The organism is Herbaspirillum lusitanum (assembly GCF_046025995.1).
Taxonomy (GTDB): Bacteria; Pseudomonadota; Gammaproteobacteria; order Burkholderiales; family Burkholderiaceae_D; genus Herbaspirillum; species Herbaspirillum lusitanum_A.
The window spans coordinates 458,642-673,650 of the sequence record NZ_JAQQFM010000001.1 but is presented as its reverse complement, the minus strand read 5'-3'; the positions used below and the strand labels follow the sequence as shown (position 1 = coordinate 673,650).

Below are 215,009 nucleotides of genomic sequence, written 5' to 3'. Positions count from 1 at the left end.
ACTGGCGCTGCAGGCGGCGCACCGCGGTTACGTGATGGAGTCCGGCCTGATCACGATGGAAGGCCGCGCCGCCGACATGCTCAATGATCCGCGCGTCAAGGCGGCTTATCTGGGCGAGGGATAGAGCGGCGTTCCGTTCATCGCTCTTCAGTCGGGCGGCGAACGCCGGCAGCGTGAGACGGTCGTATAGCAGTCGCATGCTTTGCCGGCATGTGTTTTCCGTTTCGCATAAATGACAGGAGGGTTAGATGAGCCAGACCGATATCAAGATTCTCGGCATTTCAGGCAGCCTGCGCGCGGCCTCTTACAACACGGCTGCGCTCAAGGCGCTGTACGAGCTGCTGCCACCGGGTGTGACGCTGACCGAGGCGGATATTTCCGATCTGCCGCTGTACAACGACGACGTGCGCGAAAAAGGCTGGCCGCCTGCGGTAGAGCGTTTGCGCAAGCAGATCGCCGAAGCCGATGCCATCATTTTCTCCACTCCGGAATACAACTATTCGATTCCGGGGGTGTTGAAAAACGCCATCGACTGGGCTTCACGTCCGCCGTCCCAGCCGTTTGCCGGCAAACCGGCGGCGATCATGGGAGCCAGTCCCGGTGCAATCGGTACCGCGCGCGCCCAATATCATCTGCGCCAGATCGGCGTATTTCTCGATCTCAAATTCATCAATCAGCCTGAGGTGATGATAGGCGGCGCCGCCGATCGCTTCGAGGCCGGCAAGCTGACGCATGAGCCGACGCGCGAATTTCTGAAGAAGATGCTGGTGTCGCTGACTGACTGGACGCGCCTGTTGCAGCAGAAGAAGTGAAGCAGCGAGCACTTGCGTCTAACGGTGTGATTCAGGCGAGTTAATCGGGCGAAAAAAAGAGCGATGTATGCACATCGCTCTTTTTATACCTATGTGCCGCCGCACATGCTAGGCCGCCTTGCGCTCCTGGGCGCGATAGCGCAGCGCGCGCACCTTGTCGTGATTGAGCAATACATCCTGGTACTGGCGCTCAATGATGAGGCGGATTTCATTCGGCAGATCTTCCGCCAGCGCCTTGCGATATGCATGCACAGCCGCCTCTTCGCCGCGTTCGCACTCGCTCAGAATCGCTTCGTCATCCTTGCCGGTAATGGCAGATTTGAGATTGATCCACTGCCGGTGCAGGGTGCCGCCGATGGTGCTGTGCTTGCTCGGTTCGCCACCGAGCCGCTGCACCAGATCCTGCAGATCAAGTACGGTCTGGGCGCAAGACTGCGCTCTTTCCATGAACAATTCGCGGTAATTCACATAGCGCTCCTGAGCATCTTCAGCACAGGCCTGGAAACCCTTTTCTCCATCTTTGGAGATCTGGATCAGATCGTTCAGCGTCGATATCAATTTATCGTTATTCATGGCAACTCCTATTTTTAGTTCTGGCATCCGCAAATAAAAATATACGGCGGATGCCGCAGCAGGCGCAGATGAAGACTCATATCACTCGCCAGTGACGAGCGCATCCACCATTCGGATCAGTGAACGAACAGATAAACCAGAATCAGGACAAAAGCCGGTACACCGCACAGCCACGCCAGAAAATATTTGCCCATGATGTTCTCCTTTACATGATTTCTATGATGTTGAGCGGATCGTTTTCAGCTACGTTTTTTCCTTCGTTTCACGCTGAGCGTATCGATCCTCGGCTTTGTGATTCCATGAAACTCGAATCACGTTTTTAACGCCTTCATCTTAGGCGCTTCAAGTTTGCTCAGGCATCGGACGCCGGCTCAATGCCTTGTAGGACTAGAAGCCGCAATGCAGCAGGATTAAAGGGCCTGGGCCTGCCATCCGAGGTGCATCCAGTGATGAGGCCCTCTCTCCGGTGAACTGATCTGGCCGGCGCGCAAATCTCCTCTGCTGCGCGCGTCTGTGCGGCATGCGCCGGACAGGAGACTGGCTTGTGAGCTGCGCATGCAGGCAAACTCATCTGCCTCAGGATCGCATTCCTTTTGCCCGCGCCTATTCATGGATTCGGGCAGCGTGCAATCAATTCGGCAACGCAAAAAACGGTTTCCCCAAAAACATAAAAAACTTGCTGCAATTGCAATGCCGTGGCGCAGATAAAACAGGTCAATGACGAAAGAGCCAGTGCTGGCGCTGCTTTGCGCTTTGTCCTACAAGACAATCCGCTGGCGTCCTATAGCTGAGTTTGGGACTCGATTGTTAGTATCTTTCCATCGTGCAACGTACTTCATTGACTTCCAGACGTGCCTCATCCGGGCTGAGAGAGATGAGTGAATAGCGGAGCGATCAGCGCAGCATGTGTGGTTTGTGCGTGGCGGCTTATGCGTGCCTCAAATACCCACCTGCAGCTTTTGAAATTTCGATGGATCTTTTGCAGCTCAACAGTCGGTTCCACCAGGAGAAGCGTCATGAACAAGAACAAGGTCGCAGGAAATTTCAAAGTCGCGCTGGGCACGCTGGAAGAAAAATTCGCGGTATTGAGCGGCAGTCATCTGTTGCGTCAAACGGCCCTGGAGCGTCAGGCGGCCGGTCGCGTTCAGCACACCATCGGCGAAGCTCAGGACCTCATCAAGCGCTCGCTGCGACAGCGCAGCATTTCGGCCTGAGTCTGGTCGGCATTCGAATACAGCAAAGGAGAAAAATATGTTTTCCACTCGCAACCTGATTTTGGCACTCGGCGTATCGAGCATGGCGGTGGCTTCGGTATTGGGCCTGTGCGCCAGCCGCATGCGCCGTCGTGAACGTCGTCTGCAGCGGCAAGAGCTGCAGCGCTGGGAAGGCGAGGGCGGCAATCTGCCGCCGGTGGCGGCACGGCCGCCGCTACAGGCTGAGCGGTAAGCGGATTCACCGCTTGTCCTACAGGTTAATCGGTAGCGCTCCTATATGAGCAAAACAGCAGGGCAAGTATCTTGGAGTCATCGCAGAGCGCAAGGCAGAACCAGGGCAAGAAGCAAGATTGTTCAGACAATTTTTCAGGCCCGCAGCAGCGCACATGCAAGAGTGAATTGAGTAGCAAAAAGTCGTGACCTTGGTGGCATAAAAAGCCGCTGTGAGTGCAGAGATGGGGTTGAAAAATCCCGTTGATGCAACAAGAAAAAATGGAGGCAGTCATGGACAAGTTTGTGCTGGGTTGGCTGTTGGGTGTGCCTGTGCTGGTACTGGTGCTGTTGCAAGTTGCGCTGCTGTACTAAGACAACCCGAACATCAAGAACGGAGAAAACATGCGAGCAAATCAACAATTCAAGACGGTCAGAAGCGATGTGCAGGCACTGCTGAAGGAATCGCAGGATCTGTTTGTCGAAGCGGCAGCCGCATCCGGCAAGACAGCCGAGGATTTGCGCGCCAAAGGCCAGGAAATCCTGGATCAGGCAATGGACAAGGCGCAGCAAGCGCAATCGCTGGTGCTCGATACCGGTCGTGAGATCGTCGCGACCACCGACGACTACGTGCAATCGAATCCTTGGCGTGCGATCGCCATTTCCACCGGGATCGGCGTTCTGGTCGGTCTGGTGGTGAGCCGTTGCGGCGAACCGCAACATTAAGAACCAAATAGCGGACGGGACTTCCGTCTGCGGATCTGATCGGTAGGCATCGGTCTGATATCTAGCAAGTGCGTGGCCTCAAGGCGGCGCCAGTAATGAAATCGGAGAAAGGTAAATGATGACTAAGAATCCACCCGTCGTGAACGGCAAGGCAGGTTTTCACCTCGACAAGGCGACATTGCGCGCCGCCGCGCTCAAGGAGCTCGATGGCGGTGCAGTCACCGACGGCTATCGTGGTGATCGCCAGGAAATTGTCGCCATGCTGAACGATGCCCTGGCCACTGAGATGGTGTGTGTATTGCGTTACAAGCGTCACTACTACACCGCGAGCGGTCTTGAAAACGAACCGATCAAGGCAGAGTTTTTGCAGCACGCTCAGGAAGAACAGGATCATGCGGATAGGATTGCCGAGCGCATTGTGCAGCTCAACGGTGAGCCTGATTTCAATCCTCGCATTCTCGCCGACCGTAGTCATGCCGACTACGACGATTCGTCCGAGATCAAGGAAATGATCAAAGCTAATCTGATTGCCGAACGCATCGCCATCGAGGCTTATCGCCAGATGATCGAACGTATCGGCGACAAGGATCCGACCACGCGTCATCTGCTGGTGCAAATTCTGGCGCAGGAAGAAGAACACGCTGACGACATGCGCGACCTGCTGGAATAATTTTCTGCAGCGCAGGTCGAGCAACAGGATTGGCGCTGAGCCGGAAGGCTGAGCGCATGTAAGACCCGAACTATGTCGGGACCAACCAGAGAAGGAGATCGCTATGAACTGGGACATCATCGAAGGTAACTGGAAGCAGTTCAAGGGTAAGGCCAAGGAGCAGTGGGGCAAGCTGACGGACGACCATCTGGATCGTATCGACGGCAAGCGCGAACAGCTGGCCGGCCGCATTCAGGAGGTCTACGGCGTGAACAAGGATGAGGCTGAAAAGCAGATCACCGAGTTCGAAAAGCGCAACGAAGACTGGCGTCACTGATCGTCAGCCTGCTGCTGCGGTTCCGTACCGCGGCAGGCAGGCGATCAGGCGTGTCGGACTGTTGGAGGCAAGGTAGCAGAGTGGACATAAAAACACCGGCTACACATAAAAAATGACGGGGTAAAGCAGGACCCGGACGATTATCAAAATGAGGAAACATCAATGAAAAAAATCATCGCAACCATGATCCTGGGCGCCGCTGCAATGGGCATGACCGCTACCGCTTCCTACGCAGCTGATGCTGCCAAGGCGCAATACAAAGCTGACGTGAAGAAGGCCGATGCCGACTACAAGCTGGCAAAAAAGAAGTGTGGTCCGCTGAAGGGCAATGATAAGGACGTCTGTGAGAAGGAAGCCAAGGCTGCTCATGAATCCACCATTGCCGACGCCAAGGCCAAGAACAAAACCGTAGATGCGTCGAAAGATGCAGCCAAGGACAAGAACGACGCCAACTACGACGTTGCCAAGGAAAAGTGCGATGCGATGAGCGGCGATGCCAAGGACAAGTGTGTGGCCGCTGCCAAGTCGAAGTACGCCAAGTAAAAATTTCAAAAATATCACCGCACGGGTTGATGCAGATTAAATCCTGCTAGCCCACGCGGATTTGTGTACCGATTTTTCTCAAGGAGATCATCATGACTAAACTTTCCCTCACCAAGCGTTTCGCAGCATTTTTCCTGGCACTGTTCATGGTTTCCCTGGTGGGCTGCGCGTCCACCTCGGGCAAGGAAGGCTCCGGCGAATATGTCGATGATGCCGTGATCACCACCAAGGTCAAGGCTGCCATCTTCAACGAACCAAATCTGAAGTCGGCTGAGATCAATGTCGAAACCTACAAGGGTATCGTGCAACTGAGCGGCTTTGTGTCGAGCGCTACTTCGGCTACCCGCGCGTCTGAACTGGCCAGCGGCGTGAAGGGCGTGCAATCGGTGCGCAACGACCTGCGATTGAAGAAGTAACTGATACTTGATGCAGCAAACCGGTTTCGACCGGTTTGCTTGCTTCCAGACTCCGTTTGGGAACAGCGAGCGGAGTGCGGAAGCAGACAGCAAAGGGGCGGTGATGTATATTAGCCATCTCCGCCGTGGCGCGGAGCAGGAGTCGCCGGCGGCGGAAGAATCAGGATGTTCACAGGTTCTTCGGGTCGGCAAATCAGTCTGTAACCATAAAGAAGCGCGGCAAAATCTTCACCGCTCAAGAAACTATGACAAAAATACTTGTAGTCGATGATCATGCAGTCGTCCGGGCTGGCGTGCATCATTTCATCGCCGAGATCCCGACGATGGAAATCGGTGGCGAAGCCAGTACGGCGGAAGAAGCGATCCGTCTGGTGCGGTCGCAGGATTGGGACATTGTCTTGCTGGATATCGCCATGCCGGACAAGAGCGGCGTCGAAGTGCTCAAGCAGATCAAGCGCGAAAAGCCTGAACTGCCGGTGCTGATGCTGAGCATGCATCCCGAAAGCCGCTATGCGGTGCAGGTGCTGCGCAGCGGCGCCAGCGGTTATGTGCAGAAGGAAGCGCTGGCGACCGAACTGGTCAACGCCATCAATACCATTTTGCGCGGCCACAAATATATCAGTTACGGTGTCGCCGAGCTGCTGACCAGCGAGCCGGTGGATTCGGAAAAGCCCTTGCACGAAACGCTGTCGCAGCGCGAATACGAAATTTTTTACAAGCTCGGCCAGGGACAGGGCGTCACGCAGATTGCCGATGAACTGTGCCTGAGCGTCAAGACAGTGAGCACCTATCGCTCGCGCGTGCTGCAAAAAATGAGCATGGCGAACAACGCCGACATCATCTACTACGCGATCAAGAACAACTTGATCGATTGATTAGCCAGGCTGGCCGTCAGGCCGATAGCCGCGTCATCACCATGGCGAATGGACGGAGAAAGAATCGGATTTCAATCATGGAAGATACTTTGATCCCGCTGTCGCAACATAAGGGCCATCAAGGTGCTCCTTTAAGGATTTTTCTGGTTGAAGACTCCGAAGATGTGCGCGATCTGATTGTCGAGAATCTGGCTGAAATCCCCGGCGTAGTGCTGAGCGGATACGCAGAGACCGAAGACGAGGCCCTGCGCCATCTGCTGGAAGTCAGCTATGACGTCCTGATTCTGGACATCCAGCTGCGTCAGGGCAACGGCCTTAGTCTGTTGCAGTCGCTGACGCGATCGAATACCCGTCCCCAGCGCGAGGCCAAGATCATTTTCAGTAATCATGCAGGGGCGACTTATCGTCGTGTCGGCAAGCAATACGGCGTAGATCATTTCTTCGACAAGTCTTCCGAGCTCGCGCTGCTGTGCGATCTATTGGAGAAAATGTCGAGCGAAGACCGCAGCGATGGAGCTTACAAGGCGATCGATGCACCCAATTCGGCGCAGCCCGGGGGGCTATAACAGTCGGATCGATCTCCTGAAGAATCGCAGAAATCGCTGCCGACAATTTGGGGATATTCAAGAATGCAAAAAAAAATCGGTGGCGCGCGTCTGAAATCCAGCGACGCCGGACAACATAGTTCCATCGAATATTTCACCGCCACCCAGTCCAATTACGCCAGCATGGTCACGCTCGCAATGGGGCTGGCCATGGCGGTTGCTCTGTTTGGCGTGGTGGTTCTCATCAGCAGTTATCTCGCGCCTGAATACCGCAAGATCCTGGCCGACCTGATTGCCGTCAAGAGCGGCAGTGGCGTCGGCTTCATGATTGCCGGCACTGCCATTTATCTGCGCTGCATGAGCGTGGATCATGCCGGCCCAGGCATCCGTCATGCCGCCTCGGTGTTTGCTGTGTTGCTGGTACTGATCGGCCTGGCCTTCCTGGCGCAGGGCCTGATGTATCTGAGCGGTTGGTTGCCGGTCAGCGACGTGGCGCCGGATACCAACCTGATCTCGGGCCTGTCGGTTCATCCTTTGACGGCAGTGGCTTTTCTGCTGCTGGGCCTGTCGCTGCTGACACTCGATCTGCGCCTGCTGGGCGGCTACTATCCGGCTGAATACATGGCCTTTGCGCTGATCGGTCTCAATGCGATACCGCTGGTCGGCTACATCTACGGCTCCAATCAATTCATCTATTTCAAGTATTACAGCAAGGTGCCGCTGCTGACGACGCTGGTGTTTCTGCTGCTCGGCACCGCGACCTTGATGGCGCGGCCCGGCCATCAGCTGATGGCCATCGTGATGCGCATCGCGCCCGGTGGCAAGATGCTGCGCCGCCTGTTGCCGCAGACGCTGTTGCTGTTGCTGGCCTTCAGCCTCTTGCTCAACTGGGCCTTGCTGCATGGCTGGATTTCTTCGGAGCTGCTGCTGCCGACGCTGACGCTGATCAATGCCGTGCTGATCGTGTCGATTTTCTGGAGCTCCGCCAGCAAGCTGGATAACGAATACGGCGAGCGCACCCGCAACGCGCAAAAGCTGGCCGAGACCAGCGCCTTGCTGACCGCCGTCAGCGAAAGCACCAGCGATCCGATTTTCGTGAAGAACCGCCAGGGACTGATGATTTTCGCCAATCCCGCGACCCTGGAAAAAATCGGCAAGAGCTGGGAAGAGACCATGTATCGCGGCAGCCGCGAACTGTTCATGGACGTCGACCAGGCTGACCGCATCGATCGCGACGACCGGCGCGTGATGGCGTCCGGCAAGCCTGAAAAGCTTGAACAAACCATACAGCTGCCGGGCGGCGTGTTCACTTTCCAGACCGCCAAGGTGCCCTGGTTCGGCAAGGACGGCACGGTGCAGGGCGTGATCGGCATCAGTACCGACATTACCGAACGCAAGCAGGCGGAAGACGTATTGCGCCAGCGCGAGAGCGAGCTGGAGCAGACCGTGATCCAGCGCACCGCCTTGCTGCGCGAACTGACCAATCATCTGGAAACCGTGCGCGAAGAAGAAAAGCGCGCCATTGCGCGTGAGCTGCACGACAACATGGGCGCGGCGCTGACTGCGCTCAGCATGCACCTCGAAGGCGTCTACCAGATCCTGCCGACGGATGAAAAATGGCAGGACCGCAAGACCCGCATGCAAGGTTTGCTGAAGTCGCTGGTGAGTACCACGCGCCGGATTCAGACCGAGTTGCGACCCAATACTCTCGATCTGTTCGGCCTCAAGGCTGCGATTTCAGAGCAGCTGGATGAGTTGCATGAGCGCACCGGCATCACCTGCCGCGCCAGCTTGCCGGATGAAGATGTCAGCGTGGGCCATCAGATGGAAATTGCGATTTATCGCATGCTGCAGGAGATGCTCAACAATGTCAGCAAACATGCGCAGGCAAGCAAGGTGGACGTGATTCTCGACGTAGATGAAGATCGCGTGGCGTTGACAGTCAAGGACGATGGCGTCGGTATTCCTGCCGAGCGGCGCGACAATAACAAGACTTATGGTCTGCGCGGATTGCGCGAGCGTGCCACCTATTTCGGCGGTGCGGTGGATATCCGTTCCACGCCGGGCAAGGGCTCGTTGATCACCATACAATTGCCGGTGGCGCCTGCCGCCGAAGCCTGATTTCGGGCCGCCGGTCATTTCGCATTGCGCGTTCAAATGCATCGGCGGTTTCTCAAAAGCTGCCGTTCCACGGCTCATAGGGCGGTGATGGCGTTGCTCCTTGCATCTGGCGCTGGCGTCCGCATCGCGCGGCATGTGTCAGCTGTTTCTTCATCACCCGGAACTGCGCCTCTTGTGCATGCGCTGCGGTCAGTCTCCTTCCTCAATTCTTCCTTTTTTACTCCATTTGTCCCGCAGCTTTTTTCGATTTCTCCTACGTCTTAAAAAGGCGCTTTCTTATATTCCTCCGGCGAGCTCATCGCTAACATGGGTTCATCGTCAACACAGATTCAGCACCGCTGAAACGTGTCCCGATGTGCAGTTCGCTGTTACTGCTACAGCAGCTGGTCTTTTCAACTTCAGGAGGCATTATGAACAAGGATCAAGTACAAGGCGCTGTCAAGCAAGCCGCAGGCAAGGTTCAACAAAAGGCTGGTGAGTTGACCGGAAGCAAAGAGCAAGAAGTGAAGGGTGCGGCCAAGCAGGTCGCCGGTAATGTTCAAAAGAACTACGGCGATACCAAGGAAGCACTGAAGCGCTAAGGCGCGAGCAAATGGGAGCGGAAGCTCCCATTTTGCTGCGCAGCCGCCGTCGATGTAGGAATATTCCTACGGAAGAATCGGAATAGGCTGCTTCTGGCGAAGTTCAATTTCTGTAAAGATGGCGACAGTCGGGTGACAGGATGACAGAACCATTCAGATCCGGTCCGACGCCTAGTACCAAGGGAGTCAACATGAAAAAAATATCTCTGGTATTCAGCTTGATGCTTGGCGCCACGCTGTTGCCTGGACTCGCCAACGCTGAAACGCCTGCCGGCACGGAACAGCTTGCCGCTGCATCGTCGCGCTGGAGTTCATCGGTGATGGATCGGCATATGCCGCTCGATGCCGCCCGGATTCAGAAACTGAGTCGCAAGGAATTTCGTTATATGGATATGGCGCAGCAAAAGCGTCCCAAGGCTGTGCGCAATGCCGTGATCGTCTATGAACACGCTGATCAGAAAGGTACTGCCTGCAAGCCGGCCGGCGCCGACAAGAAGTCGTCGGATCGTCCCTGCGTGTATCGCATGATGATGTGAGCGTGCTCCGTGATTTTGCATCGCTTGTATTTCGATTCCAGAGTTCAGCATTTGCAAATTCTGTAACCGGCGCCGTCAATAAGTCAGTGTCGGGTTGATGTAATGAATCGATCGCACTTCCCTGCCAAGGTGAAATGAGGCGTCTGGTTCATTTGAGACAGAAGTTTTACCCCATCCAATTTTTAGTGAGGTGCTGCCATGAAAACAATTCAAAAAGTCGCGATTACTTCCATCACCGTTTGCCTGTTGACCGTCCTGGGCGGATGTGCCGACATGAGTCAGCGTGACAAAAATACTGCAGTCGGCGCCGGCATCGGCGCGGTTGGCGGCGCGGTACTGACCGGCGGCAGCGGCATCGGTACTGCCGGCGGCGCTGCAGTCGGCGGCGTGATCGGCAATCAGGTCGGTCGCTGATCAGCGCGAGCACCTGCGACATCCTTCTCTGCTCACTGACGCGTTGACGCGCCTGAGCATGAGATAAAAAAAGATCTTGAGGGTCTTGAGGGAAGAGGGCGGTTCATCGATGTTGATGAATCGCCCTCTTCGTTTTTACCCATCGCTTTTTTGGCGGCGTTCGGCTGCCGGGAGAGGGGGGGAAGCTGCCTGGTCGCCGCAATCCCGTCAACTATCAAGTGAACACACCGGCAATAAAAAATGCGGAAGGCCTTGGGGGCGCTTCCGCATTTTTATTGTCTGCACAGTTCAAATATGCAGAACCATCTTTGAGCTGCCTCGGATCAGGATGATGATTCCAGAATGCGCTTGGCGCGCGCTTTGTCGCGATTCAGATTGTCCTTGGCTTCCAGGCGGCATGCCTTGGCTTCGGCGCCCTTGCTGTCCTTGCATTCTTGCAGCGCCTGCGCGTAAGCCGCATTGGCTTCCTTGATGAAATTCTGATTGCGTGCCTTCGGCGTTTCATCGGCCTTGTACCAGCGCGCCGGGTCTTTGTTGGTCACATCCTCTTCCGCCGCATGCGCCAGGCCTGCACTGAAGCAAGTGGCCGCGAACAGGAATGACGCACTCAAAAAAATATTTTTTTTCATATGGGCACCTCGTTGAAGAAAACTTAGGGAACATGCATTGAAGCCGCCGGCCGTTCGATTCCTTGCGGAACCGATCAGCGGGCAGCATCTGGCACGCAAGCGTGCCTGTGAGACCAGGGGGACTTTACTATATCTTGCCGAGCAAGAGCAGGATCAGCAGGATGATCACCACCGTGCCGGCGATACCGCTTGGGCCGTAACCCCAGCTGCGGCTGTGTGGCCATGCCGGCAGCGCGCCCAGCAGGATCAGAACCAGAATGATCAAAAGAATGGTACCGAGAGTCATGATTGTTCTCCTTGTTATTGATGGGGCTGCCGACCGATCGGATCTGAAGAAGCTTCAGTCGCGACTCTTCGACTCTTTCGCCGATTCGATGCCCCGCGTCGGCGACATCTGATCGTGTAAAGCATGGTATCGGGAGCCTCGGCAGGGCGTGATCGGCGTTCGCCTGAATTGACTGTAGGAAAACAGAGCAAACTTGTTAGCTGATTTGCTGACGTTGCATGGAGGGAAGAGTCGCAAGGCCTGGGACGGAAGTGGGCAAGCGGATGTGACGCTCGGTCATGCGCTCGCGTTTGCGAGACTCCCGGCCTTCAAATGCCGTCGGCCTGAGTCGGTGGCGGGCGGATTGCGCGAACAAGCTGGCCCTGCATGGTTTGAATTTTGCTTGAGCTCCTGGTGCGGAAAGCGAGCCAGACTGCGCAATCGTGGTGGCGCTACGATTTGACTTTGCAGGCTTGTACCGCTCAGGCCGGTCTCCCCTGTGTTTTTTTGTACCGATTGTTCCAGCGGCAATATTATGTAGATCGCGAAGCAATGAGTTAATATTCGGGCCGTTGAGCGCATGCTGCTGTGCAGCGTCGCTTGCAACGGAGACCAGGGGAGCGCGCAGTGCTGCCGCTCTTCAGCCAGCAGCCAGGTTCTGAATACAGCCATGAAGTCTGATCGAACAATGCCCACCCGCCAACTGCGTATCGTCATCATCAATTCCGTGCCGCACATGGAAGAAGATCATGATCCAGTGGCGCACGCCCAGTCTCAGCATCGTGCCGAGGCCTTGCGTCATGGGCTGACCGAGGCCGGTTACAACATCATTGCCGCCTTGCCCGCCGATCTCTCGCTGCCGGACCAGATCGCCCGGCTGCAGCCTGATATGATCATCATCGAAGCCGAATCCGACGCCCGCGATGTGCTCGAGCACATCGTCATCGCGACCCGCGACGAGCGCCGTCCCATCGTCATGTTCACCGAAGACGATGACACCTCCAGCATGGAGGCGGCGATGGCTGCCGGCGTCACCGCCTATATCGTGGCGGGCCTGCATTCCGAACGTGTCAAACCTGTGCTGGATGTGGCGCTGGCGCGTTTCCGTCAGGAGCAGAAGCTGCTTACCGAGCTCTCGGAAACCAAGCTCAAGCTGGCCGAACGCAAGCTGGTCGAGCGCGCCAAGGGCGTGCTGATGGCGCGCAACGGCTTGTCCGAAGATCAGGCTTACCAGAAGCTGCGCGGTCTGGCGATGAATAAAAATCTCAAATTGTCCGACGTGGCGCAACGCATTCTGGATGCCGAAGATTTGCTGGGCTGAGCTTCCTTACCCAGCGCGTGCATCGTTGCTCTCTCGACTGATTCTGCACCGATAAGTACAGCGCCTGAGAAAGGGCGTTTCCGATCAGGCGCCAAGGCCTTCCGCCGTCTTTCCATTCATCACATTTCCTTCCCCCCAAGGCCGTTTTGCGCTGCCAATTTGGTGCGCGGCACAAATGCGGTGCGTCTGCATCCTTGGTTTTTCCGCATGGACGCTCCTGCTTCGGGCCGGCTGATTCCGGCTTGAAAATCCTCGGCCTCCTCTGAAAACAGGCGCTTTTCTGGGTATCCAGCGATATGCAGTAGCGCCTGGCACGCTCTTTGCTGAATCGATGGCGTAGCGCAATGAGTGCGCAAGCAGGTTCAGCCAAAGGCGGTTGAGCCGACCAAGACAAGGGCGTCTTTCAGCATGGGGTTTCTTCGTGCTGGATGGCGCCTTTTTTATTTGTCTTTTCGTTTGTCGACTGAATGGGGAATGCAATGGATGTCAAAAAACAGCAGCCGGACAATACCGTCACTGAATCTGCCGAATCTGTCTTCACCGGCGCTGCAGTCAACAGCAAGCGCCGTCAAATCATTCACACCGCAGGGATTGCGGCAGGAGCAAGCATGATGGGATTAGCCCCCGGCGGCGCATGGGCCGCAGGCTCGGACAAGCCTGAAAAAGAAGAGGTCAAGATCGGCTTCATTCCACTGACCGACTGCGCCTCCATCGTAATGGCTTCGGTGCTCGGCTTCGACAAGAAGTACGGCATCAAGATCATCCCCAGCAAGGAAGCCTCCTGGGCCGGCGTGCGCGACAAGCTGACCAACGGAGAGCTGGATGCTTCACACGTGCTGTATGGCCTGATCTATGGCGTGCAGATGGGCATCGGTGGGCAGAAGAAAGACATGGCGGTGCTGATGGGCCTGAACAACAACGGCCAGGCCATCACGCTGTCGAAGAAGCTGGCCGACAAGGGCGCGGTGGATGGCGCCTCACTGGCCAAGCTGATGCAGACCGACAAGCGCGAATACACCTTCGCCCAGACTTTCCCCACCGGCACCCACGCCATGTGGCTGTATTACTGGCTGGCTGCCAACGGCATCAATCCCATGAAGGATGCCAAGGTGATCACCGTGCCGCCGCCGCAGATGGTGGCCAATATGCGGGTCGGCAACATGGATGGCTTTTGTGTCGGCGAGCCCTGGGGCCACCGCGCGATTGTCGACGGCGTCGGCATCACCGCCATCACCACCCAGGACATCTGGAAGGATCACCCCGAGAAGGTGCTGGGCACTTCGCTCGAATTCGTCAAGAAATACCCCAACACCTGCCGCGCCATGATGGCCGCCATTCTCGACGCCAGCAAGTGGATTGACGCCTCGCTCGGCAACAAGAACAAGATGGCTGAAGTGATCGCCGACAAGTCCTACGTCAACACCAGCAAGGACGTGATCGACCAGCGCATTCTGGGACGCTATCAGAACGGTCTCGGCAAGACCTGGGACGACCCGAATTACATGAAGTTCTACAACGAAGGCACGGTAAATTTCCCTTACCTCTCGGACGGCATGTGGTTCATGACCCAGCATCGCCGCTGGGGTCTGCTGAAGAGCGATCCGGACTATCTGGCGGTGGCCAAGTCGGTCAATCAGATCGATCTGTACAAGGACGCCGCAGCCATGACCAAGACGCCGGTGCCGAAGGATGTCATGCGCAGCTCCAAGCTGATGGATGGCACCGTCTGGGACGGCAAGAATCCGGCGGCTTACGCGCAATCGTTCAAGATCAAGATCTGAACCAGCGCGCAAGCACAGCGAGGATGCATGCGGGGGCGTGCCTCTTCGCCGTTCCGGCGTCAGCTGATCGGCTTTGATGCCGGAGCACAGGGGTAATTTCAAGCAAGCAGGCAGTGCAGATTCTGAGCGAGAGGGACTCGATATGAGCGCAGTCATGGAAAACGTCATGGGCGACAACGCCAAACCAGCCGGGAGCACGGCGGTCGAAGCCGGTAGTGTGCCAGCCAAAACCGAAGTGAGGATCAAGCCGAAACCGGGACTGATGAAGCGCCTGCAAGCGCTGGGCTCCGGCAGCTTCATGCGCATCGTGCCGCCGATACTGGGTCTGGCATTTCTGGTGCTGGTGTGGCAAATCATTGCTTTGAAGAACAGCAGTTTTCCGACGCCCTATGTGACCTTGCTGGAGGCGATCAAGCTGTTCTCCGATCCCTTCTATCGTGCCGGTCCCAATGATCAGGGCATAGGCTGGAACGTGCTGGCCTCGCTGCAACGTGTGGGCGTCGGCTTCGGTCTGGCGGCGCTGGTGGGGATCCCTCTGGGCTTTCTGATCGGCCGTGTGAATTTTCTGTCGGGCATGTTCGGCCCCATCATCAGCCTGCTGAAACCGGTATCGCCGCTGGCCTGGCTGCCGATCGGCCTGCTGGTGTTCAAGTCGGCCAACCCGGCGGCGATCTGGTCGATCTTCATCTGCTCGATCTGGCCGATGATCATCAACACCGCAGTCGGCGTGCAGCGCGTGCCGCAGGATTACATGAACGTGGCGCGCGTGCTGAATCTGTCGGAGTGGAAGATTCTGACCAAGATCCTGTTTCCCTCGGTGCTGCCTTACATGCTGACCGGCGTGCGTCTGGCCATCGGCACCGCCTGGCTGGTGATCGTCGCGGCCGAGATGCTGACCGGCGGCGTCGGCATCGGCTTCTGGGTCTGGGATGAATGGAACAACCTGAACGTGCCGCACATCATCATCGCCATCGTGGTCATCGGCGTGGTCGGGGTGCTGCTGGAGCAAATGCTGATGGCGCTTGCGCGTGCCTTCACCTATGAGCAGGTCAATAGCTGACGCTGACGCACTGCAGCCGACATTCAGACAAAGGAAGCGACATGGAAAACTTCAACAGCAAATTCATCGACATTCACGACGTCGAGATGGTGTTCTACACCAAGAAAGGCAGCTTTCACGCGCTGCGCGAGATCAACCTGACCGTCGCCAAGGGCGAGTTCGTCACGCTGATCGGCCACTCCGGCTGCGGCAAGTCGACACTGCTCAATCTGATCGCCGGGCTGATCAAGCCCAGCGAAGGCGTGCTCCTGTGCGCCAACCGCGAAATCGGCGGACCCTCGCCGGAGCGCGCCGTGGTGTTTCAGAACCACTCGCTGCTGCCCTGGCTGACCTGTTATGAAAACATCTACCTCGGCGTGGAACGCGTATTCGCCGCCACCGAAGACCGTACGCAACTGCGCGATCGCACCAAGGCCGCCCTGGCCATGGTCGGCCTCACTGCGGCGGAGAACAAGCGGCCCAATGAAATCTCGGGCGGCATGAAGCAGCGCGTCGGCATCGCCCGGGCGCTGGCGATGGAACCCAAGGTCTTGCTGATGGACGAACCCTTCGGCGCGCTCGATGCACTGACCCGCGCGCACCTGCAGGATGAATTGCTCAAGATCGTCGCCAAGACTCAGTCCACCGTGGTGATGGTGACGCACGATGTCGATGAGGCGGTGTTGCTGTCGGATCGCATCGTCATGATGACCAACGGCCCGGCCGCCACCATCGGCGAAATTCAGGAGGTCAGCCTGCAGCGTCCGCGCGAACGCGTGGCGCTGGCGCAAGATCCGCAGTACTCGGAATACCGTACCGCCGTGCTGGAATTCCTGTATCGCAAGCAAGCGCATCCGGCCAGGGAAGCTGCCTGAGACTGTGATCGCGGCGATGTCTTTGAGCACGCTGCGGCGTGCTCTTTGCTTTTGGGGGCGCTGACTTCCCATATTTATCCCGATTCTGCTGATGTGTTCTAATTTGCGGAACAGAGATGCCGCGCACGCCTCAGCGGCGCGTCATCCGACAGGGAGAAAAAATGAAAAAGCTCAACGAGCAGCGTCTCAGCTATTTCTTTGAAGCGGTGCAATGCGGCAGCGTGCGCGCCGCCGCCGACAAACTGGATATCGCACCCTCCGCCGTCAGTCGCCAGATCGCGCTGCTGGAGCAAGAGGTGGCGATCCCGGTGATGGAGCGTCACCGGCGCGGCGTGGTGACCACGGAAGCCGGACAATTGCTGATCGATTATTACCGCGAGCAGGGCGCGCACCAGGCCGACCTGATGTCCAAGCTGCAAGGTCTGCGCGGGCTCAAACGCGGTCACGTCAATATTGTCATCGGCGAAGGTTTCGTCAGCGATTTCATGAGCCAGCCCATGGCCTATTTTGCGCAGCGCCATCCGCAGATTTCCATTTCTCTGGATCTGGCCGGCACCAATGAAGTGCTGCGTCTGGTGGCCGAGGATGCCGCCGAAATCGGTCTGGTCTACAACCCGCCCAGCGATCCCAAGATTGTCACGCGCGCGCTGCAGCCGCAGCCGATGCAGGTGATCGTGCATCCCGATTCGCCCTTGCGCAAAGCCAAGGCTTGCACGCTGCCGGAACTGGCCGAATATCCGATCGGCCTGATGCATTCTTCCTACGGCACGCGGCAGCTGCTGGCGCTGGCGGAATACGCCGCCAAGATCAAATTCAATCCTTTGCTGACCACCAACTCGATTAACGTGCTCAAGCAGTTCGTGAAGTCGGGGCAGGGCATCACCTTGCTGCCGCGTTTTTCGGTCTCGACTGAGCTGGCCGCCGGCGAGCTGTTCGCCATTCCCATCCAGAGCGATGTACTGACCACCGCCGAGGTGCATCTGATCACCCGCGTCGGACGCAAGCTGTCGGTCGCGGCGAATCGGCTGGTGTCGTATTCGAGTTCGCTGATGCAGGCGTTTCAGGTGACCAGCTGAGCGCAGGCTGAGTTTCATCTGGATGCGCACCCAGGCTTTCTGCTTTTTCCACCACTCCGCACGCTTGTTCTGCCTTGCAGGCCGCGTCACGCCTGTGTGTTCTCAAAATCAGAACATTAATCTGCTTTCGATGTAATTGATCCGATGTCGGCTTGCTCGCACACTCGCTGCATGACCGGTTGATGACAAAGCCCTGGCGGCGATGCTTACCGGCTTGTGCACATTGCAGAGGAGAGTTCGGATGAAGCGTATCGGAGTGGCAGGTTTGGGCAATATGGGGCGCGGCATGGCCTTGTCTTTGCTGCGTGGCGATTATCAGGTGTCGGGTTTCGATCCTTCCGAACAGGCGGCCGCCGGCATGGCGGCGGAAGGCGTCAAGACCTATGCGTCGGTGGCGGAGCTGGCGGCGGCGGTCGATCTGCTGATCCTGTCGCTGCCGACCTCGGATGTGGTGGAAGCAGTGGTCTTCGGCGCCGGCGGCTTGCTGCAGGGCGGGCAGGCCGGCCTGCTGGTGGTGGACACCACGACCGCTGACCCCGACAGCACGCGCAAGGTGGCCGCAGCGCTGGCTGAAAAAGGCATACGCTTTATCGATGCACCGGTCAGCGGCGGCCCCAAGGGCGCCGCCACCGGCACCATGACCATGGTGCTGGGCGGCGCCGCAGCCGACGTCGAAGCCGCCACGCCGGTGCTGGAAGCCATCAGCGCCAAGCGCGTACACGTCGGCCCGGTCGGCGCCGGTCACGTCACCAAGCTGCTCAACAATCTGATGTGCGGCGCGCATCTCATCGTGGCCGGTGAAGCCGCGCGCATCGCCGCCGACGCCGGCCTCGACCCTCAGCAAATCTTTGAAGGCATCAATGCGGGCTCCGGCCGCAGCGGCGTCACCCAGGTCAACTACCCGACCTGGGTATTCAACGAGGCGTTCAATTCCGGTTTCACCATGAAGCTGATGCGCAAGGATCTGCGTCTGGCGATGGGTTTGCTGACGCAGCTCGGCAGCGCTGCACCGCTGGCGACCGAGGCCGGGCGTCTATGGGCCGCCAGCGCCGACGGCGTAGCCGATGCCGAAGACTTCAACCGCATCGTGCAATTCAGCGGCGGCGCTCGATAACAGATTGATGGCTGCGCCTGGCGGCCTCACCGACTCACCCATTTTCAAGATTCTCAGGAGCACACATGCAGTCCAATGAAACAGAACAATTGCTGGCCGCCTTCGCGTCTTTCTTTCCCGATGCCGCCGGCGTCGGTTCGTATGTCGGCGGTCGTCTGGTGCCGGGCAATGGCGACCTGATCGAGCTGGTCAATCCGGCCAGCGGCCGCGCCAGCCTGAACTATCGTGATGCCGACGCCAGCGTGGTGGAGCAGGCCGCACGCGCCGCCGTCGCTGCGCAGGCCGAATGGTGGAAGCTGACGCACGCCGCGCGCGGTCGTGTGGTGTTTGCCATCGGTCAGAAGATCCGCGATCACCTGGAGCCGCTGGCCCAGCTGGAGGCGCTCAGCGCCGGCAAGCCCATCCGCGATTGCCGCGGCGAAGTGGCCAAGGTGGCCGAGATGTTTGAATACTATGCCGGCTGGACCGACAAGTTCTACGGCGACGTGATTCCGGTGCCGAGCACGCATCTCAACTACACGCGGCGCGAACCGATCGGCACCGTGCTGCAGGTCACGCCGTGGAACGCGCCCATCTTCACCTGCGGCTGGCAACTGGCGCCGGCCATCGCCATGGGCAATGCCGTGTTGCTCAAGCCGTCCGAACTGACGCCCTTCACTTCGCTGGCGGTTGCCGCCTTGGCCGAGCAGGCCGGCGTGCCGGCCGGTCTGATCAATGTGCTGGCGGGTTATGGTCACACCGTGGGCCAGGCTGCCATCGACAATCCGCATATCAAAAAAGTGGTGTTCGTCGGTTCGCCGCAGACCGGCAAGAAGATCGCCGAAGCGGCGGCACGTCGCTTGCTTCCCTGCGTGCTGGAGCTGGGCGGCAAGTCGGCCAATATCGTGTTTGAAGATGCCGATCTGAAGCGCGCCAGTCTGGGCGCGCAGGCCGCCATCTTTTCCTCGGCCGGACAAAGCTGCGTGGCCGGTTCGCGCCTGCTGGTGCAGCGTCCGGTGTATGAAGAATTCGTCGCCATGCTGGCCAGGGGCGCGGCGCAGATCAAGGTCGGCCAGCCTTTGGATGCGCAGACCGAAGTCGGTCCGATTTCCAATCGTCGCCAGTATGAGCACGTGGTCGGCATGATCGCCAGCGGCGTCAAGGCCGGCGCCAAGCTGGTCGGCGCCGAGCTGCCGGACGGCCAGGACGGCTTCTTCGTGCGGCCGACGATTCTGGCGCACGTGACCAACGAGATGGATGTCGCGCGTAGCGAGATCTTCGGCCCGGTGGTGGTGGTGATTCCTTTCGACACCGAGGAAGATGCGATCCGCATCGCCAACGACAGCGACTTCGGTCTGGCCGGCGCGGTGTGGACCAGCGATGTGGCGCGCGCGCACCGGGTGGCGGCAGGCATCAATGCCGGTACCTTCTGGATCAACAGCTACAAGACCATCAACGTGACCTCGCCGTTCGGCGGCTACAACCAGAGCGGCTATGGCCGTTCCAGCGGCGTCGAGGCTCTGCACGAATACACGCAGACCAAGAGCGTGTGGGTGGAAACGGCGAAGTCGCCGGCGGCGCCTTTCGGTTACGCATGAAGCTCGCCCACGGCAGCATCTAAGCCGGACATCAAGCACCAGTCAATACCAGCAAGCAGCAGTCAAGATCACAACATCAGTCAGCCGGCATTGCAGTGACAGGAGCGCAGCCGCAGAATCAGGCACTTCGATTCAGCGGCCGCGCTCTGCGGCGGGGAGCCGGGGCACACTGCAATTCAATTACGCGTATCGAAGGTAAAACGGAGGGAAGCATGCAAGCAGCCGCACCAGCATTATCTGTTTCAAAGCAGGGCGCCGGAATCTGGAAGCTCTATATCTTTGCAGTCGTCATTCTGGTGATCGCAGAGTGGATAGGCTCGGCCACCTTCAAGCTCGGACCGGGCAAGATCGTGCTGCTGCCCATGGTGTGGGCGCTGATCATGGGCGCACTGATAGGCTCGCTGCAATCGCGCTTGCCGGGGCCGCTGTCGCTGAGCCAGCCGCTGCAGTTTCGTGCCGCGGCGATTCTGCAACCGGCCTTGCTGCTGTTCGTCGCCAAGCTCGGTCTGATGGTCGGCAGCTCCTTGCCTAAGCTGGTGGAGTCGGGCTGGGCGCTGATCTTTCAGGAATTCGGCCACTTTGTCGGCACCATCCTGATCGGCCTGCCGCTGGCGCTGCTGCTGGGCATCAAGCGCGAAGCCATCGGTGCGACCTTCTCGGTGGGCCGCGAACCCAGCCTGGCCATCATCGGCGAGCGCTATGGCATGGATTCGCCGGAAGGGCGCGGCGTGCTGGCCGAGTACATCACCGGCACGCTGTTCGGCGCCGTGTTCATCGCGGTGTTTGCCGGCTTCATCGCCAGCCTCAACATCTTCCATCCTTACTCGCTGGCGATGGGCGCCGGCGTCGGTTCGGGCAGCATGATGGCGGCCGCAGCCGGCGCCATTGCCGCGCTGCAGACCCCGGAAGTGGCCAAGGATGTCGCCACCTTCGCTGCCGCCAGCAATCTGATCACGACCACCATCGGCACCTACTTCACGCTGTTCATTTCGCTGCCGCTGGCGGTGTGGGGCTATCGCGTGCTGGAGCCGCTGATCGGTCGCACCACCGCATCCTCCAGCACCGCGCAAGAAGGTTTGCAGCAGGCAACGCATCTGGACAGCGGCGAGCTGAATCTGCCCAACCGCATCGGCGCGTGGGTATTTGCCGGCGTGCTCACCATCATCGCCAACTGGATCGCCTACAAGGTCACGCCGCTGCAGTCGCTGGGCTGTATCGCGATCATGGTGGCGGTGGTGTTTGCCGGCGACCTGCTGCGCACGCTGACCGGCAAGAAAGTGCCGGCGGTATGCTGGGTCACGCTGGTGGCGATGTTCCTGACTTCGCCGGCTTGTCCGTGGGCGGCGGCGATTGTGGAGATCACTTCCAAGGTCAATTTCCTGGCCGTGATCACGCCGATGCTGACCTTCGCCGGGCTGTCGATCGCCAAGGATATTCCGGCCTTCCGCAAACTGGGCTGGCGCATCGTGCTGGTGTCCTTTGCCGCGAACGCCGGCACCTTCATCGGCGCCACGCTGATTGCGGAGTTCTTCCACTGATCTTTGATTGCTCCGCGCACTGCAGGCGGATATTGAAAAACCATGCCGACCGGATTACGGTCGGCATGGTTTTTTTGTGCACCAGCTTTCTTGTTTTGATCAGAGTCCGGCGGCAGCAAGAGTAGCGGCTGCCCAATGCTGCTTGAGCAGCCTGACCATTTCACGTCCGCCGGCTGACAGCGGGCGTTCTGCGCTGGCCATGGCGTAGGCGCTGTAGCGCACCGGCTTTGCCAGCGGTCGCGCCACCAGTGCCGGGTCGCGATACTTGAACACCGTCAGATCGTCCACCAGCGCAATCCCCCAGCCATTGGCGGCGACGCTACAGGCGACGTAGGCATAGCGCACGTCCACTGTTGGTTTGCGCAGGCCGGCCTCATCGCCCAGCAGACCTTCCACCACCTTGCCGTGCTGCGTTTCCATGCCGAAGGAAATCACGTCATAGGCGCGGATGTCTTCCAGTTTCAGACGCTTGCGGCTGGCCAGCGGATGCCTGGCCGCCATTACGCACAGCACGTCGCCTTCGCCGATCAGATGCGGGGTGATGGCGGGGTGCTGGTTCTGCACGAACGCGGCCACGCCGATGTCGCATTCGCCGGCCAGCAACTGATCGGTGATCTGGGTATGCGTGGCGATCTCGATTGAGATATGCAGACGCGGCATCGCCGTCTTGAGCTCGGCCACGGCGCGCGGCACCAGTTCCAGCGCGGTGCTCAGATTGGTGGAAATACGCAAGGTATCGGTCACGCCATGGCGCAATTGTTCTGCATACACCTGCACGCGGTCGATGCTGCGCCAGGCGCTGTCGATTTCGCGCATCAGCGCCCGCGCTTCCGGTGTGGAATGCAGGCGACCGCCGGTGCGTTCAAACAGCACGATCTGCAGCTTCTGCTCCAGATAGCGGATCAGACGACTGACTGCCGGCTGCGATACGTGCAGCACATCGGCAGCGCCGGATAGGGAGCCGGCCCGCATGACGGCCCGGAATACCTCGATTTGGCGGAGATTCATGGAAGATTCACGGAAAACTGAAGGTCTAACATAAAGGTATAGATGCTGGCTATTTTGGCATTTGCCATTATGGTTTGTCTATTTGATACTGAGGCCATGCAAAAAGAATCCCATCGCCGTATTCATCAGCTCGAACGCATCGCCATCTGTGGTCTCGGCCTGATCGGCGGCTCCGTTCTCAAGGCCCTGCGCGCAGCGGGATACACCGGGCATGTGACGGCTTTCGATATCGATCCGGCGGTGGCGCAGCAGGTCTGCGCCGAGGGCTTTGCCAATGAAGTCGCGCTTTCCGCCGACAGGCTGTTTCTGGAGCACGATCTGGTGATACTGTGCCAGCCGGTCGGGGTGGTGGTGCAGTATTTGCTTGAGCAGCCAGCGCAGATTGCAGCGGGGCGCGCCATCGGGATTGATGTGGCGAGCGTAAAAGGGCCGGTGGCGCAGGCGCTGCGGGCCGGCGGTGCTGCTGTGCAGGCGCGCTTCGTGCCTTGCCATCCGATTGCCGGCAAGGCCAGCCACGGCTGGGCCGCAGCGCAGGCCGATCTGCTGGACGGAAAACTGTGCATACTCACACCCGAGCCAGGCACGCCGCAGCCGGCGCTCGATCTGGCGCTTGAATTCTGGTCCTTGCTGGGCGCCCGAACCGGCTTCATGGCGGCGCAGGAGCATGACGCCGTGTATGCCGCCGTCAGCCACATGCCGCAGTTGCTGACCTATGCCTATCTGCACGGTCTGGCCGCGCGCGAACATACGCGGGAGTGGCTGGCCTATCGGGGCACGGGATTCAAGAGCTTCACCAGACTGGGTTCTTCGGATGCGCGTTTGTGGGCCGATATCGCCACGCATAATGCCGCCTCGCTGATCGAGGAGATCGACAGCGTCAGCGCCTCGCTGGCCCTGTTCCGGCAGCGTCTGGCGCAAGGGCAGGTCAGTGAGCTGGCCGAGGATTTCGCCAGCGCGCGCGCGCTGCATGCGGGCAGCGAAACGGCCGGCTGAACGGCGCTGCCGGGCGCGGCGGCCAGGTGTTTTTGCAGTACAGGATCTGATTTGATGCTGAGCGCAGGTTGCCGGCAGAAAATCGAAACGGTCGCCGGCAGGGAGCGGCGGACGGCTTGGGTAATGTGCAGTCATGCCTCAGTCTCAAGGGGCGCCACGTAGTCATCATTCAGTAGTCGAGCATGTGCAGTTCTGTGAGTTTATGAATTTTTGCCAACACTAAACACTATCTAGCCAGGAGCCTGTAATGACCCCGCATTTGAATATTCCAAAAACACTGCTGATGGGCGCCATCGTCACCGTATCCGCACTGTCCTCGCAGATAGCCAGCGCCGATCAGCTGGCCGACATGAAGGCGCGCGGCACCATGGTCTGTGGCACGCTCACCAGCACCGAGCCGCTGGGGTATCAGGATCCGCAGACGCGCCAGATCGTCGGCTTCGACGTCGACATGTGCAAGGCGCTGGCGCAGCACATGGGCCTGAAGATGGAGCACAAGGGCTTGTCGATCGAGCAGCGCGTGCCAGAACTGAGCACCGGCCGCGTCGACGTGGTGTCGGCGGCGCTGGGTTACACCAAGGAACGCGCCCAGCAGATCTCCTTCAGCTCGGCGCACTATCAGGTGCCGATTCGCGTGATGGTGAAAAAGAATTCGGGCCTCGACAGCTTTGCCAAGCTGGCCGACAAACGCATCAGCGCGGTCAAGAGCGCCACCACCGAAATCTACGCGCGGCGCGGTCTGACCAAGAGCGAAATCGTCACCTATCAGGATGGTCCTTCGGCGTTTCTGGCGCTGATGCAGGACAAGGTCGACGGCTTCTCGACTTCCGAAACCGCAGGTCTGCGCTATCTGGTCGAATCCAAGGGCGAAGCCACCTACATCAAGGACAGCCTGGCCTGGGAGCCGACGGCGCTGGGCGTGAAGAAGGATGAGCCGGCCTTGCTGGCAGCGGTCAACAAATCGCTGGAAGACATGGAAAAGGCCGGCGAGATCGACTCGATCTGGAACAAGTGGTACGGCCCGACCACGCGTTTCGCCTTCGCCCGTGAAAAGAAGCTCACGCCGATTTCCACCTTCGCGCAATAAACCTTCCAGCACTGTTTCGAGGACGACTTCATGAAAGATCTGTTGCTGGCCAACCCGGACTACGTGACGCTGCTGCTGCACGGTCTGGGCGTGACTGTCAGGCTGTTTGCGGTGAGCTGGATACTGGCGATGCTGCTGGCCTCGCTGCTCACCGCGATACGTAGCGCCGGCGGCCGCATCGGTACGTGGCTGGTGGCGGTATTTGTTGAATACCACCGCAACGTGCCGGGGCTGGTGCAGATCTTCGTGTGGTACTTCGGTGTGCCGCAATTGCTGCCGACCTCGGTGCAGCGCTGGATCAATCATCACAACGGCGAATTCTTCTTTTCCTGTATCGCGCTGACGCTGTATGCCGCCGCCTACATGAGCGAAGATCTGCGCAGCGGCCTGCGTTCACTGCCGCGCGGGCAGGCTGAAGCGGCGCGTTCGCTCGGCATGTCCTACGGCCAGACCTTGCGCCACATCCTGCTGCCGCAGGCGGTGCGCGCCTCGCTGCCGCCGCTGGTGAATCAGACGCTGGCGCTGTTCAAGGCCACCAGTCTGGCGATGACGGTCGGCGTGGCGGACATGATGCATGCCACCCGTCAGATTGAGAACGAAACCTATCGCACCTTCGAAGCCTTCTTCATCGTGTCGGTCGCCTATGTGGTGATGTCATGGCTGATCATGGGCGTCGGGGCCTACACCAGCCGACGTTTTGCAAGCACGAGGAACTGACATGCTGGAGATTCTGAACAATTACGGCCTGATCCTGCTGATCGGCGAATATCCGCACGGCCCGCTGGGCGGTCTGGCAATGACGCTGATTCTGGCGGCCTCGGCCTTGCTGCTGTCTTTCCCGCTGGCGATTCTGGTGGGTATTGCACGCACTTCGCCGCTGATTGCGGTGTCGCGGCTGGCGGCGCTCTACGCCAATACCATACGCGGCCTGCCGCTGCTTTTGCTGGTGTTCTGGGCTTACTTCGCGGTGCCCATGCTGTTCGGCAAAAGCGTGAATGCCACGGTGGTGATGCTGGTGGCGCTGATCGTGTATGAGAGCGCCTATCTGGGCGAAATCGTGCGCGCCGGCATCGTCGCCTTGCCGCGCGGCCAGCAGGAAGCGGCGCGCACGCTGGGCATGGGTTACTGGACTACGCTGCGCAAGGTGATTCTGCCGCAGGCGCTGTACAACATGATCCCGAGCATGATGAATCAGTTCGTGGTGGTGGTGAAGAACACTTCGCTGGCCTATGTCATCGGCGTGGATGAACTGACCAATGCCGCGTATCAGGTCAACAGCCAACTGCTGACCAAGCCCTTCGAAGTCTATGCCTTGCTGGCGATGACCTATTTCCTTGTCTGTTTCCTGCTGAGCCGTTCGGTCGAAGCGCTGGAACGACGCATTACCCGCAATCGCCGCAGCCGTCCGGCCTGAGGATACCCATGCTCGAATTTATCCAGATCCAGAAATCCTATGGTGCAACGCGCGTGCTGAGCGATATCTCGGAACGCGTCGAAGCAGGCGAAGTGGTGGTCGTGTGCGGGCCTTCGGGTTCCGGCAAGTCGACGCTGATTCGCACCGTCAACCGGCTGGAAAGCATAGACAGCGGCCGGATCATCGTCAACGGCCAGGATGTGCACGCAGCCGGCAAGGATCTCAACAGCCTGCGCGCCGGCATCGGTTTCGTGTTCCAGCAGTTCAATCTGTTTCCGCATTGCAGTGCGCTGGAAAACGTGATGATGGCGCCGATGTCGGTGCGCGGCACCACACGGGCCGAAGCGCGCGAGCAGGCGCAGGAGTTGCTGGCGCGGGTCGGTCTGGCGCACAAGTCGCAATGTTTTCCCGGCGAGTTGTCGGGCGGTCAGCAACAGCGCGTGGCAATTGCACGCACGCTGGCCATGAAGCCGCCGTTGATTCTGTTCGACGAGCCGACCAGCGCGCTCGACCCGGAAATGGTCGGCGAGGTATTGGCGGTGATGAAGGATCTGGCGCGCCAGGGCATGACCATGGTGTGCGTGACGCATGAAATGGGCTTCGCGCGGGAAGTGGCCGACAAGGTCTGGTTTCTCGACGCCGGCCGGGTGCTGGAACGCGCCACGCCGGAAGCCTTCTTCAACACGCCGCAGCATCCGCGCGCGCAAAAATTTCTGTCGGATACGCATCGCTGAAGCGGCGTGTAAATAAGCGGCAACTGATGGGGTGACAAGCCGTGCGCTGCGCGGTCTCCGTCAATGAAAAGTCCGTAGCAAGTTCAATAACAAGTTCTCGAAAATCGGCCCGGCCTGGCGTCAGGGGCGCTCGCGTCCTTGCGTGTGCATCATGCATGCCGATCGCAGCAGGCAGGCCGGTTGATCTGTGTCGCACACCCCCAACCAAGGAGTACATCATGTCCGATCTGTTTGAAAATCCCATGCATCTGATGGGCTTTGAATTTGTCGAGTTCGCCTCGCCCGTGCCCGGTTTGCTGGAGTCTGTATTCAGCATGATGGGTTTCTCCAAAGTGGCGCGCCATCGTTCCAAGGACGTGACGCTGTTCCGTCAGGGCGGCATCAATTTCATCGTCAACAATGAGCCCGGCAGCGCTGCCGCCTATTTCGCCGCCGAACATGGCCCATCGGCCTGCGGTATGGCGTTTCGCGTGAAAGACTCGCATCAGGCTTATGCGCGCGCGCTGGAGCTGGGTGCGCAGCCGCTCGACATGCCGGTCGGCCCGATGGAACTGCGCCTGCCGGCAATCAAGGGCATAGGTGGTGCGCCGCTGTATCTGATCGATCGGTTTGAAGAAGGCAAATCGATCTATGACATCGACTTTGAATTCATCGAAGGGGTGGATCGCAATCCGCCCGGCGCCGGCCTCCGGGTGATCGATCACCTGACGCACAACGTCTATCGCGGGCGCATGGCGTATTGGGCTGCGTTCTACGAGAAGCTGTTCAACTTCCGCGAGATCCGCTACTTCGACATCAAGGGCGAATACACCGGCCTGACCTCCAAGGCGATGAGCGCGCCGGACGGCAAGATCCGCATTCCCCTGAACGAGGAGTCGTCCAAGGGCGCCGGTCAGATCGAGGAATTCCTGATGCAGTTCAATGGCGAGGGCATCCAGCACATCGCCTTGTCGACCGACGATCTGATCGGCACGCTGGATCAGCTGAGAGCGGCTGGTCTGCCGCTGATGACGGCGCCGCCCGCGACCTACTATGAAATGCTGGAGGGCCGCCTGCCTGGTCACGGCGAAGTGGTGGCGGATCTGCAGGCGCGCGGCATCTTGCTCGACGGCGTGACGCAGGGCGGCCAGCATCGTCTGCTGCTGCAGATTTTTTCCAGCACCATGCTCGGCCCGGTGTTCTTTGAATTCATCCAGCGCAAGGGCGACGAGGGTTTCGGCGAGGGCAATTTCAAGGCGCTGTTCGAATCGATAGAACGCGATCAGATCAAGCGCGGCGTGCTGGCGACCGCGTGACGCATATTTGAGCTGATTTGATCCTGAGTTGATATTCATAGGTTGCACACATCATGTTCAGACACATAGAGCCCTATCCGGGCGATCCGATTCTCACGCTCAACGAAAGTTACTTTGCGGACCCCAGAAGCAACAAGGTCAACCTGAGCATCGGCGTTTATCTCAATGCCGCCGGCAAGATGCCGGTAATGCGCGCCGCGCTGAAGGCCGAGCAGGCCATGTTCGAGCATCTGGGCACGCGCCCCTATCTGCCGATGGAGGGCGATGCCGGCTTTCGCCGCACCGCGTGCGAGCTGATCTTCGGCGCCGACCATGTCGCGCTGCAGGAAGAACGAATTGCCAGTGTGCAGACGCTGGGCGGGTCGGGCGCGCTGAAGGTCGGCGCCGATTTTCTGAAGCGCTATTTTCCGCAAGCCGGCATCTGGGTCAGTGACCCGACCTGGGACAATCATCACGGCATCTTTGCCGGCGCCGGACTGCCGGTGGGTTTGTATCCCTATTACGATGCGGCCAGCGGCGGTGTCGATTTCGCTGCCATGCTGGATTGTCTGAAGCGCTTGCCGGCGGGCGACATCGTCTTGCTGCACGCCTGCTGCCATAACCCGACCGGCGCCGATCTGAGCGCGGCGCAATGGCGCGCGCTTGCCGTGCTCATGCGTGAACGCGGTTTGCTGGCTTTCTTCGATATGGCCTATCAGGGCTTCGGTGCCGGTGTCGATGCCGATGCTTTTGCGATCCGCCATTTCGCGGAGCAGGGCATTGCACTGCTGGTAGCGAGTTCGTTCTCCAAGAACTTTTCCTTATACGGCGAGCGCTGCGGCGCCTTGAATATCGTGTGCGCCGATGCAAAGCAAGCGGCGACCGTGCTGGGTCAGCTAAAGGCCGGCATCCGCCGTATCTATTCCAGCCCGCCGACGCACGGCGCGCGCATCGTGGCGGCCGTGCTCGGCAGCGATGAGCTGCAGGCCGAATGGCGGGCCGAGCTGGAGACCATGCGGCTGCGCGTAGCCGCCATGCGTCAGGGGCTGCATGAAGTTTTGCGGCAGCGCTGCCCGCAGGCCGATATCGACTACCTGAAGCGGCAGACCGGCATGTTCAGCTTTACCGGATTGAGCGTGCAGCAGGTGCGCAGGCTGCGTGAAGAACATGCGGTGTATCTGGTCGATTCGGGACGCATTTGCCTGGCGGCGCTGACGGAAGAAAACATCACGGTCACGGCGGATGCGATGGCGCAGGTAATGCGCTAGTTCTGCCATCGATGTCCTTGCTGCATGTAAAAAGCCCGCTATGCACATAGCGGGCTTTTTTACTTCGGGCGATCTTGAGTTCAGGTGAGCAGCAAGGGCATGCCCGGATCGCCTTTCTCCATCGCACGCTGATAGCCCGGACGCGCAGCGATGCGTTGCAGGTAAGCCAGAATCGATGGATAGGCGGAGAAATCCTGCGGCAGGAAATAGCGCATGGTGGTCAGCGAGAACACGGTCATGATATCGGCCGCAGTGAAGTCATTGCCGGCCAGAAAATCCGTTTTGCTCAGGCGTTGCTCGACCAGGCCGAGCGCCAGCGCGAGACGCGCTTCGGTCGCGACGCGCGGGCCGTTATCCTCGGCCGGATTCAGACGCAGCAAGGTCATCAGGCGCGCCATGATGGATTGCAGGTTGCCGTTCGAAAAATGGAACCAGTAAAGGTAGGTGGCGTAGTCGGGGTGATCCGGCGGAACAGCCAGCTTGCCGCCGCCGTGCTTGTTGATGAGGTATTCGACAATCGCGGCGGACTCCGCCAGCACCAGATCGCCGTCATTGATCACGGGCGCTGCGCCCAGCGGATGCAGGGCTTTGTATTCCGGCGGCGCAAGCATGTTCGAGGCCAGCCTTTCATAGCGCTTCAGGGTGTAGGGGAGTTCGAGTTCTTCGCACAGCCAGACGATGCGTTCCGACTGGGATTTGCCGAGATGGTGGACAGTAAGCATGGGAAGAATGGATGCCAGAGAAAGGCAGAGTTGAGGTGGTCTCAGCTTAACCTGAAATGACTGATATTGCCCGGAGCGGGCCGGGCTGAAGCGCTTGCGGCGTTGTGCCTGGGCTGTTATTTCCGCCCGTTTTCCTTGTTTTTTGAGCTGAATCTTGCCGTTGGGCACCGATTTCGCCCCGATTCTGTGGCTATTTGAATCGGCTCAGGTTTTTCCTGATGAAGTTCGGCAGTGGGCTAGGGAAGGCCCTGATTCAACAAAGTGCTGTCAAAAATTAAAGTGTGTCCATACCCGCTGCAAACAAGTTCTCGCAAGGGGCGAGATCGGGAAGCCGGTGATGAGTCAGATACCTTAGGGAGAATAAAATGTTTTTTGCCAAGAAAAATCGCTTTGTCTGTGCTTCCGCCGCTGCTCTGCTGCTGGCTACCAGCGCTCCGACTTTCGCCGCGACTGCAACCGGCTCCCTGATCATCAGCGCCTCGGTGCTGGCCTCCTGCACCGTGGTGGGTTCCACCATCGCCTTCGGCGCCTACAGCTCGACCCAGGTCGATCAGACCGGCAACATCGCTGTGATCTGCACCAACGGCACCACTTACAACGTCGGCCTGGATGCCGGTGCAGGCACCGGCGCCAGCACTACCGTGCGCAAGATGACCGGCAGCGGCGGCGGCACACTGAACTACGCGCTGTATCGCGATTCGGGCCGCACCAACAACTGGGGTTCGACCATCGGCACCGATACCCAGGCCGGCACCGGCAGCGGTCTGGTTCAGAACCTGACGGTCTACGGTCGTATCGCTTCGGCACAGACACCGCTGGCAGGTACTTACTCGGATACCGTGACTGTCACGCTGACTTACTGATCGACCGCAAGGCACAATAAAAAGCCCGCTCAGTGCAACTGAGCGGGCTTTTTTCATGGGCGAATATTTTTTCTCAATGCTGGATCAGCGCATGCCGCGATAGGCCGACCATGCGACCAGCAGCCATGCGGCGAGAAAGGCTGCGCCGCCGATGGGAGTGATGGCGCCGAGGATGCGGGTGCCGGTCAGGGCCAGCACGTAGAGACTGCCGCTGAAGATGACGATGCCGATCAGCATCAGATTGCCGGCCCAGTTCAGTGCGGCGCCGCCGAATTTCGGCATCAGCAGCGCGACCGCGATCATGCCCAGCGCATGCATGACCTGATAGGTGACGGCGGTGTGCCAGACGCTCAGCATTTCTTCGCTCAGCATCTTCTTCAGGCCGTGCGCACCGAAGGCACCGGCAGCGACGGCGATGAACATATTGATTGAGCCCAGCAGCACCAGAATGCGTTCGTTCATGATGAATCCAAAGTCGGAAAAGCGCCTATTCTAGTCGGCTTTTGCTGCCGGCTGACATGCGTGGCGGCGGATCAGTCTTATCAGATCAAATGCGGCGGAATTTGCGTGAGGTGCCATGAGCCACGACGTCGCTGTTCAATCCAGATCCTGAAATTCTTCCTGCGGCAGGGCTTCATAGGCAGTCGACATGATGGAGGCGTCGTTGCCGCAACTGCGCGACGAGGCTTTGCCGTTCTTGTCGCGCACCACCACGCCTGAGCTGAACTGCGGATTATTGGGACCCTTGCCGAAGCCGGTGCGTATGGTGCGGTCAAACAGGGTGTATTCGACGTCGCCGTTCTTGAAGCGGATGTGTGCTTCGCCGCCGCCTGAGTAGCCGGTCGAGCTGAAGAAGAAATGCCCGGCGGCGGGTTGCGGCGTGTCCGGATACTGCAGTTCTATTTTTTTCTGCGTGCCGAAACGATATTGCAGCGTGCCACCTTTTTCCGAGAAATCACGGGAAGCGCACAGTGACAGCAGCTTGCCTTTGGTGCTGCATTGGAACAGCGGTTTTTCGCCGGGCAGGCAGAGATTGGCCGTCGCAGGAGCGGCAATGGCAGCACCGGCAGCGGCCATTGAAAAAATGGCAAAGGCGGTCACACGAAATGAGATCGATGGCATGGCGATGATGGGAAATCGGAGAATGCGGAGCTGCCAGCATAGTCGAAATCAGGCCCGATTGCGTAGCGTCGCATCTGCGGTGCAGTTCAGCGCAGGTAGCCGTTCTTTCTCAGCTTGAAGTCGTGTTCCAGCACGATGCGTGTAGTGGCGATCATGCCGCTCAGACCCAGCACCAGTTGCGTCAGCTTGTCGTCGGCCATGAGCCACACGCTGCCCGCAGGCGGCGCCACGCCGCTGGCAGCGCTGATGACGGGCGTCACCCATGAGGCTTCTTCGCTGACATCAAGCAGCACATTGCCTTCCGAGGTCGTGTGCAGATATATTTCCCCGCCCAGCTCCAGCGCGAAGCAGATGCCTTGGCCTACCGGATTGGCCTTGCCGCGTTTCCACACCACCGCCTGCAGATCGCGGTTGTAGCTGTCGATCCAGGCTTCGACGTCATAGGTCGTCTGCAAGACGATCCACGGCCGCGGGCCCGGCTCCGGAATGGCGGCGTTGTCTTGCGAGTCTGGCGAATCCTGATCGGACATGATGTGGCGGTGAGCTGCGGTGTGTGAATGATGAGGAGGACGATGGCACTTGTCTGCATGCCAAACCTGAGCGTACTTGATACTGCGAAACGCGAGGTCAATGCAGGGCGCATTGTGGCATGAAGCGGCCGTGTTCGTGAAAGACGTTTCGCTTTGAATATGGATACGATCAGCGCTTGAGTGTGCCCCCGGTTTGCCTGCATTTTGCCTGGCGTTGAAGAGTGCAAAAAGACGGCTCGGCATGCCGACCTCGAAAACAGTGCGTGCAAAATGCACAAGCAGAAAACAGAAAAGGGCTCCAATTGCTTGGAACCCTTTTATGCATTGCTGAATTTCTGGTAGGCCGTGCGGGACTCGAACCTGCGACCAACGGATTAAAAGTCCGCTGCTCTACCAACTGAGCTAACGACCCGAAAGACCGCTATTATATGCAAGCTTTATTCGGCCTGTCAAACATCATGGCCAATAAATTACCGCAGCATCTGCATGCTGCGGTTTTCCTGCAAATTGCGAAGCGTTCGTGAGCCGTATTTGTGAACCGGCGATCCGGCTTATTTCAGTTGCGTCAGCCTATCCTTGCCGGTTTGTGCGGCAGTGGTGCCGGGGTACTTGGAGATCAGTGCTTCCAGCGTTTTCTTGGCGGCCGCCTTATCCTTCAGTTCCACTTGCGAGCTGGCGATGTTGAGCATCGCGTCTGCCGCTTTCGGATTGTCCGGATAATTTTTTACAACGTTTTGCTGGGCTGTGATCGCGCCCTTGTAATCACGTTGGGCGTACAGCGAATTACCCATCCAGTATTGCGCCGAGGCGGCATAGCCGGATTGTGGATAACGCTTGATGAAGTCGCCGAAAGCATTGCCTGCTCCCTTGTAGTCGCCGCCCTTGAATTGTGCGAGCGCGGCATCGTAGGTCTGCTGCTCGGAAATGGCGACGCTGACTTCCTTGCCGTCGACGTTGACCTGTTGCGGCTCAAGCTTGCGCAGGCGGGCATCCAGATCAACGTAAAAATCTTTTTGGCGCTGTTGCGCATTGCTGACTTCATTGCTGAGCACTTCGATCTGGCCGCGCAGTTGCGAAATCTGGCGTTCCAGATTGTCGTTGCGGTCGGACAGCGAGAGCACGCTGTTCTTGTCGGCCTTGTTGGTCATGTCGCGCTGCAACGCTTCGATCTTGGAACGGATGTCCAGAATCGCCTTGCGTGCCTCGTCGTCATCGAACATGCCGGCGTGTGCAGTGAATGGCAGATAAGCCGCGACGGCCAGCAAGGCCGTCGCAGTTACCGATTTCAGAGTGGGTTTGAAAACGGTGCGCATGCTGATTATTGGTAAGCGATATCAGCGCGGCGGTTTTCAGAGTAGGACGATTCGTCGCTGCCCAGTGCCTTCGGCTTTTCCTTGCCGAACGAAACTGCCTCGACTTGTGCATCCGACACGCCCAGCAGGACCAGCGCCTTGCGGACTGCTTCTGCACGCTTCTGACCCAGTGCCAGGTTGTACTCTGCGCCGCCGCGATCATCGGTGTTGCCTTGGACGATCACTTTACGATCCTTGTGTGCGACCAGGTACTTGGCGTGGTTCTCGACGACAGGGCGGAACTCGTCCTTGACGGTGTAGCTGTCATAGTCGAAATAGATGCTGCGCTTTGCCAGGACGCCTTGCGGATCGTTCAGCGGGTCGGTGGAACCGGCGTTGACGGTGCCGACGGCACGTGGGTCTGCACCCATGCCGGCGCCTGCACGGTTTTCAACCGGTGCGTTCTTGTCGTCCAGCTTGGTGGACGAGCATGCAGCCAGCAGAACGGCGCTGGAAACGATGAGTGCGAAGGTGCTGATAGTGCGCATTTGGATTACTCCTAGTTGTCGTGATGAATGTTAATAATGGTTATTTCATGAACGGACCCCAGGTAGGCTCCCTGATATCACCTACCTGCGTTGTAATGCGTTGTTTTACGCGACCATCAACTGAAACGATGGCCAGGGATCCGCGACGACCTGCTTCTGTCGCGTACATGATGTATTTGCCGTTGGGGGCAAAACTGGGCGACTCGTCTTTGACGGTATCGGACAGGCGTTGTTCCTGTCCATTGGTCAGGTCCAGCGCATAGAGCTGGAACTTGCCGTCGCGGCGAGAGATGAAGGCCAGCGTCTTGCCGTCGGGCGAAACGCGTGGGCTGATGTTGTAGCTGCCGTTGAAGGTCACGCGCTGTGCGCCGCCGCCGCTGATGCTGGTCTTGTAGATTTGCGGGCCGCCGCTGCGATCACTGGTGAAATAGATGCTGCCGCCGTCAGGCGAGAATTGCGGCTCGGTATCGATGCCGGATGTATTGGTCAGGCGGCGTACGCCGGTGCCGTCGGCATTGATGATGTAGACCTGGGTCAGACCGTCGCGCGTGAGCGCCACCGCCAGGCGCTGGCCGTCAGGCGACCACGACGGCGCCGAATTGCTGCCCTTGAAGTTGGCCACCACGGCGCGTTGACGCGTCACCAGATTCTGAATGTAGATGATCGGCTTCTTGGCTTCGAACGAGACATAGGCAACCTTGCCGCCGTCGGGCGACCAGGATGGCGAGATGATCGGTTCGTTGGAACGCAGCGCAACCTGATTGCCTTCACCGTCGGCATCGGCGACTTCCAGGCGATATTCGCTGCCGGATTTGGTCACGTAGGCAATACGGGTCGAGAAGATGCCGGGGATGCCGGTCAGCTTCTGATAGATGTCATCGGCGATCTTGTGCGCGGTCAGGCGCGCCAGCTGCGGCTGGGTGCCGAAGGACAGCGCCGACAGCTGGCTGGATTTGAGCGTGTCGAACAGGCGATAGCGGACGTCGAAGCGGCCATCGGCCAGACGTTGCACGCCGCCCACCGCCAGCGCATTGGCGCCGCGCTTTTGCCAGTCTTCGTAATTGATGGCCGACGCATCCGACAGCGAATCGCTGTTGTCGATCAGCTTGAAGATGCCGCTGCGCACCAGGTCGGCTTTGACAATGGCGGTAATTTGCTGCGGCATGGCCTCTTCCCCGGGGAAGGCGGCGATCGCGACAGGAATCTGGCTGGCGCCGACACCGGAGATGTCGAAGCGCAGTTGCGCCTGCGATGCCGGAGCGAAGGCGATTCCCACAGAGGCCACTGCAATGCTGGTCAGGTAGCGCATATTTCTCATCATCGTTTACTGATCTTTCGGTCTATGGGTGAATGTGAAGCTACTTGGCACTTTGCCATCCTTGTCCGGCGGGAACGGTTGCGATTTGGTAATCGCCTGCTGCACCGCTTCGTCAAAGCCCGGCAGACCGGACGGCTTGAGTTTGCGGATGGTGCGCACGGTTCCGTCCGGGAACAGTTCGACAGTGTATTCCACCGTCGGGTTTCCGCTCAGATCGCCTGGCACGTCGAATATGGTATTCGAACGGATTTTTGCCTTCAACTTGTTGGTGTAGTCAGGATTGCCCTTCGGCCCCTGCGATTTCTCCGCCGTGCCGGTGCCGCCGCTGCTGCTGGTGGCCTGGCCCATCATGCGCTTCAGATCTTCCTGGCGGCGTTGTTCTGCGGCCTTGGCATCGGCTGCCTGCTTTTTCTTTTCGACAGCTTGCTTCTCGGCATCAGCCTTCTTCTTGGCTTCGTCCTCTTTCTGCTTCTCTTCCTTTTGTTTCTTCAGCTTGTCGGCTTCGAGCTTTTCCTTCTTGAGCTTGTCTTCTTTTTCCTTCTCTTTTTCTTTCTCTTTCTCAAGCTTGGCGCGCTCTTGCTTGTCCTGCTCTTCCTGCAGTTTCTTCTCGCGTTCCTTCTGCGCCTTCAGTTCTTCGGCCTTCTTCTGTTCTTCCTTGCGCTTCTTTTCCTTCTCTTTTTCGAGCGCGATATCGGGCTTCTCGACCGGCGGCTCGTCGATGACCTTGGGCGGAGGAGTGGGCGTCGGCTGAGGCTCAGGCGTCGGTTCCGGCTTGGGCGGCTCCGGCTGAGGTTCCGGTTGCGGCGGCGTCGGCAGCGGGGCGGCTTCGCGCACCTGCGGATCCCAGATTTCGGCTTCCACCGTCAGCGGTGTTTCGTTTTTCCAGTTGATGCCGATCCACAAGAACGCCACCAGGGCGAGGTGAACCACCACTGCCAGCGTAATGGCGCGCCAGCGGCCGGGAGGCCGGGGAATTTTATACGGTGCAGAATCGCTCATATTACTTTGTTGCCAGCCCCACGCGTGCGATGCCTTGCTTCTTGGCTTCGGAAATGACTTGAACCACTTCGTCGTACTTGATTTCCTTGTCGGCCGAGATCATCACCGGCAGATCCGGATTGTCGTTGTGCAAGGCTTGCAGGCGTTCCGACAGATCGGTCTTGCCGGTCACGGTTTCAGCCTTCTTGCCGCCGCCTTTGGGGCCGTTGATGCGGATGGTCGCCTGGGTGTTCGGCTTGAGTGCGATCTCGATGTAGTCGGCCGGCGTCAGCGAGGATTTGCCCGCGGTCGGCAGATTGATCACGCTCGGATTGGTAATCGGCGCTGCCACCATGAAGATGATCAGCAATACCAGCATCACGTCGATGTAAGGCACGACGTTGATCTCCGACTTGAACTTGCGGGTACGGCCCCCGCGCATCGATGGTCCGGACATTAGCGCGCCTGACGTTGCAAGATGTTGGAGAATTCTTCGATGAAGCTTTCGAAGCGGATCGCCAGACGGTCGATGTCGTGCGAGTAGCGGTTGTAAGCAACCACCGCAGGGATCGCAGCGAACAGGCCAATGGCGGTCGCGATCAGCGCTTCGGCGATACCCGGTGCGACGGCAGCCAGCGTGGCCTGCTGTACGTTGCCGAGGCCGCGGAAGGCGTTCATGATGCCCCAGACGGTGCCGAACAGGCCAACGTAAGGCGAGACCGAGCCGACCGATGCGAGGAAGGCCAGGTGCGATTCCAGCGCATCCATTTCGCGCTGGTAAGAAGCGCGCATGGCGCGGCGTGCGCCGTCCAGCAGTTGGCTTGAATCAGCGGTGCCGCCACGGGTGGCGACCGAGGCCTTGGCCTTGTTGAACTCGCCCATGCCGGCCTGGAAGATGCGTTCCAGCGCGCCGCCGTTGCCGCCGGCTTTGCGGCGATTCGACAGCGCGTCCTGATACAGCGCCATCAGATTGCCGCCGGACCAGAACAGGCGTTCGAATTCTTCAGTCTGCGCGCGGGCGCTGCGGATCGCGAACATCTTGCGGAAGATGTAGGTCCAGCTGAATACCGAGGCCGTCAGCAGCAGCAACATCACCAGTTGCACCAGAACGGAGGCGTTGGTGATCAACGCAAAGAAAGATAGATCTTGAGTGACATTCATGAGGGAAAGGTGGCTTTTTCAGAGGTGGTCAATTGTACGAGCAAAGTTTTCTGATTCCCGCGCTGTCCTGTAAAGAGTTTGTGACAGCGCGCTTCATATTCTGGTGATGGTTTGTCTGGTCTCGACCGGGTTTCCGGCATCTGTCGCTTATAGCGTTTCCTTGATCCGATCCAGCATTTCCCCGGGGATCGGACGTGGACGAAAACTATTGGAATCGACGCAGACAACGGTAATCCGGCCGCGCGCGAGCAATGTTGCTTCCTGGCTATCTTCAGCGCCGGGCGCGGGCTGTGCATCATGCGGCCGCGCCACGCGCCAGGCTTCCTGCACGAATTCCATCGACGCGTTGCGGAGCTTTTCGACCACGACGCTCAGTCTGAGTTCATCGTCCAGCCGCGCCGGCGCCAGATAATCGACGGCCGTGCTCTTGACCACGAACATCGCATTCTGGGTTTCGACCAGATGCTGCTGCTGGAAGCCGAAGGCCCGCAGCCACTCGGTGCGCGCGCGTTCAAAGAACTTAAGGTAGTTGGCGTAAAACACCACGCCTCCGGTATCGGTATCCTCGTAGTAGACGCGGATTTTCCATTCGAAGGAGCGACTGTCGGCACTCATGATCTTGTTGTTATTGGGGAGCGGTGAGGAAACTGATTCAGGGATTCGGATTCTGGCTGTTGGTATTGCTGGTTGTGTTGCCTGTATTTCATTTCATGGCGTGCCGCAATCGGGCTACAGCACGCCATTATAAAGGCTTAGCAAAATTATTGCCTTACTGAGTGCGCTTGATGGTGAACGGGCTGAAGCCCTGGCAGGTCGGCATCAGTTCCATGTAGTTGACATTGACGTGCGCCGGCATGGTGGCGACCCAGTAAGCCGCCTCGGCGATGTCTTGCGCGGTGAGCGGCACGGTGCCTTCGTAGACCTTGGCGGCCGAAGCATCATCGCCCTTGAAGCGCACGTTCGAAAACTCGGTGCCGCCGCACAGGCCGGGCGCCAGGTTGGTGGCGCGTACCCCGGTGCCGACCAGATCGGCGCGCAGATTCAGCGTGAACTGATCGACGAACGCCTTGGTCGCGCCATACACGTTGCCGCCCGGATACGGATAGGCGCCGGCGACCGAACCCAGATTGATCACGGTGCCGCGACCGCGTTCGACCATGCCCGGCAGCAGATGATGGGTGATGGTGACCAGACCCTTGACGTTGGTCTCGATCATGGTTTCCCAGTCCGACAGCGCAACTTTGTGCGCCGGTTCCAGGCCCAGCGCCAGACCGGCATTGTTGATCAGGACATCGATTTCCTTCCATTCGCCGCTCAGGCTGGCGATGCCGGAGACGATCGATTCCTTGCTGGTCACATCCAGCACCAGCGGCAGCAGATTGGCGCCCAGTTCCGATGCCAGTGCGTCGAGGCGTTCCTGACGGCGACCGGCCGCGATCACTTTGTGGCCATTTTTGACGAACTTGCGTGCCATTTCCGCGCCGAAGCCAGCGGTTGCTCCTGTAATCAAAACGATCATCTGCAATCTCCTTGTGTGTACGGTGGGGGCGTATGCGATTCTGGGGCGGTGACCGCAGGCGCAGAGCCGATGCTGCAGAAATGCTTCCATCAATGCAATAGCCGGAAATTGTAGCCGAAAGCCACTCTTTGCGATGGCCTGCTCGATAAATTGCTCGTTTTCAAGCCCGGACATGGACTTGAGCAAGTCATTGCGGCGTGCTGTTGCATCGGCACCGCCAGCCTTGCCCAAATCGCCGGGTTTCACTTACAATGCGCTCACCATTTCGTCTCACGTAACTGGCGAACCGCCGGACCTGTTCCGGCCAAGATGGATATCCATCGGGAAGCGTGAGATTTCAATAGCCGTGCGCCTGGGCAGCCGAATGGAAAGAACGACTGAGGCTGCCTGCTATTTTCCCTATTAAATTTCGGCCCTCTTTCGACTTGGAAGCCATTTCGAAGGCGTCTGCATTGCCGCTGCGAAATGGCTCTATTTGCCTTCAGGCGCACCACCAATTGGAGAAACCATGTTTGAAAAAAACCAGACTCTCGCAAAAGTAGACCCGGATCTGTGGGCTGTCATCCAGAAGGAAAACACCCGTCAGCAAGACCACATCGAGCTGATCGCATCCGAAAACTACACCTCGCCGGCCGTGATGGAAGCGCAAGGTTCGCAACTGACCAACAAGTACGCTGAAGGCTATCCCGGCAAGCGTTACTACGGCGGTTGCGAATACGTTGACGTCGCCGAGCAACTGGCGATCGATCGCCTGAAGGCGCTGTTCGGCGCCGAAGCCGCCAATGTGCAGCCGAACTCCGGTTCGCAAGCCAATCAGGGCGTGTTCTTCGCGATGCTGAAGCCGGGCGACACCATCATGGGCATGTCGCTGGCAGAAGGCGGCCACCTGACGCACGGCATGGCATTGAACATGTCCGGCAAGTGGTTCAACGTGGTGTCCTACGGTCTGAACGACAAGGAAGAAATCGATTACGAAGCCATGGAAGCCCTGGCGCGTGAAAAGAAGCCAAAGCTGATCATCGCCGGCGCTTCTGCTTATTCGCTGCGCATCGATTTCGAGCGTTTTGCCAAGATCGCCAAGGAAGTCGGCGCTTACTTCATGGTCGACATGGCGCACTACGCCGGTCTGATCGCAGCGGGCGTTTATCCTAATCCTGTGCCGTTTGCCGACTTCGTCACATCGACCACCCACAAGTCGCTGCGCGGCCCACGCGGCGGCGTGATCCTGATGAAGGCCGAACACGAAAAGGCCATCAACTCGGCGATCTTCCCCGGCATTCAGGGCGGTCCGCTGATGCACGTGATCGCGGCCAAGGCCGTGGCCTTCAAGGAAGCCGCTTCGCCGGAATTCAAGGCCTATCAGCAGCAAGTGGTGAAGAATGCCGACGTGCTGGCCAAGACCCTGATCAAGCGCGGTCTGCGCATCGTTTCCGGCGGCACCGAGTCGCACGTGATGCTGGTGGATCTGCGTCCGAAGAAGCTGACCGGCAAGGAAGCGGAAGCGATCCTGGGTTCGGCGCACATGACCTGCAACAAGAACGGCATCCCTAACGACCCTGAAAAGCCATTCGTGACTTCCGGCGTTCGTCTGGGCAGCCCCGCAATGACCACGCGCGGCTTCAAGGAAGCGGAAGCGGAAAAGGTCGGCAACCTGATCGCCGACGTGCTGGACAATCCGCATGATGCAGCGACCATCGAACGCGTGAAGGCTGAAGTCAAGAAATTGACCGATGCATTCCCGGTCTACGGCGCCTGAAGTCTGTCGTAAGTTGGTGCGATCAGTCCTGCGGCTGATCGTGCCGGCGATTGCAACAAGCGTGGCTGAAGCAGTCGCGAGGCGGCCTTGCCGTCATGAAGCGCCATCCGGCGTCCGCGCGTCACCGCGTTACTGAGACCACACCACGAGCAGCCTCTTGCCAATATGAAGTGCCCATTCTGCAATCACGAAGATACGCCGGTGCTCGACACGCGGGCCTCGGACGAGGGTGATTCGATTCGCCGTCGGCGGCGCTGCGACAATTGCGGCAAGCGATTCACGACTTACGAGCGGATTGAGCTGACGATGCCCGTGATCGTCAAGAAAAACGGTAGCCGTACCGAATTCGATCCCACCAAGCTGCGCGGCAGTCTGATGCTGGCGCTGCGCAAGCGCCCGGTATCGGCCGAAGCGGTCGAGGCGGCGATTCTGAGCATTCAGGAAAAGCTGTTGCAGAGCGGTGCGCGCGAAGTGGTCTCGGGCCAGGTCGGCGAGCTGGTGATGCGCGAACTCAAGCGTCTGGACAAGATTGCCTATATCCGTTTTGCATCGGTGTACAAGAGTTTTGAAGACGTCACCGAGTTTCAGGACGCGATTGCCGAAGTGGGGCCGGAACGCAAGGTTGCCAAGAAGCGCAGCGAGTAATTTGCGGGAGCTGCGTCAAATTAAGCGGCCCGCGTCTCGGCTAAGCAAACCGACTCGTCTGGTCTGAAAATAGCGCGGCTGGTACATGGCGAGCCGCCAGCAAAGCTCTTCTGCCAGTTCAGGCGCGCCGCGTGAATTGCGGCACCTATCAAACACCCGGCCAAGCAGTCGAGGGAAGCGAGCGGGCATAAAAAAACGGCTGCATTTCTGCAGCCGTTTTCTTTGAAACTAGTCCCGCCTGTGCCGCTGTGCCGGCATCCTGAACCTGACGGTTCAAGTCGGCGGTGGTTAATTCAATTTCGGGTTCATCGGACTAGCGACGATCACGCCCATCAAACAGATCCACAACCTATGCTCGTAAATGGTTCAAGGAATATATGGCAATCGCGAACACGGCAGGAGAACGAAGTCTAACCCATTCGCGCACCAAGTCCAATACTCGTTTCAAAAATAATCGAATGATTTTGTAACCGGCTGCGACATACACATGTGTTTTTTGCGCATCTGTATCAGTACAAATAAATAATCAACTTTTGCAGCTTTTCAGCTTGCATTTTCCGGTGCGAAGGAAATGAAAAACGGCCATGTGAATGGCCGTTTTTTTGTGCGCTGTCGAGCTGTTGTTCACAACATGCTGACGCACATTTAGTGTGCCTGCCCGATGCAGCAGTGAATGCTTTCAGAACAAATTTTCTTGCGGCGCCAGGGCCTGATCCACGACAGAATTGATGTTGGCTATCTGTTGCTTCCATTCCGCGATGGTGAGGCCGGCGAAGGGGCCGTCCGACTGTTGCGAAGATAGCAATTCCGCAGCAATGCCCAGCGCCGCCATGACCGCGATACGGTCGGTGCCTTTAACACGGCCGGCGTCGCGGATGGCGCACATCTTCTGATCCAGATAGCTGATCGCGTGATGCAGCGCGGCCTGTTCGCCTTCCTTGCACGCCAGCGTGTAGGACTGGCCCATGATGGATGCCTGCAGCTGAATCATGCTGTTTCCTCTTCAGTGGTTTCAAGCGGCGGCGCCACCGGCAGTTTCTCCAGCACGGCAGAGACGCGCTCGTGCGCGGCATCGATGCGGCGTTGCAGATCTGCATTCTGATCGGTCAGGCTGACCACATTGCGGCGCAGGCTGGCATTCTCGCTGCGCAAAGATTGCGCCAGCAAGGCGAGTTGCGAGACTTTCTCGGAGAGTTGTTGAAATTCGTTGCTCATGTCTGAACGTGGTCGCTTGAAAAGTCTGGAACGAAAACCTGTAAAGATTCGCGCAATTATATGCTGTTGCTCGGCTTCGGACACCATATGTCCGGATTCGGTTGCAAGGCAATGTGTAAGTTTTTGCGACTGAGGGTCGGCGGCAGAGTGAAGCCGACAGCAGGGCGGGAGGCAAAGCCGGTGTTGCAAAGAGCTGCAAGGTACCGTGCTCAAGGCAAACAGACAAGGCGTAAAGGTAAAGGCCGCACATGGCGGATAACTGCGAATGGAGCGGTATCGCCGATGCGGCTCAGCGCAGTCATGTTGCAAGAATGAAAAAGTCGGCAGACGTTTTCAGCGGTGCGGCTTGAATCAGCGGTTTCTGGTGAACGGATTACATCGCGCGAAAAAGAAAACGGCCCGGAGTCGACTATGCGGGCTGTTTTCCTTTCAGCGATGCCGTATGTGGCTAAGCGCCTGCCACACGTCGTTGCAACAGGCTCTGTTGCAGCACGAAGTCATCGAAGGCATTCAGCAGCGGATGATATTTGGCGCTATCTTTTTCCAGTTGCATCAAGGCATAGCAGCCGGCTTCCAGTGTCGACAGCTGTTCCGGCTTGTGCGACTTTCGGATCAGATATTGCGACACCGGCGTATTGCGCAGACTCAGGCGAGGCAGCGTGCGCAACAGCGCATTTTCGTAAATCATTTTGCGGCTCTTGCGCCAGGTGCCGTCCAGAATCACCAGCCGCAAAGGCATCGGGCCGTCTTCTTCGCTTTGCATGGCGTGCAGGTCCTGAGCGGCGAATGGCTGCGCATCCGGATCGCTGGCATCCATCGGATACAGCAGCACCGGTTGAATCGCCTTGCTGGCTTTGGCGGACACGCCCGGCAAAGTCGACGGCGCATGCAGCAGATTGTGCAATTCCGATTCGTCGAAAGTCTCGCCGCTGACGATCTTGCTGTGCGGCAGGCAGAGATGCAGCAGACGCGCGCTGTTCTTGGCGTTATGCACTTCCAGCGGATGCTGCAGGATGAGTACATCGCAGGCATGCGCAACGTGGGTGACCAGGCTGCAGATGCAGGTGCTCAGAGGACGCAGGCAACTGTTGCAACTGGGGCGGCGATTGGCGAACAGATCGTTGGAAATGATATTCATCGTCCGCTCTCCCCGGAGTTGAATGAATGAAGGATGAAGGATGGCGTTTGAAGTCCGGTGGCCCGGCGCGCTTGTGTGCGGTTCAGCATGCGATTCTGGTCTTCTATGGTGGATGACGGCGAATAGTTCAGCATTCAGGTGCAGCAGGCTTGCTTGAAACAAGCGGCCGAGTTGCCGGGCGGCGCGCAGTTCATTAGATTGGAGCGGCGCGCTGTCGCCGTCAATCGTTATGCTGCGAAGCTTATTTCAATGATTTTCGTTGCGTGGACCGATGTTATTTTATTTGTGTCATTCGGTTTCCTGCTTCGGCGCGCGGGGGATGATAGTCGACCTCAGGTGTCAATGCCGCTCGCGGCCTGACCCGTCGGACGCTCGACGTGCATCAGGATTTCTGTCGCAGCGGATCGAGCAACTGACGCAGCGCGTTGTGATCAAGCTCATACATCAGCGCCAGCAATTTGCCGAGTTCACCCGCCGGAAAACCTTCGCGCGCAAACCAGCCCAGATAATGACCGGGCAGATCGGCCAGCAGTCGTCCCTTATATTTTCCGTAAGGCATGGTGCGGGTGACCAGCATTTGCAATGCTTCTGGATTCATGTCGTTTCTCGTTTCACGTCGGCATATTAAATCAGCTTGGGCTGGCTTGCCTGATCTGACGGCCGTAGTATGAAGCGGACTGCAGCGCCGCCTATAATCCTTCTGATAATTCTCCATCAAGGATCAGGCTGAAATCCGAATCTGCCGGCCGCGCTTGTGTCCTGATTTTCTTTCAGGCGGCATGTTCTCCTGCCATTTCTCTCGGCGCATCATTCAGATCAGCTATCTCCCGCTTAATGAAATCGTCTTCCAAAAAATCGCCCGCTGCCGCCCTTAAAAAAAGCAGCGCCCGCATCTTGCCGACGGATGATCCGCAGCCGCAGCCGCCGCGTCAGCCGGAATTCGAAGACTGCTGCAACGGCGGATGCGATCCCTGTATTTTCGATCTTTATGAGCAGGCGATGGATCGCTATCGGGTTCAGTTGGCGGCCTGGGAGTTGCAACAGGCCAAACTGAAGCCCTAGTTTTTGCATCGGTATGGATGCAGGCAATGTTTTGAGGAATAGATGTTTCCTCTTGGAAATTTCTCCGATCTAGAAACCGGATGTGTCACGTCTTGGTCACAATCGCCGTGTATGTTGAGCCAGCATTTTTCCCGCGCCAAACTGTGCGGCACGCTCCGGCAAGTATCCCGAGCCGTGTCTGCCCTGATGCGCTGCATGGTTTTTTTGTTAATGAGGACATGATGAATAGCGAAGAACTGGTAAGGCGCATTCACCGCGAACTGGCCGACAGCTACGACGAAGAGATGGAGCTGGAAATCGAAGATCGCGATATCGATCCGGATACCGGCGCGGTGTCCGATTTGCGCACCGATGACGAGAAGGAATATCGCCGGCGCTATTTCCGTGAACTGTTTCGTCTGCAAGGCGAGCTGGTCAAGCTGCAGGACTGGGTGGTGCAGACCGGCCACAAAGTGGTGATTCTGTTCGAGGGCCGCGATGCCGCGGGCAAGGGCGGCGTCATCAAGCGTATCACCCAGCGCCTCAACCCGCGTGTGTGCCGGGTGGCGGCATTACCGGCGCCGAATGACAGAGAACGCACGCAATGGTATTTCCAGCGCTACGTGTCGCATCTGCCGGCAGCCGGAGAGATCGTGCTGTTCGATCGCAGCTGGTACAACCGCGCCGGCGTCGAACGCGTCATGGGTTTCTGTAGCGACGATCAATACGAAGAATTTTTCCGCTCGGTGCCCGAGTTCGAACGCATGCTGACGCGTGCCGGCATCCAGGTCATCAAGTACTGGTTTTCGATCACCGATGATGAGCAGCACATGCGCTTCCTCAGCCGCATTCACGACCCGCTCAAGCAGTGGAAGCTCAGCCCCATGGATCTGGAGTCGCGCCGCCGCTGGGAGGAGTACACCAAGGCCAAGGAAATCATGCTGGAGCGCACGCATATTCCAGAAGCGCCATGGTGGGTGGTGCAGGCGGTGGACAAGAAGAAGGCGCGTCTGAACTGCATTCACCATCTGCTGAACCAGATGCCCTATGCCGAAATCGAGCACGCGCCGATTGCGCTGCCGGACCGCGAGCGTCACGACGATTATTCGCGTCGTCCGGTGCCGGACGATATCGTTGTACCGGAGATTTACTGAGGCGTGATGCCGGCTTGTATGCCGGGCATGCCATCGGTAACGAAAGGCAGGCGGAAATAAAAAAGGACGCTCAGGCGTCCTTTTTTATGTGCTGATGCATGCAATCGTCTTGCGGGCTCAGTCGAAATTGCGCTTGATCACATCTTCAAACGCCTGTTCGGCCGACATGCCCTTGAGCATCAGGCCGCTGATTTCTTCCGAATGCAGATTGATGCCTTCCGGCAGCATGTGGCGATTGGCCTTGAAGTAAGCGTACTTTTCGGAATCGATGGCTTCCTTCGCACGCGCGGCTGCAGTGACCGGACGGGCGCCGCTACTCGCGCTGCGCGGGGTGCTGCTGCGCGCTGCACGCGGTGCTGCGGTACGTGAGCCGCCGCTGGCGATGATGCGCTTGATCTGTTCCAGCGTGTAGACCGGTGTGGTGTTGCCTTGCGCGAACTCCTGCTCTTCTGCGCGGTGCAGGTGATGATTGGCGTCAAAGGCCATTTTCTTGTCGAAGCTGTTGATCACTTCGTAGTGCGGCTTCTGGCCGGAACCGACCAGCGAAAATTGCACCCGGTCGCCATAGCTGTCCATCTGCCCGGTGACGCCCTTCAGATATTCCGGCTTCAGTCCTTCAACATTGCCGACCCAACGCTTGGTTTTGCTTGAATTCAAATCAGTCTTTCAATGAAGCATGCACAGCATTGCGGAGGAATGAGGCGGCAATGCGATGCGGGATTTAAAACGGTGAACTGCCATTATCCTCTTATGGCGAGCATCTTGCATCATTCGTTACATCATCTACGTCAAAAAAATTGGCTGAAAAAGCAGCTTGCGGCGTGTTTCAGGGCGCTGCGGGTAGGTCTGCACGCAGGCATGGATCAATTTTTTTAATGCCAAAATAGCAATTACGTGCGCCAGTCCTGTCTGCTCAGGCTTGCTCGCCCTGCTCAAAGATGCACTGCGGCAAATGTGAGTTGAAAAACCTCGCCTCTGCCAGATATAGAGGGACAGCGACTCTGCAGTCGTCCGACGGTCATCCGGATTTCGTTTCGCGCTGCATCGTTTCCGCAACCTCATCAAGCACTCAACAAGAAAGAAAGGCGATCATGCCGTCTCGCTTCAGTATCACCATCGTTTTGACGATACTCGCCGCGCTGCATGCGTGGATAGGCTGGCAACTGCTTCCTGCCCTCAGCCCCGACGCCGGCTGGATCGCGGTGGGTGCGTTGCTGTTGCTGGTATCGGTGATTCTGATCCCGACCGCCATGCTGGCGCCTTACCTGAAGAAGCAAGGCATGCCGGAACGGCGCGCCGATCGTCTGGCCTGGGCCGGCATGCTGGCCATGGGCGCTTTCTCATCCCTGTTGTTGCTGACGCTGCTGCGCATGATCCTGCTGTGGCTGGTGCCGCTGTTCGAGCTCGCACCTCTGCAGGCGATGCATCTGGCGGAAGTCAGCGCCTGGATGGTGCTCACGCTGGCGACTGCGGCCACCGTGATCGGCTTTCTGAACGCGCGCCGGCTGGCGGCAGTGGTCGAGGTGCAGGTGCCGATCAAGGGGCTGCCGGTCGAGCTGGAAGATTTCACGATCGTCCAGATCAGCGACATCCACGTCGGCCCGACCATCAAGCGCTCCTATCTGCAGGCGATTGTCGATCGCGTCAATGGTCTGAACGCCGATGTGGTGGCGATCACCGGCGATCTGGTTGACGGCAGCGTGCTGCAACTCGCCGCGCACACCGCGCCTCTGGCGCAATTGCAGGCGCGTCATGGTGCCTACTTCGTCACCGGCAATCATGAGTACTACTCGAATGCGCCTGAGTGGATCGCCGAGGTGCGCCGACTCGGGCTGACCGTGCTGATGAATGAGCATGTGGTGCTCAATCACGGCGGCGCCGATCTGGTGCTGGCCGGCGTGACCGACTACACCGCGCATCATTTCGACATGGCGCAAAAGAGTGATCCGCAGGCGGCGATCAAGGATGCGCCCGGGGGCAGTCCTAAGATTTTGCTGGCGCATCAGCCACGTTCGGCTTCGGCGGCGGAGGCGGCCGGCTTTGACTTGCAGTTGTCGGGCCATACGCATGGCGGGCAGTTTTTCCCCTGGAGTTTGTTTGTGCCTTTGCAGCAGCCGTATGTGGCGGGCTTGAACCGTTTGAAGAATCTTTGGATTTATACGAGCCGGGGGACTGGGTATTGGGGGCCGCCCAAGCGTTTGCTGGCGCCTTCGGAGATTACGCGCCTGAGGCTGGTGCGGGGCTGATGTTTCGCTTTTTGCTTTTTTGAAGCCTCGTCTTGTGGGACGGGGCTTTTTTCTTGGCGCTGGTTTTTCTTCGGACCGTAAGCGCCTTGTTTCTCAGCCTCGACATTCGCACTGTCAAAGATACAAAGCTTCCTGCTGTCTTTGCGCGCGCCGTATCGCTTGCGGCGGGTAGCCGAACACACGCAGAAATGCGCGGCGCATGCGTTCGGGGTCGTCGAAGCCGACTGCGCGGGCGATGTTTTCCAGCGATTCTTCTCCCGCTTCCACGCGCGGTCTTGCCGCTTCGGCGCGCAGTTTTTCTATGGCTTTGGCCGGGGTCTGGCCGGTCTCGGCGCTGAAGGCGCGGTCGAACTGGCGGCGGCTGAGGCAGGCGATTTCCGCCAGGCGGTCTGCAGTGAGCACTTCGTGCAGATGGCTGCGCGCGTAGCTCAGCGCTTCGCGGATGCGGCCCGAGGGCGGGTCCATTTCCAGCAGGTTGGAAAACTGCGACTGGCCGCCCGGACGGCGGTGATACACCACCAGTTCGCGCGCCACCGCACGCGCCAGTTCCACACCCAGGTCTTCTTCGATCAAGGCCAGCGCCAGGTCGATGCCGGCGGTGATGCCGGCCGAGGTCCAGACCTGGCCGTCCTTGATGAAGATCTTGTCGCTGTCGACCTGCACCAGCGGATGCATGCGCTGCAGGCGTGCGGCCATGCGCCAGTGGGTGGTGGCGCGCTTGCCGTCGAGCAGGCCGGCGGCGGCCAGCACGAAGGCGCCGGTGCAGACGCTGGCCACGCGCCTGGCCAGGCCGGCGGCGTGACGGGTGTAGTCGAGCAGGGTGTCCGACAGCACCCCTTCGCGCGGGCCGGCGCCGCCGGCGATGATCAGCGTGTCTAGCGCCGAGCGGTCCAGCGGATGGGTGACGACGGCGGTGCCGGAAGCGCTTTCCAGCATGCCACCTTGCTCCGACATCACGCGCAACTGATACGGCCGTTGTGCCGAACCGGCGCCTGAGCGTTCCAGGCTGATGCGGTTGGCGACGTCGAAGGCGGTCAGCGGGCCGGTGAAGTCGAGCAGGCTGCAATCGAGGAACAGCAGAAATCCGATCTTGCGCATGGCGGCTCCGGTGGTTTGAGTAGCGTGTTGTCTGAAAACGAGGTTTTTATGTCATTTTGGACGGATAGTTGCACGCCACACTCTGCCTGTCAAATCAACAGGAGCAGTCTCATGAGCAGCAGCGCGCAACAGATTCCGGCCCTGGGCATGCCGGCCCGCGACAGCCATCGCTGGAAGATTCTCGGCATCGGCGTGCTGGCCAACGCCAGTTTTTCCGCAGCCTTCGCCGGCATTCCGGTCACCGCCATCGTCATGCGCACCGATTATCGGCTGGACAACGCCCAGCTCGGTCTGGCGCTCGGCTCGCTGGGCTTGGGCGTGGCCGTCAGCGAACTGCCCTGGGGTGTGCTGACCGACCGCTGGGGCGACCGCAAGGTCTTGCTGTGCGGTCTGATGCTGACCGCGCTGGCGCTGCTGGCGCTGGCCTTGTTTGCTGCGCCCGGCGCCGGCGTGATTCCGCCGATGTGGTTGCTGGCCGCAGGCTTGCTGGCGGTCGGTCTGCTCGGTGGCAGCGTCAACGGTTCCAGCGGACGCGCCGTGATGGGCTGGTTTCGCGAGGGTGAGCGTGGATTGGCGATGAGCATCCGGCAGACTGCGGTGCCGGTCGGCGGCGGCGTCGGCGCCGTGCTGTTGCCGGCGCTGGCGGCTGCGCATGGCTTTGCAGCGGTGTACAGCCTGCTGGCCGCGTTCTGTCTGCTCAGCGCCTGCATGGCCTGGCTCTGGCTGCATGAGCCGCCTGCAACGGCATCGGCCGAGCCGGCAACATCGGACGAGGCGCCAAGCGCCTTGCGCGACATCAAGGTCTGGCGCGTGGCGATGGCGATCGGGATTCTGTGTTTTCCGCAGGTCTCGGTGCTGACCTTTGCCACCATCTTTCTGCACGACGTCGGTCACGCCGGCCTGGCGCTGATCAGCAGCACCATGGCGGCAATCCAGATCGGCGCGGCGCTGATGCGGGTATGGAGCGGTCGCTGGACCGACCGCCACGGCAATCGCCGCAGCTATCTGCGCAGTTGCGCTGCGCTGAGCGTGCTGCTGTTCGTGGTTTTGGGCGCATTGGCGGCAGCGGCGCCGGCCAACTGGCCGCAATGGATGCAGGTCTTGATCGTGCTGACGCTGATCGCCGGCGGCATCTGCTCCTCGGCATGGCACGGGGTGGGCTACACCGAGCTGGCGACGCTGGCCGGCGCACCTCAGGTCGGCACCGCGCTGGGATTGGGCAATACCTGCGTGTTTCTGGTGTTCTTTCTGGCGGCGCAGCTAGTGCCGGCTTTGCTGGCATGGCAATCCTGGTGGGCGGTATGGCTGGCCGGCGCGGTCGGGGCCTTGATAGCGTGGCCGATCTTTTTGACGCCCTTGAAACCCTTGAAGACGACTGGCAGATAAGGAAATCGAGGACAAATAGTCAGCGCCGTCGCGGGCGCTGCAGTCAAACATGCGTAAAATTCCGAACGGCAGAATTTGCAGCATTCGTGTTGCAAGTGATGCGAAGCTTCCGAAGCTGCCGTCATTTACCGACCAAAAAATACGCGCCAGTGTTTTCATTCATGCAGGTTCCAGGCACTCCCAGGTGGCCGCGCTGTTCTTCAGTGTGGCGCTGGAGGCCGCCTGCCAGGCAGCTTGCCTTGCTGGCATTTTCATTGCTGAGCGGCTGCGGCGGCTCCGGCCAGTCTGCTCTTCCTGCCACGACCAATCATCCGCTGACGCAGGATGCCTATATCTGGCAACGCCAGTGGACACCCTCGCTGGCGCAGGCGATGCAAGTCAGCGCGTCGCACATCCGGCGCTGGCATGCGCTGGCCGCCGAGCTTGACGCGCGCGGCCGCTGGACCGACATCACGCCCGACTGGACGGCGCTGAAACGAGACGGCCGGCCGCTGGTGCTGACGGTGCGTATCGAAGGGCAATTGAATGTGTTCAAGGAGGCCGACTTATCGGCCATCCGGCAGCACATCTCGGATCTTCTGGCGCGCTGGCGCGCAGCCGGCATTGTGGTTGCCGGTCTGGAAATCGATCACGATTGCGCGAGCGCGCGCCTGCCCGGATATGCAAGTTTTCTTGGCACATTGCGCGCAGCTCTGCCGGCCGGCATGTCTCTCTCCATCACCGCCTTGCCGACCTGGCTGGACAGTCCTGCGCTCGATGCCTTGCTGGCCTTGCCGGACGAGGTGGTGCTGCAGGTGCATGCGGTTCTGAATCCGCGCCAGGGTTTGTTCGACCCTAAGCGCGCGCGCGACTGGCTCGACAAATTCAGCCGACGCGCGCAGCGTCCCTGGTACGTGGCCTTGCCGACCTACGGCACGCGCGTCGCGTGGAGTCCGGATGGCCGCATCGCCAACATCGAAAGCGAGAGCACCACTCTGGCGACGACCGCCGTCATGAATGAGCTGGTCGCCGCGCCGCAAACCATCGCCGGCTTTGTCGCGCAGCTGGAGCGTGAGCGTCCCGCCCAACTGGCCGGCATCGTCTGGTTTCGCCTGCCCACTGACGAAGATGCGCGCGCCTGGAGCCTGCCGACCTGGCTGGCGGTATTGCAGCGCCAGGCGCTCAAGCCCGATCTCCAACTGCAATTGCAGCCTGCGCCAGACTCCGTCGCACGCAACGTCGTGCTGATCAACGCGGGGAATGCCGACATCGCCTTGCCGCGCGTGCTGCGCATCAATCCGGCGGCTGCTTGCCGCAGCGGCGATGGCATCAACGGCTATGCGCTCGAGAGCGATGCGCAGGGAAGGTATTTACGCCGCACGCGCGATGGCTTGCTGCGTGCGGGTCGCCAGCGCAATGTCGGCTGGCTCAACTGTCAACAGGAAAGCGTTGCCCTCCATGTGGAACCCTGAACGTCTCAAGATCGTCGCCGCCGTCACTCTGCTGGCCGGTTCCGGCATTGCCGTGGTGCTGGCCTGCGGCCCCGACTTCCCGCTGCAATTGCTGGACGATCGCGCCGGCACGCTCAAGAGCACGCCGGCCAATTCATTCGCGTTCGAGGCGGCGCATCTGGTAGAGCCGGGCGACAAGCTGGAGGCCCGGGACGGCATTGCCGACGACAGCAATGCCGATGCTGCCGCTGCAAGTCCGGCGGCGACAGTCAATCCCGGCTCACCGGCGGCGCTGGATCGCAGCATCATGAACGCCGATCAGCTTGCGCGAGCACGCGAGATGCGCACGCAAGCCGACGGCGACGCCGCCTATGACTACGGCAAGGGAGTGCCGCCGGCGGTGCGTCTCTACATCGCCGGTGCGGTCGATTATCGGCTGGCCGGCGCGGGTAATAACGCCGACAGCATCGAGCGTTCAGCCGCCCTGATGGCGCGCGCGCAGCGACGGTTTGAGGCCGTGCTGGCCTTGCCCCCGGCCGAAGGTAAGCAGCGCGCGGTCTGGGCCGCCTACATGCTGGGCCAGAGCCGGGCCGAGGCGCTGCTGGCGGCCAGCAGCGCCGCCAATCCAAACGACATCGGCAAGCTGCGCACGCAGGCTGAAAGCGCCTATGTACTGGCGCGTCAGCGCGCCATCGCCGGCGCCGCCGATCCTTTCGGACTGGCCGTGGCCAGCTTCGGCGAGCAGGCACGCTTGCATCTGATCCGCGCCGGCCGCCTGTGCGGCTATCTCGATTTTGAGAAGTTTGATGACTGTGCCGACGCGATCCCGGCGGCTGATTTGAAGCAGGCCATCAGGCTGTATGCCGAGCAGGCGGCACGCGGCTCGGACAGCGGGCTGCAATCGCTGCGCTATTTGGCGACCTGGGCCTTGAGCGATGCGGAGCGCGCCGCGCGCCTGATCGATGATCCGCTGGCGCAGCGTCTGCTGGTGGCGTATGCATTGGCGCGCGTGGGCGACATTGTCAACGACGATCCGGCCAGCGCCAGCGACTATTTCGCCGGCGCCGAGTCAGGTGCTTCCTACGGTTATGCCGATGCGGCGCGCGGCGGCAGCAAGGTCAAACCGAATCCGGTGCTGGCCTCGCTGGTCGGCGCCTTGCAGGCCAGAGGTCTGGAAAAAATTGCCGGCGCCGATCGCGTGGCGGCGCTGGCCTATCGCGCCGGCCGCTACGATCTGGCGCAGACCCTGGCCGAGCGTCAGCAGAGCGCCTTGTCGACCTGGGTCAAGGCCAAGCTGGCGCTGCGCAAGGGCGACATGGCCGCCGCCGCGCAGTTCTATGCGCAGGCGGCCAGGTCCTTTGCACCCTCCGACAGCAGTCTGGAACGGGCCAATGCAGCCTTGCTGAAGGCCGAAGGCGGTGTGCTGAGTCTGTCGCGCGGGCAGTATGTGGAGGCGCTGGATCAGCTCTATACCGGCATGGCTGAACGCTCGCCGGTCAGCACTTCGTCCGACTACTACGGCACTTACGTGGACGACCTTGCGTACATCGCCGAGCGCGTGTTGACGTCCGATGAACTGAAGGCCTATGTCGATGCCCACGTGCCGGCGACGCCGCTGCCCCCGGCACCGCCGGCTGCGGCGCTGGCGGCAGGCAGCACGCCTGATCAGGCCTATTACGGATGGAGCGCGCAACATCCGAAGCGCCTGGCAGATCGTCTGCGGCAATTGCTGGCGCGCCGGCTGGTGCGCGAAGCTCGCATCGATGAGGCCTTGCCTTACTTTCCCGATGCTCAGGATGCGCGCTATGTCGAGATCGAATACAGCGACGACGGCAAGACCCGCTTCGCAAGCTGGCGCGCGCGTACGCTGGCGCAGCAGTATGGCGCCGCGCTGGAACAAGGTAAGAGCGCATGGCGCGCCAGCAAGCGTGCCGAGGGCTGGTATCAGGCGGCGGTGATCGCGAGAGCGCACGGCATGGAAATCATGGGCTATGAGCAGGGGCCCGACTTCACGGAATTCGGCGGCGCCTACACCTATGGCGTAGGCCGCAGCGATATGTCGCAGCGCAGTTTCACCGATGCCGATGAAAAGAATAAGTCCGCACGTCCTGACACCCCGCAGACACGCGCCGCCGCCGCGCTGCCCGGCCCCTTCGTCACCGAAGAAGAACGACGCCGCTATGCCGCCAGCGAAGCCAGACCGAACAAGCGCTTTCACTATCGCGACATCGCCGCCGACTACGCATTGAAAGCCGCCGACGAATTGCCGCCGCGCTCGCAGGCGTTCGCCGCCGTGCTGTGTCGCGGCACAGCCTTTGTCATCAATGACGCCGAGCGCGCCAGTGAACTTTACCGGCGTTACGTGAAGCAGGGGGCGGCAGTTCCTTTTGCGGCAGACTTCGGCCGCCAGTGCGTCGAGCCCGATTTCAGCGCCGCCGGCCGTTTCCCTTATGTGCAGGCCTGGCGCACCACGCAACGCTGGATGGTGCAGCACAGGCGCGCGGCGGCGGTTGCCGCTCTGGCCTTGCTGGTGTTGATCGGCGGCGGTGTCTGGGGCCGTGCGCGGCGGCGCAAGGCACGCGCGGCAGACAAGGCAACTGTCGTCGGTCCGGCCATTGCAGAGAACCTGCCTGAGCCGAAAACGGAAGAGCGCAAAGACCTGCAATAAAATCGAGACCAGTGATCGCGCGCGTTTTCTGGCTGAGAAAACATGCGCGATCACCGGCCATGATCCCGGCGCGCACCTGGAAAAAAATCGCTTAGATTGCCGCATCCGAACGCAATTGCAGTGCTGCCATTTTCTGGTTTTGTCCCGTCTTAGACGACCGGTCTAATTAGCGCGTAGAATAGCTCCATGCGAGAAAACTACGGCGAAATCAAACTCAATATCCTGCTGGCCGGGCGCGGCATCATCGCGCACAAAGGTTTCAGCGGCGTCGGCCTGAGTGAAATCCTGCAGGCGGCGGATATTCCCAAAGGCTCCTTCTATCACTACTTCGGCTCCAAGGAGCAATACGGCCGCGAGCTGATCGAGCACTACGTCGAAGGCTATCTGGCGCTGCTCGATAAAGTGCTCGATGGTCGCAGCAGCGACAGCTTGCGCGATGCAACGGCGCGCGAGCGGCTCTTGCATTACTGGGGCTACTGGCTGGAAAGCCAGTGCTGCGAAGAACTGCAGCAGCGTTGCCTGGTGGTCAAACTCAGCGCCGAAGTGGCCGATCTGTCGGACGACATGCGCCAGGCGCTCGACGATGGCACCGGCCGTTTCATCGCGCGCATCGCTGATTGCATTGCGCAAGGCGTCGCCGAAGGTTCGTTGCATACCGCGCTGGCGCCGGCCGCCACCGCCGAAATGCTGTATCAGATGTGGCTGGGCGCCAGCCTGCTCAACAAGCTCAGCCGCGACCGTCGTCCGCTGGAAAGCGCCATGCACGTCACGCGCTGCGTGCTGGTGGCGCCGCTTAGTCTCAACTGAGTTCACGGCAGCAAACTGAATCACCGGATTTGCAATCCTCTCCATCCCGCTGTTGTGCGTTGCCGTACCAAGCTTGCGCACGCGGGCATACCTACCGACAAGAAAGGACATCATGAACGCAGACAGCAACATCAATCGCCGCATCGTGCTGGCATCGCGCCCGCAGGCGGCACCGACGGCCGAACATTTCCGTCTCGAACAGCATCCGGTGCCTGAAGCCGGCGCCGGCCAGATGCTGCTGCGCGCAGAATGGCTGTCGCTCGATCCTTACATGCGCGGCCGCATGAGCGATGCCCCGTCTTACGCGCCCTCGGTCGGCATCGGCGAAGTGATGACCGGCGGCACCGTATCGCGCGTGGTGCAATCCAATCTGGATGGTTTCAAGCCGGGTGATCTGGTCATGGCCTACACCGGCTGGCAAGACTATGCGCTGTCCGACGGCAGCCTGGTCACCAAATTGCCGGCCGACATGGCGCAGCCCTCGCATGCGCTGGGCGTGCTGGGCATGCCGGGTTATACCGCCTATGCGGGTCTGCTTGACATCGGCCAGCCGCAAGCCGGCGAGACGGTGGTGGTGGCAGCCGCCACCGGCGCGGTTGGTTCGGTGGTCGGGCAGGTCGCCAAACTCCGCGGCTGCCGCGTGGTCGGGATTGCCGGCGGCGCCGAGAAGTGCGAATACGCAGTCAAGGAACTCGGCTTCGACGCCTGCATCGATCACCGCGCGGCGGATTTCGCGAAGCAACTTGAGCAAGCCTGCCCGCAGGGCATCGACGTCTATTTCGAAAACGTCGGCGGCGCCGTGTTCGACGCCGTGCTGCCGCTGCTCAACGTGCATGCGCGCGTGCCGCTGTGCGGCTTGATCGCGCAGTACAACGGCGGCAGCGCCGACACCAGTTCCTCGGTGCTGATGCGCCGTCTGCTGACGCGCCGCATCCACATGCAGGGCTTCATCATTTTCGATTACTACCAGAAGCGTCCCGATCTGCTGGCGGCCTTCCACAAGGAAGTCGGGGCCTGGCTGGCCGAGGGCAAGCTGCGCTATCGCGAAGACGTGGTGGACGGTCTGGAAAACGCACCCCAGGCTTTCATCGGGCTGCTGCAGGGCAAGAATTTCGGCAAGCTGGTCATTCGCATCGATCAGAAATAGTCGTTTGCCGGGCTGGCCGCGCGACTGATTCGCGCCGCCGCAGCGGCATTTTGCAAACAGCGAACATTCAGGAACATCTCATGATTCCATTTTCAGTACTCGATCTGTCACCGATCAATCAGGGCGCGACCGCGTCCGAAGCCTTCAACAACAGCAAGGAGCTGGCGCAACTGGCCGAGCGTCTCGGCTACAAACGCTACTGGCTGGCCGAGCATCACAACATGCCGGGCATCGCCAGCGCCGCGACTTCGCTGGTGATTTCGCATGTGGCCGCCCATACCTCGACCATCCGCGTCGGCGCCGGCGGCATCATGCTGCCCAATCATTCGCCGCTGGTGATCGCCGAGCAGTTCGGCACGCTGGAGTCGCTGTATCCCGGCCGCATCGATCTCGGTCTCGGCCGTGCGCCCGGCTCCGATCAGCGCACCGCGCGCGCTCTGCGCCGCAACATGGGCGGCGACACCGCCGACAATTTTCCGCAGGACGTGGTCGAGCTGCAGCAATACTTCGATCAGCCGACGCCGTATCAGCCGCTACGCGCCGTGCCCGGCGCCGGTCTCAAGGTGCCGCTGTGGTTGCTGGGCTCCAGCATGTTCAGCGCGCAACTGGCCGCCGAGCTGGGTTTGCCGTTTGCCTTTGCTTCGCACTTCGCACCGGGCTTCATGAAGTCGGCGGTGGCGATTTACCGCGAGCGCTTCAAGCCCTCCGAGGTACTGGCCAAGCCGCACGTGATGCTGGGCCTTAACGTGTTCGCCGCCGACACGGACGCCGAAGCGCGCCGTCTGTTTACCTCGCTGCAGCAGCAATTCATCAACCTGATCCGTGGCACGCCGGGGCAGCTCAAGCCGCCGCTGGATACGATTGAGTCCTACTGGCAGCCGGGCGAACGCGACCACGTCGAACGTTCGCTGGCCTGTGCGGTGGTCGGCGATCCGGACACCGTGCAGGAAGGTCTGCAAGCCTTCATTGAAGATACCGGCGCGGATGAACTGATGATCACGGCGCAGATCTTCGATCATGCCGCGCGTCTGCATTCCTTCGACATCGTGGCGCAGGCGCATGCAGCGCTGTCTTCGCAGTCAAGCGCGCGGGCCGGCAGTTTCGCGTTCTGACGATGCTGACAAACCGCAGGCCCGCAGGCATGCCGCCTGCGGGCCTGCGGTTACACAAACATACAATTTGACGTCTTCGTTTCAAGCGCTCTTTACGTTAATTGATCAGTGGCAGTCGTGCTTGCTTGAACTGCCGCAATGATTCCGTCGGGCATGTTTGTCAAACATGCATCTTTTGTTCTGCTCAGCTGAGTGCAGCACAATCCGGCCGGAGATAAAAATCGAAGATCACGCCTAATGGAGTATGAGATGAAGAAAATCAAGCCCTTGATCCCCGCTGCGCTTGCCACCTTGCTGGTGCTTGCCGTCAGCGGCTGCGTCGTCACCCCGCCCACGGTTCGTCCCGCCTACGTCGCGCCGCCGGGCGTGGTCTACGTGCAGCCGACTTATGCGGCGCCGGCGCCCGGCTATGTCTGGGAATATCACGAACGCTACGGCTGGGGCTGGCGTCATCCGCAATACGGCTGGCATCGCGGCTGGCATTGAGTCCGGTTCTTTGCCGCCGGACAACAGCAGGTCGCCCGGTTTGAAAAAAAGCCGCCATCAATATCGATGGCGGCTTTTTCATGTCTGAGCCCGATGCGAAGTCAGATCTGTTGTCAGACCTGTCACCGGACTGAGGTCATTGAGACTGATGCGATGCGTAGATGGCCGGAAAGAATCTTTCCATCTGTGCCTGCGGGCGCGCCGGCGGCGTGAAGCCATATTGCGCATACAAGCCATGTGCCTCGCTGGTGGTGAGCGTGAAACGGCGCAGACCTTGCAGATCGGGATGGGCCAGCACCGCGCTCACCAGTTGCTTGCTGTAGCCTTTGCCGCGATGCCCGGACAGCACGAATACATCGACCAGATTGGCGAAGGTCGCATAGTCGGAAATCACGCGTGCGAAGGCGATCTGTTGTTCGCCGATGAATCCGCCGAAACATAAAGAATGCCGCAATGCGCGTTCCACCGTCGCCAGCGGAATGCCGCGCGCCCATGCCGATTCTTCACTGAGAAAACGGTGGATAAGTGGAACGTCCAGTTCTTCGCGGACATTGCTGATGCGGAAGTCGTGCATGGGAGCTCTCATCGGTCGCGTAGTAGTTTGATGTTCGGAGACTGCTATTCCATTCCCAGCATCCGCGCCAGACTATTCCCCGATTTTTCGCTGACCAGCTGGATGTGCTGCTCCAGTGCCAGCAGATGTTCTTCCATCGCGGCGATGGCGCCGGCGGTATCGCCGCGTTCTATCAGGTCGACGATGCTGGTGTGTTCGTCATGTTCGCAGGCGGCGTAGCCTGCCGGCTCGTGCAGCGCCACGATCAGCGAGCAGCGCGACAGCAGTTCGCCCAGATAACGTTGCAGGATGGGATTGCGCGACAGCTCGGCCACGCGCATGTGGAAGGAGGAAGCCAGCCGCGCCCAGTCGGTCTGCACATAGCTGTGCATGACTTCGTGTTCTTCTTTCAGCTGCTTGCGCAGCTTGTTGAGATCGGATTTGGTCGCATGCTTTACAGCCAGCGCCAGGATGGCAGATTCCAGCGCGCGCCGTGCTTCGAAAATCTCGCGCGTTTCTTCCGGCGTCGGCATCGCCACCACTGCACCGCGATTCGGACGCAGTTCGACGATGTGATCGTGCGCCAGCTTTTGCAAGGCCTTCTGCACCACCGTGCGGCCGACGCCGAACAGTTCGCATAGCGCAGCTTCCGGCAATTTGGTGCCGGGCGTGAGGCGCTGGCTCATCACGCTGTCGAACACGGTCTGATAGATACGCTGGATGATGTCGTCGCCGCCAACGCCGTCATTTGCTTCGAACATCAGCGCCGGCGTATCGGCCAAGGCGTCGTGGCGCACCTTGGGGCGGCCGCTGCGCAGAGCTTTCGATGCGGGCGGCGTGGATATCGCTGCGCTCTGCTTGCGTGCGGCGCGCGGCTTGGCATGGCTCTTTGCGCTGCGGGGAGAAATGTCGCTCATCGTTTCCTGCACATCCTTGTGATTCCGGAATTTTCCATGCGACCGCACTGCGGTTTTAATTGCTTGCTTCAACTTGTGTGCAGCGCGGTCGCACCTATTCATTGCCCTTGCGGTTCGGCTTGCAACTGTTCCCAGACCGCGACCGCCAGCCGGATCAGCGCCAGATCGCTACCGGCCGGGCCCAGCAATGATACGCCGATCGGCAGGCCGGCGGGCGTGCGCAGCGGCAGGCTGACCTGCGGCAGCCCGCACAGGCCGGCGATGCAGGTGATGCGGAAGCTGCGGCTGCGAATGTCGTCGATGTCGGCCGGCGTGGCATCCAGCAAGGGCGCGACGCTGGCCGCCGATGGCATCACGGCGACGCCGTCGCTGCCCAGCAAACTGCGCACCTGTTCCCGGATCAGCGCCTGCCGCGCGCGAGCGGCGCCTGCCGTTTCGTCCGAGGTCTTGCGCGCCATCTCGAAGCGGCCGGCGACCGCAGCGCCGAAGAGGGGCGCCCCCTGCGGCTGGCTGTCTATCCACGCGCCATGCACTTGCCAGGCTTCGTGCGCGGAGGCGCCGATGTAGGTCTGACGCCAGATTTCCAGTTCGCCGTCCACTGCGGCGATATTGCAGTGGATCGCATCCATGCTGAGCGCCAGCACATCGAACACCTGTTGCACTGCCGGTGCGAAGTCCAGGTCGGCCTGCGCCAGCGCGTCAGCCGGCAGCAGCACCCGGGCAAACGAGGCGGCGCCGGTCTGCGGCAGCAGCGCCGCGCCGACGCGGCTGAATACGGCGGCGTCGCGCGCCAGCCAGGTGGTGGTGTCGAAGGAGGGATTGAGCGGCACCATGCCGCTGTCCGGCAGCAGGCCATGCGTGGTGCGCAAGCCCCATACACCGCAATAGCTGGCCGGCACGCGGGTCGAGCCGCCGGTGTCGGTGCCCAGCGCGAAATCGCACAGGCCGGCCGCGACCGCCGCCACCGAGCCGCTGGAGGAACCGCCCGGCACCCGATCCGGTGCCGCGCTGTTGAGCGGCGTACCGTAATGCGCGTTATCGCCGTGAATGCTGTAGGCCAGTTCATCGGTCAAGGTTTTGCCGATCAGCGTGGCGCCGGCCTGCAGCAATTGCGCCACCACCGGGTTGTGCTGCGTCGGTATCGGATGCGTCGCCAGCCAGGTCGGATTGCCGGCGCCGGTGGCATGCCCGGCGACGTCGAACAGGTCCTTGGCGGCGAAGCTCAGTCCGCGCAGCGGGCCGTCCTGGTCGCCCTCAATCACGAAGCGGCCATGCGGCACGAAGGCGCCGACCGTATCGTCGAATACGCCGCTGGTCTTGTCTGGGTGTGCTTGATTCAAATCTGTTCTCCGGTTGCTTTTTGGGGGGGGCTGCGTGCTTCATTTCTCTCTCAATATCTCCAGGCCATCCACGTGCTCGCAGATCGCGCCCGGCGTCGTGAACCAGACATCGCCCTGATCGCGCGCGCGGGCGATGTGCTCCAGCGCACGGCGCAGATGGCGCAGGCGATAGGGCTGGCCGATCAGGTAGGGATGCAGGGCGATGCCCATCACCAGCGGTTGCTGAGACGATTGCGCCGACTGTTCCAGCATCTCGTCGAAGTGGTCGATGATGAGCTGCGCGAAATCCTTACCGTCCATCTGGCGCGCCACGATCATCGGAATGTCGTTCACCTCCTGCGGATAGGGGATCGACCACAGCGAAGCGCCGCTGCGCGTCTGCATCCTGACCGGCTGATCGTCGTGGCTCCAGTTGAGGTTGTAGCGGTAGCCGCTTTCCTGCAGCAGGTCGGGCGTCAGCGGGCTTTCCGAAATCCAGGGCGAGAGCCAGCCGGCCGGCGTCTGTCCGCTATGGCTTTGCATGCGGTCGCGGCAATGCTGCAGCAGCGCCAGCTCGGCGTCGGCATCCAGCACGCCTTGCTGTTCCGAATTGGTATGGCCGTGGCCGATCAGCTCGTCGCCGCGCGCGACGAAGGCGGCAATCAGCTCCGGGCAATGGTCGTATAGCGCCGTGTTGGCCAGCACGCCGGCCGGCAGGCCCAGCCGCTCGAACAATTCCAGACAGCGCCAGGCGCCGACGCGATTGCCGTATTCGCGCCAGGCGTAATTCAGCACGTCGGGTTCCGGGCACATCGGGCCGAGGCGCGCGCCCATGCCTTCGCCGAAGGCGAAGTGCTCAAGATTGAAGCCGAGATAGACCGCCAGACCGGCGCCCTTGGGCCAGCGATAGTGCGGGCGGTCGACGATGGCCGAATAGGGAAAGCGCGCGTGATGGCGCAGCGGGGCGAAGGCGGCCGCTGCGACGACTGGGGGCGCGGCAGGGGTAAGCAGCGCGCTCACGATGCGGCTCCCGTGGCGCCTGCATCCGGGCCGGCTGACTCGGTCGGCTGCGCGGCATCTTCAAGATGGTCCAGCGTCGCCAGGCCGGCGCGCGCCAGCATGCGTTCGGCGCTGTCGTTCCACACGTCCATCTGCGTGATCAGGCCATGGCGGATCACGTAGCGATCCACATAGCGGTTGCCTTCGAAGGGACTGCCGTCCGGCCATGCGCCATACAGCGTGCCGCGGTTGTAGACCACCGCGCATTCTTGCGTGGCGCCGGACACCAGCTCGGTGCCTTCAAAGCGTTTCCTGACCCAGGCGTAACGGCCGGCATTGAAGCGCGCGCATTCGGCCGGATCGCGCATGGGGCGACCTCCGGTGAAGCGAATCTGCAGATCCGGCGCGACGAAACGCCGGGCGCCGTCGGGGTCGGGAATCATCAGGATGCGCAGATATTCGTCCACCAGCGCCGCCGGATCATAGGGCAGGGCAGTCGGATCAGCAGTCTGGTCGGTGATTGATGATGGTGCGGCGTGCATCATTTTCTCCATAAATCGCACGGTAATTGTGCATTATTGGTTTCAAGGTAAATACAAAATCCGCGTCAATAAAAACTAATATTTGCCTGTAATTACTTATATATATTGTCGGCAAAAATACAATTTTATTGTGGCAGTTGGCACAGCCCTTGCATAAGTCATGCCGGGACCCGCTATTCCTCAACAGCCAACCATTCACCACATCAGTCCATCAGGGAGAGTCACCATGCTGCGTTTTACCCGCCGTAACGCCATCGCCACCGCGCTTGCCGCCTGTGCTGCCGGCGCCGCTACATTGTTTTCACCGCTGGCGCTGGCCGCCGATCCGATCAAGATCGGTCTGGTCACTGCCTTGTCCGGTCAATCGGCACAAGCAGGCGAAGCGCTGACGCGCGGCATCACCATCGCGATCGACGAGATCAACGCCAAGGGCGGCCTGCTGGGCGGCCGCAAGCTGGAGCTGGTGCGGCGCGACGACGAAGGCAATCCGGCCAAGGGTGTGGTGGCGGCGCGCGAACTGATCTTCAAGGAAAAGGTGGCGGTAATTTTCGGCGGCCTCGACACGCCGGTCTCGATGGCCATCGTGCCCATCATCAATCAGGAAAAAATGCCCTTCATGGGACCTTGGGCCGCCGGCACCGGCGTTACCAAGAACGGCGCCAATCCCAACTACGCCTTTCGCGTATCGGCGGTGGATGAACTGGTCGACAAGGCCATGCTGAACTATGCGCAAAAGACCTTCAAGGCCAGCAAGGCGGGCCTGATTCTGGTCAACAATCCATGGGGCGAATCGAATGAAAAAGGCATCGTCGCCGCGCTCGCCGAAAAGGGCATGAAGCCGGCCGGCATCGAAAAGTTCGAAGCCAATGACGTCGACATCGTGCCGCAACTGACGCGCCTGAAAGCTGCCGGCGCCGACACCCTGTTTTTGGTCGGCAACGTCGGCCCTTCGGCGCAGGTGGTGAAGTCGCTCGACCGCATGGGCTGGAAGGTGCCGGTGGTATCGCACTGGGGCCCGGCCGGCGGACGCTTTACCGAACTGGCCGGACCGAACGCGAAGAACGTGCACTTCGTCCAGACCTACAGCTTCTTCGGCAAGCTGAGCCCGACCGGCGAAAAGGTCGTGTCTGAACTGAAGGCCAAATATCCCGCCATCAAGGGCCCGGACGACATCACGCCGGCGGTCGGCGTGGCCAATGCCTACGACGGCATGCAACTGGCGGCGCTGGCGATTGCCAAGGCCGGCTCCACCAACGGCGATGCCATCCGCGAGGGCTTCTACAAGATCGAGCGCTACGAAGGCCTGATCAAGACCTACGTCAAACCGTTCAGCCCGACCGTGCACGACGCGCTGCAATCCGACGACTACGTCTGGGCGCAGTTCATCGACAACCGCATTCTGCCGGTGGGTTCTACGCAGTAAAAGAAGCAGGCAAATAGTTGCGGCGGGATCGTCAGCAGGCTGATGGTCTCGTCGCCGCATTGGCTGCGGCATTGAAATAAAAGACAGGCAAGAACGAATCATTCAGGAGAGCAAGATGCTGCTGTTGTCGGCACTGATCAGCGGTCTGGGACTGGGCAGCATGTACGGTCTGATGGCGCTGGGTTTCTACATGACCTATGCGGTTTCGGGCACGGTCAATTTTGCGCAGGGCAGCTCGATGATGCTGGGCGCGGTGCTGTGTTTCACCTTCGCCCAGACGCTGGGCTGGCCGATGTGGCTGGCGGTGTTGCTGGCGCTGGCGCTGTGCGCAGTCTATGGTCTGGTGGTGGAGATTCTGGCGGTGCGTCCGTTTGCCAGCCGCGGTTCGAATGCCTGGCTGATGTCCACCGTGGCGCTCGGCATCGTGCTCGACAATCTGGTCATGCACACCTTCGGCAAAGAGCCGCGCAGCCTGCCGTCGCCGCTGGCCTTGTCGTCGATTGAAATCGGCGGCGTCGGTCTCGGCGTGTATCCGCTGCATATTCTGATTCCGCTGGTGGGGCTGGCGCTGGCCGCGCTGCTGCATACCATTTCGCGCCGCACGCGCTGGGGCACCGCCATGCTGGCGGTGGTGCAGAACCGCGACGCCGCGCGTCTGATGGGGATCCCGATCACGCGCACCATCGCCGTCGCCTTTGCGCTTTCAACACTGCTGGCCGGCATCGCCGGGGTCTTGATTGCACCCCTGTTCAACGTCAATGCCGACATGGGCACGCTGTTCGGACTCAAGGCGTTTGCGGTGGCGATTCTGGGCGGCATCACCAGCGCCTGGGGCGTGATGATTGCCGGCCTGCTGTTCGGCATCGCCGAGGCCATGATCACTGCCACGCTCGGTTCCGGCTATACCCAGATCATCACTTTTGCACTGGTGATCGTGGTGCTGGCGATTCGTCCCAATGGCCTGTTCGGTCGCGCACAGGTGAAAAAAGTATGAACCATCCTTCCCCTTCCGCCGTGGCGGCCTTGCATGCTGCGGCCGGTTCCGGCCACCGCCTTCGCCACCCGCCGCGCCGCTGGCTCGGTCTGGGCTCGCCGCTGCAACTGATGCTGGTGTTGCTGGCGTTTGCCGCCGTCGCCGCGCTGACGCTCAGCGTCAACAGCTATTACGTGTTCGTGCTGACCGGCATCGCCCTGATGGCGGTGGTCGGCATCGGCCTCAACGTGCTGCTCGGGCTGACCGGTCAGGTCTCGTTCGGGCACATGGGTTTCTACGCCATCGGCGCGTATACCGTGGCGATTCTCACCACCCGCTTCGGCATCAGCTTCTGGCTGGCGTGGCCGCTGGCAGCCCTGGCGGCGGCTGCGCTGGGCGCCTTGCTGGCCTTGCCGGCCTTGCGCGTCAAGGGGCCGTATCTGGCGATGATCACCATCGCCTTCAGCTTCATCGTGCAGCACGCGATCATCGAAATGCGCGACCTGACCGGCGGCCAGAACGGCATCATGGGCATCGCCGCGCCGACCGTGTTCGGGCTGCAGGGCGAACGTGCGATTGCCATGCTGGCGCTGGCCAGCGTGGCGGCGACGCTGGCCGCGTTCTGCTGGCTCACGCGCGGCACCTGGGGCGCGGCGATGCGCGCGGTCAGCGACAGCGAGACTGCTGCCGAGTCGATCGGCCTCAACCCACTCGTGATCAAGACCGTGGCCTTCGCCGTGTCGGCCATGCTGGCCGGACTCGCGGGCGGTCTGTTCGCACCGCTCTCCACCTTCGTCACGCCGGATACGTTCGGCTTCGTGCAATCTATCCTGTTCGTGCTGGTGGTCGTGGTCGGCGGCGCCGGCTCGATTGCCGGGCCGGTGATCGGCGCCGTGATCGTCGGCGCCTTACCCGAGTTGTTGTCGAGCATGGAAGACTATCGTCTGCTGTTCTTCGGCGCGCTGTTGCTGGTGGTCTTGTGGATCGCGCCGGACGGTGTGGTCGGCCTGTTGCGCACACTGGCTGAAAAGAGCGGTCTGAGCGGCCTGCGCGGCTTCGCTGGCAAGACTCCGGCGCTGGCGCCGGAAGCTGAAAATGCAATGGCGCCATCCTTGCCCGTGCGTGCGCGCCAATTGCTGCAAGCCGATGGTCTGAGCATGGTCTTCGGCGGCGTACGCGCGGTCAGCGATCTCAGCTTCGAAGTGCCGGCCGCCGCCGTCACCAGTCTGATCGGCCCCAACGGCGCCGGCAAGACCACCGCGCTCAACATGCTCAGCGGTTTCTATCGTCCCAGCGCCGGGCGTTTCCTGCTGGGCCGGACCGTGCTGGCTGGTTTGCCCGCCTTCCGCATCGCCCGTCACGGCGTGGCGCGCACCTATCAGACCTCGCAACTGTTCGGCAGCCTCAGTGTGGAAGACAACGTGGCCCTCGCGATGGGCAAGGGGCGTCTGGGCGGCTTGCTTGGCGCGCGCCGTTTCAGTGCCGCCGACATTCGCGAACGCAGCCGGCAGTTGCTGAGCTATTGCGGCTATCGCGGCGCGCTGGATATCCCCGCCGCCGATCTGGCCCACGTTGACCGTCGTCTGGTGGAAATCGCCCGCGCGCTGGCCACCGATCCCGATGTCCTGCTGCTGGACGAACCGGCAGCCGGCCTGTCGCGCGAAGACAAGGCGCAACTGGCCCAGTTGCTGACCCGCATCGCGCAGGCCGGCATCAGCGTGGTGGTGGTCGAGCACGACATGGAACTGGTGATGCAGATTTCGCAGCGCATCGTGGTGCTGGATGCCGGCCAGCGTCTGGCCCTGGGTACGCCGCAGCAGATTCAGAACGATCCGGCGGTGCGTCAGGCCTATCTGGGCGAAGCCATGCAAGGCGGCAGCGCGGCGGCTGAGCGCGTGCTGAATAAGGGCGCAAGGGAATTGCTGGGCGTCGGCGAACTGGTCACCGGCTACGGCGCCGAGCCGGTGCTGCACGGGATCAATCTGCAGGTGAAGCAGGGCGAGATGGTGGCGCTGCTGGGCGCCAACGGCGCCGGAAAATCAACCCTGATGCGCGCCCTGGCCGGGCTGCACAGGCCGGTGCAGGGCGGCATCCACGTCGATGGCCGCAATCTGATGCACATGCGCGCAGAAGAAATCGTGAAGCAGGGCGTGGTGCTGGTGCCGGAAGGCCGGCAAGTGTTTCCTGAATTGTCGGTGCTGGACAATATCCGCCTCGGCGGCTTCCTCTATCCCGACGACATCGAGGCGCGCACCGAGGACATGCTGACGCGTTTTCCGCGTCTGCGCGAGCGTCTGCATCAGCGTGCCGGACTGCTGTCCGGTGGTGAACAGCAGATGCTGGCGATTGCGCGCGGCCTGATGTCGCGTCCGCGCATTCTGTTGCTGGACGAGCCTTCGCTGGGGCTGGCGCCCAAGATCATCGCCGAACTGTTCGCGGCGCTGGATCGCCTGCGCAATGAAAACATGACCATCGTACTGGTGGATCAGATGGCGGCGCTGGCCCTGGCGCTGGCCGATCGCGCTTATGTGATCGAAGGCGGACGGGTGGTGGCAGAAGGCACGGCGGCCGAGATCGCGGCCGACGATGCATTGGCGCGCGCCTATCTCGGCGCGCATTGAGCAAGTTTTTTGACGGAGATTTTCTTTGGAATCGACCACGCCTTTTGAAGTCAACCTGCCGGATGTGCTAGCTGAAGTGCGGCAGGCATTCGAGCGTTACGAGCTGGCGCTGACGAGCAATCAGGTCGAGGTACTGGATGAGTTATTTCTCGATGCAGCCGAGACGGTGCGTTACGGCGCGACCGAGAATCTGCTGGGTTTCGATGAGATCAGGGCGTTTCGTGTGGGACGCTCGCCGAAGAATCTGATGCGGGTTTTGCGGGCGACCGTTATTACCACTTATGGGCGTGATTTTGCGGTGGCCAATACTGAGTTCACGCGTGATGGAGAGGTTCGGCTTGGGCGGCAGAGTCATAGCTGGGTGCGTTTTTCGCAGGGGTGGAGGATAGTGGCGGCGCATGTTTCTTGGATGGATTCGGGGAAGTAGATTAATCAATGCCCGGACAGCAGCAAGATCAGCCGCCCAAAGCACAAACCTCATCCGCAGGTATCATCCTTTCACACCAACAAGATCATCAGGAGCTCCCATGTTGTACAGCAAGACCTGCATAGGCGGAATGGTCTCCGCGCCTCATCACCTCGCCGCACAAGCCGGCGCCGCCGTCCTGCGCGAAGGCGGCAATGCAGTCGAAGCGATGGTCGCCGCAGCGGCTGCCATCGCCGTCGTGTATCCGCACATGAACGGCATCGGCGGCGACGGCTTCTGGGTCATCAGCGAACCGGGCCGCGAACCGGTCGCGATCCAGGCTTGCGGACCTGCGGCCGCCATGGCCAGCAAGGACTTCTACGCACAACATGGCGACAGCGCCATTCCGACGCGTGGCCCGCGTGCCGCATTGACAGTCGCCGGCGCAGTCGGCGGCTGGGCCGCAGCACTTGATTACGCTGAACGCTGGGGCCATGCATTGCCTCTGCCACGGTTGCTGAGCGACGCCATCCGCCACGCACAGGGTGGTGTGCCGGTGACCCGCTCCCAGGCCGAACTCACCCGCAGCAAATGGGACGAGCTGTGCGGCCAGCCCGGCTTTGCCGAAACCTATGCCGCACACGGTGCGCCGGAGCAGGGCGCGATTCTGCGCCAGCCGGCGCTGGCGAGCACGCTGATGCGGCTGGCCGAAGCAGGCCTCGACGATTTCTATCGCGGCGATCTGGCCGAGAGCATCGTGCGCGGACTGGAGCGCGTCGGCAGTCCGCTGCGCGCCGCCGACCTCGCCGCCTATCGCGCGCAGGTGCTGCAGCCGCTGATGGTGCAATTGAAATCGGGCCGCGTCTACAATCTGCCGCCGCCGACGCAGGGCGTGTCGGCCTTGATGATCATCGGTCTGTTCGATCGCCTCGGCGTGACAGCCGCAGACGGTTTCGAACACGTCCACGGCCTGGTGGAGGCCACCAAACGCGCCTTCATCCTGCGCAACAAATACGTGACCGATGCGGCCCACATGCCGCTCGATGCCGCCGACTGGCTGCAAGCCGCTGCGCTCGACGCCGAGGCGGCACAGATCAGCATGAGCACTGCCGCACCATGGCCGCATCCGGCCAAACCGGGCGACACCATCTGGATGGGAGCGGCCGATGCGCAGGGGCGTGTGGTCAGCTACATCCAGAGCATCTTCTGGGAATTCGGCAGCGGCGTGGTGGTGCCGGATACCGGCATCGTCTGGCAAAACCGCGGCGCCAGTTTCACGCTGGACGAGGGCATCAATCAGCTCAAGCCGGGCAAGCTGCCGTTTCATACGCTGAATCCTTCGCTGGCGCGTCTCAAGGATGGGCGCACGCTGGCCTACGGCACCATGGGCGGCGAGGGACAGCCGCAGACGCAGGCGGCGGTGTTCACGCGCCATGTGCTGTTCGGACAGAATCTGCAGGCCGCAGTCAGTGCGCCGCGCTGGTTGCTGGGACGCACCTGGGGCGATGTCTCCACCAATCTGAAAGTGGAGGGACGCATCGCGCCGCAAACCGTGGAGGCCTTGCAGCGCGCCGGTCATGATGTGGAAGTGGTGGCTGATTACACCGACATGATGGGCCACGCCGGCGCAGTCTGCGTGCATCCGGGCGGCATGATAGAGGGCGCCGCCGATCCACGCGCCGATGGCGTGTGCGCCGGGGTCTGAGCTCAGAAATCTCCCTGTTTGCTGAACTCAGCAGAGGCAAAGTCTGAAGGCGGCCGCTTATTCCGGCCGCTTTTTTTTACTGCATCGGCTTTTTCACTCTGCTGTTTTCAGTTCGCCTCGCGCAAGCATTCTCCTGGCGCCGGCCATGAACATTTCTTTACACGCGCGTCCCGGGCTGAGTCTATTCAACAAAAAAACGACTAAAAATTTCTCAGGGGAAATATGTACTTACTTTTTTTATGAAAGCACATAAAAAGCTGTAAGCGTTCTGGCAAGATGCCGACTAATGGGGGTTGCTCGTTTGAATCTTTGCAAAGGTCAGGTTGTCGAAATTGAATACCAAAAAGACATCGTCATCCTTGAACCTTTCGTCGCTGGTGACGATAGGCGTGGTGGTCACCGTGCTGGTCACCACCGCTTCGGTATTGCTGGTGGTGGATCAGTTCGCCGGCAGCTATGCACGCAAGGAAGCTGAAACCCGCCTCAAGCAACTGGCCTGGCAAATGCAGGAAGCGCTCGAACGCAGCATGGAAGAACGCCAGATCGACATGCGCATTCTGGTGGCGCGGCCCTCGATCCGCGAAGGCAAGGATCTCACCCGCATGCGCGCGGTGCTCAATGAGTTGCAAAGCAATGTTCCCAACTATGCCTGGATCGGCCTGGCGCGGCCTGACGGCAGCGTCATGGTGTCCACCAATGGCGTGCTGGAAGGTCAGAGCGTGGCGCAGCGGCCGTGGTATCAGGAGGGACAAAAGAATCTGTATGCCGGCGACTACCATCCGGCGCTGCTGCTTGAGAAAAAACTGCCGCCGCAGCCCGAGCCCTGGCGCTTCGTCGATATCGCCATGCCGGTCAAGGATCCGGATGGCAAATACATCGGCGTCATGGGCATGCACCTGAGCTGGACCTGGGCGCGCGACATTGCCGCCAAGCTGCTCAATCCGGCCGGCGAACGTTACGACGTGGAAGTCCTGATCGTGCGTGAAGACGGCAACGTCATGCTCGGCCCCAAGGCGCTGGAAGAAAAGAAAATCTCCACCCAGAGTTTCAAGAATTCACTGACCACCAACGCCGGCGGCGCCACCATCGAAGACTGGCCCGACGGCCAGCGCTACATCACGGGCTACTCCCGCACCGGGCAGGACGCCCGCAGTACCATGCTGAAGTGGACGGTGCTGGTGCGCCAGCCGGAGCAGATCGCGCTGGAAGGCTTCAAGGAACTGGAGCTGCGTCTGGTGCTGATGGGCGGTCTGATCGGTCTGCTGCTGTCGGCGCTGGCGCTCTATCTGACACGGCGGCTGGTGCGGCCGGTCAATTCGCTGAGTGCGGCGCTGGAGCGGCGCGCCCAAGGCGAGGCGGTAGAGATTCCGCTGGTGGACGGTTATCGCGAAATGCAGGTGCTGTCATCGACGCTGGTCAACATGGTGGAGCGCGAAGGAAAATATCTGCAGGAAGTGCGCTCGCTCAACGAGACGCTGGAACAGCGCGTGGCCGAACGCACCAGCCGTCTGCATGAAACTGCGGTGGCGCTGCAGAACGCGCTTGATACGCAGCAGGAAAATCAGATCCAGCTCGAAGAAAGCAGCGCCGAGTTGCGCGCAATTCTGCACAATGCGCATGATGCCTTCATCGCCAGCGACGAACACGGACAGGTGCGCGAATGGAATCGCCAGGCGGAACATTTGCTGGGCTGGACGCGCGCCGAAGCGATAGGCCGCTCCATGTCGGAACTGATCGTGCCGCCGGAGATGCGCGAAGCGCATGAGCGCGGCATGGCGCATTTTCTGGCGACCGGGCAAGGCGGCGTGGTGATCAACAATCGGATCGAGCTGCAGGCCTTGCATCGCGACGGTCATGAATTGCCGGTCGAAATTACCGTCGGCCATGTGCAGCGCCGCAGCGGCCACCTGTTCATCGCCTTCCTGCACGACATTACCGAACGTCTGGCTTTCCGCGAATCGATGCGCGAGATGGCATTGACCGACATGCTGACCGCCTTGCCCAACCGTCGCGCTTTCAGCAACAAGCTGCCCGAAGCCATGAACCGTGCGCTGCGCGAACGCAGCACCATGGCCTTGCTGTTCATGGACATCGATGGCTTCAAGGGTGTCAACGACAAATACGGACATGAGGCGGGCGACGAAATGCTGGTGATGTTCGCCAAGCGCCTGCTGCATGCGGTGCGCGATGTGGATACCGTGGCGCGTCTGGCCGGCGACGAATTCATCGTGATTCTGGAGAAGGCGCATGAAACACCCGACGCCGTGGCGGTGGCCGAAAAGATCCTGCAGACCATGCGTGAACCCTTCGTGCTGACGGCAGCGACCGTGTCGGTGTCCACCAGTATCGGCGTCAGCATCTACCAGCCTGAGCGTCATGAAACGCCGGATCCGGAAGCACTGGTGGCCAGGGCCGACAAGGCCATGTACGACGCCAAGAAGGCCGGCAAGGATCGCGTCTGCGTGTTTGTTGAATCGATGACGGTCTGATCATCTTCCTCTGCCAATCAAGGCCGCCACCGTGCGGCCTTTTTTATTGTCTTCGGCATTCTCTGCTTTCCTGATCGTCCTGCCTGCACCAGCCGCACCAGCAGCGGATGTCAATCCAATGCGGCGCAATCCCCGCCCATGCGGTTTTGTTTACACAAAATTTATACCGCCCGCCCATAGTTTTATCCGCTTTTAACGCTGCGCCTTCTATCGTTGCGCCATCGCTGTCCCGGTGCGGGACGGCTTGAACAATGGAGAGGGAAATGGATTTCTTCTATACGGGCATGCTGGCGCTGGGTGGCGCCGCAATGTGGGGTTTCGTGGTCTTCTGCGCCGCGCTGCAGTCATCTTCGCCGGAGGCCGGAAAATGAACTTCATGTATCTGCTCGGCCTCGCCGCGTCCTGCGGCTTGCTGGTCTATCTGGTGGTCGCACTGATCAAGCCGGAGGACTTCTGATGAATACCGATGCTATTTTTCAGCTGGCGCTGTATCTGGCCGTGCTGCTGATCCTGGCAGTGCCGCTGGGGTTTTACATCGCGCGCGTGATGGAGGGCAAGTCGGCGGTCAACCGCATCTTCGGCGGCGTCGAACGCGTGTTTTATCGCCTGTGCGGCATCCAGCGCGATGCCGAAATGAGCTGGAAGCAGTATGCGCTGGCGCTGCTGCTGTTCAACTTCATCGGGCTGCTGTTCGTGTATGGCCTGCAACGCCTGCAATTGTGGCTGCCGCTCAATCCGCAGGGGCTCGACAACGTCGGCGTCGATTCTTCCTTCAACACCGCCATCAGCTTCGTCACCAACACCAACTGGCAAGGCTATGTCGGCGAATCGACCATGAGCTATCTGACGCAGATGGCGGCGCTGGCGGTGCAGAACTTCCTTTCCGCCGCCACCGGCATCGCAGTCGCTTTTGCCTTGATCCGCGGCTTTGCGCGTCACAGCAGCAAGAGCATCGGCAATTTCTGGGTGGACATGACGCGCTCCTGTCTGTACATCCTGCTGCCGCTGTCCATCCTGGTATCGCTGGTGCTGGTGCAGCAGGGCGTGATCCAGAACTTCAAGCCCTATGAGCAGGCGCATATGCTGGAAACCACCAGCTACAGCCAGCCCAAGCTTGATGCGCAAGCGCAGCCGATCAAGGATGCGCAAGGCAATCCTGTGCTGGAGAATCTGCAGACGCGTGAACAGACGCTGCCGATGGGCCCGGTTGCTTCGCAGGAAGCGATCAAGATGATCGGCACCAACGGCGGTGGTTTCTTCAATGCCAATTCGGCACACCCCTTCGAAAATCCGACGCCGCTGTCCAACTTCGTGCAGATGATCGCGATTCTGATCATTCCGGCGGCCTTGTGCATCAGTTTCGGCGCCATCGTCGGCGACCGCCGTCAGGGCGTGGCCTTGCTGGCGGCGATGACGATTCTGTTCGTCGTGATGACCAGCGTGCTGATGTATTTTGAGCAGCAGCCCAATCCGACGCTGTCGGGCGCGTCCGGTTCATCTGCTGCGCATGTCCTGCAGAGCAGCGGCATGATGGAAGGCAAGGAAACCCGTTTCGGCGTGGTCGCCTCCAGCCTGTTCGCCTCGATCACGACGGCGGCTTCCTGCGGCGCGGTCAATGCCATGCACGATTCGCTGTCGCCGATGGGCGGCCTGATTCCCATGCTGCAGATGCAGCTTGGTGAAGTGGTGTTCGGCGGGGTCGGTTCCGGTCTGTACGGCATGCTGATCTTCGCCGTGCTGGCGGTGTTCATCGCCGGTCTGATGATAGGTCGCACGCCGGAATATCTGGGCAAGAAGATCGGCGTCTACGACATGAAGATGATGTCCATCGCGATCCTGATGACGCCGGCGCTGGTGCTGATCTTCACCGCCATCTCGGTGATGCTGGAGAGCGGCCTGGCCGGCATCGCCAACCCCGGCGCGCACGGCTTCTCGGAAATCCTGTACGCCTTCAGTTCGGCTGCCAACAACAACGGCAGCGCCTTTGCCGGCCTGTCGGCCAACACGCCTTACTACAACATCACCACCGGCATCGCCATGTGGCTGGGCCGCTTCGGCATCATCGTGCCGGTGCTGGCGATGGCCGGTTCGCTGGCCGCCAAGAAGCGACTGAGCGCCAACTCCGGCACCTTGCCTACGCATGGTCCGCTGTTTGTGGCGCTGCTGATCGGCGCGGTGATTCTGGTCGGGGCGCTGACGTATGTGCCGGCGCTGGCGCTGGGTCCGGTGATCGAGCATCTGCAGATGCTGGCGATCCATTGAACCGGGCACGAGGAAAATCAACATGGAGAATCAAATGAACTCAAGTTCCGCAGCGCAGTGGATGTTCGATCCCAAGATCGTCAAGCCGGCGCTGGTCGACTCACTGCGCAAGTTATCGCCGCGCAAGCAATGGCGCAATCCGGTGATGTTCGTGGTGTATCTGGGCAGTATCCTGACCACGCTGCTGCTGGTGCAGGCGCTGATCGGCAAGGGTGAAGCGCCGGCCGGCTTCATTCTCGCGGTCACGCTGTGGCTGTGGTTTACCGTACTGTTCGCCAACTTCGCCGAAGCGCTGGCGGAAGGCCGCAGCAAGGCTCAGGCCGCCGCGCTGCGCAGTGCCAAGAAAAGCGTCATGGCCAAGAAGCTCAAGCGCGCCGCCCTCGTGAAGGGCGGTGCCGGCCGGTCCGAAGCGGTCGATGTGGTCGACGGCGGCAGTCTGCGCAAGGGCGATCTGGTATTGGTTGAAGCCGGCGATACCGTGCCGGCCGACGGCGAAGTGGTGGAGGGCGTGGCGACCGTCGATGAAAGCGCCATCACCGGCGAATCGGCGCCCGTGATCCGCGAATCCGGCGGCGACTTCTCGGCCGTCACCGGCGGCACCCGCGTGCTGTCGGACTGGATCATCGTGCGTGTCACCGTCAATCCGGGCGAGGCCTTCATCGATCGCATGATCGCCATGGTGGAAGGCGCACGCCGTCAGAAGACGCCCAATGAGCTGGCGCTGACGCTGTTGCTGGTGGCCCTGACATTGGTGTTTCTGCTGGCGACCGTGACGCTGCTGCCGTTCTCCATCTTCAGCGTCAACGTCATGCACGCCGGTTCGCCGGTGACCGTGACGGCGCTGGTGGCGCTGCTGGTGTGCCTGATTCCGACCACCATCGGCGGCCTGTTGTCGGCCATCGGCGTGGCCGGCATGAGCCGCATGATGCAGGCCAATGTGATCGCCACCTCCGGTCGTGCGGTGGAAGCCGCCGGCGACGTCGACGTGCTGCTGCTGGACAAGACCGGCACCATCACGCTGGGCAATCGTCAGGCCTCTAGCTTCCTGCCGGCGCCCGGCGTGTCCGAGCAGGAGCTGGCCGACATCGCCCAACTGGCTTCGCTGGCTGATGAGACGCCAGAAGGCCGCAGCATCGTGGTGCTGGCCAAGAAGCGTTTCAATCTGCGCGAACGCGAGATGGCGGCACTCGATGCGCAGTTCATTCCCTTCAGCGCGCAGACCCGCGTCAGCGGCGTCGATGTCGGCGCGCGGCGCATCCGCAAGGGCGCGGCCGACGCCATCCGCAAGCTGGCGCGTCAATCGGGCCAGTCCATGCCGCAACAGGTCGAGCACGATATCGACAGCGTCGCGCGGCGCGGCAGCACGCCGCTGGTGGTGGTCGAGTGGAGCAATGACGGCAAGGCCGACAGCGTGTTGCAGTTGCGCGTGCTGGGCGTGGTCGAGCTGAAGGACATCGTCAAGGGCGGCATCAAGGAGCGCTTCGGCGAGCTGCGCCGCATGGGCATCAAGACGGTGATGATCACCGGCGACAACCGGCTCACCGCAGCCGCGATTGCGGCGGAAGCCGGAGTTGACGATTTTCTGGCGGAAGCCACGCCGGAGCAGAAGCTGGCATTGATTCGCCAGCATCAGGCCGAAGGCAAGCTGGTGGCGATGACCGGCGACGGCACCAACGATGCGCCGGCGCTGGCTCAGGCCGACGTCGCGGTGGCCATGAACAGCGGCACCCAGGCGGCCAAGGAAGCCGGCAATATGGTCGATCTGGATTCCAACCCGACCAAGCTGATCGAGATCGTCGAGATCGGCAAGCAGATGCTGATGACGCGCGGCAGCCTGACCACCTTCAGCATCGCCAACGACGTCGCCAAGTATTTCGCGATCATTCCGGCCATGTTCGTGGCGACCTATCCGCAGCTCGGCGTGCTGGATGTGATGCATCTGGCCAGTCCGTCCTCGGCCATCATGTCGGCGGTGATCTTCAATGCGCTGGTGATCGTGGCGCTGATTCCGCTGGCCCTGCGCGGGGTGCGCTATCGCCCGCTGGGCGCTGCCGTGCTGCTGCGCCGCAATCTGCTGGTGTATGGCGTAGGCGGCCTGATCGTGCCTTTCGCCGGCATCAAGCTGATCGATCTGATCTTGTCTGCATGCGGCCTGGTGTGAACGCCTCAGCCCATTCAGTTAATTTATTCAAGGAACTCATATGAAAACCCTGCGACCCGCAGTGACCCTGTTCATCCTGGTCGGCATTCTGCTCGGCGGCGTGTATCCGGCGCTGGTGACCGGGCTGGCGCAAGCCTTCTTCCCTCAACAGGCCAACGGCAGCCTGATTGAACGCGGCGGCGTGACCGTCGGCTCGGAACTGATCGGGCAGAACTTCACCGCGCCCAACTATTTCTGGGGCCGGCCTTCGGCATCGGGCAGCTTTCCGTACAACGGCATGGCCTCCGGCGGCAGCAATCTGGGGCCGCTCAATCCGGCCTTGGCGGATGCCGCCAAGGAACGTGCTGCCGCTCTGCAACAGGCCGATGCCGCGGCCAATGTAGTCAGCAACAAGACGCGTCCGATCCCGGTCGATCTGCTGACCGCCTCAGGCAGCGGCCTGGACCCGCACATCAGCCCGGAAGCGGCGCGCTATCAGGCGCCGCGGGTGGCCAGGGAACGCGGCATGGCGCAGGAGCAGGTCGATTCCATGATTGCGCGCAACACCGAGGGTGCGCAGTGGGGCCTGTTCGGCGAGCCGCGCGTCAACGTGCTGAAGCTGAATCTGGCGCTGGATGCAGTCAGCGCGCAAAAGAAATAGTTGCCTGAAATAGCCGGCTGAAAGACCTGCACGCTGCGCCGGCCGGCCCTGGCAAGCCGGCCGGCGTCATTGTTTGGCGCCCTTGCCCTGATTTACCCTGAGTTGCCCTCAAGCCCATGCACTCCACTACAATGTCCGCACCATGAATACTCGCCCCGATCCTGACGACCTGCTGGAACGCGTAATGCGCGATGAAGATCGTCAGGCGCGCGGCCGCCTGAAAATCTTCTTCGGCTTTTCGGCCGGCGTCGGCAAGACCTACGCCATGCTGGCGGCCGCCGCCCGCTTGCGCGAGCAGGGCATAGACGTGGTTGCCGGCGTGATCGAAACCCATGCCCGCGCCGAGACCGAGGCCTTGCTGGAAGGGCTGGAGCGGCTGCCGCTGCGGCGCATCGCCTACCGCGAGCGCGAGCTGCCCGAGTTCGATCTCGACGCCGCCCTGCAGCGCAAGCCGCAGGTGATGCTGGTGGACGAGCTGGCGCATTCCAACGTGCCGGGTTCGCGCCATGCCAAACGCTGGCAGGACATCGACGAACTGCTGCGCGCCGGGATCGATGTCTACACCACCGTCAACGTCCAGCACATCGAAAGCCTGAACGACGTGGTCGGCCAGATCACCGGCATACGCGTGTTCGAAACCATTCCCGATCATGTGTTCGACCAGGCCGACGACGTCATGCTGGTCGATATTCCCCCCGACGAATTGCTGCAGCGTCTGCAGCAGGGCAAGGTCTATCTGCCGCAGCAGGCGGAGAAGGCCGGGCGCAATTTTTTCCGCAAGGGCAATCTGATCGCGCTGCGCGAAATTGCCTTGCGCCGCACTGCCGATCGCGTCGATGCCGACATGCGCGAGTACCGCGCCGACCGTTCCATCGCCCAGCTGTGGCAAACCAAGGAGCGCATCGTGCTGGCGCTGGGCAACGGCGCCGGCGAAGAAAAACTGATACGCGCGGCGGCGCGTCTGGCGTCCAAGCTGCAGGCCGACTGGCTGGCGGTGCATGTCGACATGCCGGCGCGCCGCCGCGATTCGCTGGCCGGGCGCGAACGCATTGCCGGCTATCTCAAGCTGGCGCAGTCGCTGGGCGCGGAAGTCGCCACCATCACCGGTGATGAGCTGGCGCCGGCGCTGCTGCAATTCGCCCGCAGCCGCAATGCCGGCAAGCTGGTGATCGGCCAGCGGCGCGGCGGGCTGCTGTCGCGCCGGCGCCTGTTCAGCGCGCCCGATCTGCAGCAGCAACTGGCCGCGCTCAATGGCGAGCTGGATGTCTACACGGTGGCGCGCGCGCAGGACAAGAGCGCCGCCGACGAGGCGCTGCACGATCGCTCCGAACGCAGCGAGGCCGACGCCATGCTGGCGCGCCACCGCACGCGCGGTTACCTGTGGGCCAGCTTCAGTTGCGCACTGACCACCTTGCTGGCATGGGCCCTGATCGATCTGCTGCATCCGGCCAATGTCATCATGCTGTATCTGGTCGGCGTGATGCTGGTGGCGATGCGCTTCGGCCGTTCCGCCTCGGCGCTGGTGTCGGTGCTCAGCGTGCTGGCCTTCGATTTCTTCTTCGTGGCGCCGCGTTTTTCGATCAGCGTCTCCGACGTGCAATACCTGATCACGCTGGGCGTGATGCTGGCGGTGTCGCTGTTCATCAGCTCGCTCACTGCGCGTCTGCGGCGCCAGGCGCGGGTGGCCATGCTGCGCGAAACACGCGCCAGCAATCTCTACATGCTGGGCAAGGAATTGTCGGCGCTGCTGACGCTGGAACAGATACTTGAAATCGGCCGCCGCCATCTGGGCGCCGTGTTCGGCGCGCGCACTGCTTTCTGCCTGCCTGACAGCCACGAGCAATTGCAGCAAGCCGTTGCGGTATCAGAGGGCGCAGCGGATGCCCATGCCCTGAAACAGATCGACGCCGGCGTCGCCCAATGGGTCTACGACAACGGCCAGCCGGCCGGGCGCGGCACCTCCACGCTGCCGGCTGCCAGCGCCTTGTATCTGCCGCTCACGGCGACCATGCGCACGCGCGGCGTGCTGGTGTTCGAGAGCGCCTCGGGCGAGGACAGCGGCCTGCAACTGGCGCTGCCGGAAAATCGTCAGATGCTGGAAATTTTCTGTTCGCAGATCGCCATGGCCATCGAGCGTCTGCATTACGCCGAAGTGGCGCAGGATGCCTTGCTGACCATGGAATCCGAGCGCCTGCGCAATTCTCTGCTGTCGGCGATTTCGCATGACTTGCGCACGCCGCTGACCTCGCTGGTCGGCAATGCCGATACGCTGGCCGCCAGTCCGCAATTGGATGCGGAGCAGCGCTCGCTGGCGCAATCCATAGGCGAGCAGTCGCAGCGCATGGCCGGGCTGGTGTCCAATCTGCTCGACATGGCGCGCCTGCAGGCCGGCGGCGTGCAGCTCAATCGTCAGTGGAACGCGCTGGAAGAGGTGGTCGGCAGTTCGCTGCGCCTGCTGCAAAAGGCGCTGGAAGGACGGCGCGTCGAGGTGCAGTTGCCGGCCGGTCTGCCGCTGCTGCGTTTCGATGCGGTGCTGATCGAGCGGGTGTTTGCCAATCTGATCGAAAACGCCGTCAAGTATTCTCCGGCCGGCAGCGACATCACCGTGCGCGCGCTGTCCGAAGGCGGCGCTGCCGTGCGCATCAGCGTCAGCGATCGCGGCGCCGGTTTTGCGGCCGGCATCGCCGCCCATGCCTTCGACAAATTCACGCGCGGCGACAATGAATCGAGCACGCCGGGCGTCGGTTTAGGGCTGGCGATCTGCCGCGCCATCGTCGAAGCGCATGGCGGCCGCATCTGGATAGAAGCCGGTGTGCAAGGCGGCTGCGTGTGTTTCAACCTGCCGCTGGAGCCGCAGCCGCAACTGCCGCCCGACGAAGAATTCAACGACATTCAGGACCCGAATCATGCATGAGCATGCTGGCAACATCGTACTGATCGAAGACGATCCGCACATCCGCAAGCTGGTGCGCGGCGCGCTGGAGCAGGAGGGCTTCATCGTGCATGAAGCCAGGACCGGGCGCGAAGGCGTGACCGAAGCCGGCACCCGCAAGCCGGATCTGATCATTCTCGACCTCGGCCTGCCCGATATGGACGGCAAGAAGCTGATCGCCGAAGTGCGCAGCTGGAGCAGCGTGCCTATCGTGATTCTGTCGGCGCGTACGCAGGAGAGCGAAAAGGTGGAAGCGCTGGATGCCGGCGCCGACGACTATCTGGTCAAGCCCTTCGGCATGCCGGAGCTGCTGGCGCGCATGCGGGCGCAATTGCGGCGTCATGCGCGCGCTTCGGAAAGCGGCGCGCGCGACGGCAACGGTCGCTTCCGCCTGGGCGATGTGCTGATCGATATTCCCGCACGCAGCGTCAGCCGCAAGGGCGAGGCGCTGCATCTGACGCAGATCGAATATCGCCTGCTGACCACCTTGCTGCGCGACGCCGGCCGCGTCATCACGCACCGGCAATTGCTGGTCGCCGGCTGGGGGCCGTCGCACGTCGACGATCATCACTATCTACGCATCTACATGCAAAGGCTGCGGCAAAAGCTGGAGGCCGATGCTGCACAGCCGGTGCACATCCTGACGGAAATCGGCGTGGGCTACCGGCTGGCGGAAGTGGAACCGGGCTGATTTTTTTCGCAGCGCGTGGGGCGCAGCATGGCCGTCATCGGGCTTCATGGAGCACGGGTGCGGAAGCTAAAGCTCCCCCCAGATATCGATCTGACGCCGGATCACAGCGGTCGCAGCATCGCAGATCACCAGAATTTCTCTACGGCCTTCGCGCAATACGAAGCGATAGTATTCGCGCTCGTTGCGGTTGCTGAAACTCTCGCTTTCGATATCCGACACCCGCAAGGACGCCGCCGCAGCTGCATTGTTGCGGCATGACTCAAGATGCTGGCGCGCCAGCGGCGAGGGTCCTATATCGTCCGGTGCGCGATACGGCACCACCGCGCCGGCGTGCGTGCAGACGCCGCCCAGCATGGCCAGCAGCAATAGGGCCGCCAGGCCGCAGCGATAGTAGCGACGGCGGCCGGTGCGCAGAAAAAGATGACGCGGTGAGAGCGGATGGAGTGGATGCGTGCGGTGTTCATGTTGCTGGTGGACAGACATGACGGGCTCCCGGCGAATGATCGATGGTGGATGGCGTGGCACAGAGCACGGCCGGGCGCATGCGGCCGCGCCTCGGCTTAGCTGTGATGTGTTCAGAAGCTCTTGTTCAGGGACAGCACCACCTGGCTGCGGCCGATGTTCTTGCCCTTGAGCGTGTAACCGGCATCGGATGCGTTGCTGCCGGTATAGGCCAGGCCGATCAGGTAGCCGGAGAAATCGCGCGTCAGGCCCAGCTTCCAGTCGGTGTACGACAGGGTCGAGGCGCTGGCGCCGGTGTAGCGCTGGCGGCCGATGTGGGCCAGGCCGTTGATGCCGGCGAACAATGCATGATTCAGGCTGAGGTCGGTATAGCTGGTGCCGCTGGTGTCGGCCGCGCCGAAGGTATTCCCCAGGCTGTAGGAATAGCGCAGGCTGATCCACTTGGCGTCCAGCCCGAGATAGAGTTCATTGGTGTCCGGCTTGGTCATGCCGTCGGGATAGCTGCCGGGATAGGCGTAATGCAGCACACCGATGTCGCCCGTGAGCCAGTCTGTCAGCGCCGGTTTCCAGCCGGCGTAGAGATCGGCCTCGAGGCTGGCCGAGGCGGCCGGATTGGTGTCGCTGATCCAGCTGACGTTGGACATCCAGACGCCGGCATACAGGCCGCTGTCGTGATTCACGTCGAAGCCGCCTTGCAGCGCCAGCTTGCCGTTGGTCTGCGTCAGGCCGCGAAAGATGTATTGACTGGCCACGCCGATATTGCCGCTCAGATGCAGCGCCGGGATTTCGTCGTTGCCGGCCGCAGCGCTGTCAGCCTGGCCTTGCGCCTGAGCCGGTGCGGTGGCGAGTACGCAGGCCAGCGCCAGCGCCGCGCCTGCCAGTGTGGCCATTCCCGCACATTGCGCGCGCTTCAGGCGACCGGGTTCGAGTGGCTGATCTTGTTGTTCTGTGTTGCTGCGCATGCTGCTCATCTTGTTTTGCTCCATGGTTTGAGGAGCAGTCAGCTTAAGCAGCGGCGCGTTTAAATCCGGTAAAAGTATTGACGGCCGGCGTTAACAGAACGTAAAAACTGCAGATGAAATACACGGAATGCGTGAGCACATCACATACAGAACATGCCGCCGGCGGTGTCTATCTTTGTGGCTATTTGGGCGCCCATCTCGGCGCGCGTTTTTCGAGGAAGGCATCAATGCCTTCGCCGGCATCGTGTTCCATGATGTTGCGCGCCATGACATCGGCGGCGTAGTCGTAGGCGTCGCCCAGCGACATCTGTTTCTGCCGGTAGACCATGGCCTTGCCGTAGCGGATGGCGGTCGGGCTCCTGGCGACGATCTGGGCGCTCAGCACGGCGATGGCGCTGTCCAGTTCTTGTTCCGGCACAGCGCGATTGATCAGGCCCCAGTCTGCGGCGGTGGCGGCATCGATGAATTTGCCGGTGACCAGCATCTCGAAGGCGCGCTTGATGGACACATTGCGCGTCAAGGCCACCGAGGGCGTGGCGCAGAACAGGCCGACGTTGATGCCGGACACTGCAAAGCGCGCCTCTTCGGATGCCACCGCCAGATCGCAACTGCCCACCAGCTGGCAGCCGGCCGCAGTGGCGATGCCCTGCACGCGCGCGATCACCGGCACCGGCAGATTCTGGATACTCTGCATTACCTTGCTGCAACGGCGGAACAGATCCTGGTAATAATCCAGCTGCGGCGTGGCGCGCATCTCGCGCAAGTCATGGCCGGCGCAGAAAGCCTTGCCTGCAGCGGCCAGGATCACGCAGCGCAGCTGCTCATCCTGCGCCAGTGCATCGAGCTGGGTCTGCAGCGCCTCCAGCATGGCTTCGGACAAGGCATTGAATTGCTGCGGACGATTGAGTGTGAGCGTGACAACGCCCTCATGATCTTCGCGCAGCAAGATGGGGATAGGGGCGGACTGATGATCCGGTGCAGTGCTCATGCTTGTCTCCGTTGTCGGTTTTTATGCGACATCTTAGCGCGCTGAGCACGTCTCGTCCGGCGGCCTGATCTTTTCATGCGCAAGCAGGGCGGATGCCCTTCGCGTATGCCGCCTCGAACATCAGACTACGCCCAGCAGCGCTTCCAGATCTTCGTCTTCGCTCGGCGGCGTCGACATGTCGAGCACTTCTTCGATGTGGTTCAGATGTTCGATCATCGAGGCCACCGCAGCTTCGGCCTGGCCGGCGGCGATGGCGTCGATGATGTCGCCATGCTCGTCGTGGGTGCAGGCCGGCACCGTCGGCGAGTCGTACAGCACGATGATCAAACAGGTCAGCGAGGCCAGTTCGCGCATCATCTTGCTCATCACCGGGTTGTCCACCATGTCGGCGATGCGGATGTGGAATTCGCCGGACAGACGGATGATGGCGCGGCGGTCGTTGGCTTCGCGCGCCTGCGCTTCCAGCGCCACATGCGCGCGCAACTGTGCGATGTGTTCGGCTTGCGTGTGTTCGCACAGATGGCGCAGCAGCGCCGGCTCGATCAGACGGCGCGCGGCAAAGATGGCGCGCGCTTCGCTCGGCGTCGGGCTGGCGATGAAGGCGCCGCGATTGGGAATGGTGGTGATCAGGCCTTCGTGGCTCAGACGCGCCAGCACTTCGCGCACGCGGGTGCGAGTGACGTTGAAGATGCCGGCCAGTTTTTCTTCGACCAGCTTGGTGCCGGGCGTCAGGCGGTGCTCCATGATCGACGTCAGGATGCGTTCGTAGATCACGTCGCCGGCCAGCGGCCGCGCGCTGATGGCCTGACCCGGCAAGGGACTGTTTTCGGGTTTGGCGATGGCTTTCTTGCGGCCGGGCTTGCTGCTGTTGGTGGCGGTGCTCATGCTGTCTCTGTCGAAGATGGTGTCGGGCGTGTGGCGTATTTTGTGGCGATATATTGTCACAATCAACAAAATATTTCTCCACATTTCTAAATTATTTTGCCGCACTTGTCTGGGGCGATTTTCGCCGTTTGCACCATATCGATCCGGCTTTCCTGCGTGCAACAGACTCTTCCTGGCGCCATACGGCACCCCTCCGAATCGCTGCTTCCCTATGAAAAATCGCCTTTTCCTGCGAATTTTTAAAAATGTCACCCAAGCTGGCACACCTATTGCATACATTGTGGCAATGTAAAAATTAAATTGTCACAATATATGTGATGTCATTGGTGAAGTCGTTTATCTAAGGGAGAAGCACGATGCAAAAACAAGTACGGAAGTCCCCTCTGCGCCTGATGGCGGTGGCGGTCGCGCTGACTGCAGGCCTGGCGCTGAGCAGCGGCGCTGCAGCGCAATCCAAGCCCAAGTTCAAGCTGGCCTATGCCAAGTGTGCGCATTGCATGTCGATGTCGCTGGTGCCGGGTCTGGCGCAAAACGTCGATATCGAAGGCATCAATTTCACCGCCGGCAGCGATGCGCTGACGGCGCTGGTCTCCAAGAGCGTGGACATCGCCCAGGTGACTTATCTGGCCTTCGTCAGCGGTCTGGATAAAGGCTTCGATCTGGTGGCGGTGTCCGGTCAGGTCAATGGCGGTTCCGAAATGCTGCTGGGCAAGGACAGCAAGCTGGCGGCCGACGACTGGGACGGTCTGAAGAAACTGGTGGCGGAATACAAGGCGCAGGGCAAGCCTTTCCGCATCGCGGCTTCGCGCGGCAATGCACAGGATCTGCACATGCGCGGCGAGCTGGCCAAGCACGGCATCGATCCTTCCAAGGACGTGCAGTTCATCAATATTCCGAATCCTTCCGATCACGCCGCTGCGCTCTCGCGCGGCGAAGTCGAGCTGATCTGCTCGGTTGAGCCGTTTGCCTCGCAAATCCGCATGACCGGCGTCGGCAAGCATTTCGCGTTTCCTTATGATCAGGCCGCCGGCCGTCTGACCAATCTGATCGTGACCCGCTCCGACGTCATCAAGGAACATCCGGCTGAAGTGAAGGAAACCGTGGCCGCCGTGGTGCGTCTGGTGGACAGCCTGCAGAAGGACAAGCAAGCCTGGGTCGCCAGCATCGTCAAGGGCACCGGTCTGGATCAGAAGGTCGCCACCGAGGCGCTCAACAATGCCTATCCCGACTACCGCATGTATCGCACCCAGACCAAGGCCATCGCCGGCATGATGAAGGATCTGAAATATGTGTCGACCGACGTCTCGGCGCAGGTGGACAAGAACATGGACTACAGCTTCCTGATGGATGTCACCAAGAAGCCCAAGACCGAACTCGGCTATTGATGCGGGAGATCACGATGAATGGTTTGATGCGTACCCTGTCGGATGCCAAGTGGCGCTTTACGGTTCCGATTCTTCTGTTGCTGTTCTGGGAGGCATTCTCCCGTTCAGGCGTGATCCCGGCTTCATTGCTGCCTGCGCCCTCGCGCGTGTTCAATACCTGGATGGACTGGATGTTCGGGCTGAACGAGTCGGCGCAGGACAATAGCGGCAAATGGATTTTCGATGCCATGGCCAGTTGCATGCGCGTGTTCACCGGCTATGCGATTGCCGCGGTGCTCGGCATTGCGCTGGGTGTGGCGATCGGCTGGTGGCGCTGGGTCGAGCGCGCCATCGAGCCGACGGTGCAGATGCTGCGTCCGATTCCGCCGGTGTCATGGATTCCGCTGGCGATCATCTGGTTCGGGATTGCCAACAAGCCGGCGATTTTCCTGGTCTTCCTCGGCGCGTTTTTCCCTATCCTGATGAATACCGTGCACGGCGTCAAAACCGCCGACCGCAATCTGCTGCGGGCCGCAGCCATGGCCGGCGCCAGACAGAGTCAGCTGCTGCGCTTCGTGATCTTGCCGGCCGCCATGCCGAGCATCTTCGCCGGTCTGCGCATCGGCATCGGCAGCGCCTGGATGCTGACCGTGACCGCCGAAATGGTGGCGGTCAAGAGCGGCCTCGGCTATGTGCTGTGGGACTCGTATTATTTCCTGCGCTATGACCTGGTGATTGCCGCCATGATCAGCATCGGCCTGCTCGGCTATCTGGCCGACCTGCTGCTGAAAATGATCATGAACTCGGTGCTGCGCTGGCAGCATGTCGCCACCGTGCAGAGCCACAAGGCCTGAGCCTGCAGACTCCATCGAAAAGGAAATCATCATGGCTTTTATCGAACTCAACAACATCGTCAAGGTGTTCAAGGACCGCAAGCGTGGCACGGACATGCTGGCGATCGACAACGTTACGCTGAAGCTGGAGAAGAAGGAATTTCTCTGCCTGCTCGGCCCTTCCGGTTGCGGCAAGTCGACGCTGCTGAACATGATCGCCGGCTTTGAGTTCCCGACCTCGGGCGAGGTCAAGGTGGCAGGGAAATCCATCGCCGGCCCCGGCGCCGATCGCGGCATGGTGTTCCAGCAGGCCAATCTGATGCCCTGGCTGCCGGTGTGGGACAACGTCGCGTTCTCGCTCAAGCTGCAAGGCAAGAGCGCGGCCGAACGGCGCGCCGCGGCGCAGCCTTTCATCGACACCGTCAAGCTCAAGGGCTTTGAAAATCACTTTCCCTCCGAGCTCTCGGGCGGCATGGCGCAGCGCGTCGGCATCGCCCGTGCGCTGCTGCAGAATCCGTCGGTGATTCTGATGGACGAGCCCTTCGCGGCGCTTGATGCCCAGACCAAGATGGAAATGCAGGAAGAACTGGTGGCGCTGTGGCAGCGCTACGAAGGCACCATCGTATTCGTCACGCACAGCGTGGACGAAGCGCTGATCCTGGCCACCAAGGTGGCGGTGATGACGCATCGTCCCGGCCGCATCCGCGATCTGATCGACATCGATCTGCCACGCCCGCGCGACACCACCACTGCCGAATTCAATCAATACAAGCGCCACGTGCTCAGCCTGATCCGCGAAGAGTCGGCGCTGGCGCAGGCCGATGCTGTCAAACTGGCGGCCTGAACGGCGCCGGATTACTGAAAAGGAAAAGACATGACCCAACGTACATTGCTCGGCATGCTGACGCCGTCTTCCAACACCACGCTGGAGCCGGTGACCACCGCCATGATCGCCGACATCCCGGAAGCCAGTGCGCACTTCGGCCGCTTCCGTGTGACCGAGATCGCCTTGTCGAACCAAGCGCTGGCGCAGTTCGACGACAGCGAAATCCTGCGCGCCGCCGAGTTGCTGTCGCACGCCAAGGTGCAGAGCATAGGCTGGAACGGCACCTCGTCGGGCTGGCTCGGTTTTGACGCCGACGAGCGTCTGTGCCAGCGCATCACCGAGGCCACCGGCATCCCGGCCTGCACCTCGGTGCTGGCGCTCAATGAAATCTTTGACATCACCGGCGTCAAGCGCTTCGGCCTGGTGACGCCGTATCTGGACAACGTGCAGGCCGCCATCATCAAGAACTATGCCGGTGCCGGTTACGCGTGCGTATCGGAACGCCACCTGCGCAAGCAGGACAATTTCTCCTTCTCCGAAGTCGGCGCCGATGAACTGCGGGCGATGGTGCGCGAAGTCGCCAAAGACAAACCGCAGGCCATCACCATCTTCTGCACCAATCTGCGCGGCGCGCCGCTGGTGGAAGAGCTGGAGCGCGAAATCGGCATTCCGATCTACGACACCATCTCGACGGTGGTGTGGAAGTCGCTGCGGCAGGCGGGCGCTGATCCTTCGCGCATACGCAACTGGGGATCCCTCTTCCGCGACATCAAGTAACGTGGGGCGTCGCCAATAAGACAGCGCTGGCGGCGTTGCTTCTCCTTGCCGCACATGCGTGCTGTCTGCGTCGGCGCGCCTTGCCAGCGCTGTCTTATTGGCGACGCCCGGTGCCAGCGGAAAGCCTCTTAAAAACTGCTTCGTCGTTCGGCATTTGCAGATTCAGATTCTGATCAGGAAACAACATGGAACAATTCGATGTAGTGATACGCAACGGCACCGTGGCCACGGCTTCCGACATCATGCAGTGCGATGTCGGCATCAAGGATGGCAAGGTGGCGATGCTGGGGCGCGGTCTGCCGGCCGGCAAGCGTGAGATCGATGCGGCCGGCAAGCTGGTGCTGCCGGGCGGCGTGGATGCGCATTGCCACCTCGATCAGCCGATGGAAGAGGGCCTGAAGATGGCCGATGATTTTCGCAGCGGCACCATCTCGGCGGCTTGCGGCGGTACGACGACGGTGATTCCGTTTGCAGCGCAGGCGCGCGGCCAGTCGCTGCGCGCAGCGGTGGAGGATTATCACCGTCGGGCCGAGGGCAAGGCGGTGGTCGATTACGCCTTCCACATGATCATCAGCGACCCGACCGAGAAGGTCTTGAAGGAGGAATTGCCGCAACTGATACGCGAAGGCTATACCTCGTTCAAGATCTACATGACCTATGACGACATGAAGCTCAATGACCGTCAGATTCTCGATCTGCTGGCGGTGGCGCGACGTGAAGGCGCGATGGCGATGATTCATGCCGAGAATGCCGACTGCATCAGCTGGCTGACCGAGCAGCTGGAAGCCGCCGGCCTGAGCGCGCCGAAATATCATGGCCACTCACGTCCGATGCTGGTGGAACGCGAAGCCACGCATCGCGCCATCGCGATTTCCGAGCTGGTGGATGTGCCGATTCTGATCGTGCACGTGTCCGGCAAGGAAGCGATCGAGCAGATCCGCTGGGCGCATGGCCATGGCTTGCGCATCTATGCCGAGACTTGCCCGCAATATCTGGTGCTGAGCGCCGATGATCTGGATCAGGATGGTTACCACGGCGCCAAATGCGTGTGCAGCCCGCCGCCGCGCGACAAGGAAAATCAGCAATACGTGTGGGATGGTCTGGCCGATGGCCTGTTCACGGTGTTTTCATCCGACCACGCACCGTTCCGCTACGAAGATCCGCAGGGCAAGAAACCGGGCGGCAAGGAAGTGCCGTTCCGCTATATCCCCAACGGCACGCCGGGTCTGGAAACGCGTCTGCCGCTGTTGTTCTCGGAGGGCGTAGGCAAGGGACGCATCGATCTCAACCGCTTCGTCGCGCTGACCGCGACCGACCCGGCCAAGATGTATGGCCTGTATCCGCGCAAGGGCACCATCGCGATTGGCGCCGATGCCGACATCGCCATCTGGGATCCGCACAAGGATGTGACCATCAGCAACGACCTGCTGCATCACGACGTCGATTACACACCGTACGAAGGCATGCAGGTGACCGGCTGGCCGGTGACCACGCTGTCGCGCGGCGAGGTGGTGTGGAACGAGGGTCAATTCGATGCCCGCATCGGGCGCGGCGAATTTCTCAAATGCGGCCTGCCGGATCCGGCGCGGCCCAAGAAGCGCTGAAGCTGTGCAGCGCTGTCTGCTGAATTGAAGGCTCGCCGCCAGTCAAGGCTGGCGGCAGTTCTGGTGTGACACTTCTCAACATAAAAAAAGCCCGCCTCATGCAAGAGGCGGGCAAGGTACCACCATGAAACCTGAGTGATCGCTTACAGATAGATCACTTCAAATGTGGCCGAGCCATCCAGCGGGACTTCCTGAGTCAGCGGCAGGTTGGCCGGCTTGTTGAGCACCGTGGTGACGTTCAGCTTGGCATTGAGCTGCTTGGTGCTCATCGGCTGGCTGCCGGTGCTGAAGCCGAACAGGGCGCCGTTGTTCCAGACGTTGCCGGCGCCATTGCTCCAGCTCTTGCCGGAATCCAGCGAATAGATGTTGTTGGCCGCCGCGCCGTCGACGGTGGAGGCGCGCGAGATGTTGATGATGTAGCCGCCTACGTTCTTGCCGGCCACGGTGCCCAGACCGAAATTGGCTTCAGCTTCGGAAACGATGCCGCTGACGACGGAATTTGCGCGATTGTCCTTTGCCTTGAATGCCACTTTGACGGCGGCGTCGCAAGTGATGCTGAGATTCACTTCTTTGGTCGGCAGCGTGGTGTAGGCATCGGCCTTGAGCGAACTGGCCGGGATGACGCCGTAGTCGATCACGCCGCCGCCGGAAAAGCTGGGAGTGCAGGCGGCCGGCTTGATCACGCCTTTGACCTTCAGTTCAGCGGTGTCTGCGGCGTAAGCAGCGCAAGTGAACATGGCAAATGCCGTTGCAGCGACGGTGGACAGCAGCGTGATTTTCTTCATGATGATTTCCCTTGATAGTGAATGTGGCGCCCGGCTCGTTTCTTTGTGTGCTCAGGCAGTGAAGCCATTGTGAGTTTTTTGACTTCGCATTTATATGAGAAAAGTCTCAAAGAAGCTGTTGGATGACCATCGTCGGCAGCGGCGCCGCACGCGCAGCGGGCCTTGAACGCCGATCGCCCCGAATCCGGTTTCCACTTGGAAATATGTTGCCGCTATGCTATCTCGTGATGACGAATTCCCAGGCCTGCTCTCAGAATGCGGGCAGGCTGTTCCCAGCTCTCGGGAAACATCCTCTTGAATCTAAAAATATTTCAATGAAGACCTGCACTTGCTCTTTAGAAGCGAAGGCGCGCACCGTTAATTGAAGTGGCAGCAATGGCTTGAGTTTCTGTCGTCGACGCGGAGCTGGGGGAGGCCCGGGCTCCGTGATGTCGGACCCATTTAAATTAACGATGAATTTCGCCCATGAATAATCTCTCGCTCAAGAAAAAACTCTGGTTGCCCCTCATCTTTTCCCTGGTGGCGCTGTTTGCACTTTCCCTGTGGCATGCCTATCAGACCCGCGATCTGCAGATCGCCGAACGCCAGCATGCCTTGCTGGATGTGACCGAGATGTCGTATTCCATCGTCAACGGCTACGCCAAGCTGGCCGCCGAGGGCAAGATGTCCACCGAAGACGCCAAGAAGGCCGCCATCGAGCGCGTGCGCGATCAGCGTTATTCGGGCGACGGGTATGTGACGCTGGTCGGTTCGGATTCGGTGATCGTGATGCATCCGATCAATGCCAAGCTGAACGGCAAGGACATGATCAATTTCAAGGACACCAAGGGCAATGAGCTCTACAAGATGATCGCGGCGACCGGCAGTTCGAGCGCCGGCGAGGGTTATCTCGAATACTGGTGGCCGCGTCCCGGCGCCGCCCCCGACAAGGGCAGCCCGAAGATGGGCTTCGTCAAACGCTTCAAGCCCTGGAACTGGGATCTGATCTGCAGCGTGTATCTGGACGATGTGCAGGCCGACTTCAACCGCGCCGTGATTCAGGCCGCGATCGTGCTGGTGATTCTGGGCGTGCTGCTGTCGCTGATCGCGGCCATGGTGTCGCGCAATATCTTTCGCTCCATCGGCGGCGAGCCGACCGAGGCGGCCGAGATGGCACGCAAGATTGCCGCCGGCGACCTGACCGGCAGCGTGGCGCTGGTCAAGGGCAGCGAGCATAGTCTGGTGGCGGCGGTGGCCTATACCCGCGACCGTCTGGTCAACACCGTGCTGGGCATCAAGCAGGCGACCGACTCGATCAAGGTCTCGGTCGATGAAATCGCCAGCGGCAACATGGATCTGTCCAGCCGCACCGAGCAGCAGGCCGGTTCGATTGAAGAAACTGCGTCGGCCATGGAAGAGCTGACTTCGACCGTGCGTCACAACGCCGAGAGCGCACAGCAGGCCAGCCAACTGGCGGCAACGGCGTCCTCGGTGGCGGAAGAGGGCGGGGCGGTGGTCAATCAGGTGGTGCAGACCATGGAGTCGATCAACGAGTCCTCGCGCAAGATCGTCGACATCATTGCGGTGATCGACGGCATCGCCTTCCAGACCAATATTCTTGCGCTGAACGCGGCGGTGGAAGCGGCACGTGCCGGCGAGCAAGGTCGCGGCTTTGCGGTGGTGGCGTCGGAAGTACGATCGCTGGCGCAACGCTCGGCGGCGGCGGCCAAGGAAATCAAATTGCTGATCGACGATTCGGTCAGCAAGGTCGGTGCCGGTACGCAACTGGTGGAACGCGCCGGCGCCACCATGCATCAGGTGGTCACCAGCATCCAGAGCGTGAGTACGGTGGTCAAGGAGATTGCCACCGCCAGCCGCGAGCAGAGCGCCGGCATCGAGCAGGTCAGCACCGCCGTGACGCAGATGGATGAAACCACGCAGCAGAACTCGGCGCTGGTGGAGCAGGCCGCGGCGGCAGCGCAATCGCTGCAGGAACAGGCCGATAGCCTGGTGCGGCTGGTCAATGTGTTCACGCTGGATCGCAACGCAGTGGTGGTGGCGGATCGTTCTTCTGCGATGGGGCTGAGCGCTACGCGCACCGCTCTGCTGAAGTAAACGATTACAGCTTCGAAGCAAGTGCGGCGATGGCGTGAAGATGTTGCGCCATCGCCGCACTTTTACTGAGAAGCGCAGGAAATTGATTGTCCCTCGCCATATTCGATTGCTCGCGTTCGGAAGCCGGTGCTAGCATCACGTCCGATTCAGGGAGTTTTCCCTCGTCCTCCATACGGACACTGAATCCCTCACCGATTACCAGTTAGCGCAGTCCTACTCCTCACTGGTTCTACTCTGGCTCCACCCTCTCGATACGGAGGACAACATGAAAACAAAACTCCTCGCGGCTGCGCTTGCAGCCGGCTTTGCCATGTCCGGAATTTTCTGCGGCACGGCGCACGCCGCCGGTTCTATGAACGTCGACGACGCTCAGGTTCTGGATGCAAAGAAATGCCAGCTTGAAACCTGGCTCAAGTTCAATCGCGACGGCACCGAACGATGGTTGATGCCGTCCTGCAATTTCAGCGGCAATCTGGAGATCGCCGCCGGCGGTTCGTGGCAGCGTGACGAGCAAGGCCTGTACGCGGCCAATGCGCAGTTGCAAGGCAAGACCATGTTCAAGCCGCTGGAGACCAACAGCTATGGCGTGGGTCTGATTGCCGGCGTCAATCGGCAGACCACCGGCGATGACCGTCAGCGCGGCTGGGATACCTACTTCAAGATACCGCTGTCATTTTCTTTCCGCGACGATGCATTTTTGCTGCACAACAATCTCGGTATGAAGCATGACGGCGTGACCGGCAGCAATCGCCTGACCTGGGGCGTCGGCACTGAAACGCGGATTCTGGACAATCTGTCCTTCATTGGTGAAGTGTTCGGCGAGAACAAGGGCAAGCCCGCCTATCAGGCCGGCATTCGCGCCTCGCTGGTGCCGGAAAAAGTGCAGCTCGATCTGACCTTCGGCAACAACTTCGGTCGCGAGACGCGCGGGCAATATGTGGTGCTGGGCTTGCGTTTCATTTCGCCGGCGTTTTTGCCGTGACGGGCGTGTAATTCATCGGGAGCAGCAGCGGCATGGCTTGCTGCTGCGTTTCTGTCGCAGAATAAAGGAGCCGCTTTCAAGCGGCTTTTTTTAATGCGTATTGGCCGTGAATGGGGTGCGCATGCGCCGCGCAGCGGCGTCGGCAAAGGCGAAGGCAGGGCCGGCCGGCAAAACGAAGAAAATTCGCCGGTATTTTCAATCTGGCAATATTTCGAGAGTAGGCCGTGCTGCATGGTAAATTACGCGTCACGGCATTTTTACCTGGATGCCGACCTCTTTCTCACAGCCCCTATAGGAACCCTAGTTGGAAAATATATTACTGATCGTCGCGGCTCTCTTTCTGGTCGCGTTGAACGGTTTTTTCGTTGCAGCAGAATTCGGCCTGGTTAAATTGCGTCAGACGCGTATCCGGGCCATCGCAAAAACTCAGGGACTACGCGGCCGCATCCTCGCGGTCGTTCACAATCAACTCGATGCTTACCTCTCGGCCTGCCAGCTGGGCATCACGCTGTCCTCGCTGGGCCTGGGCTGGATCGGCGAACCCGCATTTGCGCGCTTGCTGGAGCCGGTGTTCGCGTTGCTGGGCGTGCAATCGGCCGAGCTGATCCACGGTATTTCCTTCGTCTTCGCCTTCTTCGTCATTTCTTTCCTGCACATCGTGCTGGGTGAGCTGGCGCCGAAATCGGTCGCCATCCGCAGCCCGGAAAAAGTCGGCCTGTGGTGCGCCGTGCCGCTCTATGGCTTCTACTGGGGCATGTATCCGCTGATCTGGGTGCTGAACTCCAGCTCCAACTGGGTGCTGCGCATGGCGGGCCTGGGCCAGAATCACGGTCATGACGCCCACTATTCGTCGGATGAGCTCAAGCTCATCCTGCGCGCCGGCGGCAAGAGCGGCAAGAACGGCAAGTTCACCAAGGAAGAATGGAATGTGCTGGCGCAGAGCCTGAACATGGCCGAGCTGGACGTGGCCGACATCATGCGCCCGGCCAGCGAAATCGTGGCGCTGAGCGACGACCGTACGCTGGAGGAAAACCTGCAGATCGTCTATCGCAACCGTTTCAGCCGCTATCCCTATTTCGATGCCGAACGTCAGAACATCCTCGGCGTCATCCATCTCAAGGACGTGTTCCTGGCGCAGCAGGATGGCAAGGCCATCGTCAGTCTCACCAACTACCTGCGCCCGGTGCAGTACATTTCGCCGGTGTTGCCGGCCCTGGATCTGCTGCGCCGTTTCCGTACCGGCTCGCCGCACTTCGCCATCATCGGCAAGAAGGGCCAGCCGCCGCAGGGCTTCATCACGCTGGACAACATGCTGAGCCTGCTGGTGGGCGAGATCCGCGACGAATTCCGCCACGCCAGCAATGAATGGGCGCGGCAGGAAGACGGCACCTTGCTGGGCAAGGCCAGCCTGCCCATCGTCACGCTGGAACACATGCTGGGCATCGACATCGAGTACGACGACAGCATCGACTCGGTCGGCGGCCTGGTGATGGAAAAGCTGGGCGATCTGCCCAAGGAAGGCCAGAAGATCGAGTTTCCGAGTTTCGACATCGTGATCAAACGCATGTCGGGGCCGAAGATCGTACTGGTGAAGGTCTTTCCTAAACTGCTGGAAGCGCGCGAATAATTTTTTCCGCCGCGCATATTGTGCAATCATGTAAAGATTCCACGCCGGTCATGTGTAGATGACTGGCGTGGCATGATCTGCCCGCTGTCCCATTCTTCAGATTCGTGCCATTCGTGCCATCCGCGCTCAACTTTCGTTGCGGCAATAAATAGTTTCCTTGTTTCATCGATATCCGTCTTGAAGAAAACCGGAGCCGCTCATCCGCTTATTGGCTGCACGGCATCGCGACTAAATTTTCATCTCGAGACAAATGGGGTTTGCCCGTTGATGTTGAAGCTCGGCTTTCACTCCAAACAAAAAAAATAAACTGTGGTGAGTGCTTGGGAAATCGCTGCGTAGTGGTTTATTAAGCCGTATCGATCCTCCAGGCATTGATCTGGGCGCCAAGCGTGCCCCGCAATTGCTTTCGAAATAAAGACCCCATGCCGTCTCCCTGCTTGGCGACGAGCGGATTCCTTTAGCGCCTTCAAGACGAGTAACTTGGAAGAGGTACGCCATGCCGGAAGCTTTGGGCCGAGATCGCTCACGCATTCAGTTCCTGGACGGACTGCGCGGTCTTGCCATTTTGCTGGTGATCTGCTTCCACGCGTACGCCCGATATCCCGATCTGATGCCTTTCGGAAATCGTTATGCCGACATTTTTGTCTTCAGGCATGGAGGCATCGGCGTGCAGCTGTTTTTCCTCATCTCAGGCTTCGTGATTTTTCTTACCCTTGAAAAGTCGCGTGGCTTTTTCGATTTCATGACGCGCCGTTGGCTACGCCTGTTCCCGGCGATGCTGATCTGTTCGTTGATTGTGTATGTATTTTTTTCCTTCATCGCAGAGAATGCCCACAGATCCGTCTCTCTGCGATCGCTGCTGCCGGGGCTGAGCTTCATTGAGCCTCACGTCTGGCAAGCGGTGCTGCGTTCGCCGCAAACCATGCTGGAGGGGTCTTTCTGGTCATTGTTTGTTGAAGTCCGCTTTTATGCATTCGCGGGTGCGCTGTATTTTCTGGTGGGGGAAACCGGTGCGATCGCAGGCATCATTCTGATGTTCGTGGTGACCGTGGCCTATGCATCGCTGCAGCATCTTTTGCCGGGCGGGAACTGGCGTATCTTTGAGATTTACAAGGGCTGGACAAGTGCGGAGCACTTCGGGTGGTTTGCCGCCGGGGCGCTCTATTTTCGTTACTTTCAGACCAGAGTGCGCCAGCTGTTCATCATGGCCACCCTACTGGCGGTGCTCGCCGCCGTGACCACCGGCGGCGCATTGCCGGGCAAGACTTGCGCGGCCTTGCTGGTGGTTTTTCTATTTGCCTCGGTGGTTCATCACTCACGTTTGCATCAGCTGCTGGGCAATCGCGTTTTCCTGTTTCTGGGGGCGATCAGCTATCCGCTTTATCTGCTCCATGAAAACATCATGGTGCACATGATTCTCAAACTGGGCAAGCTGGCGCCGCAAATACCAGGGGTGTTGTTGCCGCTGCTGCCGATAGCGGGCGTCATCGTGATCGGCGCGGCCGTGGCGATCTATGTCGAGCCCTGGTTGACTGACGTCATCCGTCCTTGTTACAAGAGGGCCCGCTTGCTGCTGCATATTGATCAGTGGCGGATGCCCTTGGCGCCGGTTGCGGAAGATCTCAAGCCGCCACCGGCGCCACTGCCTTGAATTCCCGATTCGCCGCAAGGCCACTCACGTGGTCTTGCGGCAGACGGGTGTCGGTTAACGACCCTGTCTTGTTCCCGATCAGAAGCCGATCGTGCGTCCATCCGGGTTGCGCGGGTCGGAATAGCCGTAGAAGCCGTCGCCCTTGATCTGGATGGTTTGCGTGCGGCCCATGGCCGGTTGCACGCTGATCTTCTGGCCCTTGTCTTTCAGCAGCCTGAGGGTGTCGGCCGAGAGGCCTTTTTCCACGCGCAGCTGATCCGGCGCCCATTGATGGTGGATGCGCGGCAGGATGGTGGCTTCGGCCACGTTCATGTCGTGGTCGATCACGTTGAGGATGGTCTGCATCGTGGTCGTGATGATGCGGCTGCCGCCCGGACTGCCGGTGACCAGGAAGGGCTTGCCATCCTTCAGCACAAAGGTGGGCGACATCGACGACAGCGGACGCTTGTACGGGCCGACTGCGTTGGCGTCGCCGCCGATCAGGCCGAATGCATTCGGTACGCCGGGTTTGGCGGCGAAGTCATCCATCTCGTTGTTGAGCGTGATGCCGGTGCCGGTCGCCACGATGCCGCTGCCGAAGTTCAGGTTCAGCGTGTAGGTGGTTGCCACCAGATTGCCGTCTTTGTCGGCCACCGAAAAGTGGGTGGTCTGATCGCTTTCATACGGTTGCGGCTGGCCCGGCTTGATTTCGCTGGACGGGGTGGCGCGATCCGGGTTGATCTTCTTGGCCAGCTCGTCGGCGTAGGCGCGCGAGGTCAGGCCCTTGACCGGCACCTTGGTGTAATCCGGATCGCCCAGATATTCGGAGCGGTCGGCATAGGCCAGCTTCATCGCTTCAGCCATCAGGTGGATGGTCTGCGCGCTGTCGGCGCCGTATTCCTTGAGCGGATAGCGTTCCAGAATGTTCATCATCTGGATGATGTGCACGCCGCCCGAGCTTGGCGGCGGCATCGACATGACCTGGTAGCCGCGATAGCTGCCGCTCACCGGCTCACGTTCCACCACCTTGTAGTTCTTCAGATCGTCGGCGCTGATCAGGCCGCCGTGCTTGTCCATTTCAGCCACGATCTTCTTGGCGATGTCGCCTTGATAGAAGGCGGCTGGGCCTTGCTTGGCGATCAGCTTCATCGATTTCGCCAGATCCTTCTGCACCAGCTTTTCGCCGGTCTGCAGCGGGCGGCCATCCTTGAAGAAGATCGCCTTGCTGGAATCCCATTGACCCAGGTGATCGCGCTCGGCGGCCAGAATCAGCGCCAGGCTGGGGCTGACGTTATAGCCTTTTTCCGCCAGCTTGATGGCCGGCGCCATGACATCGGCCAGCTTCATCGTGCCGTACTTCTGTAGTGCGTGCGTCAGGCCGGCAACGGTGCCCGGTACGCCGACTGCCAGGTGGGTGTACAGCGAGCGACCCGGCACCACGTTGCCCTTGTCGTCCAGATACATGTTGCGGGTGGCGCGCTGCGGCGCCATTTCGCGGAAGTCCAGCGCCACGTTCTTGCCGGTCTTGGCATCGTGAATCATCATGAAACCGCCGCCGCCGATGTTGCCCGCATTCGGCAGTACCACCGCCAGCGCGAAGCCGACCGCGACGCCGGCGTCGACTGCATTGCCGCCGCGCCTGAGGATGTCCACGCCGACCTGGGTCGCCAGTTCCTGCTCGCTGGCGACCATGCCGTTTTTGGCGTACACCGGGCTGATGATGTCGTAGGTCAGGTCGTACTTGACGACAGGAGCCGCCGATGCAGGAGTCTGGGCGGAGGCCGGCATGAATGCCAGCGAGGTACAGATGGGCAGCAGGGCCAGTACGGCCGGCTTGCAAAGTCCGGTGAACGTTGACATAGGGGTTCTCCTCTTGTTTGAGCTTGCTTGTTATAGGTGATGGTGGTGGGTAGTGCGTGGTGAAGCGGGGTAATACGAATACGCGGGTATTGCAGTAGTGCGCGATGCTGCGAGATCGATCGAATCCGTTTGCCGCAATGTCTGCGACAGACGGCAGCACCCGACGATTGTAGAGGCTGAGAAAAAAGTGTCTATAGGAAATGTCCTACATTGTTCAAACGCCGTGGGCGATCGGGCTCGGTGGGCGGGCGGTACGGATTGAAGTTCATGCAGAGTCGGATGATGGATGGCATCGCGCAAGCTTACTGTGAATTCTGGTCTGGATAAATATCCAATATCGACCAATTCGAGCAGGCCAATCTGCGCTCGCACCTGACATTTTGCAAGCATGTGTCAGTCCGGATCACGATGTTGCAGGGCGCGCTCGGCTGTAGCTTCCAGCGCAACAATCATAAGCCGCACGGTGCAAATTGAACCTGTACAGCCGCGCCTCCGCCGCCGCAGACTGTCAGGGCGGATCGGCCGATACAGTCGCCGGGCAGGTTGGAGCGCAGGGGAAGGAGCGCCGCAGCGAGATTTTCAGGTGCTTTCGCGCACCGCCAGCTCAAAGCCGAGATCGAGGCGGCCCTTGGGAATCGCTTTGCCGCGCAACTGATCGATCAGCATCTCGGCGGCCTTGTAGCCGATCTCATAGCGCGGCGTGATGATGGTGGTAATCGAAGGTGTGGCGCAGGCCGCCCAGGACAGATCGTTGAAGCCGGCAATCGCCATGCGGCCCGGCACATCCAGTCCGCGCCGCTGGCATTCGAACAGCGCACCCAGCGCCAGATCGTCGTTGCAGCAAAACACGGCGTCGCAGTCGGGCCAGGACTCCAGCACCTTGCGCAGCAGCTGCGCGCCCATGCCGACCGTGGTCGGATCCGGCAGCAGCACTTCGATGTCGGCGACGATGCCGGCTTCCTGCAGCGCTTTGCGGAAACCTTCGCGCCGCTTCAGCATGCGCGGATCCATCTGTGCGGCGAGAAAGGCAGGGCGCTTGTAGCCATGGTCGATCAGGTGGCGCGCGATGGTGTAGCCGGCCTTGATCTGCGAAAAGCCGACCGAGAAATCCTCGTTGCTCTTGCCCAGATCGAACATGCGCACGGCCGGGATATGCCGCATCGCCGCATGCTTCTTCAGAATTTCATGCTGATCCGAACTGGACAGCAAAAAGCCGGCCGGTGCATGCGCCAGATAGGTGGAGATCAGTTGCGCTTCTTTCTCTCGAGAGTAACCGGTCTCACCGATCAGGAACTGATAGCCGGCCTCGGACAGATAGTCGCGGATGCCGCTCAGTGTTTCGATGAAGACCGCATTGGTCAGCGACGGCACCAGCACGCCGATCACCTGCGAACGGGCGGACGCCAGCGTGGCTGCAGCCTGATTCGGGACATAGCCGAGTTTGGCGATGGCGGCGATGATGCGTTCGCGCGATTGTTCCTGCACCAGGTCGGGCGCCTTGAGGGCGCGCGATACCGTCATGGTGCTGACGCCGGCTTCATGCGCCACGTCCATGATGGTGACGCGGCCGGTGGCACGGCTGCCGCGCCGGCTCTTGCGCGGCGTTTCAGTCGCGGCGGCTGGACGCGTGCCGGCACCGTTTTTTGCGGCGGCGGTTTTTTTGGCGGAAAGGGTTTTCTTTTCTGCTGCAGGCTTGTTCATGTCGGAGCGAAATATCGGGCTGGCGACATGATACTCCGCTGCGCCGCGATGCAGCCTGATACAGACAAATTCCTACTGTTTTGACTGACGCCGTGCGGCAGATCAGTCCCGCGTCAAGGCAGCGGCCATGTTGCTCCTGATGCAAGCGGCGTGCCTGTCTTTCCGCCCTGATGCGTTTCCGGACGCAGAAAATATTTGACGGGCGATTTTTGTTAGCGTTATCATCGCGGCCATGTTATCGCTAACATAAACCAAGTTCTGCACGCCGTCTGGCGTCGCGGCAACTGGAAAAACTAAAACACTACACAGAAACACTACGCAGATAGTGCCGACAGAAGCGCCGCAGCAGCGCGGCTGCAGGAGACCTCATGCTTCCCATCTCAGTCTGGATGACGCAGTGCGGCTCCGCAGCCGCTTGCTGAAAAGTCCTGCCTTGCCAAAGCATCAATAGCAATGCCGGAAAGGTCTGCTGTCGCCTATCCAACTACGGAGATGCCATGTTCGGCCTGAGTCACGAAGCAACATTGCTATTGAACGCCTTTATCGCCATTGCCGCGCTGATCTTCATGATCACGCGCTTGCGCGTCCACCCCTTTGTCGCGCTGATCATCACTTCCGGCCTGCTGGGCCTGATCTCGGGCATGCCCTTGCCGAAGATCGTCAAGTCCTTCCAGGACGGTTTCGGCGGCGTGCTCGGTTTCGTCGGTATTGTGCTGGGCCTGGGCACCATGCTGGGCAAGATGATGGCCGAATCCGGCGGCGCCGATCAGATCGCGCAGACCCTGGTGCGCGCCTTCGGCAAGCAGCGCGTGCACTGGGCCATGATGCTCGGCGCCTTCCTGGTCGGCATTCCGCTGTTCTTTGAAATCGGCTTCGTGCTGCTGATCCCGCTGGTGTTCATCGTGGCGCGCCGTTCCGGCATGCCGCTGTTCAAGATAGGCATGCCGATGCTGGCCAGCCTGTCGGTGATGCACGGCCTGGTGCCGCCGCATCCCGGCCCGCTGCTGGCAATCGGCGTATTCGGTGCAGATATCGGCAAGACCATCCTGTACGGCCTGATCGTCGGCCTGCCGACCGTCATCATTGCCGGTCCGATGTTCGGCGCCTTCATTTCCAAGTACGTTGACATCAAGCCCTCGGAAGAGCTGATGGAACAACTGGCGCGCGAACCGCAGACCAGCAACTTGCCCGGCTTCGGCATCACCCTGATCACGGTGCTGTCGCCGGTATTCCTGATGCTGCTCAAGACCTTCGTCGACGTCGCCTTGCCGGAAGGTCATCCGATGCGCGATCTGATGGACTTTATCGGCAACCCGGTGGTGGCCCTCCTGGCGGCGCTGCTGCTGTCGATGTACACCTTCGGTATCGCGCGCGGCTTTACGCGTCAGCAAGTGCTGAAGTTCGTCGACCAGAGTCTGGCCCCGACTGCCGCCATCGTGCTGATCATCGGCGCCGGCGGCGGCTTCAAGCAGATGCTGGTCAACAGCGGCGTCGGCACCGCCATCGGCAGCATGGCCGTGCACGCGCAGATTTCGCCCTTGCTGCTGGCCTGGTTCGTGGCCGGCGTGATCCGCGTCGCCACCGGCTCGGCCACCGTCGCCACCATCACCGGCGCCGGCATCGTGGCGCCGCTGGTGGCGCTGATCCCGGGCACCAACAAGGAATTGCTGGTGCTGGCCACCGGCGCCGGTTCGCTGATCCTGTCGCATGTGAACGATGCGGGCTTCTGGCTGGTCAAGGAGTATTTCAACATGAGTGTGGGCGAAACCTTCAAGACCTGGACCGCAATGGAAACCATCATTTCCGTTGTTGCTATCATCTTCATCATGCTGCTCAACCTTGTCGTGTAGGCAGCGCCCCACACATCGCAATCAGAGGAAAAGCCATGCCCAAGATCATGCTCGGCGCCGATATCGGCACCACCAGCACCAAGACCGTCGCCTTCACGATGGATGGCAAGGTGCTGGCGCAACATGCGGTCGAATATCCCTTGCTGTGCACCACGCCAGGCATGGCTGAGCAAGACCCGCTGCAAATCTATCAGGCGGTGCTGGACTCCATCGCCGGCGCCGTCAAGGCGGCCGGCGCCAGGCCCGAAGACATCGCGCTGGTGTCGTTCAGTGCGGCAATGCACAGCCTGATCGCGCTGGATGCCGACAACAATCTGCTGACCAACAGCATGACCTGGGCCGACAACCGCGCCAGCGTCTGGGCCAAGCGCATCCGCAGCGAGTTCGACGGCATGGCGATCTATCGCCGCACCGGCACGCCGATACATCCGATGTCGCCGCTGTGCAAGCTGATGTGGCTGCGCCACGAGCACGCCGACATTTTCAACAAGGCGGCGCGCTTTGTCGGCGTCAAGGAATATGTATTGTTCCGGCTGTTCGGCAGTTGGCAGGTGGATTACTCGATCGCCTCCGCCACCGGCATGTTCAATCTGCGCGAGCTGAACTGGGACAAGGATGCGCTGGCGCTGCTCAAGGTCGATGCCGCGCAGCTGCCGCAGCCGGTGCCGACCACGCATCAACTGCAAGGTCTGGACGCGCAGATCGCCCGTCAACTGGGCCTGCGCAGCGACACGCCCTTCATCATCGGCGCCAACGACGGCGTGCTGTCCAATCTCGGCGTCAATGCCATCAAGACCGGCCATGTTGCGGTCACCATCGGCACCTCGGGTGCGATGCGCACCGTCATCGAACAGCCGCTGACCGATGAGCAGGGCCGCACCTTCTGTTATGCGCTGACCGACAAGCACTGGGTGGTCGGCGGCCCGGTCAACAACGGCGGCAATATTTTCCGCTGGGTGCGCGACGAGCTGGCCACGGCCGAATCCGCCGCCGCGCGCGACAAGCAACTCGATCCCTATGACGCGCTGACGCGCATCGCCGAACATGTGGCACCCGGCGCCGAAGGTCTGCTGTTCCATCCCTTCATGGCGGGCGAACGCGCGCCGCTGTGGAATGCCGATCTGCGCGGCTCCTTCTTCGGACTGGCGCTGCATCACGGCAAGGAACACATGATCCGTGCCGCGCTGGAAGGCGTGATCTTCAATCTCTACAGCATCCTGCCGGCGCTGGAAGATCTGGTCGGCCCGACCCGGCGCATGATGGCGACCGGCGGTTTCGCCCGCTCGGCCTTGTGGCGTCAGATGATGGCCGATATTTTCAACCGTGAAGTGGTGGTGCCGGAGAGCGTGGAATCGTCCTGTCTGGGCGCTGCCGTGCTGGGCGCCTATGCGCTGGGACTGGTGCCGTCGCTGGAAGTGATTTCCGACATGGTCGGCTCCACCCATCGTCACGTGCCGGATGAAAAGAACGTCGCCATCTATAGCCAGCTGCAACCGATCTTTTCGGCGATACCGGCCAAGCTGGAGCAGGAGTATCTGGCGATCTCCGAGTTTCAGCGCCAGGTGGCGCAGCGCGCGCAGGGTTGAGCGCGATGCCGGATTTACCCCGCAACATTCATCTGTAAAAGCACACACACCAAGGAGAACCGATGAGCACGACTTTACCCGCAGGTTTGCAGAATTTTTCGCTGGTCGGCAAGCTGGCCCTGATCACCGGTTCCAGCGGCGGCATCGGTTTTGCGCTGGCGCGCGGCATGGCGGCGGCAGGCGCTGCCATCGTGCTGAACGGCCGCGACGCCGGCAAGCTGGCCAAGGTGGCCAGGCAGCTGCGCGACGAGGGCTACACGATTCATGAATCCAGCTTCGACGCCACGGACTCGGCCTCGGTGCGCGAAGCCGTCGCCGCCATCGAAAAGGACATCGGCGCCATCGGCATTCTGGTCAACAACGCCGGCATCCAGCGCCGCGCACCGCTGGAAGACTTCAAGGAATCCGACTGGAACGATCTGATCCAGACCAATCTGAACAGCGTGTTCTTTTCGGCGCAGGCCGTGGCGCGCCACATGATCCCGCGCGGCCAGGGCAAGATCATCAATATCTGTTCGGTGCAGAGCGAACTGGGTCGTCCCGGCATTGCGCCGTACACCGCGACCAAGGGCGCGGTGAAGATGTTCACCAAGGGCATGGCGATCGACTGGGGCAAGTACGGCCTGCAGATCAACGGCCTCGGCCCCGGCTACTTCAAGACAGAGATGAACATGGCGCTGGTCAACGATGAAAAATTCACCGACTGGCTGGTCAACCGTACGCCGTCGCGCCGCTGGGGCGACGTCGAAGATCTGGTCGGCGCCGCCGTGTTTCTGGCCAGCGATGCATCGCGTTTCGTCAACGGCCACATTCTGTATGTGGACGGCGGCGTGACTGCCACGCTCTGATGTTGTTCTGATCTTACCGCGACCCCAAAAGATACTTCGATTCAACCGGCACGAACCCATTGCTTGCCCATCAAGGCATTCGGATTGCTCATCAGGAGATTCACATGCAACAAGGCATCGTCATTCACGCCCCCCATGATCTGCGCGTGCAGGAACTGGATACCGGCGCACTGCAACCCCATCAATTGAAGGTCAAGGTCAAGGCCGGCGGCATCTGCGGCTCCGATCTGCATTACTACCACCACGGCGGTTTCGGTACGGTGCGCATCAAGGAGCCGATGGTGCTGGGCCACGAAGTATCGGGCCAGATCGCCGAAGCCGGTTCCGCGATTACCGACATCCAGCCCGGCACACGTATTTCGATCAGCCCCAGCCGTCCCTGCGGCACCTGCAAATACTGCCAGGAAGGCAAACAGAATCATTGTCTGGACATGCGCTTCTACGGCAGCGCCATGCGCACGCCGCACGTGCAGGGCGCCTTCCGTCAGGAGATCGTGATCGAGCGCTCGCAGGCGCATGTGGTTGAAGACCACGTTACCGACGGTGAAGCGGCCATGGCCGAGCCTTTGTCGGTGGCCTTGCACGCAGTGCGCCGCGCCGGTCCGCTAATGGGCAAGCGCGTGCTGATCACCGGCTGCGGCCCGATCGGCGCACTGACCGTGATCGCGGCACGCCGCGCCGGCGCCTTGCAGATCGTGGTGACCGACGTCGCCAGGATGCCGCTGGAAACCGCATTGAAGGTCGGCGCCGATCAGGCCATCGATGTGTCCAAAACACCGGATGCCTTGAAGGCCTTCAGCGCCGACAAGGGCACGTTTGATGTGCTGTTCGAAGTCAGCGGCAATGAACAAGCCTTGCGCGGTGCGCTGGACAGTCTGCGTCCCGGCGCCGTGATCGTGCAGGTCGGTTTGGGCGGCGACATCAACTTTCCGGCCAATCTGCTGGTCGGCAAGGAGCTGGAATGGCGCGGCGCCTTCCGTTTCCATGAAGAGTTCGCGATGGCGGTCGAGCTGATGAACAAGAAGCTGGTCGATGTGAAGCCGCTGATCACGGCCACCTATCCCTTCGAAAAATCGGTGGAAGCGTTTGAGATTGCCGGCGACCGTTCGACCATGATGAAGGTGCAGCTGAGCTTCAACTGATGCAGTCGATAGTTGAAATGAAAAACCGCTCGCATGAGCGGTTTTTTTATGGGCTTCGCACTGCAACGATAATCGGGAAACGAAGCTATCATGGCCGGCAGCCTTGCCCCGATTTGCACTATCAGCGTCAACTCATTCTTTTTTCCTTCCTTCTTCCCATCAGGAGTCCTGTCATGCACACCAAGTTTCTGCGTTGCGCCGTTCCGCTCTCCCTGCTGCTCGCGCTGTCCGCCTGCAACACCACGCCGATGAGCGGCGGCGCGGCACCGGCCAGTGATCTCAACGCCGGTGTCTCGGTGTTGCCGGCCATTCCGGCGCCGGCGACGGTGGCGCTGGATGCCTCGACCACGGCGCTGCTGATTCTGGACATCAATTCGGTGATCTGCCAGCCAAATCCGGCTTGCATGGCGACCGTGCCTGCGATTGCTTCGCTGCTGCAAAAGGCGCGCGCGGCCAAGGTGCCGGTGCTGTATTCGTCCACGCAGAGTCCGGCCGGCGTCTCGCCCGCCTTGCCCGACATCGCGCCGCAGGGCAACGAGCCGACCGTGGTGTCGCGCGCCAACAAGTTCACCGGCACCGCGCTGGAAGAGCTGCTGCGCCAGCGCAATGCCAGGACGCTGGTGATCGTCGGCAGCGCCGCCAACGGCGCGGTGCTGTATTCGGCGTTCCATGCCAATACGCGCGGTTTCACGGTGGTGGTGGCGGAGGATGGTTTGTCCAGCCCGGTGCCGATCAACACTACGCTGGCGCGATATCAGATGCTGAATCAGGCCGGCTTCTACAACTCCAACAACACGCCGCTGGCCGACCAGCGCGTGACCCTGAGCCGCAGCGAGCTGATCAGTTTCAAATGATCTGAGCCGGCGAGTGCGATTGAACCGCCACGTTTCAGGCAGCAATGCCGTTCAGTGAAGAACTGAACGGCATTTTTTGTACTGTTTGATTTCAAAGCCATTCGCCCTGAGCCGCTGCAAAGCAGCGCATCGAAGGGCGGGCAAACTCTGTGAACGTCGGACGCTGGCTTCGATACGGTCCTGCCGAGCTACTCAGCACTAACGGTGTGGGCGTGTCTGTTCAGGCGCTCGCTTAACTGAACGGCATGCGGCTCCGCGACGTGTGTTTTTATTGCGGAATGCCTTCCTTGGATCCTCCGGTTCCGTGCGAACCTGCCTTCGAGAAAAAACCGAAACTGGTCATCGGGCTCAGTTTCCGGTTGCGGAGCAGGATGCAGCAAAGCAATGAACGGCAGACGGAGATGAGGGTGTTGTTGTAAAAGTTGCCACAGGCGCATGTTGAGAATAAAAAGCCACTCTTTACACTGCGGCCTGTTTTTATCAGCCGGCGGGGCACTTCAAATTGCAAGTGATCCGCGTTATCAATACTTATCAGACGCCCCCCCCGGCAAGCTTGTATTCGGGGCCAGCGAGAATGCATGATCAGCACAGCCACTTTTCCCTGTGGGTTCAAATGACTCACGTTTTAAAGTGAATGAGTCGATCCGGAGCGTATCGCTTCATCAGGGCTCTGGCCGGTTTTTCTCCGTCGTGATGCATGTTGCAGCGCAGATGAAATGTTTTGGTGCAGGTTTGACGTCAGCATTGCGCAAGGTAAGATAGGCGGCACAGGCCAGAAGGATCGGATTTGACGGGGGAAAAGCAAGCAAGACTGTCTTCGACGACTGGCCGATTTATACAAGTTCGAGGACTTACAACGATGTCGCACGAAGAAGCACGAGGCCCCGCTGAACTGGCGGCGCTGTCAACCGAATTGTCGTACAAGCTGCTGGTCGAGGGCGTGTCCGACTACGCCATCTATCTGCTCAATCCCGACGGCATCGTCAGCAGCTGGAACACCGGTGCGCAACTGGCCAAAGGCTATCGCGCCGATGAAATCATCGGTCAGCATTTTTCCCTTTTCTATACCGCCGGCGATCGCGTCAAGGGTCTGCCGCAGCAGGCGCTGCAACAGGCGCTGACGTCAGGCAAGTTCGAAGCCGAAGGCTGGCGCCTGCGCAAGAACGGCGGCCGTTTCTGGGCGCACGTGGTGATCGACCCTATTTACAAAGAGGACGGCCGCCTGCTGGGCTTTGCCAAGATCACGCGCGATTGCACCGAGCAGCGCCGCCTGCAGGATGCCAGCCTTGAGTCTGAACGCAACTTCCGGCTGCTGGTGGAAGGCGTGACCGATTACGCGATCTACATGCTCAAGCCGGATGGCACCGTCGCCAACTGGAACAGCGGCGCCCAGCGTGCCAAGGGCTATTCGAAAAATGAAATCGTCGGTCGCCATTTCTCGGTGTTTTATACCGAGGAAGAGCGCGCCGACGGGCTGCCGCAGCGCGCGCTGGAGACCGCGCTGCGCGAGGGCAGGTTCGAGATTTACGGCTGGCGCTTGCGCAAGGACGGATCGCGCTTCTGGGCGCATGCGGTGATCGATCCGATCTATCACGACGATGGTGCGCTGCTGGGGTTTGCCAAGATCACGCGTGACTGCAGCGCGCAAAAGAAGCTGGAAGAAGAGCGGCGCGACACCGAAAACCGCTTTCGTCTGCTGGTCGAAGGCATTACCGACTACGCCATCTACATGCTCAATCCCGATGGTACCGTCGCCAACTGGAACGCCGGTGCGCAGCGCGCCAAGGGCTATCTGGCTAAGGAAATCGTGGGCCGGCATTTTTCCGATTTCTATCTGGCGGAGGAACGCGACGCCGGACTGCCGCAGGCCAATCTGAACACCTCGCTGGCGACGGGAAAATTCGAAGGCGAAGGCTGGCGCTTGCGCAAGGACGGTTCACGTTTCTGGGCACACGTGGTGATCGATCCCATCTATCGCGAAGACGGCGTGCTGCTGGGTTTCGCCAAGATCACGCGCGATCGCACCGAACAGAATGAAAGCGCCGCCAAGATCATGTTCCTGGCGCGCCACGACGGCCTGACCGGGCTGCCCAATCGCGCGCAGTTCATGGAGCAGCTGGACACTTCGCTGGCGGCCTGTGCCGATACCTCGCATCGGGTTGCGACCATCAGCATCGACCTCGACGGCTTCAAGGAAATCAATGACGCTTTCGGTCATGCCATCGGCGATCAGGTGCTGTGCAAGCTGGCGGAACGCCTGAAGAAACTGGTCGGCGAACACGAGTTCGTGGCGCGTTTCGGCGGCGATGAATTCGTCGCCATGAAGTACTACAAGTCGGACAAGGCCTTGCGCGATTTCATCACGCGTCTGCACAAGGCGCTGACCACCACGCTGCATCTGGAGGATACCGACATGACGCCGGGCGCCAGCATCGGTGTGGCGATCTTTCCGCTGGATGCGCAGGAGCGCGCGCAACTGCTCAACAATTCCGACCTCGCGATGTACCGCGCCAAGAAGAGCATAGGCGAAAAGATCTGCTTCTATGAGTCCGAGATGGACGAGGCTTCGCGCATGCGCCGCACCATGGCGCGCGACATCTGGGTGGCGCTGGAGCAGGGACAATTCTTTCTCAACTATCAGGTGCAGCGCGCCGTCAATCCGGATCGTGTGACCGGCTACGAAGTGCTGCTGCGCTGGCGTCATCCGGAACTGGGCCTGATTTCGCCGGCAGTGTTCATTCCGGTGGCGGAAGAGTGCGGCGCGATTGGCGCCATCGGCGACTGGGTGCTGGAAAACGCCTGCCGCGAAGCGATGCAATGGAACCTGCAGCCCAAGATCGCCGTCAACCTGTCGCCGCTGCAATTGAACAATGTGTCGATGATCGACCGTGTGCGCAATGTGCTGGCTGAAACAGGCCTGCCCGCCGAACGGCTGGAGCTGGAAGTGACCGAGAGCGCGCTGGTCGGCGACAAGGCGCGTGCACTGCATATCCTGCAAGAGATCAAGGCCATGGGCGCGACCATTGCCATCGATGATTTCGGCAGCGGTTATTCATCGCTGGAAACCCTGCGCTCCTTCCCCTTCGACAAGATCAAGCTGGATCGCAGTTTCATCAGCGAGCTGGAAACCAGTCGTCAGGCCAAGGCCTTCGTGCGGGCGATTCTGGCGCTGGGGCATAGTCTGAATGTGTCGGTGCTGGCCGAAGGCGTGGAGACCGAGCAGCAGCTCGCCGTGCTGCAGCAGGAAGGTTGCCATCAGATGCAGGGCTTTCTGTTCGGCCGTCCGGAAACGCTGGCCATTCTGGCCGAGACGCGTTCGCTGCAAGCCATCGATCTGGCCCCCGACGCTGTTGCTACAACGCTGCTGGCCCAGCCGCAGCAAGGTCTTGCTGACGGGCGGCCGTAAACGTTTACAAGCAATTCCCGGCCGCGGTTCCGGCGGGGCTTCCGGGTTGCGCGAAGCCGGCGCCAACGCAATCCGCAAGCACGCGGGTGAATCCCTAAAAAGCCGGGGCCGGCAGCCAATCGCGATTTGGCTTATCGTGGCGTATCCATTTCACTTTTCGCCATCGGCCATCCACCATGACGCCAGCTCCGACGTCGGCAACGACGCGCCAGCCTGAATCCCGCACCGACCAGCAGACGCTGCTTGCGGTGCCTGCTCTTTCCGACTCTTCCGAGCTGATCGCCAATGCCGAGGTATTGGCGACTTTCCTCGCGCGTCATCGCCACACCATGCTGTTGACCGGCGCCGGCATCAGCACTGCTTCAGGCATTCCCGATTATCGCGATCGCGATGGCATCCGGCGCGGCCGGCTGCCGGTGCAGGGCGCCGAATTCCGGCAGTCGGAAGCGGTGCGCAAGCGCTACTGGGCGCGCAGCATGATAGGTTGGCCGACGCTGGCGCAGGCGCGGCCCAATGCCGCACATCTGGCGCTGGCGGCGCTGCAGCAGCATGCTCGCGCCGGCGCCTTGCTGACGCAGAATGTCGATGGCCTGCATCAGCAGGCCGGCAGCCGCGAGGTGATCGAACTGCATGGCAATATCCATCGCGTGATCTGCCTGCAATGCGCCACGCAATTCCCGCGCGCCGAGGTACAGCAGACGCTGCAAGCGCTGAATCCAGAACTGGCCGGCACGCTGGCGCAGCCGCTGCCTGACGGCGATGCCCAGCTCGAACCGGATGCCCACACTGACTTTCATGTGCCGGCCTGTCCGCGCTGTGGCGGCATGCTGCAGCCCGATGTGGTGTTCTTCGGCGACGGGGTGCCGCGTGCACGCGCCGAAGTCGCCGAGCAGGCCGTGCAGCAAGCGGACGCCTTGCTGGTCGTGGGTTCTTCGCTGATGGTGTTTTCGGGATTTCGATTCGCGCGCATGGCGGCCGAAGCCGGCAAGCCGGTGATCGTGCTCAATCGCGGCGTGACGCGCGCCGATTCCCTGTTGACGCTGAAGATGGAGTTTGCGGCCGAGCACATGCTGCCGCAGGTGCTGCGGCAGCTTGGCATTGCAGCCCTAACGGAAGCGCAGGTCGAGGCTGCAGAAGTTGAGGCCGGAGTTCAGTCTGCGGCGCTATCGGATCCCTTATCGCATCCCTTATCGCGCACCTGAACTTCAGCATCACTGTGGTGGATGCACCTGCGTGATGAAGGCGGAGTTCGCCGCCTCCTGCGTCTGCACCATGCCGGCATCGCTGCTCATCGTTTGCTGTTGGCCTGACTGGCTTTGCTGCGACTGGCTTGCCTGAGCCTGCAGATTTGCATGAGCCTCCTGATCCGCCGCTCCTTGCGACAGCTTGTTGCCCGACACCACGCCATGCACAAAGCGCAGCTTTTCCAGCACCGGCGTCGATAGCGTGAAGGGATAAGAATCAGGCATGCCCACGCTGCGGTTGAGGCTGTTCAGCACATACGTCAGCGCAAACCATTCGGTCGACAGCTCTTCAAACGAAGTGGCTTCCAGCGGCGAGTTGCTGATCACCAGCTGCTGCTCGCCGGGCTTGATCGGGCGCAGTTGCATGCCGCATTCGTAGGCGGTTTCCAGCGTGTCGAACATGTGCAGATAGTGAGCCCAGGTCTCGGCCCAGTCTTCCCAGGGATGGCTGCTGGCGTAGCTGCTGACAAAGCGCTGATCCCAGTCGGCCGGCGGTCCCTGATCGTAATGTCGTTGCAGACTCTCGCCGTAGTCCTGGCTTTCATCGCCGAACAGCGCACGGAAATCCTGCAGCAAGGGGCCATTGGCGATCAGCCGGTCGAAATAGTAATGCCCGCTCTCGTGGCGGAAGTGGCCGAGCAGGGTGCGGTAGGGCTCCGCCATCTGCACGCGCGCCTTCTCTCGATGTGCAGGGTCGGCCTCGGCGATGTTGATGGTGATCACGCCGTCGGCATGGCCGGTCATCACACCGGGGCCGTGCGGCGGATCTTGCAGGAACTCGAAGGACAGGCCCTTCTCTGCATCGTCGACCTTGGGCACCGGTTGCAGACCGAGCGTCCATAGCGAGTGCAGCAGTCGGCGCTTGGCCGACTCCAGGCGCACCCAGTAGATCTTGTTCTGTTCGATATCGAGCGAAGGGATCACGCGCGTCAGGCGGCAGGAGGCACACAGCTCGTTGCCATCGCGCTCGTCCAGCATCCAGTTGCAGACGTGTTCCAGCGCGTAGTTGCGGCACTGCTTGAAGTTGCGTCCCTGATTGGCCGGATTGATGTTGCGCCAGCGCATGGTGTTGCCGGCGGCGTTGCTGTCGGCAGTATCGGCATTGCGCTCCGGCAGCGGCATTTCTTCCGGTGCCGTCACCGGCGAAAAACTGCTGATGCATTGCAGTTCAGGTTGATAGCCGAGCATCCAGCCGCAGTTGCCGCAGAACGTGTTTTCGAAGAAAACCTGTTTGCTGCAGTTGTCGCAATGAAAGGTTTTCATCGGATGTAGTCCATTCTGATCAAGTTATGCATGGGTTAAAAATCATGTGCAACTGCAGCCAAGTCATCCTCAGCTTACTCCGTTCGGGCCGTCCAGAATCAGACGCACCTTGCGCGCCAGTTCATCGCGGCTGTAAGGCTTGTTGAGCACCTGAAATTCGACGCCGCCGGCATTGGTGTTTTCCAGCGACTCCGAGGCGTAACCGGTGGTCAGCAGGACGCGGATGCTCGGCATGCGGCGTCGCGCTTCACGCGCCAGCACCACACCGTTCATGCTGCCCGGCATGATCAGGTCGGAGAACAGCAGATCGATATGATCACTGCGCTCCAGCACCACAATCGCTTCGGCCGGGCTATGCACGGTGACGGCGTTGTAGCCCAGACTTTCAAGCATGGCCTGCGCCAGTTCGGCGACCTCGATACGGTCGTCCACCACCAGAATGGTTTCAGCGCCGCCGCGTTCCACAGCCTGTATACCGGGGCGAGGCGAGTGCCGGACTTCTTCCAGCGTCGCCGGGAAATACAGGCGCACCGTGGTGCCGGCATCCAGCGTCGAGGTGATGCGTACTGCGCCGCCCGATTGCTTGGCGAAACCGTACACCATCGACAGGCCCAGGCCGGTGCCCTTGCCTTCATCCTTGGTGGTGAAGAAGGGATCCATCACGCGATGCAGAATGTCGGATGGAATGCCGGCGCCGGTATCCACCACTGCGATGGATACATACTTGCCTGCCTTCAGTCCGAAGGTGGCGGGCATGTCTTCCTCTTCCAGTTCTTCATTGCCGGTGCTGATGGTGACTGTGCCCTTGCCGTTCATGGCGTCGCGCGCGTTGATCAGCACATTGAGCAGCGCCACTTCCATCTGGGTCGGATCGACCCGGCAATTCCACAGGTCCGATGCCAGATCGGTCTCCACTTCGATACTGCCGCCCAGCGTGCGGCGCACCAGATCGGTCAGATTCTCGGTCAGCGAATTGAGATTGACGGTGCGCCCCTCCAGCCGCTGCTTGCGGGCGAATGCCAGCAATTGCTGGGTCAGCACGGTCGCTTTGTTGGAGGCGTTGCGAATGCTCTCCACGCTGCGTGCAATCCGTTTCAGATCCGGCACGTTGGCGCGCAGCGACAGCCCCATGATGTCGAGATAGCCGCTGATCACCTGCAACAGATTATTGAAGTCGTGCGCAATGCCGCCGGTCAGTTGACCCAATGCTTCCATCTTCTTGGCCTGGCCCAGCGCATCTTCAGCATCGCGGCGGCGGCTGATGTCCAGTTGCGAGGCGAAGTAGTAGACCAGCTTGCCCTGGCCGTCATACACCGGCGAGATGTATAGCGCATTCCAGAAGGTCGAGCCGTTCTTGCGATAGTTGAGAATCTCGGTGGCGACTTCGCGCCCGGCCTCAATGGCGGCACGTACTTCATCCACGGTGGCCGGATCGGTCTCCGGGCCTTGCAGGAAACGGCAGTTGGTGCCGACGATTTCCGCCGTCGCATAACCGGTCATCTGCAGGAAAGCGCGGTTGGCGAAGACGATGGGATTGTCCGGTAAATTCGGATCGGTCACGATCATCGGCATGCGCGTGGTCTCCACCGCAGCGAAAAAGATATCGCTGCGCTGTCCGCCACCGATTTCATTTGGCAGATAGGCAATATCTACGGTCGGCGCACCCTGGACCGTCTCGGATTTTTGGTTCGGATCATGTTGGTTCATAGCTTCACTTTCAGTAGTCTTGTATGTTTTATTCGCTACCAGCGTTGCGGCAGATCGGTTCGACCGGGTCTTGCGATCTTTGTTCTTGGACGCTCGTCGCCCGTGGACCTTTGTTGTTTCAGGATGTTGCTTTTTTGCATGCATGTTCTGCAATTGCCTGCGCCTTATTTGAGTTTGCGATCCTCGCGCTTGGCATCGGCCATCGCGTCCGGCTCCAGTTCCTCGGCGGAGCGATTCAGATGGACGAACAAGCCCCAGCCGGCCAGCATCACGCCGACGCCCACCAGAATGCTGGCGGCATACAGCAGGTTTTGCTGATCCTCATGCACGGCGCGGAAGGTGGCGACCAGTCCCTCGATCGCCAGCGCCACCACCACCACCACGAAGAAGCGCGACAGAAAGCGGCGTACCCGGGTCGGCGCGCTGATGTCGGCGTCGCGCACCACTTCTTCCTCGATGATGGTTTCGGCGATCTGCAGCGCCACTACCGCCGCCGCCAGAATGCCGATCGCCTCGATCAGGGCTTGCGCCTGCGCCAGGTCCAGTCCCTCGCTTGCCGCCATGTAACCCATGCGCGCGGCAATCAGGATCAGCAGCAGGGCCCCCAGCGCGAACAGCAGGGCCATCAGGCCATGCACTGCGCCGAAAACACGCATGATGTATTTCATGAATGACAATTCCTTTCTGATCATTATCAAATGGCGATGAGGCAATTACCGCGGAGCGGCCCTGGACGCGCCTATGGCTGAGCTTTGGGTTGGATGGCGTGGCGCAGCAGATGTTCTGGCAGCAAGCTCTCATTCGTGCGTAGGCCTTTGAAGACGACCAGGCAGGACGATTCCTACGTGATGTTGGTTGACAGAACTAAGGAAAAGCCTGATAGCAAAGGCGAGTCCGGTGCACGAGAATGGCTACATCCACTCAAGGGAGAACGTGATGAAAAACTGGAAAATCGGCATACGTCTGGGTCTGGGCTTTGGCGCCTTACTGGTGCTGTTGGTTGCAGTAGCAGGTATCGGTTTGCAGCAAGTTTCAACGCTGAATCAGCGTGTCGAATTCATCACCTCCGTTGATGAAGGTAAGTTGTTGTCGTTGGGCAAGGTGCAGTTTGCCGTCGGTCTGCGTGCGATTGGTGCACGTAATCTGGTGCTGGTGGGCGACCCCGCTGCACAGAAAAGCGATATCGAGCTGGTGACCTCGGCGCAAAAAGATATCGATGCAGGTTTGAATGAAATGGCGGCGCTGATGAAGAATCGCGAAGATGCGACGGATGAAGAGCGTCGCATGCTGGACGAACTGCGCGCCCTGGAAGCCAAGTATCTGCCTATCGCCACCAAGATCGGCGGCCTGGCGACCACACAGCAGACTGACGCTGCCAAGAATGCGCTGATCAACGACTGCATGCCTTTGCTGAAACAGGTGATCGCCCACATCTCGGCCTTCAATACCTTGCTGCGCAAGAATTCGCATGCCAATCTGACGGCGGCGCAAGAAGCTTACACAGTGTCCAAGCTGACCATGATGCTGATGAGCGTGATTTCACTGGCACTCGGCGGTCTGATCGCCTGGTGGCTGACACGCTCGATCTCCCGTCCGCTGAAGGAGGCTGTGGTGGTGGCGCAGAACGTCAGTGCCGGCGACCTGACCAGCCAGATCAACGTGCACAGCAAGGATGAACTCGGTCAGTTGATGCTGGCTCTGAAGAACATGAACGGCAATCTGCAAAACATCGTCGGCGATGTCCGCCGCGGCACCGACACCATCGCTACCGCCTCGACTGAAATCGCCAGCGGCAATCTGGATCTGTCGAGCCGCACCGAGCAGCAAGCTGCCTCGCTGCAGGAAACTGCCTCGGCGATGGAGCAACTGACTGCGACCGTGAAGCAGAACGCAGAAAACGCACAGCAAGCCAACCAACTGGCGGAAACGGCATCGGATATCGCAGTCAAGGGCGGTGCGGTGGTTTCCCGGGTGGTTGATACCATGAACTCGATCAATGAGTCTTCCAAGAAAGTGGTCGACATCATCGGTGTGATCGACGGCATCGCCTTCCAGACCAATATCCTGGCCTTGAACGCCGCAGTCGAAGCAGCCCGTGCCGGTGAAGAGGGTCGCGGTTTTGCGGTGGTAGCCTCGGACGTGCGCAGCCTGGCACAACGTTCGGCAGCCGCTGCCAAGGAAATCAAGACGCTGATCGGCGACTCGGTGCAAAAAGTTGAAGCCGGCGCAGCGCTGGTGGATGAAGCCGGCGCCACGATGGGTGAAATCCTGTCCAGCGTGAAGCGTGTCACCGGCATCATGGGCGACATCACCGCGGCCAGCCAGGAACAGACCATGGGCATCGAACAGATCAACCTCGCCATCGCTCAGATGGATCAGGTGACGCAGCAAAATGCCGCACTGGTGGAAGAAGCCGCCGCTGCCGCCGCCTCGATGCAGAATCAGACCAGCAGCCTGGCCGGCATGGTCAGCGTGTTCAAACTGGATCACGTGCCGACCGCACCGCAACTCAATACCGTGCATCTGCCGCTGAACCGCAAACTGAGCAGCAAGCAGCCGCTGCCGATCGGCGAACTGAGCTACGCAGCCTGAGCGGCGCAGTGAATGTAGTGAGTGCAGTGGAGTGAATGAAGTGGCTTGATTACCGTAGTGCCCGCAAGAAAGTGGAGTAGTCAGAGGAAGACTTCAACTGCCGATTCAGAGGTCAGCAGATGAAGATGCCCGCAGGGAGAAATCCACTGCGGGCTTTTTTATGTCCATCGCCGGCGGCGTGTCAGTCCAGCATGTTGAGAAAATTGCTGACGATGGCCGACTTGTCGCGTGCGTAAGCAAAGGCCAGCTTGGCCAGCGGACGCGGCCCGCGGATGTCCAGGTAGCGCACGCCGTCGAGCTTGATCTGCGCAATCGCTTCCGGCACCACCGAGACGCCGAGCCCGGCGGCCACCAGATTGACCAGCGAAGACAGTTGCGGCGCCTGCTGATTGATCATCGGTTCGAAACCGGATTCGCGGCAGGCCCGGATCACTTCGTCATACAGCGCCACGCCGTTGGAACGTGGAAACATGATGAAAGGATCCTGCGCCAGTGCCGACAAGGGCAGGGCGCGACGACTTGCCAGCGGATGCGAACGCGGGATCACGATCTTCATCGGTTCCGAAGGGAAGTGGCGCAGCTCCAGGCTGTCGGCAACGAGACTGCTGGGGCGCACGAAGGCTGCATCCAGCCGGCCGTCTTCCAGATGCGTGAACAGATGCGCTGAATTGGCTTCCATCAGCGACACTTCGACCGCCGGATAGCGCTCGCGGAAAGCTTGAATCGAAAGGGATACCACCGGGTTGAACGCCGCCGACGTGGTGAAACCCATGCGCAGCTGGCCGGCATCGCCACGCCCTATCTGCTGCGCCGCGCGCACGGCCTTCTGCGCTTCGTCCAGCGTCTGTCGCGCATGCACCATGAAGGCGTGCCCGGCTTCAGACAATTCCACGCCATGCGAACCGCGCCGGAACAGCTCCACCCCGATTTCTTCTTCCAGATTGCGAATCTGCATGCTCAGCGGCGGCTGGCCGATGCCGACTTTCAAGGCGGCCTTGGTGAAGCTGGATTCCTCGGCGACGGCGAGGAAGTAACGGAGATGGCGTAATTCCATGGTATCTGTTTTATAGATATTGGTGGCTAGTGATATATATTGGACAATACACGACAATGCTCTCAAACTGAAGTCCATTGGCAGCATTAGCTGCGACGAACTGTTCTGGAGCAGGGTATGAAGACAGCAACACTCGACGAGCGGCCCGGCACAAAAAGCACACCGCACGCAATGCAGACACCGGCCGCCTTGCACTCACAGACGGCGACACAGGATGGCGAGGATGGTCCACGCGCCATGGCCACGCTGATCGATACCGAAAGCCTCGCCGGACCGGATCGTACGACCGTGCGCAATCCCGTCCCGGAGCAGTCGGCCAAGGCCGGCGAGAGCGGCATCCTGCCCGGCAGCGATACTTATCGTCGCGTCAGCTTTGCCTTGTTTCTGGCCGGTTTTTCCACCTTCTCACTGCTGTATTGCGTGCAACCGCTGTTGCCCGCATTCACCGAAGAATTCCACATCGGCGCCGCGCAGAGTTCGCTGGCGCTGTCCTTGTCGACCGGTTTTCTGGCGTTTTCGATTCTGGTCGGCGGCGTGCTGTCCGAGCGTCTCGGCCGCAAAAGCCTGATGTTCGCTTCGATGGCGCTGGCCGCTGTCTTCAACATGCTGGCCGGGCTGGCGCCCGACTGGCATCTGCTGCTGGCGGCACGCGCGCTGGAAGGTATGGCGCTGGGCGGCGTGCCGGCGATTGCCATGGCCTATCTGGCCGAAGAGATCGCGCCGCAGGGTCTGGGTTTGGCTATGGGCCTGTATGTGGGCGGCACCGCGTTCGGCGGCATGATGGGGCGGGTCGGCATGAGTTTTCTGACCGAGTTCTTTTCATGGCGCGTGGCCCTGCTGGCGGTCGGCGCGCTCGATCTGGCGATGGCCATCGCCTTCGTGCTGATGTTGCCGCCTTCACGCAATTTCGTGCGCAAGCTGCATCTGACCATGGGCGATCATCTGCGCTTGTGGCGCCGCCATCTGCAGCACCGCAGTCTGCCTTTGCTGTTTGCGGTCGGCTGTCTGTCGCTGGGCGTGTTCGTGACCATCTACAACTATGCCGCCTTCCGCCTGATGTCGGCGCCGTTCAGCCTGAGCGCGGGCGCCACCGGTCTGGTGTTCAGCGCCTACATTTTCGGCGTGGTGGCGTCCTCCTGGGCCGGCGCGCTGGCCGATCGTTTCGGTCGCGGGCCGCTGATGACGGCGGGTGTGCTGATCTCGATTGCGGGTTTGCTGCTGAGCGCCTCATCGGCATTGGACGTGGTGATCACCGGCATCGTGCTGATGACCATCGGCTTCTTTACCGCGCATGCGGTCGCCAGCGGCTGGGTGGGGCGCATGGCGGTCGGTGCCAAGGGCCATGCCTCGGCGCTGTATCTGCTGGCGTATTACCTGGGGTCCAGCCTGATCGGCTCGGTCGGCGGCTGGTTCTGGCAACACGGCGGCTGGCAGGCTGTGGCCGCCTTCAGTCTGGTGTTGTTGCTGGTCTGTCTGGGCTGCGCCGGCCTGCTGTGGCGGCGTGTGCGCACCGCAACGCTGGCTTGAGCGCTTGAGCGGGACAGCCCAAAAGCGTGCGCTCAGACACAATCTCGTAAGAAATGTAACGGAGTTTCGTAAAACATCTAAATCGATACAAGCTGGCCTATATTGAAACCGTGCCGCAAAGAACTGAGTTAAAGCGGACTTTTAAGACAGGAGCCACATCATGGCCAGCAAAAAAATCGTATCTGCAGTGCTCGTGACCTTGCTTGCATCGGGCATCACCACTTCAGCTTTCGCCGGCGACCGCTATCACGGCGGTGGCGGCGGTAACGGCGTCGCCATAGCGGCCGGCATCATCGGCGCAGTCGCTATCGGTTCTCTGATTGCCAACGCCAACTCGGCGCCGCAACCGGTCTATCAGGCGCCGCCGCAGCCCGTCTACTATCAGCAGCCGCAGCAGGTCTATTACGAAGCGCCGCAACGCGTGTACTACGAACAGCCACGCTATGCGCCTCCGCCACCACGTTATGTGGAACGCGGTTATGAAGTGCGTCAGGTCTATCGCTACGACGACGGTTACTATCGTCGTTAAGCAAAGCGACTGAGCCGCAAGCGCGATTGCTTGCGGCAGTAGTTCCCCCGTAGCACTTCTTGTCTCTCTTAGTTTTTAGCGCGCCCTCAGTGCCGCCGATAACGGCCTGAAGGGCGCGTTGTCGTTTGGCTGCACGATTTGCCTGTTGCCTCTTTGTTTTGCGATGCAGCATGCAATCTCATCAAGTTGTGCCTGTTTCAGCCGTGGCCCTGGCGATACCCAATAGGTATGAGGCACATCCTTATTGATCTTGGACAGCCGCTTGCAGCGCGCCTACCATGAGGCCCATCTAGAAAATAATTCCAGGGCCGCCATGCAAGCACGCATCGAATCGATTGAAACCATTCTGGTCGACGTTCCGACCATCCGGCCGCACCGCTTGTCAGTCGTGACCATGAACCGCCAGACGCTGGTGCTGGTGCGCATCCGTTGCGCCGACGGTTTCAGCGGCCTCGGCGAAGCCACCACCATCGGTGGTCTGAGCTATGGCGAAGAAAGTCCGGAAAGCATCAAGGTCAACATCGATACCTATATGGCGCCGCAACTGCTAGGCGGCGACGCCACCGGTATTGCCTTGTTGATGGCCAAACTGCGCGACACCGTGCAAGGCAATCGCTTCGCCAAATGCGCCATCGAAACCGCCTTGTATGATGCGCAGTCGCGGCGTCTCGGTATTCCGCTGAGCAGCCTGTTCGGCGGCCGTGTGCGCGATGCGGTGCCGGTCGCCTGGACGCTGGCCAGCGGCGACACCGCACGCGATATCGCAGAAGCGGAGAAAATGCTGGATCTGCGTCGCCACAATATTTTCAAACTGAAGATCGGCGCCCGTAGCGTGCGCGAAGATGTGGCCCACGTCGCCGCCATCAAGCGCGCGGTCGGCGAGCGCGCCAGCGTGCGGGTCGATATCAACAAGGCCTGGAGCGAGACCGATGCCATGTTCGGCGTGCCGGGCCTGAAGGATGCCGGCTGCGATCTGGTGGAGCAACCGATTTCCGACGACAACAATGCCGGCACGCAGCGCCTGACGCAGCGCGCTCTGTTGCCCATCATGGCGGACGAGTCGCTGCATGGCCCGGTCGACGCCTTCCAGCTGGCGGCCAGCCATGCCGCCGATGTCTTCGCGATCAAGATCGCGCAGTCGGGCGGGCTGGTCGGTGCGGCGCAGGTGGCCGCGATCGGGCGTGCCGCCGGCATCGATCTGTATGGCGGCACGATGCTAGAAGGCGGGGTCGGCACCATGGCCTCGGCGCAATTGTTTTCCACCTTTGATGAGCTGGCCTGGGGCACCGAATTGTTCGGTCCTCTGCTGCTGACCGAAGAACTGCTCAGCGCGCCGCTGGACTATCGCGATTTTGAGCTGCACCTGCCGGCCACGCCCGGGCTGGGTGTGCTGCTGGATGAAGAAAAACTGGCGTACATGCGGCGCGACCGCAGCACGCTGACCGTGTTTGCGGTCGGCTGAAATAGTCGCACGGAGCCTGCCGAAAAGATGCGCCACAGCGCACGGCAACACCGGCAGGTTTCCGCTAAAGCGCTTGATTGAATAGGGATGCATGTTTTTGCCGGGCGCCTTGCCCGCATGCATTCCGGTCGTGACGAAATTCAGCAATGCAGACAGCACCGCCAGTCCCGGCGGTGACTAAAAATAAAGTGTTAAACGTTAAGGAGATCACATGGACCGCAAGGCAATCGACGCTTTACTGGCAAAAATTGAAAGTAAAGAAACCGGCGTCGGCAACCCCCGCTTGAAACTCATCGTCAATCGCATCGTCAAGGATCTGTTCTACGCGATTGAAGACCTGGATATCCAACCTGACGAATTCTGGACTGGCGTCAACTACCTGCAGCATGCAGCGCCTGAGCTGGGCCTGCTGGCCGCCGGCCTCGGCTTCGAGCATTTCCTCGACGTCCGCCTGGACGAAGCCGATGCACAAGCCGGCGTCACCGGCGGCACCCCGCGCACCATCGAAGGCCCGCTGTACGTGGCCGGCGCGCCTGAGTCCAAGGGCGAAGCGCGTCTCGACGACGGCAGCGAACCGGGCGAGCCGCTGGTGATGCAAGGCCGCGTGCTGGACGAGCAGGGCAAGCCGGTCGCCGGCGCGCTGGTGGAGGTCTGGCATGCCAACCATCTGGGCGGCTACTCGCACTTCGACCAATCGCAACCGGCCTTCAATCTGCGCCGCAGCATCCGCACCGGCAGCGACGGCCGCTATCGTTTCCGCAGCAGCATGCCGGTCGGCTACAGCGTGCCGCCGGGTGGTTCGACCGACAAATTGCTGCAACAGATCGGCCGCCACGGCACGCGTCCTGCGCACATTCACTTCTTTATCTCGGCGCCGGGCATGCGCAAGCTGACCACGCAGATCAACATCGACGGCGATCCTTTCCTGTGGGATGACTTCGCCTTCGCCACGCGCGAAGGTCTGATCCCCAAGATCACCCGCATCGAAGACAAGGGCCGTATTGCTGAAGTCGGTCTGGGCGTCAGCAGCGCCTTCGATCTGATCGACTTCGACTTCGCGATGCATGCCGAGAAATCCGGCCTGCCCAGCGGTGAAGTGCAGCGCGAACGCGCCTGATCAAGTCCGCTATTTGTCACACTCGCTTGAGGCTGGGCGCTGAGCGCGCTTGCTGTCCAGCATAGCAATCTGATGTCGCCGGCCGCCTGCCAGGTTTAACACCTGGCAGGCGGCCGGCGCATTTGTGCCAAAAGCAGCTAATATCGCATCCTTGCCTCACGATACTCTGGAGGGTCGGATGGAACTGCGTCACCTGCGTTATTTCGAAGTGCTCGGAAAAACGCTCAATTTCACCAAGGCGGCCGAGCTGCTGCATATGGCGCAGCCGCCGCTGTCTCGTCAGATTCGACAGCTGGAAGAAGAGATCGGCACCGCGCTGATCGACCGCGACGCGCGCCCGATGGCGCTCACCGCCGCCGGCACTTTTTTCCTTGAACAGTGCACGCAGATGCTGTCGCGCGTCAGAGAAATACAGGACGCCGCGCTGCGCATCGGCCAGGGTCAGCGCCGCTGGTTCGGCATCGGTTTCGTGCCGTCGGCGCTCTACGGTTTTCTGCCCGAACTGATCCGCCGCTATCGTCTATCGAGTCTGGATGTCGACGTCGTGTTGTCCGAGATGACCACGGTGCAGCAGGCCGATGCGCTGAAAGCCGGCCGCATCAGCGTCGGCTTCGGCCGTCTGCCGCTGGACGACGCCGAACTGGTATGCGAAGTGATTGCCGACGAGCCGCTGGTGGCCGCCTTACCGCTCAAGCATCGCTTGCTCAAGGGCGGCAAGCCGACGCTGGAACAACTGGTGTCCGAGCCTTTTATCCTTTACCCCGCGCGCCCGCGTCCCAGCTACGCCGACCACGTGCTGCAACTGTTTCGCGCGCACGGACTGGCCTTGTCCAACGTGATCGAAGTCAATGAGATGCAGACCGCCATCGGTCTGGTGGCCGCCGGTGTCGGCGTCACGCTGGTGCCGGATTCGGTGCAGCGCCTGAAGCGCGACGACGTCGTCTATCGCGGATTGAAAACCAGAAACGTGACCTCGCCGGTCATCATGAATTACCGCCGCGATGATGCCTCGCCGGATCTGCAGCGGCTGAAGACTTTGCTGGCGGCGCTGTACAAGCAGACCGCATCCGCAGACTAGGCAGAAGGCTGGCTGCCGACCATGCATCGCTTCGCAACCGAAAAATCCATCCTGCAACAGCTGCCGCATCCCGACTGGGATCGGCGCGGCATCCGCGTGCTCGTCAAGCGCGACGACCTGATCGATCCTTATGTTTCGGGCAACAAGTGGCGCAAGCTGAAGTACATCCTGCAACTGGCGCGCCGGCAAAATCAAAAAGGCATACTCACGCTGGGCGGAGCATTTTCGAATCACTTGCTGGCGACGGCGGCAGCCTGCCGTGAAGCGGGGTTGACCTCCATAGCCCTGGTGCGCGGCGACGAACTGACTGCAGAAAGCAACCAGAATCTGCACGCCTGCGCGGAGCTCGGGATGGCCTTGCATTTCCTGCCGCGCCCGGAATACGACGCCAACGGCATGCAGGCGCAACAGGCAATCTGGATGCAGCGCCACCCGCATTGCTTGTTCGTGCCGGAAGGCGGCGCCATGCCGGAGGGGCTAAAAGGGTGTCAGGAAATCTGGGACGAGATCGCGGAGCCGGTGCATCACGTATTCGTGGCGCAAGGAAGCACCACCACCAGTTGCGGATTGCTGACGGGCGCAGCCGCATCGACCACCGTGCATGTGGTGCCGGTGCTGAAGGGCTTCGACTCGCGTGCAGAGATGCACAGTCTGCTCTCATCCCTGCTCGGGGATCCATCGCTTGTGAACAGTTACCTGCGACAAGTCGCCGTTCACGCCGGCCACCATTTCGGCGGCTACGCAAAAAGTACGCCGGAGTTGCTGGACTTCATTCGCGATTGCCGGCAACGATGGGATCTGCCGCTCGACCGGATATACACCGCCAAGGCGTTTCATGCCCTGGTCGACGCAGTGGAGAATTCGGCGGAATTTGACGGCGCCACCGTGCTGTTTCTTCACACGGGCGGGCTGTTCAACGGCTGATGCAGACCTGGGAGTCGCAGGTTTCGTGAACGGGCCAAGTTCGGCCCGGCACTTCGACTTTACTTGGCGATGGACAGCATGCGCTCAACGTAACGCGCAATCAGATCGATTTCCAGATTGACCTTGCCGCCCACGTGCAGATGCTTGAGCGTGGTGACCTGGATGGTGTGCGGTATCAGGTTGATCGAGAAGCGGCAGCCGGTAGCCAGGTCTTCCACGCGGTTGACGGTCAGCGAAACGCCGTTGACCACCACCGAGCCCTTGTAGGCGAGATATTTCGCCAGCGACTTCGGGGCTTCGACGATCAGCTCCCAGGATTCACCCACCGGTTCAAATTTCTGCACAGTGCCCAGGCCATCCACGTGGCCCGACACCAGATGGCCGCCCAGGCGCTCGGCCAGCGTCAGCGCTTTTTCCAGATTGACTTCGCCCGGCGCATCGAGGCCGGCAGTCAGGTTCAGGCTTTCGCGCGAGACATCGACCGTGAAACCTTGTGCGGTTTTTTCCACCACCGTCATGCAGGCGCCGTTGAGTGCGATGGAGTCGCCCAGCGCGACGTCCTGCAGCGGCAGTTCGCCGGCATCGATGCTCAGGCGGACGCCGGCATCGGCGCTGGCGCCCAGAGCTTGAACGGAAGTGATTTTGCCGACGGCGGCGACGATACCTGTAAACATGCTGGAATCCGGATTGTGAGTTGAAACGAATGGGGGAGGCGCTTGAAACTGCTCAGGCCTGGCGATGCATCGCACCCTGAAAGATGTTCAGAATATAGGGCTTGAATGCCGCGATTCAATATCGGCATTCAAGCCGCACAGGCATTGCCGATCAGGCAAGCGCCGGGCCACAGCATGCAATGCGCAGCTGCTTCAGAATCTTGCAAGGATACGCAAATCCGCGCCGATCTGCTTGACCTCGTAGAAGCGCAGATCGATCTTGCCGGCCAGATCGTCCAGCGGCGGCAGGTCGAACATGGCGCGCGCGTCGCCGATCAGGCTGGGCGCCAGATACAGCAGCAGCTCATCGACGCAGCCTTCGCGGATCAGCGAAGCATTCAGCTTGGAGCCGGCTTCCACATGCAATTCATTGATCTGGCGTTTTCCGAGTTCACGCATCACCGCCGGCAGATCGACCTTGCCGTCGGCATTGGGCAGCAGGATGACTTCCACTCCGGCGTCGGTCAGCGCGCGCGTTCTGGCCGCGTCGTCGCTGGCGGTGAAGACCCAGGTGCCGCCGCCTTGCACGATGCGCGCTGCCGGCGCCAGCGCCAGTTTGCTGTCGACCACGATGCGGCGCGGCTGGCGTGGCGTTTCGATGGCGCGCACATTCAGTTGCGGGTCGTCGTCCCTGACGGTGCCGATGCCGGTCAGGATCGCGCAGGCGCGGGCGCGCCAGATGTGGCCGTCGTCGCGTGCTTCCTGGCTGGTGATCCATTGGCTCTTGCCGTTGTGCAGCGCGGTCTTGCCGTCCAGGCTGGCCGCGCTTTTCATGCGCACCCAGGGCGTGCCGCGTCGCATGCGAGTCAGGAAGCCGATGTTCATTTCTTCCGCTTCATCCTTGAGCACGCCCGAGGCGGTGGCAATGCCGGCGGCCTGCAGGCGGGCCATGCCTTGCCCCGCCACCAGCGGATTGGGATCGGCGATGGCGGCGACCACGCGGCCGACGCCGGCCTTGATCAGCGCGTCGGCGCAGGGCGGCGTGCGACCGAAATGGCTGCAGGGCTCCAGCGTGACGTAGACGGTGGCGCCGCGCACATCCTGGCCGCGCGCATGGGCATCCTGCAAGGCCTGGATTTCGGCATGATTGCCGCCCGGCGGTTGGGTGAAACCGGCGCCGATGATGCGGCTGTCCTTGACGATGACGCAGCCGACGCGTGGATTGGGCGTGGTATTGAGAATGCCGAAACCGGCCTGGATCAAGGCCAGCGCCATGGCTTGCTGGTCGTTTTCGATGGTGATCTGGTAGAGGGTGTCGTTCATCTGGTCTCGTCGTCTGCCGGGCTGCGATGGGGGCGGATCAGGTCAAAACGCGGCCGGATAAAGGAGGCCTATGTGTACGCATAAGCTCCGGCTGTACGGTGATTTTGCCTGCCTGATCCTGAAGCCCGTCAATATACACGCCCGGGCATGGTGCTGCATCTTCGGCGCTGCCTCTACGGTAATGCCGAGCAGATGGCGGCCGGTTCAGGCTGCACCACAGTTGCCGTCGCGTTGCGGATCGCAGATGCGCGCGCGGCCGAGGAAGTTGATGTAAATCACGCGGCTCTGACCACTGAGCGAGAAGTGCCAGCTGCCGCTCCTGGCCGGCTGGCCGTTTTCCTGATAGCCGATGATCTGGCCGCCGCCGGTATAGCTGATCGCCAGGCCGGAGGGCAGGGCATCGTGCTGACTGACGATGGCGGCGGGCGACGCGCCGTTCTCCGGCGCATGAATCCGCCAGCCGCTGCGCCAGTCCTTGCCATCCAGCGGCGACATCTGCATGCGGTCGTTGCGCTGCATGGCTTCCGAGCGGGTCTGATGGATGGCATGCAGGAAAGCGTTGCTGGCGCTGATCAACTGCTGCGCCGCGAGGAAATCGCGCAGGCCCGGCAAGGCGGTGGTGACGGCGATGGCCGCGATCAGCATGGTGACGAGCAATTCAGGCAAAGTGAAGCCGCCCGGGCGTCGGCTTGGGAAGGCCGACGGCTTCGTTCCAGGCTTGATTTCCCTGGCAATCAATGTGTTGTTCATGTCTGGTCTCACCAGCAAACGGCAGAACCTGGACCGGCAGTTTTTCCTTCACTGCGACCAGCCTGGGTTTTGAGTCCACGGCTATTGAGCGTCAGCGTGCCGCACTCGGGATCGTGAAAACCGGTATTGACGACGGCGCTGCCCGGCACTGCTGACAGTTTTACGCAGTGGCGGATATCGTCGCCGTCGCAGGCTGCGGCCTGCAATTGATAGGCGCTGGCAGCGGGCGTATCGGCCGAATGCCATTTCAGGCCGCCGGCCTGTAGCGCTTCATCGAAGGGCAGATAGCTATTGTTTTGCGAGAAATATCGTTCCTGCTGCTGCATCAGCAAATACAAGGCATTGCGGCCCTCGACGCGCTTCATGCGCAGGACATATTGCTGATAGCTTTTGAAGCCGAATCCCGCCAGCAGGCCGACCAGCGCCAGCACCACCATCAGTTCCAGCAGGGTAAAGCCGGTGTTGGACGGGCGCCGCGGACGGCCGGCGTCGCGCGGGAAGCAGGGACTATTCGGCAAGGGCGCAAAGACTGGGGTGTGCATGTGAATGTGCATGAGCGGGCTCCTGAGAAGAGGCGGGAAGTGAGTCCAGGCGGGCGATCCGGGGTGATTCATTTCCTGTCGGCCGAACGGCGCTTCCAGCCGCTGATTTCTTTCCAGCTCAGCACTTGCGCGCGCGCCGCCCGGCCGGGTGTGGCGGCATCCTTGCGGATCAGCATTTGCAGCACGACTTGCGTCGTCTCGCGGTTGCCGAAACCGATGGCGGTGATGCGGAAGAGATGCTGTATTGGCTTGTCTGCCGTGCCGGTCTGCGTATCGTTCCCCGCTCTGCCTTTTGGCGGCGGCAACTGAATCAGTTCTATGGCATAACGCGGCGGTTGCATCGGCAAGACGCCTCCTTCCTGCGTAAAGCGGCGATGGCTGAAGCTGCCGTATTCCACCACTGCACCGCCGGCCTGGCTGAGTTCCAGCTTTTTCCAGTTGAGGTTTTGCAGGTCGGCGCCGCACAGGCCGCGTCGTTTGCCGTCGGCATGGCAGAGTTTGTCATGCGGGAAGCCGGAATCGTCTTCCTTGTCTTGCGCAGAGGTCAAGCTTGCGGTAAACAGCTCGGCGCGACTGCCGTGCACGATGTCGAACAGCGCATCGTTGAGTCCTGCCTGTGCGCCTTGATAGGCGAGCAGGCGGTCGCGCTGGTTGCGCGCACCGTATTCTCCCTGCACCGCAATTTCGGCGGTGGCCGCGCCCAGCAGCAGAATTGCGGTGAGCATGATCAAAGAAACCAGCAAGGCGGCGCCACGCTGATGCGGCCGGGTCTGGCGCACAGCCATCACCGCAACACCAGACCGGCCGGCGGATTGCGCAGCCAGACCATGCGGCTGAAGACCTGGCGGGTGCGGCCATCCTCGCGCGGCTCGGAAAAGCGGCTGCCGGTGTCGCCCGGATTGCTGCGGCTGTAGTCGCTGCCGAACAGATCGTGCTCACGCGGCCTGGCGTTTTTGGCTTCGCCGGTGCGCCCGCCGAAATGGGCTTCCGTACGTACCAGCAGCGCGATCCTGACCGCCACGACCTGTTGCCATTGCGCCGGACTGAGCTGGCTGGCCGCCAGCAATTGTTCCGGGATGCCATCGCCGTCGCTGTCCAGCGCAAATAGGAATTGTAGGTTTTCCACGCCGCGCGCGATGGCGTCGCTGCTCCAGATGCCGTTCTTGCCGCGATACTGGCAGCGCAGTTCCGGTTCGTTGCCGCGCCCGGTGGCGACGGAGAATACGGTCCAGCCGCGTTCGCCCGGCTCGAGGCTGGACGGCGCTCCCATGCCGCCGGTGCCGCAGCTGAATATGGTGTCGTCCGCCGGCTGGCCCGAGCCGAAATAGCCGATCATCAGCAGATCGCTGCCGTTGATGCCGTCGCGTCGCGCAGGCGATGGCCGCTCGGGATCGGGATTGGCGCTGCCGCGACTGTCGTCCACGCCGTAGAGCGCGGGCGGCAGCGGGTTCAGATTGCGCTGTTGATTGAGCCAGTGTTCCCACGGCAGATGATGGGTCTGGCGCAGCGCACGCGCGATCTGCTCCAGCGCATAACGGCCGGTTTCTTGCAGTTGATTGTGGTGATGCAGGCTCAGATAGGTGTTCTTGACGTTGAGCAGCATGGCCGTCGCCGCCAGCACCACCAGCAGACCCAGTCCCAGCGCCGTCATCAGTTCGATCAGGGTGAAGCCGCGTTGCCGGGCGGGCGTCGATGCAGGATGGTGCACACATCCCCGTCTGCGCAGAAGATGCTCGTGAGCGAGCAAACCTGAGTGGCGATCCATCAGCGGGGCGGCTCGCCAACCGGCAAGACGAACTGCGGCGCTGACTGCGGGTCTTTGCCCCCAGCAGCATGTGCGCTGCCCGCACGCCAGCCGATCTTGATCACCAGCGCGGCCGAGGGCTGCCGATCGCAATCCCATTGCAGGCTGTCTTGCCGCCACGGTGAGCTGTCGCGGCAGACCACGGCGCGTGCAGCAGGCAGCATCAGCACGCGGCGCTGCCAGTCGCGCAATTCAAAGTCCAGATATTGCTCAGGCGCGCAGCGCTTGCGATAACAGTTGCCGGTGGGCGGCACCGGCTGCGTGCTGTCGATGCTGAAAAGATAGGGTTCACCGGCCATGGCCTGGGCCGGCAAGCTGCTGATCATGTCCGCCAGCTCCGCCGCCAGTTGCATGGCGCTGGTGTGCAGCAGGCTGTCGCGACTCATGCGCAGGCTGTGCAATTGCAGGGCGATCATGCCGAGCGCAGCGCTGCTCAGAACCAGCATGGCGATCAGCACTTCAATCAGGCTGAAGCCTGAGGAAATGCGGAAGCTGAATTTGGATGTGGAAATCGTGCTCATCAAGCCTCTCCTGTTGCAGAGAAGTCGCCGTTGCCGGCGGTAGAAAATGAGCGAATGAGTTTATGTCAGCGTGGCGATGATCCGCCTGTGCTGTACGCGAAGGCGCGCATATATCGCTACAGGCTGGAAATTATTCGCAACTGCGATCGAATGCTCGAGGTGGAGTGCCTGGAACAGGCGCGAGGCTGAAGCAGGAGGGCCGCCTCAGCCTGCGTGGAAGAGAAAAATCAGAATGAGGAACCGGGTTGCTTCAGAAACTCGACTTCTTCGGGCGTGGAAGCGCGTCCGAGAATTTGATTGCGGTGCGGGAAGCGCCCGAAGCGTTCGATGATCACGGCGTGGCGCTGAGCGAATTTCAGAAAATCGTCGAAGCAGGCCTGGTCGGCGCCTGCAGCGTTCTTCGCCAGCGCACGGAACAGCTGCAGCGAGTATTGCTGATCGTCGGCGTCTTCGGAATGCTCCAGCGGCAGGTAAAAGAACACGCGCTGGATCGGCGTCACTTGCTGATCGAGGCCCATGGCCAGCGCCAGATGGCAATATTGCCGCGCCATGTCGTCGTAGTCGAAGGACTGCGGCGTGCCGCGATGGATGTTGCGCGAGAACTGATCCAGCAGCAGGATCAGCGCCAGCATGGATTGCGGCTGCTCGGCCCAATCCGCCAGACGGTTCTGCGCGGCGTCTTCCAGCAGCGGCCCAAAACGCACACGCATGTCCTGATCGACCTCTGGATTCTTGCCCCACCACGGTGCTGCCTGACGGCTGACGATGACATGCGCCTCGGTTTGCGCATGATCGGCGCCGAACCAGAACTCCAGGATGGCTGCGACCTGATCGCTTGCTGCAGCCGCCTGCGTCATTCAGCCACCACGCGGATTTCGACGTCGCCCAGGCGCACTTTCTGGCCGGCGACGATCTTGCAGGTCTTGCGCAATTCGGTCTTGCCGTTCACGCGCACATTGCCTTCGGCCACGATGACCTTGCCGGCGCCGCCGCTGTCGCACAGCCCGCAGAGCTTGAGCAGCTGGTTCAGTTCGACGTAAGGGCCTTGCAGTTGGAATTCCAGGGTTTGCATAATGGGATCTTGAGATGAAAAGGGGAGGGCGACATCTGCTTTGGGGAGACTGGGCAGATGTCCGGTATTGAATCGGCGAACCCGGATGCGTGAAAGCTTTGGGAACGCTTGGGGCCTACGCGGCAGCGACCGTCTGCTGCGCCTTGTCCAGCCAGGTATCAAGGCTGTTGAGCAGGTCGCCCTGACTGAACGAGCAGCTTTCTTCGCTGAACAGGCTGCCGGCTTCCAGCCGGCCCAGCAGGTCTTCCGCCACTTGCTCATAGCGGGGCGGCAAGCTTTGCAGCAGCGCGGTCTGGCCGCGCCAGGTCCGGCATAGCGCGGCAACATCGCTGCGGCCGCCGCGCAGGGCATCGAGCGCATTGCGCAATTGTTGCAGGCTGTTCAGCGGGTCTTCGTGGCTCATGGCGTATTTTTTGATGTGGGTCCGGCTTGGGTTCAGGCGCTCATGGCGGCGACGACAAAGAGCGCAATCACGCAGATTATTCCGAGTAGGTAGGACAACGAGCGCAGTGACGGCTTGTCGTTCAGGTAGAGGTAAGTATACGCCAGCCGGATCACGATGAAGGCCGCCGCCAGATAGTCGATCAGATATTGCGTCGCGCCGGCCTGTTGCGCCACCAGCACCGCTGCGGCGAAGAAGGGAAAGGCCTCGAAGTGATTGCGATGCGCGTAGTCGGCGCGGCGGCGCACTCCGGTCTGCTTGTCCAGCCAGGCGCGCGGTTCCGAGTTGTCGAAGTCCTTGCGGCCGCGCTTGGCGATGGCGATGGTGAACATCGGCATCAGGCCGGCGATCAGGATGCACCAGTAGGAAATATGCATGAAGTGTCCTTGTCAGTATGGGTTAAATCAACATTCAAAGTTGCTTGGCTTCGAAGGTATTGCAGGCGCTCACCTTGCCCTGCGTAATGCCGCGCTTGAACCAGGACACGCGCTGCGCCGAGGTGCCGTGGGTGAATGAATCCGGCACCACCTCGCCGCGCGCTTGTCGTTGCAGCGCATCATCGCCGATGGCGGACGCTGCATTCAGCGCGGCGTCGATATCGCCGTCTTCCAGAATATGGCGGGCCTGATCGGCGTGATAGGCCCACACGCCGGCGAAGCAATCGGCCTGCAATTCAAGCCTGACCGACAGTGCATTGGCCTGCTTTTCAGTGGAGCGCCGGCGCGCGGCGTCGACCTTGTCGGAAATGCCCAGCAGATGCTGCACGTGGTGGCCGACCTCGTGCGCAATCACATAGGCCTGCGCGAAATTGCCGGAGACCTTGAAACGCTGCTTCATCAGTTCATAGAAACTGAGATCGATATAGACCTTCTGGTCGCCCGGACAGTAGAACGGGCCGGTCGCAGTCTGGCCGGTGCCGCAGGCGGTCGGCGTGCTGCCGGAAAACAGCACGAGTTTGGGCTGTACATATTGTTTGCCGCTGGCGCGGAACAACTGCTCCCAGGTGTCTTCGGTATCGGCCAGCACGGTCGAAACAAAACGCGCCATCTGATCGTCGGCCGCCGGCTTGTGCGCGGGCGCCTGCTGCTGCACCTGTACCGGCTGGCCGCCGCCTCCGCTCAGCATCTGCAGCACCGTGAGCGGGTTGATGCCGAGAAAATAGGACGCCACCAGCGCCACGGCGACCGTGCCCAGACCTATGGAACGCCCGCCGAAGCCGAAACCACCGCCTCCGCCACCGCCGCCATCCTCGCCGCGACGGTCTTCCACATTATCGCTTTCGCGGTTGCCTTCCCATTTCATGATGTCGTCCTTTGCCGGATTATTTCCATAGCACCGTGCTATTTCTTCGCAATGTCCGGGATTGTAATGGACTGCCGGAACCGGCTGAGGTTCTTTCAGCTCAGGAAGAAGGCTTGTCGGCTTTGTCTGACGACGGCATGCCGGCGCCGTCCGATTGCCATCGGGATTGCCTGACGGTATCTTTTTTGCCGGCTGCGGTGAAAGGCCGCGCCGGGTTTCACCTTTGCACCGGCCGCTGTTTAGTGGGACTATTGCCGGGCGGCCACGGCAGCGGCGCCAGCGGCGGCGAAGAAAATAACATCAACTTTCGAACTGGAGACCTCAAATGATCTTATGGCTCATCTGTTTAGTAGTCGGCTGTCTGATACTGATGATGGCCCGCGTCAATGCCTGGATCTGGCTGGCGGCCGAAGCCTTGTGGATTTTCATGGGCGGCGCGGTGGCGCATGTCGATCTGCCGATTCTGGTGCTGCTGGCGATTGTGATGTTCACACCCACGCTGCTGATTGCCATCCCCTCGATCCGGCAATCCCTGATCAGCCGTCCGGCGCTGGACCTGTTCCGCAAGATCATGCCGTCCATGTCCGCCACCGAGCGTGACGCCATCGAGGCCGGCACAGTCTGGTGGGACGCCGATCTGTTTTCCGGCAAGCCCGACTGGAAAAAACTGTTCGTGCTGTCGCCGCCGCGTCTGACCACCGAAGAACAATCCTTCCTCGACAACGAAGTCGAGCAGCTGTGCGCCATGGTCAGCGACTGGGACACCACCGTGGTGTGGCAGGATCTGCCGCCGCAGGCCTGGCAGTTCGTCAAGGACAAGGGCTTCCTCGGCATGATCATTCCCAGGCAATACGGCGGCAAGCAGTTCTCCGCCTACATGCATTCGCAGGTCATCATGAAGCTGTCGTCGCGTAGCTCGGTGGCGGCGATTTCGGTGATGGTGCCCAATTCGCTGGGGCCGGCCGAACTGCTGCTCCATTACGGCACCGAGCAGCAAAAGAATCACTATCTGCCGCGACTGGCGCAGGGCCTGGAAATCCCGTGCTTCGCGCTGACCAGTCCTTATGCCGGTTCCGATGCGGCGGCCATTCCCGACGTCGGCATCGTCTGCAAGGGCATGCACGAAGGGCAGGAAGTGCTGGGCTTCCGCGTCACCTGGAACAAACGCTACATCACGCTGGCGCCGGTCGCCACCGTGCTCGGTCTGGCCTTCCGTGTGCGCGATCCGGACGGCTTGCTGGGCGACGAGCCCGAGCCCGGCATCACCTGCGCGCTGATTCCGACCGACCATCCGGGCGTGGTCACCGGCCGCCGTCACTGGCCGGTCAATGCGGTGTTCCAGAACGGCCCGACTTCCGGCAAGGACGTGTTCATCCCCATGGACTGGGTGATCGGCGGTCTGGCGCAGGTCGGCAAGGGCTGGCGCATGCTGATGGAATGTCTGGCCGCTGGGCGCGCCATTTCGCTGCCGTCGTCCAGCGTCGGTTTTTCCAAGATGGCCACGCGCGGCACTAGCGCTTACACCGCGATGCGGCGTCAGTTCAAGATCGAGATCGGCAAGTTCGAAGGCGTGCAGGAAGCACTGGCGCGCATGGGCGGCCATCTCTACATGATGGATGCCACGCGTCGCCTGTCATCGATGGCGGTGGATGCCGGTGAAAAGCCGTCCGTGATTTCGGCCATTTCCAAATATCACGTCACCGAGCGCGGCCGCATGGTGGTCAATGACGGCATGGATGTGATCGGCGGCAAGGGCATCTGCATGGGGCCGGGCAATTTCCTGGCGCGCGTGTATCAGCAGATTCCGATTGCGATCACGGTCGAAGGCGCCAACATTCTGACGCGCTGCCTGATCATCTTCGGTCAGGGCGCCATCCGCTGCCATCCTTATGTGCTGAAAGAACTGGCAGCGGCTGCCGACGACAATCACGAACGCGCGCTCAAGGACTTCGACGACCTGCTGTTCTCTCACCTGAGTTTCGTCGCCGCCAACGCGGCGCGCGCATTCGTCGGCGGCATCAGCTGCGGCTGGCTGTTGCCGGCGCCGTCCATCGCCGCCAAACAGACGCGGCGCTACTACCGCGCAGTGGTGCATTTGTCCTCGGCCTTCGGCCTGCTGACCGACGTCAGCATGGGCGTGCTGGGCGGCACGTTGAAATTCCGCGAGCGCATTTCAGCGCGTCTGGGCGATGTGCTGTCGCAGCTGTATCTGATCTCCGCCACGCTCAAGCGCTATGAAGACGACGGCCGTCAGGTCGAAGATCTGCCCTATGTCGACTGGTCGATTCAGGATGCCCTGCATCGCGCGCAGGAAGCCATTGTCGACGTGCTGCACAACTTTCCCAATCCCTGGATCGCCTTCGGCCTGCGGGTCCTGATCTTCCCGCTGGGGCTGATCTACCGCAAGCCTTCCGATGTGCTCGGCACCCGCGTGGCGCTGGCCATGCAAACACCGGGCGCCGCACGCGAGCGGCTGCTGGACGACGTCTACATCCCGCAAGGCGACGATCCGCTGGCCTGCGGCGAAAAGGCCTTCAGGCTGATGCCGCTGGTGCATCAGATCGAACGTCGCCTCAAGGACTCGGTGAAAGAAGGCGCCTTGCCGGCCGCGCCGCAAAGCCTGATCGACATGCGCGACTGGATTGCGCTCGCTGCCGAACGCGGCCTGCTCAATCCGGAAGAGCGCAAGGTGCTGGATGACTTTGCGCACTATGGCGACCAGACCGTGCAGGTCGATGATTTTTCGCCGGACTTCGACCTTGAGGAAAATCGTCAGAAGGCCCTGGATGTGTTGAGTTGATCGCCTGGTTCTGATCCTTGTATGAAAAAAGCCGGCGCATTGCTCCGGCTTTTTTCATTGTGGCGTACAGGGGAAGGTTCAGCGCCCCATAGAATAAAACTCGTCATTGGGCCGCATGCTGGTGACATTCGCCATCCGGTTCGACAAGCCGAAGAAGGCCGCGATGGCCGAGATGTCCCACACGTCCTCGTCATTGAAACCATGCTGCTTCAGCGTCGCCATGTCTTCGTCGCCGACGGCGTAGGCGCTGGCCGACACCTTCATCGCGAAATCCAGCATGGCCTTCTGCCGTTGCGTGAGGTCGGCCTTGCGATAGTTGATTGCGACCTGATCCGCGATCAGCGGATTCTTGGCGCGGATGCGCAGAATGGCGCCGTGCGCCACCACGCAGTACTGGCACTGATTGGCGTTGCTGGTCGCGACCACGATCATTTCGCGCTCGGCCTTGCTGAGATTGCCGGGCTTGTCCATCAGCGCATCGTGATAGGCGAAGAAGGCGCGGAACTCGTCCGGCCGGTGAGCCAGCACCAGAAACACATTGGGAATGAAGCCCGATTTTTCCTGCACCGCCAGAATGCGCGTGCGGATGTCTTCCGGCAGATCGTCCAGCGCCGGAATCGGAAAACGTCCGATCGCGGTATGGGAAGTACCGCTGGAATTTGGACTGGGATTGGCTTGAGCCTGGCTCATGGGTGAAGTCTCCTGTTTTTTATAGGTGGACGCTGCCAAAGCAGCTGCCATTTTATTTGCTTTGCGCATTCAGGATAGCAGTTCAGGCATGGCCTTTCACGCTCGCATCCCGTCCGCTGCGGCCGGCCGGAAAAATGGCCCGGCATCAGCCGGGCCACAGTATTGCGCCTGATTCAGCGATCCATGCAGGGTTTACATGGCCGGCAGTTCATTCGGACGCAGGTCGAACACCAGCAGTTCGGCCTGGTCGCCTTCGCTGATCTGCAGCAACTGCTCTTCGCGGATACGGGCGCCGTCGCCTTCGCCAAACTGCACGCCGTTGATCCTGACGCTGCCGCGCGCCACATGCACGTAGGCATAGCGGCCTGCTTCCAGTTTCAGCTCTGCGCTTTCGGCGCCGTCGAACAGACCGGCGTAGACGCGCGCATCCTGATACACCGATAGCGAACCTTCCGTCCCGTCCGGCGAGATGATCAGACGCAGGCGCCCGCGTTTTTCTTCGTCGCTGAAATGCACCTGCTGATAGCGCGGATCGACGCCGCGCACATTCGGCACAATCCAGATCTGCAGAAAATGCACCGGCTCATCCGGCGAATGGTTGTACTCGCTGTGCCGCACGCCGGTGCCGGCGCTCATCATTTGCACATCGCCGGGACGGATCACCGAGCCGGTACCCATCGAATCCTGGTGCGCCAGCGCGCCTTCCAGCACATACGAAAAGATTTCCATGTCGCGGTGCGGATGGGTGCCGAAACCCTGGGCGGCGGTCACGCGGTCGTCGTTGATCACCAGCAGATCGGAAAAACCTTGCTGCTTGGCATCACGATAGTGGCCGAAGGAAAAGGTGTGATGGGAATGCAGCCAGCCGTGGTCAGCGATACCGCGTTGCTCTGCTTTGCGAAGTTCGATCATGATGGGCCTCTTTCGGTTTTTCTTTAAGTTCGATTAAATTCACTCGCGTCGGGGCGAATGCTGTTTCACGATGACCGGCTGCTTATCTTCTTACTTGCTGGTGTGTTCGTGGCATGGAAAGAAGTTTGCGCCTTTGAGGCGGGCATCGGGTTGAAGCTTTTGTGGTCTAATGATCGAAATTTTCGATCAAGTCAGAAAGGGCTGCCCGGCCATGCTGAAACTCACTCTGGAAGCCATCGAGCTGGTGGATGCCATCGACCGCTACGGCTCCTTTGCCGCCGCCTCGGAGCGCTTGCACAAGGTGCCGTCGACGATTTCCTATGCGGTCAACAAGCTCGAAGAGCAACTCGGACTGGCGCTGTTCGTGCGCCAGGGCCAGCGTGTGCACCTGACGCCGGCCGGGCATGAATTGCTGAAGGAAGGGCGCTGGCTGCTGGTGGCGGCAGCCGATCTGGAGTCGCGCCTGCGCCAGATCGCCACCGGTTTCGAATCGGAATTCCGGCTGGTGCATGACTCGCTGATTCCCACCGATTCATTTACCCGGGACATCTGCGCCTTCGAGGATCTGCATTGCGGAACCCGCCTGCGCATCGGCTGCGAAACCTTGATGGGTACCTGGGAAGCGCTGCGCGAAGGCCGTGCCGATGCCGTCATCGCCGCCGGCGACGTGCCGGGCGGCGGCGGTTATCGGGCGATTGAGGTCGGCAAGCTGGAATTCGTGTTCTGCGTTGCGCCCACGCATCCGCTGGCCAGCCTCAAGCGCACGCTGGTGCGCGCCGATCTGCTGGAGCACAACGCCATCGTCGTAGGCGACGGCGCGCGCACCATGTCGGACCGCACCATCGGTCTGCTGGCCGGGCAGAAGCGCATCACGGTGCCCTCGATGGCGGCCAAGATTGCTTGCCAGGTGGCCGCCATCGGCCACGGCTTTTTACCGCGCGCCTGCATTCGCAAGGAGCTGGCCGGCGGCGCGCTGGTGGCGTTGCCGTCGGAAGAGTCGCGTCCGCCGGAATCCTTCTGGCTGGCCTGGAAGCCGGACGCCATGGGCGAGGCCAAGAAGTGGTGGCTGGAACGACTGCAGCGCCAGTTGATTCCGGATATCCTGCTGCGCTGATGGGCGTGTGCCGAGGCCGGGTGCGACGAAATCGGCCGCTGTCAGCCGGAATTTCGTATCGACTGTAAAATCTGCCCGGCGCTGCTTGTCGACGGACAGGCGGGTTTCAGCATCTTGTAAGCCGGCCGCTGCATCATCGTGTGCAATGTGCCGTCAAGCGCTGTAGTGAGGAGACAGGACAGAGCAGACAAGGCGGTAAAAGCCTTGCTAAAAATGCATGCTGGCTGAGGCGGAACGCCGGCCAGCTTCTTGCGGAATGCCGACGAGCATCACAAAGAAAGGTCCCTTCATGTCAGCGATCACTTCCGATGGCGCATTCTTTTCAAACGCTACTACAGCCCGGGTTACCGATTCGCTGGGCTGTCTCGCCAGCAAGCTGCATCAGGATCAGGAACTCAGCAGCGGCGGCATGACCTTTTATCGCAAACATTCCGACAATCGCCAGGCCTCGCCGGTATTCACGCCAGCCTCCGGGCGCGGTTTCCTGGTCGGCATTTCCATGACGCAGGAGCATCGCCGCAGCATCTTAAAGGGCCGTCATGCCGCGCGTCACGAGTTTGAAAAGGGCGCGCTCTACATCCGCGATTTTTCCGAAGACTATCGCGCCGACCTGCAAGGCCCGTTCGACTTCCTGCTGTTTGAATTGTCGCCCGCGTTTCTGGAGCGCGCCGGCGAAGAAGAGCGCGGCAATCGCGTCGGCGGCCTGAAGACCGTCACCGCGCAACGCGATCCGGTGCTGGCGCATCTGGCGCAGGCGCTGGTGCCGGCATTGGCGCGTCCGCGCGAAGCCTGCATGCTGTTCGTCGAACAGCTGGGCATGGCAATCGGCACCTACCTGATGCAACGCTATGGCGGCGCCGCCAGCTCAACGGCCGGCAAGAGCCGTGCGCTGTCTCATGTGCACGAGAAACGCGCCAAGCAGATGCTGTTGGAAAAGGTGAAGGGCAATGTCTCCATCGCCGAGATCGCCCGCGAATGCAATATGTCGGCCAGCTATTTTGTGCGCGCCTTCCGCGAAACCACCGGCCATACGCCGCATCACTGGTTGCTGCTGCAGCGGGTGCAGCGGGCGCGTGAATTTCTGTTGCATTCGGAGCTGCCGCTGGCGGAGATCGCCATCGCCTGTCAGTTCTCGGATCAAAGCCATTTCAGCCGGGTGTTCTCGCAACTGGTCGGCACGCCGCCGGGCAACTGGCGCCGCAATCAGCGTTGAACATCGGCGTTGAAGATCGGCAAGAGGGTTGAGCAGACGACTATGCCGTTCAGTGAAGAGCTGAACGGCATTTTTTTAATGTTGGTGTGTAATCCCGTTCGTCCCGAGTAGCTGCGCAGCAGCGTATCGAAGGGCTGGCAAGAGCGCGGGGGACGGAGGCAGCCACGCCGGTTTGGATGCGGTTCTGCCAACCTGCCCGGCCCGAACGGGGGAGTTGAAAATTCGTTCAGGCGCCTGGCCAGCTCAAGGTCCTTCGTGGCCGGGCCGCTTCTTTCATGCGCTCAGCGGCAGATAGAAGGAGAAGACGCTGCCGTGCGGCTGCCGGACCTCAGCGTGCAGCCGTCCCTTGTGACTCTCGACGATGGAGCGGCAGATGGCCAGCCCCATGCCCATGCCATTTTTCTTGGTGGTATAAAAGGCTTCGAACACGCGCCCGGTGTCTGCTTCGCTCATGCCTTCGCCGGTGTCTTCCACCTTCACGGTGATGCGCGTGCCGTCCTCGATGAAGGAAGAAATCGACAGCACGCGCGCGCGCGTCGTGATATCGGCCATCGCTTCGATGGCATTGATCACCAGATTCAGCAAGACCTGCTGGATCTGCACAAAATCGCCCTGCACTGAAACGTTTTCCTGCACCAGCGCCAGTTGCAGCGAGACTTCGCACCGCTCCAGTTCGCTGCGCGAGATCGCCAGAATATGCCGGATCGCGGCATTCAGATTGATGCGCTCGAACACCGGTTCAGTATTGCGGGTCAGGCTCTGCAGGCTGCGTATCATCTCGCCGGCGCGTTGTCCTTCGCTGACGATGTCATGCAGGCCGGCACGCGCATTCTCAAGATGCATGGGCTGGCGATCCAGCCAGCGCAGGCTGGCGCCGGCATTCGAGACGATGGACATCAGCGGCTGATTGATTTCGTGGGCGATGGACGCTGTCAGCTGGCCCACGGTGGTGGCGCGCGCCACCCGCGCCAGATCGGCCTGCGCCATGCGCAAGGCATCTTCGGCCTGGCGCCGCGAGGTGATGTCGGTGGCGGTGCCGACGTATTCGCTGCATTTGCCGTCGACGTAGAAGGGCTTGCCGATGCCGGAGATGTAGCGCACCTCACCGTCGCTCTTGCGGCAGATGCGATGCTCGACGCGAATGGTGCCGCCGGCGGCAATCGCCGCCTCGACCGTTTCCAGCACCGAGGCGCGGTCGTCGGGATGCATCAGGGCTGAAAACTCTTCGTAAGAAATATAGTCCTTGCCGGACTCCAGCCCGTAGATGCGGCACAGCTCCTCAGAGCAATACATCAGGCCCTCCTGCAGCAGATAGCGCATGCTGCCGGTGTGATTGAACTGCTCGCCCAGCTTGAGCGAGGTCTGGCTGGCGCGCAGCGCGCTCTCGGCGCGGGCGCGCTGCGCATTCTCGGCCAGCAGGGCGGCGTACAGGCGCGCGTTCTCCAGCGAAATGGCCGCCTGCGACGCCAGCAATTGCAGGATCTGCGTGTGTTCGATCGTAAAGGCGTCGGGCAGCACGCGGTTTTCCAGATACAGCGCACCGACCACCTTGCCCTGCTTGAGCAGGGGAAAGCACAGTGCGGTAAACAACTGCAGGTTGTTGTCGGCGGCCGGCATGCTGTGGTCGTCGGGGAGGTCGGATTGCAGTTGCTGCAGGCTGCCGTCTTCCCGTGCGCAGATGCGATGGCCCGATATCAGCGCCAGGTTCAGCATGCTCAGCGGCAGGTCGTCGGCGCTGACTGCTGCATGGGTCAGATCAACCGTGATGCCGGACGCCGTCGTGCGGGCGCAGGCTTCGATCCAGGATTGTTTGCCATCGACGCGGATCAGCAGGCCGCGCTCGGCGCCGACATGTTCCAGCGTCACCGACATGATGCTCTGGACCAGCTCATCCAGCTGGATTTTCTCTGTCAGCGCGCGCGCCGCGCGGATTACGCTGCTCAGGTCGCGGATGCCGGCGGTTTCGGATGCCAGGCGCGCGTCGCCGTTGCGCATATCGGGGCTGATGCGGGTGCTGGCTTCGACATCCTTCTGCGACGAGTTGCAGATCCCGGCCACCGGGGGCACATTCGCCGCAGTCGGCGGCAAGGCAGGGCTGCATTGTTCCAGGCCGGCTTTCAGTGCGGCGGCGCTTTGATAGCGTCGCGCCGGATTTTTCTCCAGCAGCCGCATCACCAGTTGCGACAGCGGCGCGGGGATATTCTTGTCGAACTGATCCAGGGGCACCGCTTCGGATGCGATATGAAAATGCATCCACTCGGCGGCCGTGCTTTGCAAGCCGCTGATGCCGAACGGCAAGTGGCCGGCCAGCATGGCGTAGAACATGATGCCCAGCGAATACAGGTCGCTGCGCAGGTCGACCGCATGCGCGCTGCGGCCGCTGTGTTCCGGCGACAGATAAGGCGGCGCGCCGCCCGCCGCCATTGGCGCGCCTGCATCGCTCAAAGCGGCAAAACCGAAGCCGCCGATGCGCACGCGGTGATTCAGACCGTCGTGGCGCGTGCGATCGGCATCGATGAAAAAACAGGCGGGATTGAGATTGCGATGCGTGAGGCCGGCGCCATGCATGGCCTCGGTGGCATCGGCCATTTTCCACGCCAGCGGCAGGAAGCATTCAGGTGCAATCGCATGCGGCGCCAGCTTGTCGAGCGCGATGACATCGCCGTCTTCATAAAGCAGGGTCATTGTTTCGCGGGTACTGACCGAAGCCATGGGCTTGATGGCCCAGGCGCTGTCGAGCACGGTGCGCAGCGCCAGTTCATGGCGCAACTGCGATGCCGCCTCGGTCAGCAGCAGATCCGAGCGTGCGCGGGCGATGGCCAGCGGCGGCGATTGCGCGTCGAGGCGCCAGGCGCGTAAATAGGCGACTGCGCCGGTTTCGCTGAGCGGGGCATAGGAGTAATCGGTGAGACGAAAGCGAAGCGCTGCGGCGTCCAGCGCCGATGTGGATGGGGATGAGGTGGAAGCGGCCGGCGCCTTCCGCGTTTCCGGCGCTTGCATGTCGACGCTGTTCAGTTTGTTCAATCCGGCTCCCCGCAATTGGTGATGACGCTGCGCACCTGCGCCAGCAAACTATCGGCATCGATGGGTTTGCTCAGAAAAGCGACTGCGCCCAGGCGGGTCGCGCGCTGCCTGTCCATTTCGCCGCCCTGCGCTGAAATGAAAATCACAGGCAGGCTGGATTGTAAGACGTTCAGGCGCTCTTTCAGCTCGAAACCACTCATTCCCTGCAGTTTTACATCCAGTATGGCGCATGCCGCCTGGTGCAGGCAGTCGCTGGCGAGAAAGTCTTCCGCCGCCGCAAAGCTGCAGGTGAGATAGCCGGCCGAGTCCAGCAAATTAGCCAACGCCGCCCGCACCGCCTGATCGTCGTCGACCACCGCGATCGGAGGGCATGTGCTGCGTCGAATGTCCCCATTGCTCATAGTAGTCTCCCCCTCTTGGCTGATGTGCCGGCGTTGGCGGCCGCTGCGGCCGGCTGCCAGCATCCTTGCCATATCGCTGCGACGCTCATTTCTGTTTTGTTGTTGATGCGAGCGCCGGCTGTTGGCTTGCTTGGTTGCTGATCCTGCTGATCGGACCACCGCGCCCGATCAGTGCGGCTTGCCGTCCGCCGCCTTGTTTGCGGCGGGCGGCGCACCGGTGATCTTGGGCACGCATTCCGAATGGAACCAGGCTGCCGTCAGCGGCTGGCCCGACAGTTTACGGCGGATGGCCGGCACGATCTGTTCGCCGATCAGCATGCCGAGCAGACCGAGCAGCGCGATGACAGGCGGCGCCGGCGACTGAATCTGCAGCAGGTGATACACCAGGCCTGCCAGCACGCCCATCAGCAGGGAAATCAGATAAGGTTTCATGTCGTGTTCCTATGGTTGCGGGTTGACGGAAAACCGGGTTCAGCCCGCCAGCCAATGCTGGATCAGCGGCAACAGCGGTTCGCCCAGCACCATGCCGAGCAGACCGATCAATGCGATGCCCGGCGGCGCCGGTGAACGCACCTTGAACAGCGCATACATCACGCCGATCAGAATTCCGGCGCCCAGCGACAAAAGATAAGTAGTCATGAGTGGAGTGCCCGCAGGCATGCTCTGAAATGTGCCCGGGCCGGCGCCAACAACATGGCGCCGGCCCGGGCAAGGTGGAACGCCTCGGCTCCGGCGTTCGCTTGCCGCAGGCCGATGTTGGCGTCTGCTTACTTGACCGGAGCCGGTACCGGCGCCAGTGTCTTGTGATGGCCGACGTCGCGCGCCGCAGCCTTGTGCACCATGGTGTAGGCGTAATCCACGCCCATGCCGTAGGCACCCGAGTGTTCGCGCACGATGTCCATCACGGCGTTGTAGGTCTCCTTGTGGGCCCAGTCGCGTTGCCATTCCAGCATCACTTGCTGCCAGGTCACCGGCACCACGCCGGCCTGGATCATGCGTTGCATGGCGAAGTCGTGGGCTTCCTTGGAAGTGCCGCCCGAGGCATCGGCCACCATGTAGATTTCATAGTCGCCTTCAGCCATCGCACACAGCGCAAAGCTGTTGTTGCAGACTTCCGTCCACAGGCCCGAGACCACCACTTTTTTCCTGCCGTTGGCGGCCAGCGCGTCACGCACCTTCTGGTCGTCCCAGGAATTCATGGAGCTGCGTTCCAGGATGTCGGCTTCCGGGAATACGTTCAGCAGTTCCGGATAGGTGTGGCCGGAGAAGCTTTCGGTTTCGACCGTGGTGATGATGGTCGGGATGTTGAATACCTTGGCCGCCTTCGCCAGCGCAACGGTATTGTTCTTCAGGGCTTGCCGGTCCATGGACTGCACGCCGAACGCCATCTGCGGTTGCTGGTCGATGAAGATCATCTGGCAGTTGGTCGGTGTCAGTACTTCGAGTTTTGGATTGGTCATGATCAAGTCCGTAGGTGATGAGTGAATAAGTGAATCGTGCGGTGATGCGGGAAAGATGAAAAACAGTGCGCCGTGAAAACATTGCTTCCTCGTCAAGCGGCAGCGATTGAGTGCAGCGGCAGAAAGCGATCGGGACGGCGGGAAGCGACATCGGCAGCCCCTCCGCCCGGGGGCGGGCGAAGGGTGATAAAGAGCCAACGGAGAACAGAGAGGGGAGTGTCGGCCAGTATCGGAACGGATCATAGGCGGCAGGATGCGGCGCCGCCATTATCTGTTCGTATAGCTAGACGTTGCGCCGCCGATTTTGCACACTGCGATCATTCCTTTTTCCGATCCGGGCAGGATCATGGCTGTCAGCTCGCCTGACGCATGGCTATGCCGGGACTTCGCCCGCACTTTCGTCCGACCTGTCTGGAGCCTCACATGAGCCATGCCGCAACGCCCGATCTGATTCTGATCAACGGAAAATTTCATACGGTGGACAAGCAGAATCCGCTGGCCACTGCGGTCGCCATCAGTCAGGGGAAATTCGTCGAAGTCGGCGATGCAGCTTCGGTCATGCGCTACCAGCAGGCCGATACCAAAGTGATCGATCTGGGCGGGCGCACGGTCGTGCCTGGCCTCAACGATTCGCACCTGCACCTGATCCGCGGCGGTCTGAACTACAACCTGGAGTTGCGCTGGGAAGGGGTGCCTTCACTGGCCGACGCCCTGCGCATGCTCAAGATCCAGGCCGATCGCACGCCGCATCCGCAATGGGTGCGCGTGGTGGGGGGCTGGACCGAATTCCAGTTCGCCGAAAAGCGCATGCCGACCATCGAAGAACTGAACACCGCAGCGCCGGATACTCCGGTGTTCGTGCTGCATCTGTACGACCGCGCCTTGCTCAATCGCGCTGCGTTGCAGGCGGTCGGCTACACCAAAGACACGCCCAATCCGCCGGGCGGTGAAATTCAGCGCGACAAGGCCGGCAATCCGACCGGCATGCTGATCGCGCGACCCAATGCCATGATCTTGTACGCCACCCTGGCCAAGGGCCCGAGCCTGCCGCTGGAACATCAGGTCAATTCCACGCGCCAGTTCATGCGCGAGCTCAACCGCCTCGGCATCACCAGCGTGATCGACGCCGGCGGCGGCTTCCAGAATTATCCGGACGACTATGCGGTGGTCAGCGAACTGGCCAGGGAAAACCAGTTGACGCTGCGCATCGCCTACAACCTGTTCACGCAACGCAAGGGTGCAGAACTGGAGGATTTCCAGCGCTGGACCGATATGGTTTCGCCGGGCAGCGGCGACGATTTTTATCGCCACAACGGCGCCGGCGAAATGCTGGTGTTTTCGGCCGCCGACTTCGAAGACTTTCTTGAACCACGTCCCGATCTGGCGCCCGGCATGGAAGATGAACTGGAACGCGTGGTGCGCCACCTGGTCAGCAATCGCTGGCCGTTCCGTCTGCACGCGACCTATGACGAATCGATAGAGCGCATGCTCAATGTGTTCGAAAAGGTGAATCGCGAGATTCCCTTCGATGGCCTGCACTGGATGTTCGATCACGCCGAAACCATCAGCACCAGAAATATCGAACGCGTGCGTGCACTCGGCGGCGGTATTGCGATTCAGCATCGCATGGCGTTTCAGGGTGAATATTTTGCCGATCGCTACGGTGTCGAGGCAGCCAAGAACACGCCGCCGGTCGCCAAAATGCTGGAGATGGGCGTACCGGTCGGCGGCGGCACCGACGCCACGCGCGTGGCCAGTTACAACCCCTGGACCGCTTTGTACTGGCTGGTGTCGGGCCGCACCGTCGGCGGCATGAAGCTGTACGACACTGCCGGCCGCCTCTCACGCGACACCGCACTGGAACTGTGGACCGCAGGCAGCGCCTGGTTCTCCAGCGAGCAGGACAAGAAGGGCCGCATCAAGGTCGGGCAACTGGCCGACATGGCGGTGCTGAGCGCGGACTTCTTCAGCATTCATGAAGATGAAATCAAGTCGCTGGAATCGGTCATGACCGTGGTCGGCGGCAAGGTGGTGTATGCCGACGGCGAATTCTCATCGCACGGCCCGGCGCCTATCCCGGTCTTGCCGGACTGGTCGCCGGTGAAGCTGGTGCCGGGGCATTATCGCCCGGTCGCCGCCAGGAAAGCGCCGGCCTTGCCGCATGCCTGCGCCGGTTCCTGCGGGGTGCATGGCCATGCTCACGATACGGCGCGCGGTTCGTCCGTGCCGGTGGCGAACTACGCCGGCTTCTGGGGTGCTCTGGGTTGCAGCTGCTTTGCGTTCTGACATGATGAACAAGAAAATCCCGGTGCTGCCGACGCCGCATATCGACCTCGGCCTGCTGTTCCTGCGTCTGGCCGGCAGCTTCATGCTGTTTTACGTGCATGGCCTGCCCAAGGTGCTCAACTACGCACACGAACTGACGCAGATCGAAGATCCCTTCGGCATGGGGCCGCAGCTCAGCCTGTGGGCCGCGATTCTGGCCGAGTTCATCTGTCCGATGCTGATCGCGCTGGGCCTGTTCACACGGCTGGCTTGCCTGCCCATCCTCGGCGTGCTGCTGATCGCCATGCTGGTGGTGCATCCCGGCTGGAGCATCGCCGAAGGCCAGTTCGGCTGGCTGCTGCTGGTGATCTTTATCTCGATTGCGATCTGCGGCCCCGGCAACTGGCGGGTGCTGCCATTCAATGAGCGCACAGGGCGTTACTGAAGCAGCAAGGAGCCGCTTGAGCGCCGGCAGCACGGGCTTTGCCGCTGGTGCTGCGGCTCGCCTGTACACATCCCTGAGCGTATTGCTGCCCGGTAACCGGTACTGAACTATCCCACTTGCACCGGGTCACCCTGAGACCCGTTCTGATCTGATCACCGCAGGCACTGCATTCTCTGCACCCTCTGCACCCTCTGCAACTACCACCACCGCAACTTCAAGGAGCGACAACATGAGCACAATCACCACCCGCGACGGCACCGAAATCTATTACAAGGACTGGGGCTCGGGACAGCCGATTGTCTTCAGTCACGGCTGGCCGCTGGATGCCGACATGTGGGAATACCAGATGAACTTCCTGGCCGAAAAGGGCTATCGCGTCATCGCCTATGATCGTCGCGGCTTCGGTCGTTCGGGCCAGCCATGGGATGGCTACAACTACGACACCTTCGCCGACGATCTGTCCGAGCTGATCGAAAAGCTGGATCTGAAAGACGCCGTGCTGGTCGGCTTCTCGATGGGCGGCGGCGACGTCGCGCGCTACATCGGCCGCCATGGCGTCAAGCGTCTGTCGAAAGCGGTATTGCTGGGCGCCGTCACGCCTATCTTCATCAAGACCGAAGATCACCCGGAAGGCGTCGACAAGTCCGTGTTCGACGGCATCAAGGCCGGCATCCGCGCCGACCGTCCGCAATTCCTGAGCGACTTCGGTTCGGTGTTCTACGGCACCAATCGTCCCGGCAGCAAGGTCTCGCCCGGCATCCTGACCCAGACCCTGAACATCGCGCTGCTGGCTTCGCTCAAGGGCACGCTGGATTGCGTGACGGCGTTTTCGGAAACCGATTTCCGCGACGACATGAAGAAGTTCAGCATCCCGACGCTGGTGATTCATGGCGACGACGACCAGGTCGTGCCGCTGGCTGCAACCGGCAAGCTGGCCGCCGCCATGGTACCGGGTTCGCAACTGAAAGTGTATGCCGGCGCGCCGCATGCACTGTGCTTCACGCACAAGGATCAACTCAATGAAGATCTGCTGAGCTTCCTGAAGTCCTGATCGGATAACGACATGGAAAAAAGCAAACAGAAAGATCTCGCCAAGAAACGCATGGCGCCGCTGGCCACGCCCAGTGCGCTGAGCGCGGCGGCGACCCGCGATATCTCCGGCGGGCTCAACATCCTGCTGGCGGATATCTTCGCGCTGTATCTGAAAACCAAGAACTTCCACTGGCACATGTCGGGGCCTTACTTCCGCGACTATCATCTGCTGCTGGACGATCAGGCCGATCAGATCATCGCCATCACCGATCCGGTGGCCGAGCGTGTGCGCAAGATCGGCGGCACCACCTTGCGTTCGACCGGCCAGATCTGCGCCCTGCAGCGTCTGGCCGACAATGAAAGCGACTACGTGACGCCGTCCGACATGCTGGCGGAACTGCATCAGGACAATATGCGTCTGGTGGCCTTCATGCGCGCCACACATGAACTGTGCGATGAGCACGGCGATGTTGCCACCGCCAGCCTGCTGGAAAACTGGATCGATGAAGCGGAACAACGCGCCTGGTTCCTGTTTGAATCGGGGCGTCACAGCGCCTGAGGCCAGAGCTTGCCGGGCTCGGTCCGGGCTGCTTCAGTCACCACCTTGTTTGAAGAACAAGCGCACTTTCTCAGGGGAGTGCGCTTTTTTTATCCCGATTTTCATTTCATCCTGCCGGATTGCATCTCATTGCACCGAGCGTGCAGATAGGCCACACTCCCTTACCTGAAGAGGACTACGCAAGGGACTTACGTTGATGACTGCGCAACAATTCTTAGCTCCGCCGCCATTGCGAAAGGCTGCTCTGGGCAGCGCGGAGATTGCCATCGTGCGGATGAATCTGGTACAGGAATTCAAGCAGGCGCCGGTCATCGATATCCCCGCCGAGGACGCATTCTCGGTGATCGTGCAATTGCAGGATTTCAGGCAGCACAAGCTGTGGCGCGGCAACAAGCTGATGCACGCGGGCGGTCACGCGCGCGGTGAAATCGCCATCACGCATCTGGGCGATGAGTGGCGCTGCCAGCATCTCAGCACCTACGACAATCTGCGCTTCCACATTCCGCGCAAGACCATCAACGACTTCAGTTATGAAGACGGCCGGCCTGCGATCAGTCATTTCGACAACGTGCAAGGCGCTGCCGATACGGTCGCGTTTCATCTGGCGCAGGCCGTGCTGCCGATGCTGGGTGCCCCGAGCGCGGCCAATAGCCTGTTCATCGATAGCGTGGCCCTGGCGCTCTACACCCATCTGGCAAACCGCTATGGTCAGGCGGTAGCGGCGGCTTCGCGTCGCATCGGCAGGCTGGCCGGGTGGCAGGAGCAGCGCGCCAAAGCCTTCATGGCCGCTCATCTGACTCAGCGCCTGAGTTTGGCGTCCATCGCCGCTGAATGCGGTTTGTCGCGCTCGCACTTCGCGCGCCAGTTCAAACACAGCACCGGCATGCCGGTGCACATGTGGCTGCAAAACCTGCGCATCGAACGCGCACGCCATATGCTGCTGCACACCGACAAAACCGTGACGCAGATTGCACTGGAATGCGGCTTCGCCGATCAAAGCCACTTCAGCCGCGTCTTCAGGAATATGCTTGGGACCACGCCGGTGGCATGGTTGCGGTTGCAGAGGCTGGCTGCTGCATGAGTCTGCTGCATGAGTCTGGGGAATAGGTCTGCGGCACAAGTCTGCCGCATGAGTCCGATACTTGGCGCCAGGCAGGACGGGATACCCGGATCCGCCATTCTTCATAAAAATAATCCCTCCACAATATGAAGGAATTTTTTTGTCCCGCACTCAAGCTCGCGCTTGCTTGCCCTTCGATACGCTGCTGTGCAGCTACTCAGGGCGAACGGAGTTGAAATCTGCAGGGACGAAAAAAATGCCGTTCAGTTTTCACTGAACAGCATGACCCTGCGGGCGGCGTTTTTACCCCGGCATCACTCGGCCGGCACGGGCGCCGGCATGGGCTCGGGAGCGGCCATCGGCATGGCGGCGGGCGGAGTGGCTTGCGCCTTGGCGGGCGCTTGCTTGGGGGCGGCCTTGATCGTTCTGCCGGTGTAACTCAGCTTGCGCAATTCCGGTTCGGCCACGGATTCCTCCATCACGGTGAACGATACGCTGCCGGGCATCACGCCAAGTAAGGCAATACTTACTTCGGTGCGGATATATTTCACTTCACCTGGATAGAGGTCAAAGTTCATGGCGGTGGTGACTGAGGTCGAGGTGCTGGCCTTGTACGGACCTGCAGGGCGATCGACGAAGAAGAAGCCGCGCGGTCGGGAGCGGCCCACGATCTGGCTGTTGAGCTGGATTTCCGGCTGGACGGGCGATCCTATGAACGCCGATGAGCGCAGGAAATAGATGCGGCCATAACCGGGCTTCAGGGCCGGCATTGCCACATCCAGATCAGCTTGTTTGGGGCCGGAAGCACAACCGGCCAGCACGGCGGCCAGCAACCCAATGGCCAGCAACGGGCGTATTGTTTTCATCACTGCGTTTCTTTCTTGTCGTCGGCTTGATTGAATGGGGCACCCCGTGTGCCCGGCATTGAATGTGCGTGGCGTTTCCCCCTCACGAGCATTCGGTAGTCAGCCTTGAAAATGCGCTCCCCCACATCTGTCCGCTCCTGGCCCCCATTTCGGCCCTGCGAACGGACAGGGTGTAAATATTAGCAAACAAAACTATTGGGCCGGCATTCAGGCTGACAAATTAATCCCGCGACGGCTGGGAAACGACAGGCCCTCATGTCAGAGTGGCAAGTCTTCGGGGCGCGACAGAGTTCATCGCGCCGTTCATGTGCAGGGCGGCGAAGCGTAATTGAAATCACGGGGTATTGAAGCTGCCCGGCGCCGCTGACAGGGCTGCGCTCCGGGCAGGATTTTCAAGGCGCTGTCTTGCCGCCGATGTGCGCTGATGCGCACCTGGCGCTCAGGAGGAACTGGTGTCGAGCTTAAGCCCGGTCTTGCACACCGTGCGCACCCGCTCCCGCAGCCAACGATGGGCGGGGTCGAGTTCAAGCCGTGGATGCCACATCTGCGAAATGGTGATCGGCGCGGTGCTTACGGGCAGCTCAAAAACATAGCTTGCGGCTACCGGCCCGTCCTCGGGATGCTCCGGGGCCGCCAGCAGAAAGGAAGCCGGCACCAATGCCACCAGGTCGGACGCGCGCGCGATGGCGAGCGCTGCCGGAAAGCTGGGGACGATGGCGACGATGTTGCGCGTCAGGCCAATTTCCGCCAGGGCGTCATCGACAGGCCCGGTGCTGAGGCCCCGGCGCGAGGTGACGACATGACCGCATGCCGCATAGCGTTCGGCACTTATCGTTTTCATGGCTTCAAACGGGTGCCCGCGGCGAACTACGCCGACGAAGCGATCGCGAAACAGCGCCTGCACACGCACCTCCGGCCCCATCTGGCTCAAGACGCCGATTTCCAGATCCGCGCTGCCGTCGCGCAACGGCAGTGGGCTCTTTTCGGCCTTCGGTGCAAAACGCAGCCGCACAAAGGGCGCTGCGGAGGTGACTGCCTCGATCAGCGGGGCGCCGAAGATCTCCACGAAGCCATCGTTGGCGCGAATGGTAAAGGTTCGCCTGAGCGTAGCGATATCGGGTTCGGTCGAGGAGGGGCGAAGGATGGAACGTGCTTCATGCACCAGATTTCTGGTGCGCTCGCTGAGCGCTTCGGCACAGGGAGTGAGCACCATGCGTCTTCCGGCGCGCACCAGCAGCGGATCGCCGGTCACCGTCCGAAGGCGGGTCAGGGTGCGGCTCATGGCCGAAGCACTCAATCCCAGGCGGCGTGCCGCGCCGGCCACGCTCGCTTCCGTGACCAGGGCATCCAGCGCAATCAACAGGTTCAGGTCGGGTTCGGACATCGGGGCATCCTAACATGCAGCGCCCGGATAAGGCGTTTGATGCAGGTATCGAATGCAAGACATGCGCCTTCCGCCTTCTCTGACGTATGGTTATAGTGGCGGCACAGATCGCCTAACAGGATTCACACGCTATGGAATTGTTTTCAGATATGCCCTCCGACGAGGGACTGCCCGGTGCCGAGCGCCGCCGCGCCATGATCGCCGTCATGACCGCGACCACCATGGCGGTGTTCGATGGCACCATCGTCAACGTCGCGCTGCCGCAGATCAGCCTGGCGCTCAATGCCTCAGCCGGGGCCTCGATCTGGGTCGCCAACAGTTATCTGCTGGCCGTGGCCATGACGCTGGCCACCTTTGCGTCGCTGTCGGGCCGGGTCGGTTTTCGCGGGCTGTTCACCGCCGGCCTGGGAGTATTCACGCTGGCATCGCTGGGTTGTGCGCTGTCGTCGTCGATCGGCATGCTGATCGGCATGCGTGTGCTGCAGGGCATAGGCGGAGCCGCCATGCTGAGCATCGCGCCGGCGATTCACCGCACCGTGTTTCCCAACCGCCTGCTGGGACGCATTCTCGGGCTCAATGCGGTGCTGGTTGCAGCCAGCACCGCCATCGGCCCGGTCCTCGGCGGCACGCTGCTGGCGACCCTCGGGTGGGAGTGGATCTTCGCGATCAATGTCCCGCTGGGCATCGTCGCCGTGGTGCTGTCGCTGAGCGCCATCCCCGACGCCCGCAAGCCCGGCCGCGAGCCGTTCGACATCGCAGGTGCGCTTTTGTCTGCGATCGCCATGGGGGCCCTGATCATGGCGGCCGACACCTGTTCGCGGCTGTCCGAAAAGGGCGAGGCGCACGATGCCGCGCTGACTGCAGCCGCCTATGGCGTCACCGCGCTGGTCGCCGGCATCGCCTTTGTCTGGGACCAGCGCCGAGCGCGCCAGCCGTTGCTGCCCCTGGCGATGTTTGCCTCCGGCCGGTTTTCGCTGGCGGCATTGACTTCGCTGGCATCGTTCGTTGGCCAGGGCATCGCCTTCGTCGCCTTGCCCTTCCTGTTTCAGAACGCGTATGGCTATAGCGCATTCCAGTCGGCCTTGCTGTTCACACCTTGGCCGATTGGCATCGTGCTGGTCGCGCCGCATGCCGGCCGGTTGGCAGACCGGCATTCGCCCGCCTTGCTGTCGACCATAGGACTGGCGCTGTTTACCGTGGGCCTGGCCTTGCTGGCGCTGCTGCCCGACCATGCGCCGGCATGGGACATCGCCTGGCGCACCCTGATCTGCGGAATGGGATTCGGATTTTTTCAGAGCCCCAACAACCGCGAGATGCTCTCCAACGTCGCGCGCGAGCACAATGGCAATGCCTCAGGTGTGCTTGCCATCGTGCGCACCTTCGGTCAGTGTCTTGGCGCGGCGCTGCTGGGCGTGGTCATTTCGGTATATACCGCCGACGCCATGGCCCTGGGCGAAACGCAGATGAATGCCGCACAAGATGCCCAGGCCATCCGCATCGCCTTGTGGGCGGCGGTGGCCGCCACTGCGCTGGCAACCGGCGTGAGTTTCAGCCGCATCAGGAAGGCGCGTGCTTCGCCGGTCTGAGTGTCAGTGCGGCGCGGTGATGCTGGTGGCGGGAGGGGGACTGGTCGGCAAGACGCACATAAGCAAATACAAAAGAATTAGTTGGCTTTTGTCGGGCTTGGACTACAGTGGCGCCTTTTTGCTGAAGCGTAGATTGCCATGACATTGAAAGTCCTCTTGCTGAGTTGTGCGTCGTTTTTCCTGGTATCCGGCATGGCGAATGCAGCCGACCCGGCGCAAACGACGATTCGTATCGGCGCCACTTCCGGCCCGTATACCGACCAGATCCGTTACGGCATCCAGCCGCTGTTGGAGAAGCAGGGCTACAAGGTGAAGCTGGTTGAATTCTCGGATTATGTACGTCCGAATCTGGCGCTCAGCGATGGTGAAATTGACGCCAATCTGTTTCAGCACGAGACGTATCTGAAGCGCTTTTCCGAGGATCATCAACTCAAGCTGTCTGAAGTTCTCAAGGCGCCGACTGCCCCCATCGGCATCTACAGCAAGCGCCACAAGAGCCTGGATGAAGTTCGCCCCGGCACTACCGTGGCGCTGCCCAACGACGTCACCAATCAGGCGCGCGCGCTGGGTATCTTGCAACAGATCGGTTGGATCAAGCTCAATCCGGATGCCAGCCCTACGCGCACTTCGGAGCGGGACATTGTCGCCAATATCAAAAACATCAAGCTGATACCGCTGGAGGCAGCACAAATGCCCAGGGCTCTGGATGATGTCGATTTCGCTTTCGTGAATGGCGCTTTCGCGATTGCTGCGGGATTGAAGCTGAAGCAGGCGGTGTACCTTGCCAGCGTGCCTGATTCCTTCCTGATGGTACTGGCAGTACGCAGCGCAGATCTCAATAAGCCTTACGTGCAGGATTTGAGAAAAGCCTTCCAGTCGCCGGAATTCAAAAAGCTGCTGGACGAACGTTTCGACGGTTATGTGCGTCCCGCCTATTTGCGCTGAATGCATCAGCGCTCGTGCTGGTCAGCGGCTTTCGGTTGAGCACGAGGATCGCCTTGCAACGATCTCTGATTGACACCGGGCGCAGCTGACATCCCGTTGTGAAGAATACAAAATGGCCCCGGATCAAGCGGGGCCATTTTTACGTGTGCACGTCAGCCGCGCATGCCAGTCAGAATTTCGCCCTGACCGTCAGCAGCATATTGCGCGGATCGCCATACGAGTTGTAGTAACCCGTGTAGCCGACTGTGCGCAGGTAGGTGCGGTCGGTGAGATTGTTGAAGTTGAGACTGGCTTCCCAGTTCTTGTCGATGCGATAGGCCACGCGCGCATTGAACGTGGCATAGCCACCCTGACTCAGGGCGCCGTTGGTGATTTCACTTTGCGCATACATGCCGGCGCCCAGCGTCCAGGCCGAGGCGACGCCCTCGATGCCGCCCGGGTGGTACTGGCTCCACAGCTTGAACATGTGCACCGGACGCGCGAACAGCGTGCCGACGTTGCTGGCGGTGCTGTCGGCCAGGTACTTGGCTTGATTGTAGGTATAGCCCGTCACGATATCCCAGCGCGGCGATGGCTTGCCGGCCACTTCGAATTCCCAGCCCTGGCTTTGCACCAGACCCGCAGCGCGGTAGCAGGTGCCGGTGCTGGTTCCGCCGCAGCCCACGTGATGAGCACGGCTGCGCGCGCAGGCATCCAGTGCGTTCTTGATGTGCTGCTCCACCATCTTGATCGAAATGCCCATCCGGGCAGCGACCTCAGCATAGCTCAGACCGTCGAAGCGATTGAGCATGAAGGCCATGCGGCAGCGAGGCGGCAGGCCATCAATGGCTTCGACGAGAGCCATGACGCCCTGGCGCGACGACGTCGCGACTTCCGGCTCCAGGTTTTTGGGGCCGAGCACCAGTTGAGTGACTTCATCGTGAGAGGGGATTTCGACATCGGCCCGGACATCGGCATGGCGATGATGATCGATGAGCAGATTGTGTGCAATGCGGAACAGCATCGCGCGCGGATCCGCGACACTGGAGCCAGTCATATGAACGGCATAGGCGCGGGCGTAATTTTCCTGAACCGGATCGGCTGCAGTCGAGCGGTCTGAAACCTTTCCGGTCAAGAAGCTGAGGATTTCTCGGTAGTAACGCTCAAACACGATCAGCAGGCTGAATGCAAAGAGAGAAGATGTTTCCTCCCAGGCTAGCGTTGCATCAGCAAAGGGCTGACCTGGATAGAATTTTGATAATGATAATCATTATTACAAATGAGCTTTGGTGGATGGATAGTTTTATGAATGGGAAGCGGGCGGGCGCTGTTTCCGGGGACGGGTGGCGGCTGCGGTTCTGGCTGCAAGCAGATCCGGAAGCCAGAGGTTTTCCAAGGCTAGCTATTAGTCTCTTGCTTGGCTCTTGCCAGATTCACGCCTGATGTGCACTGAATCGCCGGCAAGATTTGCCAATCGAAGGCATAATCTCGTACAAATTAATGATAAGCATTATCAATAAAGTCATCCTTGGATTTATCCGCCACTCGCCATGCCGTTTGCAAATACTTCAACACAACAAGATTTTCATGCGCTGTATAGCGATCACCACGGCTGGCTAGTCAAGTGGCTGCGCTGGCGTCTGGGGAATGCTGCAGACGCCGCAGACCTTGCGCAAGATGCTTTTGTGCGGCTCATCGTGAAGTCGGAGCCGGCTTCCTTTGCCACGCCGGTGCAGGCGCGTGCGTATTTGCGTGCAATGGCCCAGGGCATGTGCAGCGACTTGTGGCGCAGACGTGAAATCGAGCAGGCCTGGCTGGATGCGCTGGCGGTGCAACCGCAGGCGCACATGCCGTCGCCGGAACATTGCGCCATCGTCGTAGAGACCCTGATGGAAATCAGCGCCGTGATGGATCGCTTGCCCGGCAAGGTGTGCAAGGCATTCGTCATGGCGCAGATACAGGGCTTGCCGACCTCTGAAATTGCAACTGCGCTGGAGGTGTCGGTGCGGATGGTGCAGAAATACCTGGCTCAGGCCATGCTCCAGCTGGCCCTGGTCGATGCCGGCCTGCGAAGCTGAGCCCAGAGGCGAGACGATGTCCCAACATTTGCCCGCGACGGGCGCGCTCAACGGTAGTCCCGACCTCAGGCAGGAGGAAGTCCCGGCCGACTTCCACAGTCTGGAGCAGGCTGCGCAATGGTATGCCGCCCTGTATGTGGATGAGGCATCCGATGCTCAGCGTAAGGCGTGGTCCCTCTGGCTGCAAGAGCGCCCGGAACATCGCCGCGCCTGGCAGCATATTGAAGCCGTCAGCAGCCGTTTCGCGCCATTGCGAGGCGACGGCGAACGTGAGGCAGCGGCCCTTGCAATTGAAGTGTCGACCAAACGACGCCATACCCGGCGTCAGGCACTGCGCAGCCTGACGATGCTGGCCGGCACCGGACTTGCGGGCTGGCTGGCATGGCGTACCAGCCCGATCCAGAACATCGTCACCGCGCTCAATGCCGATTACCGGAGCGCGACCGGCGAGCTGCGCACCTTGACCCTGGCCGACGGTACGCGTGTCTGGCTCAATGCCGGCAGCGCACTGGACGTCGACTTTACGGATGCACATCGCCTGCTCAGGCTCAAGAGCGGCGAAATTCTGGTCGACACCGCGCATGAAGCACAGGGACGGCCCTTCTATGTCGATACCAGTTTCGGGCGCATGCAGGCCCTGGGGACGCGCTTCACAGTCCGGCAGTATGAGGATCATGCCTTGCTGGCCGTCTTTGACGGACGCGTGGCGATCCGCAATCTGGCGGGGCGCGAAGAAATCGTGGCGGCGGGTACCCAGCGACGCTTCTCCGCCACCGCCGTCGCCGCAGCGGAACCGGTCGACCCGGCTCGTGAGGCGTGGACCAGAGGCATCTTGCTGGCGGAGGATATTCGCCTCGATGTTTTCCTTTCCGAACTCGGCCGATATCAACGCGGACATCTGGGCGTAGATCCTGAGGTCGCCGCAATCCGGGTAGTCGGCCGCTTTCCGGCGACCAATCCGATGCAAGCCCTGGCCATGCTTGAGCGCGACCTGCCCATCCGGGTCCGGCGCATCCTGCCCTGGTGGATCACGGTCGAGGCCCGCTAGTCCATTGTTCGTGCCTCAAAAAAATATTTTGGAAATCGATTCGCATTTCCCCGCTTCGCTCGATTACTCAGGCAAAGGGACTGCAGCATGAGCGCCGCAGTCCTTTCCAGACAAATCAATAGGGGGAACCTCGTTCATGCACCAGACTCATCACACGCATCATCACCTAGCACATCCGCGCCAGCGCCGTTCACGTGTTCTCATCTCGATCCAGCTGACACTTGCCGCGCTGGCCGCAATGACTGCCGACGCCAATTTCAATCAGGCACAGGCTCAGGTGGCGGTGACTGCCAACGCCGCAGAGGCGCTGCGTTTCGACGTGCCGGCCGGGCCGCTGGCCTCGGCGCTCAACCGTGTGGCAGATCAGGCCAACATCCTGCTCAGTGCGCCAGGTGCACTCACCGCCGGAAAAATCAGTCCGGGTGTGCAGGGCATGCAAACGCCCGAGGCCGCCTTGCGGGCGGTGCTGGCCGGCTCCGGACTGGACGCCGCGCGGCAGGGGGATGGCAGCTGGTCGATCCGGGCCGTGGGCGCGGCAGGCCAGCAAGGCACGCTGCCGGCCGTGACCGTGGTGGGAGAGAAGGGCGTGCTCGATCCTTATGCCGGCGGCCAGGTCGCTCGCGGCAGCCGCGTCGGCGCGCTGGGCAACCGCGCCGTGATGGATACACCGTTCAGCATTTCGAGCTATACGGCCGAGCTGATCGAAAACCAGCAGGCACGCAGCGTCATCGACGTGCTGCAGAACGATCCGTCGGTGGTGATAGGCTGGCCACGCGACAGTTATGTCGACCAGTTCAATATTCGCGGCTTCAGTGTGCTGGGCGAGGACTTTACCTACGATGGTCTGTTCGGCATCGTGCCGCCGGCCAAGATCCCGGTGGAAATCGTCGAACGGGTGGAAGTGCTGCGCGGCACCTCTGCATTCCTGCGCGGCATCACGCCTTTGGCCACGATAGGCGGCGCCGTTAACCTGGTACCCAAGCGTGCTACCGACGAACCTCTCACGCGCCTGACCACGACCTACGATTCCACCTCCAATATCGGTGAACATCTGGATGTGGGGCGGCGTTTCGGCGACCATCAGCAATTCGGCGTACGCGTCAACGCCGTCTACCGCAACGGCAACACATTGCGCAGCGGCAGCGACAAGGAAATGGGAACGCTGGCCATTGCGACCGATTACCGCGGCGACAAGCTACGCCTGTCCTTCGATGCCGGCTACGACACCCTCGACGTGAAGCGCGGCGAGTATTGGTATTTCCTGGATTCCAGCAACTTCGCCATTCCGTCTGCGCCCAATAATCGCGTCAACACCAGCCAAGCCTGGAACAAGGTGAGCAGCACCACCGCCTATGCCATGGGCCGCGCCGAATTCGATCTGACCCAAGATACAACGGCCTGGCTCGCCGTCGGCGGACAGCATTATCGCCAACGCGGCCATCTGCCCGAGCCCATCATCACCAACTCCGCGGGCGACTACACCGAGTACTTCCAGTATCGCGGCCTCGACCGTCATTCCGTCACCGGCGACGCCGGCATGCGCAGCAAATTCGACCTGGGCGGCGTACGTCACGTGCTCAGCCTGTCGGCGACGGCGCTGCATCAAGACGTGTATGGCGACCGCGTCTATGTCGGCGAGGTCAATTCCAACATCAATAATCCGGTCTATGTCGCCGAACCGAATTTTCTCGCAAATCCGGCCGTTGCCCAGCGCATGAACGACCTGCCCTTGCAGTCCAGGAGCAACTTCAACAGCCTGGCGCTGGCCGATGACATTTCATTGTTCGATGGCCGCCTGATGTTCATGGGCGGTGTGCGTCATCAGCGCGTGGGCGCCTCGAGTTATTTTCGCGGGACGCAGCTCTCCACCTATGACAAGAGCGCATTGACTACCGGCTTGGGCGTAGTGGTCAAGCCGATCGACAACCTGTCGCTTTACGCCAACTACATGGAGGCGCTGAACCAGGGCCCGACGGCGCCCACCGGGACCAGCAATGCAGGCATGATTTTCGCGCCCTACAAGAGCAAGCAGTATGAGCTGGGCATGAAATATGAACTGGGCAGCCGGCTGCTGGCCACTCTCAGCCTGTTCCAGATCGCCAAGCCCAACGGCCAGACCAATGCGCAAACGCTGCTATATAGTCTCGACGGAGAACAGCGCAACCGCGGCCTGGAACTGGGTGTGTCGGGCGAGGCCGCGCGCGGCGTGCGGCTGCTGGGCGGCCTCATGCTGCTGGACGCGCGCCTGACCAGCACGGAAGGCGGCGTCAATGACGGCAAGCGCGCCAGCGGCGCGCCGCGCTACAACTTGCGCATGGGCTCCGAGTGGGATCTGGATACGCTGCCTGGCGCCACCCTGACGTCGCGCGTGAATCACGCCGGCATGCAGTATGTGGATAGTGCAAATCTGCAGAGCATCCCGAGCTGGACCACCGTCGATCTGGGCGGCCGCTACAGTTTCAGACTCAAGTCAGGCCAGGCTGTGACCGTGCGCGCCGACGTTCGCAATCTCTTCAACAAGTCTTACTGGGCATCGTCGATCGGCGCCTGGCTCAATGCCGGTGCAGGACGTACGCTGACGCTGTCGGCTGCGGTCGATTTCTGACGATGCCGCCGGAGCAGCGTCTGTGAGTGAGACATGACGTGCTCTGCCTGCAAGGAAAAAAGCGCTCGCATGCTGCGGGCGCTTTTTCATATCGAGACTCTCTAGAAGTGGCGACACACACACCGGAAAACTTCTTTGATCAACGCGGCTTTTCCAATCAGCGCTGCCGATATCAGCGAAGTTTAATGACGGCTTTGCCAGGACCGTGACCAGTCTTGTTGCGTTCGATCACCGCTGGGGTGTCGCTCAGATCGGCCACTTCGGATACCTCGCTCTTCAGTTCGCCTTGCGCGACCATCCCGGCCAGCTCTGCGAGTTTGTTCGCATCGACTTGCATCTGAAACCAGATGCCCTGTTTGCCGGTCGGCGTGCTCGCCATGATCTCCGGCGCGGCTGTACTGACAATGCGGCCTTCTTTGGCGAGAACCTGCCATGAGTTGGCAAGGACTTCACCGCCGACGAGATCGAGTACCAGGTCAATGTCTGACACCTGCTCCCAGAAGGCTGTCTTCCTATAGTCGATCACCAGGTCTGCGCCGAGTCCTCGCAGATAGCCGCTGTTGACACCTTGCGCAGTGGCGATCACACGTGCTCCGATGCGATGCGCGAGTTGTACGGCGTATCCTCCCACGCCACCGGCAGCGCCGTGAATCAGGACGGTCTGCCCGCGCTGCAACTGACCGGCGTCAAACAATGCCTGCCATGCCGTGAGCGCGGCGACCGGGACCGCAGCCGCATGGATATCATCCAGCGCGTCGGGAATACGGATCAGTTTTTCAGCCGCAACGACGACCAGATCTGCATAGGCGCCCAGCGCACCGAGTGCGCCCATGACGCGCATGCCGATAGCGAAGCGGTCAACGCCTTCACCCAGGCCGACGACCTCGCCAGCCAGTTCGATGCCCAGCGTACTCGGCAGCGTCAGTTGGAATACCGCCTGCAAACTGCCGTCGCGAATTTTCCAGTCCAGGCCATTGACTCCCGCAGCGCGTACACGCACGAGCACTTCGCCGGGGCCGGCTACGGGAGGCGCCACGTCGTCTATCTGAGCGAACTTGGCGCCGCCGTAGGCGTGGATGCGGAGCGCACGGTTGCCGCTGTTTTCCTCAAGAAACGGGTAGTCGGTATAGCCTTCGGGGCCAGCCGAAAAGAAGGTTTCTCGCTTGGCGGTATTGAGCAAGGCATCCTGCCTGAAGCGTTGCAATAGGTCGGGATTGGCCAGATACAGGTTGCCGAAAACGGCGGCGTCTGCTCTTCCCTCTGCGATCAATGTCTCTGCGCTGGCTTTAGTCAGGCCGCTGCCTTGCAGATAAGCGCCGTCGAACAGCGGTCGCAGCATGGCATGGTAGTCGAACTCGGCCTTGTAGACGGCAACGTGCAGGTAGGCCAGCTTCAATGGCGCGATTTGCTGCACCAGATAGCGATAGGTTTCCTGTGGCGCGGCATCGCGGATGTCATTGAAATTCATCTCCGGCGCAATCTTGATTCCTACGCGGTTGCCGCCCGCCTCATCCACCATGACGGCGAGAATTTCCTGGATAAAGCGTGCCCGATTGGCCAGCGTGCCGCCGTATTGATCGGTGCGCAGATTGGTATTGGACGACAGGAACTGTTCCGGCAGGTAGCCGGAGGCGGCATGCAATTCCACGCCATCGAAGCCGGCCTTCAGTGCATTGCGCGTTGCCAGACGGAAGTCGTTGACGATGCCGGCAATTTCATCTGTTGCCAATGCACGCGGCATCACCATGTCTTGCGGGCCGGTAGCCGTAAACACCTTGCCGGCAGCTTGTACAGCAGAGGGCGCGACAGGGGTTGCTTGATCCGGAAGAAGGCTGGGATGCGAAATGCGGCCGGTGTGCATCAGTTGCAGAAAAATGCGACCGCCTTTGCGGTGAACTTCGTCTGTGACCGCTTTCCACGCCTGCACTTGTGCTGCCGTATGGATGCCGGGTGTGCGCACATAGCCTTTACCCATTGCAGAGGGTTGCGTCCCTTCGGAAATGATCAGGCCCGCATCAGCGCGTTGGCCGTAGTAGCTTATCGCCAGTTCGGAGGGCACGCCGGTTTCGTTGTCGGCGCGTGAACGTGTCATCGGGGACATCACTAAACGGTTAGGCAAGGTGTAGCGACCAATCTGGGTCGGGGTGAAAAGGGCATTCATGGCATTTCCTCTCTGAAGTTATTGAATGAGCCTTCATCCTATATTGCTGCATCATTGGGATAAATGGATATAATTGATAACACTGATCCATATTTGGAATAATAAGGACGAAAAGGGAACGCCATGGAGGTGCTCAATTACATGCGTCTGTTTGTCGAAGTGGCGAGGGTAAAGAGTTTTCGGCGCGCGGCGGAAGTCCTGGATATGCCCAATTCGACCTTGTCGCGCAATATCGCGGCGCTGGAGAAAACGATAGGCTTGCGTTTATTGCACCGCTCTACGCGCAAGGTGGAACTGACTGAAGCGGGCGAAGTTTATTTCAAGCGTTGCCAGAGCATCGTTGAAGAGGCGCGCATTGCTCATGAAGCCTTGCTTGATCTCGCAGAACGTCCCACAGGCACCTTAAGGGTGTCGATGCCGGTAGACCTCGCGGTTGACTATCTGGCGCCGATCCTGAGCGACTTTGCACGGGCAAATCCGCTCATTGATTTTGAGTTCGATCTGACGTCCCGACGTGTCGATCTGCTGAGCGAACAATTTGATCTGGCGATCCGAATGGGGCCGCCTCCCACCTCTCCGTCCATGCTCGTGGCGCGCCAGATAGCGGTATTGCCGCGCTACCTCTACGCTGCCCCCGCCTACCTGAAAAAAGCTCCGCCACTCCGGCATCCGCAGGACCTCGCCGAGCACGTGCTGTGCATGGGGCAAAATGCCCGGCCGCAAGACAATAAAAAGACCTTCTATCGCGCAGAAGAAGTGGTCGAAGTTGTCGCCGCGACGCGCTTTGCCATGAATAGCGTCGGCCTGAGCCGTTCCCTGGCAAAACAAGGCGTTGGCATTGCCGTGCTGGATAGCGTCCTGGCACGCGATGATGTGGCTTCCGGTCAACTACGTCGAGTATTGCCGGACTGGAGTCTGGCGCCGGTGCAGGTACATGCGATTACAGAAACCAGATTGCTGCCTGCCCGGACGAGGTTGTTCATTGATTTCCTGAAGGAGCAGCTGCACAAACAGATCAAGCCCGGCTGACCTGCCGCTGACGGCTGCAACAGCCCGAAGCGGAGCGGCTCCGATGTTGAAGTCAGTGCCGCACCGAGCTGATTTTCTGCGCAGATCTGTTCGCCGAATCCGACGTTCTTGAACAGATATTTTTGAGTCATTTACGGCAGGCCCTCAGCAGCGGATTCTCGGTCGATCGCACGGATCATGATTTGGACTTCTGTTGCAGGCGCAGTTCTTCGCGCAGATCTGCCGCAAAGGTTTCAGCCAGTGCCAGCCGCTTGCCGGGATAAGGGAAAATGATTGCGCAGCGTCCTTCCACTTCTTCCACCACCGGCCGTACCACGACATCGGCGCTGGCAAATGCCTCTGCCGTGATGCGGGTAACGAAGGTAATACCGACACCCGCCGCCACCAATGCACATGCAATCAAGGAACTTGGCGTTTCCGTGACGACCTGGGGCGACACGTGCAGCTTGGAGAGGGCGTCATCGATTTGAAAGCGTATGTAACTCTGCCGCGACAGCAGGATCATGCGTTCACCATCCAGCTCCTTGAGTGAGATGCGCTTGCGTCTGGCCAGGCGATGGGAGCTTGGCAGGACCAGCGCGAGCTCCAGGGGACTCAGCGGCTCGATGGAAATCGATGGTTGCGACAGCGGCAATTCAACCACCCCGATATCGAACTGCTTGGTCGCGACCATCTCGGCGATCTGTCGCGACGGCAAGGTCTGCACCAGCACGCTCACCTGCGGACGCGTGGCGATGAAGCGCGCCACCGTGCGCGGAATCAGGCTTTGCGAGAGCGCCGGCAATGTTGCGATGCGCAAGGCGCCGGCCTGTTGCAGCCCGATGTCATGGGCGACTTGTGCAATGCGGTCGAGATTTCCGTAGATCGGTTCCAGTTCGGCATAAAGCGCCTGGGCCTCCGGCGTGGCGGCCAGCTTGCGTCCATTGCGCTCGAACAGTTTGTAGCCGATCCGGATTTCGAGGTGCGCAATCGCACGGCTGACCGCCGGCTGCGTCACGCTCATCATCTGCGCGGCGCCCACTACCGTGCCGGTTCGCATGACCGAATAGAAGGCTTCAATCTGGCGCAAACTCACATGATGTCGCATATAACAATCTCGCTATTAGTGTTCCGGTTGGAGTGCGTAATTACGGTGCGCCATGCATCTTTAAGGTGCCTTTTACCCATATATTGCGCGATTTTGCGGCGCACAACAATCCATAACATATGGACATAAGCAGCATATCAAATGTTAATGTTTTTAAATCGGAGGAATGCATAAACTGTATAAACCTTAGCGGCAACGCAGTTATTACCTAAGGCAATTCTTCTTCATGCTGACTTGTAAAGGGAACCTGGTGATGCGCAAAAATTTCTGTGTCATGGCGATGCTGGCATGGGCCGCGACGGCCTCCGTCCACGCTGCCGAAACGCTTTATGTCGGCGGCTATGGCGGTTCGGTCGAGCAGGCCTTCAAGGAAAAGATCATTCCGCCTTTCGAGGCGAAAACCGGCGCCAAGGTGGTGTACGTGCCGGGCAACTCGACCGATATCCTGGCAAAGATCCAGGCACAGAAAGGCCACCAGGAAATGTCCATGGTCATGATGGACGATGGCCCGATGTATCAGGCGGTCGGCCAGGGCCTGTGCACCAAGCTCGACGACGCCACCACCAAGGACTTGTATTCGAACGCCCGGATGGTCGGCGACAAATCGGTCGGCACCGGTTTCGTGGCGACCGGCCTGGCTTACAACAAGGAAGTATTTGCCAAGAACGGATGGAAGCCGCCGACCTCCTGGCAAGATCTGACCGATCCCAAGTACAAGCAGAAGGTGGTGATTCCGCCGATCATCAACGGCTACGGTTTGCTGACCCTGGTCATGATGGCGCGTCTCAATGGCGGCGGCGAAGAAAAGATCGACCCCGGCTTCGACGTGATGATCAAGAAGGTGGCGCCGAACGTACTGGCATGGGAACCGTCGCCGGGCAAGATGGCGCAGATGCTGCAGACCGGCGAAGCCGCGTTGGTGGTGTGGGGCAACGGTCGCGTGCAATCCGTGATCGACCAGGGCGCGCCGGTTGAATTCGTGTACCCGAAGGAGGGCGCCGTGGCACTGATGACGGCTGCCTGTGTGGTTGACGGTGCACCGCAGGCCAAGCTGGGCCTGCAGTTCTTGCAGTACGTGCTGTCCGCCGATGTGCAGCCCGTCCTCGCTTCCTCGCAAGGCTACGGGCCGGTCAACAAGAACGTCAAGCTGCCGCCGGACGTGATGAAGCGTGTGGTGGCGGGACCGGACAAGGTCAACGCCCTGATCGCGCCGAATTACGACGTGATCAATGCCAAGCGCGCCGAATGGACCAACCGCTGGAACCGTGCGGTTGAACGTTGACCGTTAAGCCAACGCGACCAGGGCCTATTCCATGAGTTTTCTTACGCTGCAAAATATGTCGCGTCGTTACGGCGACGTGACGGCGGTAGGGCAGTTCGATCTTGCCGTCGAAAAGGGTGAATTCATCAGCCTGCTCGGCCCCTCGGGTTGCGGCAAGACGACCACCCTGCAGATGATTGCCGGCTTTGTACCGCCGACTACCGGCCGCGTTCTGCTCAACGGCAAGGACATCACGGACCTCAAGCCGGCCCGCCGTGGCCTCGGTATCGTGTTTCAGAACTATGCGCTGTTCCCGCATATGACGGTCGCCGAGAATGTGGCATTCGGTCTGGAGATGCAGGGCCTTCCCTCCGCGGAACGCGCCAGGCGTGTTAAATCGACGCTCGAGCTGGTGCATCTGGGCGCCATGGCGCAACGCTATCCGCGCGAGCTCTCCGGCGGCCAGCGTCAGCGTGTGGCCCTGGCGCGCGCCCTGGCCATCCAGCCGCCCGTACTGTTGCTGGATGAGCCTATGGGCGCTCTGGATGCCAAGCTGCGCGAGGAAATGCAGATCGAGTTGCGCGCCTTGCAGCATCGGGTCGGCGTCACCACCATCATGGTGACGCACGACCAGGCCGAAGCCATGACCCTGTCCGACCGGGTGGTGTTGATGAACAAGGGCTACATCGAACAAATCGGCCGCCCTTACGAGATGTACGAACAGCCGAACGGGCGCTTTTCTTCCACCTTCCTGGGCAAGGCCAATGTATTTGAGGCAGTGCGCGCGCAGGCGGAGGCCTTCGTCGAGCTCAAAGGATGCCGCTTGCCGACCAACGATAGCACCACCTTGGGTGCCGTCGAATACATTGTCCGTCCCGAAAAGCTGGAGTTCGCCGGCCCCGATGCGGCCTTTCTGCACGGCCGGGTCGGCGCCCGCGTGTTCATCGGCAACCACTGGCTGTATCAGGTGGAAACACCGCTGGGCATAGTGCAGCTGACCCATGCCAATACCGGTGCGCCGCAGTCGGTGGAAGGCGAACAGGTCGGCTTGCGCTGGGCGCCGGAGCATGCCCGCCTCGTGCCGCGCAGGGAGGCCTGAACATGCAAGCCAAGTCCAATGCACTTCCTTACTGGCTTTGCACTCCCGGCGCGCTGATTACCCTGGCCTTCGTTGCGCTGCCGCTGGTGGTGACGCTGTCGCTGAGCTTCTTTCCTTTCGTGGCAGGCGGTGCAACCGGCGACCACCTGACCCTGGCCAACTTCATCGACATTGGCAGCGATGACTACTTTTACACCATCTTCTTGCGCACTTTCGGCATGGCCCTGGTCGTCACCGCCATCTGCATCGCCATCGGTGTGCCGGAAGCCTATGTCCTGAGCCGGCTGTCGCCGCAGTGGCGCGCCATCTCCATCGTGATCGTGCTGGGACCGCTGCTGGTCTCGGTGGTGGTGCGCACGCTGGGATGGGCGGTGCTGCTCGGCAATGAAGGCGTGATCAACAAGATGCTGCTGGCCGCCGGCCTGATCAATGAACCGATCAAGATGATGTTTACCTTCACCGGGGTCGTGATCGCGCTGGTGCATGTGCTGGTGCCGCTGATGGTATTGGCGGTATGGGCCTCGCTGCAAAAGCTGGATGCCTCCACAGAACAGGCGGCCGAATCGCTGGGCGCCGGGCTATTCACGGTGTTGCGCCGTATCGTATTTCCGCAAGTGATTCCTGGCGTCTTGTCGGGCGGGCTGATCGTCTTCTCGCTGGCTGCCAGCGCCTTCGCCACGCCGGCCATCATCGGCGGACGACGCTTGAAAGTGGTGCCCACCACGATCTACGACGAATTCCTCGGCAATCTGAACTGGCCGCTGGGCGCGGCCTTGTCGGTGATCTTGCTGTTCATCGTGCTGGCCGTCTCGGTGGGCGTGAATCGCCTGGTCGAGCGCCGCTACAGGCAGGTGTTCCAATGAGCCGGCGCGCACCTCTTCCGCTGCTGATCTTTCATTGGCTGTTCGCGGCTTTCATGCTGGCGCCGCTGGTGATCGTCATCTTCGTCTCCTTCACCGACAAAGGCTATATATCGATGCCTTTCGACGGCGCATCATTTCGCTGGTATGCGGCCATCCTGCGCGACGACAGTTTCATGAGCGCTTTCTATCGCAGCGTGTCGCTGGGTATCGCTGCGGCCACGATTGCCACGCTGCTGGCGGTGCCCGCCGGCATGGCCATCGCCTGGCATCGCTTTCCCGGCCGCGAGGCGATGCTGGGACTGCTGTTGTCGCCGCTGATGGTGCCGCATGTGGTGCTGGGGATTGCCATCCTGCGCTTGCTGAGCCTGCTGGATTCGCCCGGCTCGGCCTGGGGGCTGACGGCCGCGCATACGGTGGTCGTCCTCCCTTATGTGTTGCGCCTGGTGGTGGCGGCCGCCACCGGTTTCGACCGCACCATCGCGCAGGCTGCCGAGGCACTGGGCGCATCGCCCTGGACCGTCTTTCGTCGGGTGGAGCTGCCGCTCATCATTCCTGGCGTGGCGGGTGGCTGGCTGCTCGCCTTCATCAACAGTTTCGATGAACTGACGATGTCGATCTTCGTCGCTTCCGCCGGCACCGAAACCTTGCCCGTCAAGATGTACAACCACATCGCCAACACCATCGATCCGCTGCTGGCTTCGGTCTCGACCATATTGATCTTGCTGACACTGATTTTGATGCTGGTACTGGATCGCTTCTACGGACTCGACCGTGTTCTCGCTGGAAAGACATCATGAGCTTGCGTGATATAGATACTTTAGTGATAGGCGGCGGCGTCGTCGGCATGTCGATTGCCTATGGCCTGGCCAAGGCCGGTGAGCGGGTGCGCGTGCTGGATGGCGCCGACGATGCCTTCCGCGCGGCACGCGGCAATTTCGGACTGGTATGGGTGCAGGGAAAGGGCATAGAAAAGCCCGACTATGCGCGCTGGAGCATGGCCTCGGTCAAGCGCTGGGCATTGTTTGCGCAAGAGCTCACCGCGTCCACCGGCATTGATCTGGAACTATCTCAGATCGGCGGCCTGCAATATTTTCTCGACGAGACTGAACTGCGTGCTTACGTGCAGAACCTGGAAAGCCTGAGGAATTCGCTGGACGGCGACTATCCGTTTGAGGCGCTCGATCCGCAGAGTCTGAAGGAGCTTTCCCCGCATATCGGCCCCGAGGTGGTGGGCGCCGTGTATGGCGCACTGGACGGCCACGTCAGCCCGCTGCGCCTGCTGAGCGCGCTGGTGCAGAATTTCAAGCTGCTCGGCGGCGAGCTGCACAACGGCATTCATTGCGACGCGATCGAGCAGCGCGGCAATGCCTTCCATGTCAGCGCCAGCGGACAGCAACATGTGGCCGGCAAGCTGGTGCTGGCGGCCGGACTGGGCAATCGCACACTGGCGCCGCTGGTGGGCCTGCAAGCGCCAATCGAACCGAATCGCGGACAAGTGCTGGTGACCGAGCGCATGCAGCCGTTCATGCATCATCCATCGGGGCGTGTACGCCAGACCGGAGAGGGCGTGGTGCAGATCGGCGACTCCAAGGAAGACGTCGGATTCGACGAAGGCACCAGCATCGACCAGCTGGCTTATATCGCCCAGCGCGCGTGCAAATATTTTCCGCTGCTGGAAAACGTCAATCTGGTGCGCACCTGGGGCGCCTTGCGGGTCATGACGGCGGACGGTTTCCCGATCTATGAGCAATCGCGTGAATGCCCGGGCGCGTTCCTGGCGACCTGCCACAGCGGTATTACCCTGGCCGCCAACCATGCCGGTCCCATCGCGGACTGGATACGCGGCGCGCCGGCGCCTGCAGAAATATCCACCTTCATTGCGGGGCGCTTCAATGTTTAAGACCATGTTGTCCGCCGCAGAAGATCTGCGGCCTGTCGTCGAGATTTCCGTCAACGGCAAAGCGGCTCAGGCGCGTGCCGGAGAACCGCTGGCCACTGCCTTGCTCAATGCGGGCGTGGTGCCGTTCCGGCGTACTGCCGTATCGGGCAGCGCGCGGGCGCCGTTGTGCCTGATGGGCGTGTGTTTCGATTGTCTGGTGGAAGTCGACGGCCAGCAAAACGTGCAGTCATGCATGGTGCAGGTGCAGGCCGGCATGCGCGTGCAGCTGCCTGAGGGGGCGCGTCGCCCGGGAGAACCGACATGATGGAATTTACCCACGACCTGATCGTCATCGGCGCCGGCCCGGCAGGGATGTCGGCGGCCATGAAGGGCGCCGCCCTCGGCTTGAAGACGCTGCTGCTGGACGAACAGGCGCGCCAGGGCGGGCAGATTTACCGCAACGTCACCCAGGTGCCGGCCAGCGTGGCGCGCTTGCTTGGGCCGGACTACGTCTACGGTCTGACGCTGGCGCAGGGCCTGGAGCGATCCGGCGTGGAGTGCCGCTTTGGCGCCATGGTGTGGGAAGTGGCCGATGACCTGACGGTGACGGTGCAGCAGGACGGCAAATCCTTTCGCGTGCGCGCGCCGCAGTTGATTGCCGCCACCGGCGCAATGGAGCGGCCCTCTCCGGTTCCGGGATGGACCCTGCCCGGTGTGCTCAATGCCGGTGCGGCGCAGATTGCACTGAAGACCTCCGCCGCGATACCGCAAGGACGCGTGGTGCTGGTCGGCGCCGGTCCATTGTTGTTGCTGGTGGCTTGCCAGTTGCTGGACGCCGGCGTCAAGGTCGCCGCTATCGTGCAGACCGCTCCCGCCGACAACAAACAAAAAGCCATGCAGCATCTGGCCGCAGCTCTGACCGCACCTGGTTATCTGCTCAAGGGACTGCGCATGCTATGGCGTTTGCGGCGCGCCAAGGTGCCTATGGTGTCGGCCGCGACCGATGTGCGCATCAAGGGCGATGAGCATGTCGAAACGGTGAGCTTCTCCGCTGACGGCCTGGCGCAGCAAGTGGACGCGGATGTGGTTCTGCTGCATCACGGCGTGGTGCCCAACACCCAGCTGAGCCGCCAGTTGCGGCTCGACCACGCATGGGATGAGATCAATCTGTCGTGGTCGCCGGTAGTGGATGCGTGGGGCCAAAGTTCTCTGCCTGGATTCAGGATCGCGGGCGATGGCGCCGGCATAGGCGGCGCAAAAGCGGCCGAACCCAATGGCGCTCTGGCGGCGATCGGCGCGGCGCGGGCAATGGGACGACTGGATGAGGCTTCGCTGCAGGCGCAGTCGGCTGTTGAGCGGAAGAAACTGGCGCAACAGATGAGGATCCGTCCCTTTCTGGATGCCTTGTATCGTCCGCCGCAATGGCTGGCCAATCCAGCCGATGACGCCATCGTCTGTCGATGCGAGGAAGTGACGGCGGGCAGGATACGGGAAATGGCGCGCCTGGGTTGCCAGGGCCCCAATCAGACCAAATTCTTCAGCCGCTGCGGCATGGGGCCGTGCCAGGGACGCATGTGCGGTCTGACCGTGACGCAGATTCTGAGCACAGAACTTGGCCGGTCGCCGGAACAGATCGGCGCCTACCATGTGCGCACGCCGCTCAAGCCGGTGACGCTGGGCTCCCTGGCTGCGCTGGCGGATCCCGATTTTGTTCAGCAAAAAGCGCATTGAACGCAGCCATCAAGCAAATTTCACTGTGATGTGAGCGTCGATGCGGGCTACCGGCTCGATGCATCGACGACACATCTCTCTATCTTCATCAACCAGGAGAACATGTTGAGCAATATCGAAAGAAAGCATACCAACAGCCGTATGAGCAAAATCGTCACCCACGGCGGCCTGGTGTATCTGTGCGGACAGACCGCCAATAACAGTCCTGCCGCGGAAGGCGATGTCACCATCCAGACCAAGGAAGTGCTTGCGCGCATCGACGGCCTGCTGGCTGAAGCCGGCTCCACGCGCGACCAGATCCTGACCACCACCATCTACCTGCGCAACATCGATGACTTCGGCGCCATGAATGCGGTGTGGGATGCCTGGATCCCGGCCGGCACCGCGCCGGCACGCACCACGGTCGAGGCTAAATTGGGCGCATCCAGCTTGCTGGTCGAGATGACGGTGGTCGCGGCCGGATCTTAAGTTCCGGCGGCATTCCGGCAAACGGCTCGCTCAGGCGAGCGTTTTCAACCCCCTTGATTCTTCAGTCATGCCTACTGATTCCCTGTTTGAGCCCTTGGCCGGCGCCGGAGCTGACAGGCCCGCGAGCGTGGAGATCATCTTCAACGGCGAGCAAGTCCAGCTGCCGGCAGCCGCCAGCGTGGCCGCCGCCTTGCTGGCCGGCGGCATCAAGCGCTTTCGGCGCTCTCCGGTATCCGCTCAGGGCAGGGCGCCGTACTGCATGATGGGGGCGTGCTTCGAGTGTCTGCTTGAGATTGACGGCGTGCCGGACCGGCGCGCCTGTCTGGTTGCCCTTACGCCCCACATGAAGATTCGCACGCAAGACAGCCTGCCTGAATCGGACGTGGACAATGAGGATCCTGCATTGGCCTTGGCGCAAGCGATGGAGTCATCCCATGGCAAGTAACACGCTGGAAAAAAACATAAGCTTCCACACCGAACACGCCGACGTAGTGGTCATCGGCGCCGGCCCCGCAGGTCTGGCCGCCGCTGTGGCGGCAGCCGGGCAGGGTGCAAGCGTGGTGCTGCTCGACGAACAAAGCGCCGTCGGCGGTCAGATCTATCGCGGCATAGAAAGTGCATCCGCGCAGCGCCTGGCGTTGCTGGGCCCGGATTACGCGCAAGGGAAGGCATTGGCCAAGGCGTTTTCCGAATGCGCTGCCCGTCATGTCACCAGCGCGTCTGTGTGGCAGATCACTGGCGGGCGTCAGGTCAACTACCTGCTGGACGGACGCGTGCTGTCCATCAAGGCGGGCCGCATCATCATCTGCACCGGCGCCATGGAGCGCCCCTTCCCGATCCCGGGCTGGACCTTGCCCGGCGTACTCAGCGCCGGCGCCGCCCAGATACTGCTCAAGGGCTCGGGTCTGGCACCGTCGCATCCCGTGGTTCTGGCCGGCTGCGGCCCTTTGCTCTATCTGCTTGGCTGGCAATATATCCGTGCCGGGGTGAAGATCGCTGCCATTGTCGACACCACCAACGGCGGCGACTATCGCCGTGCGATGCGCTTTGCCGGCGGCGCACTGGCAGGCTGGCCGTATTTCCGGAAAGGCTTGTCGCTGATGGCCGCCCTGAAGAAGGCCGGTGTGCCTTTCTACAAGGGCGCTACGGAACTGCACGTGATCGGCGACAGGCAAGTCAGCGGACTAGGTTTTGTCTGTAACGGCCAACTGCACGCAATCGACACACCCCTGGTGCTGTTGCACCAGGGCGTGGTTCCCAATACGCAATTCTCGTGGTCGCTGCGCGCGACGCATGAATGGCATGACGCCCAGTTGTGCTGGATTCCCGTCACCGACGCCTGGGGCGAGCTGGATGTAGAGGGAATCTTCGTCGCCGGTGACGGCCGTGGTATCGGCGGCGCCGAGGTCGCGGCAATCCAGGGCGAACTGGCCGGCCTGAGCGCGGCAACGCAACTGGGCAAGCTGGCGGTATCGCAACGCGATCAACTCGCCCGGCCGCTGCACGTCGCCATGCGCCAGCACTTGGCGATTCGCCCCTTCCTTGACGCGCTCTATCGTCCCAAGAAAGAAAACCGCATTCCGGCCGACGACACCATTGTCTGCCGCTGTGAGGACGTCACCGCCGGCGAGATTCGCGGCTATGTGAAGATCGGTTGCAGCGGCCCCAACCAGGTCAAGAGTTATGGCCGTTGCGGCATGGGGCCATGCCAGGGACGCCAATGCGGTCTGACGGTCACCGAGCTGATCGCCGACGCGCTCAGCCTTGCGCCCGGCGAGGTCGGCTACTACCGAATCCGGCCGCCGATCACGCCGGTCACCCTGGGAGAGCTGGCGCATGAAGCCGAATAATGTCGGGCTGAAGGGCGGGCCAGGTGCCGGAAGTACCGGAAGCGCCGGCAGTGACGTCATCGTCATCGGCGGCGGCTTTCACGGTACGTCGAGTGCCTTTCATCTTTCACGCGAGGGCATCAAGGTCACGCTGCTGGAAGCGGAATACTGCGCGCGGCACGCCTCCGGCGTCAACGCGGGCGGCGTACGAACCCTGGGCCGTCACTATGCAGAAGTGCCATTGGCGGTCGAGTCGCTCAAGCTGTGGCACAGGCTCCCGGAACTCGTCGGCGAAGACGGTACCTTCGTGCACAGTGGTCAGATAAAAGTGGCTGAGACGGAGTTTGAGCTGGAGACTCAGCGTCAGCGCGTCGCGCAGCTCAATGCCATGGGATTCACGCATGAGGAAATGATCGGTCCCAGGCATGTACGCGAGCTCATTCCTTCGATTTCCGAACATGTGGTGGGCGCCATCTGGGCGAAGGATGACGGTCATGCTGTCCCTTACCGCGCCGTCACGGCATTTCGGCGCGCGGCCCAGCGGCAGGGCGCCATCTTCCATGAACAGACGCCGGCGCAGAAAATCGAGCGCATCGGAACGCTGTGGCACGTCACCACAGCGCGTGGCACTTTCACGGCGCCGTGGCTGGTCAATGCCGCCGGCGCCTGGTCCGGCGACTTCGCCGCGCAGGTCGGTGAAGATGTTCCGGTCCATGCGCAAGGGCTCATGCTCATGATTACCCAGCGCGTGCCGCATTTCGTCAACCCGGTGGTGGGCGCCGAAGGCCGGCCGCTATCGTTCAAGCAGTTCGCAAACGGCACGGTCCTCATTGGCGGCGCCTTGAAATGCGCTGCCGACGTGGTGCGCCGCTTTGGCGAAGTCGACTTCATGAGGCTGTCGTCAAGCGCCAGGACCGTCACGGACTTTTTTCCTCATCTGTCCGGCGTCAACATCGTACGCGCCTGGGCCGGTGTCGAAGCCTTCATGCCGGACGACATCCCCGTGATCAGCCTGAGCCGCAAGGCGCCGAACCTGGTGCACGCATTCGGCTTTTCCGCCCACGGATTCGAACTCGGCCCCATCGGCGGAAAGATTGTCTGTGACCTGGTTCTGGACGGAAAGAGCCGCTTGCCTATCGCGCCGTTTGCGGTGGATCGCTTTGCCAAAGAGGGCGCTTGAGGGCGCAGGTAGAGTGGCAATTGCTAGGGTTCAGATCACTGGATGAATTCAGTGCATCAACAGGCGAGAGGATGGGATCGGGCTGATTGCGGACGGCAGCCAGCTAGGCTAGGGGATACCATGTTGGATGGGCGGAGTCTCTCTAAGGACTATGCATTCTCGTCACGATGATCAGCTTCGCCGCGCTTCCAATAACCCGCTGCATGGATGAGGCTACGGTCGATGCCGCGCAGATTTAAAGACTTGCGGATCGCCTGCACTTCCGACGATTCCGCCGCCACCATGATCCTGGCCAGCGGCGCAATCGCTATCGTTTCCAGCGCCGCTTCCAACGACAGGCCCGCTGCCACGGGATGGCCATCCCGATGGAGCCAGTGCAGCGTGAGTTCGGCTTTACTGTGCAAATAGACTTGCTCAATGAAACTGCCGACCCTGGCCAGGACGTGCACCCTGGCATGTTCAGGCAATGCTTCGAGAATGGCGCCGATTGCCGGCAGGGCCGTCTCGTCGCCGATCAAGAGGTAGTCATGGGGCTGCGAATCGATTTGAAAGCCGCTGCGCGGGTGCACGTCGCTTATCTCGAATTGATCTCCCTCCTGCACACGCTCAGCCCACGCGGATACCGGCCCGGTGTCGCCGTGAAGAAATAGATCGATATCAAGCTCGCGCGTCGACCAATCGAAATGGCGGACGGTATACGCCCGACCACTGCTGCGTTGCCGGCCTCCGTCAGGCGAGTCTATCGAGACGAAGAGCTTGAACCACTGGGCCGGTAATTCTGGCTTCAGGTTAGAGAGGCAACTGCCGTCGACGGTCAGTCTCTTCATGTGCGGCGTGACGAGCTTGCTGCGTTTTACGGTGACGGTGTGCAGCTGATACGGGGGGCGTTCAGATGACATGGTGTTTCCTTTTGTGCGAAGTGAAAAAGATGGCAAGGGGTATGGTTCAGAATTTGGCGGTCATGCCGAGCCACAGGCGACGGCCGTCTTCGACATAGCCGTAGTCGGCATAGCGGATTTTCTTGTCGCCGATGTTGTAGATGGCGGCGCGCACGCCCAATGAACGGTTGATCTGATAAGACGCACCCAGATCGAACATCGTGTACGAAGGCGCCTCCACCGGCGACAAGGTGGCGTAGATTCCGCCGACGTTGTCGCTGTCCTTGCCACGGTAGGTCATGCGTACCCAGCCGGAGAGCGCGTCAGACGGCCGATAGGTCAGCGTGCTGGCCAGCAGGTGGCGCGGCAGTTTGTTGAGGGGCTTGCCGGCATACGCGCCGGAGTCCTGACGCGAGTAGGTATAGGTATAGCTGGTATCCAGGGTGATGGCGCGGGTCAGTGGAGCTCCAAGCGTCGCTTCCACTCCGCGTGTGGTTGCCCGGTCGACATTGGCGTAGGTTTGGGGAGAGAGCGGTCCGTAGAAGCCGGCGCCGCCCGGCAGCGTATAGCAGGCGTCCCCGGAAGCGCAGGCCAGTGTGGTGATCTTGTCCTTGAACTTGTTGTTGAACAGCGTCAGGCTGGCGCTGAGTTGGTCCTGTCCCAGATAGGACAGGCCGATTTCTTCATTCAGGGATTTTTCGGGTTTCAGGCCGGCATTGCCGTAGATATTGCCGACCCCGCTCAATGAGGCGTAGCCGGGTGCGACCTGCGTCAGTTCGGGAGATGTGAAACCGGACGTCACACCGCCTTTGAGCGTCCATGCCGGCGCCATCGTCCAGACGCCATAGACGCGCGGGCTCCAGTGTTTGCCGAACCGGTCGTCGTCGTCGACCCGCACGCCGGTGGTCAACGCGAAACTTTCGGCCATCTGCCATACCTCCTCGGCAAACAAGGCCTTTTGAGTGCGCTTGACGTCATACAGATTGGTGATCGTGTTCGAATAGCGATCGTGCAGATCGTTTTCATCGTAACTGACGCCCACGGTGAGGATATGCTCGTCCGTCGGGATCGTCCATGAAGTCCGGAATGCGGTGTTCTTGAGACGGATGTCTTGCGGCGAGACGTTGAAGACTTCTTGCTGCACATAAGTTTCCGAGGTGCCGAACGACCAGCGCCCGGTGTGCGACAGCGAGAAGCGGTTGGTCTCCACACTTTTGTCGTAAGGATCTGCACAGCCCAGATAGGTGTAGGCGGCACAAGCCGGATCGATCGATTTGCCCGGTTCCTGGCGGATGCGTTGCGAGCTGTGATTGGCTTCGAGCACGATATCGTGATCCCGTGTCGGCGTCAGCGCCAGTTTGACGCTGACGTTGTCGCGCTGGCTGTCGCGATAGCCGAAGTAAATCTTGTCTTCATCGCGCGTGGAGTGCTGCCCATAGATTTGCAGACCGAGCAGGTCGTTCCTGATCGGGCCGGTCAGGAAGAAACTGCCCTGATAGGCGTCCCCCGATGCGGAATGCTGTTGCAAGAGAAGATCGCCGCTGATTTCTCCGCTCCACGTCTTTGCGACCTTGCGTGTGATGATATTGATCACGCCGCCCATTGCGTCAGCGCCATACAGCGCGGACATAGGACCGCGCACCACTTCCACCCGCTCGATAGCAGAGATCGGCGGCGTCCATGCGTTCATCTGGCCATAGCCGTCCGACAGCCGGCCGGTCTCGCGCGAGTCGACCCGTTTGCCGTCGATCAGCATGAGTGTATAGGCCGAGCCCATGCCTCTGATGCTGATTTCTTTGCGGTCGTTGCCGCCTGTAGTGATTACACCGGGAACCGAAGAGAGCGCGTCGGCCAGATCCCGGTACGGTCTGTCTTCGAGCTCCTGGCGAGTAATGACGCTGATGGATGCCGGCGCCTGGACAAGCTCCTGAGCGACGCCTCCGGCGGATGCGCTGACGACGACCGTGGGCAGGGCGGCTGAGGCGCCAGATGAGTCGCTAGCCGCTGACTGATCAGATTCGGCCGCCGAAACGTACGGTGCGCCCGCCAGCATTGCCGCTGAAAGCGTCACCTGGCTGACTGCTCGCGAGAGCATGAGCCTGCGCGGAGACGCCACGGGAAAATCGGCGATTGGAGAAAAAACGGTATTCACGATAAATAGAAATCATTGTTGTTTGAGGCTTCTATTTAACTATGTGACTTCGATAGGTGAATGGCGAAATTTGGACAAAATATTATTCAATTCGGCCAAATGAAAAAAATGAAAATTCGCAGTGGCAGGCGCTAGCCGGCTTGCTATGGCGTCAGCGCCCGGGAACAGAACTTGAAGCGGGATGGCATTGCTGAAATGACGCTCTCAAGCAGCGAGCGGCATCAGCCTGGAAGTACGATGCTCGGCACCGAGAGCGTGTGCTTGCCTGTCACTCGTTCCGACAGATAGCGCGCCGGTGGCTTGCCCAGCGCCTTGCGAAACATGGTGACAAAGCCGCTGGCGTTCTCATAGCCGAGTTCCAGGGCGACCGTCTGCACGCTCTCGCCTTCCGCCAGGCGCTGAAGTGCCAGGATGACGTGCAACTGCCGGCGCCAACGCCCGAAGCTCATGCCGATCTGCTGCTGAAGCAAACGGCTCATGCTTCGTTCGCTCATGGCGATGCGAGCAGCCCATTCCTCCCTGCTGGTCTTGTCCGCAGGGTCGGCCAGAAGCAAATTCACCAGGCGGCGCAGTCGCTTGTCCCGCGGCATCGGCAAATGCAGGTCTTCGACGGGGGCCGCCACAAGCTCATCCAGCAGAGTCGCAATCAGCCGTTCTTCACGGCCGTCCGACTTGTCCTGCATGGAGAAGCCTGCTGCTGTCAGCAGCAACTCGCGCAGCAAGGGTGAAACCGAGACGGTGCAGCATTCGCTCGCCATGTTGGGAGCGGCGCCCGGTTCCACAAACAGGCAATAGCACTCAGTGATGCCGGAACCTCTTGCGGAATGTTCGACGCCGCCCGGAATCCACACCGCACATTGCGGCGGCACGATCCAGACACCGTCCTCGATTTCACAGTTGAGCGTGCCCCTTACCGAATAAAGAAGTTGCGCCTTGCGGTGGCAATGTCTTGCATGCTCCCAGTCCTTCGCGACATTGGTGGCGCTGAGGGCGTACACCGAACGGGGGATGCTGTCCACGTCCTGTGCAACAGCGGCTTTGGGAGTGGCGCTTGGCAAGATAGGCAGGGTGAAGAGTTAAGGAAGGGAATGGCCGGATTGAAATATATTATCTTATTATTTCTTAAATATCCCGGTGTTCGAATCGCTTGTATTTCTGCGGTGCCCGCTTCTGGCTGCCAGGAGGCATCGAAACGGCGGATCGCCCTCAGTAAGCGTGAAGGTCAGTGGTTGCGGTGAGCTGCCATCGGGCACTGCTGGAGAAGCGCAGCGGCGAACCCCCTCTGGCGCAGCCGATGAGCAGGTCATTGCTGCGCACTAAGAAGATCAGGAGGAATGTTGGGGCATTGCGGGGAGCGCTTTGACGCTTTGACTGCTGTGGCAAATTCCGGCCGCTCCATAAGGGGGGGGCGGAGGTCGGTTAAAATCACATCTGCCGTTCCCCACAATAGATAGTGTCAAGTAATAGCCTGGAAATACTCAAAATGATCGATTGGTTCCCCATAGTTTTCTTTACGTTCAAGCTTCTCGTGCTCGGCACGGGCATGTTCTTCGCGATCAAATGGCATTACGACCAAGGGCGGAAGAAGGGGACGGAGACGCGCGCGGTGCTGCGTGCGGGCGGCAAGGTGGCTGCAGTCTTCGTGCTATCGCTCCTGGGCCTGGGGCTGGTCACCTTCGTCTTTGTCAGGATGCTCGGTTTGGACTTGAGCTTCTCATGATGGCAAGGAATAGTCGGCCGATATCCGCTGATGCGACAGCAATTCCCCGATGCGGCTAGTGCAAGGCTTCGGCAGGCGGGTCAGAGCAAGCTTCGGCAAATAACATCGGCATCGCTGCGGGACTATCAATCGGCAAGCCGTCAGGGATCACATTGATGTGCTTGGCAGCCCTTGTTCCGGGCATTTTCAAATTGCCGCCGGATTTGAGTTTGCTTCAGCGCTCGGAAGAGAAGTCGGGCCTTATCGGCCTTCATAGCGCAATGCATTCACCAGCAACGCAAACGCAGGCGATGGCTGGCGGCGGCTGGGGTAGTACAGATGATAGCCGGAAAACTTCGGCCACCAGTCTTCGAGCACAGGTTTCAGCGCCCCTTTCGCGATGGCATCGCTGACAAGATCTTCCAGCGTGAATGCCAGGCCAAGTCCGGCCAGCGCAGCACTCACCAACTGAGACGAACTGTTGACGGTGAGTTGGCCGTCTACCCTCACATTCAGTTCGCGCTTTCCCTTCTTCAGTTCCCATGCATACAGGCCGCCCAAAGTCGGCAAGCGCAGATTGATGCACAGGTGTTCCGTCAAATCCTGCGGCGTTTTCGGCGGCGGGCGCTTGTCAAAATAAGAGGGTGATCCGACGAGCGCCATACGTATATCAGGACCGATGCGCACCGCAATCATGTCTTTGGCGACTTGCTCGCCAAGTCTCACGCCCGCGTCATACCGTTGCTCCACGATATCGACCAGCCGGTTGTCTGAATTTATTTCCACTTTGACGTCGGGATAGTCCGGCAGCAGTTCCGCCAGCTTGGGCATGAGGATGGAATTGGAGGCATGTTCCGAGGCGGTAATCCGGAGGGTGCCGGCAGGCTTGTCGCGCAGTTCGCTGAGCGCTGCCAGTTCATTCTCAACTTCGTCAAGCCGTGGGGCGACATTGAGCATCAGGCGCTCGCCGGCTTCCGTGGGGGCCACGCTGCGCGTGGTGCGTGTCAGCAGGCGGAGGCCCAGCCTAGCCTCCAGTTCTTTCACCGTCTGGCTCAGCGCCGATTGCGATACGCCAAGTTGCGCGGCAGCCTTGGTAAAGCTGCCTTCCCGTGCTACGGCGATAAAAGCCAGCAGATCATTTAGATTTTCACGTGCCATTTAATAAGTCCTGCTTCTAGGTTTATGCGGATTATAGGCTCTAATCAAATGACTCTGCATTGACTAAAGTGTCTCTCTTATGAGAGCGCATGTGCCTTTCAGGATGACAGAATGAGCAGCCAGGCGGCCTATTCCGGCAATCCGGTTCCGCAGCACAACTTGCCGATGCCGTACCCGAGAATGCCTGCGCAGTGGTGAGGCGCCTGAGCGCGAACAAAGCACCGGCTCGCCTGGCCATGAGCCGGGCAATCAGCAAAAACAGCAAAAACAGCAAAAACAGCAAAAACAGCAGAAAACGACCTCTTGAAAGATTGATGATGAAAATTACACGCAACGGCGCCAAGCCCTCCACCAAGGGGCCGGCACAGTTTTTCACCGGCGCGGTCCGGATTGAGAGCTATTTTCAAGCGGAAGAACCTGGCCGTAGCGGCGGTGCCATCGTTACCTTTGAACCGGGTGCGCGCACTGTCTGGCATACCCATCCGCTGGGGCAGACCTTGATCGTCACAAATGGCGTCGGCTGGACGCAATGCGAAGGCGGCATGCGCACGGAAATCCGCGCCGGCGACGTGCTCTGGTGTCCTTGCCAGAAGCGCCATTGGCATGGCGCCACCGACACCACCTCCATGACGCATGTTGCAATCACCGAAATGCAAGATGGAAAAAACGTCGAATGGATGGAAGCGGTCACCGACGAGCAATATCTTTCAGGCCCTGTCATTACAGACTGAACAGCCGGACAGCAAAGGAATGCCATGAAAGAAGTTGTTGTCGTGATCGGATCGGGATCGATCGGCCAGGCCATCGCGCGCCGGGTCAGTGCCGGAAAGCACGTCGTCCTGGCGGACTTGCGCGAGGAAAATGCCAAGGCGGCAGCGCAGACGCTGAGCGAAGCAGGATTTGACGTGAGCATCGCTATCGTGGATGTCAGCTTGCGCGAGTCGGTTCATGCCTTGACAGAAGCAGCGAGCTCCTTCGGCGCAGTCACCGGTCTGATCCACGCTGCGGGCGTTTCACCCTCGCAGGCGCCGCCCGCCACGATTCTGAAGGTTGACCTGTATGGCACGGCGCTGGTGCTGGAAGAGTTCGGCAGCATCATCGCCCAAGGCGGTGCCGGTGTGGTGATCGCATCGCAATCAGGCCATCGTTTGCCTGCATTGTCGCCGGAGCAGAACAAGGCGCTGGCCACCACGCCGGTCGACGAGTTGCTCGCGCTGCCGATGCTGCAAGCAGATCAGGTGACGAATCCGCTCAATGCCTACCAGATCTCGAAGCGCGGCAATGCGCTGCGCGTCATGGCTGAGGCCGTGCGCTGGGGGAAACGTGGTGCACGCATCAACACCATCAGCCCCGGCATTATCATCACGCCGCTCGCCAAGGATGAACTGTCCGGCCCGCGCGGCGCAGGCTATCGACGCATGCTGGAATTGTCCCCTGCCGGGCGTGCAGGCACCCCCGACGAAGTAGGGCATGTGGGCGCTTTGCTCATGGGGCCGGATGGCGCATTTATCACCGGCAGCGACTTTCTGATGGATGGTGGCGTCACCGCAGCCTATTGGTATGGAGAGCTTGCTCCGGCATGAGGCGGTGTTGCTTGTTTCCGGCTGACTGCATACATCGAGACCCGGTGGCAGAAAAAATCCGGCGTTCGCATTGGAGGCCGGAAACCCGACGGAAATCGGCCCACATCGCTGCGAATAGAATTTCTGATCCGCAAGGCGTTCATGGCGTCTTGAGAAAGACCGTATCGTACATTCTGCGGATTTCAGCCACCGATTCCGCATCGTGCCACTTCTCCACAATGCTGCGGTAATGAGGTTTGCTGCGATTGGCGATCAGCACCTTATTGATCTGGTCAATGACATTGCGGCCCCAATCATTTTTTGGACACATCACCCGGTTGTAGACGATTTCGTCTGCTTCCTGAGTGGGGATGGCGGCCAGTTCTCCGGGCCGATTCATCTGACGGGCCTGGTCGAAGGCCAGTAGCGGAATCTCGATCATGTAGTCGATGCGCCCGGCCAGCAACATGCTGATGGCTTCGACTTGCTCGGAATAATTTTCTTTCGGCGGGTATGCCGCCAGCAGCTTGTCCACGGTCGGGCTGTAGGACCGGTTACGCATCACCGAGGTGGTGAACTGACGGTTCTGCAGCAGGGCCTGCAGCGATTGCGGGCCTTTGAACTGAGCCATGCGGTCGCGGCGCACGATGATCCGCAAGGGGAGAAAGATCGACGTGGGCAGCGAAAAATAGCCATAGGCCTCACGCTCCGGTGTCTGCAACATGCCGATATAGCACCAATGACTGCCTTTTTTAATTTCGTTGATCACACGTGGAAACGGTGCTGCCAATTCCACATGCTGATACTGCGGCAGATTCTCTTTGATCACATCCAGGGTCAGGTCAAAAATTCCCTGATGCGCCCATTCTCCCTCCCGGATCATGTAAGGCGGCACATGATGTTTGCCCCATGTGATCTGCTCGGCAGCCATGGCGGCCGGGTATAGCGTACTCGTCAGCAGAAGCGGTAGAAAGTAACGCAGAATTCTGTACAGCATCGCCTGCTTTCTTCAATGAGGCCGGAGGGAAATTCCGCTACCAGAACCGGGTGGGAAGCAAGGAGTCTACGTGTTGGCAGGAAGGAATTCTATTCGGCTTGTCGCCGATGCAGCAAGAAGTGTTTGATGAGGATGGGCGTAAGGCAGAGGGCTAACGCCCGGCACTGAAAGGCTGGGGCTTTATCACAAGCAGAACGAAGGTGCTTGTAAAAGCCGGCTGTATCAATGAGCAACACGCCAAAGAGCAGAATGCAAAACCGGCCTACACAAGGCCGGTTTTTGCTATCAGCTTCAGAATTATTTGCCCGCTTCTTCGGATTCCTGGTACGAACGCTCCAGCTCCTCCAGCGCCTCGATGGCAGCGATCAACAGGCCAATGAGATGACGACGGTAAATAAGGTTCTTTTTCAGGCGATTGTTCATATTTTCTCCAACGACCAGCACCATGCCGGTTCTTTCACGGAACAAGCCGCGTCAAGCGCGGTTAGGGTCCTGCTTTAGTAAATGGCAGGCGATATTGTCTCACTTCCGACGGGTGAGGGTACAGATCCCGAAGAGGATAGGCCAGAAGTAGCCAGGGATTTTTGATTGATCCAGGACATCATTTGCGAACTGCCGCCGGTTTTCCTGGCCTCGCCAGCTTCGTCTTTTACCCGAACTGAGAAATGCATCAGGAGCACTCTGCTGCGGCCTCGACGTTAACGGGGCTTAGCTCGACGGCGTCATCCCGCACCACTATTTCGTTAATGCGTGGAATGCATAGTCCGGGCTCTATATCGAGCGCGGCCTCGTAGTCCTTGCCAGGCTCAGGTATGAAGGTGGCTGAGAATTTTTTGCAATAAATATAGCTATTGCTGCTCGGATTGCTTTGAAAGGCCATCGTCAGCGTGACAGGGCTGCCAGGGACGATTGTGTATTCTCGGAAGTAAGCTTTCGAAAGAAGCCCATCGCGTTTGGCGATATTTTCCACATTAGGCGTATCAGGCATTCCAATGCTCACGTTGGATGATGCGCCAACAAAGGAGCGAAATGCGCTTCCGAATGAACCCGACACGGTAAGCGCTTTGCCTCCCGCGCAACTGCTATTTTTATAAAATTTCACGAATACGCCGTTTTGTCCAAACACGCGAATTCGCGATGCCTCAAGCTTCGTCGGATCGTCTTCCTGGGCATGTGCGGGGAAAGCAATTATTTCATTGAGTAGCAGGCCTAAAACGATCAATGATTTTTTGTGACTGCGCATTCTTTTCAAGCTGAAAAATGGAATCTTATAGATGTGATCGCCATGGCACCAAGGCACGAGTCACTTGAACGCCACAAGCAGCGCCAATGCCGCCACGACGGTAGAAAACCATTGCAGCGGAATCCAGAACATCGTGTGTTTTTTCTTGAAGTCGAATTGCTGGCCTGTCTTTGGATCCACCAGCAATCTGCTCGGTCCGCTATTGAGTTTGACGCCCACCAGCCAGACGACCGCAGCCGATATGAAAAGTACCGCGACTGATATGAGCGGGTGGCCGGAATAAAAGCCTTTTTCATAGATTGAATCGGTTGCAAGCTGAGCGATCAACGACATCAGAAACGGGATAAGAAGTCCCAGAAAACCAAAACCTTGCCAGATAATTATCATTGAATATTCCCCTTTGGCAATATTATATCGATCATTTTGTGCTCAGGGAAATGAGGAGGCGAGAAGTCATGCTGGGCAACGACTGGTTTGGCGCAATCAAAATGGCTGCCCAAACGTCAAACGGTAAGGCTTATTTACCCGGATGCTTGTAAATAATCGCTTTCAAGAAAAGCTTGAGGTCTTTTTCCAGATCGGCTCCGAAATCCTGCCTTGCCACGCCACGGAAGACCAGCGGTTCCAGCAATGGGTCGCCGGCGCCTGCAGTCCGGACGGCGCTGCCCAGGGCGTCGAATTGGATAGACCAGGAATAGTCCGGATTCGTCAGGAGATCAGGATTTTCCGAATAGCGCCGAACCCGGAAGCTCAGGTTCAGATACTCCGGCTTGTTGACGTCTTCGCTCAGCTCATCAGTCCACCAGGCGGCAGCCTGCAATTCAAGCTGCAGAGCGGCGAGCGTCTTCTTCACCGTGTCAACGGCTCTGGAGGTGATCATGTCAAAATCTTCCAGCGCCTGTCTGGATTCATCTTCAGCCGCTTGTTTCTCCAACGCTATCTCGCGTATCGCCTCGTCAAGTATGCCCACGGCTCTTCTTTCAATGTGTCAAAGCAAGGATGGTAGCCGACCAGCGCAAAAAGTCTCCAGCAATTTATTGACCTGGACGAACTCAGCGTGGTGGACGGCGCTTGTCTGACAGACGCTCATTTGTGATCGATTCGGATTTCTCGCCCCATAGGAAATACCCTGATAGCGCAACGGCTTGCTTGCGCCTATTCTGACAACATCAGATGTCGAAACAGTAAATTAACTGCCTGGGAGCGCAATCATGGAAATCACGGAACTGTTGGCAATGGCGATTCCTCTGGCCGGCAAGGGCTTTGCTGTCGGCGCGCTGATATCAGCCGCATTCATCGCATATGGCATGGCCGGGGTATGGCGCAACAATAGAATCGGCGCGCAGGTTCCTTGATGGGAGATGTCCTTCGCGGCCATCCGCATCGCACAGTAAGTAGGTCCGCTGATGCGGAAATGCCGTTCAGTGAAGAACTGAGCGGCATTTTTTTTCGCACTCTTTGATTTCAACGCCGTTCGCCCTGAGTAGTTGCAAAGCAGCGTATCGAAGGGCAAGCAAGCGCCATGAAGGTCGCGCCGGCTTCGATACTACCCTGGCGGCCCAACTCAGCCTGATTCAGCCTGATTCAGCCCGATCAAACTCCACATCCAGACTCGCTTTGTATAATCACGAATTCAATCTTGAATGTGAGAAGGCTATGGAATTGGCAAGCTTGGAAAAGCAGTTAAGTTTTCTGAGGGAGATTGATCGGCTGAAAAGCGTGGTCCGGCAATCGCCCTTGCTCGACAAAAGTCGCAAAGAAAACTCTGCCGAGCATTCCTGGCATCTGGCCATGTACGCGTTGGTATTGAGCGAATATGCATGCGGACCTGTGAATGCAAATCGCGTGATACAGATGCTCTTGCTGCATGACATTGTCGAGATCGATGTCGGTGATTTCCCCATTCATGGCGGCTCGTCTGCGCAGGCCCAGGCCGAGCAGGAAGCCAGCGCCGCGCTGCGCTTGTTTGGTCTGTTGCCCCAGCCTCAGGGCGACCAGTTTCTGACGCTATGGCAGGAATTTGAACGTGCAGAAACAGAGGATGCGAAGTTCGCGAAGGCGCTTGATCGCTTTCAGCCGCTCCTGATCAATATATTTGCCGGCGGAGGCACCTGGACCGAAAGCGGTGTCTCCCTGGAACAGGTCTTGTCCCGCTATGGCCCCGTGATCAAACGGGGCGCGCCGTTGCTGTGGACTGTATGTGAGCAGTGGGTGACGCAACATTTTGCACCGAGAGCGGCTTCCACATAGCGGCCTGCATAATGAACTCTGCAAGCTCCATGAGCCGGCCACGCCCGATGAGCGGACTTGCAGCCGACGGCATCAATGCCCGTAACAGAGGGGCGCGGTACAATCCGCGCCGAGTTCATCCACATTGATCAGCATGCCCACCATTTACGTCAACGACCTGAACGGCCTCCACCTGGATTTCTGGGTGGCCAAGGCCGAAGACACAGACGCAGTCCGAGAAGGCGACGCCTGCCTGATCAACTACACCCGCAGCGCCGCCGGCACACCGGTAGGTGAGCGTTACTCGCCGACGCAAGACCCGGACATCAGCGTAGCGCTCATCGAGAAATATCAGATCGAAATCTTCGAAAGCAACGGCCGTTGGGTCGCCGAACTTCAGGGGCGCGATACGCCATGGGGCAATGGCGCGACGCAAGTGGAAGCTGCATTGCGCGCCATTGTCGCGGCCAGGTTTGGCGACACGGTGGAGGATGCGGAAATCGCTCTGCCCCTCCAATGCTTCTGGCTGGCGTTCGTCGCGCCCGGGATCGAGCCGGAACAGTTTCTTGGACATGCCATCATCGAAGCAAGGGACATGGGCGCCGCCATCGAGTGCGCCCGGCAGATGGGCATGCATCCTGGCTCCGATGTGCGGGTCTACGCCGTCAACGATAGCGATGCCGATCTGATTCCATCCGACTTGCGCAACAAGTTGCTGAGCCGTGAAGAGGCTGCGCGCCTGGGCTGGGGCGGCGACTGATTAAGTCGCAGGACGGATTGAGATTTCAGCACCGTCAATGGTTTCGGATCGTACATGCGCAGCGACGGTCTCCAAAGTCCGGAGGATCAGCCTGCAAATTCAAGCAAAGCCTGGAAGGCCGGCAGTGCCACCGTCAGGCTGTCGGCGTGTTCCAGTATCGGCAAGCCGAGCGCGCGGGCGCGCGCGGAAATAAACTGACGGTCGCCGCCGCGCAGAGAGATTGCCGCGAAGCAGGCATCGCGTTGCGGGACATGCGCAGCGAGTTCGCCAAAGCGTGCCGCCAGGCTGCCGGCCTCCGCGAATTCCAGCGAGAATTTTGATCCCCAGTGTCCCATTCGTTCATAGTCCGCAGCTGCACGCGCTGGATGCTGATCCAGCACCAGCATGCTTGAAATCCCGCGTACCCCGTTCGGGTGAACCATCCATTCAGGACGCCAGACCAGTTCGGGCGTGAGGTGACGGCAAGCATATACGCGGCCCGCAGAAAATTGGCCCGGCAGCAGTCGCACGGTGGAAAAGCGTGCATCCGTCGTCTGACCCGCCACCTCTACCGGTCGCGAAAAATGCTGTACCGGCTGCGGCGTGAGGCCCATCGCAAGCCAGTTGTCGTGACAGGCTTGCACGTCGTCCACCGCGTAGACCAGACCGTCGAAGCCGACCGGACTGTCGAGGATTTCCTGTCTGACTTTCTCGCTGTCCCGGGGCTGGCCGATCAACTCCAGATAGCCGTCCGCCAGCACCACCAGGTGATTGACCGAGCCCAGGGTGTGATAGCCCCGTGGCGTGACGATAAATCCCAGACCATCAAGCAGCGCTTGTGCGGCATCGATATCGTAGTGCGTGTTGAGAACCAGATGGTCGAGCGCAGCTTGCTGTGGCGTGGCGGGGGATGACACTTGGATATTGTTGTGACTCATGATGAATGATGCGCTGAAATGAACCCGCACATTTTACGTCCTGTCCTTGATCGCTGCGGCCATAGGGCCGGAATCTGGCAGAGACTGCGCAATGCGGTCTGGCGAGATAGTCAAAGCCCCTCAGCGCGCATCGGCCCCCATCGCGCGCTGCACCGTGATTCAGCGATACATTCAGCGATACCTTCAGCAGTACATCATGGCTGCGTCGTCCGCTTCAACTGCCCCAGTGCCAGGCGCAGCGCCGCATGTTGCATGGTGGTCTCGGGCGAGGCCTGCAGACCGGCCAGATATTTCTGACGAAATTCCGGCTGGCCAGGTTCGGCCGGGCCGATCAGGCGTTCCAGCGCATCTTTGAAAGCGCTGCTGGCGGCATCATCGATGGCATCTTTTTCATCCAGTCTTTGGTCCAGTTCCACCATGAATTCGGAGAGTACGCGCAGCCAGGCGAAATCCGGATGCATGGTCACCAGTTGCAGATGTTCGAAGGGATTGCCGACCGGGCCGAAGCTGGCGGATTGCAGGTCGATCAGCAGCTTGTGCATCTTGCGCAATTCCTTTGCCAGTTGCTGCAGTTGCTGGCGGTTGAGGCTGTCGTCGTTGTTCATTCGTCTATTTTTCAATTTACCGGATTTCTGGATGGGGGCGGGCAGCCAGCCTCAGCGGCTGCGCGTGCTGGCGATATGCAGGCGCTCGGCGGCGCGCACCAGATCGGCCAGGCTTCTGGTCTGCATCTTGTCCATCACGCGACGCTTGTGCACCTTGACCGTAATTTCGCTGATCCCGAGCTCGGTGGCAATCTGTTTGTTGAGCAGGCCGCCGATGGCCAGTTCCAGCACTTCGCGTTCGCGCGGCGTCAGCTTTTCCAGACGCAGCGTGGAGGCGGCATGTTCGGTACGTGAAGCCAGATTCTTTTGCGCTGCGTTCAGGGCTTCTTCCACCGCGCAGAGCAACTGATCGCTGCGAACCGGCTTGGTGAAAAATTCGCGGGCGCCGGCTTTCATGGCTTGCACGGTGGCGGGGATGGTGCCGTAGCCGGAGATGAAAATCACCGGCAAGGCATCGCCACGTTTTTCCAGTGTGGCAACCACATCGAAACCGTTGGAGCCCGGCATCTTCATGTCGAGGATGAGGCAGCAGGGCAGGGCCGGCAAGGATGCGCTCAAGAACAAGCCGGCCGAGGAAAAGCCCTGCACCGTATATCCCGCAGAGGACAACAGACGCGTCAGCGATTCTCTTACCTTGTCGTCATCATCGACAACAAAAACAATTCTTTCCATGCTTGATTCCTGTCATCGCTTCCGGGGCAGCGGCTTGCGTATTCATCCGCCGTCGCATTCCCGGGGAGGGTGGCAATATTGATCCGGACCGTCGGCTTGCCAGGTGATTCGCCATCGGATGCAATGCAGGCGAAGTGGCGCATGCATTCATACCCGGACGCGCCTGTCTCTGACGGTTCAACAGTCGCCACCATGATGTGCATTCGAAGCGTTTTTTGATTGTACGAATGTGCTGTTTTTTGTAAAAAACGCGCTCGTGTTGTGTTGATGTTGTGTCGGTGTTGTACCTGGTGTTGTCCGAATGACAGTATTGCCGGCCGCTCTGCGGCAGGTCCGGGCATGCGATGGCTCAGTATCCTTTTGGATAATTATCGCCAGGCGCGCGCGATGCTATCTTCAGAGGAATTTGCCGGCTGGCCGGTACTTGCATCTACACATCCGCGCATGTAAGTAGGGCACCAGCTGCCGGCGCATCAGCTAGCCGGCGTAGCCATTGCGCCGAGCTCACCGATCCCCCGTTCCCATCTGGAGAAGCACCTATGAACACTCCCCAACGCAACCGGATGCAAGCGTCCAGCCTGGCGTTTCTTGCCGGTTACGTCGATACCCTGGGCTTCATCGCTCTGTTCGGCCTGTTCACCGCGCATGTCACCGGCAACTTCATCCTGATCGGCGCAGCGCTGGCGGATGCCTCGCAGATGTCCATCCTGCTCAAGTTTCTGGCATTCCCGGCTTTCATCATCGGCGTCGCCGGCGGCCGCCTGTTCATCGCGGCCATCGAACGCCGCAAGGGGCCGGCGCTGGCGCTGGCCTTTTCGCTGCAGCTGATCTTGCTGATCGGTTTCATGGTGTTCGGTCTGATGGCGACGCCGGTGGTGGCGCCGGCTTCCAATTATGCAATGACGGCGGGACTGCTTGGCACGGCTGCCATGGGCGTGCACAGCGCCATCAGTCGTTTGTTGCTCGGGCATCTGGCGCCGACCTCTTTGATGACCGGCAATGTCACGCAGATCGTGATCGACAGCGTCGATGTGCTCACCGGCGCCGCGGACAAATCGACACGTGAGCGCTGCAGCAAGTTCTTCTGGCCGATTCTGTCTTTCGGCATCGGCGCCATCGGCGCTGCCTTTGCGTATCACGCCCTGGGTTTCATCGCGCTGATGGCGCCTATCCTGATTCTGCTGATGCTGATTCTGAACGAACGCAATGAAGCACGCCGCGTTGCTGCCGCGCCGTCGGCTGTGTCGTGAACAAGAGCCGGCTGGAGGCGTTCAGCGATGGGGTGATTGCGATTGCCATCACCATCATGGTGCTGGATCTGAAAATGCCGCAAGGCGCCGGTTTCGCGGATTTGCTGAAGCTGGTGCCGCAGTTGCTGAGCTATGTGCTCAGCTTCACCTATGTCGGCATTTACTGGGTGAATCACCATCATCTGCTGCAGGCCGCCAGCCGCGTCAATGGGCGCATACTCTGGGCCAATCTGCATCTGCTGTTCTGGCTGTCGCTGATTCCCTTCGTCACCAACTGGGTGGCCGAGCATCATCTCGATCCGGCGCCGGTGGCGTTGTACGGCGGCGTGCTGCTGATGTGTTCGGTATCGTTCTCACTGCTCAGGCGTGCGCTGATCGCTTGTGAAGGGCACGCTTCGCGCGTGGCCCAGGTGTTCGGCAAGGGTATCAAGAACGCCGGCTCCATCGTGCTGTATGCGATGGCGATTCCCCTGTCCTTGTGGAGTCCGGTGGCCGGCAGCGTGATCTATGTGCTGCTGGCCTTGTTGTGGTTCATTCCCAGTCACCGGCTGGAAGGCATGAGCTCCGGTCAGAGCTGAACGGAGCTCATGCTGTCCCGCTCGGGCGGACGGCATCCATTCACGCAGCGCGGCGCAGCCTGTCAGGCCGCAGCCGCCAGCGAAATCTTTTTCGCCAGCATGTTGCTCAGCCATTGAATCCCCATGTCGCTGGTGAAATGCGCATGGGTATGCACCTTGACCTCGATCGAGGGCGGCTCGAAGGGCAATTCCAGTAAAACAAATTCCTGTGAACGATTGACGCGTTCGGCGATGCTGCGCGGGTAGATCACCGCCAGATCGGTGCGCCGCACGATTTCCGGCGCCATGGTGAAGTGGCCGAGTCGCAGCGCAGTCTTGCGGCGGATGCCGCTTTCGTCCAGCCATTGCTCGACCATCTGATGGCCGGTGGCTTCGGTGCCGACATAGATGAAACGCAGATCAGTGAAGTTGCTGCGGCTCAGCTCGCGCATGGCATAGGGATGCCCGGCACGCACTAGGCAGACGAAGCTGTCGGTCAGCAAGGGCTTGTCCACGCATTCGCCTTTCAGTCCCGGCAGATAGCCGACCGCCAGATCGACGTCGCCGGTGTAGAGCGAGGCGCCGACCGAGTGGATGTCCAGCCGCACCACCTCCAGCTGCACCATCGGTGCGGTCTGTTCCAGCTCCGCCAGCAGCGGCGGCAGGTAGTAATACTCCGACACATCCGACATCGCAATCCGGAATACCCGGTTGGTCCGCATCGGGTCGAAGGCGGTGTATTCCATCACGGCGCTGTTGATGATGCCGATCGCCTGGCGCAGCGGCACCTGCAATTGGGTCGCAGCGCTGGTCGGCACCATGGAGTTGGCGTCGCGCACAAAAAGGGGATCGTTGAACTCGGCGCGCAACCTTTTCAGTGCGTGGCTGACCGCAGACTGGGTCAGGCAAAGGCGTTCGCCGGCATCGGTAAGGCTCTTGGTATCCCAGATCGCCAGGAAGACCCGGATCAGATTCAGATCCAGGGTCTCTGTATTAATTTTTCTCATTCATTCTATGATTAATATGAATTTGACTAATACATGGTGAGTGGCGAAACTGGGTCATCGACATCACACAACACTTACTTCTTATGAATCAATCGATCCTGGATGCAAGGCTTCAACATGCTGGTGTCAACAATACACCGGATGGACAAGCGCATGAAACTGCGATGGATGCGCTCATTCGTGAAGTGTCGGCGCGTCGCGATGAGTTCGATCAGCTATCGTACGTGCCAAAAGATGCAATTGCCACGATGAAAACTGCAGGCATTTTTCGTGCCAGCACTCCAAAACGTTTTGGTGGCGATGCACTGCCGCCGGCCGATTTTCTGCAGATGATAGAACGCATCGGCACCGCCGATGGCTCCGCTGCCTGGGTCGCTGCTTTCGGCTCCGCCAATACTTATCTGGCCCCATTGCCGCTTGCCACTCAGGAAAAGATTTACGCCAACGGTCCGGATCAGGTCTACGCCGGCGGCTTGTATCCGCTGCAGACTGCTGAAGCGGTGCCGGGCGGCTGGAAGGTGTCCGGCCGCTGGCATTTCGCCAGCGGCTGCAAGGGCGCCGACTGGATCGGCGTCGGCATCAAGAACGATGCGCCGCCCGTCAATGGCGTGCCGGCTCCCGCACTGATGGCGGTATGCCCCGCCGATGAGGTCGAGATCGTCGACAACTGGAACGTGGTCGGCATGCAGGGCACCGGCAGCCATGACACCCGCCTCAAGGACAAATTCTTCGCGCATGAATGGACTTGCGCGCGTGGCGCACCGGGCCTGATCGACGAGCCCTTGTTCCGCTATCCCTCGCTGGCCTATCAGGCAGAAGTGCACGCTGCAGTGAACGTCGGTCTGGCGCGTGCCGCGCTCGATATCGTCACTGAAATGGCGGGCGGCGCCAAGATCATGCCGGGCGCGCCCCGACTTGGTGATCGCGCCTATTACCGCATCAAGCTGGGGCTGTGCGAAGCCAAGTGGCGCAGCGCCCGCATGTTTTTCTACGACACCTGCATCAAGGCATGGGACTGCGTGCTGGCCGGCGACCCGGTGTCGGAAGAGCTCGATACCTTGCTGCGCCTGAGTGCAACCTATGCCGCGCGCACCTCGGCCGAAGTGGTGCAGGAGGCGTATCAGATTGCCGGCATGGCGGCGATCCAGCGCACCCATCGCCTGCAGCGCATCGTGCGCGATGCCATGGTGGTGACTCAGCACGCCGCGCTCAGCGAAAGTATTTATGAAACCGCCGGCGCCGTGTTTGCACGCATGGCGCCCACGCTGGCGGTGGTGAAATAAGGTGTGCGTGTGAACAGCAGGTCTGCACACGGCGCGGGAGATTGCATGCATGCCATCTATTGCCGGGTGCAATAAGGAAAATGGCAGCCGGGCTAAAGAAAACTTTAGTGATGCTGCAGGCCGCAGCAATGACGAAAAAGCATCAATGGAAATACAGTGAAGGAAGCCGACGGGCCGGTATCGTCCGATGCATGCAAATGCGTCGCGGCGCCGGCCTGAAAGAGTGCATTTGCAATGGGTATGGATCAGCATCGCGCGGGTGAAGACTGCGCTCATGCTGAATGCCGCAGTCACATGCCAGGCACGGAAAATGCGCTATGCGCTCAGGTAGCAAGAGATCTTGCAGCAACGGAGTTTCAGCTTTGTGGCTCAGGGGGGCCGAAGAAGTTTGCAGTAATCCATGATTCCAATCTCAATCCAAATATGAGGACCAAGCTCGTGACCAATTCCACTGTCTTTCGTCGCCGTCGTACTCTTCTCCTCAGTGGCGCGTCCATGCTCGCGGCCGGCGCTTTGCCCAGCCTGCCAGCCCTGGCGCAAAACGCACCGGTGACCATCGGCGTCGGTGCCGATCCGGTGTTCACCGCCTTCTTCGTGGCGGCCAATGAGAAGCTGTTTGCCAAGCATGGCGCCAATGTGACGGTGCAGCCTTATACCGATGGCGGCGAAGCGCTTAACGCGCTGGTGGCGAATCAGGTCAATATGGCCTGTGCCGGCGAGCCTACGCATATCGTGCGCCTGTCGCGCGCCGAACTGCGTCCGCTGGCAGTGACCTATCAGTCCAAGACTTACCTCAAGCTGGTCGCGCGCAAGGGCATCCCTACCGTCGACAAGATCAAGAAGTTCGGCATCGTCGCCGGCTCGGTGAGCGAATACGTCACCGGCCTGACGCTGTCCAAAATGGGCATCGATGCGAGCAAGGTCGAGATGGTGCGTTCCGGCCCGCCGGAACTGCCGGCACTGCTGGCGCGCGGCGACATCGACGGCTATTTCGTGTGGGAGCCATGGCCGACGCTGGGCGTGCAACAAGGCGGCCACATCCTGATGACCTGCGGCGACGTCGGTTACACCAGCACGCTGTGGCTGTCGGCGACGGCCGGCTGGCTGGCATCGAACAAGGAAGTGGCGGGCAACATTCTCAAGGCGCTGGCTGAAGCCGCCGAGATCACCCGCAAGGACCCGCCGCGCGCAGCGCAGTCGGTGCAGGCGGTGACCCGCATTCCGGTGCCGCAGACGCTCAATTCGCTCAAGGACATGGAGCCGGTGGTGCGTGACTTCACCGACGCCGATCTCAACACCGCCAACGCCATCGGTCAGTTCCTGCTGTCCAAGCAGGCGATCAAGGCGCCGGTCGACATGAGCAAGGTTCTGCAGCGCGGTTTCTACAAGGGGTAAGGCATGACAAACTCGGCACGCGGTTCATCCGTATCCATCAAGCGCGTTGGGCTGACCATCGGCAGCAACGAGATCATGGCCGGCATCGACCTCGATATCCGCGCAGGCGAGTTCGTCTGTCTGCTCGGCCCGAGCGGTTGCGGCAAGTCGACGCTGCTCAACGCCATCGCCGGCTTTCAGGAAGTGGCCGGCGAGATCCTGATCGATGGCAAGCCCGTGAAGGGCCCCGGGCTGGACCGCGGTGTCGTGTTTCAGTCCTCGGAAGCGCTGTTTCCCTGGCTGACCGTGCGCGAGAACGTCGAGTACGGTCTCAAGCTGCGCCGCGTGCCTGCGGCCGAACGGCGCAGCGCGGCCGAGCGCTACGTGTCGCTGGTCGGCCTCAAGCACGCCATCGACAAGTTCCCGGCCGAGCTGTCCGGCGGCATGCGTCAGCGCGCGCAGATCGCCCGCGTGCTGGTCAACGAGCCGTCGGTGGTGCTCATGGATGAGCCTTTCGGTGCGCTCGATGCCCAGACCCGCGAAGTGCTGCAGAGCGAGCTTGACCGCATCTGGAAGAGCACCGGCTGCACCATCGTGTTCGTGACCCACGACATCTGGGAAGCGATTCTGCTGTCCGACCGCGTGGTCACCATGACTGCCGGTCCGCGCGCCAGCATCAAAGCGATCGAGAAAATTGAATTGCCGCATCCGCGCGATCCGGCAGACCCGGCCTGCATGGCGCTGTATGCGCGCATCCGCGACGACATCGGCGCAGAAGTCACGCGCGTGCTGCGCGCCCAAGGTTTGATTGAAGAGGAGTTGGTGAAATGACGCAGCTTACCCAGACAGCGACGCCGGCGGTCGAGCAGCCCGCTGCCGCGGCCAAGCCATCCAGTTTAGGAAAGAGTATGAAAGCAATGCGCCCGTTTCTGATTTCGGTGGTCGCCATCGTCGGTGGCCTGGTGCTATGGCAGCTGGTTTCGATGACCACCTCGCCGCTGTTCCTGCCATCGGTCTCGGTGACCTGGGCTGCCGCGCTGGAACTGATCAGCGACGGCACTCTGCAACAATCGGTACTGGCCTCCTCGGGCCGTATTCTGGCCGGCTGGGGCACGGGCGTGCTGATCGGTGTGCCGCTCGGTATCTTCATGGGCCGCTTCGAGCTGGTGCGCCAGTTGCTCGATCCGTACATCGAGTTCTTCCGCTTCATCCCGCCGATCGCCTTCGTCACGCTTGCAGTGATCTGGCTCGGCCCTGGCGAGTTGTCGAAGATCGCACTGATCTTCTACACCACCGTATTTATCGTGACGCTCAATACCATCGCCGGTGTGCAGGCGGTCAACCCGCTGCGTCTGCGTGCAGCTTCGTCGCTGGGCGCCGGCCAGTTGCAGATCCTGACCACCGTGATCCTGCCATCGACCGTGCCGTTCATGGTCACCGGCGCACGTATCGCCATGGGCAATTCTTTCCTGACCGTGGTCTCCGCTGAAATCGTCTCGGCGCGTGAAGGTCTGGGCGCACTGATCTGGACCGCCCGCAACTTCAGCCGTACCGAGTGGGTGTTCGTCGGCATCATCGCGCTGGGTTTGCTGGGCTATCTGTTCGACCGCGTCTTGCGCGTGGCGACCAGGAAACTGCTCAAGCGCTATCTGTAAGTGTGGCAAGTGAGAGCCGGAGCCCCAAATGAAAACCGACATGACGCAGGATCCATCAGTAAAGCAGGCCTTTCGCGAAGCGATGAGCCGGCTCGGCGCGGCGGTCAACATCGTCACCACCGACGGTCCTGCCGGCCGTCACGGCCTGACCGTTTCGGCGGTCTGCAGTGTGACCGATGAACCGCCGACGCTGCTGGTCTGCGTCAACCAGAGCGCCGCTTCGCATGACGTCATCAGGCAGAACGGTGCTCTGTGTGTGAACGTGCTGGGCGCACATCAGGAGGCTCTGTCGAATGCGTTCGGCCGGCGCGGCATGGATGTCGCCGAGCGCTATGCCGCAGGCGAATGGGGCATGCTCAGCAGCGGTGCGCCGGTGCTGGTCGATGCCGCCGTCAATCTGGATTGCAGGATCAGCCGGGTAGAGCAGATCGGCACGCACAGTGTGTTCTTCTGCAGCGTGGTTGACATTGCCGTTGCCGCAGAACCGCACGGCCTGATCTATTTCAACCGGCTCTATCATCCGCTTGGCGGCTTGCCGAAGGCGGCGTGAATCAGTTCTGATCCACTGCAAAAAAATAAAGCATCAGGAGCATTGCGCGCCTGAGTTCCACGTATCCGAAACAAGGGAAAAAATGAGCGAAGCATCCACTGTCAGCAACGACATCATCGAACTCAAGCGCCGGCTCAACGTGCTGGAAGCCGAAGCCGACATCCGCCGCATTCAGGCGCGCTACATGTTCCTGTGCGACACGCCATGCCCGGAGCCGGTGGCGTCGGATGACGAACGCATCGAGAAGATTCTGGAGCTGTATTCGGAAGATGCGATCTGGGAAGGCGTCGGCGAATACTACAAGGGCCAGTTCGGCCAGGCCGTGGGCAAGGCCGCGATCCGCAAGCATTTCCAGGCTTTCTGGGGCCAGAAGAAAGATCCGGAACTGCTGCTCAATGTGCACTACCTGACGTCCGAGCAGATTCATGTCAACGGCGATGAGGCCGATGGCCAATGGGTGCATTGCCAGCCCTGGATTTTCGGCGACGGTTCTTCGCTGCTGCGTTCCAGCCGCCTCAACAATCTGTTCAGGAAGGTCGACGGTGTGTGGAAGATTTCGCGCACCCGTACCGAGAACGTGTTCGTGGCGCCGCTGACCAAAGGCTGGGCCAACAACGTACCGACTTATTCGGAACTGATGCGTTGATCAATTCAGCTCCGTGATTGGCAAAACAGTCCATTGAAAAAGCCGCTCGGCTGAGTGGCTTTTTTTTCGCGGTGAGATATTCAGGTTCGCTCAGACAGAGCGGCAATTGGTGGCGGATACATGCATGCGCGCAATTCAGTTCAAGGAATATGGTTCTCCCGACGTGCTCAAGCTGCTTGAGCTGGAGCAGGGCGAAGTCGGCAAACAGGATTTGCGCGTCCGCATGCTGGCGGCCGGCGTCGCACCGGTCGATACCAAAATACGCGCCGGCCTGCTGCAGGCGCAGTTGCCGATTGCGCTGCCGAAAATTCCGGGGCGCGACGGCGTCGGTATCGTCGAAGCCATCGGCAGCGAAGTGAGGCGTTTCTCAGTCGGCGACACCGTGTGCGTGATGGCCGACATGCTGAGCGGCGGCACCAGCGCCGAGGTGATCGTGGTGGCCGAGCAGCGCGCCGTGCTCAAGCCTGTCAACCTGTCGCGCCACGAAGCGGCGGCGCTGCTGCAACCCGGCATCAGCGCATGGATTCCTGTCGTGCAGGTCGCCGCGATTCAGCCCGGCATGAAAGTGCTGGTGCACAGCGGTTCCGGCGCGGTCGGCAGTCTGATGGTGCAACTGGCGGCGCATCTCGGCGCCGAGGTGACGAGCACTTGCCGCGCGGCCAATGTCGACTACGTGCTGGGGCTGGGTGCGCAGCATGCGATTGCCTACGACCACGGAGATTTCGGCACGTTGCGCGATCAGGATGTGGTGTTCGATCTGGTCGGCGGCGCCACGCATGAACGTTCTTATCCGGTTCTGAAAAAGGGCGGTCATCTGGTCTGGCTGATGGCCGGGCCCATCGTCGACCGCGCCGACGAGTTCGGCGTGCGCGTGACGCGCGCCATGATCAGCGATCAGCAAAGCGTGCTGCAGGCAGTCGCCGATCTGGCGCAGCAGGGCGTGCTGCGGCCGCGCGTAAGCGAAGTACGGCCGCTGGCCGATGCCGCCGGCGCCCATGCGGCACTGGAGCGCGGGCAGATTACGCGCGGGCGGCTGGTGCTGGATATCTGAGTGCGGGCGTTTTGTACGTAGCACTGTTCTTCAAATCTTCAAATTTCAATCATGAACCATCAGGCGAATCCGATATGACGACTTCCAGCACCACCTTGCCCGCAGTACACCGTCGCTTTGTTGAAACCGCTTCCGGCGCCATACATATCGCCACGGCAGGCGCAGGATTTCCTCTTTTGCTGCTGCATCAGACGCCGCGTTCCTGGGACGAATTCCGCGATGTCATTCCCTTGCTGGCGCAGAAGTTCAAGGTCATCGCCATGGATACCATCGGCTTCGGCGATTCCTGTCGGCTGCCGATGGCCGAGCACTCCATCGAGCGCTGGGCACGGGTTTCCTTTGAATTGCTGGATGCGCTCGGCATTCAGCATGCGGCGGTAGCCGGCCATCACACCGGCGCAGTCACCGCGCTGGAGATGGCGGCCAGCCAGCCCCAGCGTATCTCGGCGCTGGTACTGTCCTCATGCCCGCTCAACGATGCGGCGCGCCGCGCCGCGCATGCCGGTCGTCGCACGATTGACGAAGTGGAACGTGCGACTGACGGCAAGCATCTCACCGAGCTGTGGAGCCGGCGCCAGCCTTACTACCCGGCCGGCAACATCGAGCTGATGGAGCGTTACATCGTTGATGCCGTCAAGGCCGGCGACATGGCTTCGCATGGTCATCATGTCGTGTCGCATTACGTGATGGAAGAGCGCCTTCCCCTGCTCGCATCGCCCACGCTGCTGATCCAGGCGACCGACGATCCGCATGCTTCGCCTTATGCGCCCAAGCTGGCCGCAGCGATCCCGGGCAGCAAGCTGGTGGCGATCAAGGGCGGCATGGTGCCGCTGCCGGATCAGCTGCCGCAGGAATTCTCAGACGTGGTTGCCGCATTCCTCATGGACCAGAATCTGTAGTCCTGATCTTGCCTTTCTGATCCGGATTGCCGGAGCGACGTCTGCGAAGCCGTTCCCGGCATTTCCTTTCAGTTTGCTTGCAGTCCGATTGCAAACTGCTTTCATTCTGAAGGCATGTGCTTCGCCGGGCACAGCCTGGCGGTTGCGCGCTCTTTTCCCCCGAATAAAAATTGTAGAATCTGCGAGCAGGGCAAGCAGCTTCGCCCTGACTACATATAAATAAACCGATCTTGTTCAATTCAGGGGACGCTTAGTGAAACTTCGTACGAGAATTATTCTCTTGTGTGCGCCGACGCTGCTCGGCATTGTGATCATCGCGATGGTTTCGCTGAACACATTAAAGAAAACCATGCTGGACGAGCGCGAGGCGCAATTGTCCTTGCTGGTCACGCTGGCCAAGGCATCGATGGAGAAAATCCACGGCGAAGAAAAGTCGGGCAAGCTGACGCGCGAACAAGCGCAGGCGCAAGCCAAGCTGATCATCGGCAGCTTCGCCAAGGATCAGAATTACTTTTTCGTGCGTGGCTATACCGACGACTTCAACTATGTACATCCGAATCCCAAGCGGGTCGGCATCCAGGACAAGACCGCGAAGGAAGACGGCGACCGCTATCGCGCTGCGCTGGCCGGGCGTGAGATCGGACTGCTGCAGGCTGAAGGCACGCGTCCCAACACCGTGGAAAAAGTGCAGAAGCTGTACGCCGTGACCAGGTTCGAGCCCTGGGACTGGACGGTCGGTTTCGGCGCCTACATCGACGACATCAACCAGGCCTTCTACCGCAATGCATTGCTGCTGTTGCTGATCGGCGGCGTACTGATGGCCATCATTGCTGCCATCGCCGTCTACATGTTGCGCGCGATTCTGGCGCAGCTCGGCGGTGAGCCGGCCAATGCCATGGGCATCGTCGAGCGCATTTCACAGGGCGACCTCTCGACGGAAATCGCGCTGCGCGGCAACGACCGCCACAGCCTGCTGCGCTCGATCAAGGTCATGCGCGACAGCCTGTCCGGCATTGTCAGCGGCGTGCGCAGCGGCACCGATACGATTGCCACGGCCTCCAATCAGATCGCCGCCGGCAATCTCGATCTGTCTTCACGCACCGAGCAACAGGCCAGCGCGCTGGAAGAAACCGCTTCCTCGATGGAAGAACTGACTTCCATCGTGCGCCAGAATGCGGACAACGCCAGGCAAGCCAATCAACTGGCGGCATCGGCTTCCAGCGTTGCGCTCAACGGCGGCGAAGTGATTGAAAAGGTGGTCGGCACCATGGCCGCGATCAACGAGTCTTCACGCAAGATCGTCGACATCATCGGCGTGATCGACAGCATCGCCTTCCAGACCAATATTCTGGCGCTCAATGCCGCAGTCGAAGCTGCACGCGCCGGCGAACAGGGGCGCGGCTTTGCCGTGGTGGCTTCCGAGGTGCGCACGCTGGCGCAGCGCAGTGCCAGCGCCGCCAAGGAAATCAAGGCGCTGATCGATGACTCGGTCAGCAAAGTCAACGCAGGTTCGGCGCTGGTGGGGCAGGCCGGCACGACCATGCAGGAGATCGTCGCCAGCGTCAGACACGTGTCCGATGTGGTGGCGGAAATCAGCGCCGCCAGCCAGGAACAAAGCTCGGGCATTGAAGAAGTCAACCGCGCCGTAACGCAGATGGACGAGGTCACGCAACAGAATGCCGCGCTGGTGGAGCAGGCCGCTGCGGCCGCCGCTTCCATGCAGGAGCAGGCCGCCGGTCTGGCGCAACTGGTGAGTGTGTTCGTGCTGGACGAGCATGCTGCAAGCGGCGCTGCAGCGCCGGCTTATTCTTCATCCGCATCCGCCGGCAGAAAGCTGAGTCAGCGTTGAGGTGATGAATGGGTGATCCGATGAGGAGCGGCAAAGATTAGCCATTCCTCAACGATCATCCGGCATCGTTTTGAAGTGCAGCCCTCGTTTCCTGAAGCTGTTTCGCAATATGCGGAGCAGCTTTTTTATTTTGGCGCAGGCAAATGGCAGACCGCCTCGATGTTGTGTCCATCGGGATCGAGCAAGAAGGCGCCGTAGTAGTCAGGATGATAGTGCGCGCGCAGGCCGGGCGCGCCGTTGTCGCGTCCGCCCGCTTGCAGACCGGCGGCATGGAAGGCGTCCACGATTTTGCGATCCGTCACGCGAAAGGCCACGTGCAGCGGCGGCACGTTCGGTGTGCCCTTGCTGATCCAGAAGTCAGGCTTGCCCTGTTCGCCGAAGCCGGCGACATCGGTATGTCCCGTCACTGCGGCCGGAAACTCGGCCAGCAACTCATAGCCGATGGCGGCAAAGGCCGCGCGGTAAAAATTCTTGCTCTTGTCAAAATCGCTGACGATGACGCCGGTGTGATCGATCATTCGTTGTCTCTCTTGTTCTGGAAGGAGTGGAGGGGCGAGCTGCCGTGTCTTGGCAGCGACGCCCGGCGCTATATTAGGTGGGTGATTGTTCTCTGTAAATAGGCGAAGCGAGAGCAGCAAAACTGCAGGCTGAAAGCAAGCGCAGCAATAGAACGCAAGCCTGCGTGCAGCGGGGCGAGTGCAATAAACTGCAAAAACAGACTGCCTAGATTGTTTCCGACTCCATTCCGCGTTATCGTCATGCCTTTCGCGGCATGCTGCCCGCACTCAGATCAGGCTATGGACAACACCACCCGTTCGGAACGATCCCGCAATCTCGTCATTCAGGCTGCGCTCACCATCATTGCGCGCGACGGCGCCGGCAAGCTGACGCTGGATGCCATCGCACGCGAAGCCGGCATCAGCAAGGGCGGGCTGATGCATCAGTTCCGCAGCAAGGGGGCCGTATTGCAGGCGCTGCTGGAACATCAGGTCGAGTACTTCGAGAAATTCTCGGGCGACTACATGGCCAACGACGGCGCGGCGTCGCCTGAGCCTCATCTGACCACGCAGATCGAAGTCGCGCGCGAGGCGATCTCGCAGCCGCAATCGGTGGCCTTCGCGATTCTCGGCGCCATCGGAGAAGAGCCGGGGCTGTTGTCCATGTTCCGCGACATCGATGCCAGCAAACTGGCGGCGATCAAAGCCGAAGCCGCCGATCCCGAGATGGCGACGCTGCGCTGGATGGCGGCGCGCGGTCTGTTGCTGTCTGCGCTGTTCGGATTGTGCCCCTTGTCCGATGAAGAGCGCGAGCAACTGTTCGATCATCTGCGCGACAGCAAGCGCTGGGAGACTTTGGCCAGGGCCGCAAAGAAACGCAGCACAAAAAAATAAGCGCATCCACGGCGACATGGCATTTCGGGCGCTGGCCGCATCCGACCGCCGCGTTACGCCTCTCTCTTCTCCCTTCGGCTTGCGCCATGTCCAAGCCGTTTTTTCTGCGGCCAGCTCCGGCGAATCCTGCATCCACATTCTCTTCAGGCAAGCATCTCCGTTTCCTCTTGCACTTAAAAACGCGAGTTGTTGTTCCTCGTCCTTCTTTTTGTAAAAACCGACCAGACGGTTTGCAAATTGATTTTTCGATGCTATATTGCATCCCAGATTCGGTGCCGATGCGTGATGCACGCGTTTGATCGCAAGCGCGATGGATATTCCCGGGCAAGCCGGCGATGCCATGCGCGACATCTTCATCCGACGCGCTGACTCAGGAAGTCAAGACTCGCTGTCTCGCGCTGACGGCGGGCGCATGCCTGATCCGGCATGTTGTTGCCATGTTGTTCATCCGCTATTTATTTATCTGCTGTTCGTCTGTTTACCCAAATCAGGCGCTGCCTTGCATCGTCCTGAATTATTGAAAGGAATTGAAATGACTCTCCCCGGCACAGCAAAACGGATGGCCCTCATGGCCTTGTTCAGTCTGGCACTGGCGGCATGCAGCAGCACCAAGCCGGTCGCCTATTCTGGTATTTCGTCGTCGCCGATGCTCACGGCGAATGCGAATGACGATTCAGGTCGCGTGCCTTACAGCTACTCGACGCCGGTGGACTGGAAGCGCTACAACTCCGTCATCATCGAACCGGTGAGCATCTATCGCGGCGCCGATCAGCAATTCGGCGACATGTCGGAAAAAGACAAGGCCACGCTGGCCAGCTACATGCAAGGCCAGTTCACCGACAAGCTGCGCAGCCGCTTTACGCTGGTCAATACCGCCACCGCAAATACCTTGCGCGTGCGCATCACGCTGACCGGCGCCGTGACCAATACGCCGGTGCTCGGCACGCTGTCGCGCTTCGACATAGCCGGCGGCATCTACAACGGCGTGCAGACTGCGCGCGACCGCGAAGGCAGCCTGACCGGCTCGGTGATCTATTCGGTCGAGATCTATCAGGCTGCTGATGATCGTCTGCTCAATGCCTATATCACCAAGCAATTCCCCAGCCCCTGGAATCTGGGCGCCAGCATGGGCTCGCTTGCCGCCTCCAAGGCCGGCATAGAGAAGGGCGCAGACGCACTGGTGGCGCAACTGAAATAAAGAGGGCTGAGGTGCGGCCGGCTGAGCTTAGTCTCGCCGGCCGGCCGCAGCACCACAGATTACGTCGCCACACCGCCGAAATGAAAACGCGCCCTTACACCCTGGTACGCAGGGAGGCTGCCGATGTCCGGACAGCGGAAGCCGAACGCACCGATCTGATTGCCTGCGAATATTGCGACGCGGTGCACCAGCGTGCGGCGCTCGCCTTGCGCGAGCACGCCTCCTGCCTGCGCTGCGGCAGTCCGCTGTATCGCGAAAGCAGCGCTGCGCGACGCCGCATGCTGCCGCTGGTGATTGCGGCACTGATCCTGTTCTGTCTCAGCAATCTGTATCCGATCGCCGAGATCAACATCAAGGGCATGCGTGCCGAGACCACCTTGTGGGGCGCCATCAGCAAGCTGTACGCGGGGCAGATGGCGCCGATCGCTGTGTTGATGTTTGTCACCACCATTCTGTTTCCGCTGGCCGAGCTGCTGATGATGCTGTATCTGCTGCTGGGTACGCGCCAGTATCGTCTGCCCTGGGGCTTTCGCCACGTCGCGCATGCGCTGCATCGCATCCGGCCCTGGGGCATGATCGAGGTCTACATGCTCGGCATGCTGGTCACGCTGACCAAGCTCTCCAGCATGGCGGAAGTGGTGCCGGGCATTGCGCTCTGGTCGTTCGGCCTGCTGGTGCTGGTATTGGCCGCGATGCTGTCATTCGATCCGCGCGATCTGTGGCAGCAGGTCAGGCCGGGATCGGACAAGCCGGCATGAGCGCACCTCATCGTTTCATCCCCACAGCGCGTTCCATGGGCCTGGTGGCCTGCCATGCCTGTCAGCTTCTCAGTCCGCGCTTCCTGACCGGCCGCCGCTGCCCCCGCTGCGGCGCGCATCTCCGGCATCGAAAGCCGGAAGGTCTGCTGCGGAGCTGGGCCTTTCTGATCGCCGCCATGATCCTGCATGTGCCGGCCAATCTCTTGCCCATCATGAGCACGCAATCGGTGTTCGGGTCTTCGCGCGATACGGTGTTTTCCGGCGTAGTGTATGTCTGGCTGTCCGGTTCGCGTGCGCTGGCGCTGCTCATTCTGATTCCCAGCATCGTGGTGCCCATCATGAAGATGATGAGCCTGTTCCTGCTCTTGATGTCGGTTCATTTTCGCGCTACCTGGCGCTTGCGCCAGCGCACCCGGCTCTACCGGCTGCTGGAGACGATAGGACGCTGGTCGATGCTGGACGTGTTCGTGGTGGCGCTGCTGGCGGCGCTGGTGCACGCCGGCCGCCTGGCGACCATCGTTCCCGGCCCCGGCGCGCTGGCCTTTGCTGCAGTGGTCGTGCTGACCATGCTGGCCTCGCTGAGTTTTGATCCCCGCCTGTTGTGGGATGCACTGGAAGAAAATCATGAGCAGCAATGACATGCCGGATGTTTCCGAGGCAGCGCCATCTATCCATCCGCCGCAGCCGGAAATCAGCCGCCGTACACGCTGGCTGCCTTCACTGGTATGGCTGATCCCTATCGTCGCGGCACTGGTGGGACTGTCCTTGCTGGTCCACACGCTGGCGCAGCGCGGGCCCGAAATCACGGTGAGCTTCCGCACCGCCGACGGTCTTACGCCCGGCAAGACGGCGGTGCGTTACAAGGCCGTGGAGATCGGGCTGGTCAAGTCGGTGCAACTGGCGCCGGATCAGTCGCACGTGCTGGCGACGATTGCGCTGGCCAGTTCGGCCGAGAGTTTTCTGGCGAGAGACACACGCTTCTGGGTGGTACGCCCGCGCTTCGCGGTGTCCGGTATTTCCGGACTGGATACCTTGTTGTCGGGCGCTTATATCGGCGTCGATGCGGGAAAATCGCCTAATCGCGCCACTGTATTCAACGGACTTGAGGTGCCGCCGCCGGTGACCAGCGATGCCTCCGGCAAGCAATTTGTCTTGCGCGCGCAGGATCTGGGTTCGCTGGATATCGGCTCGCCGGTCTACTACCGGCGCGTGCAGGTCGGGCAGGTAGTGGCTTACCAGCTGGAGCCGAATGGTCTCGATCTGTCGCTGCGTGTATTCATCAACAAGCCTTACGACGCGCTGGTGACCGCCGATACCCGCTTCTGGCACGCCAGCGGCATCGATATCAAACTGGACGCCGGCGGCATCAAACTCAATACCGAGGCGCTCGCCACGGTGCTGATGGGCGGCGTCGCGTTTCAGGCGCCGGACATTCCGTACACTGCCGGCATAACTCCGGCCGCCGGCAGCGCTCAGGAAAACAGGCAATTCACGCTGGCCGCCGATCGCAGCGAAGCGATGAAGGCGCCCGACGAACTGATTCCGCAACTGGCGGTGCTCAATTTCGATCAGTCGGTGCGCGGCTTGTCGCCCGGCGCGCCGCTGGATTTTCGCGGCATCGTGGTGGGGCAGGTGCGTTCCATCGGGGTTGAATATCTGCGTGACAAAAAGAGTTTTCGCTTCCCGGTGGTGGTCGAGATTTATCCTTCGCGCATCGGCCTCGATCAACGTGAGCTGGCCGACAAGAAATACGCGCGCGACATCGCCGAGAGCATGAACCGGCGCGGCATGCGCGCCCAGCTGCGCAGCGGCAATCTGCTGACCGGACAACTCTACATCGCTTTCGACTTCTTCCCGCAAGCACCGCCGGCCAGCGTGAATGTGGATGGCCCCATGCCCGAGCTGGCGACCACACCCGGCACCCTCGATGAAATCCAGACCCGGCTGGGCGACATCATCAAGCGGCTCGACCAGGTGCCTTTCGACCAGATCGGCCGGCAGGTGCAGAGCACCATGGCGGGGCTCACGCAGATGCTGGGCCATGCCGATCAGCTGATGTCGCACATGGACGGCGAGCTGTTGCCGCAGGCGGCAGAGACCTTGCAGGATGCGCGCCGCGCTTTGCAGGCGGCCGACGGTGTGCTAAATGCCGATGCGCCTTTGCAGCAGGATGCGCGAAGCAGCTTGCAGGAACTGACGCGCGCCGCCGCCTCATTGCGCAATCTGACCGATTATCTGGAACGCCATCCGGAAGCGTTGATACGCGGCAAAGCCGCTCAGGAGCAGCCATGAGGACGCCTCTCGATCTGCGGGCCGCGGCATTGATCGCGTCGGCCGCCTGCGTACTTGGCGCTTGCGCTTCGCCCGAACCGCGTTATTACACGCTGGCGTGCGCGCATGAGCTCGACGGCGCCGCTGCCATTGCTCCCATCGCCGTGCATGGGAGCGAAGCGATCGCGATAGAAGTGAGTCCGGTGCGGGTGCCCGAACGTCTGAATCGCCCTCAACTCATGCTCAACAATAATGACGGCACGCTCAGGCTGCTGGAACAGGATCGCTGGGCCGCGCCTTTGCCGGACGAGCTGCGTGAGGGATTGTCGCGGCAGTTGGAGCGACAGCTGGGTGCCGTGGATACTTATCGGAAAACCGCATTTGGCAAGACGCCCGCTTATCGTGTGAGCGCCGAACTCGGCTACATGGATCTGACGCCGGATAAACGCTTCGCCGGCGGCATGCAATGGACGCTGCAGCATCTCGCAGATAAGAAAATCGTCAGCGGCCGTACCCGGCTGGCGGTGCCGGTGGATGCAAGCATCAATGCCATGGTGCAGGCCGCGCGCCGCTTGCTCAGCAACACTGCGGCCGACATTGCCGTCGCTGCCCGGGGCATGAAGACGACACGCTCGACCACCGATGCGGTATGGATTGAGAGCGCCGGCACGCAGAGTCAGGATGAGAGTCAATAAATCAAAGACTGAAATCGAGTTTTTGTTGCTCGAACGATTAAGCGGCTGCCCGGCATGCCGGCAAATGAGATATCAGGGAATCATGCGCAATGCGCCGGACCGCAGCGGCTGCAACTGGCATCTTCCCTTCAGCGTTGAGCACATCCGGGAGTTCGAACAGGCCCGACGGTGTTGTCATCACATGCGCGAATTCATCGCTGAACTGCAGGAGGCTTACAACTTGTTCGATTTTCCTTTCATGCAGCACGAGGGCCTTCAGCAGCCATGCCCCTGATCCATTCCAGCAGATCGCCTTGCGGGCTGCCTGCAGTCAGCTCGGTCTGAGACAGCAGGCAATAGTTGGAGCCGTCGTTGATGAAGCCGAGCGGCGCGGCCAGCACGCCGGATGCGATATCGTCGCGCACCAGGTGCCAGGGGCCGATCGCCACACCCAGTCCCGCCACCGCCGCCTGCAGGCTGAAGTAGAAGTGGTCGAAGGACTGCTCCGCTGCATTCGGCAGCGTCTTGCCGGCCAGCTGCGCCCACTCCTGCCATGCCTCGGGGCGTGTCCGTGTGTGCAGCCGCGGCGCATTGGCGCGCAGGCCGGGACTGCGTGCGGTGAACCAGTCCGCCACTTTGTCGGGCCGGCATACCGGACCGACTTTTTCTGCAAACAGCACTTCGGCATGCAGGCTGTCCGGCCAGGAAAAATCGTCGCGCCGGATTGCCAGATCGATGCCGCTGCCAAATGAAAATGGACCGCCGCCCGCCACCAGATGCACATTCAGATCGGGCTGGCGCTGCTGAAAATCGGTCCAGCGCGGAATCAGCCAGCGCATCAGCAGTGTGGGTTCGCAGGACAGCACCCATTGATGCGACTGCCGTGCGCTGGCGCGCAACTCTCTCACCGCGCTTTGCATCAGACCCAGGCCTTCATGCACGGCGCGCGCCAGACGGCGACCGGCCTCGGTCAGAAACACGCGACGCTGTTTTCGTTCGAACAAGGCCAGACCCAGATCGTCTTCCAGCGTGCGCACTGCGCGGCTGATTGCGCCATGCGTCAGATGGAGTTCGGCCGCTGCCTGCGTGAAGTTCTCCAGACGCGCGGCGGCTTCGAAGCAGCGCAGGGCCTGCAGGGATGGCAATCGCTCATCGGCTATCAGTGAGTTTTGCTCACCATCATGGTCAGAATTCATCGTTAGTCATCGTCCTGTTTTATGAATAGCATGCTGTCACCTGGCATTTTATAGAAAGAGCGGATCATGACCGAATTGTTAGCTGTCATCACCATTACTGTACTGGCCGTAATCAGCCCCGGGCCGGATTTTGCCATGGTCACGCGCAACAGTCTGATGCTGTCGCGCCGCGCCGGCGTGCTGACCGCGCTGGGCATAGGCGCCGGTGTGCTGGTGCATGTGGCCTACACCATCCTCGGCGTCGGCCTGCTGATTCAACAATCATTATTGCTGTTCAATCTCATCAAGCTGATCGGCGCGGTGTATCTGGTTTATCTCGGGGTAAAGATGATGCGCAGCACATCCTCAGACCAGCCGGCCGACCAGCGCGCCGCGCCTCTGTCCGATCTGGCAGCCTTGCGCATCGGTTTCTTGACCAATGCACTGAATCCAAAAACCACGATATTCATCGTCAGCCTGTTCATGCAGGTGGTCGGCAGCGCCACGCCGCTGAGCGTACAGCTCGGCTACGGCGCTTTCATCTCAGCCGCCCACATTGCCTGGTTTGCACTGGTCGCAGTCTGTTTCTCTGCCGGCAAGGTGCGTGAAAAGCTGTTGGCGGTACGCCATTGGATAGACCGCAGCTTCGGTGCTGTGCTGGTGCTGTTTGGCATTACGCTGGCGGCGAACGGATCGAGGTGAGACGGGCGGGCTGTTTTCCACGACATTCAGCGTTGTCTGCTTGCCATGCGGCGAGCCCGTCAGCGACTGTCTTTCCGGCGGCTATTTATTGGCACAGTTCTTGCGAAAAGAGTCGCACCTGCGACCACATAGGACGACCGACTATATGGCACTTCACAATCCCACGATCAAGCAGCTTGAAGCTTTTTGCTGGAGCGCAAAGCTGGGTAGCTTTCAAGCCGCTGCAGCCCATCTTTGCACTTCCCAATCGGCCGTCGCCAAACGCGTCACCGAGCTGGAAAACCTCCTGGGGGCGCAGTTGATCGAGCGTTCCTGCCGTAAACCTAAGCTCACGGCGCAAGGTGAAAGCCTGCTGATCAGAGCGGAAGATGTGCTGACTGCCAATAGCAAATTGCTCACTTCAATGAGTCACATTGCGGCGTATCAGGGCAAGGTGAAGCTGGGTGTTTCTGAACTTGTTTCTCTGACTTGGCTCCCAAAACTGGTGCAGAGCATTCGGGCTGATCATGTCGGCGCTCTCCTTGAAATGGAAGTCAACTGCGGTACCAGTTTGCTTGCCGGTTTACGCGAAGGCATGATAGACGCGGCGATTCTGCCCGGCGCCATGTTCGATCGCGAGTTTGAAAGCATATCGATCGGTCACGAGGAATTCTGTTGGCTCGCGAGTCCGCTTTTGGGTGTGTCAGATGAAATGTTCAGTTTGCAGGATCTGGCGCGTTATCCGGTGTTGATTCATACCGCGCAGGGCGTGTGCGGTGCCCAGGTCAATCAGCAACTGGCGGGGATTCCCAGCAAGAACACCATGACGGCCAACAGTATGGCGGTGATGGTGCAACTGGTGCTGAGCGGCATCGGGGTGAGTTTTCTGCCGTTGACTTATCTGAAGCCCTATCTGGATGTCGGCAGCCTGGTCCGCATCAATACCGAGGCTGGTGTGCAGCGCCTGCCATTTTACGTGGTCTATCGCAAGCATATGGCGCACCCGCTGGTCGATTCGATCGTCGAATCGGCCAAGCGCGTGTGCGATTTCTCATTTCCGCCGGGACCGCAAACGACGCTGTTCTCCGCCACCCGCAAACGCGCTCTTCTGGAGACTGCTGAATTGCATGCCGCGCAGCCGGAAGACATGCTGCATCGTGGAGATGAGGCGACCCAGACCCGCCTGCAATAAGACCGTGTCGTGCTGCGTCAATCGCCTGCATGTTCCAGTACCGCAAGCCACATTGTCGTCGTCAGCACCGAGATCAGCGTGCTGATTGCGACGCCAAGCGCGATCGAACCTTCGTTGGCCTTGTAGCGCATGGCGATGAGATAGGAGTTGATGCCGACCGGCATGGCTGCGAACAGCGTCGCTACGCCGGCGAATACCGGTGGCATGGAGAATACCCGGGTCGCCAGCAGCCATACCGCCAGCGGATGGATTAGCAGCTTGCCGACCGTAATCAGGCTGGTGCTGCGCCACTGGCCGCTCAGCCCGAGGCGTTGAATGGACGTGCCCAATGCGAACAGGGCGCAGGTTGACGCAGTGGCGCCGAGCGCGCCGACAATATCACGCGGCATGCCGGGAAATGTCAGTCCTGAAAAACGCGTGAGTGCGCCCAGTATCAGGGCCAGGAACATGGGATTTTTGAACAGGGAGCGGGCCACGCCTTTCATGGAATCGCCTGGCGAGGTGCCGTTCTGTGCCTCCAGCACAAAGGTGGCGGCACCCATCATCAAGGGCATATGCAAGGCTAGCAGCATGAATAGCGGTAACGCGCCGGCATCGCCGAAAGTGTGCAGAATCAGTGGCACGCCGACAAATACGGTATTCGACTGGCTGGTGGAAAATCCCAGCATCGCCGCATGCTGGCGTGGCTGCCGAAGCAGATAGCGCGCCGTCAGTCCGCACACTATCCAGGCAATCGCTGCGCCGCCGAAATAGGCTGCCCAGAAACTGGGAACCAGTTCGCCTTGTACATCGGGCCGTGTCAGCGCGTTGAAGATCAGCGCCGGCACGGCGATGGAAAAAACATATTCAGTCAGTCCCTTTTCCACGCTCTCGCTCACATAGCGGGTGCGCGCGGCCAGCCAGCCGCCGAAGATGATCGCAAAAACCGGCACGATATTGGTCAAGGCATTCATCAGTAAATCTCCAGCACTTGCGCGCGCTTGCGGGTGAGCGAAAGCACCATCTCCAGCATCGGCACCGCGACCCGTTTTATGCGGGCCAGATCGACCAGCGCACCCAGCAGGCTATCCAGCTCGGGCCTGCGCAGGGCTTCGAAGTCCTGCAGCATGGAGCTCTTGTGCTTGCCGATGCCCTTGATGTAGCCGTACTCCGTGGCCGGTGTGCTGCAGCCGGAGGCCATGGCAACCGCGATCGTTTCACGGCCCATCTGTTGCACCAGCGGCGCCAGCCCGGCGTCTTCCACGATGTCGGCGCTGCAGGCGCCGGTCAGTCCGCCGAGTGGGCCGGTGACTACGTTCATGAATAGTTTTTTCCAGATATCGTCGGCCAGCGCGGGGGAGGCGATCCCGACGCTGTCGTTTTGATTGACCAGTCCGGCCAGATAACGCACGCGTGCCGAGAGCGTGTGATCCGGTTCGCCGAAGGTGAAGGCGCCGTGCGGGCTGGAGTTCCAGATCACGCCCGGTTCAAGCACCTGGTTGGCGGAGCCGGCGATGCCGCCGATGATGCGTTCCGGGCCAGATACTGAGGACAGTGCCTGGATCACCGCCGCCACGCGCGGCGACCAGGCGCTATCCGCACCGGCGCCGGCCAGCTTCTGCAGCAGCCACCAGGGCAGGCCGTTGATCATGAACGCCACGCCGGTGCTCGCCGACAACAGAGGCGGGATCGACGTCGCGACCTGCGCCAGCGCCGTGGTCTTTACCGCCACGATGACGAAGTCCTGCGGACCCAGCGCACGGGGATCTTCTTCGGCCCTGATCTTGACAGCCCAGTCGCGACCGGCTGCGGTTTTCAGGCGCAGGCCGTTGGTGCGAATTGCAGCGAGCATGGCGCCTCTGGCGACCACGCTGACGTGCGCGCCGGCCAGTGACATCTTTACCGCCAGGTGGCCGCCGATGGCGCCGCACCCCAGAATACAGATTTTCATGGAGGGATCTCTGTCCGGTCAGACCAGCGCCGCACAGAAGCGGATCAGGCTTTGCAGGCCGGTGCGTATGTCCTGCGTCGACATCGAATACGAGAGGCGGAAATAGCCGGGCATGCCGAACGAGGCTCCGGGCACGATGGCGACGCCGGCTTCTTCAATCGCTGCTCTGGCAAACGCGGCATCGTCGGTGATGGCGGAGCCGGCCTGACTGGTCTTGCCGAACAGGCCGGTGCAGTTCACGAACAGGAAGAAGGCGCCGCCCGGCGTTGCGCAATGCACGCCGGGGATTTCCCTGATCAGCGCCAGCGCCAGATCGCGGCGTGCTTCGTAATCTTCACGGTAAACCCTGAGGTAAGGCTTGGGCTCTTCCAGCGCAGCCAGACCGGCGGCTTCGGTGATGGTGCTGGGCGCGCCGAGAATATGGCTGAGGAAGGAACCCATGGCGGTCATCACTTCCTTGGGCCCGGCGGCGAAGCCGAGGCGCCAGCCGATCATGCCGTAGCCCTTGGAAAAGCCATTGATCACGATGATGCGTCCGGCCAGATCGGGCGCCAGCGCGCTTGGCGAATAATGCTGCTGGCCGTCGTACACCAGATGCTCGTAGATTTCATCGGTGACCAGAAAAATGCGTGGATGGTCACGCAGCACCGCGAGTATCTCTTCCAGCTCCTGCTTGCTGTAGACCGCGCCGGTCGGATTGCCCGGCGAGTTCAGCAGCAGGACGCGCGTATGGGGGGTGACGGCTGCGCGCAGCGCCGTCGCCGTGACCTTGAATCCGGCCTCTTCGCCGCAGGACAGGATGACGGTGCTGGCCCCTGCCAGTTCCACCAGCGAGGGGTAGGACACCCAGTAAGGCGCGGGTACGATGATTTCGTCGCCAGCATCGCACAGCGCCATGAAGGCGGTGTACAACAGCGGCTTGGTGCCGGTGGCGACCACGATCTGATCCGGCGTGAACGTGGCCTGATTGTCTTCCGCGAATTTTTTGGCGATGGCGCGGCGCAGGGCCGGGCTGCCGGTGGCCGCACCATAGCGCGTGTCGCCGGTGGCGATTGCCCGGATGCCGGCCACGCGGATATTGTCCGGCGTCGGAAAGTCGGGCTCACCGGCCACCATCGAAATCACGGCCTGGCCTTGCGCCTTCCTCTCGTTGGCCAGCGC

Annotated in this window: 210 protein-coding genes, 1 tRNA gene, 1 other RNA gene and 1 riboswitch (1 of these 213 cut by a window edge); of the genes, 130 read left to right on the top strand and 82 right to left on the bottom strand. The window is 60.7% G+C overall.

What is annotated here, in order from left to right; all coding sequences use genetic code 11:
• Together PQR62_RS03100 and PQR62_RS03095 are read left to right on the top strand one after the other, a co-directional pair.
• The coding region (locus PQR62_RS03100) for an ABC transporter ATP-binding protein C-terminal domain-containing protein (RefSeq protein ID WP_459251853.1) at window positions 1-124 on the top strand (124 nt) is incomplete at its 5' end.
• A gap of 124 nt (window positions 125-248) precedes the next feature.
• On the top strand, window positions 249-812 hold the full coding sequence (locus PQR62_RS03095; RefSeq protein WP_408154649.1) for an NADPH-dependent FMN reductase: 564 nt from the start codon (window positions 249-251) through the stop codon (window positions 810-812).
• 108 nt (window positions 813-920) lie between these two features.
• Here the strand turns inward: PQR62_RS03095 and PQR62_RS03090 are convergent, their stop codons facing one another.
• Window positions 921-1,385, bottom strand: a complete 465-nt coding sequence (locus tag PQR62_RS03090) for a PA2169 family four-helix-bundle protein (RefSeq protein ID WP_408154647.1) — start codon at window positions 1,383-1,385, stop codon at window positions 921-923.
• Window positions 1,386-2,401: 1,016 nt separating this feature from the next.
• Between PQR62_RS03090 and PQR62_RS03085 the strand changes: the two genes are divergently transcribed.
• The 13 genes from PQR62_RS03085 (at window position 2,402) to PQR62_RS03025 (ending at window position 10,552) form a co-directional block, all read left to right on the top strand.
• Window positions 2,402-2,599: a CsbD family protein gene (locus PQR62_RS03085; RefSeq protein WP_408154645.1), complete on the top strand. Its 198-nt coding sequence runs from the start codon at window positions 2,402-2,404 to the stop codon at window positions 2,597-2,599.
• Window positions 2,600-2,636: 37 nt separating this feature from the next.
• Window positions 2,637-2,831, top strand: coding sequence for a hypothetical protein (locus tag PQR62_RS03080; RefSeq protein ID WP_408154643.1), 195 nt, complete (start codon window positions 2,637-2,639; stop codon window positions 2,829-2,831).
• Window positions 2,832-3,214: 383 nt separating this feature from the next.
• A complete protein-coding gene (locus tag PQR62_RS03075; protein ID WP_408154641.1) occupies window positions 3,215-3,535 on the top strand; it encodes an ElaB/YgaM/YqjD family protein in 321 nt (106 codons plus the stop codon).
• A 118-nt stretch (window positions 3,536-3,653) separates the two neighbouring features.
• A complete protein-coding gene (locus PQR62_RS03070; RefSeq protein WP_408154709.1) occupies window positions 3,654-4,205 on the top strand; it encodes a ferritin-like domain-containing protein in 552 nt (183 codons plus the stop codon).
• Window positions 4,206-4,308: 103 nt separating this feature from the next.
• On the top strand, window positions 4,309-4,521 hold the full coding sequence (locus PQR62_RS03065) for a CsbD family protein (RefSeq protein ID WP_408154639.1): 213 nt from the start codon (window positions 4,309-4,311) through the stop codon (window positions 4,519-4,521).
• Window positions 4,522-4,683: 162 nt separating this feature from the next.
• A complete protein-coding gene (locus PQR62_RS03060) occupies window positions 4,684-5,064 on the top strand; it encodes a cell envelope biogenesis protein TolA (protein WP_408154638.1) in 381 nt (126 codons plus the stop codon).
• 86 nt (window positions 5,065-5,150) lie between these two features.
• Window positions 5,151-5,480, top strand: a complete 330-nt coding sequence (locus tag PQR62_RS03055) for a BON domain-containing protein (RefSeq protein ID WP_408154707.1) — start codon at window positions 5,151-5,153, stop codon at window positions 5,478-5,480.
• 245 nt (window positions 5,481-5,725) lie between these two features.
• Window positions 5,726-6,355: a response regulator gene (locus tag PQR62_RS03050; RefSeq protein ID WP_408154637.1), complete on the top strand. Its 630-nt coding sequence runs from the start codon at window positions 5,726-5,728 to the stop codon at window positions 6,353-6,355.
• Window positions 6,356-6,432: 77 nt separating this feature from the next.
• Window positions 6,433-6,921, top strand: a complete 489-nt coding sequence (locus PQR62_RS03045; RefSeq protein WP_408154635.1) for a response regulator — start codon at window positions 6,433-6,435, stop codon at window positions 6,919-6,921.
• Window positions 6,922-6,984: 63 nt separating this feature from the next.
• Complete coding sequence (locus PQR62_RS03040) at window positions 6,985-9,021, top strand: PAS domain-containing sensor histidine kinase (RefSeq protein WP_408154633.1); 2,037 nt, start codon at window positions 6,985-6,987, stop codon at window positions 9,019-9,021.
• Between the two features lie 410 nt (window positions 9,022-9,431).
• Window positions 9,432-9,602: a CsbD family protein gene (locus tag PQR62_RS03035; RefSeq protein WP_408154631.1), complete on the top strand. Its 171-nt coding sequence runs from the start codon at window positions 9,432-9,434 to the stop codon at window positions 9,600-9,602.
• A 191-nt stretch (window positions 9,603-9,793) separates the two neighbouring features.
• Complete coding sequence (locus PQR62_RS03030; RefSeq protein WP_408154629.1) at window positions 9,794-10,138, top strand: hypothetical protein; 345 nt, start codon at window positions 9,794-9,796, stop codon at window positions 10,136-10,138.
• A 198-nt stretch (window positions 10,139-10,336) separates the two neighbouring features.
• The gene (locus PQR62_RS03025; protein WP_408154627.1) at window positions 10,337-10,552 is read left to right on the top strand and encodes a YMGG-like glycine zipper-containing protein; all 216 of its coding nucleotides are present in this window, start codon (window positions 10,337-10,339) and stop codon (window positions 10,550-10,552) included.
• A 323-nt stretch (window positions 10,553-10,875) separates the two neighbouring features.
• Here the strand turns inward: PQR62_RS03025 and PQR62_RS03020 are convergent, their stop codons facing one another.
• A complete protein-coding gene (locus PQR62_RS03020; RefSeq protein WP_408154625.1) occupies window positions 10,876-11,181 on the bottom strand; it encodes a hypothetical protein in 306 nt (101 codons plus the stop codon).
• A gap of 127 nt (window positions 11,182-11,308) precedes the next feature.
• Window positions 11,309-11,467 (bottom strand): DUF3309 family protein, encoded by a 159-nt coding sequence (locus PQR62_RS03015; RefSeq protein WP_408154623.1) that lies wholly within the window; start codon window positions 11,465-11,467, stop codon window positions 11,309-11,311.
• A gap of 667 nt (window positions 11,468-12,134) precedes the next feature.
• Here PQR62_RS03015 and PQR62_RS03010 point away from each other — a divergent pair.
• The 8 genes from PQR62_RS03010 (at window position 12,135) to PQR62_RS02975 (ending at window position 21,767) form a co-directional block, all read left to right on the top strand.
• Window positions 12,135-12,767: an ANTAR domain-containing response regulator gene (locus PQR62_RS03010; RefSeq protein WP_408154621.1), complete on the top strand. Its 633-nt coding sequence runs from the start codon at window positions 12,135-12,137 to the stop codon at window positions 12,765-12,767.
• Between the two features lie 479 nt (window positions 12,768-13,246).
• Window positions 13,247-14,548, top strand: coding sequence for a CmpA/NrtA family ABC transporter substrate-binding protein (locus PQR62_RS03005; RefSeq protein ID WP_408154619.1), 1,302 nt, complete (start codon window positions 13,247-13,249; stop codon window positions 14,546-14,548).
• Between the two features lie 142 nt (window positions 14,549-14,690).
• The gene (gene ntrB, locus PQR62_RS03000; protein ID WP_408154617.1) at window positions 14,691-15,608 is read left to right on the top strand and encodes a nitrate ABC transporter permease; all 918 of its coding nucleotides are present in this window, start codon (window positions 14,691-14,693) and stop codon (window positions 15,606-15,608) included.
• Window positions 15,609-15,649: 41 nt separating this feature from the next.
• Window positions 15,650-16,462 (top strand): ABC transporter ATP-binding protein, encoded by an 813-nt coding sequence (locus tag PQR62_RS02995; protein ID WP_408154615.1) that lies wholly within the window; start codon window positions 15,650-15,652, stop codon window positions 16,460-16,462.
• Between the two features lie 161 nt (window positions 16,463-16,623).
• Window positions 16,624-17,538, top strand: coding sequence for a LysR family transcriptional regulator (locus PQR62_RS02990; protein WP_408154613.1), 915 nt, complete (start codon window positions 16,624-16,626; stop codon window positions 17,536-17,538).
• Between the two features lie 202 nt (window positions 17,539-17,740).
• Window positions 17,741-18,652 (top strand): NAD(P)-dependent oxidoreductase, encoded by a 912-nt coding sequence (locus tag PQR62_RS02985; RefSeq protein ID WP_408154611.1) that lies wholly within the window; start codon window positions 17,741-17,743, stop codon window positions 18,650-18,652.
• Between the two features lie 65 nt (window positions 18,653-18,717).
• Window positions 18,718-20,229 (top strand): aldehyde dehydrogenase family protein, encoded by a 1,512-nt coding sequence (locus tag PQR62_RS02980; protein ID WP_408154609.1) that lies wholly within the window; start codon window positions 18,718-18,720, stop codon window positions 20,227-20,229.
• Window positions 20,230-20,441: 212 nt separating this feature from the next.
• Window positions 20,442-21,767, top strand: a complete 1,326-nt coding sequence (locus PQR62_RS02975; protein WP_408154607.1) for a DUF3100 domain-containing protein — start codon at window positions 20,442-20,444, stop codon at window positions 21,765-21,767.
• Window positions 21,768-21,866: 99 nt separating this feature from the next.
• Here the strand turns inward: PQR62_RS02975 and PQR62_RS02970 are convergent, their stop codons facing one another.
• The gene (locus PQR62_RS02970) at window positions 21,867-22,775 is read right to left on the bottom strand and encodes a LysR family transcriptional regulator (RefSeq protein ID WP_408154605.1); all 909 of its coding nucleotides are present in this window, start codon (window positions 22,773-22,775) and stop codon (window positions 21,867-21,869) included.
• Window positions 22,776-22,871: 96 nt separating this feature from the next.
• On the opposite strand from PQR62_RS02970, the gene PQR62_RS02965 reads away from it, so the two are divergent.
• From PQR62_RS02965 to PQR62_RS02935, 7 genes are all read left to right on the top strand, one after another.
• Complete coding sequence (locus PQR62_RS02965) at window positions 22,872-23,768, top strand: prephenate dehydrogenase (RefSeq protein WP_408154603.1); 897 nt, start codon at window positions 22,872-22,874, stop codon at window positions 23,766-23,768.
• A gap of 247 nt (window positions 23,769-24,015) precedes the next feature.
• Window positions 24,016-24,855, top strand: coding sequence for an ABC transporter substrate-binding protein (locus PQR62_RS02960; protein WP_408154601.1), 840 nt, complete (start codon window positions 24,016-24,018; stop codon window positions 24,853-24,855).
• Between the two features lie 30 nt (window positions 24,856-24,885).
• Entirely contained in the window at window positions 24,886-25,572 is a 687-nt protein-coding gene (locus tag PQR62_RS02955; protein ID WP_408154599.1) for an amino acid ABC transporter permease, read from the top strand.
• A 1-nt stretch (window position 25,573) separates the two neighbouring features.
• On the top strand, window positions 25,574-26,269 hold the full coding sequence (locus PQR62_RS02950) for an amino acid ABC transporter permease (protein WP_408154597.1): 696 nt from the start codon (window positions 25,574-25,576) through the stop codon (window positions 26,267-26,269).
• An 8-nt stretch (window positions 26,270-26,277) separates the two neighbouring features.
• The gene (locus PQR62_RS02945; protein WP_408154595.1) at window positions 26,278-27,003 is read left to right on the top strand and encodes an amino acid ABC transporter ATP-binding protein; all 726 of its coding nucleotides are present in this window, start codon (window positions 26,278-26,280) and stop codon (window positions 27,001-27,003) included.
• 218 nt (window positions 27,004-27,221) lie between these two features.
• Complete coding sequence (gene hppD, locus PQR62_RS02940) at window positions 27,222-28,298, top strand: 4-hydroxyphenylpyruvate dioxygenase (RefSeq protein WP_408154593.1); 1,077 nt, start codon at window positions 27,222-27,224, stop codon at window positions 28,296-28,298.
• A gap of 53 nt (window positions 28,299-28,351) precedes the next feature.
• Complete coding sequence (locus PQR62_RS02935) at window positions 28,352-29,545, top strand: amino acid aminotransferase (protein ID WP_408154591.1); 1,194 nt, start codon at window positions 28,352-28,354, stop codon at window positions 29,543-29,545.
• An 80-nt stretch (window positions 29,546-29,625) separates the two neighbouring features.
• Here PQR62_RS02935 and PQR62_RS02930 read toward each other — a convergent pair whose 3' ends face one another.
• Window positions 29,626-30,267 carry a glutathione S-transferase family protein gene (locus PQR62_RS02930; RefSeq protein ID WP_408154589.1) on the bottom strand — a complete coding sequence of 214 codons (642 nt, stop codon included), beginning with the start codon at window positions 30,265-30,267 and terminating at the stop codon, window positions 29,626-29,628.
• Between the two features lie 365 nt (window positions 30,268-30,632).
• On the opposite strand from PQR62_RS02930, the gene PQR62_RS02925 reads away from it, so the two are divergent.
• Window positions 30,633-31,130: a Csu type fimbrial protein gene (locus PQR62_RS02925; protein WP_408154587.1), complete on the top strand. Its 498-nt coding sequence runs from the start codon at window positions 30,633-30,635 to the stop codon at window positions 31,128-31,130.
• Between the two features lie 84 nt (window positions 31,131-31,214).
• Here the strand turns inward: PQR62_RS02925 and PQR62_RS02920 are convergent, their stop codons facing one another.
• The 12 genes from PQR62_RS02920 to PQR62_RS02865 all read right to left on the bottom strand — a co-directional run bounded on the left by PQR62_RS02920 (window position 31,215) and on the right by PQR62_RS02865 (window position 39,598).
• A complete protein-coding gene (locus PQR62_RS02920) occupies window positions 31,215-31,592 on the bottom strand; it encodes a DUF423 domain-containing protein (RefSeq protein ID WP_408154585.1) in 378 nt (125 codons plus the stop codon).
• 135 nt (window positions 31,593-31,727) lie between these two features.
• Window positions 31,728-32,252 (bottom strand): hypothetical protein, encoded by a 525-nt coding sequence (locus tag PQR62_RS02915; protein ID WP_408154583.1) that lies wholly within the window; start codon window positions 32,250-32,252, stop codon window positions 31,728-31,730.
• Between the two features lie 86 nt (window positions 32,253-32,338).
• Window positions 32,339-32,782 carry a hypothetical protein gene (locus PQR62_RS02910; RefSeq protein ID WP_408154581.1) on the bottom strand — a complete coding sequence of 148 codons (444 nt, stop codon included), beginning with the start codon at window positions 32,780-32,782 and terminating at the stop codon, window positions 32,339-32,341.
• 336 nt (window positions 32,783-33,118) lie between these two features.
• A tRNA-Lys gene (locus tag PQR62_RS02905) sits at window positions 33,119-33,194 on the bottom strand.
• Between the two features lie 139 nt (window positions 33,195-33,333).
• The gene (gene ybgF / locus PQR62_RS02900; protein WP_408154579.1) at window positions 33,334-34,095 is read right to left on the bottom strand and encodes a tol-pal system protein YbgF; all 762 of its coding nucleotides are present in this window, start codon (window positions 34,093-34,095) and stop codon (window positions 33,334-33,336) included.
• A gap of 5 nt (window positions 34,096-34,100) precedes the next feature.
• The gene (gene pal, locus PQR62_RS02895; protein WP_408154577.1) at window positions 34,101-34,622 is read right to left on the bottom strand and encodes a peptidoglycan-associated lipoprotein Pal; all 522 of its coding nucleotides are present in this window, start codon (window positions 34,620-34,622) and stop codon (window positions 34,101-34,103) included.
• A 40-nt stretch (window positions 34,623-34,662) separates the two neighbouring features.
• Window positions 34,663-35,940 (bottom strand): Tol-Pal system beta propeller repeat protein TolB, encoded by a 1,278-nt coding sequence (gene tolB, locus PQR62_RS02890; RefSeq protein WP_408154705.1) that lies wholly within the window; start codon window positions 35,938-35,940, stop codon window positions 34,663-34,665.
• A 6-nt stretch (window positions 35,941-35,946) separates the two neighbouring features.
• On the bottom strand, window positions 35,947-36,939 hold the full coding sequence (gene tolA, locus PQR62_RS02885; protein WP_408154575.1) for a cell envelope integrity protein TolA: 993 nt from the start codon (window positions 36,937-36,939) through the stop codon (window positions 35,947-35,949).
• 1 nt (window position 36,940) lies between these two features.
• Window positions 36,941-37,375, bottom strand: a complete 435-nt coding sequence (locus PQR62_RS02880; RefSeq protein ID WP_408154573.1) for an ExbD/TolR family protein — start codon at window positions 37,373-37,375, stop codon at window positions 36,941-36,943.
• A complete protein-coding gene (gene tolQ / locus PQR62_RS02875; RefSeq protein WP_408154571.1) occupies window positions 37,375-38,079 on the bottom strand; it encodes a protein TolQ in 705 nt (234 codons plus the stop codon). Before tolQ ends, PQR62_RS02880 begins: the two co-directional genes overlap by 1 nt.
• Window positions 38,080-38,226: 147 nt before the next feature.
• Entirely contained in the window at window positions 38,227-38,694 is a 468-nt protein-coding gene (locus tag PQR62_RS02870) for a tol-pal system-associated acyl-CoA thioesterase (protein WP_408154569.1), read from the bottom strand.
• Between the two features lie 154 nt (window positions 38,695-38,848).
• Window positions 38,849-39,598, bottom strand: coding sequence for an SDR family oxidoreductase (locus tag PQR62_RS02865; protein ID WP_408154567.1), 750 nt, complete (start codon window positions 39,596-39,598; stop codon window positions 38,849-38,851).
• A gap of 264 nt (window positions 39,599-39,862) precedes the next feature.
• Window positions 39,863-39,963, top strand: a riboswitch (ZMP/ZTP riboswitch).
• A 143-nt stretch (window positions 39,964-40,106) separates the two neighbouring features.
• On the opposite strand from PQR62_RS02865, the gene glyA reads away from it, so the two are divergent.
• Together glyA and nrdR are read left to right on the top strand one after the other, a co-directional pair.
• Window positions 40,107-41,354, top strand: a complete 1,248-nt coding sequence (gene glyA / locus PQR62_RS02860; protein ID WP_408154565.1) for a serine hydroxymethyltransferase — start codon at window positions 40,107-40,109, stop codon at window positions 41,352-41,354.
• Between the two features lie 165 nt (window positions 41,355-41,519).
• Window positions 41,520-41,999 carry a transcriptional regulator NrdR gene (nrdR, locus tag PQR62_RS02855; RefSeq protein ID WP_408154563.1) on the top strand — a complete coding sequence of 160 codons (480 nt, stop codon included), beginning with the start codon at window positions 41,520-41,522 and terminating at the stop codon, window positions 41,997-41,999.
• 227 nt (window positions 42,000-42,226) lie between these two features.
• On the opposite strand, the gene ssrS is transcribed toward nrdR, so the two are convergent.
• The 4 genes from ssrS to PQR62_RS02835 all read right to left on the bottom strand — a co-directional run bounded on the left by ssrS (window position 42,227) and on the right by PQR62_RS02835 (window position 44,352).
• A non-coding RNA gene (gene ssrS, locus PQR62_RS02850) (6S RNA) lies at window positions 42,227-42,404 on the bottom strand.
• Between the two features lie 274 nt (window positions 42,405-42,678).
• Window positions 42,679-42,990 (bottom strand): cell division protein ZapA, encoded by a 312-nt coding sequence (locus tag PQR62_RS02845; RefSeq protein WP_408154561.1) that lies wholly within the window; start codon window positions 42,988-42,990, stop codon window positions 42,679-42,681.
• Complete coding sequence (locus PQR62_RS02840; protein ID WP_408154559.1) at window positions 42,987-43,214, bottom strand: DUF904 domain-containing protein; 228 nt, start codon at window positions 43,212-43,214, stop codon at window positions 42,987-42,989. Before PQR62_RS02840 ends, PQR62_RS02845 begins: the two co-directional genes overlap by 4 nt.
• 448 nt (window positions 43,215-43,662) lie before the next feature.
• Window positions 43,663-44,352, bottom strand: coding sequence for a tRNA-uridine aminocarboxypropyltransferase (locus tag PQR62_RS02835; RefSeq protein ID WP_408154557.1), 690 nt, complete (start codon window positions 44,350-44,352; stop codon window positions 43,663-43,665).
• A gap of 153 nt (window positions 44,353-44,505) precedes the next feature.
• Here PQR62_RS02835 and PQR62_RS02830 point away from each other — a divergent pair, with 153 nt between their 5' ends.
• Entirely contained in the window at window positions 44,506-44,712 is a 207-nt protein-coding gene (locus PQR62_RS02830) for a hypothetical protein (RefSeq protein WP_408154555.1), read from the top strand.
• A gap of 22 nt (window positions 44,713-44,734) precedes the next feature.
• Here the strand turns inward: PQR62_RS02830 and PQR62_RS02825 are convergent, their stop codons facing one another.
• On the bottom strand, window positions 44,735-44,950 hold the full coding sequence (locus PQR62_RS02825; RefSeq protein ID WP_408154553.1) for a DUF3820 family protein: 216 nt from the start codon (window positions 44,948-44,950) through the stop codon (window positions 44,735-44,737).
• 236 nt (window positions 44,951-45,186) lie between these two features.
• On the opposite strand from PQR62_RS02825, the gene PQR62_RS02820 reads away from it, so the two are divergent.
• Window positions 45,187-45,414, top strand: a complete 228-nt coding sequence (locus tag PQR62_RS02820; protein WP_408154551.1) for an oxidoreductase-like domain-containing protein — start codon at window positions 45,187-45,189, stop codon at window positions 45,412-45,414.
• A 221-nt stretch (window positions 45,415-45,635) separates the two neighbouring features.
• Window positions 45,636-46,547 carry a polyphosphate kinase 2 gene (gene ppk2 / locus PQR62_RS02815; RefSeq protein ID WP_408154703.1) on the top strand — a complete coding sequence of 304 codons (912 nt, stop codon included), beginning with the start codon at window positions 45,636-45,638 and terminating at the stop codon, window positions 46,545-46,547.
• A 117-nt stretch (window positions 46,548-46,664) separates the two neighbouring features.
• On the opposite strand, the gene PQR62_RS02810 is transcribed toward ppk2, so the two are convergent.
• Complete coding sequence (locus PQR62_RS02810) at window positions 46,665-47,204, bottom strand: hypothetical protein (RefSeq protein ID WP_408154549.1); 540 nt, start codon at window positions 47,202-47,204, stop codon at window positions 46,665-46,667.
• A gap of 434 nt (window positions 47,205-47,638) precedes the next feature.
• Here PQR62_RS02810 and PQR62_RS02805 point away from each other — a divergent pair, with 434 nt between their 5' ends.
• Window positions 47,639-48,793 carry a metallophosphoesterase gene (locus PQR62_RS02805; RefSeq protein WP_408154547.1) on the top strand — a complete coding sequence of 385 codons (1,155 nt, stop codon included), beginning with the start codon at window positions 47,639-47,641 and terminating at the stop codon, window positions 48,791-48,793.
• Window positions 48,794-48,907: 114 nt separating this feature from the next.
• On the opposite strand, the gene PQR62_RS02800 is transcribed toward PQR62_RS02805, so the two are convergent.
• The gene (locus PQR62_RS02800; protein WP_408154545.1) at window positions 48,908-49,891 is read right to left on the bottom strand and encodes a GlxA family transcriptional regulator; all 984 of its coding nucleotides are present in this window, start codon (window positions 49,889-49,891) and stop codon (window positions 48,908-48,910) included.
• A gap of 111 nt (window positions 49,892-50,002) precedes the next feature.
• Between PQR62_RS02800 and PQR62_RS02795 the strand changes: the two genes are divergently transcribed.
• The 7 genes from PQR62_RS02795 (at window position 50,003) to PQR62_RS02765 (ending at window position 58,927) form a co-directional block, all read left to right on the top strand.
• On the top strand, window positions 50,003-51,277 hold the full coding sequence (locus tag PQR62_RS02795) for an MFS transporter (protein WP_408154543.1): 1,275 nt from the start codon (window positions 50,003-50,005) through the stop codon (window positions 51,275-51,277).
• Window positions 51,278-51,516: 239 nt separating this feature from the next.
• Window positions 51,517-52,728, top strand: a complete 1,212-nt coding sequence (locus tag PQR62_RS02790) for a DUF3142 domain-containing protein (RefSeq protein WP_408154541.1) — start codon at window positions 51,517-51,519, stop codon at window positions 52,726-52,728.
• A complete protein-coding gene (locus PQR62_RS02785; protein WP_408154539.1) occupies window positions 52,715-55,375 on the top strand; it encodes a hypothetical protein in 2,661 nt (886 codons plus the stop codon). Before PQR62_RS02790 ends, PQR62_RS02785 begins: the two co-directional genes overlap by 14 nt.
• A 186-nt stretch (window positions 55,376-55,561) precedes the next feature.
• The gene (locus PQR62_RS02780; protein ID WP_408154537.1) at window positions 55,562-56,182 is read left to right on the top strand and encodes a TetR/AcrR family transcriptional regulator; all 621 of its coding nucleotides are present in this window, start codon (window positions 55,562-55,564) and stop codon (window positions 56,180-56,182) included.
• A gap of 112 nt (window positions 56,183-56,294) precedes the next feature.
• The gene (gene curA, locus PQR62_RS02775; protein ID WP_408154535.1) at window positions 56,295-57,329 is read left to right on the top strand and encodes an NADPH-dependent curcumin/dihydrocurcumin reductase; all 1,035 of its coding nucleotides are present in this window, start codon (window positions 56,295-56,297) and stop codon (window positions 57,327-57,329) included.
• Window positions 57,330-57,409: 80 nt separating this feature from the next.
• The gene (locus PQR62_RS02770; RefSeq protein ID WP_408154533.1) at window positions 57,410-58,441 is read left to right on the top strand and encodes an LLM class flavin-dependent oxidoreductase; all 1,032 of its coding nucleotides are present in this window, start codon (window positions 57,410-57,412) and stop codon (window positions 58,439-58,441) included.
• Window positions 58,442-58,690: 249 nt separating this feature from the next.
• Window positions 58,691-58,927, top strand: coding sequence for a hypothetical protein (locus PQR62_RS02765; protein ID WP_408154531.1), 237 nt, complete (start codon window positions 58,691-58,693; stop codon window positions 58,925-58,927).
• Between the two features lie 136 nt (window positions 58,928-59,063).
• On the opposite strand, the gene PQR62_RS02760 is transcribed toward PQR62_RS02765, so the two are convergent.
• The 5 genes from PQR62_RS02760 to PQR62_RS02740 form a co-directional block, all read right to left on the bottom strand.
• On the bottom strand, window positions 59,064-59,501 hold the full coding sequence (locus PQR62_RS02760; RefSeq protein ID WP_408154529.1) for a GNAT family N-acetyltransferase: 438 nt from the start codon (window positions 59,499-59,501) through the stop codon (window positions 59,064-59,066).
• A gap of 44 nt (window positions 59,502-59,545) precedes the next feature.
• Window positions 59,546-60,397 (bottom strand): GntR family transcriptional regulator, encoded by an 852-nt coding sequence (locus PQR62_RS02755; protein WP_408154527.1) that lies wholly within the window; start codon window positions 60,395-60,397, stop codon window positions 59,546-59,548.
• Between the two features lie 98 nt (window positions 60,398-60,495).
• Entirely contained in the window at window positions 60,496-61,737 is a 1,242-nt protein-coding gene (locus PQR62_RS02750; protein ID WP_408154525.1) for an amidase, read from the bottom strand.
• Between the two features lie 39 nt (window positions 61,738-61,776).
• Window positions 61,777-62,727 carry a polysaccharide deacetylase family protein gene (locus PQR62_RS02745; protein ID WP_408154701.1) on the bottom strand — a complete coding sequence of 317 codons (951 nt, stop codon included), beginning with the start codon at window positions 62,725-62,727 and terminating at the stop codon, window positions 61,777-61,779.
• 5 nt (window positions 62,728-62,732) lie between these two features.
• Complete coding sequence (locus tag PQR62_RS02740) at window positions 62,733-63,257, bottom strand: nuclear transport factor 2-like protein (protein WP_408154699.1); 525 nt, start codon at window positions 63,255-63,257, stop codon at window positions 62,733-62,735.
• Window positions 63,258-63,483: 226 nt separating this feature from the next.
• Here PQR62_RS02740 and PQR62_RS02735 point away from each other — a divergent pair, with 226 nt between their 5' ends.
• The 12 genes from PQR62_RS02735 (at window position 63,484) to PQR62_RS02680 (ending at window position 81,560) form a co-directional block, all read left to right on the top strand.
• The gene (locus PQR62_RS02735) at window positions 63,484-64,680 is read left to right on the top strand and encodes an ABC transporter substrate-binding protein (protein WP_408154523.1); all 1,197 of its coding nucleotides are present in this window, start codon (window positions 63,484-63,486) and stop codon (window positions 64,678-64,680) included.
• 115 nt (window positions 64,681-64,795) lie between these two features.
• The gene (locus tag PQR62_RS02730; RefSeq protein WP_408154521.1) at window positions 64,796-65,674 is read left to right on the top strand and encodes a branched-chain amino acid ABC transporter permease; all 879 of its coding nucleotides are present in this window, start codon (window positions 64,796-64,798) and stop codon (window positions 65,672-65,674) included.
• A complete protein-coding gene (locus PQR62_RS02725; protein WP_408154519.1) occupies window positions 65,671-68,274 on the top strand; it encodes a branched-chain amino acid ABC transporter ATP-binding protein/permease in 2,604 nt (867 codons plus the stop codon). Before PQR62_RS02730 ends, PQR62_RS02725 begins: the two co-directional genes overlap by 4 nt.
• A gap of 25 nt (window positions 68,275-68,299) precedes the next feature.
• Complete coding sequence (hpxZ, locus tag PQR62_RS02720) at window positions 68,300-68,701, top strand: oxalurate catabolism protein HpxZ (protein WP_408154517.1); 402 nt, start codon at window positions 68,300-68,302, stop codon at window positions 68,699-68,701.
• A 100-nt stretch (window positions 68,702-68,801) separates the two neighbouring features.
• Window positions 68,802-70,385, top strand: a complete 1,584-nt coding sequence (locus PQR62_RS02715; RefSeq protein WP_408154515.1) for a gamma-glutamyltransferase family protein — start codon at window positions 68,802-68,804, stop codon at window positions 70,383-70,385.
• A 359-nt stretch (window positions 70,386-70,744) separates the two neighbouring features.
• Window positions 70,745-72,874: a diguanylate cyclase domain-containing protein gene (locus PQR62_RS02710; protein WP_408154513.1), complete on the top strand. Its 2,130-nt coding sequence runs from the start codon at window positions 70,745-70,747 to the stop codon at window positions 72,872-72,874.
• A 367-nt stretch (window positions 72,875-73,241) separates the two neighbouring features.
• Window positions 73,242-73,331 (top strand): K(+)-transporting ATPase subunit F, encoded by a 90-nt coding sequence (kdpF, locus tag PQR62_RS02705; RefSeq protein ID WP_408154511.1) that lies wholly within the window; start codon window positions 73,242-73,244, stop codon window positions 73,329-73,331.
• Window positions 73,331-75,136, top strand: coding sequence for a potassium-transporting ATPase subunit KdpA (gene kdpA, locus PQR62_RS02700; protein WP_408154509.1), 1,806 nt, complete (start codon window positions 73,331-73,333; stop codon window positions 75,134-75,136). Before kdpF ends, kdpA begins: the two co-directional genes overlap by 1 nt.
• A 34-nt stretch (window positions 75,137-75,170) precedes the next feature.
• Window positions 75,171-77,297 carry a potassium-transporting ATPase subunit KdpB gene (kdpB, locus tag PQR62_RS02695; RefSeq protein ID WP_408154507.1) on the top strand — a complete coding sequence of 709 codons (2,127 nt, stop codon included), beginning with the start codon at window positions 75,171-75,173 and terminating at the stop codon, window positions 77,295-77,297.
• A 40-nt stretch (window positions 77,298-77,337) separates the two neighbouring features.
• On the top strand, window positions 77,338-77,937 hold the full coding sequence (gene kdpC / locus PQR62_RS02690) for a potassium-transporting ATPase subunit KdpC (protein ID WP_408154505.1): 600 nt from the start codon (window positions 77,338-77,340) through the stop codon (window positions 77,935-77,937).
• Between the two features lie 142 nt (window positions 77,938-78,079).
• On the top strand, window positions 78,080-80,851 hold the full coding sequence (locus tag PQR62_RS02685; RefSeq protein ID WP_408154503.1) for a DUF4118 domain-containing protein: 2,772 nt from the start codon (window positions 78,080-78,082) through the stop codon (window positions 80,849-80,851).
• The gene (locus PQR62_RS02680; protein WP_408154501.1) at window positions 80,844-81,560 is read left to right on the top strand and encodes a response regulator; all 717 of its coding nucleotides are present in this window, start codon (window positions 80,844-80,846) and stop codon (window positions 81,558-81,560) included. Before PQR62_RS02685 ends, PQR62_RS02680 begins: the two co-directional genes overlap by 8 nt.
• Window positions 81,561-81,626: 66 nt before the next feature.
• On the opposite strand, the gene PQR62_RS02675 is transcribed toward PQR62_RS02680, so the two are convergent.
• The 4 genes from PQR62_RS02675 to PQR62_RS02660 form a co-directional block, all read right to left on the bottom strand.
• On the bottom strand, window positions 81,627-82,043 hold the full coding sequence (locus PQR62_RS02675; protein ID WP_408154499.1) for a hypothetical protein: 417 nt from the start codon (window positions 82,041-82,043) through the stop codon (window positions 81,627-81,629).
• Between the two features lie 92 nt (window positions 82,044-82,135).
• On the bottom strand, window positions 82,136-82,912 hold the full coding sequence (locus PQR62_RS02670; protein ID WP_408154497.1) for a TorF family putative porin: 777 nt from the start codon (window positions 82,910-82,912) through the stop codon (window positions 82,136-82,138).
• A 253-nt stretch (window positions 82,913-83,165) separates the two neighbouring features.
• Window positions 83,166-83,972, bottom strand: a complete 807-nt coding sequence (locus PQR62_RS02665) for an enoyl-CoA hydratase (protein WP_408154495.1) — start codon at window positions 83,970-83,972, stop codon at window positions 83,166-83,168.
• A gap of 120 nt (window positions 83,973-84,092) precedes the next feature.
• Complete coding sequence (locus PQR62_RS02660) at window positions 84,093-84,857, bottom strand: GntR family transcriptional regulator (protein WP_408154493.1); 765 nt, start codon at window positions 84,855-84,857, stop codon at window positions 84,093-84,095.
• 356 nt (window positions 84,858-85,213) lie between these two features.
• On the opposite strand from PQR62_RS02660, the gene PQR62_RS02655 reads away from it, so the two are divergent.
• From PQR62_RS02655 to hydA, 5 genes are all read left to right on the top strand, one after another.
• Entirely contained in the window at window positions 85,214-86,242 is a 1,029-nt protein-coding gene (locus PQR62_RS02655; RefSeq protein WP_408154491.1) for an ABC transporter substrate-binding protein, read from the top strand.
• 14 nt (window positions 86,243-86,256) lie between these two features.
• Window positions 86,257-87,075, top strand: coding sequence for an ABC transporter permease (locus PQR62_RS02650; RefSeq protein ID WP_408154489.1), 819 nt, complete (start codon window positions 86,257-86,259; stop codon window positions 87,073-87,075).
• Between the two features lie 31 nt (window positions 87,076-87,106).
• Window positions 87,107-87,898 (top strand): ABC transporter ATP-binding protein, encoded by a 792-nt coding sequence (locus PQR62_RS02645; protein ID WP_408154487.1) that lies wholly within the window; start codon window positions 87,107-87,109, stop codon window positions 87,896-87,898.
• A gap of 30 nt (window positions 87,899-87,928) precedes the next feature.
• A complete protein-coding gene (locus PQR62_RS02640; protein ID WP_408154485.1) occupies window positions 87,929-88,657 on the top strand; it encodes a maleate cis-trans isomerase family protein in 729 nt (242 codons plus the stop codon).
• A 185-nt stretch (window positions 88,658-88,842) separates the two neighbouring features.
• Window positions 88,843-90,261 (top strand): dihydropyrimidinase, encoded by a 1,419-nt coding sequence (gene hydA / locus PQR62_RS02635; RefSeq protein ID WP_408154483.1) that lies wholly within the window; start codon window positions 88,843-88,845, stop codon window positions 90,259-90,261.
• 143 nt (window positions 90,262-90,404) lie between these two features.
• On the opposite strand, the gene PQR62_RS02630 is transcribed toward hydA, so the two are convergent.
• Window positions 90,405-91,046 carry a DUF1120 domain-containing protein gene (locus PQR62_RS02630; protein ID WP_408154481.1) on the bottom strand — a complete coding sequence of 214 codons (642 nt, stop codon included), beginning with the start codon at window positions 91,044-91,046 and terminating at the stop codon, window positions 90,405-90,407.
• Window positions 91,047-91,511: 465 nt separating this feature from the next.
• Here PQR62_RS02630 and PQR62_RS02625 point away from each other — a divergent pair, with 465 nt between their 5' ends.
• The 4 genes from PQR62_RS02625 to PQR62_RS02610 all read left to right on the top strand — a co-directional run bounded on the left by PQR62_RS02625 (window position 91,512) and on the right by PQR62_RS02610 (window position 97,400).
• A complete protein-coding gene (locus PQR62_RS02625) occupies window positions 91,512-93,140 on the top strand; it encodes a methyl-accepting chemotaxis protein (protein WP_408154479.1) in 1,629 nt (542 codons plus the stop codon).
• A gap of 265 nt (window positions 93,141-93,405) precedes the next feature.
• On the top strand, window positions 93,406-94,122 hold the full coding sequence (locus tag PQR62_RS02620) for a PA4824 family protein (RefSeq protein WP_408154477.1): 717 nt from the start codon (window positions 93,406-93,408) through the stop codon (window positions 94,120-94,122).
• Between the two features lie 304 nt (window positions 94,123-94,426).
• Window positions 94,427-95,749 carry a hemolysin family protein gene (locus tag PQR62_RS02615; protein WP_408154475.1) on the top strand — a complete coding sequence of 441 codons (1,323 nt, stop codon included), beginning with the start codon at window positions 94,427-94,429 and terminating at the stop codon, window positions 95,747-95,749.
• 496 nt (window positions 95,750-96,245) lie between these two features.
• Entirely contained in the window at window positions 96,246-97,400 is a 1,155-nt protein-coding gene (locus PQR62_RS02610) for an acyltransferase family protein (RefSeq protein WP_408154473.1), read from the top strand.
• Window positions 97,401-97,478: 78 nt separating this feature from the next.
• Here PQR62_RS02610 and ggt read toward each other — a convergent pair whose 3' ends face one another.
• Window positions 97,479-99,239: a gamma-glutamyltransferase gene (ggt, locus tag PQR62_RS02605; RefSeq protein ID WP_408154471.1), complete on the bottom strand. Its 1,761-nt coding sequence runs from the start codon at window positions 99,237-99,239 to the stop codon at window positions 97,479-97,481.
• A 579-nt stretch (window positions 99,240-99,818) separates the two neighbouring features.
• Entirely contained in the window at window positions 99,819-100,940 is a 1,122-nt protein-coding gene (gntR, locus tag PQR62_RS02600; RefSeq protein ID WP_459251852.1) for an HTH-type transcriptional regulator GntR, read from the bottom strand.
• Window positions 100,941-101,437: 497 nt separating this feature from the next.
• Here gntR and PQR62_RS02595 point away from each other — a divergent pair, with 497 nt between their 5' ends.
• From PQR62_RS02595 to PQR62_RS02565, 7 genes are all read left to right on the top strand, one after another.
• Window positions 101,438-102,790, top strand: a complete 1,353-nt coding sequence (locus PQR62_RS02595; RefSeq protein WP_408154469.1) for a GntP family permease — start codon at window positions 101,438-101,440, stop codon at window positions 102,788-102,790.
• Between the two features lie 35 nt (window positions 102,791-102,825).
• Complete coding sequence (gntK, locus tag PQR62_RS02590; protein ID WP_408154467.1) at window positions 102,826-104,376, top strand: gluconokinase; 1,551 nt, start codon at window positions 102,826-102,828, stop codon at window positions 104,374-104,376.
• Between the two features lie 62 nt (window positions 104,377-104,438).
• Window positions 104,439-105,224, top strand: coding sequence for an SDR family NAD(P)-dependent oxidoreductase (locus tag PQR62_RS02585; RefSeq protein WP_408154465.1), 786 nt, complete (start codon window positions 104,439-104,441; stop codon window positions 105,222-105,224).
• Window positions 105,225-105,328: 104 nt separating this feature from the next.
• A complete protein-coding gene (locus PQR62_RS02580) occupies window positions 105,329-106,366 on the top strand; it encodes an L-idonate 5-dehydrogenase (RefSeq protein WP_408154463.1) in 1,038 nt (345 codons plus the stop codon).
• A 173-nt stretch (window positions 106,367-106,539) separates the two neighbouring features.
• On the top strand, window positions 106,540-107,220 hold the full coding sequence (locus PQR62_RS02575) for a cysteine hydrolase family protein (RefSeq protein ID WP_408154461.1): 681 nt from the start codon (window positions 106,540-106,542) through the stop codon (window positions 107,218-107,220).
• Between the two features lie 859 nt (window positions 107,221-108,079).
• On the top strand, window positions 108,080-110,626 hold the full coding sequence (locus tag PQR62_RS02570; RefSeq protein WP_408154459.1) for a sensor domain-containing protein: 2,547 nt from the start codon (window positions 108,080-108,082) through the stop codon (window positions 110,624-110,626).
• A gap of 176 nt (window positions 110,627-110,802) precedes the next feature.
• On the top strand, window positions 110,803-111,828 hold the full coding sequence (locus PQR62_RS02565) for an NAD-dependent protein deacetylase (protein WP_408154458.1): 1,026 nt from the start codon (window positions 110,803-110,805) through the stop codon (window positions 111,826-111,828).
• Window positions 111,829-111,837: 9 nt separating this feature from the next.
• On the opposite strand, the gene PQR62_RS02560 is transcribed toward PQR62_RS02565, so the two are convergent.
• The 3 genes from PQR62_RS02560 to PQR62_RS02550 form a co-directional block, all read right to left on the bottom strand.
• The gene (locus PQR62_RS02560; protein WP_408154457.1) at window positions 111,838-113,133 is read right to left on the bottom strand and encodes a zinc-binding metallopeptidase family protein; all 1,296 of its coding nucleotides are present in this window, start codon (window positions 113,131-113,133) and stop codon (window positions 111,838-111,840) included.
• 69 nt (window positions 113,134-113,202) lie between these two features.
• The gene (locus PQR62_RS02555; RefSeq protein ID WP_408154455.1) at window positions 113,203-114,840 is read right to left on the bottom strand and encodes a histidine kinase famiy protein; all 1,638 of its coding nucleotides are present in this window, start codon (window positions 114,838-114,840) and stop codon (window positions 113,203-113,205) included.
• A gap of 164 nt (window positions 114,841-115,004) precedes the next feature.
• On the bottom strand, window positions 115,005-115,508 hold the full coding sequence (locus tag PQR62_RS02550; RefSeq protein ID WP_408154453.1) for a hypothetical protein: 504 nt from the start codon (window positions 115,506-115,508) through the stop codon (window positions 115,005-115,007).
• Window positions 115,509-115,776: 268 nt separating this feature from the next.
• Between PQR62_RS02550 and PQR62_RS02545 the strand changes: the two genes are divergently transcribed.
• The gene (locus PQR62_RS02545) at window positions 115,777-117,432 is read left to right on the top strand and encodes a methyl-accepting chemotaxis protein (protein ID WP_408154451.1); all 1,656 of its coding nucleotides are present in this window, start codon (window positions 115,777-115,779) and stop codon (window positions 117,430-117,432) included.
• Between the two features lie 181 nt (window positions 117,433-117,613).
• On the opposite strand, the gene PQR62_RS02540 is transcribed toward PQR62_RS02545, so the two are convergent.
• Complete coding sequence (locus PQR62_RS02540; RefSeq protein ID WP_408154449.1) at window positions 117,614-118,486, bottom strand: LysR family transcriptional regulator; 873 nt, start codon at window positions 118,484-118,486, stop codon at window positions 117,614-117,616.
• A 117-nt stretch (window positions 118,487-118,603) separates the two neighbouring features.
• On the opposite strand from PQR62_RS02540, the gene PQR62_RS02535 reads away from it, so the two are divergent.
• From PQR62_RS02535 to PQR62_RS02510, 6 genes are all read left to right on the top strand, one after another.
• Complete coding sequence (locus tag PQR62_RS02535) at window positions 118,604-120,013, top strand: MFS transporter (RefSeq protein ID WP_459251851.1); 1,410 nt, start codon at window positions 118,604-118,606, stop codon at window positions 120,011-120,013.
• A gap of 160 nt (window positions 120,014-120,173) precedes the next feature.
• Window positions 120,174-120,542 (top strand): hypothetical protein, encoded by a 369-nt coding sequence (locus tag PQR62_RS02530; protein WP_408154447.1) that lies wholly within the window; start codon window positions 120,174-120,176, stop codon window positions 120,540-120,542.
• A 313-nt stretch (window positions 120,543-120,855) separates the two neighbouring features.
• Window positions 120,856-122,004, top strand: coding sequence for a muconate/chloromuconate family cycloisomerase (locus PQR62_RS02525; protein WP_408154445.1), 1,149 nt, complete (start codon window positions 120,856-120,858; stop codon window positions 122,002-122,004).
• 211 nt (window positions 122,005-122,215) lie between these two features.
• Entirely contained in the window at window positions 122,216-123,121 is a 906-nt protein-coding gene (gene catA, locus PQR62_RS02520; protein ID WP_408154443.1) for a catechol 1,2-dioxygenase, read from the top strand.
• Window positions 123,122-123,299: 178 nt separating this feature from the next.
• On the top strand, window positions 123,300-124,199 hold the full coding sequence (locus PQR62_RS02515) for a LysR family transcriptional regulator (RefSeq protein ID WP_408154441.1): 900 nt from the start codon (window positions 123,300-123,302) through the stop codon (window positions 124,197-124,199).
• Window positions 124,200-124,220: 21 nt separating this feature from the next.
• Window positions 124,221-125,123 (top strand): 1-aminocyclopropane-1-carboxylate deaminase/D-cysteine desulfhydrase, encoded by a 903-nt coding sequence (locus tag PQR62_RS02510; protein ID WP_408154439.1) that lies wholly within the window; start codon window positions 124,221-124,223, stop codon window positions 125,121-125,123.
• A 59-nt stretch (window positions 125,124-125,182) separates the two neighbouring features.
• On the opposite strand, the gene PQR62_RS02505 is transcribed toward PQR62_RS02510, so the two are convergent.
• The 12 genes from PQR62_RS02505 to ypfJ form a co-directional block, all read right to left on the bottom strand.
• Entirely contained in the window at window positions 125,183-125,797 is a 615-nt protein-coding gene (locus PQR62_RS02505; protein ID WP_408154437.1) for a riboflavin synthase, read from the bottom strand.
• Window positions 125,798-125,989: 192 nt separating this feature from the next.
• Entirely contained in the window at window positions 125,990-127,099 is a 1,110-nt protein-coding gene (ribD, locus tag PQR62_RS02500) for a bifunctional diaminohydroxyphosphoribosylaminopyrimidine deaminase/5-amino-6-(5-phosphoribosylamino)uracil reductase RibD (RefSeq protein WP_408154435.1), read from the bottom strand.
• Between the two features lie 204 nt (window positions 127,100-127,303).
• Window positions 127,304-127,849, bottom strand: a complete 546-nt coding sequence (locus tag PQR62_RS02495) for a GspH/FimT family pseudopilin (RefSeq protein ID WP_408154433.1) — start codon at window positions 127,847-127,849, stop codon at window positions 127,304-127,306.
• An 8-nt stretch (window positions 127,850-127,857) separates the two neighbouring features.
• Window positions 127,858-128,391, bottom strand: coding sequence for a type IV pilin protein (locus PQR62_RS02490; RefSeq protein WP_408154431.1), 534 nt, complete (start codon window positions 128,389-128,391; stop codon window positions 127,858-127,860).
• A 68-nt stretch (window positions 128,392-128,459) separates the two neighbouring features.
• Entirely contained in the window at window positions 128,460-129,176 is a 717-nt protein-coding gene (locus PQR62_RS02485; RefSeq protein ID WP_408154429.1) for a pilus assembly PilX family protein, read from the bottom strand.
• On the bottom strand, window positions 129,176-130,099 hold the full coding sequence (locus tag PQR62_RS02480) for a PilW family protein (RefSeq protein ID WP_408154427.1): 924 nt from the start codon (window positions 130,097-130,099) through the stop codon (window positions 129,176-129,178). The genes PQR62_RS02485 and PQR62_RS02480 overlap by 1 nt, the downstream gene beginning before the upstream one ends.
• Window positions 130,100-130,155: 56 nt before the next feature.
• Window positions 130,156-130,716 carry a type IV pilus modification protein PilV gene (pilV, locus tag PQR62_RS02475; protein WP_408154425.1) on the bottom strand — a complete coding sequence of 187 codons (561 nt, stop codon included), beginning with the start codon at window positions 130,714-130,716 and terminating at the stop codon, window positions 130,156-130,158.
• A gap of 227 nt (window positions 130,717-130,943) precedes the next feature.
• A complete protein-coding gene (locus PQR62_RS02470; protein ID WP_408154423.1) occupies window positions 130,944-131,573 on the bottom strand; it encodes a DUF924 family protein in 630 nt (209 codons plus the stop codon).
• Window positions 131,570-131,788, bottom strand: coding sequence for an RNA-binding S4 domain-containing protein (locus tag PQR62_RS02465; protein WP_408154421.1), 219 nt, complete (start codon window positions 131,786-131,788; stop codon window positions 131,570-131,572). Before PQR62_RS02465 ends, PQR62_RS02470 begins: the two co-directional genes overlap by 4 nt.
• A gap of 115 nt (window positions 131,789-131,903) precedes the next feature.
• A complete protein-coding gene (locus PQR62_RS02460; protein ID WP_408154419.1) occupies window positions 131,904-132,191 on the bottom strand; it encodes a hypothetical protein in 288 nt (95 codons plus the stop codon).
• A gap of 32 nt (window positions 132,192-132,223) precedes the next feature.
• Window positions 132,224-132,607 (bottom strand): MAPEG family protein, encoded by a 384-nt coding sequence (locus PQR62_RS02455; protein ID WP_408154417.1) that lies wholly within the window; start codon window positions 132,605-132,607, stop codon window positions 132,224-132,226.
• A 34-nt stretch (window positions 132,608-132,641) separates the two neighbouring features.
• A complete protein-coding gene (gene ypfJ, locus PQR62_RS02450) occupies window positions 132,642-133,532 on the bottom strand; it encodes a KPN_02809 family neutral zinc metallopeptidase (protein WP_408154415.1) in 891 nt (296 codons plus the stop codon).
• 11 nt (window positions 133,533-133,543) lie between these two features.
• Here ypfJ and PQR62_RS02445 point away from each other — a divergent pair, with 11 nt between their 5' ends.
• Entirely contained in the window at window positions 133,544-133,861 is a 318-nt protein-coding gene (locus PQR62_RS02445; protein ID WP_408154413.1) for a hypothetical protein, read from the top strand.
• On the top strand, window positions 133,858-136,332 hold the full coding sequence (locus PQR62_RS02440; RefSeq protein ID WP_408154411.1) for an acyl-CoA dehydrogenase: 2,475 nt from the start codon (window positions 133,858-133,860) through the stop codon (window positions 136,330-136,332). The genes PQR62_RS02445 and PQR62_RS02440 overlap by 4 nt, the downstream gene beginning before the upstream one ends.
• A gap of 78 nt (window positions 136,333-136,410) precedes the next feature.
• Here PQR62_RS02440 and PQR62_RS02435 read toward each other — a convergent pair whose 3' ends face one another.
• A complete protein-coding gene (locus tag PQR62_RS02435; RefSeq protein ID WP_408154409.1) occupies window positions 136,411-137,022 on the bottom strand; it encodes a peroxidase-related enzyme in 612 nt (203 codons plus the stop codon).
• Window positions 137,023-137,214: 192 nt separating this feature from the next.
• A complete protein-coding gene (locus PQR62_RS02430; RefSeq protein WP_408154407.1) occupies window positions 137,215-137,934 on the bottom strand; it encodes a pirin family protein in 720 nt (239 codons plus the stop codon).
• Between the two features lie 211 nt (window positions 137,935-138,145).
• Between PQR62_RS02430 and PQR62_RS02425 the strand changes: the two genes are divergently transcribed.
• A complete protein-coding gene (locus PQR62_RS02425; RefSeq protein WP_408154405.1) occupies window positions 138,146-139,048 on the top strand; it encodes a LysR family transcriptional regulator in 903 nt (300 codons plus the stop codon).
• Window positions 139,049-139,337: 289 nt separating this feature from the next.
• Window positions 139,338-140,261, top strand: coding sequence for a helix-turn-helix transcriptional regulator (locus tag PQR62_RS02420; protein WP_408154403.1), 924 nt, complete (start codon window positions 139,338-139,340; stop codon window positions 140,259-140,261).
• Between the two features lie 273 nt (window positions 140,262-140,534).
• Here PQR62_RS02420 and PQR62_RS02415 read toward each other — a convergent pair whose 3' ends face one another.
• The 5 genes from PQR62_RS02415 to PQR62_RS02395 form a co-directional block, all read right to left on the bottom strand.
• Window positions 140,535-143,285: an ATP-binding protein gene (locus tag PQR62_RS02415; protein ID WP_408154401.1), complete on the bottom strand. Its 2,751-nt coding sequence runs from the start codon at window positions 143,283-143,285 to the stop codon at window positions 140,535-140,537.
• Window positions 143,282-143,686 (bottom strand): response regulator transcription factor, encoded by a 405-nt coding sequence (locus PQR62_RS02410; protein WP_408154399.1) that lies wholly within the window; start codon window positions 143,684-143,686, stop codon window positions 143,282-143,284. Before PQR62_RS02410 ends, PQR62_RS02415 begins: the two co-directional genes overlap by 4 nt.
• Before the next feature lie 168 nt (window positions 143,687-143,854).
• Window positions 143,855-144,118, bottom strand: coding sequence for a DUF1427 family protein (locus tag PQR62_RS02405; protein WP_408154397.1), 264 nt, complete (start codon window positions 144,116-144,118; stop codon window positions 143,855-143,857).
• 39 nt (window positions 144,119-144,157) lie between these two features.
• Window positions 144,158-144,325: a DUF1427 family protein gene (locus PQR62_RS02400; protein WP_408154395.1), complete on the bottom strand. Its 168-nt coding sequence runs from the start codon at window positions 144,323-144,325 to the stop codon at window positions 144,158-144,160.
• 128 nt (window positions 144,326-144,453) lie between these two features.
• Entirely contained in the window at window positions 144,454-145,146 is a 693-nt protein-coding gene (locus PQR62_RS02395; protein ID WP_408154393.1) for a hydrolase, read from the bottom strand.
• 423 nt (window positions 145,147-145,569) lie between these two features.
• Between PQR62_RS02395 and PQR62_RS02390 the strand changes: the two genes are divergently transcribed.
• The 5 genes from PQR62_RS02390 to PQR62_RS02370 all read left to right on the top strand — a co-directional run bounded on the left by PQR62_RS02390 (window position 145,570) and on the right by PQR62_RS02370 (window position 150,528).
• Window positions 145,570-147,432, top strand: a complete 1,863-nt coding sequence (locus PQR62_RS02390) for an amidohydrolase (RefSeq protein WP_408154391.1) — start codon at window positions 145,570-145,572, stop codon at window positions 147,430-147,432.
• 1 nt (window position 147,433) lies between these two features.
• Window positions 147,434-147,856, top strand: coding sequence for a DoxX family protein (locus PQR62_RS02385; RefSeq protein WP_408154389.1), 423 nt, complete (start codon window positions 147,434-147,436; stop codon window positions 147,854-147,856).
• A 229-nt stretch (window positions 147,857-148,085) separates the two neighbouring features.
• Window positions 148,086-148,907, top strand: coding sequence for an alpha/beta fold hydrolase (locus PQR62_RS02380; protein WP_408154387.1), 822 nt, complete (start codon window positions 148,086-148,088; stop codon window positions 148,905-148,907).
• A 12-nt stretch (window positions 148,908-148,919) separates the two neighbouring features.
• Window positions 148,920-149,447 carry a Dps family protein gene (locus tag PQR62_RS02375; RefSeq protein ID WP_408154385.1) on the top strand — a complete coding sequence of 176 codons (528 nt, stop codon included), beginning with the start codon at window positions 148,920-148,922 and terminating at the stop codon, window positions 149,445-149,447.
• A gap of 274 nt (window positions 149,448-149,721) precedes the next feature.
• Window positions 149,722-150,528 (top strand): AraC family transcriptional regulator, encoded by an 807-nt coding sequence (locus PQR62_RS02370; RefSeq protein ID WP_408154383.1) that lies wholly within the window; start codon window positions 149,722-149,724, stop codon window positions 150,526-150,528.
• Window positions 150,529-150,821: 293 nt separating this feature from the next.
• On the opposite strand, the gene PQR62_RS02365 is transcribed toward PQR62_RS02370, so the two are convergent.
• Both PQR62_RS02365 and PQR62_RS02360 read right to left on the bottom strand, forming a co-directional pair.
• The gene (locus PQR62_RS02365) at window positions 150,822-151,373 is read right to left on the bottom strand and encodes a DUF2846 domain-containing protein (protein ID WP_408154381.1); all 552 of its coding nucleotides are present in this window, start codon (window positions 151,371-151,373) and stop codon (window positions 150,822-150,824) included.
• Between the two features lie 439 nt (window positions 151,374-151,812).
• The gene (locus tag PQR62_RS02360) at window positions 151,813-152,757 is read right to left on the bottom strand and encodes a LysR family transcriptional regulator (RefSeq protein ID WP_408154379.1); all 945 of its coding nucleotides are present in this window, start codon (window positions 152,755-152,757) and stop codon (window positions 151,813-151,815) included.
• 131 nt (window positions 152,758-152,888) lie between these two features.
• Between PQR62_RS02360 and PQR62_RS02355 the strand changes: the two genes are divergently transcribed.
• Both PQR62_RS02355 and PQR62_RS02350 read left to right on the top strand, forming a co-directional pair.
• A complete protein-coding gene (locus PQR62_RS02355; protein ID WP_408154377.1) occupies window positions 152,889-154,343 on the top strand; it encodes an MFS transporter in 1,455 nt (484 codons plus the stop codon).
• A 138-nt stretch (window positions 154,344-154,481) separates the two neighbouring features.
• Window positions 154,482-155,288 (top strand): MetQ/NlpA family ABC transporter substrate-binding protein, encoded by an 807-nt coding sequence (locus PQR62_RS02350; protein ID WP_408154375.1) that lies wholly within the window; start codon window positions 154,482-154,484, stop codon window positions 155,286-155,288.
• 169 nt (window positions 155,289-155,457) lie between these two features.
• On the opposite strand, the gene PQR62_RS02345 is transcribed toward PQR62_RS02350, so the two are convergent.
• Window positions 155,458-156,438 (bottom strand): TonB-dependent receptor domain-containing protein, encoded by a 981-nt coding sequence (locus PQR62_RS02345; RefSeq protein ID WP_408154373.1) that lies wholly within the window; start codon window positions 156,436-156,438, stop codon window positions 155,458-155,460.
• Window positions 156,439-156,817: 379 nt separating this feature from the next.
• Here PQR62_RS02345 and PQR62_RS02340 point away from each other — a divergent pair, with 379 nt between their 5' ends.
• From PQR62_RS02340 to PQR62_RS02330, 3 genes are all read left to right on the top strand, one after another.
• Entirely contained in the window at window positions 156,818-157,345 is a 528-nt protein-coding gene (locus PQR62_RS02340; RefSeq protein ID WP_408154371.1) for a sigma-70 family RNA polymerase sigma factor, read from the top strand.
• 16 nt (window positions 157,346-157,361) lie between these two features.
• On the top strand, window positions 157,362-158,393 hold the full coding sequence (locus PQR62_RS02335; protein ID WP_408154369.1) for a FecR domain-containing protein: 1,032 nt from the start codon (window positions 157,362-157,364) through the stop codon (window positions 158,391-158,393).
• A gap of 136 nt (window positions 158,394-158,529) precedes the next feature.
• Window positions 158,530-160,998: a TonB-dependent siderophore receptor gene (locus tag PQR62_RS02330; RefSeq protein WP_408154367.1), complete on the top strand. Its 2,469-nt coding sequence runs from the start codon at window positions 158,530-158,532 to the stop codon at window positions 160,996-160,998.
• A gap of 172 nt (window positions 160,999-161,170) precedes the next feature.
• Here the strand turns inward: PQR62_RS02330 and PQR62_RS02325 are convergent, their stop codons facing one another.
• Entirely contained in the window at window positions 161,171-163,159 is a 1,989-nt protein-coding gene (locus PQR62_RS02325) for an oxidoreductase (RefSeq protein ID WP_408154365.1), read from the bottom strand.
• Between the two features lie 123 nt (window positions 163,160-163,282).
• On the opposite strand from PQR62_RS02325, the gene PQR62_RS02320 reads away from it, so the two are divergent.
• Entirely contained in the window at window positions 163,283-164,188 is a 906-nt protein-coding gene (locus tag PQR62_RS02320; RefSeq protein WP_408154363.1) for a LysR family transcriptional regulator, read from the top strand.
• Between the two features lie 175 nt (window positions 164,189-164,363).
• On the opposite strand, the gene PQR62_RS02315 is transcribed toward PQR62_RS02320, so the two are convergent.
• Window positions 164,364-165,263 (bottom strand): LysR substrate-binding domain-containing protein, encoded by a 900-nt coding sequence (locus tag PQR62_RS02315; protein WP_408154361.1) that lies wholly within the window; start codon window positions 165,261-165,263, stop codon window positions 164,364-164,366.
• 265 nt (window positions 165,264-165,528) lie between these two features.
• Between PQR62_RS02315 and PQR62_RS02310 the strand changes: the two genes are divergently transcribed.
• The 11 genes from PQR62_RS02310 to PQR62_RS02260 all read left to right on the top strand — a co-directional run bounded on the left by PQR62_RS02310 (window position 165,529) and on the right by PQR62_RS02260 (window position 175,585).
• A complete protein-coding gene (locus PQR62_RS02310; protein ID WP_408154359.1) occupies window positions 165,529-166,557 on the top strand; it encodes an ABC transporter substrate-binding protein in 1,029 nt (342 codons plus the stop codon).
• 31 nt (window positions 166,558-166,588) lie between these two features.
• Window positions 166,589-167,635: an ABC transporter ATP-binding protein gene (locus PQR62_RS02305; RefSeq protein ID WP_408154357.1), complete on the top strand. Its 1,047-nt coding sequence runs from the start codon at window positions 166,589-166,591 to the stop codon at window positions 167,633-167,635.
• A 2-nt stretch (window positions 167,636-167,637) separates the two neighbouring features.
• The gene (locus PQR62_RS02300) at window positions 167,638-168,498 is read left to right on the top strand and encodes an ABC transporter permease (RefSeq protein WP_408154355.1); all 861 of its coding nucleotides are present in this window, start codon (window positions 167,638-167,640) and stop codon (window positions 168,496-168,498) included.
• On the top strand, window positions 168,495-169,295 hold the full coding sequence (locus PQR62_RS02295) for an ABC transporter permease (RefSeq protein ID WP_408154353.1): 801 nt from the start codon (window positions 168,495-168,497) through the stop codon (window positions 169,293-169,295). Before PQR62_RS02300 ends, PQR62_RS02295 begins: the two co-directional genes overlap by 4 nt.
• Window positions 169,292-170,398 carry an NAD(P)/FAD-dependent oxidoreductase gene (locus tag PQR62_RS02290; RefSeq protein WP_408154351.1) on the top strand — a complete coding sequence of 369 codons (1,107 nt, stop codon included), beginning with the start codon at window positions 169,292-169,294 and terminating at the stop codon, window positions 170,396-170,398. The genes PQR62_RS02295 and PQR62_RS02290 overlap by 4 nt, the downstream gene beginning before the upstream one ends.
• On the top strand, window positions 170,391-170,702 hold the full coding sequence (locus PQR62_RS02285; RefSeq protein ID WP_408154349.1) for a (2Fe-2S)-binding protein: 312 nt from the start codon (window positions 170,391-170,393) through the stop codon (window positions 170,700-170,702). Before PQR62_RS02290 ends, PQR62_RS02285 begins: the two co-directional genes overlap by 8 nt.
• On the top strand, window positions 170,699-172,108 hold the full coding sequence (locus PQR62_RS02280) for an FAD-dependent oxidoreductase (protein ID WP_408154347.1): 1,410 nt from the start codon (window positions 170,699-170,701) through the stop codon (window positions 172,106-172,108). Before PQR62_RS02285 ends, PQR62_RS02280 begins: the two co-directional genes overlap by 4 nt.
• 141 nt (window positions 172,109-172,249) lie before the next feature.
• On the top strand, window positions 172,250-172,576 hold the full coding sequence (locus tag PQR62_RS02275) for a RidA family protein (protein ID WP_408154345.1): 327 nt from the start codon (window positions 172,250-172,252) through the stop codon (window positions 172,574-172,576).
• Between the two features lie 127 nt (window positions 172,577-172,703).
• On the top strand, window positions 172,704-173,021 hold the full coding sequence (locus tag PQR62_RS02270) for a (2Fe-2S)-binding protein (RefSeq protein WP_408154343.1): 318 nt from the start codon (window positions 172,704-172,706) through the stop codon (window positions 173,019-173,021).
• Window positions 173,011-174,426 carry an FAD/NAD(P)-dependent oxidoreductase gene (locus PQR62_RS02265; protein ID WP_408154341.1) on the top strand — a complete coding sequence of 472 codons (1,416 nt, stop codon included), beginning with the start codon at window positions 173,011-173,013 and terminating at the stop codon, window positions 174,424-174,426. The genes PQR62_RS02270 and PQR62_RS02265 overlap by 11 nt, the downstream gene beginning before the upstream one ends.
• On the top strand, window positions 174,413-175,585 hold the full coding sequence (locus PQR62_RS02260; RefSeq protein ID WP_408154339.1) for an NAD(P)/FAD-dependent oxidoreductase: 1,173 nt from the start codon (window positions 174,413-174,415) through the stop codon (window positions 175,583-175,585). Before PQR62_RS02265 ends, PQR62_RS02260 begins: the two co-directional genes overlap by 14 nt.
• Before the next feature lie 149 nt (window positions 175,586-175,734).
• Here PQR62_RS02260 and PQR62_RS02255 read toward each other — a convergent pair whose 3' ends face one another.
• From PQR62_RS02255 to PQR62_RS02245, 3 genes are all read right to left on the bottom strand, one after another.
• Window positions 175,735-176,484, bottom strand: a complete 750-nt coding sequence (locus tag PQR62_RS02255; protein ID WP_408154337.1) for a siderophore-interacting protein — start codon at window positions 176,482-176,484, stop codon at window positions 175,735-175,737.
• Window positions 176,485-176,530: 46 nt separating this feature from the next.
• A complete protein-coding gene (locus PQR62_RS02250) occupies window positions 176,531-178,516 on the bottom strand; it encodes a TonB-dependent receptor domain-containing protein (protein WP_408154693.1) in 1,986 nt (661 codons plus the stop codon).
• A gap of 320 nt (window positions 178,517-178,836) precedes the next feature.
• Window positions 178,837-179,634 carry an AraC family transcriptional regulator gene (locus tag PQR62_RS02245; protein ID WP_408154335.1) on the bottom strand — a complete coding sequence of 266 codons (798 nt, stop codon included), beginning with the start codon at window positions 179,632-179,634 and terminating at the stop codon, window positions 178,837-178,839.
• A gap of 464 nt (window positions 179,635-180,098) precedes the next feature.
• Here PQR62_RS02245 and PQR62_RS02240 point away from each other — a divergent pair, with 464 nt between their 5' ends.
• Window positions 180,099-180,335, top strand: coding sequence for a hypothetical protein (locus PQR62_RS02240; protein WP_408154333.1), 237 nt, complete (start codon window positions 180,099-180,101; stop codon window positions 180,333-180,335).
• Window positions 180,336-180,575: 240 nt separating this feature from the next.
• Here the strand turns inward: PQR62_RS02240 and PQR62_RS02235 are convergent, their stop codons facing one another.
• Window positions 180,576-181,472, bottom strand: a complete 897-nt coding sequence (locus PQR62_RS02235; RefSeq protein WP_408154331.1) for a LysR family transcriptional regulator — start codon at window positions 181,470-181,472, stop codon at window positions 180,576-180,578.
• A gap of 317 nt (window positions 181,473-181,789) precedes the next feature.
• On the opposite strand from PQR62_RS02235, the gene PQR62_RS02230 reads away from it, so the two are divergent.
• Together PQR62_RS02230 and PQR62_RS02225 are read left to right on the top strand one after the other, a co-directional pair.
• Window positions 181,790-182,203 (top strand): (R)-mandelonitrile lyase, encoded by a 414-nt coding sequence (locus tag PQR62_RS02230; RefSeq protein ID WP_408154691.1) that lies wholly within the window; start codon window positions 181,790-181,792, stop codon window positions 182,201-182,203.
• 24 nt (window positions 182,204-182,227) lie between these two features.
• Window positions 182,228-183,055, top strand: coding sequence for an SDR family oxidoreductase (locus PQR62_RS02225; protein ID WP_408154329.1), 828 nt, complete (start codon window positions 182,228-182,230; stop codon window positions 183,053-183,055).
• A 139-nt stretch (window positions 183,056-183,194) separates the two neighbouring features.
• On the opposite strand, the gene PQR62_RS02220 is transcribed toward PQR62_RS02225, so the two are convergent.
• The 5 genes from PQR62_RS02220 to PQR62_RS02200 form a co-directional block, all read right to left on the bottom strand.
• Window positions 183,195-184,031: a TIGR02285 family protein gene (locus PQR62_RS02220; RefSeq protein ID WP_408154327.1), complete on the bottom strand. Its 837-nt coding sequence runs from the start codon at window positions 184,029-184,031 to the stop codon at window positions 183,195-183,197.
• Window positions 184,032-184,328: 297 nt separating this feature from the next.
• Window positions 184,329-184,454: a hypothetical protein gene (locus PQR62_RS02215; protein WP_408154325.1), complete on the bottom strand. Its 126-nt coding sequence runs from the start codon at window positions 184,452-184,454 to the stop codon at window positions 184,329-184,331.
• A 247-nt stretch (window positions 184,455-184,701) separates the two neighbouring features.
• Window positions 184,702-185,274, bottom strand: a complete 573-nt coding sequence (locus tag PQR62_RS02210; protein ID WP_408154323.1) for a hypothetical protein — start codon at window positions 185,272-185,274, stop codon at window positions 184,702-184,704.
• Window positions 185,275-185,334: 60 nt separating this feature from the next.
• The gene (locus PQR62_RS02205) at window positions 185,335-185,661 is read right to left on the bottom strand and encodes a hypothetical protein (RefSeq protein WP_408154321.1); all 327 of its coding nucleotides are present in this window, start codon (window positions 185,659-185,661) and stop codon (window positions 185,335-185,337) included.
• A 130-nt stretch (window positions 185,662-185,791) separates the two neighbouring features.
• On the bottom strand, window positions 185,792-186,244 hold the full coding sequence (locus tag PQR62_RS02200; protein ID WP_408154319.1) for a hypothetical protein: 453 nt from the start codon (window positions 186,242-186,244) through the stop codon (window positions 185,792-185,794).
• 241 nt (window positions 186,245-186,485) lie between these two features.
• On the opposite strand from PQR62_RS02200, the gene PQR62_RS02195 reads away from it, so the two are divergent.
• The 3 genes from PQR62_RS02195 (at window position 186,486) to PQR62_RS02185 (ending at window position 188,263) form a co-directional block, all read left to right on the top strand.
• Window positions 186,486-186,629, top strand: a complete 144-nt coding sequence (locus tag PQR62_RS02195; RefSeq protein WP_408154317.1) for a hypothetical protein — start codon at window positions 186,486-186,488, stop codon at window positions 186,627-186,629.
• Between the two features lie 301 nt (window positions 186,630-186,930).
• Window positions 186,931-187,524 (top strand): HD domain-containing protein, encoded by a 594-nt coding sequence (locus PQR62_RS02190; protein WP_408154315.1) that lies wholly within the window; start codon window positions 186,931-186,933, stop codon window positions 187,522-187,524.
• Window positions 187,525-187,657: 133 nt separating this feature from the next.
• Entirely contained in the window at window positions 187,658-188,263 is a 606-nt protein-coding gene (locus PQR62_RS02185) for a phage protein NinX family protein (protein ID WP_408154313.1), read from the top strand.
• Window positions 188,264-188,349: 86 nt separating this feature from the next.
• On the opposite strand, the gene PQR62_RS02180 is transcribed toward PQR62_RS02185, so the two are convergent.
• From PQR62_RS02180 to PQR62_RS02170, 3 genes are all read right to left on the bottom strand, one after another.
• Window positions 188,350-189,180, bottom strand: coding sequence for a VOC family protein (locus PQR62_RS02180; protein WP_408154311.1), 831 nt, complete (start codon window positions 189,178-189,180; stop codon window positions 188,350-188,352).
• Between the two features lie 194 nt (window positions 189,181-189,374).
• The gene (locus PQR62_RS02175; protein ID WP_408154310.1) at window positions 189,375-189,785 is read right to left on the bottom strand and encodes a hypothetical protein; all 411 of its coding nucleotides are present in this window, start codon (window positions 189,783-189,785) and stop codon (window positions 189,375-189,377) included.
• A 51-nt stretch (window positions 189,786-189,836) separates the two neighbouring features.
• On the bottom strand, window positions 189,837-190,457 hold the full coding sequence (locus PQR62_RS02170; RefSeq protein ID WP_408154309.1) for a response regulator transcription factor: 621 nt from the start codon (window positions 190,455-190,457) through the stop codon (window positions 189,837-189,839).
• 539 nt (window positions 190,458-190,996) lie between these two features.
• Between PQR62_RS02170 and PQR62_RS02165 the strand changes: the two genes are divergently transcribed.
• Window positions 190,997-191,707 carry a YoaK family protein gene (locus PQR62_RS02165; protein ID WP_408154308.1) on the top strand — a complete coding sequence of 237 codons (711 nt, stop codon included), beginning with the start codon at window positions 190,997-190,999 and terminating at the stop codon, window positions 191,705-191,707.
• The gene (locus tag PQR62_RS02160; protein ID WP_408154306.1) at window positions 191,704-192,285 is read left to right on the top strand and encodes a TMEM175 family protein; all 582 of its coding nucleotides are present in this window, start codon (window positions 191,704-191,706) and stop codon (window positions 192,283-192,285) included. The genes PQR62_RS02165 and PQR62_RS02160 overlap by 4 nt, the downstream gene beginning before the upstream one ends.
• A gap of 62 nt (window positions 192,286-192,347) precedes the next feature.
• On the opposite strand, the gene PQR62_RS02155 is transcribed toward PQR62_RS02160, so the two are convergent.
• Complete coding sequence (locus tag PQR62_RS02155) at window positions 192,348-193,271, bottom strand: LysR family transcriptional regulator (protein WP_408154304.1); 924 nt, start codon at window positions 193,269-193,271, stop codon at window positions 192,348-192,350.
• A gap of 83 nt (window positions 193,272-193,354) precedes the next feature.
• Between PQR62_RS02155 and PQR62_RS02150 the strand changes: the two genes are divergently transcribed.
• The 9 genes from PQR62_RS02150 to PQR62_RS02110 all read left to right on the top strand — a co-directional run bounded on the left by PQR62_RS02150 (window position 193,355) and on the right by PQR62_RS02110 (window position 202,578).
• Window positions 193,355-194,554 carry an acyl-CoA dehydrogenase family protein gene (locus tag PQR62_RS02150; protein ID WP_408154302.1) on the top strand — a complete coding sequence of 400 codons (1,200 nt, stop codon included), beginning with the start codon at window positions 193,355-193,357 and terminating at the stop codon, window positions 194,552-194,554.
• A 423-nt stretch (window positions 194,555-194,977) separates the two neighbouring features.
• Complete coding sequence (locus PQR62_RS02145; RefSeq protein WP_408154300.1) at window positions 194,978-195,949, top strand: ABC transporter substrate-binding protein; 972 nt, start codon at window positions 194,978-194,980, stop codon at window positions 195,947-195,949.
• A gap of 3 nt (window positions 195,950-195,952) precedes the next feature.
• Window positions 195,953-196,759 (top strand): ABC transporter ATP-binding protein, encoded by an 807-nt coding sequence (locus tag PQR62_RS02140; protein WP_408154298.1) that lies wholly within the window; start codon window positions 195,953-195,955, stop codon window positions 196,757-196,759.
• Window positions 196,760-196,836: 77 nt separating this feature from the next.
• On the top strand, window positions 196,837-197,583 hold the full coding sequence (locus tag PQR62_RS02135) for an ABC transporter permease (protein WP_408154296.1): 747 nt from the start codon (window positions 196,837-196,839) through the stop codon (window positions 197,581-197,583).
• 28 nt (window positions 197,584-197,611) lie between these two features.
• Entirely contained in the window at window positions 197,612-198,133 is a 522-nt protein-coding gene (locus PQR62_RS02130; protein WP_408154294.1) for a flavin reductase, read from the top strand.
• Between the two features lie 82 nt (window positions 198,134-198,215).
• Window positions 198,216-198,779, top strand: coding sequence for a nuclear transport factor 2 family protein (locus PQR62_RS02125; RefSeq protein WP_408154292.1), 564 nt, complete (start codon window positions 198,216-198,218; stop codon window positions 198,777-198,779).
• A 124-nt stretch (window positions 198,780-198,903) separates the two neighbouring features.
• Window positions 198,904-199,830, top strand: a complete 927-nt coding sequence (locus PQR62_RS02120; protein WP_408154290.1) for an NADP-dependent oxidoreductase — start codon at window positions 198,904-198,906, stop codon at window positions 199,828-199,830.
• Between the two features lie 74 nt (window positions 199,831-199,904).
• Complete coding sequence (locus tag PQR62_RS02115; RefSeq protein WP_408154288.1) at window positions 199,905-200,729, top strand: alpha/beta fold hydrolase; 825 nt, start codon at window positions 199,905-199,907, stop codon at window positions 200,727-200,729.
• A 253-nt stretch (window positions 200,730-200,982) separates the two neighbouring features.
• Complete coding sequence (locus PQR62_RS02110; protein ID WP_408154286.1) at window positions 200,983-202,578, top strand: methyl-accepting chemotaxis protein; 1,596 nt, start codon at window positions 200,983-200,985, stop codon at window positions 202,576-202,578.
• A 125-nt stretch (window positions 202,579-202,703) separates the two neighbouring features.
• Here PQR62_RS02110 and PQR62_RS02105 read toward each other — a convergent pair whose 3' ends face one another.
• Window positions 202,704-203,096, bottom strand: a complete 393-nt coding sequence (locus tag PQR62_RS02105) for a VOC family protein (protein ID WP_408154284.1) — start codon at window positions 203,094-203,096, stop codon at window positions 202,704-202,706.
• Window positions 203,097-203,375: 279 nt separating this feature from the next.
• On the opposite strand from PQR62_RS02105, the gene PQR62_RS02100 reads away from it, so the two are divergent.
• The 6 genes from PQR62_RS02100 to PQR62_RS02075 all read left to right on the top strand — a co-directional run bounded on the left by PQR62_RS02100 (window position 203,376) and on the right by PQR62_RS02075 (window position 208,891).
• Window positions 203,376-203,969 (top strand): TetR/AcrR family transcriptional regulator, encoded by a 594-nt coding sequence (locus tag PQR62_RS02100; RefSeq protein ID WP_408154282.1) that lies wholly within the window; start codon window positions 203,376-203,378, stop codon window positions 203,967-203,969.
• Window positions 203,970-204,537: 568 nt separating this feature from the next.
• On the top strand, window positions 204,538-205,167 hold the full coding sequence (locus PQR62_RS02095; protein WP_408154280.1) for a DUF3313 domain-containing protein: 630 nt from the start codon (window positions 204,538-204,540) through the stop codon (window positions 205,165-205,167).
• 80 nt (window positions 205,168-205,247) lie between these two features.
• Window positions 205,248-205,925, top strand: coding sequence for a paraquat-inducible protein A (locus PQR62_RS02090; protein WP_408154278.1), 678 nt, complete (start codon window positions 205,248-205,250; stop codon window positions 205,923-205,925).
• Window positions 205,922-206,563: a paraquat-inducible protein A gene (locus PQR62_RS02085; RefSeq protein ID WP_408154276.1), complete on the top strand. Its 642-nt coding sequence runs from the start codon at window positions 205,922-205,924 to the stop codon at window positions 206,561-206,563. Before PQR62_RS02090 ends, PQR62_RS02085 begins: the two co-directional genes overlap by 4 nt.
• A gap of 1 nt (window position 206,564) precedes the next feature.
• A complete protein-coding gene (locus PQR62_RS02080; RefSeq protein WP_408154689.1) occupies window positions 206,565-208,217 on the top strand; it encodes a PqiB family protein in 1,653 nt (550 codons plus the stop codon).
• Window positions 208,214-208,891 carry a PqiC family protein gene (locus tag PQR62_RS02075; protein WP_408154274.1) on the top strand — a complete coding sequence of 226 codons (678 nt, stop codon included), beginning with the start codon at window positions 208,214-208,216 and terminating at the stop codon, window positions 208,889-208,891. The genes PQR62_RS02080 and PQR62_RS02075 overlap by 4 nt, the downstream gene beginning before the upstream one ends.
• Before the next feature lie 236 nt (window positions 208,892-209,127).
• Here the strand turns inward: PQR62_RS02075 and PQR62_RS02070 are convergent, their stop codons facing one another.
• Window positions 209,128-210,066 carry a LysR family transcriptional regulator gene (locus PQR62_RS02070; RefSeq protein WP_408154272.1) on the bottom strand — a complete coding sequence of 313 codons (939 nt, stop codon included), beginning with the start codon at window positions 210,064-210,066 and terminating at the stop codon, window positions 209,128-209,130.
• A gap of 66 nt (window positions 210,067-210,132) precedes the next feature.
• Between PQR62_RS02070 and PQR62_RS02065 the strand changes: the two genes are divergently transcribed.
• A complete protein-coding gene (locus tag PQR62_RS02065; RefSeq protein WP_408154270.1) occupies window positions 210,133-210,747 on the top strand; it encodes a LysE family translocator in 615 nt (204 codons plus the stop codon).
• Window positions 210,748-210,892: 145 nt separating this feature from the next.
• The gene (locus PQR62_RS02060; protein ID WP_408154268.1) at window positions 210,893-211,918 is read left to right on the top strand and encodes a LysR family transcriptional regulator; all 1,026 of its coding nucleotides are present in this window, start codon (window positions 210,893-210,895) and stop codon (window positions 211,916-211,918) included.
• Window positions 211,919-211,935: 17 nt separating this feature from the next.
• On the opposite strand, the gene PQR62_RS02055 is transcribed toward PQR62_RS02060, so the two are convergent.
• The 3 genes in view from PQR62_RS02055 to PQR62_RS02045 are tightly spaced (at most 18 nt apart) and all read right to left on the bottom strand, a layout consistent with a single transcriptional unit that may run on beyond the window.
• Window positions 211,936-212,871 carry an AEC family transporter gene (locus tag PQR62_RS02055; protein ID WP_408154266.1) on the bottom strand — a complete coding sequence of 312 codons (936 nt, stop codon included), beginning with the start codon at window positions 212,869-212,871 and terminating at the stop codon, window positions 211,936-211,938.
• The gene (locus tag PQR62_RS02050) at window positions 212,871-213,848 is read right to left on the bottom strand and encodes a ketopantoate reductase family protein (RefSeq protein ID WP_408154264.1); all 978 of its coding nucleotides are present in this window, start codon (window positions 213,846-213,848) and stop codon (window positions 212,871-212,873) included. Before PQR62_RS02050 ends, PQR62_RS02055 begins: the two co-directional genes overlap by 1 nt.
• Window positions 213,849-213,866: 18 nt before the next feature.
• Window positions 213,867-215,009 carry the 3' portion of a pyridoxal phosphate-dependent aminotransferase gene (locus PQR62_RS02045; RefSeq protein ID WP_408154262.1) on the bottom strand. Its footprint extends 57 nt past the window's final position, so the window shows 1,143 of its 1,200 coding nt (coding positions 58-1,200); the start codon falls outside the window, past its right edge — the gene reads right to left on this strand; it ends in the stop codon at window positions 213,867-213,869.

What these genes read in the sequence shown, in the direction of transcription:
- PQR62_RS03065 (WP_408154639.1), top strand. Translation starts at nt 4,309, where the DNA reads ATGAACTGGGACATCATCGAAGGTAACTGGAAGCAGTTCAAGGGTAAG.
- PQR62_RS02990 (WP_408154613.1), top strand. Translation starts at nt 16,624, where the DNA reads ATGAAAAAGCTCAACGAGCAGCGTCTCAGCTATTTCTTTGAAGCGGTG.
- PQR62_RS03085 (WP_408154645.1), top strand. Translation starts at nt 2,402, where the DNA reads ATGAACAAGAACAAGGTCGCAGGAAATTTCAAAGTCGCGCTGGGCACG.
- PQR62_RS02170 (WP_408154309.1), bottom strand. Translation starts at nt 190,457, where the DNA reads ATGGAAAGAATTGTTTTTGTTGTCGATGATGACGACAAGGTAAGAGAA.
- hydA (WP_408154483.1), top strand. Translation starts at nt 88,843, where the DNA reads ATGGAACAATTCGATGTAGTGATACGCAACGGCACCGTGGCCACGGCT.
- tolB (WP_408154705.1), bottom strand. Translation starts at nt 35,940, where the DNA reads ATGAGAAATATGCGCTACCTGACCAGCATTGCAGTGGCCTCTGTGGGA.
- PQR62_RS02770 (WP_408154533.1), top strand. Translation starts at nt 57,410, where the DNA reads ATGATTCCATTTTCAGTACTCGATCTGTCACCGATCAATCAGGGCGCG.
- tolA (WP_408154575.1), bottom strand. Translation starts at nt 36,939, where the DNA reads ATGAGCGATTCTGCACCGTATAAAATTCCCCGGCCTCCCGGCCGCTGG.
- PQR62_RS02380 (WP_408154387.1), top strand. Translation starts at nt 148,086, where the DNA reads ATGAGCACAATCACCACCCGCGACGGCACCGAAATCTATTACAAGGAC.
- kdpC (WP_408154505.1), top strand. Translation starts at nt 77,338, where the DNA reads ATGAAAACCCTGCGACCCGCAGTGACCCTGTTCATCCTGGTCGGCATT.
- PQR62_RS02115 (WP_408154288.1), top strand. Translation starts at nt 199,905, where the DNA reads ATGACGACTTCCAGCACCACCTTGCCCGCAGTACACCGTCGCTTTGTT.
- PQR62_RS02275 (WP_408154345.1), top strand. Translation starts at nt 172,250, where the DNA reads ATGAGCAAAATCGTCACCCACGGCGGCCTGGTGTATCTGTGCGGACAG.
- PQR62_RS02665 (WP_408154495.1), bottom strand. Translation starts at nt 83,972, where the DNA reads ATGAGCACTGCACCGGATCATCAGTCCGCCCCTATCCCCATCTTGCTG.
- PQR62_RS02490 (WP_408154431.1), bottom strand. Translation starts at nt 128,391, where the DNA reads ATGCACACCCCAGTCTTTGCGCCCTTGCCGAATAGTCCCTGCTTCCCG.
- kdpA (WP_408154509.1), top strand. Translation starts at nt 73,331, where the DNA reads ATGAATACCGATGCTATTTTTCAGCTGGCGCTGTATCTGGCCGTGCTG.
- PQR62_RS02180 (WP_408154311.1), bottom strand. Translation starts at nt 189,180, where the DNA reads ATGAGTCACAACAATATCCAAGTGTCATCCCCCGCCACGCCACAGCAA.
- PQR62_RS02685 (WP_408154503.1), top strand. Translation starts at nt 78,080, where the DNA reads ATGAATACTCGCCCCGATCCTGACGACCTGCTGGAACGCGTAATGCGC.
- PQR62_RS02920 (WP_408154585.1), bottom strand. Translation starts at nt 31,592, where the DNA reads ATGAACGAACGCATTCTGGTGCTGCTGGGCTCAATCAATATGTTCATC.
- PQR62_RS02220 (WP_408154327.1), bottom strand. Translation starts at nt 184,031, where the DNA reads ATGCTGTACAGAATTCTGCGTTACTTTCTACCGCTTCTGCTGACGAGT.
- ybgF (WP_408154579.1), bottom strand. Translation starts at nt 34,095, where the DNA reads ATGCGCACCGTTTTCAAACCCACTCTGAAATCGGTAACTGCGACGGCC.
- PQR62_RS02240 (WP_408154333.1), top strand. Translation starts at nt 180,099, where the DNA reads ATGATCGATTGGTTCCCCATAGTTTTCTTTACGTTCAAGCTTCTCGTG.
- PQR62_RS02765 (WP_408154531.1), top strand. Translation starts at nt 58,691, where the DNA reads ATGAAGAAAATCAAGCCCTTGATCCCCGCTGCGCTTGCCACCTTGCTG.
- PQR62_RS02670 (WP_408154497.1), bottom strand. Translation starts at nt 82,912, where the DNA reads ATGGCCACACTGGCAGGCGCGGCGCTGGCGCTGGCCTGCGTACTCGCC.
- PQR62_RS02465 (WP_408154421.1), bottom strand. Translation starts at nt 131,788, where the DNA reads ATGCAAACCCTGGAATTCCAACTGCAAGGCCCTTACGTCGAACTGAAC.
- ypfJ (WP_408154415.1), bottom strand. Translation starts at nt 133,532, where the DNA reads ATGAAATGGGAAGGCAACCGCGAAAGCGATAATGTGGAAGACCGTCGC.
- PQR62_RS02150 (WP_408154302.1), top strand. Translation starts at nt 193,355, where the DNA reads ATGAATCAATCGATCCTGGATGCAAGGCTTCAACATGCTGGTGTCAAC.
- PQR62_RS02235 (WP_408154331.1), bottom strand. Translation starts at nt 181,472, where the DNA reads ATGGCACGTGAAAATCTAAATGATCTGCTGGCTTTTATCGCCGTAGCA.
- PQR62_RS02135 (WP_408154296.1), top strand. Translation starts at nt 196,837, where the DNA reads ATGAAAGCAATGCGCCCGTTTCTGATTTCGGTGGTCGCCATCGTCGGT.
- PQR62_RS02420 (WP_408154403.1), top strand. Translation starts at nt 139,338, where the DNA reads ATGTCAGCGATCACTTCCGATGGCGCATTCTTTTCAAACGCTACTACA.
- PQR62_RS03070 (WP_408154709.1), top strand. Translation starts at nt 3,654, where the DNA reads ATGACTAAGAATCCACCCGTCGTGAACGGCAAGGCAGGTTTTCACCTC.
- catA (WP_408154443.1), top strand. Translation starts at nt 122,216, where the DNA reads ATGGACCGCAAGGCAATCGACGCTTTACTGGCAAAAATTGAAAGTAAA.
- PQR62_RS02155 (WP_408154304.1), bottom strand. Translation starts at nt 193,271, where the DNA reads ATGAGAAAAATTAATACAGAGACCCTGGATCTGAATCTGATCCGGGTC.
- PQR62_RS02455 (WP_408154417.1), bottom strand. Translation starts at nt 132,607, where the DNA reads ATGCATATTTCCTACTGGTGCATCCTGATCGCCGGCCTGATGCCGATG.
- PQR62_RS02355 (WP_408154377.1), top strand. Translation starts at nt 152,889, where the DNA reads ATGGAATTGTTTTCAGATATGCCCTCCGACGAGGGACTGCCCGGTGCC.
- PQR62_RS02945 (WP_408154595.1), top strand. Translation starts at nt 26,278, where the DNA reads ATGCTCGAATTTATCCAGATCCAGAAATCCTATGGTGCAACGCGCGTG.
- PQR62_RS02950 (WP_408154597.1), top strand. Translation starts at nt 25,574, where the DNA reads ATGCTGGAGATTCTGAACAATTACGGCCTGATCCTGCTGATCGGCGAA.
- PQR62_RS02730 (WP_408154521.1), top strand. Translation starts at nt 64,796, where the DNA reads ATGCTGCTGTTGTCGGCACTGATCAGCGGTCTGGGACTGGGCAGCATG.
- PQR62_RS03060 (WP_408154638.1), top strand. Translation starts at nt 4,684, where the DNA reads ATGAAAAAAATCATCGCAACCATGATCCTGGGCGCCGCTGCAATGGGC.
- PQR62_RS02835 (WP_408154557.1), bottom strand. Translation starts at nt 44,352, where the DNA reads ATGAATATCATTTCCAACGATCTGTTCGCCAATCGCCGCCCCAGTTGC.
- PQR62_RS02910 (WP_408154581.1), bottom strand. Translation starts at nt 32,782, where the DNA reads ATGTCCGATCAGGATTCGCCAGACTCGCAAGACAACGCCGCCATTCCG.
- PQR62_RS02865 (WP_408154567.1), bottom strand. Translation starts at nt 39,598, where the DNA reads ATGATCGTTTTGATTACAGGAGCAACCGCTGGCTTCGGCGCGGAAATG.
- hppD (WP_408154593.1), top strand. Translation starts at nt 27,222, where the DNA reads ATGTCCGATCTGTTTGAAAATCCCATGCATCTGATGGGCTTTGAATTT.
- PQR62_RS02370 (WP_408154383.1), top strand. Translation starts at nt 149,722, where the DNA reads ATGAATCTGGTACAGGAATTCAAGCAGGCGCCGGTCATCGATATCCCC.
- PQR62_RS02795 (WP_408154543.1), top strand. Translation starts at nt 50,003, where the DNA reads ATGAGCAGCAGCGCGCAACAGATTCCGGCCCTGGGCATGCCGGCCCGC.
- PQR62_RS02100 (WP_408154282.1), top strand. Translation starts at nt 203,376, where the DNA reads ATGGACAACACCACCCGTTCGGAACGATCCCGCAATCTCGTCATTCAG.
- PQR62_RS02090 (WP_408154278.1), top strand. Translation starts at nt 205,248, where the DNA reads ATGAAAACGCGCCCTTACACCCTGGTACGCAGGGAGGCTGCCGATGTC.
- PQR62_RS02335 (WP_408154369.1), top strand. Translation starts at nt 157,362, where the DNA reads ATGTCCCAACATTTGCCCGCGACGGGCGCGCTCAACGGTAGTCCCGAC.
- PQR62_RS02325 (WP_408154365.1), bottom strand. Translation starts at nt 163,159, where the DNA reads ATGAATGCCCTTTTCACCCCGACCCAGATTGGTCGCTACACCTTGCCT.
- PQR62_RS02350 (WP_408154375.1), top strand. Translation starts at nt 154,482, where the DNA reads ATGACATTGAAAGTCCTCTTGCTGAGTTGTGCGTCGTTTTTCCTGGTA.
- PQR62_RS02105 (WP_408154284.1), bottom strand. Translation starts at nt 203,096, where the DNA reads ATGATCGATCACACCGGCGTCATCGTCAGCGATTTTGACAAGAGCAAG.
- pal (WP_408154577.1), bottom strand. Translation starts at nt 34,622, where the DNA reads ATGCGCACTATCAGCACCTTCGCACTCATCGTTTCCAGCGCCGTTCTG.
- PQR62_RS02680 (WP_408154501.1), top strand. Translation starts at nt 80,844, where the DNA reads ATGCATGAGCATGCTGGCAACATCGTACTGATCGAAGACGATCCGCAC.
- PQR62_RS02980 (WP_408154609.1), top strand. Translation starts at nt 18,718, where the DNA reads ATGCAGTCCAATGAAACAGAACAATTGCTGGCCGCCTTCGCGTCTTTC.
- PQR62_RS02330 (WP_408154367.1), top strand. Translation starts at nt 158,530, where the DNA reads ATGCACCAGACTCATCACACGCATCATCACCTAGCACATCCGCGCCAG.
- PQR62_RS02955 (WP_408154599.1), top strand. Translation starts at nt 24,886, where the DNA reads ATGAAAGATCTGTTGCTGGCCAACCCGGACTACGTGACGCTGCTGCTG.
- PQR62_RS03080 (WP_408154643.1), top strand. Translation starts at nt 2,637, where the DNA reads ATGTTTTCCACTCGCAACCTGATTTTGGCACTCGGCGTATCGAGCATG.
- PQR62_RS02080 (WP_408154689.1), top strand. Translation starts at nt 206,565, where the DNA reads ATGCCGGATGTTTCCGAGGCAGCGCCATCTATCCATCCGCCGCAGCCG.
- PQR62_RS02965 (WP_408154603.1), top strand. Translation starts at nt 22,872, where the DNA reads ATGCAAAAAGAATCCCATCGCCGTATTCATCAGCTCGAACGCATCGCC.
- PQR62_RS02505 (WP_408154437.1), bottom strand. Translation starts at nt 125,797, where the DNA reads ATGTTTACAGGTATCGTCGCCGCCGTCGGCAAAATCACTTCCGTTCAA.
- curA (WP_408154535.1), top strand. Translation starts at nt 56,295, where the DNA reads ATGAACGCAGACAGCAACATCAATCGCCGCATCGTGCTGGCATCGCGC.
- PQR62_RS02095 (WP_408154280.1), top strand. Translation starts at nt 204,538, where the DNA reads ATGGCCTTGTTCAGTCTGGCACTGGCGGCATGCAGCAGCACCAAGCCG.
- PQR62_RS02870 (WP_408154569.1), bottom strand. Translation starts at nt 38,694, where the DNA reads ATGAGTGCCGACAGTCGCTCCTTCGAATGGAAAATCCGCGTCTACTAC.
- PQR62_RS02655 (WP_408154491.1), top strand. Translation starts at nt 85,214, where the DNA reads ATGCAAAAACAAGTACGGAAGTCCCCTCTGCGCCTGATGGCGGTGGCG.
- PQR62_RS02785 (WP_408154539.1), top strand. Translation starts at nt 52,715, where the DNA reads ATGTGGAACCCTGAACGTCTCAAGATCGTCGCCGCCGTCACTCTGCTG.
- PQR62_RS02460 (WP_408154419.1), bottom strand. Translation starts at nt 132,191, where the DNA reads ATGAGCCACGAAGACCCGCTGAACAGCCTGCAACAATTGCGCAATGCG.
- PQR62_RS02185 (WP_408154313.1), top strand. Translation starts at nt 187,658, where the DNA reads ATGCCCACCATTTACGTCAACGACCTGAACGGCCTCCACCTGGATTTC.
- PQR62_RS02740 (WP_408154699.1), bottom strand. Translation starts at nt 63,257, where the DNA reads ATGCACGCCGCACCATCATCAATCACCGACCAGACTGCTGATCCGACT.
- PQR62_RS02715 (WP_408154515.1), top strand. Translation starts at nt 68,802, where the DNA reads ATGTTGTACAGCAAGACCTGCATAGGCGGAATGGTCTCCGCGCCTCAT.
- PQR62_RS02645 (WP_408154487.1), top strand. Translation starts at nt 87,107, where the DNA reads ATGGCTTTTATCGAACTCAACAACATCGTCAAGGTGTTCAAGGACCGC.
- PQR62_RS02925 (WP_408154587.1), top strand. Translation starts at nt 30,633, where the DNA reads ATGTTTTTTGCCAAGAAAAATCGCTTTGTCTGTGCTTCCGCCGCTGCT.
- PQR62_RS02225 (WP_408154329.1), top strand. Translation starts at nt 182,228, where the DNA reads ATGAAAGAAGTTGTTGTCGTGATCGGATCGGGATCGATCGGCCAGGCC.
- gntR (WP_459251852.1), bottom strand. Translation starts at nt 100,940, where the DNA reads ATGAACAAGCCTGCAGCAGAAAAGAAAACCCTTTCCGCCAAAAAAACC.
- PQR62_RS02755 (WP_408154527.1), bottom strand. Translation starts at nt 60,397, where the DNA reads ATGAGCGACATTTCTCCCCGCAGCGCAAAGAGCCATGCCAAGCCGCGC.
- PQR62_RS02935 (WP_408154591.1), top strand. Translation starts at nt 28,352, where the DNA reads ATGTTCAGACACATAGAGCCCTATCCGGGCGATCCGATTCTCACGCTC.
- PQR62_RS02820 (WP_408154551.1), top strand. Translation starts at nt 45,187, where the DNA reads ATGAAATCGTCTTCCAAAAAATCGCCCGCTGCCGCCCTTAAAAAAAGC.
- PQR62_RS02395 (WP_408154393.1), bottom strand. Translation starts at nt 145,146, where the DNA reads ATGACCAATCCAAAACTCGAAGTACTGACACCGACCAACTGCCAGATG.
- PQR62_RS02915 (WP_408154583.1), bottom strand. Translation starts at nt 32,252, where the DNA reads ATGCCATCGATCTCATTTCGTGTGACCGCCTTTGCCATTTTTTCAATG.
- PQR62_RS02120 (WP_408154290.1), top strand. Translation starts at nt 198,904, where the DNA reads ATGCGCGCAATTCAGTTCAAGGAATATGGTTCTCCCGACGTGCTCAAG.
- pilV (WP_408154425.1), bottom strand. Translation starts at nt 130,716, where the DNA reads ATGAGCACGATTTCCACATCCAAATTCAGCTTCCGCATTTCCTCAGGC.
- PQR62_RS02640 (WP_408154485.1), top strand. Translation starts at nt 87,929, where the DNA reads ATGACCCAACGTACATTGCTCGGCATGCTGACGCCGTCTTCCAACACC.
- PQR62_RS02970 (WP_408154605.1), bottom strand. Translation starts at nt 22,775, where the DNA reads ATGAATCTCCGCCAAATCGAGGTATTCCGGGCCGTCATGCGGGCCGGC.
- PQR62_RS03005 (WP_408154619.1), top strand. Translation starts at nt 13,247, where the DNA reads ATGGATGTCAAAAAACAGCAGCCGGACAATACCGTCACTGAATCTGCC.
- PQR62_RS02510 (WP_408154439.1), top strand. Translation starts at nt 124,221, where the DNA reads ATGCATCGCTTCGCAACCGAAAAATCCATCCTGCAACAGCTGCCGCAT.
- PQR62_RS02565 (WP_408154458.1), top strand. Translation starts at nt 110,803, where the DNA reads ATGACGCCAGCTCCGACGTCGGCAACGACGCGCCAGCCTGAATCCCGC.
- PQR62_RS02310 (WP_408154359.1), top strand. Translation starts at nt 165,529, where the DNA reads ATGCGCAAAAATTTCTGTGTCATGGCGATGCTGGCATGGGCCGCGACG.
- PQR62_RS02060 (WP_408154268.1), top strand. Translation starts at nt 210,893, where the DNA reads ATGGCACTTCACAATCCCACGATCAAGCAGCTTGAAGCTTTTTGCTGG.
- PQR62_RS02620 (WP_408154477.1), top strand. Translation starts at nt 93,406, where the DNA reads ATGAAAACAAAACTCCTCGCGGCTGCGCTTGCAGCCGGCTTTGCCATG.
- PQR62_RS02550 (WP_408154453.1), bottom strand. Translation starts at nt 115,508, where the DNA reads ATGAAATACATCATGCGTGTTTTCGGCGCAGTGCATGGCCTGATGGCC.
- PQR62_RS02385 (WP_408154389.1), top strand. Translation starts at nt 147,434, where the DNA reads ATGATGAACAAGAAAATCCCGGTGCTGCCGACGCCGCATATCGACCTC.
- PQR62_RS02140 (WP_408154298.1), top strand. Translation starts at nt 195,953, where the DNA reads ATGACAAACTCGGCACGCGGTTCATCCGTATCCATCAAGCGCGTTGGG.
- PQR62_RS03045 (WP_408154635.1), top strand. Translation starts at nt 6,433, where the DNA reads ATGGAAGATACTTTGATCCCGCTGTCGCAACATAAGGGCCATCAAGGT.
- PQR62_RS02050 (WP_408154264.1), bottom strand. Translation starts at nt 213,848, where the DNA reads ATGAAAATCTGTATTCTGGGGTGCGGCGCCATCGGCGGCCACCTGGCG.
- PQR62_RS02210 (WP_408154323.1), bottom strand. Translation starts at nt 185,274, where the DNA reads ATGCGCAGTCACAAAAAATCATTGATCGTTTTAGGCCTGCTACTCAAT.
- PQR62_RS02430 (WP_408154407.1), bottom strand. Translation starts at nt 137,934, where the DNA reads ATGATCGAACTTCGCAAAGCAGAGCAACGCGGTATCGCTGACCACGGC.
- PQR62_RS02165 (WP_408154308.1), top strand. Translation starts at nt 190,997, where the DNA reads ATGAACACTCCCCAACGCAACCGGATGCAAGCGTCCAGCCTGGCGTTT.
- PQR62_RS02470 (WP_408154423.1), bottom strand. Translation starts at nt 131,573, where the DNA reads ATGACGCAGGCGGCTGCAGCAAGCGATCAGGTCGCAGCCATCCTGGAG.
- PQR62_RS02265 (WP_408154341.1), top strand. Translation starts at nt 173,011, where the DNA reads ATGGCAAGTAACACGCTGGAAAAAAACATAAGCTTCCACACCGAACAC.
- PQR62_RS02625 (WP_408154479.1), top strand. Translation starts at nt 91,512, where the DNA reads ATGAATAATCTCTCGCTCAAGAAAAAACTCTGGTTGCCCCTCATCTTT.
- PQR62_RS02760 (WP_408154529.1), bottom strand. Translation starts at nt 59,501, where the DNA reads ATGCACGACTTCCGCATCAGCAATGTCCGCGAAGAACTGGACGTTCCA.
- PQR62_RS03025 (WP_408154627.1), top strand. Translation starts at nt 10,337, where the DNA reads ATGAAAACAATTCAAAAAGTCGCGATTACTTCCATCACCGTTTGCCTG.
- PQR62_RS02780 (WP_408154537.1), top strand. Translation starts at nt 55,562, where the DNA reads ATGCGAGAAAACTACGGCGAAATCAAACTCAATATCCTGCTGGCCGGG.
- PQR62_RS02145 (WP_408154300.1), top strand. Translation starts at nt 194,978, where the DNA reads ATGAGGACCAAGCTCGTGACCAATTCCACTGTCTTTCGTCGCCGTCGT.
- PQR62_RS03050 (WP_408154637.1), top strand. Translation starts at nt 5,726, where the DNA reads ATGACAAAAATACTTGTAGTCGATGATCATGCAGTCGTCCGGGCTGGC.
- PQR62_RS02545 (WP_408154451.1), top strand. Translation starts at nt 115,777, where the DNA reads ATGAAAAACTGGAAAATCGGCATACGTCTGGGTCTGGGCTTTGGCGCC.
- PQR62_RS02485 (WP_408154429.1), bottom strand. Translation starts at nt 129,176, where the DNA reads ATGGCTGTGCGCCAGACCCGGCCGCATCAGCGTGGCGCCGCCTTGCTG.
- PQR62_RS02995 (WP_408154615.1), top strand. Translation starts at nt 15,650, where the DNA reads ATGGAAAACTTCAACAGCAAATTCATCGACATTCACGACGTCGAGATG.
- PQR62_RS02985 (WP_408154611.1), top strand. Translation starts at nt 17,741, where the DNA reads ATGCTTACCGGCTTGTGCACATTGCAGAGGAGAGTTCGGATGAAGCGT.
- PQR62_RS02280 (WP_408154347.1), top strand. Translation starts at nt 170,699, where the DNA reads ATGATGGAATTTACCCACGACCTGATCGTCATCGGCGCCGGCCCGGCA.
- PQR62_RS02805 (WP_408154547.1), top strand. Translation starts at nt 47,639, where the DNA reads ATGCCGTCTCGCTTCAGTATCACCATCGTTTTGACGATACTCGCCGCG.
- PQR62_RS02800 (WP_408154545.1), bottom strand. Translation starts at nt 49,891, where the DNA reads ATGCGCAAGATCGGATTTCTGCTGTTCCTCGATTGCAGCCTGCTCGAC.
- PQR62_RS02930 (WP_408154589.1), bottom strand. Translation starts at nt 30,267, where the DNA reads ATGCTTACTGTCCACCATCTCGGCAAATCCCAGTCGGAACGCATCGTC.
- PQR62_RS02250 (WP_408154693.1), bottom strand. Translation starts at nt 178,516, where the DNA reads ATGCTGGCGGGCGCACCGTACGTTTCGGCGGCCGAATCTGATCAGTCA.
- nrdR (WP_408154563.1), top strand. Translation starts at nt 41,520, where the DNA reads ATGAAGTGCCCATTCTGCAATCACGAAGATACGCCGGTGCTCGACACG.
- PQR62_RS02205 (WP_408154321.1), bottom strand. Translation starts at nt 185,661, where the DNA reads ATGATAATTATCTGGCAAGGTTTTGGTTTTCTGGGACTTCTTATCCCG.
- PQR62_RS02960 (WP_408154601.1), top strand. Translation starts at nt 24,016, where the DNA reads ATGACCCCGCATTTGAATATTCCAAAAACACTGCTGATGGGCGCCATC.
- PQR62_RS02320 (WP_408154363.1), top strand. Translation starts at nt 163,283, where the DNA reads ATGGAGGTGCTCAATTACATGCGTCTGTTTGTCGAAGTGGCGAGGGTA.
- kdpF (WP_408154511.1), top strand. Translation starts at nt 73,242, where the DNA reads ATGAACTTCATGTATCTGCTCGGCCTCGCCGCGTCCTGCGGCTTGCTG.
- PQR62_RS02975 (WP_408154607.1), top strand. Translation starts at nt 20,442, where the DNA reads ATGCAAGCAGCCGCACCAGCATTATCTGTTTCAAAGCAGGGCGCCGGA.
- PQR62_RS03090 (WP_408154647.1), bottom strand. Translation starts at nt 1,385, where the DNA reads ATGAATAACGATAAATTGATATCGACGCTGAACGATCTGATCCAGATC.
- PQR62_RS02195 (WP_408154317.1), top strand. Translation starts at nt 186,486, where the DNA reads ATGGAAATCACGGAACTGTTGGCAATGGCGATTCCTCTGGCCGGCAAG.
- PQR62_RS02735 (WP_408154523.1), top strand. Translation starts at nt 63,484, where the DNA reads ATGCTGCGTTTTACCCGCCGTAACGCCATCGCCACCGCGCTTGCCGCC.
- PQR62_RS02530 (WP_408154447.1), top strand. Translation starts at nt 120,174, where the DNA reads ATGGCCAGCAAAAAAATCGTATCTGCAGTGCTCGTGACCTTGCTTGCA.
- PQR62_RS02405 (WP_408154397.1), bottom strand. Translation starts at nt 144,118, where the DNA reads ATGAAACCTTATCTGATTTCCCTGCTGATGGGCGTGCTGGCAGGCCTG.
- PQR62_RS02290 (WP_408154351.1), top strand. Translation starts at nt 169,292, where the DNA reads ATGAGCTTGCGTGATATAGATACTTTAGTGATAGGCGGCGGCGTCGTC.
- PQR62_RS02575 (WP_408154461.1), top strand. Translation starts at nt 106,540, where the DNA reads ATGCACACCAAGTTTCTGCGTTGCGCCGTTCCGCTCTCCCTGCTGCTC.
- PQR62_RS02555 (WP_408154455.1), bottom strand. Translation starts at nt 114,840, where the DNA reads ATGAACCAACATGATCCGAACCAAAAATCCGAGACGGTCCAGGGTGCG.
- PQR62_RS02305 (WP_408154357.1), top strand. Translation starts at nt 166,589, where the DNA reads ATGAGTTTTCTTACGCTGCAAAATATGTCGCGTCGTTACGGCGACGTG.
- PQR62_RS02085 (WP_408154276.1), top strand. Translation starts at nt 205,922, where the DNA reads ATGAGCGCACCTCATCGTTTCATCCCCACAGCGCGTTCCATGGGCCTG.
- PQR62_RS02650 (WP_408154489.1), top strand. Translation starts at nt 86,257, where the DNA reads ATGAATGGTTTGATGCGTACCCTGTCGGATGCCAAGTGGCGCTTTACG.
- PQR62_RS02595 (WP_408154469.1), top strand. Translation starts at nt 101,438, where the DNA reads ATGTTCGGCCTGAGTCACGAAGCAACATTGCTATTGAACGCCTTTATC.
- PQR62_RS02610 (WP_408154473.1), top strand. Translation starts at nt 96,246, where the DNA reads ATGCCGGAAGCTTTGGGCCGAGATCGCTCACGCATTCAGTTCCTGGAC.
- PQR62_RS03095 (WP_408154649.1), top strand. Translation starts at nt 249, where the DNA reads ATGAGCCAGACCGATATCAAGATTCTCGGCATTTCAGGCAGCCTGCGC.
- PQR62_RS02825 (WP_408154553.1), bottom strand. Translation starts at nt 44,950, where the DNA reads ATGAATCCAGAAGCATTGCAAATGCTGGTCACCCGCACCATGCCTTAC.
- PQR62_RS02260 (WP_408154339.1), top strand. Translation starts at nt 174,413, where the DNA reads ATGAAGCCGAATAATGTCGGGCTGAAGGGCGGGCCAGGTGCCGGAAGT.
- PQR62_RS02070 (WP_408154272.1), bottom strand. Translation starts at nt 210,066, where the DNA reads ATGAATTCTGACCATGATGGTGAGCAAAACTCACTGATAGCCGATGAG.
- PQR62_RS03035 (WP_408154631.1), top strand. Translation starts at nt 9,432, where the DNA reads ATGAACAAGGATCAAGTACAAGGCGCTGTCAAGCAAGCCGCAGGCAAG.
- PQR62_RS02425 (WP_408154405.1), top strand. Translation starts at nt 138,146, where the DNA reads ATGCTGAAACTCACTCTGGAAGCCATCGAGCTGGTGGATGCCATCGAC.
- PQR62_RS02540 (WP_408154449.1), bottom strand. Translation starts at nt 118,486, where the DNA reads ATGGAATTACGCCATCTCCGTTACTTCCTCGCCGTCGCCGAGGAATCC.
- PQR62_RS02495 (WP_408154433.1), bottom strand. Translation starts at nt 127,849, where the DNA reads ATGAACAACACATTGATTGCCAGGGAAATCAAGCCTGGAACGAAGCCG.
- PQR62_RS02880 (WP_408154573.1), bottom strand. Translation starts at nt 37,375, where the DNA reads ATGTCCGGACCATCGATGCGCGGGGGCCGTACCCGCAAGTTCAAGTCG.
- PQR62_RS02725 (WP_408154519.1), top strand. Translation starts at nt 65,671, where the DNA reads ATGAACCATCCTTCCCCTTCCGCCGTGGCGGCCTTGCATGCTGCGGCC.
- PQR62_RS03020 (WP_408154625.1), bottom strand. Translation starts at nt 11,181, where the DNA reads ATGAAAAAAAATATTTTTTTGAGTGCGTCATTCCTGTTCGCGGCCACT.
- PQR62_RS02285 (WP_408154349.1), top strand. Translation starts at nt 170,391, where the DNA reads ATGTTTAAGACCATGTTGTCCGCCGCAGAAGATCTGCGGCCTGTCGTC.
- gntK (WP_408154467.1), top strand. Translation starts at nt 102,826, where the DNA reads ATGCCCAAGATCATGCTCGGCGCCGATATCGGCACCACCAGCACCAAG.
- PQR62_RS02440 (WP_408154411.1), top strand. Translation starts at nt 133,858, where the DNA reads ATGATCTTATGGCTCATCTGTTTAGTAGTCGGCTGTCTGATACTGATG.
- PQR62_RS02075 (WP_408154274.1), top strand. Translation starts at nt 208,214, where the DNA reads ATGAGGACGCCTCTCGATCTGCGGGCCGCGGCATTGATCGCGTCGGCC.
- PQR62_RS02515 (WP_408154441.1), top strand. Translation starts at nt 123,300, where the DNA reads ATGGAACTGCGTCACCTGCGTTATTTCGAAGTGCTCGGAAAAACGCTC.
- PQR62_RS02365 (WP_408154381.1), bottom strand. Translation starts at nt 151,373, where the DNA reads ATGAAAACAATACGCCCGTTGCTGGCCATTGGGTTGCTGGCCGCCGTG.
- ntrB (WP_408154617.1), top strand. Translation starts at nt 14,691, where the DNA reads ATGAGCGCAGTCATGGAAAACGTCATGGGCGACAACGCCAAACCAGCC.
- PQR62_RS02570 (WP_408154459.1), top strand. Translation starts at nt 108,080, where the DNA reads ATGTCGCACGAAGAAGCACGAGGCCCCGCTGAACTGGCGGCGCTGTCA.
- PQR62_RS02585 (WP_408154465.1), top strand. Translation starts at nt 104,439, where the DNA reads ATGAGCACGACTTTACCCGCAGGTTTGCAGAATTTTTCGCTGGTCGGC.
- PQR62_RS02390 (WP_408154391.1), top strand. Translation starts at nt 145,570, where the DNA reads ATGAGCCATGCCGCAACGCCCGATCTGATTCTGATCAACGGAAAATTT.
- PQR62_RS02055 (WP_408154266.1), bottom strand. Translation starts at nt 212,871, where the DNA reads ATGAATGCCTTGACCAATATCGTGCCGGTTTTTGCGATCATCTTCGGC.
- PQR62_RS03030 (WP_408154629.1), top strand. Translation starts at nt 9,794, where the DNA reads ATGAAAAAAATATCTCTGGTATTCAGCTTGATGCTTGGCGCCACGCTG.
- PQR62_RS02630 (WP_408154481.1), bottom strand. Translation starts at nt 91,046, where the DNA reads ATGAAGAAAATCACGCTGCTGTCCACCGTCGCTGCAACGGCATTTGCC.
- ggt (WP_408154471.1), bottom strand. Translation starts at nt 99,239, where the DNA reads ATGTCAACGTTCACCGGACTTTGCAAGCCGGCCGTACTGGCCCTGCTG.
- PQR62_RS02840 (WP_408154559.1), bottom strand. Translation starts at nt 43,214, where the DNA reads ATGAGCAACGAATTTCAACAACTCTCCGAGAAAGTCTCGCAACTCGCC.
- kdpB (WP_408154507.1), top strand. Translation starts at nt 75,171, where the DNA reads ATGAACTCAAGTTCCGCAGCGCAGTGGATGTTCGATCCCAAGATCGTC.
- PQR62_RS02255 (WP_408154337.1), bottom strand. Translation starts at nt 176,484, where the DNA reads ATGTCATCTGAACGCCCCCCGTATCAGCTGCACACCGTCACCGTAAAA.
- PQR62_RS02580 (WP_408154463.1), top strand. Translation starts at nt 105,329, where the DNA reads ATGCAACAAGGCATCGTCATTCACGCCCCCCATGATCTGCGCGTGCAG.
- PQR62_RS02215 (WP_408154325.1), bottom strand. Translation starts at nt 184,454, where the DNA reads ATGAACAATCGCCTGAAAAAGAACCTTATTTACCGTCGTCATCTCATT.
- PQR62_RS03010 (WP_408154621.1), top strand. Translation starts at nt 12,135, where the DNA reads ATGCCCACCCGCCAACTGCGTATCGTCATCATCAATTCCGTGCCGCAC.
- PQR62_RS03040 (WP_408154633.1), top strand. Translation starts at nt 6,985, where the DNA reads ATGCAAAAAAAAATCGGTGGCGCGCGTCTGAAATCCAGCGACGCCGGA.
- PQR62_RS03075 (WP_408154641.1), top strand. Translation starts at nt 3,215, where the DNA reads ATGCGAGCAAATCAACAATTCAAGACGGTCAGAAGCGATGTGCAGGCA.
- PQR62_RS02410 (WP_408154399.1), bottom strand. Translation starts at nt 143,686, where the DNA reads ATGAGCAATGGGGACATTCGACGCAGCACATGCCCTCCGATCGCGGTG.
- tolQ (WP_408154571.1), bottom strand. Translation starts at nt 38,079, where the DNA reads ATGAATGTCACTCAAGATCTATCTTTCTTTGCGTTGATCACCAACGCC.
- PQR62_RS02295 (WP_408154353.1), top strand. Translation starts at nt 168,495, where the DNA reads ATGAGCCGGCGCGCACCTCTTCCGCTGCTGATCTTTCATTGGCTGTTC.
- PQR62_RS02125 (WP_408154292.1), top strand. Translation starts at nt 198,216, where the DNA reads ATGAGCGAAGCATCCACTGTCAGCAACGACATCATCGAACTCAAGCGC.
- PQR62_RS02525 (WP_408154445.1), top strand. Translation starts at nt 120,856, where the DNA reads ATGCAAGCACGCATCGAATCGATTGAAACCATTCTGGTCGACGTTCCG.
- PQR62_RS02065 (WP_408154270.1), top strand. Translation starts at nt 210,133, where the DNA reads ATGACCGAATTGTTAGCTGTCATCACCATTACTGTACTGGCCGTAATC.
- PQR62_RS02130 (WP_408154294.1), top strand. Translation starts at nt 197,612, where the DNA reads ATGAAAACCGACATGACGCAGGATCCATCAGTAAAGCAGGCCTTTCGC.
- PQR62_RS02190 (WP_408154315.1), top strand. Translation starts at nt 186,931, where the DNA reads ATGGAATTGGCAAGCTTGGAAAAGCAGTTAAGTTTTCTGAGGGAGATT.
- PQR62_RS02375 (WP_408154385.1), top strand. Translation starts at nt 148,920, where the DNA reads ATGGAAAAAAGCAAACAGAAAGATCTCGCCAAGAAACGCATGGCGCCG.
- ribD (WP_408154435.1), bottom strand. Translation starts at nt 127,099, where the DNA reads ATGAACGACACCCTCTACCAGATCACCATCGAAAACGACCAGCAAGCC.
- glyA (WP_408154565.1), top strand. Translation starts at nt 40,107, where the DNA reads ATGTTTGAAAAAAACCAGACTCTCGCAAAAGTAGACCCGGATCTGTGG.
- PQR62_RS02230 (WP_408154691.1), top strand. Translation starts at nt 181,790, where the DNA reads ATGAAAATTACACGCAACGGCGCCAAGCCCTCCACCAAGGGGCCGGCA.
- PQR62_RS02535 (WP_459251851.1), top strand. Translation starts at nt 118,604, where the DNA reads ATGAAGACAGCAACACTCGACGAGCGGCCCGGCACAAAAAGCACACCG.
- PQR62_RS02360 (WP_408154379.1), bottom strand. Translation starts at nt 152,757, where the DNA reads ATGTCCGAACCCGACCTGAACCTGTTGATTGCGCTGGATGCCCTGGTC.
- PQR62_RS02300 (WP_408154355.1), top strand. Translation starts at nt 167,638, where the DNA reads ATGCAAGCCAAGTCCAATGCACTTCCTTACTGGCTTTGCACTCCCGGC.
- PQR62_RS02400 (WP_408154395.1), bottom strand. Translation starts at nt 144,325, where the DNA reads ATGACTACTTATCTTTTGTCGCTGGGCGCCGGAATTCTGATCGGCGTG.
- PQR62_RS02340 (WP_408154371.1), top strand. Translation starts at nt 156,818, where the DNA reads ATGCCGTTTGCAAATACTTCAACACAACAAGATTTTCATGCGCTGTAT.
- PQR62_RS02660 (WP_408154493.1), bottom strand. Translation starts at nt 84,857, where the DNA reads ATGAGCACCGCCACCAACAGCAGCAAGCCCGGCCGCAAGAAAGCCATC.
- PQR62_RS02435 (WP_408154409.1), bottom strand. Translation starts at nt 137,022, where the DNA reads ATGAGCCAGGCTCAAGCCAATCCCAGTCCAAATTCCAGCGGTACTTCC.
- ppk2 (WP_408154703.1), top strand. Translation starts at nt 45,636, where the DNA reads ATGAATAGCGAAGAACTGGTAAGGCGCATTCACCGCGAACTGGCCGAC.
- PQR62_RS02175 (WP_408154310.1), bottom strand. Translation starts at nt 189,785, where the DNA reads ATGAACAACGACGACAGCCTCAACCGCCAGCAACTGCAGCAACTGGCA.
- PQR62_RS03015 (WP_408154623.1), bottom strand. Translation starts at nt 11,467, where the DNA reads ATGACTCTCGGTACCATTCTTTTGATCATTCTGGTTCTGATCCTGCTG.
- PQR62_RS02560 (WP_408154457.1), bottom strand. Translation starts at nt 113,133, where the DNA reads ATGAAAACCTTTCATTGCGACAACTGCAGCAAACAGGTTTTCTTCGAA.
- PQR62_RS02675 (WP_408154499.1), bottom strand. Translation starts at nt 82,043, where the DNA reads ATGTCTGTCCACCAGCAACATGAACACCGCACGCATCCACTCCATCCG.
- PQR62_RS02845 (WP_408154561.1), bottom strand. Translation starts at nt 42,990, where the DNA reads ATGATTCAGCTGCAGGCATCCATCATGGGCCAGTCCTACACGCTGGCG.